This is a genomic window from Geothrix paludis, assembly GCF_022808815.1.
GTDB classification, from domain to species: domain Bacteria; phylum Acidobacteriota; class Holophagae; order Holophagales; family Holophagaceae; genus Geothrix; species Geothrix paludis.
The window spans coordinates 111,418-334,147 of the sequence record NZ_JAKZLC010000002.1 but is presented as its reverse complement, the minus strand read 5'-3'; the positions used below and the strand labels follow the sequence as shown (position 1 = coordinate 334,147).

The following is a 222,730-nucleotide window of genomic DNA, read 5'->3' as shown; positions in this document are numbered from 1 at the left end:
GGATCCCCAGAAGCTGGAGTCCCAGGGGCTCTCCCTCCAGGCCGTGAAGAACGCCCTGGGCGGCGACACCATGGCCATCCCCAGTGGCAACCTGCTCCAGGGCAGCCGCGAGATGTCCGTGAAGGTCGATGCCAAGGCCCGGGCCGTGGGGGATTTCGAGCACGTGGTCGTGGGCAACAAGGAAGGCCGGCCTATCGAATTGAAGGAAGTCGCCACGGTAGTGGACGGCATCAAGGAGAAGCGCAGCCTCGCCCGCCTGGGCGGCAAGGACGTGGTGGCCCTGGAGATCCAGCGGCAGACCGGGGGCAACACCGTGGCCATGGTGACCGCGGTGGAGAAGGCCCTGGAAGAGCTGAAGCCCGAGCTGGCCCAGCAGGGCGTCGAGGTGGTGACGGCCAAGGACAATGCCCGCTTCATCATCGACAATGTGGACGACGTGAATGTCTCCATCTACGTGGGCGGACTGCTCACGGTGATCATCGTGTTCTTCTTCCTGAAGAGCTGGCGCTCCACGCTCATCACCAGCCTCACGCTTCCGGTGTCCGTGATCTCCACCTTCATCATCATGCGGGCCCTGGACTTCACGCTGAACACCATGACCCTCATGGGCCTCAGCCTGGCCATCGGCATCCTCATCGACGACGCCATCGTGGTCCGAGAGAACATCACGCGGCACGCGGAGATGGGCAAGGACCACATCACGGCCGCCCGCGAGGGCACGGCGGAGATCGGACCCGCCGTCATCGCCACCACCCTGTCCATCCTCGCCGTGTTCGTGCCCGTGGCCTTCATGGGCGGCATCGTGGGCAAGTTCTTCTTCCCCTTCGGCATCGTCGTGGCCTTCGCCGTGGCCGTGTCGCTGTTCGTGAGCTTCACGCTGGATCCCATGCTCAGCGCCGTCTGGCCGGATCCCGAGCACGAGAAGAGCTCCGACGGCCATGTGCACTACCAGGGTCGGAACCCCATCATGCGGGCCGTGGAGGCCTTCGGACGCATGCTGGACCGATGGGAGCTTCTCTACAAATCGGCCATCGAATGGGCCATGGGCCACCGCTGGACGGTGATGCTCGCGGGGGTGGGCAGTTTCGTGCTGGCCATGATGCTCTCGGGCCTTCTGGGCAACAACTTCATGCCCGACTACGACCGCGGCGACCTCCAGGCCACCTTCAAGGCGGAGCCCGGCTCCAGTCTCGCGGCCACTCGCGAGAAGGCCCTGGCCCTGGAGAAGGCCATCCAGTCCGTGCCCGGCGTGGACTTCGCCTACACGACCATCGGCACGGGCCTGAACGGCACCGTGGATTCCGGCGGCATCTACGTGAAGCTGAAGAACGGCCACCGGCCGAACCATGTGGTGATCCGCCGTCAGATCCGGGAGGCCTTCCGCTCGGTGCCCGGCGTGGACGCGGCCATCGGCACGGCCAATGACTGGGGCACCACCTTCCCCATCATGGTGGCCGTGCAGGCCCCGGAGCGGGACGCGGTCATCCAGGCCGTGCCCCTGGTGAAGGAGGCCCTTCGCAGCGTGCCTGGCGCGGTGGACGTCACCACCAGCCTGGACAGCGGCAAGCCCGAGCTGCGGCTCGTGGTGGACCGCAAGGCCGCTTCGGACCTGGGCGTGAGCCCGGCCCTGGTGTCTCAGATGGTCCGTCCCCTGGTGGACGGCGAGAAGGTGGCCAAGTACGAGGACGAGAAGGGCGAGCAGCGCGATGTGCGCGTCCGCCTCGCCGACCAGGAGCGCCGCTTCACGGCGCAGCTGGCCAACATGACCGTGCAGAGCACCAAGGACCTGGGCGGGGGCAAGCACCCGCTGGTGCGCCTCAACCAGGTGGTGCGCTTCGAGGAGGGCATCGCCCCCGCCAAGCTCCAGCGCCACGACCTGATGGAGGAAGTGGAAGTGGACGCCAACTTCGACGGCTCCACCCTGGGCGAGGTTTCCGCCGCCGCCGCCGCCAAGGTGGCCCAGCTCAAGGCCGGCGGCCAGCTGCCCGAAGGGGTCCGCGTGGAGTTCCTGGGCCAGACCCGGGACAGCAAGGAGACGGCCGGCTACATGGGCACCTCGCTCCTGCTGGCGGTCTTCTTCATCTACTTCGTGCTGGCCAGCCAGTTCGAGAGCTTCAAGCTTCCCGTGGCCATCATGGCCAGCCTGCCGCTCTCCATGGTGGGTATGGTGCTGATGCTGCTGGTGACCGGCGACTCCATGTCCATGATGACGAGCATCGGCATGATCCTGCTGATGGGCCTGGTGACCAAGAACGCCATCCTGCTGGTGGATCACGCGCTGCACCTGGAGCGGGAGGAGGGCATCTCCCGGCGCCAAGCCATCATCCGCGCGGGCACCGTGCGGTTGCGGCCCATCCTCATGACCAGCTTCGCCATGATCGGTGGCATGCTGCCGCTCTTCCTGGCGCTGGGCGCCGGCGCCGAGATGCGCGCCCCCATGGCCCGCGCCGTGGTGGGCGGGCTCATCACCTCCACCCTACTCACCCTGATCGTGGTGCCGGTCTTCTTCGAGATCATCGAGGACTTCACCCTGGCCAAGGTCTGGGCCTGGATCCGGCGGCGTGTGGGCCGCGGGGAGGAGGAACTGCAGCCTGTCCGTCCCCTGGCGGAGGCGCCGGACGCCTGAGCTGCCGTAAAGGAACGGCCCCGGGGATGAGTGCTCGTCCCCGGGGCCTTCTTGAGGCATTCTGGAAGGTGCCATGACTGCTGCCGGCGCTGATCTGAGGGACCTGCTCCGCCTGGCCGAGGCTCCCGCGGAGGCCCTTGCGGTCTCCGGGGCCCGGCTGCGCTGGGCGTCGCCGCCGGCCCTGGCCCTGGTGCTGGCAGCCTGGATCGCCAAGGGCGGGCGGGTCCAGTCCCTGTGGGTGGACGCCCCCAGCGAAGCCGAGGCCCGCACGCTGGCCCAGGACCTCCAGGCCCTGCTGCCAGAGGCCGGTGTGGCCCACTTCCCTGGCTTCGCGGCCTACGCCGGCGGCGAAAGCAGCCCGCCGGGCATGGTGCTGCGGGACCGCCTCTCCACCCTGGTGGGCCTGCTGGAGCGCCGGGTGCAGGTGCTGGTCACGGGGCCCCTCACGGCCTGCGAGCGGCTGCCCCATCCCACCTGGTTCCAGAAGCAGAAGCTGGAGCTGCGCGTCGGCGCCGAGGTGCCCCGGGATCTGCTGCTCGAAACCCTGGTGGCCCTGGGCTACCGCCGCACGGAGATGGCCGCCGCACCGGGCGAGTTCAGCTCCCGCGGCATGGTGGTGGACCTCTGGCCGGACCACCTGGACCAGCCCCTGCGCCTGGAGACCTTCGGCGACGAGCTGGAGCGGCTCAGCCCCTTCGACCCCGACACTCAGCGCCGCACGGGCGAATCCCTGGAATCGCTGACGCTCTATCCCCGCTTCGAAGGGGAGCGCGGCGACGGCCAGGCCCTGCTGGCGGCCGTCGCTTTCCGGGCGGACCGCACGGCCGAACCCGAGGACGATCTGGCCTTCCGCAAGGCGCGGCTGGCCACCCACGGCCACTTCCCCGGCGAGGAGCTGTTCCATCCGCTGTTGGCCCAGCCCAAGGGCCAGCTGGTCCACTGGATGCCACCCTGCCTGCGGGTGCGCCTCGACCCCGCCTGGGAAGATGCCCTGCGCGAAGCCGAGCGGGCCCGCATCGAGGAGGGCCTGGCCACCCTGCGCCGGGGCGGCGTGGTGTGCCCCGACTTCGAGGACCGCTTCCTCCCCTCGGACCCCAGCCGGCCCACGGTGGCCCTCACCGAGTGGCAGAGCGAGGCCACGGTGCCCGTCACGGTCCAGCCCCTGCGGGAATTCCAGGGGCGTCTGCCGGACCTGGCGGAGCAGGTGCAGGAGCTGGCCCTCACGGGCTTCCGGGTGGTGCTGGCGGGCAGCACGCCCGGTATGCGGGACCGCTTCGCCGAGTTCCTCCGCGACTACGACCTGCCCCAGGCCTACGGCACCGAGACCGGCTGCCGAGCCCTTCGCTTGAACCTCAGCGCCGGCGTGCTCATCAAGGAGTGCCGCCTCGCCCTCTTCACCGAGCGCGAGGTCTTCGGCCGCAAGGCCATCCAGGCCGCGCCCAAGAAGTCCCGCAGCGCGGCCTTCCTGTCGGATCTGCGCGACCTCAAGCCCGGCGATCGCGTGGTGCATCTCGATCACGGCATTGGCGAGTTCATGGGCTTCGCCACCCTCACCGTGGGCGGCGAGGAACTGGAGGTGCTCCAGCTCCGCTACGCCGACGGCGGCCAGCTCAACGTGAGCCTCGAGCGGGCGGATCTCGTCCAGCGCTACACCGGCGCCGAAGGCCACTTGCCGCCGCTGGACAAGCTGGGCGGCGCCTCCTGGGCGAAGGTCAAGCGCAAGGCCAAGAAGGCCATCCGCGACATGGCTGACGAGCTGCTGAAGCTCTACGCCCAGCGGAAACTGGAGAAGGGCCATGCCTACCCGCCGGATGGGCCGGACATGGCGGCCTTCGACGCCAGCTTCCCCTTCACGCCCACGCCGGACCAGGTGGAGGCCATCGAGGCCGTGAAGGCCGACCTGGAATCGCCACGTCCCATGGACCGCCTCCTGGTGGGCGACGTGGGCTTCGGCAAGACGGAGGTGGCCATGCGCGCCGCCGCCAAGGTGGCCCTCGAAGGCCGCCAGGTGGCCGTGTTGTGCCCCACGACCGTGCTCTGCTTCCAGCACTTCCGCACCTTCAAGGAGCGCTTCGCGGGCTTCCCCATCCGCATCGAGATGCTCAACCGCTTCGTCGATCCCGCCGAGCAGAAGCGCATCCTCCAGGAGGTGGCCGACGGCAAGGTGGAGATCGTCATCGGCACGCACCAGCTGCTGGGCGCCCGGGTGACGTTCGCGGACCTGGGCCTAGTGGTGGTGGACGAGGAACAGCGCTTCGGCGTGGGCCACAAGGAGAAGTTGAAGAAGCTCCGCCTCAACGTGGACCAGCTGGCGCTGTCAGCCACGCCCATCCCCCGAACTCTGCACATGAGCCTCACGGGCCTCCGCGAGATCAGCCTCATCGAGACGCCACCCAAGGACCGACTGGCCATCGAGACCGTGGTGGCACCCTGGAGCGACGAGCTGGTCCAGACCGCCGTCCAGTTCGAGCTGCGCCGCGGCGGGCAGGTCTACCTCGTGCATAACCGCGTGGAGTCCATCATCAGCATCGCCGCGCGCGTGCGTGAGCTGGTGCCCGACGCCCGCGTAGCCGTGGGCCACGGCCAGATGAGCGACGAGGGCCTGGAGCAGGTGATGCTCGGCTTCATGGAAGGCCGCATCGATGTACTGGTGGCGACCACCATCGTGGAGAACGGCCTGGACGTGCCCAACGCCAACACGCTCATCGTCCATCGGGCGGATGCTTTCGGGTTGAGCCAGCTCTACCAGTTGCGGGGCCGTGTGGGTCGCAGTGACGTGCCGGCCTACGCCTACCTCATGATCCCGCCCAAGCACGAGATCAGCGAGGACGCCCGCAAGCGCCTCCAGGCGCTCGAGGACTTCTCGGAGCTGGGATCCGGTTTCCGGGTCGCCGCCATGGACCTGGAGCTGCGCGGCGCGGGCAACCTGCTGGGCGGCGAGCAGTCCGGCCACATCCACGACATCGGCTTCGAGCTTTACGTGAAGCTGCTGGAGGAGACGCTCCAGGAGCTGCAGGGCCAGCCCTGCACCGCCTTCGAAGTGAAGGTGGACGGCCTGGCGCCGGGCGCCCAGCTCAGCCGCCGCTGGATCGACCAGGCCGCCGAGCGCCTGGTGGCCTACAAGCGCATCTCGCGCCTTCGCGAGGAGAAGGACCTGGACCTCTACCGTCTGGACCTGGAGGACCGCTTCGGCCATGTGCCCGAGGACGATACCGACACCCAGCGCTTCTTCGAGGTGCTGAAGGTGAAGCTGCGGGCCCAGCACCTGGCGGTCAGCGAGGTCACGGTGCAGTCCGGCCGCCTCAAGCTGCGCCTCAGCCCCCAGACGCCCGTGGACGCCGCCAAGCTCCTGGTCTGGGTCCGCGCCCGGAAGGACGCCCAGCTCAATCCCGACGGTGCCGTGCTCCTGCCCATGCCGCCCAGCGAGGGCGGCCCAGTGATCCAGGCCCAGCGCGTGCTGGCGGAGTGGGCGGGAATGGTGGGATGAAGCGCCGATGATTCCGATCGTGGGATGGGTCATTTCTTCTCACCTTGTCCCGACGAAAGGGTGGGTGGCCCGCACCGGCGGGGATGTCTCCACGCCGGTGTCGGGGACCTCCGGCTAGACCTTGGCGGTCTCGGGAGCCTTCATCGCGCCGGGCATCCCCATGAGCTTCCGGGCGGTGCCGATCTGGCCCAGGTGGTAGGCCTCCTCCATGAGGAAGGTGCCCACGATCTGCTCCAGAGGGAGGGCAACCTGCATGGCGGGATGGATCCGCGGCTCGCGCCAGTCGGCGACAGAGTCGAAGGCCTCGGCCAGGGCCGCCTGCGTCTCGTCCATCGCGGCTTCAAGCTGCGCCAGGGACCGAGGCCCGGTCGCCGCCGGCCGGTCGCCGGACTCAAGCAGGGTTCCCAGGAGCCAGCGGCGGTTCTCCACGAGGTGGGTGAGGATCCACGTGACGCTGTTCACGTGGGGCGCCGGCGGCTGGTCCGCCTGGTCCTGGGTGACATCGGCCAGGTTCCTGGCCATCAGGACCTGACGGTTGAGGGAGAAGAGCGTGGTCCAGGGCTGGGACATGGGTCCTCCTTGGGAAGGGCGCCGGTGGCGCGGTTTGGTCGTGCGAGGCAGACGGGGATCCGCCCGCTTGGAGCAGGAGACGGAGGCATCGGGGACGGGCAGTTTGTTCCCGGCAACCGGGTTGGTTTCAGGTTTCGACGAAGGCCTTGAGCCGCCCCAGGGCGACGTCCCACTCCCTGGACAGGCGCTCCAGGTACTGGTGGGCATCCTCGAGGCGCTTGGGCTCGAAGGTCCAGATGCGCTCTCTTCCCTGGCGGCTGCTCTTCACGAGCCCCGCTTCGGCCAACACGTCGAGGTGCTTGGTGATGGCCTGCCGGGAGACGTCGAACTGGCCGCTGAGACGCGTGACCGTGAGCGGTCCGCCAGAGCAGAGGCTCACGAGCAGGCCCAGGCGCGTCGCATCCCCCAGGGCGGCGAAGAGCGGGGCCGCATCCTTCAGCCGCGTAGGGGAGAGGGCCTCAGCTCGTGACATGGCGTTCGATCCTGACCAGCTGGCTCGTCCAGCCCCCATCGTTCATGCGGAAGGCCTCGTCGCGCCGGTCCGGAGGCAGCTGGTCGAAGCCGGATTCCACCACCTTGAGCAGGGTGCCGCCCTCGGCCGCTTCGAGGTGGAACTCCACGAGGGTCATGGGTTCGATCGAGTAGTCCCGCTTCACATCCATGGGGTAGGGATGCCAGCGGTAGGAAAAGAGGCGCTCGGCTTCCATGCGTTCGATCCTCATTTCCAGGTGGATGTGCGAGTAGTCGGGGTGGGTGATGCGTCCGAAGACCGGCTGGCCGGGCACGAAGCGCCCCTCCAGCTTCATCCCGAACCACGTGCCGAACTCCTCGGCGTCCGACAGCGCCTTCCAGACCCGAGTCCTGGGCGCACGGAGATGGATCTCCTTCCTGATGCAGTCGGTGGTCGATGTCGTCATGTGTAACCTCCTGGTTGCATGTTAGGCAGGTCGGAGAACGATGCAACCCATTGGTTGCTTTTTTTGAAAGAATGCGGCCGAATCCCCGCCCATCCTTCCGGGGGTCCATGCCATGGGCGCCCGCGGGTCCTTGAGCCCCCAGCCCCGGACCGCCGGCCGGTCCGGTGCCACCGTTCGCCGATCCGCGGCCATGGCCAGGACGATCAGGCCTACCTTGGAGGCGTCCCGTCGGGGGTTCCATGTCGTCCTTCCTCATGTCCGAAGCCGCCGCCCTGGTCCGAACGGTGCAGGCCATCACGGCGTTCATCCTGGCCCTGGTGTTCGGGGTGGTCTCCCTGCGCGCCGCCGAACCGGAACCCCGCATCGTCTCCTTGAAGGGCTTCGAGGCCGTCGAGGTGAAGAGCCAGGGATTCACCCTGCCGCGGCCCATGAAGATCCACGTCTACGCCAAGGGCGGAGGCCTCCGGCGCCTGGTCCATGCCCGGCCTGAGGAGCCCCTCTTCGCCTATGGCTGGATCCTCAACGCCACCACCCGCGAGGTGGTGTGGCAGATGGACGGTGCGAACACGAAGCGGGACTGGGATTACCGCGTGGCGGATCAGTATCTGGACCTGCCCGCCGGAAGCTACGAGACCTACTTCGCCAACCACGGCTTCGGCCAGAGCCTGCTGCTCGCCCAGTGGACCCGCAACATCGACCGGCGCAGCCTGGCCTCAGAGCAGGCGGAGCGCCCCCGGGGCTTCCTGGCGGCCTTCGGAGCGGACCGCACCAGCCTCCTCCGCCACTGGAAGGAGCAGGTGGGGAACTACGGACTGGAACTCTACCTGCCCAGCGGCAACCCCGCCGAGGTGGCCACCTTCGAGGCCCCGCTGCGCTGGAAGAACATCCTCGTGTCCCTGGCTGCCACCACGGATGAGGGCCAGTGGTCCCAGGCTTTCCATGTCCGGAAGCCCGTGACACTCCACGTCTACGCCGAGGGCGAAGGAAGCGGCCGGCGCATGCACGATTACGGCTGGATCCTCGACGCCCGCACCCGCGCCCGGGTGTGGGAGATGAGCATGGACAAGGCCCAGTTCGCCGGCGGGGCGCGGAAGAACCGCCGCCAGGTGGAGATGGTCACACTGCCGCCCGGCGACTACGAAGCAGCCTTCGTCACCGACGACTCCCATTCCCCCGCGGATTGGAACGCCGCGCCCCCCTGCGATCCGGGAATGTACGGCCTGACGCTGTCGGCGCCCTCGGAGGCGGACCTGGCCGCCATCTCCCTGACGAAGCCCCTGGACTGGACCGCGCTGGCGGAGCTGGTGCGGGTGGGGAACGGTCAGGACCGCAGCGCGGCCTTCACCTTCGGGGCGGCCCGCGACGTACGGATCTATGCCATCGCCGAAGGCAGCGGCGACGGGATGGCCGATGAGGCCTGGATCGAGGACGCCGCGGGGAAGCGCGTCTGGACCATGGCGTACGATCACACGCGGCACGCCGGCGGAGCCACGAAGAACCGTCTGGCCGACGAGGTGGTCCACCTGGCCAAGGGGACCTACACCCTGCGCTTCCGCACGGACGACAGCCATGCCTACGGCCACTGGAACAGCGACCCGCCCTGGGATCCGGAGCACTACGGCATCACGGTCTATGCGGGCCGGTGATCCACGGGATCGTGGGGCAGGCTGCCCCGGGGTGAGCGGAAGTAGGCGAAGGGCGTGGCGTGGAGGAAGTTCGACACGCGGCTGGTGTAGATGTCGGCGTAGCGCTCGATCTGGCGGGTGAGGTGGCTCTTGTCGTTGCCTGCGCGGGTGAGCAGGCCCCAGCGGGCGTTCACCAGCTCGGTGCCGGCCTTGGCGAGCGGTCCGATCTCGGCGTCGAGGGCCACGAGCTGGCCCCGGAGGTCGTGGATCCGGGCCTCCAGCGCGGCGGCGTCGGTGGCGGGCGCGGGGCCGTAGCCCGCGTGGAGGCGCTGGAGGGCCAGGCGCGTCTGGGAGAGTCTGGTCTCCAGGACCTCCTTTTCGCGCATCAGGGCCATGAGCTTCCGTTCCGTCTCCCCGAAGGCCTCCAGGGCCTCCACCTCGTGCTCCAGCTCCCGCAGCACCAGGGCCGTGCGCCAGCTGAGGGAGCGCTTGCTCACGTGGACGTCGCCGAACATGTGGTCGCCCACGTAGAGGATCTCGTCGCCGGAGATGCCCAGGTCCCGCTCCACCTGGGACGCGCTCCCGCCCAAATAGAGGCCGCCGGGCCGCAGGGAGCCCACCAGGGGGCGCAGCAGGCCGGACTCGTCTACCACCTCGAAGAAGGGGCCGCGCTCGGTGAAGAAGGCCGGCTTGCGGGCGGCCACGATCACCAGGTCGAAGAGCTGGCGCCAGGTCATGCCCTCCGGCAGGTGCCGGTCGTAGGCGTGGGCCATCATCTTCGCGGTGAAGCTCCACTCGGAGTTCGTGATGAGCATCAGTTTCTTGCCCGCGGCCTTCTGGTCCAGCAGGGCCAGGGCCGCCTCGGGGTCCTGCACCACGTAGCGCTCGGGCGCCGCGGCGATCTCCGCCTTCAGGTGGCCTTCGAGATGCTGCGCGTCCACCCGGGAGCGCACATGCCGGTAGAGGCTGGCGTACTCGAAGGGACGGGGCAGGGCGCCCTGGTCCATCAGGTCCACGGCCTGGGCGAAGAGGCAGCCCTCCGAGAGGGAGAACAGGGTGTTGAGGAAGACCCAGCGGGGATCCGAGAGGTCCACCAGCGTGCCGGTGTAGGCGTCCCGCTGCTCGGCGAACTCCAGCATGCGCGTGCCGTGCATGGCCCGCTTCACGAAGCCGAAGCGGTTGGCCTTCACCAGGTTGCCCAGCTCCGTGTCCACGATGAGGCCGCGGGTGACCATGCGCGGGTCGAACTGGAGCGTGTCCACTGGCCAGCCCTCGGAGCCGAGCCGCGCCACCGCCTGGTCGTAGACCATCCGCTCGAAGGCGGCCACCCGGTAGTCCACCAGGGTGTAGTCCATGTCGTAGCCGATGGCCCGCACGGACCGCAGGTTCAGCGTCCGGTTGCAGAAGATGCCACGGCCGCGGGGTGGGACGAGGGGCGCGGAGGAAGCGGATTCGGCCATGGGGCAGGATACCAAGGGCGGATGGTGGACGCAGGCTCTCCCGGAGGCCAGTCTGGAGGCGGAGCCCACGCATGACCCACCGCCCCCTGTTCTTCCTCACCAACGACGACGGCATCGGATCCCCGGGCCTCCGGGCGGCGGTCCGGGCCGTGCGCGACCTGGGCGAGGTGCTGGTGGTGGCGCCGGCCACGCAGCAGACGGCCATGGGTCGCAGCTTCACGGGCCGGCCCGAGGCGGCGCTGGAGGCGGTGCCCTTCGAGGTGGACGGCGCGGCGGTCCGGGCCTACGCCTGCGAGGGCTCGCCGGCCTCGGTGGTGCGCCACGGCCTCCACCTCCTGTGCCGGGACCGCCGCCCGGACCTGCTGGTCTCCGGCATCAACTACGGCGAGAACGTGGGCATCAGCATCGGCGCCTCGGGCACCGTGGGAGCCGCCATGGAGGCCGCCGCCCGAGGCATTCCGGCCCTGGCGGCCTCGCAGCAGATGCACCCCGACCACTTCATGCGCCACGAGTCCCGCGACTGGGGCGCCGCGGAGCACTTCCTGCGCCTGTTCGCCCGGAAGCTCGTGCGCGCCCGGCTGCCGCAGGACGTGGACCTGCTGAAGCTGGATGTGCCCGAAGACGCCACGCCGGAGACGCCCTGGCGGCTGAGCCGGCTCTCGCGGCAGCGCTACTTCGAGCTCGCCTTCGAGGACCCGGGGCTGCACAGCCGCCTGAAGGACGGGCGCGTCACCGTGCAGGTGGACCATGACGCCCTGGAGCCGGATTCCGATGTCCATGCCCTCGTCCGCGAGCGCGTGGTGGCCGTCACGCCCCTGAGCCTGGATGCCACCTCCCGCGCCGATTTCGCGGATATCCACCGAGCCCTGGAGGGCTGAGCTCACCAGGGAGGAGCGGTCGTGCGATGCTGGGAGGCTGTCCCGGAGGGTCCATGCGCCGTTTCTGCCTCGTCCCGATCGCGTCCCTGATCCTGGCCCTCCCCGCGGCCGCCGCGGCGAAGCGCGCCTTCACGATCGAGGACCTCTACCGCCTCAAGGGCGTGCAGCACCTGGCCCTGAGCCCGGATGGGTCGAAGCTGGCCTTCGAGGTGTCCACTCAGGATCTGAAGGCCTCCGCGCGGAACACGCAGATCTGGGTGCTCGACACGGCCACGGGCGCCACGCGGCAGCTCACCTTCTCGGGCAAGTCCGACACGGCGCCCCAATGGTCGAGGGACGGGAAGACCCTCTACTTCCTCTCCAGCCGCACCGGGGGGAGCCAGCTCTGGGCCCTGGATCTGGCGGGGGGCGAGGCCCGCAAGGTGACCGGCTTCGAGGCGGGCGTGGGCGCCCCGAAGGTGGTGCCCGGCGGGAACCAGGTGGTGTTCGAGGCCTCGGTCTTCCCCGAGGCCATGGCGGATGGCGCCAAGCAGAAGGAGCTGGCCGACAAGCTGGAGAAGGGCCCCGTGCAGGCCCACCTGGCGGACTCGCTGCTCTACCGCCACTGGACCGAGTGGCGGGACTTCCAGGTGAGCCACCTCTTCAAGGCCACCTTCGAAGGCAAGGTCGAGGCCCTCACCGGCGGCGCCCAGGATTTCCCCGCCTTCTGGCAGACCTGGGACCTGAGCCCCGACGGCAAGGAGGTCTGCGTCACCACCAACACCGATCCCGTGCCGGCCCGCAGCACCAACCAGGACCTGTTCCTGATCTCCCTCGAGGGCGACCGCGCCCCCAAGCGCATCACGGGGGACAACCCCGCCGCCGACCAGGATCCCAAGTACTCGCCGGATGGCCGCTTCATCGCCTACCGCTTCCAGACGAAGCCCGGACATGAATCCGACCGCTTCCGCCTGGCCGTCTACGACCGGCAGACCAAGACACGCAAGGTGCTGACGGAAGCCATCGACAACTGGGTGGACACCTTCCAGTGGTCCGCGGACGGCAAGGCGATCTGGTTCACCGTGCAGGAGAAGGGCCGCTGGCCGCTGTTCCGCGTGGAGGTGGCCACTGGGAAGACTGCGCGCATGCTGGAGGGCCAGAGCATCCGCGAGTTCCAGGTGAGCCCGGACCAGAAGGCCGTCTTCCTGAGCAAGACCCGCGTGGGCGAGCCCGTAGAGGTCTGGCGCTACACCTTCGAGGCGAAGGACCTGAAGCGCCTCACGGCCTTCAACCAGGCCGTGGCCGAGGAGGTCGACATCCGGCCCGCGGAGGAGCAGTGGGTGAAGGGCGCGGACGGCAAGGACATCCAGGTGTTCCTGGTGAAGCCCCATGACTTCGACCCCACGAAGAAGTACCCGCTCATCCTCAACGTGCACGGTGGCCCGCAGATGATGTGGTCGGACACGCTGCGAGGTGACTGGCAGGTGTATCCCGGCGCGGGCTACATCGTGGCCTTCCCGAACCCGCATGGCTCCACCGGCTACGGCCAGGCCTTCACGGACGCCATCAGCGGCGACTGGGACGGCAAGGTGCAGACGGACATCCAGAAGGTGGCCGACCACCTCGCGGTGCTGCCCTACGTGGACAAGGACCGCATGGGCGCCATGGGCTGGAGCTGGGGCGGCTACGCCATGATGTGGCTCGAGGGCCACACCACGCGCTTCAAGGCCATCGCGGCCATGATGGGCGTGTACGACCTGCGCTCCATGCACGGCGCCACGGAAGAGCTGTGGTTCCCCGAGCACGACCTCACGGGCACGCCCTGGGACAGGGCCGTGGCCTACGAGCGCATGAACCCCAGCAGCCACGTAAAGGCCTTCAAGACGCCCTGCCTGGTCATCACCGGCGAGCGCGACTATCGCGTGCCCTACACCCAGAGCCTCCAGTTCTTCACGGACCTGCAGGAGATGGGCGTGCCCAGCCGCCTCATCGTCTTCAAGAACGACGGCCACTGGCCGGACAACCTGAAGTCCATGCCCGTCTACTACAACGCCCACCTCGAGTGGTTCCAGAAGTACCTGGGCGGCGGCGCCGCCCCCTGGAAGACCGAGGACCTGGTGCGGAACCTGGCATTCGGGAACGCCGGGAAGTAGCATCGGGTCAGTCCCCGGAGAAACCATGCGTCGATTGGCCCTGCCTGCCCTGATGCTTGCCTGCCTGCTGGCCTGCGCGGAGAAGGAGGCGCCGGCTCCGGCCACGACGCCGGCCACAACTCCGGCCACTGGCGCGCCCGCGGCCCAGCCCTCCTCCCAGCCGGCCACCGCCGGGGCGAAGGCGGAGCCAGCGGCCCCGGCTCCCAAGGCCGCCGAGACGGCCCCGAAGACCGCCGCGAACGCGCCAGCTCCCGCGCAAGCTCCAGCGGTCACGCCCACTCCTGCGCCAGCACCGGCTCCCGCGCCTGCGGTCGCGCCGGCCCCCGTGCCTGCTCCGGCGCCCGCCGCGGCCCCGGCGCCTGCCGCCAAGCCGGCGCCCGCCCCCGCCGTCGCGAGCCCCATGCCCTCCATGGCCAACAACGGCCACGCGGCGGTGGGGGCCAGCGCCTGCAAGATGTGCCATCGCGTCCAGCACGACTCCTGGTCCGCCTCGGCCCACGCGAAGAAAGGCCTCGATTGCGAGGCCTGCCATGGTAACGGCGCCGACTACAAGGCCATGGGCGTCATGAAGAACCTGGCGGCGGCCAAGGCCGCGGGGCTGGTCCTGCCCACCCTCGACTTCTGCCGGAAGTGCCACGGCGCGAAGGCCGACGCGGGGCTCTTCGCCCGGGTCCACGCCCACAAGAGCTGACGCGGGGACGCCACCTTCGATCCCACCCCGGGTTCAGGGGGCGGGACGGGTCTTTCCATTTCCTCGTCCATCCTGATTCGGAGCCCGCCGTGATCCTGCGCCTTTCCCTCGTCCTGGCCCTCCAGATCGGGCTTGTCGCCGTGGCCCAAGGGTCACGCTCCTACCCGGGACCCACGCAGATCCTGGATTCCCCGGACAACGGCCAGCATGTGACCGTCTCCGTGATCGAGCCGCAGGAGGCGCGGGATCTCTTCGCCGAGCTGGCCGCGCGGTCGGACATCCCCCACGGGTTCCTGCTGGACGGCAACTACGCCCGGGCCCACAAGATGGTGCGCATCCTCGATGACCGGGGCGTGACGGCGGCCAAGGCCTGGGTGGAGGGTGAGCTCTTCGTGGACAGCTCGCGCTTCGGCGAGGTGGGCCTGACCTACCACGTCGCACCCATCGTGTTCGTCAGGGAGGGCAAGACCCCGACGGTCCAGGTCCTCGATCCCTCGCTCTTCGACCGGCCCGTGCCCTACGCCACGTGGAAGGCCAAGCTCCTGGCGAAGGCGAAGGCCAAGCTGACGCGGGCCTACTTCACCACGCGGTTCGCCTATGATCCCGATGACCGGATGAAGGCCCTGGCCGACTACGAGGAGGAGCCCCTGCGGGACATGAACAGCACCAACCGGGACTTTGATCGCAAGCTGTTCATGTTCGACCGCGCGACGGCCCTCAAATCCCATTGATGGTGGGCTGGGCGGCCCCTCACGGCTTCGCGGCCTTCAGCTTCCAGTAGTTCCCCCCGCCTGCCGTGCGCAGCTCCAGGCCGCGGCGGGCGGCGCGGAGGCCGTCCAGCAGGACGCGGCGGATGTCGCTGATCACCGGCGGGGCCGTGGCGAAGTAGGAGTGCTCCAGGAAGCTGGTGTCCAGGCCCGAGGCGTCGATGGTCTCGATGCCCGGCACCACCACGATGCCTTCGGCGGTGTCGCCGGCCCGCGGGTAGCCGTGGACCTTCTTGGAGGCCAGGAGGGCGTTGTCGCCATCCGAGGCATAGAGGGTGATGCGGTTGCATCCCGCCGCAAGGGCAGGGGCGATGTCCCGCTTGAAGATCTCCGCGTCGATGTCCGGGGCGGTGAGGATGATCTCCTTGAAGCGGCCCTTGAGCTTCGGCTGTTCCGCGAAGGCCTGGCGCAGGGCGCCCGTGAGGACGCGGTTGCCCATGGAGTGGGCGATGAGGTAGATGTCCGTCACGCCGCTCTTCTGGGCGAAATCCACCAGGAACTTCTTGAGGTTCGCCTCGCTCCACTGGGCGTTGTTCTCATCCGTGGTGTAGCCCTGGAGGGTGCCCTGGGAGGGCCAGCTGTAGAACACGGGCACGCCGCGGTAGTCCAGGTCGTAGGTGATCTGGGCCGTGCGCCGGGCGGCGTCGTCGAAGGCCACGTTGTAGCCGTGGACAAACACGAAGCTCGATCCCGAGGCCCCCTTCGCCTGAACCCGCGCCTTCACCCGGTTCAGGAAGCCCATCCGGGAGTGGGGGGTCCAGTCCAGGATGGCCATGTGCTTCCGGGGGTCCTCGCGGAACTCCAGCTTCCAGAGGGACGGGGCCTCGATCTCGCCGGTCTTGTGCCCATGCGGGACGCTGACGGTGACCTCGCCGTAGGCAATCCCGGCGCCGCGGCCTCCGCCGAAGCTGCCGGTGCGGGGGTCAAGCTTCCGGTCCGTGCCGAACATCACCGATACGCGGGCATAGGCCTGGTCCCGGTCCACGTTGGGGTTGGCATCCACGGGCGTGGGGCGGGGAGGGGGCAGGGACGGGCGGGACGAAGCCGCTCGCCGGGGCATCTCGGCCCTTTCCGCCATGCGGCGGTCCTCGGGTGGCCGGGATGCTTCGGCCTCCGCCAAGGGCTCGGGCCTGGGGGGGTGGGCGGAGGGCGCAGGCGGAGGAGGAGGTGGCGGGGGCGCCGGAGTGGGCACCGGAGCGGGCGTCGGGGTTGGCGCCGGGGCCGGCTGCACCACCGGCGGGCGGCTGGAGCAGGCCGCCAGGAGCCCCGCGAGCGCGGCGGGCCACAGGATCCGTGAGGGCGTCAGTCGGGGCTGGGGCGCGGGCATGGCATCCTCGGCGTGGAATGCTCTGAAGGGAAGGGGGCTTCTGTCGTACTTCGGATGACCGGATTCTACGTCCGTGGATCGCCGGCGGGCCAGCCCCGTGAGATCGACCGGGACCACCTGAATTTCCTGTTCACACAGACAGGGGGTGATCATGATGGGGGTCTCCTCCGGCCGATCAACCCCACGCCGTTCTGACGGCCGCTTCCATCCACTCCGCCACGCGCCTCCAGGAGGTGGCATGCCGAGTCCCAAAGCCCCAGGACCGGACAGGGACTTCATCCGGGTCCAGGCCTCGGCCATCCACGGCACCGGGGTCTTCGCCAAGCGTCCGATCCCGAGGGGGACGCGGGTCTTCGAATATGCCGGGCGGCGCGTGGCCAAGGCCGAGTTGCTGGCCGCGGCCGGGCGGGGTGAGCGGACGCTGACGTACGTCCTGAACCTGGACGAGGACACGGCCATCGACGGCGCGGAGGGGGGCAACGACGCCCGCTTCGTCAACCACAGCTGCGAGCCCAACTGCGAGATCTACATCTTCGATGGGACGCCCTACGTTTACGCCATGCAGGAGATTCCGGCCGGGGCCGAGCTGACCTTCGACTACCAGCTGCAGTCTGTCGGCTCGGCGCGCCTCTCTCGCGCCCTGAGTCGCGAGCTGTTCCCCTGCCACTGCGGGGCCCCGACCTGCCGGGGCACCCTGGTGGCCCTCCCGAAGCGGCGCGCGAAGGCCGGGCGCGCCACCCCCGCACAGGCCGCCCCGCCGCAGGGTTGATGCGGCACCACCCAGGAGGAGGATCCATGAAGCGGAAACCCAGCAGCAAGTCGCAGTCTCCGGCGGTCGCGATGCTCTCCGCCAGCGTGTTCCTCACCTCCGGCGCCTCGGCCCAGGCCACCCGGCCCCAGCCTCCCAAACCTCAGTCCCCCGCATCCCAGCCCCTCGGCCAGGCAGCCCCCCGGGCGCTGCCCGCGGTCCAGAGCCCCGCCGCCGGTCGCGAGGCCGCGGCCTATACCATCAAGTTCGCCGGCACCTTCATGAAGTGGCGGGGCAGCCTGTCCGTGGCGGGCATGCTGAACGGACGGCCCGTCTTCAAGACGCCTCAGGGCGAGTACTTCCAGGTGGAGCCGAACACCGGCGACCTGCAGTTCCACAGCGCCGAGTCCCTGGGCTACATCAAGCTCGCACCGGCCCCCGGCCGGGCCATGGCGCCGGGTCAAGCCATGGCGCCGGGTCGAGCCGGCTACCTCAAGTTCGACGGCATCAAGGGCGAGCAGCGGGTGTCCGTGGCGGGCGTGGACGCCCAGGGCCGCGTCATCCAGGAGAACGCCCGAGGCGAACGCTTCTACCTCAACCCCATGGGCGACATGGTGTTCGTGAAGTAGATCAGGGCTGCGGGGTGGCCGCCGCCATCCGGGCGGCCACCCACTTGTCGATGGCCTGGCGGATGGCGGGCATGGCCTGCTGGGCGGCCACGATGCCCGCCTCCATGCAGCGCTTCTTCTGGGTGAAGTCCAGGGTGCCCACGTCGCCGATGGCCGGCGAGATCAGCACGTCCGCGTCCTTCTTCGAGTGCTCCACATTGAGGGCGAACATGATGTTGGCGGCCTGGAGGCTCACGCCCAGCAGGTTGGTGATGTCCGTGTTCCCCACGTTGGCGCTGATGTCCACGGCGATGACGAGGTCGGCGCCCTTGGCCCGGGCCACGGAGATGGGGATGTTGTCCACCACGCCGCCGTCCACCAGGATCTTGCCCATGTGCTGCACGGGCTGGAACACGCCGGGAATCGCCGAGCTGGCGCGCACGGCACGGGCCACGGAGCCGCGGTCCAGCACCACCTTCTGGCCCCAGTTGAGGTCCGTGGCCACGGCGGCAAAGGGGATCTTCAGCTGCTCGATGTTGGCCGGCTTGATGTGGCCCTTGACCCAGGTCTCGAGCTTGTCGCCCTTGGCGAAGCCCATGCCCGCCACGGTGGAGATCACGCCGAAGTCGAAGAGGTCGTCCTTCTGCAACTGGAAGGCGGTCCACTCCAGCTCGAAGCTGTTGCGGTCCGCCGCGTAGATGGCACCGATGAGGCTGCCCACGCTGGTGCCCACCACCAGGTCCACCGGGATCTTCTCTTGTTCCAGGGCTCGGATGACGCCGATGTGCGCGAACCCGCGGGCAGCGCCGCCACCCAGCACCAGGGCGATCTTCGGTTTGGGCGGGGGGCCCTGGGGCTTGGGCGGGGCCGGAGGCTGGACCTGGGGTGGCGGCGCCTGAGGCACCACCACGGGGGCCTGGGGCTGGCAGGCCAGGAGCAGGGCGAGACCCAGCAGGGCCCCGGCCCGGGCGATGCGCGAGGAGATGAGGCTGGTCATGCCCCGAGGATACCCGACCCGTCTGGGGGGTGATCCCTCGTAAGATGATGCTAGAGTGAAATATGACCCCCCAGGAGACTTCCATGCGTCCCGCTTCCGTCTTGGCCGCCCTCGTGACCCTGCCCGCCCTGGCCGCCGACCCCGCCACCGCCACCAATCCCTTCTTTGGCGAATGGAAGACACCCTTCGGCGTGCCCCCCTTCGCGGAAATCCAGGAGGCGCACTACCTCCCGGCCTTCCGGGAGGGCATGGCTCGCCAGAAGACGGAGGTGGCTGCCATCGCCGATGCCAAGGAGGCTCCTACCTTCGCCAACACCATCGTGGCCCTGGACCTGTCCGGCCAGTTCATGGATCGCATCGGATCGGTCTTCTTCAACCTCACCGGCGCCGAGACGAACCCGAAGCTCCAGGCCGTGAACCGCGAGGTCATGCCCCTCCTGGCGGCCCACCGCGACGACATCAACCTGGATGCGAAGCTCTTCGGGCGCGTGAAGGCCGTGTGGGACGGCCGCGCCGCGCTGAAGCTGGAACCCGACCAGGCCCGGCTGCTGGAGCGCACCTACAAGGGCTTCGTCCGCGCGGGCGCCGCGCTCACACCTGCGCAGCAGGTTCGCATGCGGGCCATCAACGCCGAGCTGTCCAAGCTGGGCGTGGACTTCGGCGACCGCCTCCTCAAGGCCACCAAGGCCTTCCAGATGGTGGTGACGGATCCGGCGGACCTGGCGGGCCTGCCCGAGGGCACGCGTCTGGCCGCGGCCGCCGCGGCGAAGAAGGCGGGCCAGGACGGGAAGTGGCTCTTCACCCTGGACGGCCCGAGCATCTGGCCCTTCCTGGAGTACGCGCAGAACCGCGAGCTGCGGAAGCGGATCCTCACGGGCTACCTGGAGCGCTGCAACCAGGGCGGCGACACGGACACCAACGCCATCGTGGCCCAGGTGGCGGCCCTGCGCGTGGAGAAGGCCCAGCTGCTGGGCTACAAGACCTGGGCCGACTATGTGCTCGAAGAGAACATGGCGAAGGATCCCAAGGGTGTCTACGGCCTGCTGGACCAGATCTGGAAGCCCGCACTGGAGGTCGCCAAGAAGGAGCGCGCCGAGTTGCAGGCCATGATGGCCAAGGACCTGCCCGGCCAGAAGCTGGAGGCCTGGGACTGGCGCTACTACGCCGAGAAGGTGAAGCAGGCCAAGTACGACTTCGACGAGGAATCGGTGAAGCCCTACTTCGCCATCGACGCCGTGCGCCAGGGGGCGTTCACGCTGGCGGGCCGGCTCTACGGCATCACCTTCACGGAACTGAAGGACATGCCCGTCTACCAGAAGGATGTGCGCTGCTTCGAGGTGAAGGAACAGGACGGCCGGCACCTGGGCCTGATCTACGTGGACTACCACCCGCGCCCCGGCAAGCGTGGCGGCGCCTGGATGAGCAGCTACCGTCCCGCCTGGGTGAAGGACGGGAAGCAGGTGGATCCCGTGGTGGTGAACGTCTGCAACTTCACCGCGCCGGCGGGCGACCGTCCCGCGCTGCTGACCTCAGATGAAGTGCGGACCCTCTTCCACGAGTTCGGCCACGGCCTGCACGGCCTCTTCTACAAGGGCCGCTACCGCGGCACCGCCGGCACGCCGCGGGACTTCGTGGAGCTGCCCAGCCAGGTCATGGAGAACTGGTCCATGGAGCCGGAGATGCTGAAGCTCTACGCCAAGCACTACAAGACCGGCGAGGTCATCCCCGACGCCCTGGTGGCCAAGATGAAGAAGGCCGCCACCTTCGGCCAGGGTTTCGCCACCACCGAGTACATGGCCGCCTCGCTGCTGGACATGGACTGGCACACGCTGACCACCACCAAGCCCCAGGACACCGCCGCCTTCGAGAAGGCCTCGCTCGCCAAGTGGGGCCTCATCGCCGAGATCCCGCCCCGCTACCGCAGCCCCTACTTCAACCACATCATGGGCGGCTACGCGGCGGGCTACTACAGCTACATCTGGAGCGCCGTGCTCGACAGCGACGCCTTCCAGGCCTTCAAGGAGAAGGGCAACCTCTTCGATCCCGCCACCGCCGCCAAGTTCCGCGCCGAGGTGCTCTCCAAGGGCGGCACGATGGATCCCGCGCAGCTCTACCGGAACTTCCGCGGCCGCGATCCCAAGGTGGAGCCCCTGCTGGAGAAGCGCGGCCTGAAGTAGAGGCCCGCTCGAGCTTCAACTGATCTCCACGAAGGGCACGAAGAAATACGTGAAGGCCACGAAGGTATCCTCCAGCGCCCTGGCCAGGACATCCGGACCTTCGGCCCCCGGGCGTGCATCGCGCGCCTGACTTCACGAGCGGCGGTTGCGGGCGGCTTCATGGGCTGCCATGGCCGCCGCTCGCGAAGGGATGTCCGCGGTGGGTCGGATCCTCTTCGCGCCCTTCGCACGCCCGAAGGGCGTATTCGTGCTCTTCGCGTTCCGCTTTCCTTCGTGCCCTTCGTGGAGATCCTTGAGGCTCTCGGGTCAACGGGCTAGTACCGGCCCACGATCTCGTCCCACCGCCCCTGGGCCTTCAGGATCCGCTCGGCCGCCTGGCGCAGCACGCCCCGGCCGCCGGGGACGGGCACGGTCCAATGGCAGACGGCCTTCACCTCCTCCGCCGCATCCGAAGGGCAGCAGGCCAGGCCCACGCGGCGGAGCAAGGGCAGGTCCGGCAGGTCGTCGCCCAGGTGACCGACCTGATCGTAAGCCAGGCCGTACTTGGCGCAGAGCTGGTCGAGGATGGGCAGCTTCTCCAGGTGCCCCGCAAAACAGTCCTCCACGCCGAGGTCCCGGGCCCGGGTCACGGTGGCACCGGCGTCCAGGCCCGAGATGAAGGCCACGGGGATGCCGGCCCGCTGCAGGTGCTTGATGGCGGCCCCGTCCCGCACATGGAAGGCCTTCGTGTGGCCGGGCTCCGGGCCGTAGTGCAGGGAGCCGTCGGTGAGGACCCCGTCGATGTCGGTGCAGAGCAAGCGGATCTTAGCTGCGCGGGCGTCCAGGTCCTCCACGGGGGCCTCCTGTCCCAGCCTAGCATTGGGGGCCGGGCATGGCGGGCCGGTGGCTGAGCTCGGCGGACCTCCGGGTGGATTTTCCCGGTAAAGAGATGATGTCCATCACGAATCCCCGCAAATCCCCGCAGAGGGATGGAATGTCGGTTGCTGGATGCTCCGATGGATATACAGTTTTTCAGTGAGGTCCAGATTTCCGGGTTGACAAGCCTGAGAACTGGATGAATATAGTCGCATGGAGTTGAAGTCGTGAATCACCAGCTCAGCAATCCCATGATCGAAGAAGTGAGCGGCCTGTTCAGCGCCCTGGGCGACGCCTCCCGCCTGAAGATCCTCCGTTCCCTCCTCGACAACAAGGGGCCCCTCAGCCAGGGGGCCGTGGCCGAGGCCTCGGGCCTGTCCCAGGCCAACGCGTCGAAGCATCTGGCCTGCCTCGTGCGCGTGGGCCTCGTGACCCGCGAGCCCGAGGGCAATGCGGTGTACTTCACCCCCGTGATGCCCCTGGTGGGCGAGCTCTGCGACCTGGTGTGCGGTCATGTGACCGACCGTGCGAAGATGACCTACAAGGCCCTTAAATGAACGAATGCTTTTATATGCAGTTGCTTTTTTTTGCTTAGGAGTATTCCTTTATGAACATTAAAGCCATAACGGGATTGAGCTTGGCGCTGCTGTCGGGGGGAAGCCTCCTGGCGCAGGAGGGCTTGACCGTGGCCGACAGCATCCGGAAGGCATGGCGCGACCAGGCCGGCCTCCGCGCGGGCCAGGCCATGGTGGAATCCCGCCAGGCGGAAGCCGAGGGCACCCGCGACCTCCGGTTGCCGAGCCTCACGCTCCAGGCCCAGGGGATCCGTACCAACGAGCCCATGATGGCCTTCGGCATCAAGCTGAACCAGGCGCGCATCACCGCGGCGGACTTCAACCCCGACAGCCTGAACCACCCGGATGCCATCGGCGCCTACGGCGGCTCGGCCGTGCTCCAGCAGCCCCTCTACACCGGCGGCCGGATCACCGCCGCCCGGCGGGCGGGCGACTTCATGGCCCAGGCCGAGGTGGCCAGCCAGGAGCGCCGGAAGCAGGAGGCGGCCCAGGCGGTGGTGGAGGCCTACTTCGGCACCCAGGTGGCGGAGCAGGCCCTGCTGTGGGTGGAGGATTCCCGGACCTGGATCCAGGGCATGGAGGACTTCGTGGGGGCCCGCGTCAAGCAGGGCCTGATGCTGGAGTCGGAGCTCCAGCGTCTCAAGGCCTTCCACGCCCAGATCGACGCCCAGAAGGCCGACGTCACCAAGCAGGTGCATGCCGCCCGTTCGGGGCTGGGCCTGCTCACGGGCACGGGGCCTGTGGAAGGGCCGCTGGCCACGCCGCTTGAACCCACGGATCCCCCGGCCAGCCTCCCCGCCGGCGTGCGCGGCGACCTGGTGGCTGCGGACCTGGAGGCCCGCGCCGCCGCCGAAGGCGCCAAGGCCGCCAAGGGCAACCTGATGCCCGAGGTGGGCGTGGAACTCGGCGCAGGCACCCTCCACCATTCCTGGTCCGACAAGGGGAACTGGACCTGGGCCGGCGTGGGCGTGAAGTGGAAGGTGTTCTCGGCGCCGGACCAGGCCAAGGCCCGGGCCGCCCGCGCCCAGGAGCGCGCCGCCCGCGAGATGCGGGACTTCAAGCAGCAGCAGGCCGAGCACGAGATCCGCGTGGCCAGGGAAGGCGTCCTCGCCGCCCAGGCCCGCTACGCCGCGGCGAAGGAATCCCTGGCCGCCGCCGAGGAATCCAAGCGCCTGCGGGAGGCCCGCCACAAGGAAGGTCTCGCCCCCCTCATCGAGGTGCTCGACGCCGAAGCCGCCGTGCAGGGCGCCCGCACCCTCATCCTCCAGAGCCTGTTCGATCTTCGCGTGAGCCGCGCCAGCCTTGATCTCGCCACCGGCACCCCCATCGAAGGAGTGAAGCCATGAAGACCGTCGTTGTGTCTCTGACTTTGGGGGCAGCGCTGCTCGGGACTCTCGCTTGCGGGAGCAAGCGGGATTCCCGAGTGGAAAAGGAACTGCCACGGGTCGCCGTGTCCCTGGTGGGTGGCGGCGCGCCGGAAGGCGGTGCCTGGGTGGCTGCCACGCTGCAGTCCAGCCGCACGGCCACGATGTCCACCCGCATGGCCGCCCAGGTGAAGCGCGTGCTGGTCCAGGAAGGCCAGCGGGTGTCCGCGGGCACCCTGCTGATCTCCCTCGGCGACGAGGACCTCCAGGGCCAGCTGAAGGCCGCGGAGACTGGCCTGGCCACGGTTGAGGCCCACCACCGCCGCATCCAGGCCCTCCAGGCCCAGAAGGCCGCCACCCCCTCCGAGCTGGAGCAGGTGCAGGCCCAGGTGGCCCAGGCCCAGGCCGGCGTGGCCGCCATCAAGGCCAACATCGCCTACACCCAGATCCGCGCGCCCTTCGCTGGGGTGGTCCAGTCCCGCAAGGTGAACGAGGGCGACTTCGTCGGACCCGCCATGCCGCTGCTGGAGCTGGTGGGCGACGGCGAGCAGGAGCTGGTGGCGTCGGTCTCGGAGGACGAGGCCAAGGGCCTGAAGACCGGCTCCAAGGTGACGTTCGAAACCGAGGGCGTCCAGGGCGAGGCCCAGATCACCGGCCTGGCCCCCGGTGGCGATCCGTACAGCCACAAGGGCACCCTGCGGGCCAAGGTGCTCAAGCCCAAGGGGCTCCGCCAGGGCTCCTTCGCCCGCATCCAGGTGCCGGGCGCGAAGGCAGTCGCCCAGGGCCTCTCCGTGCCCCGCACTGCCCTCGTGCAGCGCGGCGAACTCACCGGCATCTTCGTGGCTAAGGACGGCCATGCCGAACTGCGCTGGCTCTCCCTGGGCGAAGGCGAGGGGAACTTCCTGCCCGTCCGCTCGGGCCTGAAGGAGGGCGAGAAGGTCATCGACCATCCCGGCGCGCTCCAGGATGGCCAACCTGTCGAGATCTCCAGCGGGGTGAGCCATGGCAAGTGAGCCCAAACTGGGCCTGGCCGGGCGGCTGGCGAAGGGTTTCCTCCGCAGCAAGCTGACGCCGCTCATCGTCCTGGCTTCGCTGCTGCTGGGCGTCCTCGCCGTGGTCCTGACGCCGCGGGAGGAGGAGCCCCAGATCATCGTCCCGATGGTCGACCTCTATGTGCCCTACCCGGGCGCGAGCCCCAAGGAGATCGAGAGCCAGGTCGCCACGCCCCTGGAGCGCCGCCTCTGGGGCATCCCCGGTGTCGAGTATCTCTACAGCACGAGCATGCCGGGCATGGCGCTCATCACCGTGCGCTTCAAGGTGAACGAACCCCAGGAGCCCAGCCTGGTGAAGATCTACCAGGAGCTGGCGGCCAATCCGCAGATCCTGCCGCCCGGGGCCATGAAGCCCATCATCAAGCTCCAGACCATCGACGACGTGCCCTTCCTGGTGCTCACGCTCCATGGCGAGGCCGGCTCCGGGCAGACGCCCGGCCAGCTCCGCCAGGTCGGCGAGGTCCTGGCGCGCGAGTTGTCCGACGTGCCGAACACCGCCCAGGTGAAGGTGGTCGGCGGCGCCCGCCGCATGGTGCGCATCGAACCGGATCCCGACCGTCTCCGATCCCTCAACATGTCCATCGGCGAGCTCCAGCCGGCCCTCCAGGCCGCCGAAGCCCAGCTACCTGCGGGCGCGCTCGTGGACCACGGCAAGCGCACGGAGCTCGAGGCCACCGGCTTCGTGCTCCAGGCCTCCGAGTTGCGCCGCCTCGTGGTGGGCGTGCGGAACATGAAGCCCGTCTACCTCGCGGATGTCGCCAAGGTGGTGGACGCCCCCGAATCCGAGCCGCCCATGGTCCTCTTCGCCGACGCGGCTCGGCCCGGCTTCGAGCCCGCCGTCAGCATCGCCCTCTCCAAGCGGGCCGGGGCGAACGCCACGGCGTTGGCGGAGCAGGTGCTCACCAAGGTGGAGGCCCTGCGCGGAAGCCTCATCCCCCGCGACCTGAAGGTGGCCGTCACCCGCAACTACGGCGAGACGGCGGGCGACAAGTCCAATGAGCTGATCGAGCACCTGCTCATCGCCACCCTCAGCGTCATCGCGCTCATCCTGCTGGCCATGGGCTGGCGCAGCGCCGTGGTGGTGGGCATCGCCGTTCCCGTCACCCTGGCCCTCACGCTGCTCATCACCTACCTGTTCGGCTACACGCTGAACCGGGTCACGCTGTTCGCCCTCATCTTCTCCATCGGCATCCTGGTGGACGACGCCATCGTGGTGGTGGAGAACATCCACCGGCACCTGCATCTGGCCGGCCAGAAGAAGACCTTCGCCCGCATGGTGGTGGAGGCGGTGGACGAGGTGGGCAATCCCACGATCCTCGCCACGTTCGCGGTGATCGCGGCCATCCTGCCCATGGCCTTCGTGCGCGGCCTCATGGGCCCCTACATGCGCCCGATCCCCATCGGTGCCAGCCTGGCCATGATCTTCAGCCTGATCATCGCCTTCGTCATCAGCCCCTGGGCCAGCCTCATCGTGTTCCGGAAGGAGGCGCACCTCCCCGAGACGGACGCCTCCGGCCTCCATCCCGCCAGCCCGGACCAGGCGGCCCCCGAGCCGGCCCAGCATCACCGGGGCCCGGACGAGGTGCCCGAGACCCGGTTCACCCGGATCTACCGGACCTCCATGCACGCCCTGCTGACCCGGCCCAAGGTCCGGTGGGCCTTCTTCGCCGGCGTCGTCGTCCTGCTCCTGGGGGCCATGTCCCTGGTGGGCTTCGGCGTGGTCAAGGTCAAGATGCTGCCCTTCGACAACAAGTCAGAGTTCATGGTCCAGCTGGACCTGCCGGCCGGGACGCCGAAGGAGGACGCCCTGGCCGCCGGTCAGGACATCGCCCGCCGCCTGCTGAAGGACGCCACGGTCAAGGACGTGCAGGTCTACGCAGGCGAAGCCGCGCCCTTCACCTTCGTGGGCATGGTGCGCCACAGCTTCCTCCGCCAGGCGGCCGAGATGGTCGACATCCAGGTGAACCTGGTGCCCAAGGGTGACCGCAAGGAGCAGAGCCACGACATCGTCGTGCGCCTGCGCCCCGAGCTCGAGAAGATCTCGAAGCCCGCGGGGGCCCGCATGAAGCTCGTGGAGATCCCGCCTGGACCGCCGGTCATGGACACGATCGTTGCGGAGGTCTATGGGCCCTCCGACGCGGAGCGCACCCGCCTGGCCGGAGAGGTGCTCGGGGTCTTCAAGAGCGTGAACGGCATCGTGGACGTGGATTCCACCCTGAATCCGACCTCGCCGAAGATCAGCCTCGTGCTCGACCGCGAGAAGGCGGCCCTCCATGGGGTGGCCCCGGCGAGTGTCGTCCAGACGCTCTACATGGCGGGCTATGGCCACACCGTCGGAGCCTTCCATGTCCTGCGCGGCTCCAGCCAGGTGCCCGTCGTGGTGCAGCTCCCCTCCGAGAAGCGCCAGCGGCTGGATCAGATCCTCCAGCTCTATGTTCCGGGAGCCCGGGGCATGGTGCCCGTGCGGGAGCTGGTGACGGTGAAGGACGGGACCGAGGAGCCGGTCATCCACCACAAGAACCTGATGCCTGTCACCTATGTCTTCTCCGACCTGGCCGGGACCATCGAGAGCCCGGTCTACGCCCTGGCCGCGCTGAACAAGAAGATCGACGCCCTCAAGGGCACCGGCGGCGCGAAGGTCGAGCGCCTCGGCCTCGCCCACCCCGAGAACACCGAGAACCTCATCATGAAGTGGGACGGCGAGTGGCACATCACCCTTGAGGTCTTCCGCGACCTCGGCATGGCCTTCGCCGCCGTGCTGGTGCTGATCTTCGTGCTGGTGGTGGGCTGGTTCGAGAGCTTCGAGATCCCCTGGGTGATCCTGGTGCCCATTCCGCTCTCCCTCATCGGTATCATCCCGGCGCACGGGCTGATGGGCGCGTTCTTCACGGCCACGAGCATGATCGGATTCATCGCGGGGGCCGGCATCATCGTCCGCAACAGCATCATCCTCGTGGACTTCATCGAGCTGAAGCTGAAGGAGGGGATGTCGCTGGAATCCGCGGTGGAGGAGGCGGGCGTGGTGCGGTTCCGCCCCATGCTGCTGACAGCCGCCGCCGTGTTGGTGGGGAGCGCTGTCATGCTGGCGGACCCCATCTTCCAGGGCCTGGCCATCAGCCTCATGGCGGGCGAAGTGGCCGCCACCCTGCTCTCCCGCATCGCCGTGCCGGTGCTCTATTACGTCGTGGCCCGCCGTGGCCACGCCGCCAACCTGCAACGCCAGGCGGCCCTTGCCGCTGAAAAGGAGTGATCCATGAACGTCGATCGCATCGTCCACACTGTCGCCGGCACCTTCATCCTGGTGAGCCTCGCCCTGGCGAAGTTCCACAACCCGAACTGGATCTGGTTCACTGTCTTCGTGGGCGCGAACCTGCTCCAGAGCGGCCTCACCAACTGGTGCCTCATGTCCACCATTCTGCGCAAGCTCGGCGTGCCTGAAGGGCAGGGCGTGGGATGTTGCCGGTGAAGCCCATGGCCCTCCGCATCCTCCTGGGTCTCGCGATCGGTGGCGTACTGGGCTACGCCTACCAGCGGCTGGTGGGCTGCAGCACCGGAACCTGCCCGCTCACGGCCACGCCCCTCCGCGCCATCACGTACGGCGCCGTGATGGGCCTGCTCTGGGCGGCGGCCAAGTAGGCCCCGCCGGCAGCTTCAGCCGCTTCTCCTTCCGTCCATTTCCGGAGTCGCCATGTCCGACGTCATCCATCTCACCACCGAGGCCTTCCACAAGGTATCGTCCCACCAGAACCCGGTGCTCATCGACTTCTGGGCTCCCTGGTGCGGTCCTTGCCGCATGCAGGGTCCTATCCTCGACGAGGTCGCCAGGACCGCGGGCGCGAAGGCCCTCGTGGCGAAGGTCAACGTGGACGAGGAGCCGCTGCTGGCCGGCCAGTTCGGCGTCCAGAGCATCCCCACGCTGGTGGTCCTCAAGGACGGCCGCATCCAGAGCCGCATGGTGGGCGTCCAGTCCGCGCACGCGCTCCTGGCGGCCCTGCAGCAGGCGGGTGCCTGATGGCCGAGTACTGGATCTACCTCATCCCGGTGGCCGCCATCGGCTACCTGCTGTGGAGCCGTCGCTCCGCCTCGGCGGCGGATGTGAAGGCCCTGCTGGAGCGGGGGGCCCAGATCGTGGACGTCCGCACCACGGGCGAGTTCCGCACCGCCTCGCACCCGAAGGCCATCAACATTCCCGCGGACCAGCTGGACCAGCGCGCGAAGGAACTGGACCCCGCGCGCCCGGTGCTGCTCTGCTGCGAGAGCGGCAGCCGGAGCGGGTTCGCCGCCTCCATCCTCAATCGCAAGGGCTTCAAGGAGGTCCACAACCTCGGCTCCTGGCGCCGCATCGCCACCTTCCTCCCCTGAAAGGAACTTCCATGGAAGCCCATGTCCGCTGGGAATCGGGTCTGACGTTCCAGGTGGACCAGGAAGGCCACCAGTACCACATCGACGTGCCGGCCGGTGCCGGGGCGCTCACCAAGGGGCCCCGGCCCAAGGGGCTCATCCTGGCGGGGCTCGGCGGATGCACCGCCATCGACGTGGTGAGCATCCTCGAGAAGATGCGCGTGAAGCTGGACGGCCTCGAGGTGCAGGTGAGCGCCGAGGCCCGGGAGGAACATCCCCGGATCTTCACCAGCATCCACGTGCGCTATGTGTTCCGGGGAAGGGACCTGCCCATGGACAAGCTGGAGCGTGCCGTGAAGCTGTCCGAGGAGACCTACTGCGGGGTCTCCGCCATGCTGCGCCCGGCCGTGCCCATCACGTCGGAGATCGTGGTCGAGGGCTGACCGGCGGTCGAAGCCGGCGCGGAAGATCGACCATAAAAACGGCGGGCCCACCCCGGGCCCGCCTCCCCTACCCCTGAGCTTTCCGGAACCGCGAACGGTCCAGTGCTGGGATGCAAATAGAATATGACTAAATAACGATTCAAGACTATTGATAACAATGTGATTTCCGTCACCTACGGTTTCCCGTTTGGTTTCAGCTCTTTGGGTGAGCCCCTCCCGCGCCGGCGTGGGATACTGGCCGCGCATCAGGGATCCAGAGGCGTCGCAGGCCATTCATTCCGGGAGAAACCATGGGTGATCCGCTTTTCTGGCACAGGCTGCAGTTCGGCTTCACGGCGACCTACCACTACCTGTTCCCGCAGCTGACAATGGGCCTCGCCCTCGTGATCGTCGTGCTGAAGGCCATGGGCCTCCGCACCGGCGAGGCGCGCTACAACGATGCGGCCCGCTTCTGGATCAAGATCTTCGGCATCAACTTCGCCGTGGGCGTGGTGACCGGCATTCCGCTGGAGTTCCAGTTCGGCACGAACTGGGCCGCCTTCTCGCGCTTCTCCGGCGGCATCATCGGCCAGACCCTGGGCATGGAAGGCATGTTCGCCTTCTTCCTGGAGAGCAGCTTCCTGGGGATGCTGATCTGGGGCGAGAAGAGGCTCTCGCCGAAGGGTCACTTCGGGGCCGCCCTGGCGCTGTGGATCGGCAGCTGGCTCTCGGGCTACTTCATCATCGCCACCAACGCGTTCATGCAGCATCCCGTGGGCTACACCCATGCCGCCGACGGTAGCCTCCAGCTGGCCAGCTTCTGGGCCTTCGTGCTCAACCCCTGGGCGCTGGGCCAGTACGCCCACAACATGATCGCCTCCGTGGTGACGGCTTCCTTCGTGGTGGCGGCCATCGGCGCCTACTGGACCCTCAAGGGCATCCATCCGGTGCAGGCCCGGCTGAACCTGCGGGCGGGCACGATCATGGGCCTGGTCTTCAGCGTGCTCGTGGCGTTCCCCACGGGGGACATCTCCGGCAAGCTCGTGGCCAAGTACCAGCCCATCACGCTGGCAGCCATGGAGGGCCGCTTCGAGAGTGGCCCCCGCGCCAACCTCACCCTGGTGGGCCAGCCAAACGTGGCCCAGCGGCGCATCGAGAATCCCATCCAGCTGCCCGCCGTGCTGAGCTTCATCGCTTACGGCAGCTTCTCCAGCAACGTGAAGGGTCTGCTGGAATTCCCCGAGGATCAGTGGCCGCAGAACATCGAGCTGCTCTACTACAGCTTCCACATCATGGCGGGCCTGGGCACGATCATGATCGCGATCATGGGCCTGGCCGCTCTGCTGCTCTGGAAGAGCCGCCTCGACACGGCGCGTCCCATGCTCTGGGTGCTGATGCTGGCCTTCCCCTTCCCGTACATCGCCACGGCCGCGGGCTGGGCGGTGGCCGAGTTCGGCCGTCAGCCCTGGCTCATCTACGGCCTGCTGCGCACGCTCCACGGGGGTTCCCCCACGGTGAACGCGGGCCACACCGCGTTCACGACGCTCGGGTTCGCCGGCATCTTCGTGGTGCTGAGTGTCCTGTGGCTCTTCCTCATCGGCCGGGAGATCGCCCACGGCCCCGTCTCCCACTCCCAGAAGGCCTAGGAGGCTGCCATGGAAATGCTCTGGTTCTGGCTCGTCTCCGTGATGGTCGCGATCTACGTGGTGATGGACGGCTTCGACTTCGGCGCCGGCATCCTGCACCTGGTGGTGGCCAAGACCAATGAGGAGCGCCGCGAGGTGCTGGGCGCCATCGGCCCCCTGTGGGACGGCAACGAGGTCTGGCTGCTGGCGGGTGGAGGCTCCATGTTCCTGGCCTTCCCCAAGGTGCTGGCCTCGGGCTTCTCGGGCTTCTACCTCGCCATCTGGCTGGTGGTCTGGTGCCTGATGGCCCGCGGCATCTCCATCGAGTTCCGTTCCCATCTGGAGGACGGGCTCTGGCGCCACTTCTGGGACGGGGCCTTCGCGTTCTCCAGCGTGCTGCTCCCCATCCTGTTCGGCGCGGCCCTGGGCAATGTCCTGCGGGGCGTGCCCGTGGACGGGAGCGGCTACTTCGAGATGGCGCTCTGGACCAACTTCCGCCAGGGCCCCCAGCCCGGCATCCTCGACTGGTACACCGTCCTCATCGGGGTGTTCGCCCTGGTGACCGTGGCCGGCCATGGCGCTCTGTTCCTGGCCTGGAAGACGGAGGGCGCCGTGCACGACCGCGCCAAGGGACTCGGCATGAAGCTCTGGGGCGCCGTGCTGGTCCTGTGGATCGTGGCCAGCTACGCCACCTCGGCCGTGAACCCCGGCATCTTCCACCGCCTCCCCCAGGCCCCGCTGGGCTGGGTGGCCTCCCTGATCTTCCTCGCGGGCCTGGGCCTGGTGTTCGTGGGCCTCAAGCGGGAGCGATTCCTCCTGGCCTTCCTGGGTTCCGGAGCCTTCATCCTCGGCCTCCTAGCGGCCAGCGCGGCCTGCGTCTACCCGGTGATGCTGAGATCCACCCTCGACCCCCAGTTCGACCTGACGGCCCTCAACGCCAGCGTGGGCGCCCACGGCCTTCGTGCGGGCCTGGTCTGGTGGCTCATCGGCTTCCCCATCGCCATCGGCTACCTCACCTTCCTCTTCCGCTTCCATCGGGGGAAGGTGAAGGCGGCGGCGGAGGGCGAGGGCTACTGACCTGGTTTCTGCATGGTTCAGAAAAACGGGCGCCGGGAGGCGCCCGTTTTTCTGAGGTGGGAAGGGATGAAGGGGTGCGCTCCTAGGCCTGTTCCGACCGGCTCCGGTGCCACCGCCAGGCCAGCCAGGCCCAGCAGGCCACCATGCCCAGCCAGCCCAGGCTCTGGAGCCCGTGGGCCAGCGTGGTGTCCTGGGCCAGCAGGCCCCAGCGCCCCAGCAGCGTGGCCCAGTCGTGCTCGCCTCCACCCACGAGCGGGAGGACCTGCGCGCGGGCGTCCGCCACATAGCGCGCGATGTTCAGGAGGTTCTCGAACGCCCAGATGCCTGTGACCGAGGTGCCCACCGCATCCCGGCGCAGCCAGAAGGCCCCGAGCGCGAGCAGGGGCACCAGGAGCTGCATGAAGGTCCCGCCGAGGATGGTCAGGACCTCCCAGCCCAGGAGGCCGAAGATGGGGTGGCCGGCTTCGTGGAACACCAGATTCACGCCGTCCAGCAGCGGGATCCAGCCCTGGTCGGCGCGGATCGCGAGAACGGCGAGCAGGAGGAAACCCAGGGAGACGCCGGCCAGGGCGGCGGTTCCCACGGGCTGCCACTCGGCCTCCCAGGCTTCGGCTAGCGGTTCCAGGAGGGGCATCACGGATGCGCCAAATGCCTTGCCACGATCCAGTCCACCACCTGGTCGAGGGTCATGGCGCTGGAATCCAGCTCCACGGCGTCCGCGGCCTTGCGCAGGGGCGCCACGGCGCGGGTGCTGTCGGCCTCATCGCGGCGGCGCTGATCGGCGAGCACGTTCTCGAACGCTGGAGCCTGGCCCTTGGCCTCGAGCTCGAGGAAGCGCCGCCGGGCGCGGGCCTCGGGGCTGGCCGTGAGGAAGATCTTGCAGCAGGCATGGGGGAAGACCACCGTGCCGATGTCGCGGCCATCCACCACCCAGCGGCCGGAGGCGCCGATGCGCCGCTGCTGCTCGACGAGCACTTCCCGCACGCGGGCATCCGCGCTCACGGGCGTGACGCCGCGCGTGACCTCCTGGCTGCGGATGGCTTCGCTGACGTCCTCGCCGGCGAGGAAGATGCGCGTGCCCTCCTGGGCGAGGTCCAGGCCCGCCAGGAGGCGTTCCAGCCCGGGGCGGTCCGCCAGGGACAGGCCTGCGCGGAGCACGGCCAGGGCGGCGGCGCGGTACATGGCGCCGGTGTCGAGGTACTGCCAGCCAAGACGCGCGGCGGCCCGTCGGGCTGTGGTGGATTTTCCCACGCCAGACGGGCCGTCGATCGCGATCAGGGGAAGGGCGGAAGCGGTCATGCCTTCATTCTGCGGGACCGCTCCCGGTCATTCCATCACTTCATGCCGAGGTCCTTGAGGACCTTGGGATCCTTCTCGTCTTGCGCCAGGAGCGTGTGGCAGGTGTCGCAGTCGCCCTTGATGGTGCGGCCGTCGGCGGCGGTGTGGCTGCCGTCGTGGCAGCGGAAGCAGCCCACGGATTCCTCATGCCCGATGTTGTTCGGGTGCGTGCCCCAGGTGAGCTTCATCTCGGGGAACACGTTGCGCATGTAGATGGCCTTCACGGCCTCGGCGGCCGCGTCCACCTGGGCCCGCTTGTGCTTGAACACGTCCGGGTAGGTGGTGCGGTAGAACTCGTTGATGCCGAGGACGATCTTCGAGCCGGCCTCCTGCTGGCTGGCGTATTCGACCTTCAGCAGCTCCACCGCCTTCTTCTTGATGTAGGGCAGGTCCGTGGCGATGAGGCCCTTGGTCATGGACTTGTCCACGGCGCGATCGGGCAGCTCGAAGGTGTGGGTGGGCCGGTTGTGGCAGTCGATGCAGTCCATCTTGCGCTCGGTGGCTTTCGCGAGCTGCTCGGGGGTCAGCTTCTTGAAGTCGTCGGTGACGTACTCCACGAGCTGGCCGTTATCGTCGCGGTAGGTAACCTTGGGGATCTCCTGGCGGCGGTGGTCCGTGCTGATGTAGCTGATGCGCTCCATGGCGTCGAGGTGGCGGCCGTGGATGCCCGTGGTGCCGTTCGGCGTGTGCCCGCCGATCTTCAGCAGGAGGATGCTGGTGGAGGGGGTGTTGGCCTCGTCATCGGCGTACTTGGTGCGGATCAGCAGCTTGTCGTCGGTGAACTTCTGGGGCCAGTGGCACTGCTCGCAGGTCTCGCGGGCGGGGCGCAGGTGTTCGACCGGGCTCGGGATGGGGCGCGAGTAGGTGCCGAAGGCCACCGCGAAGAGCTGGCGGGTGCCAGAGATCTTGGCGCGCACCAGGGCGGGGGCGCCGTGGCCGATGTGGCACTGGGCGCAGCCTACGCGGGAGTGGGGCGAGTTCAGGAAGGCGGTGTACTCGGGGCTCATCACTGTGTGGCAGGTGAGGCCGCAGAAGCGGTTGGAGTCCATGTACTCCACGCCCTTGAGGCCCGCGGTGCCGAGAATGCCGACGTTGATGAAGGTGAGGGCGCCCACCACCAGCAGCAGGCGGCGGATGCCGGGCTGGGTGAAGTCCACCTTCTGGAGAGGCGTGGGAGCCTCGCCCGACAGGCGGCGCTGGCGGCGCACCCGGAGGATGCCCACGGGGATGAGGACCAGGCCCACGAGGAAGATGGCGGGAAGGGCGAGGAACAGCAGGATGCCGACGTAGGGGTGGACGGCCCGGGGGCTGGTCAGCTCCATGAACCAGAACCAGACGAGCGTGAAGGCCGAGCTGGTCGTCAGGGCCACGCCCAGCAGGGTGATCCAGTTGTTCCCCAGCTGGAAGCAGAGCCTGGCGAGGTCTCTGATGCGTTCTTTCAAGCTCATGGATCCACCTCCGCGACGTGGGGGAAAAGACAAATGACACCCGAGTGGGCAATGCCTCGTTCCACCCTAAATTCCTCCGGGGTCAGCCGCAAGACAGGGCGCAGCCAAGGAGGCCTTATCTCCTTTGATATCAACAGGGGCCGTTCCAGGTTGTGACAGAGGCCCAGGCTACTGGAAAGTTACCATTAGATCATCTTTTCGCGCAGCAGGTGGAGGAAGGTCTCGCCGTACTGCTGGAGCTTTTTCGGCCCGACGCCGCTCAGGGCCAGGAATTCCGCCTCAGTGGCGGGCTGGAAGCGGGCCATCTGCTGGAGGGTGGCGTCGCTGAAGATCACGTAGGCGGGCACGCCCTTCGCATCGGCCAGCCGTTTCCGGAGGATCTTCAAGTCCCGGTAGAGCGCCTCTTCGCCGTCCACCGGTCCTTCGGGCAGGGCCGGGCGCGTGCCGCGCGGCGAGCCGCGCTTGGCCTTGCCGGGCTTCGGCGCGGCTTCCATAGGGTCCGCGCCGGAGCAGACATCGCAGGACGTCCCGCAGGGCTCCATGCGCTCCCCGAAGTGGGCCAGCAGGGCCTGGTGGCGGCAGCGCGTGGCATCCGCCAGGCGGAAGAGGTCCCGGGTCTGCCGCTGCTGCGCCTGGGCCAGGTTCGCCTCCAGGCCGTCCGTGAACCGGTCGTAGCTGAGCACGTCGCCCCAGCCGTAGAACATGACGCAGTCCGCGTCAGCGCCATCGCGGCCCGCGCGGCCGATCTCCTGGTACCAGCCTTCCACGCTTTTCGGCATGTCGCGGTGGATGACGTAGCGGATGTTGCTCTTGTCGATGCCCATGCCGAAGGCCACCGTGGCGACGATGACATCCACGTCGTCCCGCTGGAAGGCCTCCTGGGCCGCGGAGCGCGCCGCGGCGTCCATGCCCGCGTGGTAGGCGGCGGCGCGGACGCCCTCGTCGCGCAGGAAGGCCGCCGTGGCCTCCACGGCTTTGCGCGACAGGCAATAGATGATGCCGCTCTCGCCGCGCCGCGCCAGCACGAGCCGCAGCAGGGCCTCGCGCACCGGCGGCAGCCCCTCGGCGCCCTTGCGGTAGGCGCTGATGCGCAGGTTGGGGCGGAAGAAGGAGCCCTGCACTTCGACGGGCTTCCGCATCTCCAGCTGCTCCGCGATGTCGCGGCGTACCTCGGGGGTGGCTGTGGCCGTGAGGGCCAGGACGGGCACGCCTGGGAAGCGCCGCTTGAGGCCGGCCAGGGTGCGGTAGGCGGGGCGGAAGTCGTGGCCCCAGTGGCTGATGCAGTGGGCCTCGTCCACGGCGATGAGGCGCAGGTCCACCTCGCGCAGCAGGTCCGCGAGGTAGAGCTCGAGGCCTTCGGGCGCCGCGTACACCAGCTCCAGCTCGCCGTTCTTGAGAGCGCGGATGCGCTCGCGGCGGGCCTCCGCGTCGAGGCTGGAGTTGAGGAAGGTGGCCCGGAGCCCGGCCTCGGTCAGCGCATCCACCTGGTCCTTCATGAGGGCGATGAGGGGCGATACCACCAGCGTCACACCGCCCAGCAGCCGCGCGGGCAGCTGGAAGGTGAGGGACTTGCCGGCGCCCGTGGGCATGATGCCCACCACGTCCCGACCCGCCATCACCGCCTCGATGATGGTCCGCTGCCCGGGCCGGAAGGAGGCGTAGCCGAAGGTGGCCTTGAGAGCGGACTCCAGATCCGGCGGGGCCTCCAGCTCCGCGGCCAGGGTCTTGAGAGCCGCGATGGCGGCTCCATCGAAGGCCCCGGGCTCGGTCCGGTAGCGGCCGCGCAACCGGACTAGACCTTCCCTGCACTCTACGTGCGCGCCCTGCGCGAGCAGGGCGCGTAGCCTCTCAATCTCGTCCGGAACCCGTCCCAATCAGCAGCCGCCGTCGAGCAGCGGCCCGGCGGCCTTCCAGAAGGCCTCCATCTCCTCGGGCTTCCCGAAGGTCACGCGGATGTGGTTGGGCAGGCCGTAGCCCTGCATGGGCCGCACGATCACGCCGCGCTGGAGCAGTTCCTTGAACAGCTCGGCGGCCGGGAAGGCCGCCTCCAGGAGGATGAAGTTGCCCGAAGTGCCCGAGGTCTGGCAGCGGTACTTCGCGGCCTCCGCCACGAAGGCCGCGCGAGCCTCGGTGTTCTTCTGGCGGGAGAAGGCTTCGAAGGCCAGGTCCTGCACCGCCACTTCCGCGGCGGCCTGGGCCAGGTGGTTGGTGTTGAAGGGGCTGCGGACCCGCTCCAGGAAGCCCATCATCTCCGTGGACCCGAGGCCGTAGCCGATGCGCAGCCCGGCCAGGGCGTGGATCTTGGAGAAGGTGTGGAGGACCAGCAGGTTCGGGCGCTGGTCCAGGTAGGCCGCGGCATCCGGGTACGTGGCGGGATCCTCGTACTCGGCGTAGGCCTGGTCCACCACGAGGACGATGTCCTCCCGAAGCTCGCGCACCAGGCGTTCCAGCTCGGACCTCTCCAGGCGGATGCCCGTGGGGTTGTTGGGATTACCCAGGTAGACGAGGCGGGTGTCCGCCGCCACCGAGCGCAGGATGTCGTCGGCGTCGAGCTCCGTGGCCGAGGCCCGGGACTCGATGACGCGGCCGCCGGCCGTCTGGGTGGCGATGCCGTAGATGGCGAAGCTGTGCTTCGGGATGACGGAGCTGCCGCCGTCCAGGAAGGCGGCCTTGGCCACCATCTCCAGGATCTCGCTGCTGCCGTTGCCCAGCACCACGCGGTCGAGGGCCAGGCCCTTGCGCTCGGCGATGCGCTGGCGGAGATAGTAGCCGTCGCTCACGGGATAGAGGCCCAGGCCCTCGAACTCGGAGCCGGAGATGACTGCGGCCACGCGGGCCTTCACGGCGTCGGTGGGGCCCCAGGGGTTCTCGTTGGAGGCCAGCTTGACGATGGAAGTGAGACCCAGCTCGCGCTGGACCTCCTGGATGGGCTTGCCGGGGACGTAGAGCGGGATCCGCGCCAGGTGTTCGAAGGCGGGAAGGGCGGAAAGGCTGGTGTTCATCAGGCGGGCCGTTCGGAGAGGACCTTGTCGACGATGCCGTATTCCAGCGCCTCCTCGGCACCCATGAAGAAGTCGCGGTCCATGTCCTTCATGACCTTCTTCAGGGGCTGGTTCGTGTGCTTGGCGAAGGTGGCGGCCAGGTTTTCCTTCAGGCGCTGGATCTCCTTGAAGGTGATCTCGATCTCGGTGGCTTGGCCCTGGGCGCCACCGCTGGGCTGGTGGATCATGATGCGGGCGTTGGGCAGGGCGAAGCGCTTGCCCTTGGTGCCCGCCGCCAGCAGGTGGGCGCCCATGGAGGCGCACTGGCCGATGCAGTAGGTGACGATGTCGTTCTTCACGAACTGCATGGTGTCGTAGATGGCCAGGCCCGCGGTGACGCTCCCACCGGGGCTGTTGATGTAGATCTGGATGTCCTTGTCCGGGTCCTCGCTCTCGAGGAAGAGCATCTGGGCCACGATGGCGTTGGCCACGTTGTCGTCGATGGCCGTGCCCAGGAAGATGATGTTGTCCTTCAGCAGGCGCGAATAGATGTCGTAGCTGCGCTCGCCGCGCGGCGTCTGCTCGATGACGATGGGGGGATAGTAGCTGCTGGGCATGGGCCCTCCGGCTGGCTCATCAGGATAGCAAGAAGGCGCCATGGGGCGCCTTCTCTGGGTGGTCTGCGCAGACCGCTATTTCTTGGCCGCGGGCTTCTTGGCCTTGGGCTTGTCCTCGGCGGGCTCGTCCTTCTTGGCCGCGGCCTTCTTGGGCTTCTCAGCGGCGGGCTCGTCCTTCTTCGCGGCCTTCTTGGGCTTCTCCTCGGCCTCGGGCTCGGGCTCAGCCTTGGCCTTCTTGACCGCGGGCTTCTTGGCAGGAGCCGCCTCCTCCTCGTGGCCATGCTCGTGACCGTGATCATGGTCGTGGTCGCAGTCGGGGCCGTGGACGTGGCCAGCGGGGGCCACGGCGGCGGGCTCGCCGCCCTCCTGGCCCTCCAGGTCGCCGCCCTCCAGGCCGCCGGCATCGAAGCGGTTCACGGGCAGGCCGGCCTCGCGCTTGCGCTCCAGCTCGACCAGGGCCTCGAAGGCCGCCTTGTCCAGCTGCTCCTCCGTGACCTTGGCGGTGGCGAGCAGGTGGGTGAAGATGCGGTCGGTGCGGAGGCGACCCTTGATCTCGGTGGTGTTGCCGCGGCGCTCGAGCTCGGCCTTGAAGGCCTCGAAGGGCTGCTGCACCTGGTTCTCGGCCATGAAGTTCCGAATCTCGGTGTCGATGTCCGCCTCAGGCACTTCGATGCTCTCGGCATTGCCGATGGCCTGGAGCAGGTAGCCGCTGCGGACGGCGCGCTCGGCGTCGTTGAGGCGGTACTGGCGGTAGCCCTGCCAGTTCACCTTCTTGGGGTCCATGCCCTGGCGGGCCACGTGCTGGGCGAACTCCTGGCAGTAGTCATCGAGCTGCAGGGCCACCATGGAGCGGGGCACCTCGAAGGGCGCGGCCTCCAGCAGGGTGTCGAGCATGTTGGCGTGGAGGCGGGCCACGGCGTCGCGCTCGGAGGCCTCCTCCAGGTCCTTCTTCACCGCGGCCTTCAGGGCCTCCAGGTTCTCGAAGGCGCCCATGTCCTTGGCGAAGTCGTCGCCCAGGGCGGGTACTTCCTTGCGGCGGATGTCCTTGACCTGCACCTCGTAGGCCAGGGTCTTGCCGGCGAGAACCTTGTTGGTGTCGTCGTCCGGGTGGGTGAGGTTGAAGGCCTTCTTTTCGTCGACCTTCATGCCGAGGATCTGGGCGTCGAAGGGGCGCTTGCCGTCGATCTCCAGCACCTGGTCCTGGTAGGTCTGGGCCTTGAGGCCCTGGGGCTTCACGCGGATATCGCAGGTGGCGACGAGGCCCTCGGCCACGGCGCCGTCCTCCACGGGCAGGAGCTTGGTGGCCCGCTGGCGGAGCCCCTCCAGGTGCTCGGCCACGGTGGTCTCGTCGATGGCCCGCTTCTTCTTGGTGAGGGCCATGGCCTTGTAGTCCGGCAGGGCCACTTCGGGGGCCACGTCGAACTGAGCCCGGAAGACGGCGTCGGCGCCCTCCTTCAGGTCCAGCTTCTCCAGGGAGGGATGGGAGATGGGCAGGGCACCGGCTTCCTGGGCGGCCTTCCAGAAGTGCTTCTCCACCAGCTGCTGGGCCACGTCGGACTGGATCTCACGGGCATAGCGCTGCATCAGGACGGGCCGGGGGGCCTTGCCGGGACGGAAACCGGGGATGCGGACCTTCGGCGCGATCTTCGCCACCACCTCGTTGAAGGTGGCGCTCACCTCGGCGGCGGGCACCGTCACTTCGACGGCCTTGCGGGTGGGGGACTGGTGATGCAGGGTGGCGGACATGGATGCTCCGTGTGATGCGGGGGTCATGCGATGTGGTGCGAACGGTCGGACTCGAACCGACACGGTGTGAACCGCTGGAACCTAAATCCAGTGCGTCTACCAGTTCCGCCACGCTCGCAGGGTTGCCGAATTGTCATTGCCGGTGGTGCGCCCAGAGCGACTCGAACGCCCGACCCTCAGGTTCGAAGCCTGATGCTCTATCCAACTGAGCTATGGGCGCGCACCGAATCCCATAGTCTACCGGGAAGACCCCCTGGCTTCGACCCCTGGGTTTGTCAGGCCTGGAGGCACCAGGCATCCTCGGCGCCATTCCGGCGGAGGGTCTCCAGGGCGGTGGCATCCAGGCCCATGGCCCGGGCTGCGGCGGCTTCGATGCCGAGGTCGCAGGGGGCCACGCCGGGATCGTCCGTGCCCAGGGCGCAGCGCACGCCAGCCGCCAGCATCCGGGGCAGGGGATGGGGCGCCACGTCGGCGGCCAGGGCCCGGTTGGAGGTGGGGCACATGTCGACGGGAATGCGCCGCTCCGCCAGCAGGTCCAGGGTGGCGTCGTCGGCGCGGATGCCGTGGACGATGCGGGCCACGCCACCCTCCAGCACGGCCTCGCGCACGTTCGAACCCGGCCCGTTCTCGCCCGCGTGGGCGGCGACGCGCAGGCCCGCGGCCCGGGCCCGGTCGAAGACGGGGGCCCAGTCGCGGAAGGGACTGCCCTCCAGGCCGCCCGTGGAGAAGCCCTTCACGAAGGGGGGCAGTTCCGGCAGCACCAGGTCGAGGACCGAGTGGCCGTGCTTGGGGCCGAAGTGGTTCACGGCGTCCACCACCACGCAGCCCGAGACGCCCTGGGCCGCGGCCTCGGCGAGGCCCTCCTCCACCCCGCGCCAGAAAGCGTCAAGGCTGATCTGGCCGCGGTGGGCCACGAGGAAGTGGGGCGAGGCCCAGAGGTCGAAGCCCGACCCGCGACAGGCCCGCGTCCGCCGGACCACTGCCCGCACCGCCTCGCGGACGGCCTCCCGGCTGTCCAGCAGCATGGCGCCGAAGAGGAAGGCCTCGATGAACCCCTCGAACGGCACCGTGCCGCCGGACCACAGGGTCTCCAGCGGTCCCGGCAGCGCCAGCCCGCGACGCGCCGCTTCGCCTCGGACCCAGGCGGGGTCCAGGGCGCCTTCGAGGTGCGTATGCCGATCCACGAGCGGGTGAATCACGCCCCCTCCCGCACTTCCCCTACCCATGAGCGCAGCTCATGGGCCTACTCGTCGTAGTCGTCCATGCGCAGGTCGCCGGGGTCGAAGCCCTCGCCGCGGCCCCGCTCGAGGGGCACGCCGCTCTCGTTGAAGGCCTCTTCGAGGTTCTCGGCCTCAGGCTCGGCAGTGAAGTCGTCCTCGATGACGTGGACGCTCTTCTCCTTCTTCACCGCGCGCGGTTTCGCGGGAGCGGTTTTCTGGTTCGCGCCGCACTTGGGACAGACCGCCTCCGGCTTGCCGAAGTCGTAGAACTTCGTCGCGCACTGGAAACACGTGAACTTCTTGCCGAGATCCGCCATTGACTTGTTCCTCGCCCATGCCCAAAGGAACAAGGTTCTACCAGACTCTGATCCCGTTGTCACTTCTTATGGTGGGCGATCTCAGGCCCAGGGGGCCGGCCCCAGCTTGGAGGCATCGCCTTCGCATAACTGGCTCACGACCGTGCTGGTGAAAATCCGGTGATGGGCCTCGACATCTTCTCCGAAGCGCTCCACGAAGGTGGCGCGGCTCCGCTCGAGCTCCTCCCGGAGCAGACCGTACAGGTTGCCGTGGGTCTGGGCCTGGGCGACCTTCGTCGGGAAGTAGAGCTCCACGTCGCCCACCAGGACCCGCGCCAGTCGCTCGGCGGCGGCCCGGGTCTTGGGGTCCAGATCCAGCGCCGCGGGGGCTTCAATGGGCTCGGGCACCATCTGCGTGGGGGCGCTCGAGTGGCTGCTGGGAAGGGGGGGCAGCGGCTGGGGTGAAGCGGGCGGCAGGGCCGATGGCGTCAGAGCCGAGGGAGGCGGGGCTGAAGGCGGCAAGACTGCTGGCTGGGGGTGAGGCAAGGCGTGGGCGGGCTCATCCTTCCCGGCCGCCAGGCCTCCCAGGGCGGCCGAGGCTGCCAACACGAGGGCCCGGACCAGCTCGGGGTGGTCGACCTTCTGGCGCAGGCCGCTGTCCACGAGCAGCAGGGCCACGGTCTTCCGCTTGTGGCGCAGGGGCAGGACGACCAGGTCCGCGGCCTCGAAGGAACTGAGCACCGAGACGAGGGCCGAGTAGCCAGCGCCCTTCTTCCTCAGGGAGCGGCCCAGCCCCTGGATCACGGACTCCAGGTCTGGGGGCGGCACCACGGCGCCCGGCTTCAGGGGGGCGCCCGCCTCGAAGCCCCGATGGGCGTAGAGGGAGGCCAACCCCTGCTTGACGATGAAGAGGGCGCTGCGCTCCACCAGGGGCTCCAGGCCGTCCAGAAGGCGCTTCAGAAGGTCGCTCTGGGAGGGAGCGCCTTCGACCAGGTCGAGGGCGGAGGAGAAGGCGGCCATGGATCCCATGGCTCCGCCCCCTTCTGTTTCTGCCGGAGCCTGGGCCGGGATGGCCTGGCGGAGCTTCTCGATCAGGGCGTCGTCGGGATGGAACCGGTCCATGGCCAGCTGCCAGGTGGCGATGACCTCCTCGAGCAGGCTCTGGTTCTTCTGGTTCACCCAGTTTTCCACCAGACCACGGAGGGCGGCGTGGATGGGCTGGTCCTCAGGACGGGCGGCGCTCATGGGGGGCTCGGGTGAAAGGTTCGGATCCAGGGTATCCCAAGTTCGGGTGGGAACCCCGTCTGCTGGTATTTGCCCTGGGGAACCGATAGGATGGCCCAGGTTCCTTGGAGATGGCGGATGGCGGATCTTTCCATTGCGATGAGACAGGCTGGTGATGTGGCGATCCTGCTTCCGGCCGGTTTCATCAACGCCCACACGGTCCGCGAGTTCGAGGAGGCCCTGGAGGGGCTGGTCCGCGACGGACGGTACACCATCCTCCTCAACTGCAGGGATCTCCATTACATCAGTTCGGCCGGCCTGGGGGCCATCATGGGCCTCATCGAGACGGTCCGGGACCACCAGGGGGACATCCTCCTGTCCGATCTCCAGCCGAATGTCTTCACCATCTTCGACACCCTCGGCTTCACCCAGCTCTACCGTGTGTTCGGCGATGAGGACCAGGCGCTCGCCGCGGTCGCGCCCGAGCGGAAGGGGTGAGCGTGGCGGTCAGCATGGAGCCAGCCGAGTTCCGACTCGTGATCCCGAGCCAGACCCGCTACCTGAACCTGGTGACGGGACTGGCCAAGCGGGCGTCGCTGGTGGCCGGCCTCGACGACGCCACCTCCGCCAAGGTCAGCATCGCTGTGGACGAGGCCGTGACCAATGTGATCCTCCACGCCTACCACGGGGAGGGGGAGCACAGCGTCGAGCTGGAGCTTCGGTTCACCGAGCAGGCGCTGGAGATCCACATCCTCCACTCCGGCCAGGGCCTCCGCGGCGACCAGGTGGTGCTGCCGGATCCCAAGGAATACATCAAGCATCCCCGGAAGGGCGGCCTTGGCCTGCTGCTCATGAGCCGGTTCATGGACGAGGTGCGGTTCAAGGCCGACGAGGTCTCCGGCCGGAACGAGTGCTGTCTGATCAAGAAGCTGGACTGACGCCGGGTCTGCCCCCATGCCGACCAACCCCTTCGACCGTCTCCGCCAGCTGGCGCTGAAGATCCCGGAAGGGGCCCAGGAGCTGCTCCCGCTCATCGACTTCCTGGAGACCTTTCCGGACCAGGGCACCGAGGAGGACCTTGTCCACCTGGTGGGCATCACCGCCATGGGCATCGCCAAGGCGGGGCAGGGTGGCCTGTGGGACGGAGGCAAGTGGCTGTTCCTGCGGGGGGCGGCGCCGGCCTTCCCCACCCACCCGGGTGAGGGCTGGCAGGTCCTGCCCTGGGCCTACGGCGAGGAGGTCTACGGCCACCTGGTCCTGCGCGCCGAGGGGCCGCCAGGGGCCGTGCCGCTGCTGCTGTCCATCAGCGCCCCCCTGCTGGCCTGGCGCCGGGCCGAGGCCGTGCGCAGCTCCCAGAACCAGGCCCTGGCCCTGCAGCTCTCCCGCCTGAACACGGTGTTCGAGCTCACCCGCAACCTGGGCCAGGTGGAGACCCGGCAGGACCTAGTCCGGCTCATGGCCAACACGCTCATGGGCGAGTTCCGGATCATGCGCCTCCTGGTGGTGGATGCCCAGGGCACCGTGCTGCATGCGAAGGGGCTCGGCACGGTTCCCGGAGTGCTGGAAGGCGATTCCCTCCACGAGCTAGTGGAGGCGAAGGGGCTGGTCCACGCCGTCGAGCTGCAGGACCAGGACCACAGCCACGGCTTCGCCTATGCGGCGGATCCGGCGGTGGGGAAGCTGTCGGATGACGATGAGGTCTTCCTGCACACCCTGCTGAACCTCACCTCCTCCCAGCTCTCGAACCTGGAGTTCAGGGAGGCCCGCCGCCAGGCCGAGCGCCTGGAGAAGGACCTGGCCCGGGACATCCAGCGCCGCCTCCTCCCCAAGGCGCTTCCCGAGCCCAGCGGCTGGCAGTGTGCCGCCGCGAACCTGCCCTATCAGGCGGTGGGCGGCGACCTCTACGACCTGTGGATGGCCCGCGACGAGGAGTTGGGCGAGAGGCTCCACATCGCCGTGGGCGACATCTCTGGCAAGGGCCTCCCGGCCTCCTTGATGATGACCCAGCTCTCCGCCTTCCTCCGGGCCCTCGGGGGCCGGCGCGTGCAGGACTGGGGCAAGCTGGCGGAGCGCCTGAACCGGCGCATGAACGACGTGCGGGACGGCAACCGCTACACCACCCTGTTCGCCGCGAGCCTCAATCCCTTGACCGGCGATCTCCGGTTCGTGAACGGGGGACACAACCCGCCCCTGGTGGTGCGGGCCAGCGGCGAGGTTGTCCGGCTGGCCCCCACGGGGCCCATGGTGGGCCTGCTCCCCGGGGCCGCCTTCGCCGAGGGCCGGGCCTCCATGGAACCGGGCGACGCGCTGGTGATCTTCACGGACGGCCTGGTGGAGGCGGAAAACGCCGCCGGCGAGGAACTGGGCGACGGGCGCCTGGCCGAAGTCATCCTGAGGCGCCCGCGGGCGGGGGCGGAGGAGCTGTTCGAGGCCCTGCTGGTGGAGGCCTTCCAGCACCTGGAGGACGGCCGGTTCCGGGACGACGTGACCCTGGTGGTCGTGAAGCGCATGGGCCTGCCTGGCGCCTAAGGGGCTGGGGCGCTTGATCCCTTTCGTATCCTGGTACCTGGAGGCAACTTCATGAACCAGGCGAAAACCCTTCTCATCATCGTGGCCATGACGGGCCTGCTGGTGTGGATCGGCGGCTACTTCGGCGGGCGGTCCGGCATGGTGCTGGCGCTGGCCATCGGTCTCGTGATGAACGGGATCAGCTACTTCTTCTCCGACAAGATCGTATTGGCCAGCTACGGCGCCAAGGTGGTGGACCAGGCCGACGCTCCCGAACTCTACGCCATCGTGGCCAACCTGGCCCAGCGCGCAGGCCTGCCCACGCCCCGCATCGCCATCATCCCCGAGGACACCCCCAACGCCTTCGCCACGGGCCGGAACCCCGAGCACGCCGTGGTGGCGGTCACGGAGGGCATCATGCGCATCCTCAGCCGGCCCGAGCTGGAGGCGGTCCTCGGCCATGAGCTGGGCCACGTGAAGCACCGGGACATCCTCATCGGCAGCCTGGCGGCCGTGCTGGCCCAGGCCATCATGTTCCTCTCCCGGATGGCCTTCTGGATCTCGCCCCGCGACGAAGAGGGCCGCTCCAACCCTCTGGCGGGCATCGCCATCATGATCCTCGGGCCCTTGGCGGCCATCCTGCTCCAGATGGCGGTCAGCCGCTCCCGCGAGTACCTGGCGGACGACTACAGCGCCCACCTCACGGGCCGGCCGGACATGCTGGCCTCGGCCCTGGAGCGCCTGCAGGCCTACAACCAGCAGCTGCCCATGGCGTCCGCCGAGCCCGCCACGGCCCACATGATGATCGTGAACCCCCTGAGCGGCGGCGGCCTCATGAGCCTCTTCTCCACCCATCCCCCCATGGAGGTCCGAGTGGAGCGCCTGCGGCGCATGCCCATCGAGGCGCGCTAACGGTCAGACGTTGAACAGGAAGTTCATCAGGTCGCCGTCCTTGACGACGTAGTCCTTGCCTTCCGTGCGCATCTTGCCGGCGTCCTTGGCACCCTGCTCGCCCTTGTACTGGATGAAGTCCTCGTAGGCGATGACCTGGGCGCGGATGAAGCCCTTCTCGAAGTCGGTGTGGATGACCCCGGCGGCCTGGGGGGCCGTGTCGCCCTTGTGGATGGTCCAGGCCCGCACCTCCTTCACCCCGGCGGTGAAGTAGGTCTGGAGGCCCAGCAGGTCGTAGCTGGCGTGGATGAGCACGTTCAGGCCCGGCTCGGAGAGGCCCGCTTCCTCCAGGAACAGGGGCCGGTCCTCCTCGGGCAGGTCCTGGATTTCCGCCTCCAGCTTGGAGCAGATGGGGATGCAGGGGGCCTGGCGCTCGGCGGCCAGCTCCTGCAGCTTCCGGTAGTGGGCGTTGCCCTCGGGGTTCCGGATGTCCTCCTCCCCGATGTTGCCCACGAAGAGGGTGGGCTTCAGGGTGAGCAGGCCGTAGGACTTGATCAGGGCCTTGTCCTCCGCGGACAGGCCTGCCGTCCGGGCCCACTTGCCGCCATCCAGGGCGGCGAAGACCCGCTCCAGCACGGCCACCAGGGCCTGGGATTCCTTGTTGCCGGTCTTGGCGATCTTCCGGTGGCGCTCCAGGCCCTTCTCCACCGCGTCCAGGTCCTTGATGACCAGCTCGGTCTCGATGATGCCCAGGTCCCGCTCGGGGTTCACGCCGCCCTCCACGTGGGTGACGTTGCCATCCTCGAAGCAGCGGACCACCTGCACGATGGCGTCCGTCTCCCGGATGTGGCCCAGGAAGGCGTTGCCCAGGCCCTCGCCCTTGCTGGCGCCGCGCACCAGGCCCGCGATGTCCACGAACTCCTGGGCCGCGGGGAGGATTCGCTGGGGCTTCACGATCTCCGCCAGGGCCGCCAGGCGCGGATCGGGCACATCCACCACGCCCGTGTTGGGCTCGATGGTGCAGAAGGGGTAGTTGGCCGAAGCCGCGCCCGCACGGGTGAGGGCGTTGAAAAGGGTGGACTTTCCCACATTGGGGAGACCCACGATGCCACAGGCGACAGCCATTCCATCCTCCAAGCCCTCCAGTATCGCCTACCGGAGATGTGACGAAAAGAACGGCTTCTGGCCCTTGCGCGGGAAGCCCGTCCGCCATAACCTCCCCGCCAAGGTCGCGGATGGGCGAAAGGGAGGCAGCATGATCGTGCGGGCGGAATGGCCGGGCTATGTGGTGGACGTCCTTGTCCGCCCCGGCCAGGAGGTGGAGGAGGACGAGCCCCTGATGATCCTCGAGGGCACGGATTCTTCCCGCACCGCCTTCTACATCAATGCTCCGGAGTGCGGGAAGGTCCGCGAGGTCCTCATGGAGGAGGGCGACTTCGCCTACGAGGATGACGACCTGGTGGTGATCGGCGACTCCGACAAGGACGAATGACGCGGCAGACCGCTACACTGGGGCCATCGTCCTTTTCGAGAGGTGTTGGATGGCGCTGGTGCGGGCCGAGATGGCTGGGAAGGTCCTGGAAGTCTGCGTGTCGGAAGGGGATTCCGTGGGCGAGGACCAGGATCTGGTGATCATCGAATCGATGAAGATGCAGATTCCCGTGGGGAGCCCCGAGGAGGGGACGGTCAAGAAGGTCTTCGTGACCCCGGACCAGTTCCTGAACGAGGGGGATTCCATCGTCGAGCTGGGCTGATGGAGATCCGCGTCGAACGCCTCGGGGGGGCCGATGCGGGCCTGGTCCTGCTGGGCCTGGACCGCCCCGCGGCGAAGAACGCGCTGGGTCGGCAGCTCATGGCGGAGTTCCGCCAGGCCCTCGCGGATCTGCGCTTCGACCCGGAGGTCCGGGTGGTGGTGGTGCACAGCCTGGTGCCCGGCGTCTTCTGCGCCGGGGCGGACCTGAAAGAGCGGGCTGGCATGGCCCCGGCGGAGACCGCCGCCTTCGTGCATGGCCTTCGGAGCGCCTTCACGGAGCTGGAGGACCTGCCGGTGCCCGTCATCGCGGTCCTGGAAGGGGCGGCCTTCGGTGGCGGGCTGGAGCTGGCCCTGGCGGCGGACCTCCGCGTGGCGGGGGCCGAGGCGAAGCTGGGCCTGGTGGAGACGGCCCTGGCGATCATCCCGGGCGCCGGAGGCACCCAGCGCCTGCCGAGGCTCATCGGCGCCTCCCGCGCCAAGGAGCTGATCTTCACGGCCCGCCGCATCGGAGCGGAGGAGGCGGGGCGCCTGGGGATCGTCGATCGGGTGGTTCCCGCGGGCGGCGCCCTGGACGCGGCCCTGGCCTTGGCGCGGGAGATCCTCCCCAATGGGCCCGTGGCGCTGCGCATGGCCAAGCTGGCGGTGAACCGGGGTCTCGAGATGGACCGGGACTCGGGCCTGGCCTTCGAGCAGGCCTGCTACGCCCAGGTCATCCCCACCCAGGATCGGCTCGAGGGGCTGGCCGCCTTCCGGGAGAAGCGGAAACCCCAGTATCGGGGCGAATGATGTCGGATCATCACCACCATCACGGGCCCAGCACCACCGGGCGCCTGGCCTGGAGCGCCGGCATCTTCTTCGCCAGCTTCATCCTCCAGGGCCTCGGCGGCTGGTGGACCGGCTCCATCGGCCTGGTGAGCGACAGCCTCGAGAACCTGAACGATGTGCTGGTGAACAGCCTGGGCATCCTGAGCCTGTGGCTGGCCAACCGGCGGGATCCCGACGACCGCTGGACCTTCGGCTGGCACCGCCTGGAGGTGTTCAACAGCCTCGTGGGCGTGGGGTTTCTCCTGTTTCTCGCTGGGGCCGTGGGCTGGGAGGCCCTGGCCCGGTTCCGCCATCCCGTCCCCATCCAGACGGGCTGGGTGCTGGTGTTCTCGGGCATCGGCCTCCTGCTGAACATCGCGGCCACCGTGGTGCTGGTGCCCCGGGACCGCAGCCTGCTGGAGCGGGACGCCAACCTGAAGGCCGCCTACCTGCACGCCTTCGCCGACAGCCTCACCAGCGTGTCTCTGGTGGGGAGCATGGTCCTTATCCGTCTCACGGGCTGGCGCTGGGTGGACCCGGCCATCGCCCTGGTGATCCTGGTGGTCATCCTGCGGGGGGCCGTGCTCCTGCTCCGCGATGCCGTGGGCATCCTCATGCACCGCGCCGCCTTCGAGCACGAGTCCGTGAAGGCGGAGCTCATGGCGCTGCCGGGCATCCTCGGCGTGGAGGATTTCCGCAGCTGGAAGATGTGCAGCCACCTCACCATCGCCACGGCCCACATCATCGTGGAGGCGGACCGGCTGGGGGACACCGAGGCCCACCTCGAGCGCATCGAGCGCCTGCTGTGGGATCGCCACGGCGTCCGCCACCTCACGGTCCACTTCGAGACCCGGGAGATGGCGGACCACCACCACCACCGGTTCATCCACCAGCATGAGGTGGAGGCGGATCATCACCACTAGACCGCTTTTCACGTCCTGCAAAAAACAGGGCGGCTCAAGCCGCCCTGTTTTTTGCAGGAAGAAAAGGCTTCAATTCCCCATCCCATGCTTCTTCATGATGGCGGCGCGCTGGGTGTCGTACTCGGCCTGGGTGATGAGCTGGCCGTCGAAGAGCTCCTTGAGCTCGGTCAGCTCGTCCTTGAGCGACTTGGCGGGGGCCGCCGGCGCGGCAGGCGCGCTGCCGGCGGGGAAGCCCTGCTGGCCCATCTGCTGGGCGGCGCCGGTCATCTGCTGGCCCATCATGTTGCCCATGCCGAAGCCGAGGCCCACGCCCATGCCCATGCCGGCCACGCCGCCGGGGTTCTGGGCGGCGAGCGGGATGCTGTCGGCCACCTGCATCTGCGTGTAGGCGCCCATGACGGGGGCCATCATGCCCACGCCGGTGCGCTTGTCCATCATGGCTTCCACTTCCTCGGGGAGGCTGATGTTCTCCACGAAGAACTTGGACAGCTCCAGGCCCATGGTCTTGAACTCGTCCTGGAGCTTCTGTTTCACGAGGTCGGAGATCTCGTCGTACTTGGCGGCCAGGTCCAGGGCGGGGATCTTGGCCTCGCCGAGGGTGTCCGTGAAGCGGCTCATGATGGTCTTGCGGAGCTGCTCGCTGATGTCGGGCACGGTGTAGACGCCGTTGGTGCCCACCAGCTGCTTGAGGAAGGTGCCGCTGTCCACCACCTTGATGGAGTAGATGCCGAAGGCCCGGATGCGCAGCATGCCGAAGTCGGCGTCGCGCATCATGATGGGGTTCGAGGTGCCCCACTTCAGGTCGTTGTAGAGCTTGGTGGAGATGAAGTAGACGTCGCTCTTGAAGGGGCTCTCGAAGCCGTACTTCCAGCCCTTCAGCGTGGCGAGGATGGGCAGGTTCTGGGTGGTGAGGTTGTGCGTGCCGGGCTTGAACACGTCCGCCAGCTGGCCCTCGTTGACGAAGACGGCCTCCTGGCTTTCCCGCACCACCAGCTTGCCGCCGTTCTGGATCTCCTGCCCTCGCATGGGAAAGCGCCAGGCCAGCGTGTCGTTGGAATCATCCAGCCATTCGAGGATGTCGAGGAATTGGGCTTTGCCCCAGTCCATCAGACCCATGTGTCGTTCTCCTTGCGGCATCGGCCGCACGTACGATTCTAGGCCGGGCTGTCAAGCCGGACAGGCTGCGCGGTGGGAAAAACCGGCGAACGATCGCCGCAGGTCGGGGAGCCCCCGTCAGCGGCTTCCCTTGACCATGCGGACGGCGCCATCGGCCTTGCCCTTGGCGCCGGGCTGCTCGATGCGGGCCTTGCTGTGGACCATGTGGGTGTCGCTGTCGATGATGCAGCGCCAGCCCCGCTCCTCGCCGGGCATACGGAGGTCCACCTCCCAGCCCCCGGAGGCGCCATTCAGGGGGATGCGCCGGGCGCTGACGGCCCGGCCGCCGGTTTCGCGTTCGGCGATGGACTTGGCCTCGCCGGCGGTCTTCACGGGGCCGCCCGAGTGCTTGCGGGATCTGGGGGTGCCTGCGGACAGGACAAGGGCGGGGACCAGCGCCAGGGCGGCGCCGAAGGTCAGGGCACGCATGGAGACTCCGGGGTTTGCCAGGATTCTAGTCCCGGGTGGGATCCAACCGCAATCAGGCGCGGTAGAGCGCCGCGCCCCAGTGGAGGCCGGAGCCCAGGGCCGTGAAGGCCACCAGGCCGCCGGGGCGCACCAGGCCCTGCTGGCGGCACTCGTGGAAGAGGATGGGCAGGGTGGCTGCGGTGGTGTTGCCGTAGCGCTCGATGTTGTGGGGCACCTTCTCCGGCGGGAGGCCAAGGGCCTTCTGCACGCCTTCGATGATGCGGAGGTTCGCCTGGTGGACCAGGACCAGGTCCAGGTCCGCCACCGTCACGCCCCCTTCGTCGCAGACGTCCCGCACCGCCTGCGGCATGAGGGTCACCGCGGACCGGAAGACCTCCTTGCCGGACATCACCGGAAGGGTCTCGCCGGCTTCGATCTGCGCCTGGTCCACGAAGGGCCGGCGCTTGAAGCTGGCGCCCGGCATGGTCAACACGCCCGCCCCGGTGCCATCGGTGAAGAGCTTCGTCTTCAGGAGGCCGCGGTCCTCGTCCCGCGCTTCGATCACCACGGCGCCGGCCCCGTCGCCGAACAGGACGGTGCGGTCCCGGCTGGCGGTGTTCTCGGCCTTCTCCACATCGGTGACCTCGCGGGTCGAGCGGCCGATCACCGTATCCCATCCCAGGTGCCAGGGCATGAAGCCTGTGTGCACCTCGGCCCCCACCAGCAGGACCTTCCGGTACCGGCCGCTCTGGATGAGCAGGTCCGCCAGCTCCAGCCCGTAGAGGAAGCCGCTGCACTGCTGCCGGATGTCGAAGGTGGGGAGGTTCGTGCGGAGTCCCAGCGCCGCCTGCAGCAGGGGGCCATCGCCGGGGAGGAGGTGGTCGGGCGTCATGGTGGCGAACACCACCGCATCGAGGTCCCCGGGCGCCAGCCCGGCATCGGCCAGGGCGGCCCGGGAGGCAAGCACGCCCAGGTCGGTGGAGCCCTGGCCGGGCTCCGCGAAGCGCCGCTCCTGGATGCCGCTGCGGGTCCGGATCCACTCATCCGAGGTGTCCATGATCCGCGCCAGGGCCGCGTTCGTGACGACGTGCGGAGGCAGGCCGATGCCGGTTCCAGTGATCACGCTTCGCATGGATTTCCTTTTCTCGTGAGGGCGCGACAGCATACCCCGGATTCCGGGTCGGAGCCAGATCCGGCCGGGAGGCCCGGAAGGACGGTTCAGCCTTCGCTGATCCCGAGCATCCGGAGGGCGTTGGCCTGCTCGCTGGGGCGCTCCAGCCGGGTTCCCTCCACCTTGAGCGTGTGGAGACGCAGGGCCCCGTCCGCGAAACCGAGCAGCACGCCATCGCGCAGGGCGAGGAAGCGTCCCTGGGGGCAGGGCAGGTCCGTGGGCAGCGCCCAGGCCACCTTGACGGAGCCCTCGGCGGTCTGGAGGAAGGCGTTGGGCCAGGGGTCGGCCACGGCCCGGATCTGGTTGAAGGCCTCCTGGGCCGTCATGGCGAAATCGAGTCGGGAGTCGGCGGGCTTCCGTCCCCCGAAGTAGGTGGAGGGTCCGAGGGTCTTCTGGTCGATGCGGAGGAGGCTCCCGTCCACTAGGCCCGGCATGGCCTCGCGGACAAGGCCCCGACCGGCGTCCGCCGCCTTCAGCGTGAGGCTGAGGGCGGTCTCGTCCCAGTCGATGGGGAGGCGGGCCTGGGCCAGGATGTGGCCGTCGTCGGGCTTGGGCGTCATGGCGTGCAGGGTGATGCCGGTTTCGCTCTCGCCCTTCACTAGCACCCAGTTGATGGGCGCCCGGCCCCGGTACTTCGGCAGCAGGCTGCCATGCAGGTTGTAGGCCCCCAGCCTCGGGATCTCCAGGAAGCGCGCCTGGATCATCTCCCGGAAGTAGAAGCTGAAGAGGAAGTCGGGCCGGTGGTCCCGGATGGCCTCGAACACCTCGTCGGCGTTGAAGGCGGGGGCCATGTGGACCGGGATCCCGTGGGCCTCGGCCACCACGGCCGGCGGTGTGAACCACTGCTCATCGGAGCCTTGGGCGTAGGTGTACAGGGCCTTCACTTCCACCCCGGCTTCCAGCAGCCCCTGCAGGGCCGAGGTCCCCACGCTGGAATAGGCACACACAACGGCAGTCGGGCGCGGCATAATTCCTCCACATCCAGCATCTCATAACCCGTTGACCTTCCTGTCCGTAGCCCTATGTTGTGCCGGGAGCTTTCATGCGCTTGCGTGTCCTGCCGCTGCTGTTCGGCGCCGTGCTGCTGACGGCTGGCGAGGATCCCTTCGAGCCACCGCCGGAGGTTCAGGCCTTCGCGCGCCAGCAGACCAATGGCCGGCCGAGCATCCCCTCCAAGGTCTCCACCCTGCTCAGGGCCTTTTTCTCCCCCGCCGAGGAGGGCGGGCTGGGGATCGTCTATGACAATGCCTACACCCGGACGCCCAAGGAGGTCTGGCGGGATCGCAAAGCCAACTGCCTAGGCCTCACCGCGCTTTTCGTGGGCGCCTGCAAGTCCATCGGCCTCGAGGTGCGGTACGGCGAACCCCTGCGGATCAGCCGCTGGCGCCGGGTGGGCTCGACGGTGCGGTTCGAGCGGCACGTGGTGGCCGTGGTGCAGTCGGGGACGTTGGGACAGGAGCTGGTGGCCGATTTCCTGCCCGAAGTGCGCCGGGACAGCCTGCTGATCGCCCCGCTCGAGCCGAAGCGCGTGCAGGCTCTTTACTTCAGCAACCGGGCGGTGGAGCTGCTGGCGGAGGAAAAGCCGGAGGAAGCCCTCCACGCCGCCCGCCACTCCATCGAAGTGGACCCGGCCCTGGGCGTGGGCTGGAACATCCTGGGGGTGGTCCAGCGGGCCCAGGGGCACGACGCCGACGCCGAGGCGTCGTTCCGGAAGGCCCTCTTCGAAGATCCCAAGGACGGCGCCCCCTGCGGAAACCTGGAGAACCTCCTCCGGGCCCAGGGCCGCACGGAGGAAGCGGCCGCCTACCGCGAACGCGGTCTGGAGATCCGGAAGCGGGACCCCTTCTTCAACGCCTTCCTGGCCGAAGAAGCCCTCGGGGAGCAGCAGTGGGACGAGGCGGGGCGGCGCATCAAGCAGGCCATCCGGCTGCTTCCCTACGAACCGGAGTTCTACTGGATCCAGGCCCGGGTGGCCCTGGCCCAGGGCCGGACGAAGGACGCCATCAAGTCGCTTGAGAAAGCGCGCAAGTGGGCCCAGCCCGAGGCGCAGGCCCGCTACGACAGCAAGCTCTCGCTGCTCCGGAACATCAAGCCCGATTGATCCCGGAAGGTCAGTTGGCCTCCAGCTCCGCCAGGCGGGCCTGGGCGTCGGCGCTGTCGGGGTGGTGGAGCAGGCACTCGCGCAGGTAGCGTCGCGCCCCGTCGAGGTCCTCCAGCTCTCGCCTCGCCTCCGCCAGCTGGATCAGGGCCTCCTCGGACTGGCTGTCCAATTGGAGGGCCTGCCGCCAGTGGCTCTCGGCCCGGTCCCAATCGCCCAGTTCCGCACAGGCATGCCCCGCGTCCATCAGGAATCCCAGGTTCCGGGGGTCCATCCGCACCGCATGCTCCAGATCCAGGCGGGCGGGGACGTGATCGGCCAGGTTGGCCCGGGCGAGCCCCCGCAGGTGCCAGAAATCCGCACGCTCCCGGCAGGACTCCCCCAGGCCGTTCAGATAGGGGAGCAGGGCCTCCCAGGCTTCCAGGCCGGCGAGGCAGTCGGCCTGGAGCAGCAGGAGGCCCGTGTCGTCTGGAGCCTGCTGAAGCAGGGTTGCGACCTCTCCGTAGGCGGCCTCGTATTCCCCCAGGGCCACCCGGACCTGCAGGAGGAGCGGCGGACGGTGATCGCCCCGGCGATCCGGCGGGAGCTTCACGAGGAGCTGTTTCGCGAAGGCCGGATCGCCCTCCCACCAGAAGGCGAACTCGGCCCGGCGGAGCTGCCACTCTTCTCGGAGGAGGTCCCCCTCCGTCCCCTCCGGGAGGGTCCGCCAGGCCCGCGCCAGGCTCCCGAGCGCCTCCGCGTCGCGCTCCAGGTCGAGTGCGATCTGGTACCGCTCCATCCAGAGGCGGAAGGCGTCCGGCAACTGTCCGACCGCGTCCTCCACTGTCCTCCAGGCTCCGTCGATGTCCCCCATGCGCCGGCGGGACAGGCACTCCACGAGCCAGGGCAGGGGCTGGTCCCGGCGATCCCGGGGGAGGGCTCCGACCAGGCCCAGGGCCTCGGCGGGCCGGCCGTTCCGCAGCAGGTACATGCCCGCCGCCCCGCGGTCCCAGGGGAGCCGCGGGTCGCCGTGGCGGGAGATCAGCGTCGCCAGGGCGCGCTCGGCCACGTCCTCCCGTCCATGCTGGAACCCGGCCAGCATCAGGTCCTCGAGCACCAGCGGATCATCCCAGGCCAGGGGGAGGGCATCCTCAAACCGCGTCCAGGCCTGATGCAGTGCATCCTCGCGGCCGGAGCGCAGGAGGAGGATGCCCTGCAGGTGGCGCAGCCGGGCCATCCGCGGGGCCACCCGGATGAACCGGTCCCCCCAGGCGATGCGGCGGAACGAGGGTGTGTCGGGAACCCGCCGGAAGGCCTGGGACACCACCAGGCGTTTCCAGAGGGGAAGGCGGGCGAGCTGGGCCTCCAGGGCATCCAGCCAAGCCCGGTCCCGGTAACCGAGGGCCTGGTGCGCCGCGCTCCGCAGGAGGCGGACCCGGTAACCCAGCTCACCGGTGGCCAGGGGCGCCCGGGAGAGGCACTCCGCCACGGCCGAGGCGGGCTCGCCGGCGGCCCACATGGCCTCGGCGCGGGCCAGCCGCGGGGGGTATAGCCAGGCCTGCCGGATCGCCCAGCCCAGCCAGGCCCCGGCCAGGACCGTGAGCGGGAGGATCCACCCGAACCGGGGATCGCGGCGGAATCCCTCCAGCGACAGGAGGAGCATCAAGGCGATCAGCAGGGTGCCCAGGATCGGGCGGACGGAGACCTTCTTCATGGCTCCAGGGTACGCGACGGGCCCCGGCCGGAACCGGGGCCCGGGGAAAAACGGTGATCAGACCTTGTTGACGTTCGCGGCCTGGGGCCCCTTGGGGCCCTGCACCACATCGAAGCTGACCCGCTGCTTCTCCTCGAGGGTGCGGAACCCCTTGGCCTGGACGGCGGAGTAGTGAACGAAGATGTCGGCCCCACCCTCATCGGGGGTGATGAACCCGAACCCCTTCTCGGCGTTGAACCACTTGACGGTACCTTCGGACATGACTTTCTTCCCTGGGATGGAGTCCCATAAGCCTGGAGGTTGGTCGCGCGATACGCACCAGGCGTGCGGATCGCGGGGGCTTGCGCCCGAGTGAAACCGGGATCCCCGGCGGGAGTCCCTCCCCCACTTTTCACGGCTGTTGAGCTGGTAAAGATGGATGGTTGACAGGGATTCTAGGGTCGGGTGTTGGGGCCTTCAAGACCCAAATGCCGGAATTCATGCTCTTGTATTGATCTTCAGACCCGGGATGGCCGTCAGACCCAGCTGCGCCTGGGCTCCCGAAACGGAGAAGGCGGCCCCGGGGGGCCGCCTTCTGAGCACAGGGATTCGGGGTGGATTAGTTGCCCTGCTGGATTTCCCGGCCAGGCCGGGTGGCCAACCTTGGGTGTTTGAACGAACCAGCGGGTCCCCACTCGGAACGCGCCATTCAGGCGCGTTCACTCGTGACCCGCGGGGTCGTCCGTTCCCTGACCGTCAGTTGCCCTGCTGGATCTCTTTGGCGATGACCAGGCGCTGGATCTGGTTCGTTCCTTCGTAGATCTGGAGCAGCTTGGCGTCGCGCATGCACTTCTCGACCAGGTAGTCGCGGCTGTAGCCGTTGCCGCCGAGGATCTGCACGGCGTCGGTGGTGACTTCCATGGCGGTGTCGGTGGCGAAGGTCTTGGCGATGGCGCTCTGCTTGGAGTTCTTGATGCCGTTGTCGGTCATCCAGGCGGCCTGCCAGGTGAGCAGGCGGGCGGCCTCGATCTTCTTGGCCATGTCCGCCAGCATGAAGCTGATGGCCTGGTTGGCGAAGATGGGCTGGCCGAACTGGACGCGGGTCTTGGCGTACTGCAGGGCGATCTCGTAGGCGGCGCGGGCCACGCCCACACCTCCTGCGGCCACGGCGGCGCGGGTCTGGTCCAGGGTCTTCATGGCGATGACGAAGCCCATGCCCTCCTTGCCGAGGAGGTTCTCGGCGGGCACCTCGGCGTCATTGAAGTAGAGCTCCACCTGGTTGGAGGCGCGCTGGCCCATCTTGTCCAGGGCCTTGCCCACCACCAGGCCCGGCGTGTCGCGGGGGACGACGATGCAGCTGGTGCCGCGGGCGCCCTTGCTGGGATCGGTGCTGCAGAAGAGGGCGTACCAGTCGGCGTAGCCGCCGTTGGTGCAGTAGCACTTGGTGCCGTTGATGATGTACTTGTCGCCCTTCTTCTCTGCGCGGCAGCTCATGCCGCCGGCGTCGGAGCCGGCATTGGGCTCGGAGAGCGAGAAGGCGGCGAACTTGGGCTCCTCCGCGATCATGCCCAGCCACTTCTTCTTCTGCTCGGGGCTGGCGGCGATGAGCAGGGGGGTCATGGCCAGGCCGTTGGCCATGATGGAGGTGTAGAGGCCGCCGCAGCCCCAGGACAGCTCTTCGCAGACGATGGCCTCATCCATCTGGGAGGCGCCGGGACCGCCGCAGTCCTCGGGCACCAGGGCCTGCAGGTAGCCGTAGTCGAAGGCGGCCTTGTAGACGTCTACGGCCCACTCGCCGGTCTCGTCGTACTTGCGGGCCACGGGCCGCATGATCTTCTCGGCGAAGGTATGGGCCCGTTCTTTTTCGGCCAGCTGTTCGGGGGTGAGCGAGAAACCGAGCATGGATGCCTCTTCAGATGGGGAGGTGGAATGGCGCGCGGATGGGGCCGGAGGGTCCAGTCTAGCGGCCTGCCCCGCGCCGCCCAAGGCCGGAAGCCCTGTCACGGAGTAGGATGACGGCGGTCACAGCGCGGCCCCGGGTTAAACTCAAGGGTTGGAGTGCCCATGACCATTCATCTGACCGACCTCGGGAAGGCCGTCCTTGAGACGGAATACGCGGTGCGGGGGCCCATCGTGGCGCGCGCGGCGGACCTGGAGAAGCAGGGCCGCGAGATCATCTACTGCAACATCGGGAACCCCCAGTCCCTGGGTCAGAAGGCCCTCACCTGGAACCGCCAGATCCTCGCTCTCTGCGAATATCCGGCGCTGATGGACCTGGCCCCCGGAATCTTCCCGCCCGATGTGATCGAGACCGCCAAGGCCATCCTCGCCGGGACGAAGCACGGCCTCGGCGCGTACAGCGAGAGCCGCGGCGTGCGGTTCATCCGCGAGGCCGTGGCCGAGTTCATCCTGGAGCGCGACCACATGCGGGTGGATCCCGACGCCATCTTCCTGACGGACGGCGCCAGCAAGGGCGTGCAGACCATCCTGCGGCTGCTCATCGCCGGCCCCCAGGACGGCATCATGATCCCCATCCCCCAGTACCCGCTCTACTCGGCCACCATCACGCTGTACGAGGGGCGCATGGTGCCCTACTACCTGGACGAGGCCAACGGCTGGAAGCTGAGCCGCGCCATGCTGGAGGCCTCCCTGGCCCAGGCGAAGGCCGAAGGCACCCATGTGAAGGCCATCTGCGTCATCAACCCGGGCAACCCCACGGGCGCGGTGCTGGACGAGGCCAACATCGAGATGGTCATCGGGTTCGCGAGGGACCACGGGCTCTCGATCCTGGCCGACGAGGTCTACCAGGAGAACATCTACCTGCCGGGCGACGAGTTCGTGTCCTTCGCCAAGGTGCTCCACCAGATGGAGGCGAAGGAGGTCTCCCTCTTCAGCTTCCACTCCTGCTCCAAGGGCTTTCTGGGCGAGTGCGGCGTGCGCGGCGGCTACTTCGAGTATCGGAATGTGCCCGAGGACGTGGCCGCCCAGATCCTCAAGCTCCAGAGCGTGAGCCTCTGCGCCAATCTGGCGGGCCAGGCCGCCACCTGCGCGATGGTGCGCCCTCCGAAACCGGGCATGCCCTCGTACGCCCGCTACGCCGAGGAGAAGGCCGCCATCCTCGGCGCGCTGAAGCAGCGGGCCATCCTGCTGGCCGAGGGTCTGAACCGCATTGAGGGCATCACCTGCAACGTGATCGCGGGCGCCATGTACGCCTTCCCCAGCATCACGCTGCCGCCCGGCCGCACGGACTTCGACTACGCCATGGCCCTGCTCGAGCAGACGGGCATCTGCGTCGTGCCGGGCTCCGGCTTCGGCCAAGCCGAGGGCACCGCCCACTTCCGGACCACCATCCTCCCGCCCACGGACAAGCTCGAGAAGGTCGTCGAGGCCCTGGGCGAGTTCCACCGGAACTACCGCTGATTTCCACAGGAGAACCCATGCGTCCCGAGCACCCCATCGTCCTCATCACCGGCGCGTCCAGCGGCTTCGGCGAAGCCATGGCGCGGCTGCTGGCTTCCCAGGGCTGCCACCTCGCCCTGGGCGCCCGGCGGGTGGAGCGCGTGCAGGCCCTGGCGGACGAGCTCAGGAAGGCCCATGGCGTGAAGGTGTTCGCCGGGGCAGTGGATACCCGGCACACCGCCAGCGTGGACACCTTCGTGGCGGAAGCCGCAGCGGCGCTGGGCGGACTGCACGTCCTGGTGGCCAACGCAGGCCTGGCCAGCGGCACCTACAAGATGTGGGAGACTCCGGACGAGGATCTGGAAGCCATGATGCGCACCAACGTCGAAGGCGTGGTGAAGACCATCCGGGCCGGCCTGCCGCACCTCCGCACGGCCGGGTGGGGTCATGTCTTCTTCATCGGCTCCACGGCGGGCCACCAGCCCTATGAGGGCGGCAGCGTCTACTGCGCCTCGAAGTTCGGGGTGAAGGCCATGGCCCACAGCCTGCGCCTGGAGCTGAACGGCGAGCAGATCCGCGTGACCTCCGTGGATCCGGGCATGGCCGAGACCGAGTTCTCCAACGTGCGCCTCAAGGACGGCGACAAAGCCAAGGCCGTCTACCAGGGCGTGACGCCCCTCACCGCCATGGATGTGGCGGAGTGTGTCCGCTGGTGCCTCATGCTCCCGGACCACGTGAACATCGATGAAGTTCTCGTGAAGTGCGTGGACCAGGCCAGCGTGCACAAGCTCCATCGGCGGGCGTGACCCCAGGTTCCAGAGACCAAGGATCTCCACGAAGGACACGAGGGTGCACTGCATGCGCACAAATGAACACGAAGGAAGGTCGGGACACTCCTCTTCCTCCTTCGTGCCTCTTTAGTCTTCCATTCGTGTGCTTCGTGGAGTGCTTTCCTGATGGGGATCGCGATCAGTTCCGGCTGAGTCGCACTGCCATGGGCAGGGAGGCCAGTACGGCGACGGCACCCAGGGCCCAGCCCATGCGGTAGCCGTAGCCGCCGATGACCCAGCCCAGGGTGAAGCTGCCGAGGCCGATGCCCGAGTCGAAGGCGAAGAGGAGGGCGCCGAAGGCCGCACCGCGGCGCTTGGGATCGGCTGTCTCCAGCAGCTTCGCGTTGAGCAGGGTGTGCACCATGCTGTAGCCCGCCCCGTAGATCACCGCGGCGGCCACGTGGCGGGCCATCCCTCCCGGCAGCGTGGCCAGCAGGGCCATGCCCGTCAGGGCGCCGATCAGCATGGCCGGGAGCAGGCGGATGGGGCGCCTGCCGAAGCCCGTCCGCAGCATGACGATGCGCATGAGCACCATACCCACGGCCATGCAGGAGAGGAAGGCCGAGGGCAGGGACATGCCCAGGGCCAGGGCCTCCTGGGCCGTGTAGCTCCCCAGCGCCCCGTAGCCCAGGGCCACGCAGAAGAGCACGAGGCTCGGCCCCAGCGCCGAGGGGTCGGGCCACTCGAAGCCCTCCGCCCGGCCGTGGGGGTGATCCTTGGGCAGGGTGGTCCCCAGGGCGCCCAGGGCGAGGAAGATCGCGGCAAGGTACCACCCGATGGGCGCGAATCCCCAGCGCTGGTGGATCCACAGGCCCAGCAGCGGGCCAACGATGACGCCGCCGGGGCTGGCCAGGCCGTAAAGGCTCAGGCCGTCCGCCCGCCGGTCCTCCGGGAGCACGTGGGAGAGCGAGGCCATGGTGGCCGTCAGCAGGCCCGACCACACGATGCCGTGCGGGAAGGCCAGGGCGTAGAAACCCCAGCGCACCGGCATCAGCGCGTAGGCGCCAAGGAAGAGCGCATAGAGCGAGGCGGAGGTGACCACCAGGCGGCGATGGCCCACGCGATCTCCCAGGGGGCCCGTGAACAGCGCGCCCAGGGCGCTGCCGGCGGTGAAGAGGCTCATGAACCGGCCGCTCTCGGCCAGCGAGGCGCCGAGAACCCGCAGGCGCAGCGGCACCGTGGGGAAGAGCTGGAAGGCCGCAAAGAAGGTCACGAACGTGATGGCCCAGACGAGGGTGAACTGCCGGGTCATCAGACGCGGCCGCGGGCTCGAAAGATCCGTCATCCTTCTACGATGACAGAGGCCCCCGGCACGGATGTCACGGCCGGTCTGCGGACCACGCGATGCGCCACGGGAATGCACAGGGTCATCAGGCCCGCCCCGACGGCCCAGCCCCAGCGGAAGCTGGCGTGCTGCATGACCCAGCCCAGGCCCAGGGCGCCGATGGCCGTGGCGGCGTCGAAGGCGAAGAAGAAGGCGCCCGTCGCCGCGCCCCGGCGGTGGGGCGGCGTGGTCTCCATGACGTGGGTGAGCATGAGCGTATGCACCATGCCGTAGCCGGCGCCGTAGACGAGGCCCGAGGACAGGTGCCGGGCCAGGCCCCCCGGCAGGAAGGCCAGCAGCCCGTAGCCCAGGGTGGTGAGGGCGGCCATCCACGGCAGGAGCTCCACGGGCCGCCGGCCCATGCCTGTCAGCGCCAGCAGGCCGCGCATGGCCATCATGCCCAGGGCGAAGCAGGTCAGGAAGGCGGACGGCCAGGGCAGGCCCAGGGCCTTCGCCTCCTGGGCGCTGTAGGGCGGCATGGGACCGAAGCTCAGGCCCACCAGGCCCATGACGGCCACAGCGCCCCACACGGAGCGGTCCGGCCACTGGAACAGGCCCACGGCCTCGATCTCGCGAGGAGCCTCGCGGGGCAGGAAGCCGATCAGCAGGTGCAGTGCCACGAAGACGCCCGCCAGCAGGACCAGCATCCAGGAGAAGCCCAGTCGGGGCATCAGCCAGAGCCCCACGAGCGGGCCCACGGCCACGCCGCCGGGCCCCGTCAGGCCGAAGATCGACAGCCCCTGGGCCCGGTGCGCCAGGGGCAGGATGCCGCCGACCTTGGCGACGGAGGCCGTGCGCAGGGCCGACCAGAGCAGGCCGTGCAGGGGCGCCAGCAGGTAGAACACCCAGCGGACCTTCAGCAGGGCGTAGACGAGGAGGATGCCCACCACCGCCAAGGTGGCCACCCGCAGCACGCGGCGCGGCCCCAGCCGGTCGCCCAGGGGGCCCGTGATCAGCGCGCCGAAGCCCGAGCCCAGCATGAAGGCGGTCTGGAAGCGCCCGCTCTCCGCCAGGCTGGCGCCGAACTCCCGCAGGCGCAGGGGCACCACGGGGAAGAGCTGGTAGCCGGCGGCGAACACCAGGAAATAGAAAGTGCAGACCACGAAAAAAGGCACCGTCAGGAACCCGGTTCGCCTTGACTCGTCTGCGTCCAGCATCCCTCCAGGATCGCATGCCGGGCCGCTATGCTGAAGGATCCATCCCGAGGCAACCATGCAGCTGGACCAGTTCCATTCGGAAGTCGACCGCATCAGGAAGGGCGGCGCGCCCAAGGCCCACGAGAAGAACGCCGAGGCCGGGAAGCTCTTCGCCCGGGAGCGCATCCGCCTGCTGGTGGACGAGGGCAGCTTCAGCGAGGACGGCCTCTTCGCCAACGCCCTGCACAAGGATCTTCCGGCCGACGGCGTCATCACCGGCACGGCCACGGTGGACGGCCGACCCGTGGCGCTCATGGCCAACGACAGCACCATCAAGGCCGGCAGCTGGGGTGCCCGCACGGTGGAGAAGATCATCCGCATCCAGGAAGTGGCGATGCGCATGAGGATCCCCATGCTCTACCTGGTGGACAGCGCCGGGGCCCGCATCACGGATCAGCTCGACATGTTCCCGGGCCGCCGCCACGCCGGGACCATCTTCCACATGGAGGTGGCGCTCTCGGGCCTGGTGCCTCAGGTCTGCCTGCTCTTTGGGCCCTCGGCCGCCGGCGGCGCCTACATCCCCGCCTTCTGCGACGTGGTGATGATGGTGGAGGGCAACGCCAGCATGTACCTGGGTTCGCCCCGCATGGCCGAGATGGTCATCGGCGAGAAGATCAGCCTGGAGGACCTGGGCGGCGCCCGCATGCACTGCTCCGTGAGCGGCTGCGGCGACTTCCTCTGCAAGACCGAGCAGGAGGCCATCGCCCTCTGCCGCCAGTACCTCTCCTACTTCCCCCAGCACTGCGAAGATGCCCTGCCCCAGGCCACGCCCAAGGGCGTCTCCGTGAAGGCCAAGGACCTGCAGACGCTGGTTCCCAAGGACATCAACTCGCCCTTCCAGATGAAGGACTTCATCGAGGGCCTGGTGGACGAGGGCAGCTTCCTGGAGGTCAAGAAGCTCTTCGCCGGCGAGATCATCACGGGCCTGGCGCGCCTCGACGGCCGGCCCGTGGGCATCCTGGCCAACCAGCCTAGGGTGAAGGGCGGCGTGCTCTTCGTGGACAGCGCGGACAAGGCCACGCGCTTCATGACGCTGTGCGACGCCTTCGGCATCCCCCTCGTGTTCCTCAGCGACGTGCCGGGCTTCATGATCGGCAGCGCCGTGGAGAAGCAAGGCATCATCCGCCACGGCGCCAAGATGATCAGCGCCATGGCTTCCTGCAGCACGCCGCGCATCTGCGTGGTGGTGCGCAAGGCCTATGGCGCGGGTCTCTACGCCATGAGCGGCCCGGGCTTCGACCCCGACGCCACCCTGGCGCTCCCCACCGCCAGCATCGCCGTCATGGGGGCCGAGGCCGCGGTGAACGCCGTCTTCGCCAACAAGATCGCCGAGAAGCCCGAAGAAGAGCGCACCGCCTACGTCCAGCAGCTCCGCGACGAGTACAACGAGGACATCGACCTGAAAAAGCTGGGCGCCGACCTCCACGTGGACGCCATCGTGGATCCGGCCGACCTCCGCCAAGAGATCATCACCCGCCTGGCCCGCGCCCGCCGACGCGATTCGTGGCCCATCAAGCGCCGCAGCGTGACGCCGGTCTGAGGGGCGAACGGCCGGGGCATGTCCGCGCCGAAGCCGATCTGAATCAGCTTTTTCCGGTCAGGAGCCGTGGCATCATCAAGGCACGGCGGCCCTGCAGGCACGCCAGGAGTCGCGATGTCGGTTTCGATGCCTTCCCCGGGCCTGTGCCTGAACTGCGAAGCGGAATTGTTGGGCGTCTTCTGCCATCGCTGCGGCCAGAAGGCTCAAAACCGGCGGCTGCCCCTGAAGGCTCTGCTCCACGACGTGATGCACGACCTCTGGCACCTGGACCACAAGGTCCTGGAATCCCTGTGGCTGCTGGTGCGCCGCCCCGGATTCCTGGCCCAGGAGTATCTCCAGGGGCGCCGGGTGCGCTACATGCCTCCGTTCCGGCTCTACGTCCTCACCAGCTTCGCGCTGTTCATGGCACTTTCCTTCGTGCCGGTGGGCTCCAAGGGGAAGACGGGAAAACCGGCGGAAGCGGTCCAGCATGCCTCCGGGAGCGGGGGGGTCTCGGGAGAGAGTCCGGCGGCTTCCGAGACTCCTGTCCGGGCGGTCCGGAGATCCGGGGCCCCGGTCTGGGCGGTCGAACTGGATGCCCGCGCCCGGCGGGCCGGACAGGACCCGGACCGCTTCTACCGGACGTTCCTGTCGAACCTCTCCAAGAGCCTCTTCCTGCTCATGCCCCTCTTCGCGGGGCTGCTGATGCTGCTGCACCTGCGCTCCAGGCCGCTTTTCGTGGACCAGCTGGTGATCTCCCTGCACCACCATGTGGTGTCCTTCCTGGCCATCCTCCTCTTGATGGGGCTGGCGGCCCTGCCCGGGGAGAACTGGGGCTGCCTGCCGGGCTTCTTCATCTTCCTGCTCCCGCCGGTCCACCTGGCGGCCTCGCTGCAGCGGCTCTTCCGGCGGGGCTGGGGGCGGAGCCTCCTGAAGGCGGCCCTGGCGTCGGCTCTGTACGGCCTCATCGTCAGTGCGGTCCTGATCGGGCTCATGATCCTGTCGCTTCCGAAGGCGGGGTGACCGCGGCAGGACCGGGCCTGTCGGGCCCGGGCCTTCCCGCGGCGAGTGCGCTATGCTTCCGGGGATCTTTCCGGAGGCCGCATGTTCCGTCGCGTGGAGGACTTCAAGACCATCTGGCAGCAGGAGGCGGAGAAGACCCTGGCCGTCTTCGAGGCCATTCCGGACGCCGCGGCCCACCAGGCTGTGGATGAGCAGCACCGGGACCTGCGGCGCATGGCCTGGCATCTGGTGGAGACCATCCTGGAGCTGCCCCAGAACCTGGGCCTGAAGGTGAAGGGCCCGGTAGGGCTGGGGCCCGATGGCTTCATCGCCACGCCGCCGCCTCCCACCATGGCCGAGATCATCGCCGCCTACCACGCCGTGAGCGACTCCCTGCTGGACCACATGGGCAGCTGGAGCAACACGGAGCTGGGGCGGAACTTCACGCTCTACGGCGAGACCTGGACGGGCGCCTTCGCGCTCTACGTGCTCGTGAGTCACCAGGCGCACCACCGGGGCCAGATGACGGTCCTCATGCGCCAGGCCGGCCTCCATGTGCCCAGCATCTACGGGCCGACGAAGGAGGGCTGGGCCCAGTTCGGAATGGCGGCGCCGAAGGTGTAGCCTTCCCGGCTCACTTCAGGGGGAATTCCTTCCAGACGAAGAGGACCACCTCGACCAGGATGAGCACGATGATGATCCACTCCAGGCGCTGGTCCTTGCGGTGGGCCAGCACGTCGAGCACGGTGGCGCCGGCGTCCTGGAGGTAGGCCACCTTCTGGTTCACGGCGGACAGGCGCTCCTCCAGGTCGAACTGGTCGAAGAGGGCCCCGTCCAGGTGTGCCAGCGCCTCGCTCTCCCAGGTCTCCGGCGGGTCGTCGAAGAGGGTGAGGGTGTCCAGCACCGCCGCGCGCACCGCCATGGCGAAGCCCACGGTGCGCAGCAGCTCCTTCTGGCCGGGCACCAGGCGTCCTTCCTCGCGGAGAGCGGTCACGACCGGCCCGAAGCGGGCCAGGGCCTGGCTCACCTCCGCCTCCACCGCGTCCAGGGCCACGCTCTGGGCCAGGGCGAGGGAGACGATCTTCAGCTTGTCCAGGGTGAGTTCCCGTAGCCAGACCTCGGAGAAGCCCACCCGGTCCGCCTCGGCGCCGAGGTGGACCCGCAGCTCGTCCCGGGCGGCCTCGGCCCGCGCACCCGTTCCCGGCAGGCGCGCCAGGTCCTGGAGGACCGAGGCCGTGACCTCGGGGGAGGCGCCCCAGAACACCGCCGCCCCGAACCGGGCGAGGTACACCCAGGTTCCGGCCTCGGGTTCCAGCACCAGGGGGTTGGTGGACAGCACCCGGTGGTGGGGGTAGGTCGCGCAGAAGGCCCGGAAGTCGATCTGGCCCTGGAAGTATTCCGCCCGGAGCAGCACCCCGTCGGCGGGCCTCTCGGAGAGCAGGGGGGCGCGCTGGAGCGCCAGGGATCCCGGGTCCATGGCTCCAATGTAGGCCCGGTGGCGGTCGGGGGGTGAACCGATTCGGGGCTCTCTGGTCAGGGGTTGACCGGGTGGACAGGATTTGATCGATCTGATGTTTCTGCTTCCGGGCGATTTAGGGCGTCAACTGCATACGATCCACCGAAATGGGTCGTGACGAGGTCGCTGGCCCCTATATTGCTTGTTACTTATTGAGCATTGCCCTTTATTGTTCCGTCACCTTTCCCGGAGGGGCCCCTGGTGTTCAAGAACATGACGATCAGATGGAAGCTGAACCTGCTCCTCGGGTTCACCGTCCTGAGCCTCGGCACGATCGGGGTGCTGTCGCATGTCCAGCGACGCCAGATGGAGGCCTCGATCACGGCGATGGTCGATCGGGACCTCCAGCTGCTCGTGGACCTCAACCGGGCCCAGGCCGAAGGCCTGCAGATGGGCCAAGCCACCCGGAATATCCTGATCGATCCAGCCGACGCCCAGGCCAGGCAGAATTTCGAAGAAGCCTACCGGCAGTCGGCCGAGGCCCTGGCGCACGCGGAGCGCCTGGCTCCCGAAGGCATGCGGGTACGCCTGCCGACCCTGCTCGCCCTCTGGGCTGAGGACCACGCCCTTCAGGTCGAGGTCCAGCGCCAGGCTTCCCTGGGGCACCAGGATGCCGCCACAGCGCTGCTGGTGCAGAAGGAGAAGCCCGCCTGGCGCGAGGCCAAGGGTCTCCTGATCAGGCTCATCGGGGAGCAGCAGAAGGTCTTCACCGCCAGGAAGGACGCGGAAGTCGCCAGCATGGCGAGGACCCGGAACCTCCTCGCCATCGGCCTGGGCCTCGCCGGCCTCCTCTTCATCCTGTTCGCCCTGGCGATCGCCCGCAGCGTCGCCAAGCCGCTCCGCTTGAGCATCGAGGCCGTCAAGCAGCTCGCCAAGGGCGACCTGGCGGTCAAGATCCAGGTGCCCGGAAGGGACGAAGCCAGCTGGGTGCTCTACGCCATGAAGAAGATGATGGAGAGCATGAACCAGGTGGTGACGGAGATCCGGGGCGCCGCGGCCCAGGTGGCCCGGGGCAGCCAGCAGATCGCGATCGGCGCCGAGCAGCTGTCCGGCGGCACCTCCCGGCAGGCGGCGTCGGCCGAAGAGGCCGCCGCCTCCATCGAGGAGATGAACGCCACCATCCGGCAGAACGCGGACAACGCCAGCCAGACGGAACGGATGGCCATGCAGGCCGCGGACGATGCGGGGAAGACCGGAGCCGCGGTGGCCGAGGCCATGGCGGCCATGAAGGACATCGCCACCCGGATCGAGATCATCGACGACATCGCCTGGCAGACCAACCTCCTCGCCCTCAACGCGTCCATCGAGGCGGCGCGGGCCGGCGAGCACGGGAAGGGCTTCGCGGTCGTGGCTTCCGAAGTCCGCAAGCTGGCCGAGCGCAGCCAGGTGGCCGCCGGCGAGATCAGCCAGCTGTCTTCGGCCAGCGTCGACGTGGCCGAGCGGGCGGGCAAGATGCTTGCGAAGCTGGTGCCCGACATCCGGAAGACCGCCGAGCTGGTCCAGGAGATCAGCGCCGCATCCCGGGAGCAGGCCACGGGGGCGGGGCAGATCAACTCGGCCATCCAGCAGCTCAGCCGCGTGATCCAGGAGAATGCCGGAGCCGCGGAGGAGATGGCCTCGACGGCGGAGGAACTGTCCGCCCAGGCCGCGCACCTCCAGGCCACCCTCGGGTTCTTCCGGACCGGAGGAGAGCGGCCGGGAGCCGCTCCCGGTGCGAATGCCGGTGTGAGCGCTGGCCCGAAGCCCGAATCGTCAGGCGTCCGCCGCCATCTGGCGGACCTGAACGCGGCCACCTGACCCAGGCGGAGACGCCGAGTCCCCCAGCCGCGCCCCTCGCGAAGCGGAGCGTTCAGAGGGGCCGGGGCGGTTTTCTCAAAAAAGGTGTTGCAACTTCATTAGAAGTGCCTAGACTGAATTGCATGGTGAAACACCTAATCTTTGGAGGCTCTATGCGACACCCCTTCCGCTCCCTGCTCGCCACCCTCGCCCTGGCGACCGTGCCCGCCCTGGCCGGCCAGGACACCTACAAGATCGACCCCGTCCACAGCGAGGTGAGCTTCAAGGTCAGCCACCTGCTCGCCAAGGTTAGCGGCCGCTTCACGAAGTTCGAAGGCACCATCCAGGTGGACACGGCCGACATCAGCAAGTCCAGCGTGGCCGTCACCATCGACGCGACCAGCCTGACCACGGACAACGAGGCCCGGGACAAGCACCTGAAGTCCCCCGACTTCTTCGACGTGGCGAAGTACCCCACCATCACCTTCAAGAGCACGTCCGTGAAGGAAGTGGCCAAGGGCAAGCTTGAGATCACCGGCGACTTCACCCTGCATGGCGTGACCAAGCGCATCACCTTCCCCATCACCAACGCGGGAACCCAGCCCGGCATGGCGCCCGGCAGCGTGGTGGCAGGCTTCATCGACGGTGCCCTCAGCCTCAACCGCAATGAGTACGGCATCAAGACCTTCCCCGGCGTCATCGGCGAGACCGTGGCCGTCAGCCTGAACGCCGAGGCCGGCAAGGTGGCCCCGGCCGCGAAGAAGTAATCCAGCCGGACCTATGGTTTTCACCGCCTCCGGCCGTTCTCTGAGCGACCGGAGGCGCCCCTTTCTGGAGGCACGCATGGCTCCATCAATCCAATCCCTCAGTGAGCTGCGGCAGGACGCGCCCTCGGGCCTGGCCTACCGCGTGAGGTTGCCGGAGCCCGCCCGCCCCCGGGCCCTCGTGGTGCTCCTGCACGGCGTGGGGGGCCGGGAGACGGACCTAGCCGACCTCGCGGCCGGCGTGGGCCCGGACACCCTGGTGGTGCTGGTCCGCAGCCGCCTCCAACTAGGGCTCGACCAGTTCGGCTGGTTCCGCGTGGCGTTCACCGCGGAGGGCCCGAAGATCGCCGCGGGCGAAGCCGAGGACAGCCGCCACGCGCTCATCCGCCTTGTCGATCACCTGCAGGCCGACCACGGCGTGGAGGCGCGCCGGACCGTCCTCGCCGGCTTCAGCCAGGGCGGCATCCTGAGCGCCAGCGTGGCCCTCAGCGCGCCCGAGCGCGTGGGCGGCTTCGCCATCCTCTCGGGCCGCATCCTGCCGGAACTCGAGCCCCGCATCGCCAAGCGGGAGTGGCTGGCGCACCTGCGCGCCTTCATCAGCCACGGCGAGCAGGACCCCACGCTGCCCGTGGCCTGGGCCCAGCGATCCGACCAGTGGCTGGCCGACCTCGGCATCCCCCACGTCACCCGGATGTATCGCGCGGGCCACACCCTGAATCCCGAGATGCGGGCCGATGTCCTCGCCTGGATCGGCGGGCTGGCCGGAGCCGCTTGAAGGCCCCCCGGCATCGGAAAATCCCTAAACGGTGATGAGGATGCCCGCGTATGGTATGGCACATGTCTCCTTGGAGGAGGATCCGTATGTGCCATCATCCGCGCCTCGCCGCGCTCCTGCCCCTGATCTGCCTGAGCCTCGCCGCCCAGGCCCCTTCGAACGGCGCCAAGGCTCCGGGAGGGGCGGCCGCCACGCTCGCGGCAGCCCAGGCGCCCGGGGCCCTGAAGCCCTTCGCCGAGGTCATCAAGGACGCCAAGGAGCAGAAGGGGTTCTTCACCCTCTGGACCAAGGACGAGAAGGTCTGGATCGAGGTGAAGCCCGAGCAGCTCGACGCGCCCTTCTTCCTCGCGATCAGCAGCACCCGCGGCCTGGGAGAGCGCGGCATCTACGGCGGCATGATGGATGCCAGCTACCTCGCCAGCTTCCGCCGCGTGGGGAACTCCCTCCAGCTGCTGGCGAAGAACACGACCTTCACCGCGCCCGAAGGCTCGGCGGCGGCGCGGGCCGTGGCGGAGGGCTTCACCGACAGCCTGCTCTCCAGCGCCCCCGTGCTCAGCCAGCCCCATCCCGAGCGGAAGTCCTTCCTGGTGGAGGCCAACGCACTCCTGCTGAAGGACATTCCCATGGGCGCCACCCGGCTGGAGGCGGCCTTCCGGCAGCCCTACGGCTTCGACGCCGCCAACAGCTTCTTCGAGAAGGTCCGCGGCACCGAAGACCAGGCCGCTTTCCGGATCCAGGCCCACTACGCCCTGGCCCGCGTCATCCTGCCGCCGCCGCAGATGCCGGGCGCCCCGCCCATGCCCTTCACGCCGCCCCCGGCCACCCTGGAGGACATCCGCAGCCTGTTCCTGGGCTGGCACGTCTCCTTCGCCAAGCTGCCGGACCAGCCCATGGCTCCGCGTCTGGCGGACGACCGGCTGGGCTACTTCGCCACCACCCGCTGGGACTTCGGCGACGACACCAGGGTGGATCCCAAGGTGCACTACATCCACCGCTGGCGCCTCGAGAAGAAGGACCCCGCCGCCCCGCTCTCTGAGCCGAAGCAGCCCATCGTGTTCTGGCTGGACCGGAACATCCCCGAGAAGTACCGTCCGGCCGTCACGGCGGGGGTGCTGGCCTGGAACAAGGCCTTCGAGGAGCAGGGCTTCAAGGAAGCCATCCAGGTCAAGGTGCAGCCCGCCGACGCGGACTGGGACACGCACGATGCCCGGCACGCCTCCCTGCGCTGGCTCACGGGCACGGACATCGGCTTCGCCATCGGGCCCAGCCAGGTGGATCCCCGTAGCGGCGAGATCCTGGACGCGGACATCGGCATCGGCGAAGTCTGGGCCCGCGGCACCCGCACGGACGCCCGCGAGACCCTGCCGCCCCGGGCCCAGGAGCCCTTCCTGTTCCGCCACGACCAGGACCTCTGCAGCTATGCGGCCGAGGCCCACCAGGAGATGGGCTTCGCCCTCGACCTCCTGGAGACCCGCGGCGAGATCACGCCGGGCAGCCCCGAGGAGGACGCCTACGTGGCCGCCGTGCTCAAGGACGTGGTCACCCACGAGGTGGGCCACACCCTGGGCCTGCGCCACAACTTCCGGGCCTCGACCATCTATTCCCTGGACCAGGTCTCCGACCCGGAGTTCACCAAGGTCCACGGTCTGACCGGCTCCGTCATGGACTACAACGCGCTGAACCTGGCGCTCAAGGGCCAGCGCCAAGGCGAGTACGTGATGAGCACCCTGGGCCCCTACGACCACTGGGTCATCGAGTACGGCTACAAGCCCCTGGTGCCCTCGGAGGAGAAGGCGGCCCTCGCCAAGATCGCCGCGCGCAGCTCCGAGCCCCAGCTGGCCTACGGCACGGACGAGGAGGCGCTGGGCTTCATGGGCCTCGAGGGCATGGACCCGGAGGTGAACCGCCGGGACCTGGGCTCGGACCCGCTGGCCTTCTACCAGAAGCGCATGAGCCTCTCCAAGGAGCTCTGGGACCGCCTGCAGGCCAAGACGTTCAAGGATGGGGAGGAGTACCAGCCCCTGCGTCGGGGCCTGCTGCGGGCCCTGGGCCAGGTGGGCCTCTCCGCCAACCTGAGCGCCAAGTACATCGGAGGCGTGGTCCACCTTCGCGACCACGCAGGCACGGGCCGGGCGCCCATCACGCCCGTCCCCGCCGTCCGCCAGCGCCAGGCCCTGAAGCTGCTGGAGACCGGGATCTTCTCCGTCGACGCCTTCCGCTTCAAGCCCGAGTTCCTCTCGCGGCTCACCACGGATCGGTTCGAGGGCCCCGTGAACGCGGACCCCTCGCCCGCCCAGTGGGTGCTCCGGACCCAGACCCAGGTGCTAGCCCAGTTGTTCCAGCCCGCGGTGGCCCAGCGCATCCTGGACGCGCCGGACAAGCTGGCGGATCCCAAGGGGGCCTTCCGCCTGTCGGAGCTCTACGACGCCCTGCAGAGTGCCATCTGGACCGAGCTCAAGAGCGGACGCGAGGTCTCGGTGATGCGGCGCAACCTGCAGCGGGAGCATCTGCGCCAGCTCAGCGCCCAGGTGCTGAAGGCCAATCCCCTCACGCCGGCGGACGCCCGGGCCCTGGCCCGGGAGACCCTGCGCGCCCTCCAGCCCGCCCTGAAGGCCGCGCCCCTGAAGCCCGGCTTCAGCAAGGAGAGCAAGGCCCACTTCGCCGACTGCCTCGCCATCGTCGACGAGAGCCTGAAGGCCAGCCTGCAGCGCATGACGCTCTGAATCACGCGCAGGACTGAACCATCCGCAAGACATCCGGCGCCCCGGGAATCATCCCCCGGAGCGCCGCTGCGTGTGGGAGCCCGACCCTAGAACCGCCGCCCGATGCCCAGCCACACATTGGGGCCCGTGGAGTCGGTGTCGGCGGTGACCGTGGGTGGGGCCAGGGAGCCGCTGGCGGGGACGTCGTGCTTGAGGCGGGCCCAGGAGTAGCTGACACCGGCCTCCGCGTACCAGGTGCGCTTCTCCGAGAAGTACACATCCACGCCCACGCCCACCGTGAGCATGGGGAACCAGCCGTCGTTGTCCACGTGGAGCAGGGTTTCGTCGAGGTAGGGGTTGCGCAGCGTCAGGAGGGTGCGGTCCTTCTCGTAGGCCACGCCCAGGCCGCCCTGGAGGAAGGGGATCACGCGCCGGTCCGCGCCCAGGGGACGGAACTGGGCGAGGACGAGAAGGTCGGCGTAGACCGTGTACTTCTGCTCGAAGGCGAGGGTGGCGGGGCCGGCGGGCGTGTCCACGGTCGCCGAGCCGTCGATCTTGCCCCGGGAGTAGTCCAGCTCGAGCCCCACCTTCCAGCGGGGATCCAGGTCCCGGAAGACCTGCAGGCCCAGGTTGAGGTTGGCGACGTCGTCCCAGGTCTTGAACGACTGGCCCGTGGTCGCGTTGATGTCCTTGATCTGGCGGTTGGTCTCCGTCTGCTTGGGCCAGCTCTGCTGGAGGTAGGCGGTCCAGGTCCAGGGCGTTGCCTGCTGGGCGGCGGCTGGAGCCCCGGACAGGAGGAGGACCGCGCCAAGCACACTGGAAATGGGCAGGCCAGAAACAGGCAGGCTTAAGCGTGCGAAAGGCGTCAGCATGGGATCCCCGGAAAAGTTGCCCCATGGATAATCCCGACCTTCCGGGGTGTCAATGCGAAAAGACGATTTGCGGGTCTTCTTGACAGGCCCGGTCCGGATGATGACCCTGGGCCATGCCCCTCTTCTCGCGTCCCGATGGTGATCTGATCCGCGGCGAGGATCCCGTGCGGCGCATCATGCCCTACCTCATGCGAGGCCGGAACGAGAGCTGCGTCTACCAGGAGTCCGTGTACCGCATCGCGGCCGCGCGCGTCTGGCTCAAGGCCTACAACCGCGTCCATCACCCCCGCGCCACGCTCTTCCATCTGGTGGCTTACGCCACCGCGGTGGCGCTCGAGACGCGCCCGCGCCTGAACCGGTTCGTCTCGGGCGGGCGGACCTACCAGCGCCGGGGCGTGTCCATCTCCTTCGTGGCCAAGCGGGAGTTCACGGATGACGGGGCCGATGTCACGGTGAAGCTGGCGTGCCCCAAGGGCGAGAGCTTTCCGGACTTCTCCCGGCGCATCTCGACGCGGGTGGACGAGGCCCGGGAGAAGGACTGCGCCGTGGACAAGGAGGTGGCGCTGGTCATGCGGCTTCCCGGCCCGCTGGTGCGCGGGCTGGTGGCCCTCGCGCGGGGGCTGGACCGCTGGAACCTCTTCCCGGGCTTCATGATCCGGGATGACCCGATGTTCGCGACGATCTTCCTCGCCAACCTGGGTTCCGTGGGCGTCTCCGACGTGTTCCACCATCTTTATGAATACGGCACCGTCTCCATCTTCGGGGCCGTGTCGGCCCCCCGGCGCGCGGTCTTCGCCGGCCGCGATGGCGCGACCTCCGAGGAGGCGCTGTCCGTGCGCTGGACCTTCGACGAGCGCATCGACGACGCCTTCTCCTGCGCCCGTTCCCTGGCCCTGGTGCAGAAGATCCTCGAGGACCCCGCCCGCTGGCTGGGCTCGCCGGAGGGGACGCCCGTCTGGTCGGGCGTGGATCCGGGGGCACCGGAACCATGATCGCCAGGGCGATCGCCGCCCTGCGGCCCTCCGAGCGGCTGACGGCCCTGGTTCTGGCGGGCCTGCTGCTGCTCATCGTGCTGGTCCGGCCCGACGGGGGGATTCCCCGGGCCGCCACGTTCGCGGCGCTGCTCCTGGCGGTCCTGCTGGTGGGCCGGGTGAAGGGGAAGGCGGCCGCGGTGCTGCGTGACTTCCTGCCGATCCTGGTGGTCCTCCTCGTGTTCCTCCTGCTCCAGCCGCTGGTGGTGGCGGTCAACGTCCACCGCTGGGACGCGGCGCTCGCCGCCGCCGACGCCCGGTGGTTCGGCCAGCTCGCTGCGGCCTGGCACGGCGCCTTCGGCCGGCCCGCGGCGTTCACGGATCTGATCTACCTCGCCTACGCCAGCTTCTACTTCCTGCCCATCGCCGTGGCGGCGCTGGCCTGGCGGCGGCTGGGCCCCGAAGGCTTTGAGCGGGTGGCCTTCCGGATCTTGCTGGGCTTCTACCTGTCCTTCCTGGGCTACTTCCTCTGGCCTGCGGAAGGCCCCCGGGTGCCCGAGGCCCTGGCTGCCGCGAAGCTGGGCGGCGGTGCCGTCTCCCAAGCGGTCCGGGCCTTCCTCCACGGAGCCGAATCCACCACCCTGGACGCCTTCCCCAGTGGCCACACGGCCCTCTCCGTGCTGCCGGCCCTGCTGGCCACGCGACCCTTCCCGCGCCTGGCGCCGCTGCTCTGGGTCTGGGCCCTGGCCGTGGTCTTCGCCACGGTCTACATCGGCGTGCACTACGTGGTGGATGTGGCGGCGGGCCTCCTGCTCGCGGGGCTGGCCCTCGTCCTGGCGGCGCCGGTCTCCCGGTGGCTGGCGCGGCCCTTCAGCGCTCGAGGATGAAGGTCACGGGCCCGTCGTTCACCAGCTCCACCTCCATGTGTTCCTGGAAGAATCCGGACTTCACGCGGGGGTGCTGGGCCTTGAGCAGGTCGAGGAACCTGCGGAAGAGCACCCGGGCCGCGTCCGGGGCCATGGCCCGATCGAAGGAGGGGCGCCGCCCCCGCGCGACGCTGCCCGCCAGCGTGAACTGGCTGATGGCCAGGATCTCGCCGCCCACGTCGGCGAGGCCGAGGTTCATCTTTCCGGCATCGTCCTCGAAGACGCGCAGCGAGGCAATCTTGGCGGCGGCCCAGGCGCAAGTCTCCTCCGTGTCGCTGGCCTCGAGGCCCGCGAGCACGAGGAGGCCCGGTCCGATGGCGGATTCCAGCTCTCCGCTGCGCACCGAGGCCCGCTTCACGCGCTGGATGACGGCTTTCATGGAATGCTCCCCTCCGAACTGTGCCATGGCGGAGGGGGGCAGGGCCATCGGGTGGATCCGGAGCCGGCCGCATTCATGCTCAACCTTCAGGTCCGCTTCGGCGTAAGCTGGGTTTCCCACCCATTCTTTCCAAGGAGCTCGAGTCCATGAAACCTCATGTGTCCTTGTCCAGCCTCTTGTGGTCTGGCCTTGCCCTGGCTCTGGCGCTGCCCCTGGCCGCCCAGGGGGCCAAGGCCCCGGCCGCCGCGGTCAAGAAGAGCCAGTTGCCGCCCCTCATCGACCGGGACAAGTTCTTCGGCAATCCCGAGATCGCCGGGGCCCAGATCTCCCCCGACGGGAAGTGGATCGCCTTCCTCAAGCCGTACAAGGAGACCCGCAACATCTGGGTGAAGAAGGTGGGCGAGCCCTATTCCAAGGGACACCTGATCACCGCGGATCCCAAGCGCCCCATCCCGGCCTTCTTCTGGAGCCGGGACGGCAAGCAGATCCTCTTCGTGCAGGACAAGGACGGCGACGAGAACTACAACGTCTACACCGTGGATCCGGCGGCACCCGTCGCGGCGGGCAAGGAGGCCCCCGAGGCCCGCAACCTGACGGCGGCCAAGGGCGCCCGGGCCCAGATCCTCTCGGTGCCCAAGGGCGATCCGGACACGATCTACGTGGGCCTCAACGACCGCGATGCCGCCTGGCACGACGTCTACAAGGTGAAGATCTCCACGGGCGAGCGGACGCTCCTCCGCAAGAACACCGAGCGCATCGCCGGCTGGGTTTTCGACAAGCAGGCGAACCTGCGCCTGGCCCTGCGCACCACCGACAAGGGCGACACCGAAATCCTCCGCGTGGATCCCGATGGCTTCAAGAAGGTCTACGAGTGCTCAGTCTTCGAGTCCGCGGCGCCGGTGAACTTCCACAAGGACGGCAAGCGGGTCTACCTCGAGACGAACAAGGGCGCCCGGAACCTCACGGAGCTGGCGCTCTTCGACCCGGCCACTGGCAAGGAGGAGAAGCTCGAATCCGATCCCAAGGGCCGCGTGGACCTCGGGTCCGCCGTGTTCTCCGACCTGACGGACGAGCTGATCGCCACGACCTACGACGATGAGCGCACCCGGATCTACTGGAAGGACAAGGCCTGGGAGGCGGACTACAAGCTGCTGCAGAAGAAGCTGCCCGGCCGGGAGATCAGCCTGGGCTCCATGACCACCGACGAGCAGCTGGTGATGGTGACGAGCACCAGCGACCGGGATCCCGGCACGCGCTACCTCTTCGACCGCCGCACCAAGAAGCTGAGCCTCGAATATGTCTCCCGCGAGGACCTGCCCCGGCAGGACCTGGTCGCCATGCGGCCCATCCGCTACAAGTCCAGCGACGGCCTCGAGATCCCCGCCTACCTGAGCCTGCCGAAGGGCGTGCCTGCCAAGGGGCTGCCCCTGGTGGTGGTGCCCCACGGCGGCCCCTGGGCCCGGGACAGCTGGGGCTACAACAGCCTGGCCCAGTTCCTGGCCAACCGCGGCTACGCCGTGCTGCAGCCCAACTTCCGCGGCTCCACGGGCTACGGCAAGGCCTTCCTCAACGCCGGCAACAAGCAGTGGGGCGACCTCATGCAGGACGACATCACCTGGGGCGTGAAGCACCTGGTGGCCCAGGGCATCGCCGATCCCAAGCGGGTGGGCATCCTGGGCGGTTCCTACGGCGGCTACGCCACCCTGGCCGGTGTGGCCTTCACGCCGGACCTCTACGCCGCCGCCGTGTCCATCGTCGGTCCCTCCAACCTGCTGACCCTGCTGGAGACCATCCCGCCCTACTGGGAGGCCGGCCGCATCGTCTTCCACGAGCGCATGGGCAACCCCAACACACCCGAGGGCAAGAAGCAGCTGGAACGCCAGTCCCCGCTGAACTCCGCGGCGAAGATCCACACCCCGCTCATGGTCATCCAGGGCGCCAATGATCCCCGCGTGAAGAAGGCCGAGAGCGACCAGATCGTCATCGCCCTGCGCGACCGGGGCTTCCCGGTGGAGTACCTCTGCGCGCCGGACGAGGGACACGGCTTCCAGCGTCCCGTGAACAACCAGGCCATGTTCGCCGCCGCGGAGACCTTCCTGGCCAAGTATCTCAAAGGCCGCTACCAGGAAGGCGGCAAGCCCGATGTCATGAAGCGCCTGCCGGAGATCACCGTCGATCCCAAGACCGTGGTGCTGGCGAAGAAGGCCGACGCAGCCTCCGTGACCGTCCCCAAGCCCGTCGCCAAGCCCACGGCCGGCACCTTCACCTACGCGGGCGCCTTCGCCATGGGGCCGCGCTCCATGGCCATCTCCATGGTCCGGACCGTGAAAGAGGAGGGCGGCGCCTGGGTGGTGACCGATGCCACCAAGCTGCCGGGCGGTGAAGCGATGGACACCACCACCATGGCCCTGGATACCCTGGCGCCCCTGAAGCGCCAGGTGAAGCAGGGCCCCGTGGTCATCGACATCGCCTTCGATGGCGCCAAGGCCACCGGGACCATGGCCATGGGCGGCAACGCCAAGCCCTTCAGCATCGAGCTGGGCGGAGGAGCCTACGCCGAAGGCTCTGGCGCCGAAGACGCCCTGGCCTGCCTGCCTCTGGCGGAGGGCTACACCGTCACCTTCCGCAACGTGGACATCCAGCGTCAGAAGGTCCAGCTCAAGCAGGCCAAGGTGCTGGGCCAGGAGGAACTGAAGGTGCCCGCGGGCGCCTTCAAGGCCTGGAAGGTGGAGCTCACCTCCGCCGAGGGCGATCCCGGCAGCAAGACCCTGTGGATCGACACCGCCACCCGCAAGCTGCTCAGGACCGTGGAGACGAGCCCCCGGATGGGCGGCGCGGTGGTCACGGTGGAACTGCAGAACTGAAGGCTGACAGGCGATGGAAGGGGCCGGGCCAGTGTCCGGCCCTTTCTATCTCCGCACCTTCCGCAGGATCTTGCCGGATAGTTCGCGGGCCTCGGGGTGGCCAAGGGCCACGGCGGCCAGGCCGTAGGCCGCCGCGCAGGCACCGATGAGGGGCAGCAACCGCAGGGCCAGACCCACCCGGCGGAACGCATGAGGGGCATCCATTCCCAGAAGACCCGCCCCCGCCCAGGCCAGCAGGCCCATGAGGATCGAGGCGGCCAGGGCGCGGAGGGTGGCCTTCAGGAGGGGGCGCAGGTCCAGGCCCGGCAGGCGCGGGCGCAGGCGCAGCAGGACACCCAGCAGGCCCGCGAGGCTGGCCAGCCCGTTGGCCAGGGCCAGGCCGCCGGTGCCCAGGGGCTTCAGCAGGGCGAGGCTGAGGGCCACGTTCAGCAGCAGCGTGCCTGCGGCCAGGGTGGCGGGGCCGCGGTAGTCCTTGAGGGCATAGAGCGCCTGGTTGCCCAGCCGCTGGGCCGCCACGAAGACCAGGCCCACGGACTGGAACACCAGCGTCAGGGCCGTCCAGTCAGAAGCCGCCGGTGTGTAGGCGCCGGTGCGGAAGAGGAGGGCGCAGATGGGTCGCGAGAGCACCGCCAGGCCCACGGAAGCCGGCAGCACGAGCAGGGCCGAGGCGGAGATGGACTGGGTGAGGCTGCGGTTCATGCCGGACCAGTCCCGGGCCTCGGCTTGGCGGGACAGCGCGGGCAGGCTCGCCGTGGCGAGGCTCATGGCGAAGAGGCCCATGACCATCTCGCTCATCATGCCGCTGTTGAAGAGGACGGTCTGGGCGCCGTTGGGCAGCTTCGAAGCCAGGGTGGTGCTGACGAGGGCGTTGATGGGGTAGATGCCCGCCGCCAGCAGGCCGGGGCCCATGCGCTTGAGGGCCTTGAGAACCCAGGGATCCCGCAGGTACAGGCCGAAGGAGAGGCTGAAGCCCTCCTTGCGGATGGCTGGCAGCAGCACCAGCAGCTGCAGCACGCCGCCCGCCAGCACGGCCAGGGCGCACACGACGGCCACCGTCTCGTAGGGGACGCGCCCCGACCGCTCCAGCACGCGGAGCGAGGTCCAGCCGAAGGCGATGAAGGCCACGTTCCAGAAGATGGAGACCGAGGCCGCCAGTGCGAAGCGATGGCGCAGGTTCAGCAGGCCCCCGAAACCCGCCGTGAGGCTCACCAGGGCCAGGTAAGGGAACATGATGCGGCCCAGGCGTGTGGTGAGCTCGCCCTGGACCTCGGGCCGCCCCAGGGTCAGCAGGCCGGCGAGGGGTCCCATGAAGAGCAGCACCAGGGCCACGCCGATCAGCAGGATGACCAGGAGTGTGCCCAGGAAGCGGGCCGCCACGGCCTTCACAGCGTCCTCGCCCTCCGCCGCCTCGGCTTCCGCCAGGGTGGGCAGGAAGGCGGCGGTCATGGTGCCCTCGGCCGTGAATCGGCGCAGGAGGTTGGGCAGGCGGAAGGCCACGAAGTAGGCGTCCGCCGCCGCCCCCGCCCCCAGCACGTGGCTGAGGAAGAAGGTTTGGAGCAGCCCCGTGAGGCGACTCAGCAGCGTCATGAAGCCCACGACCCCCGCGGAGCGGAGCAGGCTGGGACGGGTGGGAGTGGGGTCGCTCACGGTCGGCACAGGGCGTGGTGGTCCATGAGGCTCCCAGAAGACTGGAGCCGCTAGTCGGAATTGAACCAACGACCATCCGCTTACAAGGCGGGCGCTCTACCAACTGAGCTATAGCGGCACGAGGTCCAGTCTATCGGGTTTTGGGGCTTTCCTGAACGATGCGGGGGGAGGTGGAGGCCGACCTGGTTGTTATGGATCCGCGGACGGGGCCCCGCTCGAAGACTGGGGCCAACCTGGTTGTTATGGATCCAAGAGCGGGTGCCCGGCTCGGAACGCTGCACTGCAGCGTCCCTCGCCACCCGCTATCTTGGATCCCCAGCAGGGTCCCGCTTCAGGTCTTCCATGAACGTCTCCATCCACTTGGTGGAGAAGGCGCCGGAGATGAAGTCGGGGTGGTCCATGATGCGGCGGTGCAGGGGGGCGGTGGTCTTGATGCCCTCGATGACCAGGGTGTCCAGGGCGCGCCGCATGCGGGCGATGGCCTCGGTGCGGTTGGCGCCGAAGGCGATGAGCTTGGCCACCATGGAGTCGTAGTGGGGCGGGATGACCGCGTCCTGGTGCATGGCGGTATCCACGCGGATGCCGGGGCCGCCGGGGAAGTGCAGGGCGCTGATGCGGCCGGGGCAGGGCGTGAACTTGAAGGGGTCTTCCGCGTTGATGCGGCACTCGATGGCGTGGCCCTTCTGGATCACGTCCTCCTGGCGGAAGCTGAGCTTCTGGCCCGCGGCGATGCGGAGCTGCTCCTTCACGATGTCGATGCCCGTGACCAGCTCCGTGACGGGATGCTCCACCTGGACGCGGGTGTTCATCTCCATGAAGAAGAAGTCGCCGCGCTTGTCGAGGAGGAACTCGATGGTGCCGGCGTTGTAGTAGCCCACGGCCTGGGCGGCCTTGACGGCCGTCGCGCAGATGCGCTGGCGCAGCTCCGGCGTCAGCGCCGCGCTGGGGCTCTCCTCGATGAGCTTCTGGTGGCGGCGCTGGATGGAGCACTCGCGCTCGCCCAGGTGCACCACGTTGCCGAAGAGGTCGCCCATGATCTGGACTTCGATGTGGCGCGGCTCCAGGAGGTACTTCTCCATGTAGACGGCATCGTCGCCGAAGGCGCTCTTGGCCTCGCTGCGGGCGGTGTTGTAGAGGTCCGGCAGCTCCTCGGGGTTGTTGACGATGCGCATGCCGCGTCCGCCGCCGCCGGCGCTCGCCTTCACGATGACGGGGTAGCCGATCTGCTCGGCCACCACCAGGGCCTCTTCCACCGTCTCGATGATGCCCTCGCTGCCGGGCATGAGGGGCACGCCCGCCGCCAGCATGGTGGCCTTGGCTTGGGCCTTGTTGCCCATCTTCCGGATGATCTCGGCGTTGGGCCCGATGAAGGTGATCCCGCAGGCCTGGCAGACCTCCACGAAGTGGGGGTTCTCACTGAGGAAGCCGTAGCCGGGATGGATGGCCTCGGCGCCGGTGACCTCGGCGGCGGCGATGACCTGGGGGATGTTCAGGTAGGACTTGGAGGACGGCGGAGGCCCTATGCACACCTCCTCGTCGGCGAACCGCACGTGGAGGGCGTTGCGATCGGCCTCGGAGTAGACGGCCACGGTCTGGATGCCCATCTCCTTGCAGGCCAGGATCACGCGAAGCGCGATCTCGCCCCGGTTGGCGATGAGGATCTTCTTGAACGGCGGTTCGTCCGGCGCGGTGGGTGCGGGCTGCGAGCCCTTGCGCTTGATGGCGGAGGCCATGGCTAACCGATCCGGACCGCGAAGAGGCGCTCGCCGTACTCGACGGGAGTGCCGTTCTCCACCAGCACCTTCACGACCTCGCCGGAGACGTCGCACTCGATCTCGTTCATGAGCTTCATGGCTTCGACGATGCAGAGCGTCTGGCCGGGCTTCACGAAATCGCCGGGGGACACGTAGGGCGCGGCGGTGGGGTTGGAGGCGCGATAGAAGGTGCCGACGATGGGGCTGGTGACGTAGTGGATGCCAGGCTCATCCGCGGGCACGGTGGGCTGGGCTGCGGGGGCCGCCGGGGAGGGGAAGGGCTGGGCCGCGGGGGCGGTCACCACCACCTGATGGGTAGGCATGGCGGCGGCCTGGACCACGGGGGCCGGGCCGTCCTTCCGGATGCGGAAGCGCATGTCGCCGGCTTCGAACTCGAATTCCTGGAAGGGCTCGCGACCCACCAGGGCGATGAGCGCCTTGATCTCCTCCAGGCCCAGGGGGGCGCCAGGGGCGGTGCGGGGGGCCGCGGCCTTGGGGGCGGGCTTGGAGGGAGCGGGCTTGGGGGCCGGGGCGGGCTTCTTGGCTGCAGGGGATTTCTTGCGTGAGGTGCTCATCAATGCTCCAACGATCGGATCAGGCTGGGGAAGGGAACGAGCATAGCAAACCAGCCGGACAGGGTCAGGTCACGATTCATCCGGGGGATCGGCGGCCACGGCTTTCTTGCGCAGCCGGGGGCCGGTTTCTTCGGGGCGGAATTCTTTGCGCGCGGCATCCAGGATGCCGTTGAGGAATTGCGTGCCTTCCTGGTCGCTGAATTCCTTCACGATCTCCAGGGCCTCATTGATGACGATGGGGAAGGGCACTTCCTTGACGTACATCAGCTCGAAGAGCCCCAGGCGCAACAGGTTGCGGTCCACGGCCGCCATGCGGTGGATCTTCCAGTGCTCGGCGTATTTGGCCAGCACATCATCGATCTCCTCCTGGTGGCCGTACACCCCGTCCACCAGGCGCCGGGCATAGTAGAAGGCATCCCGGTTCAGATCCTGGATGGCGTAGAACCCGGCGAACACCTGGTCCGGCTGGTAGCCGGTGAGGTCCATGGCGTACAGCATCTGAAGGGCGTACTCGCGCCCCCGGCGGCGAACTCCCATCTACTTGCGTCCCTTCGTTCCGGCCTTGAGGGCGTGCGCGAGGTCGGCCATCTCGAGGACGCTCTGGGCGGCCTCCCAGCCCTTGTTGCCCATCTTGGCGCCGGCCCGGTCGATGGCCTGCTCCACGCTGTCGGTGGTCAGCACGCCGAAGGATAGCGGCAGGCCGGTGTCCAGGGCCACCTGGGCGGCGCCCTTGGTGACCTCGGCGGCGATCATGTCGAAGTGGGGCGTGCCGCCGCGGATCACCGAGCCCAGCACGATGACGCCGGCGTAACGGCCGCTCTGAGCCGCCAGCTTGGCCGCCTGGGGCAGCTCGAAGCTCCCGGGGACGCGGATGAGGTCCATCTGGTCTTCATGGCCGCCGTGGCGGAGGATGCAGTCCTTCGCGCCCTCGATGAGGCGGTCGACGATGAAGTCGTTCCAACGCGAGGCCACCAGCGCGAAACGGTCGCCGTCGTGGACGCGGATGTGGCCCTCAAAGATCCCCATGGGAACCCCCCGAAAGGTGGTCAAGAACGATGAGGTTAGCACACATGGCCGGATCGCCATCTCGGAAAATGGCCCGGGGGCGGCGCCCCCGGGCCATTTTCCGAGCAAGGGAAAGGATCAGATTTTCACTGTATCCGCGACTTCGGAGAAGTCGCGGATCTGGTCGAAGTTCATGTAGCGGTAGATGTCCTTCGCCTTGGCGTCCACGACGCCGATCTGGGCCTTGTACTCCTCCACCGTGGGGATCTTCCCCAGGAGGGCGCAGATGGCGGCCAGCTCGGCGGATCCCAGGTAGACGCGGGTGTCGAGGCCCAGGCGGTTGGGGAAGTTGCGGGTGGAGGTGGACATGGCCGTGCTGCCCTTGCGGACCTGGGCCTGGTTGCCCATGCACAGCGAGCAGCCGGGCATCTCCATGCGGGCGCCGGTGCGGCCGAGGATGCCGTAGTAGCCCTCCTGGGTGAGGATGTAGGCGTCCATCTTGGTGGGGGGGGCGATCCAGAGCCGGGTGGAGAGGTCGGTCTTGCCGTCCAGCAGCTTCCCGGCGGCGCGGAAGTGGCCGATGTTGGTCATGCAGGAGCCGATGAACACCTCGTCGATCGTGTCGCCAGCCACGGTGGACAGCAGCTTCACATCGTCGGGATCGTTCGGGCAGGCCACGATGGGCTCCTTCACGTCCGCGAGGTTGATCTCGATGACGGCGGCGTATTCCGCGTCGGCATCGGGGGCCAGCAGCTCGGGCTTGGCGATCCAGGCCTGCATGGCCTTGATGCGGTTCTCCAGCGTCTCGCGGTGCTCGTAGCCGTTGGCGATCATCCACTTCATGAGCGTGATGTTCGAGGTCATGTACTCGATGATCGGTTCCTTGTCCAAGCGCACGGTGCAGCCGGCGGCGGAGCGCTCCGCGGAGGCGTCCGTCAGCTCGAAGGCCTGCTCCACCTTCAGCTTGGGCAGGCCCTCGATCTCGAGGATGCGGCCGCTGAAGATGTTCTTCTTGCCCTTCTTCTCGACGGTGAGCAGCCCCTGTTGGATAGCGTAGTAGGGGATGGCGTTCACGAGGTCGCGCAGGGTGACGCCGGGCTGCAGCTCACCCTTGAAGCGCACCAGCACGGATTCCGGCATGTCCAGGGGCATGACGCCGGTGGCGGCGGCGAAGGCCACCAGGCCCGAGCCCGCGGGGAAGGAGATGCCAATGGGGAACCGGGTGTGGGAGTCGCCGCCGGTTCCGACCGTGTCGGGCAGGAGCAGGCGGTTCAGCCAGCTGTGGATGACGCCGTCGCCGGGCTTCAGGGACACGCCGCCGCGATTCGTGATGAAGGGGGGCAGCTCTCGGTGGGTCTTCACGTCCACGGGCTTGGGGTAGGGCGCGGTGTGGCAGAAGGACTGCATCACCATGTCGGCGCTGAACTGGAGGCAGGCCAGGTCCTTCAGCTCGTCGCGCGTCATGGGGCCCGTGGTGTCCTGGGAGCCCACGGTGGTCATCTTCGGCTCGCAGTAGGTGCCGGGGCGGATGCCGACCACACCGCAGGCTTTGCCGACCATTTTCTGAGCCAAGCTGAAGCCCTTGCCGGTGTCCTTGGGCACGGCCGGGAGGCGGAAGACGATGGAGGCGGGCAGGCCCAGGGCCGCGCGGGCCTTGGTGGTAAGGCCCCGGCCCACGATGAGGGGGATGCGGCCGCCGGCGCGCACTTCGTCGAAGATCACGTCGGACTTTACCTTGAACTCGGCGATGACCTTCCCGTTCTTCAGGGCCTTGCCCTCGTAGGGGCGCAGCTCGATGACGTCGCCCATCTCCATGCTGTTGACGTCCAGCTCAATGGGCAGGGCGCCGGCATCCTCCATGGTGTTGTAGAAGATGGGGGCGATCTTGGAGCCCAGGCAGACGCCGCCGAACCGCTTGTTGGGAACGAAGGGGATGTCCTCGCCCGTGAACCACAGCACGGAGTTGGTGGCGGACTTGCGGCTCGATCCCGTGCCCACCACGTCGCCCACGTAGGCCACCAGGTTCCCCTTGGCCTTGAGGCCCTCGAGCTGTTTGAGGGGGCCCACCTTGCCGGGCTCGTCCGGGTTGATGCCGGGGCGGGCGTTCTTCAGTATGGCCAGGGCGTGGAGCGGGATGTCGGGCCGGCTCCACGCGTCCGGTGCCGGGGACAGGTCGTCGGTGTTGGTCTCGCCGGTCACCTTGAACACGGTGAGCGTGAGGCTCTGGGGCACTTCGGGGCGGCTGGTGAACCACTCGGCCTCGGCCCAGCTCTTCAGCACGGACTGAGCGTTCTTGTTGCCCTGGTCGGCCTTGGCCTTCACATCCGCGAAGGCGTCGAAGACCAGCAGGGTCTTCTTGAGGCCCTCGGCGGCGATGCCACCCACGGTGGCGTCGTCCAGCAGGTCGATGAGGGGCTTCACGTTGAAGCCGCCCAGCATGGTGCCCAGCAGCTCCGTCGCCTTCTCGCGGGAGACCAGGGCCACCTTCTCCTTGCCGTTGGCCACGGCAGCCAGGAAGCCGGCCTTCACCCGGGCGGCGTCGTCCACGCCGGCGGGGACGCGGTGGGTCAGCAGGTCGAGGAGGAAGGCTTCTTCGCCCGCGGGAGGGTTGACCAGCAGGCGGGTGAGCTCGTCGGTCTGAGCCTCGGTGAGCGGCAGGGGCGGAATCCCGAGGGCGGCACGCTCGGCAACGTGTTGGCGATAGGCTTGCAGCACGGTCAACTCCCCTGTGGACGCCCCTGGGCGCGAACGATAGGACTTTGGCGGGGCACCATCCCCCGCAGAGGGCAGGCATAGGCTCCCGCCGGGTCCATTCTACATGGGCCGCTCTGGGGAGCGCCCACCGGCGCCGTCGCCGGGGCTAACTTCGGGGCTAATTCCTAGTAGCCTGCCGCCTGGCCGTCCTTCCGCGACTCGCTGGCCCCGAAGTAGACCTTCTGCCTGGGATCCCAGCGGATGGCCTGGTAGCCGCCGTAGCCGCCGAACATCCAGCCCACGCCATGACCGCGGTTCATGAGCTCGCGGACGGTCTCGTAGGGGAAGCCACTTTCCAGTTGGATGGTACCCGGCAGCTTTCCCTTCTCGCCCGTGGGCTCCGGCGAGCCGTCGTGGCTCATGCGGGGCGCGTCGCCAGCCTCCTGGGCGTTCATGCCGAAGTCGATGAGGTCCATCACGATCTGCGCGTGGCCGATGGGCTGGAACTCGCCGCCCATGACGCCGTAGCTGAGGAAGGGCACGCCATCCTTGGTGATGAAGCCGGGGATGATGGTGTGGAAGGGGCGCTTGCCGGGGGCGTAGGTGTTGGCGTTGCCTTCTTCCAGGTTGAACAGCTCGCCACGGTCCTGGAGGCAGAAGCCCAGGTCGCCGGGCGTCATGCCGCTGCCCATGCCGCGGTAGTTGCTCTGGATGAGGCTCACCATGTTGCCCTCGCCGTCGGCGGTGGTGAGGTAGACCGTGTCGCCTTCCTTGAGGGGCGGGTGGCCCGCTTCCAGGCGACGCGAGGCACGGTCGCCGATGAGGGCGCGGCGCTGGGCGGCGTACTCCTTGGACAGCAGCCAGGAGAGCGGCACCTTCATGAAGGCCGCGTCGGCGTAGAACTTGGCCCGGTCCTCGAAGGCCAGCTTCTTGGCTTCCGCAAAGAGATGCACATGCTGGGGGCTGCCGAAGGGGATCTTCGAGAAGTCGTAGCCTTCGAGGATGTTCAGCATCTGGAGGGCCGCGATGCCCTGGCCGTTGGGGGGAAGTTCCCACACGTCGTAGCCGCGGTAGTTCACGCTGACGGGCTCCACCCAGTCCGAGTGGTGGGCGGCCAGATCCTCGTAGCTGAGGAAGCCGCCGTTGGCCTTCATGTAGGCGTCGATCTTCCGGGCGATCTCGCCCTTGTAGAAGGCGTCACGGCCGTCCCTGGCCAGGATTTCCAGCGTCCTGGCCAGGCGCGGGTTGCGGAAGACCTCGCCGCTCACGGGGCCCCGCTTGCCGTCCACGGTGAAGGTCTCGAGGAATCCGGGGTACTTGCCCAGCACTGGCACGCTGCGACCCCAGTAGTAGGCGATGAGTTCCGAAACCGGGAAGCCCTCCTTGGCGTACCTGATGGCCGGCGCCAGCACCTGGGTCATGGGCAGCTTGCCGAACTTCTTGTGCAGTTCGAACCAGCCGTCCACGCAGCCGGGCACGCTCACGGGGAGCGGCCCCTGCGGTGGGATGTGCTTCAGGCCCAGCTTCTTGAAGTGCTCAAGGGTGAGCGACTTCGGCGAGCGGCCACTGCCGTTGAGGCCATGCAGCTTCTTGCCCTTCGCGTCCCACACGATGGCGTAGAGGTCGCCGCCCATGCCGCTGCCGGTGGGTTCCATGAGGCCCAGGGCCGCGTCCGCCGCGATGGCCGCATCCACCGCGGAACCACCCTGTTTCAGGATGTCCAGGGCGATCTGGGTGACCAGGGCCTGACTGGTGCAGGCCATGCCGTGCTGGGCCGCCACCTCGGAGCGCGTGGCGAAGGCCCGGCCCGTGACGCGGTCACCCGCCAACAGGCTTAGAGCAACCAGGGGAAGGGCGAGGCATGCCGCGGGGAGGCGCATCGGGAGGCGCATGGGGAACTCCGGGAGAGGCCCCCATTGAAGCCCCGGTTGCCTCGCAAGTCGAGGCTTCATTTCAGGGCCCGCTGCGCCATGCTGGTGTCGAGGTGTCCCATGACGTTCGATGCTGCCACCCGGGAAGCTCATCTCCTGCGTTACCGCACGGGCCCCGCCCTGCTCCGCCGGGCCTGGGAGGAGGTGCCGGCGGAGGCCCGCACCTGGCGACCCGCCGAGGGAAAGTGGAGCGCCCACGAGGTGGTGGTCCACTGCGCGGACTCCGAGACCTATGCCGCTATTCGCATCCGGCTCCTGCTGGCGGATCCGGAGCCCCTCATCGTGGGCTACGACGAGAACGCGTGGGCTCAGCGCTTCGACTACCACGCCTCGGACCCGGAACTGGCCCTGCGGCTCATCGAGGCGGCGAGGGCGCACACCATCGCCCCGCTCGAGCGGCTGCCCGAATCGGCCTGGGGCCGCGTGGGACGCCATACCCACAGCGGTTCCTACGGCACCGATGACTGGCTCCGGAACTACGCCGCCCACCTGGAGGTCCACGCCGCCCAGATCCGGCGGAATGTGGCGGCCTGGAACAACCGCTGAACCTCCATCTGCAAGTGTCGTAACATCCTCGCCGGCCACGGCTAGAATGAGCGACTCCCGGAAGGAGATCCCATGCCTCTCGTACGTATTTCCCATCGTTCCAGCGTGAGCGACGCCTATCGGCAGGCCCTGTCGGACGGCGTCCAGGAGGCGCTTACCGCGACGGTGAACGCCCCGGCCGACGACCGCTTCCATATCCTGACGGAGCACGCCTCGGGCCTGATCTTCGATCCCCATTACCTGGGCATCGATCGATCGCCGGAGTGGGTGGCCATCCAGATCACGCTCCGGAAGGGACGCACCGTGGAGATGAAGCAGGCGCTGTACCGCCGGATCGTGGAAAACCTGGCGAAGGATCCCGGCCTCCGTCCCGAGGACGTGATGATCTGCCTGGTGGAGAACGAGCTGGCCGACTGGTCATTCGGGAAGGGTGAAGCCCAGTATGTCCGCTGATCTCGACCTGGACGCCTACCTGCGGCGGATCGGCTTCGCGGGCGAGCCGCGGCCCGACCTGGCCACACTGCGGGCCCTGCATCTGGCCCACGCCTCCACCATCCCCTTCGAGAACCTGGACATCCAGATGGGCCTGCCCATCCGGCTGGACCTGGCCTCGCTCCAGGCCAAGCTCGTGCAGCGCCGACGCGGCGGCTACTGCTTCGAGCAGAATGGCCTGTTCCTGGCGGTGCTGCGGCGGGTGGGTTTCGAGGTCATCCCCTGCGAGGCCCGGGTGCGACGGGGCGCGACCGCACTGCTCCCCCGCACCCACATGCTGCTGCTGGTGCTGCTGGAGGGCCGCCGCTGGCTCTGCGACGTGGGCTTCGGCGGGGAGGGGCTGCTGCAACCCCTGCCGCTGGATGGCCAGCCCCATGTCCAGTTCCTGCGCCGCTACCGCGTGGTCGAGGAGGCGGATGGGGAGCCCCTGAATGTGCTCCAGTGCCTCCAGGACGGCGCCTGGGTGGACTTCTACGCGTTCCGGGCCGAGGAGCGGTTCCCGGTGGACTACGAGATGGCCAACCACTACACCAGCACCCATCCCGAGTCCCGCTTCGTGGCCACCCTCACGGCCCAGCTTCCGGGCCCCGAGGTGCGCCGGATCCTCCGCAACCGCGCCTATGCCGAGATCCGGGGCGACGCCATCGATGGCCGCGAACTGGCGCCGGAAGAGGTCATCCCCGTCCTGAGGGAGGTCTTCGGGCTGGACGTGCCCGAGGGGGCGAGCTTCCGGGCCTTCGAAGGCTAGCCTCCGTAGCGCGTCGGGAGTGTGGCCAGTTCCCGCGACACCTCGCCGGCCAAGTGCCTTCTCTGAACCTCGGGGAGCTGGTCCGCCACGGGGTAGATCCGCTCCTCCTCCAGGCCGTTGTGGGCGGCCAGGCGCCGCTGGACGGCCTCGGCCGCGGTCCGGGCCGCGGTCCAGTCCAGCCCGGGTCCCTTGAGGGCGTTCACGGCCGTGGCCAGGGTGGCCATGAAGAAGTCGTGGTCCTCGCGCAGGGTCCGGAGGGCCTCCGCCAGGTCTGGGCGGGCCTCGGCCACGGCGGGGAAGAGGGCCCTGTGCTCCGCGCGGATGTGCACGGCCAGGCGCATCCAGATCCGGTCCAGGGCCCGGTGCGCCTCCGGCTGGAGGCTGCGATCCATGGCCATCCGGGCCTCCCCGAAGAGCGCATCGATCTCGGCATGGTCCGCCGTCAGGTGGCCGGCGATGGGATCCGGGCTCTCCTTCCCGGCGCTCTCCCGGGCGGCGATGACATGCTCGGCCTTCCCTGATTCGAAAATCTTCTGCAGCTCGAGGAAGGTGGCGCCCAGGGCGGAGCCCTGCGCCCGCCGACGTCGCCAGTAGATCCAGCCGCGGGCCTCCATCCAGAGCCCCAGCCGGTCCAACAGGCCCAGGGCCACCACGACGAGGGCGAGAGCCAGGAGGGGGTCGGGTGGCGAGATGGACACGGAGTCTCCTGCCGGAGCGTGGGATCATGGTGCCATGACCAAGGTCGCGCCATGAGCGCCAAGGCGCCATCCACCAACGCCACGCGGCTGCTCCGGCAGGCGGGCGTGGCCTACACCGAGCACCTCTACCGCTACGAGGACCACGGCGGCACGGCCGTGAGCGCCCGGGAATTGGGTGTGGACGAGCACGCGGTGGTCAAGACGCTGGTGATGGAGGACGAGAAGGGCGCGCCGCTCATCATCCTCATGCACGGGGACCGGGAGGTGAGCACCAAGGAACTGGCGCGCCAGATCGGCGCGAAGGCCGTGCAGCCCTGCAAGCCCGAGGTGGCCAACCGCCACAGCGGCTACCTGGTGGGAGGCACCAGCCCCCTCGGCACCAAGAAGGCCATGTCCGTCCACGCCGAGACAAGCATCTTCGACCTACCGCGCATCTACCTCAACGGCGGCAGCCGCGGCTTCCTCGTGGGGCTGGATCCGAAGGATCTGGAGCGGGTGCTGAAGGTCGTCCGAGTGAACGTGGCGATTCCGTAGGCGCCGACTTTCGGAGGTTTCGATGACGCACGCCAAGCGCCCCCTCGGCCGGACTGGCCTCTCCATCTCGCCGCTGGTCTTCGGCGGCAATGTGTTCGGCTGGACCATCGATAGGAAGACCTCCTTCGAGATCCTGGACCGCTTCGTGGACGCCGGCTTCGAGACCGTGGACACGGCCGATGTCTACTCCGTCTGGAAGCCCGGGAACCAGGGCGGCGAATCGGAGACGATCCTCGGCGAGTGGATGAAGGAACGCCGCTGCCGAGACCGGGTGGTGCTCATCACCAAGGTGGGCATGGAGATGGGGCCGGACCGGAAGGGCCTGTCCGCGGTCTGGATCGGGCGCGCGGTGGAGGACTCCCTCCGCCGCCTCCAGACGGACCACATCGACGTGTATCTCTCCCACAAGTTCGATCCGGGCACGCCTCATGAGGAGACCCTCGCCGCCTACCAGAAGCTGATCGCCGCCGGGAAGGTGCGGTCCATCGGCGCCTCCAACTACGACGCAGGCCAGCTGGGCGCCGCCCTCAGCGCGTCCGCCAAGGGGCTTCCCCGCTACGAGGTGCTGCAGCCCGAGTACAACCTCTACGACCGCCAGAGCTATGACGGCGCCCTGCGGGACCTCGCCATGGCCGAGGGGCTGGGCGTCATCACCTACTTCAGCCTGGCCAAGGGTTTCCTCAGCGGGAAGTACCGCAGCGAAGCGGATCTCGGGAAGAGCCCGCGGGGGAAGGGGGTCAAGGGCTACCTGAACGAGCGGGGCTTCCGCGTCCTGGGAGCGCTGGACACCGTGGCCACGCGGCACGGGGCCAGGCCCGCGGAGGTGGCCCTGGCCTGGCTCATGGCGCATCCCGGCGTCACCGCCCCCATCGCCAGCGCCACCAGCCTGGACCAGCTGGACAGCCTGATCCGCGCGGTCTCGCTGGCGCTGACCGCCGAGGACATGGCCGCCCTGGAGACCGCCAGCCGGTACTAAGTTGCACCGGAGGCTGGCGCTCAGGCTTCGGCATCCCGCTCATAGGCGTGCCGGAGCCAGGGCAGGGCTGCCTCGAGATCCCCTTCCGTGGTGATCTCCAGCTTGTGCGTGATCCGGTCCTTCTTCCGGAAGCCGCCGGTGTCCTTGAGCCGCCCGGAGGGGTCCGCCACGGAGACTGGATCGCCCAGCGCCAGGCCCAGGTCCAGGCGCGAGGCGAAGGGCTTCACTTCGGCGAAGACGTGATGCCGGTAGAAGGGGACGATGGTCTCGCAGGGGCAGACCTTCACGTCGGAGCCGAGGCCCCGGGCCCGGAGGACGATGGCCTCGAAGAGCGGCCGCAGGGCGGCCTTCTTCCCCGCGTACTGAGCCTCCACGTACCGGGGCGCCGCGGCCAGGTAGCCTTCCGGCGCATCGTCGAAGGCGTGGCCGGGGGCGGCGCAGGCCCGCTGGGCGACCAGGCCGGCCTGGTTGCCGCCGAGACCCTGGGCCTTCAGCCAGGCGGCGCAGCCCTTGAGGTCGGTCGGGGCCTCTTTCCGGGCCAGGGCCACCCAGGCTGCCAGGTTGCGACCCGAGTTCCGCTCGAGGTTGGCGAGGATGGCCTGGATGTGGGCCACGCTGGGGTGTAGGTCATAGGGGCAGGGGACTTGGGATTGAACGGCCATGGGGACTCCTGGCCGGAAGTCTAGCTGTGATCCCTGTCATGGGTTCCAGGTTCCACGACCGTGCTACCTTCCCTCCCAACCTTCCAACCCAATCCACCTCACCCCGTTCTCGGAGCCTTCCATGAGCGACGTGGAAATCAGCATCACCCAGCAGAAGACCATCCAGGCGCTGCAGAAGGGGGAGGCCCCCATTCCGATGAGGGGCTGGCTGGCCAAGCAGGCGGCCATCAACTACGAGGTGGAGCGGGCCCTGGCGGAGGCCGATCCCGGCGCCTTCTGGGCCGACAAGGCCCGGGGCCTGGACTGGGCCGAGCCCTGGAGCAAGGTCTTCGAGTTCAACGCCCCCAACCACGCCTGGTTCCTGGGCGGCAAGCTCAACGCCACAGTGAACTGCATCGACCGCCACGTGCACAGCGACCGGCGCAACAAGGCCGCCCTGCTGTGGGTGGGCGAGGACGGCGACGAGCGCTCCTACACCTACAACCGCCTCTATCGCGAGATGAACCGCTTCGCCAACACGCTCAAGCGGCTGGGCGTGAAGAAGGGCGATCGCGTGATCCTCTACATGCCGCTCACGCCCGAGGGCATCATCTCCATGCTGGCCTGCGCCCGCATCGGCGCCATCCACAGTGTGGTCTACGCGGGCATGGGGGCGCTGGCCCTGCGCACCCGCATCGAGGACGCCGGCGCCAAGGTCGTCGTGTGCTCCGACTTCACCTACCGCCGCGGCAAGGCCATCGCCCTCAAGCCCATCGTGGACGAGGCCGTGCGCGACCTGACCACCGTGGACCACGTCATCGTGCACCGGCGCGGCTCGCGGCCCGGCGATGCGCCCGTCACTTTCGCCAGCGAGCGCGAGAAGGATTTCTACGACATCCAGCAGGGCCGCGACATCCACTGCGAGCCCGAGATGGTGGACGCCGAGCATCCGCTGTTCATCCTCTACACCAGCGGAACGACGGGGAAACCGAAGGGCGTGGTGCATGCCACCGGCGGCTACATGGTGGGGGTGAACTACCTGAGCAAGGCCTTCTACCAGATCCAGGAGCGGGACATCTACTGGAGCACCTCCGACATCGGCTGGATCGTGGGCCACAGCTTCATCGTCTACGGCCCCCTCAGCATCGGGGCGACCGTGCTGTGCCGCGAAGGCGCGCCGGACTATCCCAGCCCGGAAGTGACCTGGGAGCTCTGCGAGCGCTTCGGGGTGAACGTCATGTTCACGGCCCCCACGGCCGTGCGCATGTGGATGAGCCACGGCGCCGAGGCCCCCGGGAAGTTCGATCTGAGCAAGCTGCGTCTCCTGGCCTGCGCCGGCGAGCCGTTGAACCCCGAAGCCCACCGCTGGGCCCAGCAGCATCTCGTCGGACAGGGAAACGGCCAGGTGGTGGACAACTGGTGGCAGACGGAGATCGCCGGACCCGTCATCGGCACCCTGCCCACCTTCGAGGTCCGGCCGGGTAAGGCGGGCAAGCCCATGCCCGGAGCCCAACTCGCCGTGGTGAATCGCGACGGGAGTCCCGTGCCCGATGGCCAGGGCGGTCTTTTGGTGATCAAGTTCCCGCTGCCCTACATGCTGCGCACCGTGTGGAACGACCCCAAGCGCTACGAGGACTACTGGCGTGACATCCCCGGCTGCTACAGCGCCGGGGATGTGGCCGTGCGGGATGCCGATGGCTACATCGCCGTGCTGGGCCGCTCCGACGATGTGCTCAATGTGGCGGGCCACCGCATCGGCACTGCCGACATCGAGGGTTCGCTCATCCGCCATCCGGCCGTGGCGGAAAGCGCGGTGGTGGGCATCCCCGACGCCATCAAGGGCGAGAGCATCAAGGCCTACGTGGTGGTCAAGGCCGGCGTCGAGGCGGGCCCCGGCCTCATCGCCAGCCTCAAGGACCACGTCCGCGAGGACCTGGGCGGCATCGCCACCCCCTCGGACATCGAGATCCGAGCCAGCCTGCCCAAGACGCGCTCGGGCAAGATCGTCCGCCGGGCCCTCAAGGCCTGGGCCCTGGGGCAGGATCCGGGGGATCTGAGCACGCTCGCGGATTAGCCCTCTCCGGGGGTTCCCCCCGCGGCGCGTGCACCGCGAGGATCTAAGGTCGCGCTTCGGCTTTCATTTCGGTGGAAAGATTCACCTGAATCTTGCGTGAGATGCAGGTGAATCTATTCTGGGGTGGGGTGACCCCCATGCCCGACCCGCTGCGGTGGATGCTCCTCTTCCACCAACTCCCCGCCCAGCCCGCCTACCTGCGGGTGAAGGTCCGCCGCCAGCTCCAGTCGCTGGGGGCCGTGGCCCTCAAGAACTCGGTCCATGCCCTGCCGGCCTCGGAGGATTCCGCCGAGGACCTCCAGTGGATGGTCCGGCAGATCGAAGGGGCCGGCGGAGAGGCCTCCGTGGTGGAGGCCAGCCTGATGGAAGGGCTGTCTGACTCGGACGTGGTGGCCCGGTTCCGGGCCGAGCGGGACGGGGACTACGCGGCCCTTGCCGGGGAGCTCCGCACTGCCCTCCAGGCGCCCGCGGAGGCGGACGCCGGCGCCCTGGCGCGCTTCCGCCGCCGGCTGGAGGAGATCCAGGCCCTGGACTTCTTCGGGGCCCCGCGCCGGGCCGAGGTCGAGGACCTGCTGGCCACCTGCGAGGCCCGCCTCCTGCCCACGAGGGAAACCCTGCCTTCCAGCCCCGCGGAGGAGCTGCGCGGGCGCACCTGGATCACCCGGAAGGGCATCCATGTGGACCGGATCGCCTGCGCCTGGCTCATCCGCCGGTTCATCGACCCGGAGGCCCGCCTCCGGTTCGTGGATCCGAAAGCCTACCGGCACCGGCGGGGGGACCTCCGCTTCGACATGGCCGAGGGCGAGTTCACCCACGAAGGCGACCGCTGCAGCTTCGAGACCTTTCTCCACCACCTGGACCTCCCCGCGCCGGGGCTCCGGCCCCTGGCCGAGCTGATCCACGACGTGGATCTGAAAGACCGCCGGTTCCAGCGCCCGGAAACCGAAGGCTTCGCGCGGGTCATCCAGGGCGTGGCCCTCCGGCACGCCGCGGATGAGGACCGGCTCGCGGCGGGCTCCGTGGTGCTGGACGCCTTCCTGGAAGCCCTGGCACGGAGCCCCGCGTGACCGCCGCGGATGGGCGCCCCCACTTGCGGGCCTTCGTCCTCTACTTCCTGAAGCTCGGCGCCTTCGGGTTCGGCGGTCCCATCGCGCTGGCGGGGGCCATGCACCGGGACCTGGTGGAGGCGCGGGGCTGGATCAACGAGGCGGACTACCAGGAGGCGCTGACGCTGGCCCAGCTCGCGCCCGGACCCCTGGCGGCCCAGCTGGCGATCTACCTGGGCTACGTCCGGGCCGGCGTGCTCGGGGCCACACTCGTGGGGTTCACCTTCATCCTGCCGTCCTTCCTCATGGTGATCGGGCTCTCCGTGCTGTACGTGGCCTACGGCGGGCTCCGGTGGATGCAGGCTGTCTTCTACGGCGTCGGGGCGGCGGTCATCGGCATCATCGCCCGGTCCGCCTTCAAGCTCGGCAAGGCCACCCTGCGGAAGGACCCCCTGGCCTGGGGGATCTTCCTGGTGGTGGGCGCCACGACGGCCCTCACGGGGCGGGAGTGGATCTCCCTGGTCCTGCTGGGGGGCCTCCTGGCCTGGATCCTCCGGGCCCGCCCCGGGCGGCGGCCGATGGTGACGGGCTTCGCGCCCTGGCTGCTGACGGGGGCCCAGGGGGTGGTCCCGGCGGCCACGGCCGGGACGGTGCTCTGGTTCTTCGCCAAGGCGGGCCTATTCGTCTTCGGCTCGGGCCTGGCCATCGTGCCCTTCCTCCATGGCGGCGTGGTCAACGAGTGGCACTGGCTCACGGAGCGTCAGTTCCTGGATGCCGTGGCCGTCGCCATGATCACGCCGGGACCTGTGGTCATCACCGTGGCCTTCATCGGCTACCTGGTCGCCGGGCCCCTCGGCGCCTGCGCGGCCGCGGTGGGCGTCTTCCTCCCGGTCTATCTGATGGTGGTGCTCGCCGCGCCGTTCTTCCGGCGGCACGGGAAGGACCCGGGCCTGAAAGCCCTGGTCACGGGCGTCACGGCCGGGGCCACAGGGGCCATCGCCGGCGCGGTGCTGGTGCTGGGCCGGGGGGCCATCCGCGACCTGCCCACGGCCCTCATCGGCCTCGCCACCCTCGGGCTCATCTGGAAGACCAAGATCCCCGAGCCCCTGCTGGTGCTGGCGGCGGGCCTGCTCGGCCTGGGCCTCTACCATGGCTAGACGCGTGGTCCTGGCGCTTCTGGGCGGCCTGGGCGGAAGCCTATGGGCGGAGGCCCCGCCCACGGTGAGGGGCGCCCCCGCCTCCACCCCGATCCGCGTGGACGGCCGCCTGGACGAGGCCGCCTGGCTCGGGGCGCCGGAGATCCGCCTCACCCAGCAGGCGCCGGTCCCCGGCGCGCCGACGCCCTTTGCCACGACCGCGAAGGTCCTGGTCGCCGCTGAAGGCTTGTACGTGGGGATCCGGTGCGCGGATCCGGATCCCTCGGGGATCGTCGCCCACACCCTCCAGCGGGACGGGGACTTCAGCGGCGACGATGCGGTGACGCTCGTGGTGGACACCCTCGGTGACGGGCACACGGCCTACAGCTTCCAGGTGAACGCGTCGGGGGCCCGCGCCGACGGGCTGGTTTCCGGCCCCGAGTCCGTGTCGCTCGACTGGGACGGTCTCTGGGAGGCGGCCACCGCCCGGGATGGTTCCGGCTGGAGCCTCGAGATCTTCATCCCCAGCCGCACCCTGCGCTTCGATCCGGCGCGGGACCGGTGGGGCTTCAACGTCGAGCGCCAGGTGGCCCGCGAGCGCCTGACCCTGCGCTGGGCGTCCCCCATCCTCGACGCCAAGCTGCCGGATATGGGCCGGGCGGGCACCCTGGAGGGCGTGGCCGGTCTGAAGCGGGGCAGCGGACTCTCGGTGAGCCCCTTCCTGCTGGCGCAGCGCCAGGCGGATTTCCAGGAAGGCACACACTCCGCCCGGGGCCGGATGGGGCTCGACGTGGAGGCGTCGCTCACGAACCAGCTGTCCGGCATGCTCACCTACCGGCCGGACTTCGCGGAGACCGAGGTCGACTCCCGCCAGATCAACCTGACGCGCTTCCCCCTCTACTTCCCGGAGAAGCGGGCCTTCTTCCTGGAAGGCGCGAACCAGTTCCAGTTCGGCCTCGGCCTGGACAGCGACTTCATCCCCTTCTTCTCCCGCACCGTGGGGCTGGCCGCGGGCGAGCCGGTCCCCCTCAGCGGCGGCGGAAAGGTCATCGGCCGCGTGGGGCCGGTGTCGGTGGGCGCCCTGAGGATCCGGCAGGAGGGCTCCGCGGTGCGCGGCGGAACGGACCTCTCCGCCGCCCGCGTGAGCTGGGATGTGGACGAGCACCTCCGCCTCGGTGCCATCGGCACCCAGGGGAATCCACAGGGGCCGGGGAGCAACCGCCTGGCGGGGCTGGACGCCGTGTGGCAGACCTCCCGGCTCTTCGGCGACAAGCTGTTTGAGGTGGGGCTGTGGACGGCCCGGAGCGCCGGGACCGCCCTCCCGGAGGGAGATCCCGAGGGCTGGGGGTTCAAGGTCGACTATCCGAACGACCTCTGGGACATCAGCCTGAAGGTGAACCGCTTCGGGGAGGCGCTGGATCCCGGCATGGGCTTCCTCCCGCGGCCGGGAACGCGGCAGCTGTCCGCGGGCCTCGCCTACCAGCCGCGCCCGGCCTCGCCGTCCCTGGCGTGGATCCGCCAGGCATTCTACGAGGTGAGCCTCTTCCGCGTGGAGGGCCTCCGGGGGAACCTCCAGAGCTCGGAGCTCTTCACGGCCCCCTTCAATGTGGTGACCGCCTCGGGCGACCACTTCGAGGCCAACTGGCAGCCCCAGGTGGAGGTGCTGGCCCAGCCCTTCGAGATCAGCCCCGGCGTGGTCATCCCGGCCGGGGAGTACCGGTTCAACCGCTGGCGGCTGCTGGCGGAGAGCGCGGCCACGCGGCTGTGGCAGGCGGGGACGACGGTCTGGTTCGGCGAGTTCTACGGCGGGCGCCTCTTCCAGTGGATCCAGTCCGTGGGCGGGAACGCCCGGGATGGCCACATCCGGTGGACCGCCTCCGCCGAGAACGACTTCGCGCGGTTGCCCTGGGGGAACTTCACCCAGCGGCTGCTGCAGCTCCGCGGTGAGTACGGATGGGCCCCGGGCCTGATCCTGTCAGGCCTCCTGCAGTACGACACCGCCTCCCGAAGCCTGGGGTCGAACCTCCGCCTGCGATGGGAGGTCCGCCCCCAGGCCGAGGCCTTCCTGGTCTGGACCCGAGGCTGGGAGCGGCCGGACCTGAACGGGCCGCTGCGCTTCCTTCCCCGCCAGGAGGTCCTCAGCGCCAAGCTCCGCTGGACCTTCCGTCCTTGATGCCCTCCGGGAGTCCCCATGACCTTCCTGCCGGTTCCACCCTCCGCGCGGCCCACCAGGGGGTTCCCCTGGGCCCTCCTCCTGCTCCTGGCGCCCATGGCCTGCCAGTCGAAGCCCAAGGCCCCCGCGCCGCTCGTGTCCGTCGCGGACGTGCCCCTGCCGGGCGCCGCCTCCCGGTTCGACTACGCCAGCCTCGACGCCGCGGCCCACCGGCTCTACCTCGCCCACATGGGCGCGGGCGAGGTGGTGGTCTTTGATACCGCCGCCCGCAAGGTGCTGGCGGTCCTGCCGGGCTTCCCGAGCTGCACCGGCATCCTCGCGGTCCCCGGCCGCCACGAGCTGTATGTCAGCGTGGCCGGCGAGGGGAAGGTGGCGATCCTGGACACGGACACGCTGCGCGAGCTGGCCCGGGTGCCGGCGGGGCGGTTCCCGGACGGGCTGGCCTTCGATCCCGAGCACGGGCGCGTCTTCGTGTCGGACGAGCGGGGGGGGCAGGTCGTGGTGATCGACGCGGCCTCCCGCCGGGCCATGGCCGCCATCCCCCTGGGCGGCGAGGTGGGCAACACCCAGTACGACCCCGTGTCCCAGCGCATCTACAGCAATGTTCAAAGCCGGAACCAGCTCGTGACCATCGACCCGGCGGCCCTGTCGGTGATAGCCCGCCTGGACCTGCCCGGCGCGGAGGGGAACCACGGCCTGGCCCTCGATCCGGAGCGCCACCTGGCCTTCGTGGCCTGCGAGGGGAATGCGAAACTCCTGGTGGTGGACCTCGCGGTCGGCAAGGTCACCGCCTCCTTCCCCGTGGGCCGGGATCCCGATGTGCTCGCGTTCGACCCCGCGGCCCGGCGGCTCGTGGTCGCCGCCGAGTCGGGCCCGGCGGTTGTCTTTCGCGGCGAGGGCGCCACCCTCCGCCGGGAGAGAGACCAGGACGTCGGCCCCAACGCCCACGTCGTGGTCATCGACCCTGGCACGCACTGGCTCTATTTTCCCCTGAAGCGCATGGGCTCCGGCCCCGGGCTCCGCATCTTGGAGCCCGCGCGTCCCTGAGCAAGGATCCTAGAAGATCCGCACCAGGTTGAACCCCAGGGCCCAGCGACTGGGGGGCCTGGGGCCGCCGGCGTAGTCGCCGCCCAGGACCTGGTGGGCGGTGGTCCCCTGGACGTTGGTGGCCAGGAGGGTGAAGCGGTGGCCCTTGGTTTGGTAGCGGTAGCCCACGGCGTAGCCGGGCTCGTAGGTCGCACGATCCAGGCGGGAGGGGCGGGGGTAGTACTCGGCCAGGACCGACTGGCTTTCGGCGAAGCGCCACCGGAAGCTCGCCCCGGCGGTGAAGAGCGCCTGGTCCCTAGTGGTGGTGCGGGACAGCCAGGTGGGCACGAGGCTGACCGTGAAGGCGCCCGCCACAAGCTCCGCGGGGAGCTGCACGGCCGCACCGGAGATGCCCACGGTTCCGAAGGCGTAGGTGGTCCGCTGGATGGTCTCGTCGAAGCGCTCCACCCGCACTGCCAGGCGGACATGGGGGCGGTTCAGGATCCGCTCCTGGAGGGCCAGGGTGACGGTCTTGCCATCCGCCGTGCGGTAGATCTGGGCGTTGAGCCCCGGCACCGCGGCGATGCCGAGGTCGAAGCCCAGGCCCGGGAAGTTGCCGCCATCCAGGCCATAGAGATCCTTCGAGTTCCCCTTGGCGGATTCGGTGAAGCGGTGCGTGAAGCGGATGGCGGGCTGCCAGCCCTCAAGGTGGTCCGCCGTGGGCAGGTTGAGGCCCAGGGGCAGATCCGAGTCCTGGGCCGACAGCCCGGCGGGGAGGAGCAGGGAGAAACAGAGGAACGGGAGGATCGGCCGGAGCGTCATGGGCGGCACCGGCCGGGTCAGGTCAGCCGCGTGGCGGCGGAGACGGGCTTGGAGGGATCGATCACCAGGGCCCCGCCCGGCGTGGCTTCGCTGACCTCGTAGTGCTGGAGGGTGGACCCCACCGGCGCCGGACCCTGGGTCACGGTGCCGTTGAGGTCGTACTGGCTGCCATGGCAGGGGCAGCTGAAGCCGGTCTGCGTGGGGCCGAGGCGCCCGCCCTGATGCAGGCAGCTCGCGTTGAAGGCGTAGATGCCGGCGCTGTCCCGGACCAGGTAGTAGCCCTGGGCGGCCCCGAAGACCAGCGGGCAGCTGCCGGAGGCGGTGGTGGTGTAGTCCTTCACCGTGCCCGACGGCTGGGCCAGCATGCTGGCCTTCGTCTCCGAGGTGGTGACCGTGCTGGGCGGAGGTGGCGGAGGAGGAGGCGGTGGCGCCGAGGCGGACCCTCCGCCACCGCCGCCCCCGCAGGAGACGACCGCGGCCGCGGCGGCCACGGCGAGGGCGCAGGCGCAGAATTCCCGGCGGTCGAGGCCGCTGGACGGGCTGGGGGTGGCGGCGGGGATGGATGGTTCGGGGCGGGACATGGAACCTCCTCAAGGGGGACCGCGGCCGTGGCCACGTGACCTGGGGGCGAGGATGGGGCGGTGCCCACGACGGTCCCAGATCCGGATGGCAGAAACCGGCCCCTCCGGTCTGGCGTCCGCCCTGGCCGTGGGCGCATCCTGTTCGGGACATCCCGCCGATTCCGCCCCGGAGCTCCCGTGCCCCCCTTCAACCACCTTCATCCCGCCATCGTCCACTTCCCCATCGCGCTGCTGATGACGGCCCCGCTCCTCTTCCTCATTGGTGCGCTCTGGCCCGCCCAGCGCCGGGGCATCCACGCCATGGCGCTGCTCCTGCTGCTGCTTGGGCTCGCCGGGGCGCTGCTGGCCCTGGCCACGGGGGACGCCGCGGAGAACTTGGCGCACCGGACGCCGGCGCTGCGGGCCGCCCTGGACCAGCATGAGGAGGCGGCCGAGTGGACCGTGGGCATCTTCAGCATCCTGGCGGGGACCTGGGTCCTTCACCTGGGGGCGGCCCGGTTCCTCCATCGCGACCTGCCGCCGCGCCTGGCCCGGCTCCTGTTCATCCTCTGGCTGCTGGTCAGCGCCATGGGCGTGGGGGCAGTGCTCCGCACGGGCCACCTCGGCGGCCACATGGTCCACGACCTGCACACCCACGGGGGCGAGCCCTGAGCGGCGGGTGACTCCGGTTAGGCTGGTGGGATGAAGCCCCGCCAGTATGCCGTCCTCCTGCTTCTCGGCTTCGCGTCGGGGCTCCCGCTGTTCCTCACGGGGTCGACGCTGAAGGCCTGGATGACGGATGAGAAGCTGAGCCTGGCCACCATCGGCCTCTTCAGCTTCGTGACGCTGCCCTACAGCCTGAAGGTGTTCTGGGCGCCCTTCCTGGACCGCTTCTCCCTACCGGGCCTGGGCCGGCGGCGGGGCTGGATGCTGGTCATGCAGGCGGGTATGGCCCTGGCGCTCGCCCGGCTGGCCCTCATCCAGCCGCACCTGGACCTGCTGCGCGTGGTGGTCCCGGCCCTGGCCGTGGCCGTCACCAGCGCCACCTTCGACATCGCCGTGGACGCCTGGCGCGCCGAGGCCCTGGACCAGAAGCACCTGGGCCTGGGCAACAGCATCCACATCGCGGCCTATCGCGTGGCCATGCTGGTGAGCGGCGGGCTGGCGCTCATCCTGGCGGACAAGCTGGGCTGGCGGGCCACCTACCTCGCCATGGCCGGCCTCACAGTCCTGGGCATGATCGGCACTTGGCTGGCGGAGAACACCGACGCCGTGGCCCGGGCCCCGCGCACGCTGCGGGAGGCCATCTCCGGGCCCCTCAAGGATCTGCTCCAGCGCCGGGGCATCGCCTACCTGCTGGCCTTCGCCGTGTTCTACAAGCTGGGCGACTGGCTGGCGGAATCCATGACCATCCCCTTCCTGCTTCGGGGCATGGGCTTCACGAAGACCGAGATCGGCTTCGTGCAGAAGACCACGGCCATGGTGGCCATCATCCTGGGCGGCCTGCTGGGCGGCTGGATGCTCACGCGCATGAGCCTGCGCAAAGCGCTCTGGATCTGCGGCTTCGTGCAGGCTGGCAGCATCCTGGGCTTCTGGACCATCTCCCTGCTGGGCCGCCACCTGCCCCTGCTGGTGGCGGCGAACACCCTGGAGAACCTGGCCTACGGCATGGGGGGCAGCGCCTTCGCGGCCCTGCTTATGGGGGCCTGCAACCGCAGCTACACCGGTACCCAGTACGCGCTGTTCAGCGCCCTCATGGCCCTGCCGCGCACGCTCTTCGCGGGCCTCACGGGCTTCATGGCGGACTGGTACGGCTGGAAGCTCTACTTCCCTGTCTGCGCCGCGGCGGCCATCCCGGGCCTTCTCCTGCTGCTGCTCTGGGACCGATGGGGGCTGCAGGAGACAGACGGGGCCTGATCACTTCACCATTGGCCGGCTCGCTCCGCGCCAGGCCCGCATCCCGCCCTGGAGGACGTAGACCCACTCGAAGCCCCGGGCGGTGAGGAGCCTGAGGGCGCGATGGGATAGCGCGTCCGTCTCGTCCACAAGGACGAGGGCCCGCTTGGCCTGAGGGTCCGGGGATCCGAAACGCCTGGTGAGCTCCGCGAAAGGCACGTGCAGACAGCCCCGGATGTGACCCTGCCGGAAGGCCGCCTCGTCCCGCAGGTCCACCAGCAGCACGCCGGGGCCCTGGAGCAGCTCCTCGACCTGGAGGGGATCCAGCACGGGCCGCCCCTGGCCCCGGCGCCAGGAGCGGAGCCGTGGCAGGGCCACCGCGAACAGCAGGAGGAGGCAGAGAGCCGCGAAGACCAGCCCCGGCAGGAAGGGGTACGTCTCCATCCAGCCTCTCAGCGTCGTCAGGGCCTGGGCGAGCGAGGACATGGCACCTCCCGGTACGGGGATGATGCCCCGGCCTCAGACCTCCGGCAAGCCCAGAGCGGCCGCGAGGGCGCGGAAGGCCTCGGGGATGGGCGCCACCGCGTCGATGCGGGCGCCGGTCAGGGGGTGGTCCACGGACAGCTTCCAGGCGTGGAGGGCCGGATGGGGCAGCAGCAGGGTCCCGCCGTCCACATCCTTCCAGCGGCCTGGCCCGCCGTAGAGCGGATCGCCCATGAGCGGGGCCCGCAGGTGGGCCAGGTGCACGCGGATCTGGTGCGTCCGGCCCGTGAGCAGCTCGCACTCCACCAGGGCCACGCTGGTGGTGCGGGCCAGCACGCGGATGCGGGTCTGCGCGGGGCGCCCGCCCTCGGCCACCACCATGCGCAGGCGGTCCTGCTTGTGGCGGGCGATGGGCTCGTCGATGAGGAGGCTGCCTAGCTGGGGCAGGCGCGGCGAGTGGCGCACCAGGGCCAGGTAGCGCTTCACCACGGTGCGGGCCTTGAACTGGGCCTGGATGGCGCGCTGGGCCTCGGCGGTCTTGGCCAGGCAGAGGCAGCCGGTGGTGTAGCGGTCCAGGCGATGTACGAGGCCGGGCCATCCGGAAGCCAGCTCCTCGGTGTCCTCGCCTTCGTCGTCAGCGCCTTCGAGGATCACGGGCGCCTTCAGCCGGTGGAGGAGCGCGTTCACCACCGTGCCGCCGGCATGGCCCGGCCCGGGGTGCACCACCATGCCCGCGGGCTTGTCCACGATCCACAGCTGGCCGTCTTCGAACAGCGTGGGCAGGTCGATGGCTTCGGCCTCCAGGTGCGCGGCCGGGGCGGCGATGATGGGCAGCTCCGTCTCCACCAGGTCGCCGGGGCGCAGCTTCACGCCGCCCTTGGACACCGGCTGTCCGTTCACCTTCACCTCGCCCGTGCGCACGTGGGCGTCCCAGCGCGCTCGGGGGACCTCGGGGAAGCGGTCCGCCAGGAAGCGGTCCAGGCGGGGGGCGCCGTCCTCGGCGCGGAGGCTGATCATCGGGTCGCTTCCTTCCGGCGGCTCCAGAAGAGCCAGAGGCCCGCGCCCAGCATCATGAAGGCTACGCCCGTGAGGCGGCCGGTGCTGAGCCAGGCCCAGCCCAGCCAGCCCGTGCCGCGGTCCCCGTCGCCGCGCCAGGTCTCGGTGACAATGCGGCCCAGGCCCTCCACCAGGAAGTAGAGGGAGAAGATCTGGCCCTGGAACTGGCGTTTCCCGCGGGCCAGCAGGAGGACGGCCATCACCGTGAGGTTGGCGAAGCTGTTGTAGAGCTGCACGGGGTGCAGGGGGATGTCGAGCGGGGTGCCGCTGAAGGCGTGGGCGATGGGATCGGTGAAGGTGGCGGCCCAGGCCACGTGGGTTTCCGTGCCGTAGCAGCAGCCGGCGGAGAAGCAGCCCAGGCGGCCGATGGCCTGGCCCAGGGCCACGCCGGGCACCAGGGCGTCGCCGGTGAGGCGCAGGGGCAGGCCCTGGCCCTTGCGGAGCTTCCAGAAGAAGGTGGCCGTGGCGGCGATGATGCCGCCGTGAATGGCCCCGCCGGCCCGTAGCGTGGACATCGTGAAGATCTCGCGGAAGGTCATGGCGCCTTCCTGGCCGGCGGGCGTGAAGAGGCCCACGATGATCATCAGCAGCTTGGAGCCCAGGATGGCGGCGATGAGGACGGCGATGGCCAGGTCCGTGATGGCGGCCGGGTTCAGCCCATCCAGCTTCGCCTGCCGCTTGGCCAGGGCCGTGCCCGCGAAGAAGGCGATGGCCAGCAGCAGCCCGTAGGTGCCCAGGGGGAAGGAACCGATCTCGAAAAGAACTGGATGCATGCGGGATCCCGACGGGAGACTGGAAACTGAAGGCTGAAGGCTGAAGACTGAAGACTGACGAGGAGGGTGCCATGCCGATCATCACAGCCCGTGAGCTGGCGGAACGTCTGGGCGGCAGCCTCGAGCATTGTCCCCCGGATCGGCCCATTTCCGAAGTGAAGCCCCTGGAAGAGGCGGGGGCGGGGGCGGTCTCCTTCCTGGCCAATCCCAAATATGCCGCGAAGGCCAGGGAAAGTGCCGCGGGTCTCATCTTCGTGGACGCGGCGGCGGACATGGGCGAGCATCCCGTGCTCCGAGTGAAGCATCCCTACTGGGCCTTCGCCCAGGCCATCGGCTGGCTGCACCCGGAGCCCGCTCCCGAGTGGAGCGACCGTCCCGTGCATCCCACCGCGGTGATCGGCGCGGGATGCCGCCTCGCGCCCGGCGCCACCGTGGGGGCCCGGACGGTGCTCGGGGCAGGCTGCGTGCTGCATCCGGGCGTGCATGTCGGCGACGACTGCGTGCTGGGCGAGGGCTGCGAGCTGTTCTCCGGCGCCGTGCTCTACCGCCGCACCCGGCTGGGGAACCGCGTGGCCATCCACGCCAACTCCGTGGTGGGCAGCGACGGCTACGGCTACGTGCTGGTGGAGGGCCGCCACGCCAAGATCCCCCAGGTGGGCTGGGTGGAGGTGGGCGACGACGTGGAGATCGGCGCCTGCGTGTGCATCGACCGCGGCGTGCTGGGCCCCACCCGCATCGGCACGGGCACCAAGATCGACAACCAGGTGCAGGTGGGCCACAACGTGCAGGTGGGGAACCACTGCCTGCTGGTGAGCCAGACCGGCATCAGCGGCTCCACGAAGCTGGGCGACTACGTGACCCTGGCGGGCAAGGTGGGCGTGGTGGGTCACATCGAGATCGGCAGCCGCAGCGTGGTGGGCGGCAACAGCGTGGTGGCCAAGAGCCTGCCCGAGGGCAGCTTCGTCACCGGCTTCCCCGCCCGGCCTCACAAGGAGTGGACCGAGGCCCAGGCCGCCCTGAACCGCCTGCCCCGGCTCATGAAGCAGCTGCGGAAGGGCTAGGCGCGAGCCTCATCCGAGGAAAAGATCTCCACGAAGGACATGAAGGCACCCGGCGGTGCACAAAGAGCGCGAATGGCGCTCGACCCAATGCGGACATCCCTTCGCGGGCGGCGGCCATGGTGACCCCTGGAAGCCACCCTGAGCCACCCGCGAACCCGGACGCGCGGTGCGCGGCCGGGGGCCGAAGGCCCGGATGTCCCGGCCGGGGGCTGGAGCCGGTCTTCGTGGCCTTGGTGTTCTTCTTCGTGTTCTTCGTGGAGGCTTTTGAAGCTCTGATCAGGCCGAAACTCGCAGATAACCAGGAACCGGTTTCCTGTATTTCCGCCGTTCTTGGTGTCTTGGTGTCTTGGTGGTGAATCGTCCTTACGTGGATCCACCGGGTGCTTGTGAAGGTCAATCCTCCAGGATGACCACGGCCAGGGCCAGGTCTCCGTCGTGGCTGACGCTGCCGTGGAGCTTGCGGATGCCGCGGGCCGCCAGCAGGTCGGCCAGGGCGCCCACGGCCCACATCCGCCCGTTCACGTAGCGCAGCTCCTTCCAGGACCAGCCATCCAGACCCGTGCCGAGGGCCTTGCCGAAGGCCTCCCGCAGCGCCCAGCGACCCGCCAGGCGCTCGGGCAGCCGCTCCCGGTTGCCTCCCAGCAGGTAGTCCGCCTCCTCCGGATGGAGAATCCGTCGCGCGCCCTTCTCCACCCCGAAGCGCTCGATGAGGTGCCGCCAGCGACTGGGCGGGCAGAGGTCGGTACCCAGTCCGAGGATCACATCAGCCTCCCGTCCCGTGAGGACCATCGAGAGACAAACATCCGATTCACCAAGGAGAGGATGCCGTTGTCTTCATCACCGTTTCTCACTGTTCATCACCGGTTGAACTTTCTTTTTCTTTGGAAGAGGCCCCAGCGAGACGCAAACAGAGACGTTTAGAAACCGGTGATAAACGGTGATGAACGGTGAGAAAAGCCATGGTCCGGTGGTGGGCTTTCATCTCAGTTCCAAAGCGTACCAGCGGTCGCAGCCACCGTGGCCGGTGCGGCCCAGGGGTGCGCAGAGGGGCTGGAAGCCCAGCTTGCCGTAGAGCTTCATGGCCTGGTCCATGCCCGTGAGGGTCTCCAGGTAGCAGGTGCGGTAGCCCAACGCCTTGGCCACCTGGAGGCAGTGGCGCAGCAGGGCCTCGCCCATACCCCGGCCCCGGGCCTCTGGCAGGAAGTACATCTTGCGCAGCTCGCAGATGCCCGGCTCGCCGCCCTCAAGGGCCGCCACGCCCGCGCCCCCCACCACCTTCCCGGCCTCGTCCACCAGCACGAAGTAGGCCGCGCCGGGTACGCCGTAGGCCCGGCTCATGAAGTCCACCTCGGGATCGTGGAGGGCGAAGCCGGGTCCGTCCGCGCCGAACTCGGGCATCACCGCGCGGATGAGGGCCGCCATGGCGGCGTCGTCCTCGGGCCGGATGGGTCGGAAGGTCAGCATGGGCTCCAGGTTACCAAACCGGCCCACCCGGATCCGATCCGGTCCACTCTGGGACGTGGAGGTGCCCATGTCCCAGACTCCCTTCCCCGACCGCCTGCGCGCCGGCGAACGGCTGCTCGGCACCCTGGTCCAGATCCCCCGCCCGGAGGTGGCCACGACCCTGGCCCGGGCCGGCTTCGACTGGCTGTTCCTGGACGGCGAGCACGGGGGCTTCGGGCCCGCTGAAACGTCCCGCACCCTGGCTGCCCTGAAGGGTGCCGTGCCCTGCCTGCTGCGTGTGCCTTCACTGGATCCGGAGGTTCTCGCGGAGGCAGTCGCCGTCGGCGCCGAGGGCCTCATCGTGCCCCATGTGGATTCGGCGACTCAGGCGGAGGCCGCCGTCCGGGTGGTCCGGGGTCGGGGCCTGGTGGTGGTGCAGGCCGAGTCCAGGGAAGCCCTGGAGGACATCGGCGCCATCGTGCGGGTGCCTGGCGTGGCAGCGGTCTTCGTGGGGCCCTACGACCTGAGCGCCAGCCTGGGGATCTCCGAGCAGTTCGATCACCCGGTCTTTCTCGAGGCAGTGGAGCGCATCGCCCGTGCCTGCCGCGAAGCCGCCATGCCGCTCGGCATCTTCCGCATGACCGCCGCCGAGATGCGGCCCCACGCGGCCGCCGGTTTCACCCTCCTGGCCACGGGCTTGGACAGCACCCTGCTGGAGACCGGGGCCCTGGCAATGCTCGAGGAGTTGCGAGGCTGAGGTGGGATCTAGCCGAAAAAGCTGGCCACGGAAGGCACAGAAAAAGGCCGGAAAGCACGGAAAGGGGCACTTGGGTCTCGTTCCGGATCAGCAGGCCGGTTGGCTCTTCCTTCTGTGCCTTCCGTGGAATTCCGTGTTTTCCGTGACCAGCCATCTGTTGGTTTGATCCAGCTCATTCCGGCCAGTGGTGCTTGGGGTACCGCCGCGAGAGCGCCGGCCGCAGCTCCCGGTAGGCCCGCTGCCAGAAGCCGGCGAGGTCGGTGGTGACCTGCACGGCGCGCATGTTGGGCGCCAGGAGGTGCAGGACCAGGGGTACGGCGCCACCCGCCACGGTTGGCGTCTTCTTGAGGCCCCAGAAGTCCTGGAGGCGCGAGGCGATCCAGGGCGGGTCGTCCTCGTAGTGGACCTTGGTGGGCCGGCCCTTGGGCAGCTGGATGGCCTCCGGGGCCCAGGTGTCCAGCAGGCGCAGGGTCTCGGCGGGGAAGGCCTGGCGAAGGGCCGCGGGCCAGTCCACCTCCTGCACCTCGCGCAGCGTCGCCCGCCCCGCGCAGGCCCCCGCCAGCAGCGGGCCGAGGAGGTCCTCCGGCAGGTCCAGATCCGGCCGGTGCTTCCGGAGGAAGGACAGCCGCGCCAGGAACCTCGTCGGCACCTCATCCAGGGGACGGCCGCGTAGCGCTTCCCCGAGCAGCTCCCCGGCCCGCGGGTCCGAAGGATCCGCAGGCCCCCGGCTGCTGTCGATCACCAGGCCGTCGAAGCGGATCTCGGAGCGGCGCTCCACCCGACCGGCGGAGGCGTTGAACTGCAGCTCGTCCACGGCCTCCAGGCGCTCGGGGAAGGCGTCCAGCAGCCAGTCGGCCTCGCAGCGGGAGGCCAGGCGGACGAGGGCCTGGGTGCCCGTGCCCTGCTTCGCGGCCTCCGCCTCCAGGGCCAGGACGAGGCCGGGGCGCCGCACGCGGCTGGCGGGATCGAGCTTCGCGCCGCCGCCGCCCGCGAAGGCGCAGGTGCCATTGGCGGAGAGCCGGCCCACGCGGTCCGGGTAGCCGGCAAGCAGGGCCTTCAGCAGGCGCGCTTCGGCATCCGTGGGTTCCGGCGCGGCCGGCAGCAGGCGCGAGAGGGACTGCACGGCCCGCTTGGCGCGGTGCACGGCGGAGGCGTCGAGCCCCGCGGCCCGGCAGGCGCCCGCGCCGAAGCCCGCGGCCTCGGCCTCCTCGAACTGGTCCAGGCGCAGCAGCAGGTCCGAGTCCGCGCCGTGGCCCGTCTTCACGGGGGCGCGATCCAATCCCTGGCGGGCCGACAGGCTGCCGGTCTCCAGCAGGGCCGCGGCGCGGAGGACCAGCCTCGGGATGCCCAGGTCCTCGCCGGCCACCGCCAACCGCGCAAGGCGTGGGTGCAGGGGCAGGTCCGCCATGCGCCGGCCCACGGGCGTGAGGGCGCCGTCCGCCAGGGCGCCCAGGCGCGTGAGCAGACCCTCGGCGGCGGCCACGGCGGCCTCGGGAGGTGCCTCGAACCAGTGGAGATCGGAAAGCCGCGTGATGCCCATGCCATGCAGGGCCAGCAGAGGTTCCGCCAGGTCCGCGCGCTGCAACTCCGGCGTGTCGAAGGCGGGCCGGGCCTGGAAGTCGGCTTCCGTGAAGAGGCGCAGGCAGCGGCCCGGGCCCGTGCGCCCCGCGCGGCCCGTGCGCTGGGTGCAGCGCGCCTGGCTGATGCGCACGGTGCGCAGGCCCGAGAGGCCGGACCAGGGCGAGTGGGAGGCCTCCCGGCCCAGGCCCGTGTCCACCACGGCGCCGATGCCGTCCAGGGTGACGGAGCTCTCCGCCACATTCGTGCTGAGGATGACCTTGGGCGCGTCGGTGGCCTCCAGGGCGAAGACCTGGGCCTCGGGCGACAGCTCGCCGTGCAGGGGCCGCAGGCTCAGGCCCCGCCGGGCGGCCAGGGCCTCGCAGCCCTTCAGGCAGGCGCGGATCTCCGCCGCGCCGGGCAGGAAGACCAGCGTGTGGTCCTTCAGCCCCTCGCCGTAGAGGCGGTCCAGGGCGTCGGCCACCTGCAGCTCCACGGGCCGGTCGTCGGGGCGGGGCAGGAAGGCCGTGTCCACTGGGAAGGCGCGGCCTGCGCTCTGCAGCACCGGCGCGTCCAGGTAGGCGGCCGCGGGGCCGGGTTCCAGGGTGGCGGACATGACCAGGAGCCTCAGGTCCGGCCGCGCCGTGCGCTGGAGGCGGCGCAGGAGGGTGAGGGCCAGGTCCGTGTGCAGGTGGCGCTCGTGGAATTCGTCCAGCACCACGGCGGTGATGCCCTTCATCTGCGGATCGCCGTGGAGCCGCCGCAGCAGCAGGCCTTCCGTCACGAAGCGCAGGCGCGTGGCCTTCGAGACCTTCTGCTCGAAGCGCACGGCGTAGCCCGCCCGCTCGCCCAGGGCCTCGCCCAGCTCGTCGGCCACGCGGGTGGCAGCCAGGCGGGCGGCCAGGCGCCGGGGCTCCAGGATCCAGCACTCGCCGCTCCCGAGGAGGCCCGCCTCCAGCAGGGCCGGCGGCACCCGCGTGGTCTTGCCCGCGCCGGGGTCGGCCTGGAGCACCAGATTCGGGTTGCCCCGCAGGCTGTTCGCGATCTGCGGCAGCAGGGGGTCGATGGGGAGAGTCGTGCGCATCAGCACCCCAGCGCCGCGCGGAAGGCGGCCGGGTCGTCCACGGAGACCAGCAGCCGCTGCGTGGGCCGGCCGGGGCCCAGCATCCCGTCCACCCGGACGGGGCTGGCTAGGGCCAGCTCCAGCAGGGGCGCCCCCTTGGCGACGAGCTTCGACACGCCCTTCAGGTGGGCGTGGCGGGCCCAGTCGTCGTCGAAGTCCGGCAGGGGTGCAGCGGACCGCACCGAGGCCGTCGGGAAGGCCACGGACTTCAGCAGGCCCTGGTGGAGGCGGACCTCGCCGTCCTGGATCTGGTGGGGACGGGCCTTGATCGAGGCGTAGAGGCCCACAAGCCAGAGCACCGCGTAGGCGGTGGAGGCGTGGATCGCCCAGCGCAGGCCGACTGGCAAGCGCGGGAAGAGCGCGTGGAGCAGAAGGACGTCGCCGGGGATGAGGAGGGGCAGGGCCGGGAGAAAGCTGCGGAGGGCGGATTCCCGGTGGTGGCTGAACCCTTCGGGGGCGGGATCGCGGAAGCCGCCCAGCAGGAAGCGGGTGGCGCCGCCCACCATCACCAGCTCCAGGGCTATGAGCCGGGCGGCGCGGAGGGGCAGGAAGGCCCCGAAGGTGGCGGCGATCCGGTCCTCGGGCCAGGCGCCGGGAAGGGCGGACGCCCGCCGCCAGGCGCGTATGGCCAGGACGGTCAGGAGGAGCTCGAGGGCCAGGGCCGAACCCAGGCGGAGCCGCAGCACCCAGGCCGCACCGCCGGACAGCAGGAGGCCCAGCCCCTCGGCCAGCACCACGGCCGGCAGCAGCAGGCGCGTGCCGGGGAGGGCGCCGCGGCGCCATCGTGTCAGCATGACGGCGAGACGCGCGGCCACCAGCCCGAGCAGGGCAGCCAGAATCCAGGTCGAGGCCCGGGACGGGAATGCGGCCATGCCCCCAGCCTAAGGCCTTCCGGGCAAAACCAGCGGGTCTGGCGGCGGCCTGACCTCACCTGGCCGCCCAGCGGAGGCATGTCCCGGCCTCCCTCGCGTAGAATGGATCCTTCGATGGGAGCAGGCATGGCGGGCATGGAGACGGCGGGCGTGGGCGGCAAGGCGGGTGTCGTGATGGACAGCCTGCGGGACGCCTACGGGGACACCCTGGTGGAACTGGGGAACGAAGGCGCCAACCTCGTTGTCTTCGACGCGGACCTGGCCGGCTCCACCCGCACCAGCAAGTTCGCCAAGGCCTTCCCGGAGCGCTTCTTCAACATGGGCGCCGCCGAGCAGGGCATGGTGGCCGCCGCCGCGGGCGCGAGCACCACGGGCGTGGTGCCCTTCGTGAGCACCTTCGCCATGTTCGCCACCGGCCGCGCCTACGAGTTCGTGCGCCAGGCCTGCGGCGTGGGCCACCAGAACGTGAAGATCGTGGCCACCCACGCGGGCCTCACCGTGGGCGAGGACGGCGGCACCCACCAGTGCCTCGAGGACCTGGCCCTCATGCGCATGATCCCGGGCATGACGGTGATCTCGCCCGCCGACGGCATCGAGACGAAGCAGGCCATCCGCGCGGCCTACGCGCACAAAGGACCCGTCTACGTCCGCCTCACCCGCGACAAGTTCCCCCGCATCCACGCCGACGACTATCGCTTCCAGATCGGCAAGGCCGTGATGATGCGGCCAAGCGCGGAAGCGCCCAGCGCTGGCACGGACGTGCTGCTGGTGGGCTGCGGCCTGGGTACCTCCATCTGCCTCGCCGCTGCGGAGCTCCTGGCCGCCGAAGGCATCGAGGCCACGGTGCTGCACTGCCCCACCATCAAGCCCTTCGACCGGGAGACCCTGCTGAAGCTGGCCAAGGCCCACCGGGCGGTGGTCACCTGCGAGGAACACCAGGCCCACGGCGGCCTGGGCGGCGTGGTGGCCGAGATCCTGTCGGAAGCCCATCCCATGCCCCTGCGCCGGGTGGGCGTGCAGGATCAGTTCGGCCAGAGCGGCAAGCCCGAGAAGCTGCTGGAGGCCTACGGCGTCACGCCCCAGGCCGTGGCCGCCGCCGCCAAGGCCGCCCTCTGATGGCCACCGAGACCTTCCAGGCCAGCCGCTGGACGAAGGGCAACCACTTGTTCACCACCGTCATCGAGGTGACGGACAGTGCCGTGATCCGCCGCAAGCGGTCCTGGTTCACGGTGAACGAGATCAGCATCCACCTCTCCAAGGTGGCCAGCGTTCGCATCGAGACGGGCCTGCTCTGGTCCGACCTCACCATCGAAAGCACCGGCGGCAGCGACCCCCTCGCCAGCCACGGTCACACCAAGGCCGACGCCCGCCGCATCAAGGAACTCATCGAGGCCGCGCAGAGCCGGGGCATTCGCTAAGAGGGGAGGCCATGCCGCCAGCGACGCCAGCGCCTCCCGATCCGGAGTCCCGGCGCCCTTCCGGGGCCGGCGTCCTGCCCGCGGGATCCCGGATCGGCCGCTTCCAGGTGCAGGCTCTGCTGGGGCGCGGGGGCATGGGGGCGGTGTACCTGGCCTGGGACCCCGTGCTGGAGCGGAGGGTCGCCCTCAAGGCGATCCACCTGGGCGAGGATGGGAAGGCCATGGCCAAGGCCAGGTTCCGCCGGGAGGCCAAGGCGCTGGCCCAGCTCAACCACCGGAACGTGTGCCAGGTGCACGACTGGGTGGAGGCGGACGGGAGCGCCTACATCGCCATGGAGTTCATCGAGGGGAAGACCCTGGCCGAGCTGGCGAAGGGGTTGGACCTCCGGCGCAAGCTCCAGGTGCTGCGTTCTATCGCCTACGCCCTGGAGGCGGCCCACGGCAAGGGGATCATCCACCGGGATCTGAAACCGAGCAACGTGATGGTGGATGCCGATGGCCAGGTCAAGGTCCTGGATTTCGGCCTGGCCAGGCTCGTGGATTCAGCCTCGGACGAGGGGGAGGATCCGACCGGAAACGCCCTCAACCTCGCGGGTCTGAACCCGCAGGAGGGTGGACCGACGCTGGCGGCTGTCCCGGCCCCGGACCGGGAGGAGCGGACGAGCGTGGGCTCCGCGCATCCCTCTCCGTCACCTTCCGACTGGGGCGAGATGACGGAAGCCGGCGTGTTCATGGGCAGCCCCACCTATGCGTCTCCGGAGCAGATGCGCGGGAAGCGCGCCGGTCCGCCGAGCGACGTGTTCTCCCTGGGCGTGGTCGCCTGGGAGCTTCTGCTGGGGGATCACCCGTTTCCCGGCGAGGGCCGGGAGAGGATGATGGCCACCATCCAGGGCGACCTCCGGCCGCTGCGGGGCCGGGGGCTGCCCCGATGGCTGGGGGCCCTGCTGCGGACCATGCTCCTGCGGGAAGCGGCCAAGCGGCCCACGAGCCGCCAGGTGGCCGATGTCATCAGCCGCCATCTGGCGGGGAACCCCGCCGCCCGGTGGGCCGCCGGCCTCGCGATCGGCCTCGGCGTGGTGGCGGGGGGCGGCTACTACTTGTTCGGACGCAGCATCATTGGGGACCTCGGCAGGGGACGGCCGCCGCGGATGGCGGTCATGCCGATCCGCAACGCCACGGGGGATCCGGCCTTCGAGGCCCAGGTGGGCGTGGGCATGACGGAGCTCCTGTCGACGGCCCTGCGGGGCTCGCCTCACCTGGACGTGGTGGAACCCGAATCCGTGGCCCGGGTGCTGTCGACCCTCCGGATCTCCGCCTCAGAGGCCCTGGATCCGGCCAGCCAGCCTCGGATCGCCAACGCCCTGGGCGCCCAGCTGTTCCTCAGGGGGACCCTGGGCCGGGACCCCGCGGGGCAGGTGAATGTGCTGACCTACGAGCTGGTGGACGGATCGGGACGCGTCCGCTTCTCGGGGGCGGCGCGGGCCCTTCGCCAGGATTCGTTCGCGCCCTACGAGCTGGTGGATCCTGCCGCCAGCGACCTGCTTCGGAAGGTCGATCCGCTTCGGGCGAGCACGATCCAGAACACGCCGGTGCCGCCGCAAGCCTTTGCGGCCTATGCCCAGGGGAAGGCCCTGTTCCTGAAGGGGGACTTCAAGGGCAGCGAGCCGTATCTCCAGGACGCCGCCATGAAGGCCCCGGCCTTCTCCAGCGCCGTGTCGGCCTATGCCGCCTGCCTCCGCCGCCTCGGCCGGGATCAGGCGCCCGCGGTCGCCAACTGGGCGCTCATGTCAGCGAAGGCCACCGGGGATCGGTGGGCCGAAGGGCGGACTTTGGGCCTGAAGGCCTACCTGGCCAAGGATCTCGGGCAGCTCGATGAATCCGAGAAGCTCCGGGAGGCCACCCTGGCTCTGGCCCAGGCCATCGGCGACCGGGATGGGGAGATCATCGCCTACAACCACCTGGGGCTGATCGCGGCCGAGCGGGGAAAGTCCAAGGCGGCCCGGGAATTCTACGAGCGATCCCTCCAGCTCAGCCAGCAGACCGGGGACAAGGTGTACCAGTCCCTGGCCCAGAACAACCTGGCCAACCTGGCGCTGAAGCGGGGCGATCTCGGAACCGCCGAAGCCCTCTACCAGAGCAACCTGAACCTCCAGCAGGGGTTGGGGAACCGGTGGGGCGAGGCCCTCGCCCAGAACAACCTGGGGGTGGTCGCGCTCATGGCCCGGGACCTGCCGGCGGCCGAAGCGCGGCTGACCGCGGCCCTGGCGATCCGGGAATCCGTGGGCGACCGGGTGGGCCGCATCACCTGCCTGCGGAACCTCGGCATCCTCGCCCAGATGAAGGGGGACCTGCCTGGTTCCGCGGCCTTCCACCGCCGCGCGCTCGACCTCGCGGAGACCTCGGGGCTGCGGACCATCGAGGCCGAGTGCCGGTTCTACGCGGCCGAGCTGGATCGCCTCCAGCAGCGATTCGGCCCGGCCCTGGCGGGCTACCGGCAGGTCCTCGAGCTCCTGCCGGAAGGGGTGACTCCGGATGTCCGGGCGAACGCCCAGGCCGCCGCCGCGGAATGTCTGGTCCGCAAGCCCCGGCCCGATCTGAAGGAAGCCGGGAAGTGGCTCCTCGCCATCCCGGCCGGGTCCGCGGACTCGCCCTACGTCCATCGAGCCAAGGCCTGGCTGGCGGCCCGGTCGGGCCAGCGCGAGGCGGCCCTGGCCGAGCTGGTGCGTGCGACCGAGGACCCCAGCCGCCAGGCTCCGGAGATCCGGACCGAACTCGAGGCCGCACGGACCGCCTTCCTGGCGGAGTCCCGCTAGCGTGAGTCAACTCCGGGCGGTGCCCGCGAGCTTCGCCGCCACGGCCTTGAGGTCCTCGTCCGGCGAGAGGTGATGCCGTACTTCCTGGTCGCCCTGGCTGAGGGCGACGCAGATCCGCCCGAAGGGGCAGTTCTGCAGGCAGGATTCCCGGACGATCTGGAGCCCCTGAAGCCGCTTGCGGCCGAGGAGCAGCTGGGTGAGGCAGGCCAGGGCCTCGGTCATGGCCTTGCCGCGCCGGGGACTGCGGAGGGCCTGGCGTTCGCAATCGGCACAGATGGTGAGGACGGGTGGCATAGACATAAAAATCTAGCACAATGCCGGTTTGCACCACCTCGAATGGGGGATCAGGTGAATCGGGGCGCCCTCTTCTCGAAGAAGGCGGCCAGGCCCTCCTTGGCGTTGGGGTGCCGCATGGCCGCCTTCATCTGGGCGCCTTCGGCCTGGAGGCGCGCCCGCAGGGTCTCGGCGTCCAGGCCCTGGTTGCGGAGCAGGGTGGCCTTGATGCGGGCGAGGGTTTCGGCGGGGCCCGCCGCCAGCCGGTGGGCGAGGGCCTCCACGGCCGCCTCCAGCTGATCCGCGGGCACGAGGCGGTTCACGAGGCCCAGGGCCTGGGCGCGGGCGGCATCCAGGGTGTCGCCGGTCATCATCAGCTCCGCCGCCACGGCCGGATTCACGAGGCGCGAGAGCATGACGCTGCCGCCCCAGTCCGGGTGGAGGCCGATCTTCACGAAGGCCATGCCGAAAGCCGCCTCGGGCGTGGCGATCCGCAGATCCGCGCAGAGGGCCAGGCTCATGCCCGCGCCCGCTGCCGGGCCGTGGACCACGGCCACCACGGGCTTCGGCAGCGTGGCCAGGCCGTGGGCCACGGCCGCGCCCAGGTCCAGCAGAGATTCCAGCTCCGCCCAGCGCTCCTCGGCCAGGGCCGCGGAGATCCACCCGAGGTCCCCGCCCGCGCAGAAGGCCCGCCCCGCGCCCCGCAGGAAGAGCGCCTTCACGCCCGGCTCAGCGGCCTTCGCCAGCGCCTCCTCGAAGCCGTCCTTCATCTCCGGCACCAGAGCATTGAGCTTGTCCGGTCGGTCCAGCGTCAGCGTGGCGATGCGGTCGCGGATCTCGAAGCGGATGGGAGAGGACATCGGATCTCCAAAGAAAAAGCGGGGACAGGATTAACAGGATTTGAAGGATTAACAGGATTAGAGCAAAAAAATGCTTTGCTTGTCTTTGGCTTTAATCCTGTTAATCCAGCATTTCATCCTGTTAATCCTGTCCCCGCCTTGCGATCTGGACGAACGCCGCGAAGAGGTCGCGGGCGGCGTCGCCGGCGGGGCCCTTGAGGCCGGCGAGGTTCTCGGGGTGCCACTGGACGCCGAAGACCCAGCGGGTGGGATCAGTGGCCTCCACGGCTTCCACCAGCGGGCCGGTGGCCGCGTGGACGGTGTCGAGGTGCCAGCCGACGGCCGCCAGGACCGGCGCCACGCGCTTCACGGCCTGGTGGTGGCGGCTGTTCACGAGGAAGACGTCCTCGCCCAGCAGGGCCCGCAGGCGCGAGCCCGGGGCGAGCTGCACGCGGTGGCGCATGTCCGGGATCTCGGGCGTGCCGTGCTGGTGGCGGGTGGGCTCGCAGCCGTAGTGGTCCGGGATGTCCTGGATCATGCTGCCGCCCAGGGCCACGTTGAGGACCTGCTCGCCACGGCAGATGCCGAGGATGGGCAGGCGCCGCTCCCAGGCCGCCCGGATGAGGGGAATCTCGAAGGCATCGCGGCCGGCGTCCACGTCGGCCTTGGGATGGACGTCTTCGGCCTCGTCCCAGTGCCGGGGGTGGATGTCATCGCCGCCCGTCAGCAGGAGACCGGCGATCCCGGCCAGATCCGGCAGGGGATCGCCCGGGGTCACCAGCAGGATGGGCCCCGCCCAGCCCGCAGCCTTCAGGGCCGGAAGGTAATGCTTCTCGGCGCCGGACTTGTTTTTACAGCTCACCAGAAGATTTGAGTTGCCGCTTGACATGCCTGGGCCCCGGGGGAATCGTGATTACCCTACCACCCCCTCAGATGGTCTGAGTCGACGGTGAGGCGGAGAGCTCCGCCGATACAAAGGAGGACATCATGTCCGGTTCATTGAACAAGGTTCTGCTCATCGGCAACCTCGGGCGCGACCCCGAGCTGAAGTCCACGCCCTCGGGCCAGAGTGTGGCGCGGTTCTCCGTGGCCACCACCGAGACCTGGAAGAACCAGGCCGGCGAGAAGCAGAGCAAGACCGAGTGGCACAACATCGTGGTGTGGGGCAAGCAGGCCGAGATCGCCGAGAAGTACCTGCGGAAGGGCAAGCAGGTGATGATCGAGGGCCGCATCCAGTACCGCGAGTACACGGACCAGGCCGGCGTGAAGAAGACCGCCTGCGACATCCGCTGCGACAACTTCGTCATGCTGGGCCGCATGGAAGATGGCGGCGGCAGCCGGGAAGGCGGCTACAGCCGCGGCGGCGCCCAGGATTTCGAGGACCACGGTGCCCCCAGCCCGGCCGCTGGCGGCAGCTTCCCGGATGACGATATTCCGTTCTGAGACGTGAGTTCGTCCATCAAAGGAACGGCGCCCAGAAGGCGCCGTTCCTTTGATGGCCCTTGCGTCCCGGGGTTAAGGACGATGGGGTGGGGGGAGCGGTGGGACGGGCGGGGCTTTCGGTTCCGAGTATCGCGGCCGGCTGATGTCGGGCATGGTCTCGTTGGGCCGGGTCCAGGGGTACTGCAGGCGCCAGTGGATCACCCGGTCCCGGTCCATAAGCAGGGTGAAGGCCTGGCGGGTGGTGCGCGCCGCGTTCTGGGGATCCCGGGATACGGTCTCGAAGTCGATCAGCCAACCCTCGATGTCCGGGCCGATGGCCTGGATCGCACGATCCTTTTCCTCCGCCCTGGGCCAGTGGTCCGTGAAGGCGCGGTTCCACCGGCCCTTGCCGCGAACCTTCAGATCCACGATGGTCGCCGTGGCGCCCCAGGTGGTCTTGTCCACGACGGTCCGGACGAGGGGGCGGACCTCCTTCGGGGTGGGCTGGGGGCTGCTGTCCAGGGCCACCGGAGTGCCCTGCGTTTCCGCCGAAGCCGGGGCGTCAGGTCGGGATTCCTGCGAAGGCGCGGCGGCCGGGGCCAGGGGTTCGATGGTCAGCAGGATCTGGATCTTCCCGTCGCTCGGGTACCCCGGTCTCGTCCATACGACGAAGTAGACGGTCGTGGGCGTGTCGCTGGTGTTGAGGAAGGCGGCTTCCGGAGTTCCGAGGCCATGGCGGCTGCCCTCGAACGGGGCTCCCCATTTGTTGAGGGCCCGGACCTGGAAATAGGCCAGGCTCGATTCGCTCTGGAGGGTGGCCCTGGCCAGGGACTGGCCGGGCACCTGCACCGCATAGCCCTTCTTCGGCCAGGTGAGCAGCTCGTCCTTGATGAGGACGGGGCACGAAGGCGCCTGGAGCGTCCGGACGGCCGTCCCTGGCAGGATGGGCAGGCTCCTCGCGTCGACCACCGGGATGGCGATGGGCGCGGGATGGGCTTTCGTGGGGGCAGGATAAAACGTCTCCTTGACGGGCGGCTGGACCGGGGCGGGTTGCGTCTCGGCACCGGCCGGGGATGGAGGAGGTGTCATCACCGGCTCCTGGGTGACCGGGAGGGTGCCGGCAGGCCCCGCGGCGCCGGGAAGCGACATGGACCCGAAGGGCGGAATGACGCGCGGGTTCGAGGCGAAGGGATCCTGGGGCATGCCGGCCGGGACCGGTAGCGTGGCGGGCCGATGGGACACGGCTTCCTCGATCCGGGTCAGCGCGGCTTCGAGCCTTTCCGCCTGGGCGGGGAGTGATGAGACCAGGGCCAAGGCGGCGACGAGGAGCAGGCTGGGCGTGGCGAAGCGCAGCTGGGGCGGATCGGCGAGGAGCAGGCGGCGCAGGCGTTCCATGAGATTGCCTCCTCTGGCGCGGAGCGCCAGGGATGGGGGCCGGTCGCGGAATTCATCGAGGCGGCTCAGGGTTTCGGCGTAGAAGACGGCGTCACCGCAGGCCAATACGGCGGCATCGTCACAGCAGTGTTCCCGCTCGGTCCGGATCCGGCGGGAGATCCACCACACGGCGGGGTGGAAGAAGAAGAGCACTTCGATCACGCACTGGAGGCCGTTGACGAGGCCATCCAGGCGCTTGATGTGAGCGAGCTCGTGGGCCAGGACCGCCTCGGCGGCTAGGGGGTCGAGGTTCGCGAAGAAGCCCAGGGGCAGGAGGATGACGGGGCGCACGAGGCCCATGCACATGGGGGTCGCCACCCGGGCGGACTCGACGAAGCGCACCGCGCGCCGGAGGGCGGCGCTGCGGACCAGGCGCCCGAGCCACGCCGGCTCGATGATGGGCGCGGCCGTGGCTCTCAGGCGGCGAAGCCAGAGCCATCCCCCCACGGTGCGAAGGCTGAAGGCCAGGACACCCGCGCCCCATGCGGCCAGGATCCAGGGCAGGTACGGCTGCAGACGGGCCTGCCAGGGAAAGGTGATCATCGAGGGTGCGGCTGCCGACACCACGAGCGGTGCGGACGGAACCTCTGGAGCGCCCGGAAGCAGGGCGAAGTTCAGGCCCTGACCCGAAACATGAGGGACCGGCGAAAGCAGCAGGAAGGTGGTGATTGCGCTCCCCAGGCAGGCCAGAAGGAAGGCGCAGCCCACCAGATGGCGAAGCTGGGGAGGCCGCCGCTTGAGGAGCGAGAACGCCACCCGGGCCGCCAGGCCAAGCAGCGCACCCTGCCACAGGAAGTGGAGCAGGGTCCAGGCGAGGCGCTGGGCCGCGGGCGATTCGAGCAGGGGGATCACGGACGCTTCTCCTTGGCCTTGGCCAGCAGCTGGGCGATCTCCTCTCGCTCGCCGGAGTCCAGCTTCCGGCTTGAGAGGGTCGTGGTCATGAGGTCCAGGGCGCTGCCGCCAAAGGCGCGCTCCAGCAGGTCGTCCACCAGGTGCCTCAGGGTGTGCTCCCGGGCCTGGGCGGGACGGTAGATGTGGGAGCGGCCCGATTCATCGCGAAGCAGCAGCCCCTTGTCGACCATGGTCTGCATCATCTTCAGCACGGCCGTGTAGGCCAGCTCCCGGTCCGCGCCGAGCACCTCTTGGACCTGGCGGACCGTGGCGGGACCGAGGTCCCAGAGGGCGCGAAGGATGGAGAGTTCCACATCGGTGGGGCGGTTCAGGGGATGTCGCATGGGGTGTCCTGGGGTTACACCGGAAAACCTACGATAAAAAGTGTATGTGTCAACCCCGGTTCCGTTTTTTTGTCCGGCGGCGAAGTCGCCTATCTCCAAACGGGGCCCGCAGGGCCTCGGTTGGAGCTGGCTCTCGGAGAAACAGGGTTCCTCCCGTACAATGATCGGTTCGGGAGTCCGCATGCTTGCAGTCCAGAACGTCACCATGCGCTATGGCGCGAAGATCCTCTTCGAGGACGTCACCACCACCTTCAACCCGGGCCGACGCTACGGTCTGACGGGGCCGAACGGGGCGGGGAAGTCCACGTTCATGAAGATCCTCGCGGGCGAGCTGGAGCAGCAGACGGGCAACGTCATCCGGCCGCGCAAGATGGGCATCCTGCGGCAGGACCAGTTCGCCTTCGACGAGTTCCGGGTCATCGACACGGTGATCATGGGCAATGCGGGCCTCTGGAAGGCCCTGCAGGAGCGGGACGCCATCTACGAGAAGGCGGAGATGACGGACGAGGACGGCATGCGCGTGGCCGAGCTCGAAGGCGTCGTGGCCGACGAAGATGGCTATACCGCCGAGAGCGACGCCGCCGTCCTGCTGGATGGCCTGGGCATTCCCGAGGCGCTCCACAACCGCAAGATGAGCGAGCTGCAGGGCGGCCAGAAGGTGCGCGTGCTGCTGTCCCAGGCCCTGTTCGGCAATCCCGAGGCCCTGCTGCTGGACGAGCCCACCAACCACCTGGACCTGGACTCCATCCACTGGCTGGAGGAGTTCCTGGACCGCTACAAGGGCACGGTGGTGGTGATCTCCCACGATCGCCACTTCCTGAACAACGTCTGCACGCACATCGCTGACATCGACTACCAGACGATCATCCAGTACACCGGTGGCTACGACGACATGGTCATGGCCAAGATCCAGGTGCGCAGCCGCATCGAGTCCGAGAACGCCCAGCGCGAGAAGAAGATCGCCCAGCTCAACGAGTTCATCCAGCGCTTCGCCGCCGGCACCCGCAGCAGCCAGGTGAACAGCCGGCGCAAGGAGGTGGAACGCCTCCAGCCCAGCGACCTGGCGCGCAGCAACATCCAGCGCCCCTTCATCAAGTTCAACCTCGGCAAGCCCGGCGGCCGCTACGCCCTGGAGTTCGAGGACATCCGGAAGGGCTACGACACCGACAAGGACGGGACGGGGGGCCGCCACGAGGTCATCAAGGGCTTCACCGCCATGGTGCAGCGCGGTGAGAAGGTCGCCATCATGGGCCGCAACGGCATCGGCAAGACCACCCTGCTGAACGCCCTGCTGGCCAACGCCCCGCAGGTGACCGAAGGCGGGCTGAAGCTCGATGGCGGCGAGGTGAAGTGGGGCCACGAGGCCAACGTGGGCTACTTCTCGCAGGACTTCGCCGAGAGCATCCCCAAGGGCTACGAGCTGGTGACCTGGCTGCACCAGTTCGATCCCGACGCCACCAAGGAGCAGATCCGCGGCGTCATGGGGCAGATGCTCTTCCGCGGCGAGGAAGGCAATAAGATGACGGACGTGCTGAGCGGCGGCGAGTCCTGCCGCCTGCTGTTCTGCAAGCTCATGCTGCAGAAGCCCAACATCCTGGTGCTGGACGAACCCACCAACCACCTGGACCTCGAAGCTGTCATCGCCCTGAATGACGCACTCCAGCGCTACGAGGGGACGATCCTCTTCGTGACCCACGATGAGGACATCATCGACGAGGTGGCCACCCGCATCTGGCACCTCACCGACGATGGCATCGAGGACTTCCAGGGGACCTACGCGGAGTACGGGGCCCCGACGGGACGGTAGACCCTTTCCCGGAATGCGCCAAGCGGCCTAGGCTCACTCGGGCACGTGGATCCGTTCCTTGATGTGCTTGAGGTTCGCCACAATGGTGAAGGTCATGATGATGAGGAGCGACCAGGAGCTCCACTTGCCCACGTGCACCCGCGACCAGGCACCGAGCTGGTTCGGGTATCTCCAGATGCCCAGGAAGGTGCTGACGTTTTCGGCCAGCCAGATGAAGAAGCCGATCAGTACGAAGGCCAGCAGCAGGGGCATCTTCCGCTCCCGGTCCAGGGGACGGAAGATCACGGTGGCTCGAGCATAGAGACCCAGCGCGCAGGCCGCCAAGTACCAGCGGACATCGCCGATGAAGTGGTGGGTGAAGAAGTTGGCGTAGACCAGCGTGGCCAGGATCCACGCCATCCAGTACGGCGGGTGGTGGACCACGCGCACGTGGAGGAGGCGCCAGGCCTGGATGAGGTAACTGCCGATGGCCGCGTACATGAAGCCCGAGAAGAGTGGCACGCCGAGGATCTTGGTGTAGGCGTCGTCCGGATAGGACCAGGACCTGATGCCTTGGGAGGTCTTGAAGGCTTCCAGCGCGAATCCGATCACGTGGAAGAGCGTGATGGCCTTGAGCTCGTCCAGGGTCTCGAGCCGCGACCAGACCATCCATCCCTGGGTGGCGAGGGCCACGAGGAGCAGGAGGTCGTAGCGGGGCAGGCCCATCAGGCCGCCTCGCGGCATGGAGAACACGGCGCCGAAAAAGAGCCCTGCGAAGAGGCAGGCTCGGGCTTCCTTGAGGCCGAAGGACCAGAATTCCGCCAGGAATCGCCGCGGACCTTCCAGGTCAGGCCGATCGGCGAGATGGATCAGGCGCTCATCCAGCTCTTTCAGATCGGGGAATCGCAGGCAGGAGAAGGACAGGGTAGGCATGTGGACCGGAATGGGCTGATCGATCTTGAACCATAACAGTCCCCCCTCCCGATCATTGGACTCCGGCCAGGCAGGTTGCAGATGGCCGCCTCGCTCCTGGATCGAGTCCCGCCTCGTGCTTTAGGTCTATCTTGCCTAGTGGATCCGAATGTCTATATTGAGACTTGGTCTGAACGGTTCCGGATCTGATGAAGAGGGCCCTACGTGACATTTCGGCAGGGAACCAGCCACGGCCCGGAAGATGAGCCCACGGATCCCGGTGGACCGGGAAAACCGGCCTCGCGGATCACCCGGCTCCTGCGGGAACTGGAGAACTTCAAGCGGGCCCTGGACGAGCACGCCATCGTGGCGGTCACCGACGCCCGGGGCCGGATCACCTATGTGAACGAGAAGTTCTGCGCCATCTCCCAGTACTCGCACGAGGAGCTGGTGGGCCAGGACCACCGGATCATCAACTCGGGCCACCACCCCAAGGCCTTCATGGCGCAGCTGTGGAAGACCATCCTGGCCGGCCAGGTGTGGAAGGGGGAGATCAAGAACCGGGCGAAGGACGGCAGCTATTACTGGGTGGACACCACCATCGTCCCGTTCCTCGGGGAAGATGGCCGGCCCGCGCAGTTCGTGGCCATCCGGGCCGACATCACCCAGCGCAAGGAGGCCGAGGATGCGCTGCGGCAATCCCAGAAGCTGGAGAGCCTCGGAGTCCTGTCCGGCGGCATCGCCCACGACTTCAACAACCTGCTCACCACCATCCTGGGCAACGCCAACCTCGGCGCCATGCAGCTGCCGCCGGAGAGCCCGGCCCTGCCCTACCTGCGGCAGATCGAGCAGGCTACGCTGAAGGCCGCGGACCTGACCCGGCAGCTGCTGGCCTACGCGGGGAAGGGCCGCCTGCAGGTCGTCGAGGTGGATCTGAACCGCCTGGTGGTGGAGATGACCCAGCTCCTCACCGTCTCCATTTCCAAGAAGGCGATGGTGCGCTACGACCTGGCGCAGGGCCTGCCCACCATCTCCGCTGATCCCTCCCAGATGCAGCAGCTCGTCATGAACCTGGTCACCAATGCCTCGGAGGCCATCGGGGAGGAGGTCAGCGGGCTCATCACCGTGAGGACCGGCGTCCAGAGCGTGGACGAGGTCACCAACGCGGGCCTCCTGCCGGCCCTGCCCCTGGCCGCGGGCACCTACGTGACCCTGGAGGTGAGCGACACGGGCTGCGGCATGTCGCCAGAGGTGCGGGACCGGATCTTCGATCCCTTCTTCACCACCAAGTTCACGGGCCGGGGCCTGGGGCTTTCCGCCATGCTGGGCATCCTGCGGAGCCACCATGGCAGCTTGAAGGTGTACAGCGAGCCGGGTCGGGGCTCCGTCTTCAAGCTCTTCCTCCCCGCCCTCACCCGCGACCCCGAATCCCAGGCGCTGCGGCCCTCCGGGGCGGAGTGGCAAAGCCGCGGGGTGCTGCTGGTGGTGGACGACGAACCCGGTGCCCGGGCCGTGGCCCGGGGCATGGCCGAAATCTGCGGCTTCCAGGTGCTGGAGGCGGCGGACGGCCAGGAGGCGGTGTCGCTGTTCGAGCTGCGCCACACGGAGATCCGGGCCGTCCTCATGGACCTGACCATGCCCCACATGGACGGCCGGCAGGCCTTCCTTCGCATGCACGAGGTGGATCCGGGCGTGCCCGTGGTGCTCACCAGCGGCTACAGCGAGCAGGACGTGCTGGCGGACTTCCTGGGCCGGGGCCTGGCCGGCTTCCTGGCGAAGCCTTACCAGGCCAGCCAGTTCCAGGGCGTGCTGCGGCAGGCCCTGGAGGGCTAGAGTGCCTAACAAAACCCCGACGGGGCCGCGAGAAAGCCAGGTGGGATGCACCGCAAGGAAGGGCCCGCAGGGCGATGCGGTTCATCGTTCAAGGGCCGTGACGACGCGGGGCGCCCACCTGGCGTTCTCCCTCCGGGCGAGGGCCGGCGGGCGTCGCGATGCCGCGTCACGCTCGTCGCGCGTAGTACCCGCTACGCGTCTCCTCGCGTTCCTCGCCTCGCTCGCCCGGCGGCCCTCGCGCGACCCCGTGGGGGTTTTGTTAGGCACTCTTAGACCGGGCGCTCCAGCAGCAGCCGCAGCGCCTCCTCGGCGACCTTCATCCCCACGATGGCGGGCATGTACGAAATGGTGCCCACGGGCCGGCGCTGGCGACCCGGGCCGCGATGGGGCTCGATGTCGATGGGGTTGGCGGGGCGCTTGTTGTCGGCGGGTTCCAGCGAGTAGACGCAGCGGATGCCCTGGGTGATGCCCACCTTGCGGAGTTCCTTGCGCACCCGCGCCGCCAGCGGGCAGAGGCGCGTGTGGCTGAGGTCGCCCACGCGGAGCTGGCTGCTGTCCGTGCGCCCGCCGGCGCCCATGGCCGAGATGATGGGCAGGCCCTGCTCGTGTGCGGTGCGCATGAGGGCCACCTTGCAGGACATGGAGTCGATGGCGTCGATCATCACGTCGGGCCGCGGCGTGAGCAGCTCCGGCAGCGTGTCCGTGTGGATGAAGGTGATGCGGGGCTCCACGTCGCAGTCGGGGTTGATGTCCCGCACCCGGGCGGCGGCCACCTCGGCCTTGGGCTGGCCGATCGTGGAGCGCAGCGCGAAGAGCTGGCGGTTGAGGTTGCTGGGGCCGACGACGTCGTGGTCCACCAGGCGCAGATGCCCCACGCCCGCGCGGGCCAGGGCCTCCACGGCGAAGGAGCCCACCCCGCCCAGGCCGAAGACCGTCACGCGCGCGGCGCGCAGCCGCTCCAGGGCCGCTTCTCCGAGCAGCAGCTCACTCCGGGAATACCACCTCATGCCATGAGCTCCTTGAAACACTGGCCCCCATTCTCCCAGGCCAGGAGCTCGAGATCCGTCACGCTGATCCCGCGGATCGTCGCAGCGGCCTCCATCACCCGCTCCAGTTCCACGCTGCCGTCCGTCTCCAGGAGCAGGCGGGATGGCGAAGCGGACCGCAGGGCTTGCCGCACGCCTGCCTGCTCGGGCTTGAGGAGCGCGCCCGAAAACGACAGGAAGACGCCCATGGCCTGGAGCGCCCGGGCGGTCTCGGGGCTTCCGGAGAAGGCATGGACCAGGGCGCCGGCCGGGGGCACCGCCTCCTCACGGAGCACCTCCAGCAGCGTCCCCCAGGCCTTGACCACGTGGATCGCCACGGGCCGGCGCAGGGCGTGGGCCAGGCGCAGCTGGACCCGCAGGGCCGATTCCTGCCCGGCCCGATCCGCTTCCTTGCGCGCGAAGTCGAGCCCGCACTCTCCCACGCCGGCGGGATGCGAGCGGAGCAGGGCCTCCAGCCGTGCCTCCCAGCCTTGTGCCGCATCCCTCACGAACCAGGGATGGAGGCCCAGCATCGGAAGAACCTCCGCGTGAGAAGCCGCGTGGGCCAGCACCGCGGGCCAATCCGCCTCGCAGGTTCCACAGACCACGCGCCGGTGTTCCCGGCCGTTCACCGCAGGCTCCGGCGCGCCGACCTTCGGCAGGTGGCTGTGGGCATCGAAGAGAGGGGGCATGACGTTCGCTCGACGGATGGATCAGTCGATCCAGCTTCCTTCCCCCATGATAAGCCGGATCGATGGCGCATGGATGGAATGATGTCGCTGTATCGGTGCGGCTGGATTGAGGATCAATTGTCAAAAACAGGGCATGATTTGCTCTCCTTCTGGAACGATCGCCATCCGGACGCCTGTGTGGTGAGAGCTCCGTCGCGTCCGGATTGCCGGAACCCGTAGGGCCTACTTGACCTTGAACGCCTCATGGATGGTCAGCGTCCCCAGTTCCTCTTTGATGACGGTAGGTGTCTTCGGATCACGCTTCCAGGCCTCCACGAAGTCCGCCACAAGCCCATGACCCCGCGCGAAGGAGCCGAGACCAGCCGCCCGCCCCAGGCCTGCGGGTGAGGGAGGCTCCAGAACAAAGGCACAACTGCTAGACTGGGAGCCTCGCAAACCCGCGTGGGTCCCGTAGCTCAGCTGGATAGAGCAGCTCCCTCCTAAGGAGCAGGTCGTGCGTTCGAATCGCATCGGGGCCACCATTCCTGCCCAGGCCGCCTCGGGCATTCCGAAAGCGAGCAGGAGCTCCGGTGGAGCTTCTGCTCGAATGTCAGGACGGCGGGGGGAACGCCGCCCGATCACCGGATGGGGGCGTAGGCCAGCCCTCCACCGGGAGCCAGGAAGACGGCCTCGTGATCGAGGAGGCCCACCAGCCGGTGCCCTTCGGGAAGCTCGGTCGGGATCCACTCCAGGGCGCCGTTGAGCAGGTCGAAGCGGGCGAGCACGAGGCCCTTGGATTCGGGGGCGCCGCAGGACTTGATCTGGCTGGGCGTGAAGACGCTGAAGATCACGTCCTTGCCCGCCCAGGAAAGCATGGGTCCGCGGCCCACCGGGCCCAACAGGGCGCGGCCGGGCAGGGCGTCGTGGCAGGTGAAGAAGGTCTGGCCGGGCTCCTTGGGGCCCCGGGCGGGATCGAGGACCGTGAAGGCCAAGCTGGCGCCCTCCGCGAGGTACACCGTCCCATCCGTCCCCAGCGCCATGCGGTTGAGCGGGACAAGCAGGGGCTGGGCCGCGGCGTCCTTCACCTGGGTGCGGTCGCCGTAGGACCAGAGCACCGCGCCGGTCCTGAGGTCGCGCTTCTCGAGGTAGGGCTTCAGGGTCCGGTAGAGGACCAGGATGCCCTCGCGGCCAACGGCCATGTCCTCGATGGCGGCGGGAACCGCCAGGGCGCTCTCGATCTGGCCGTCCTTGTTGAGGACGATCAGGCGGCCGTCGCAGGCCATCCAGGTCCGGCTGTAGGAGTCGATCACCCAGCGCTCGGGCACGGCTTCACAGGCGGGTTCCGGGACCGCTTGCGCGGCCGGCTTCGCGGCCGGGGTGTGCGGCCGCTGGCGGCGGGGGATCCCGTAAAGGATGGCGCCGGCCGCGTCGTAGTCGGTGGCGACCGGGCCGCTCGCCGTCGGCGCCGGTTTCGGCGCCGCAGCGACCTTCCGCACCTCCGGAAGGGTGACCTGGAGGGTGGACAGGAGGCCGTTCCCCTTCATCCAGGAACGCAGGGTGCGGGTGGGCGGGTCGAAGAAGACCAGCGAGCCGTCGACTTCCTGGAAGGCCCATCCTCCCGTCGCGCGGGCGGGGTCCCAGCCCTGGGCCGAAGCCCGGGCCTGGGCGTCCAGGGGAAGGGGGCCGCAGAGAACCAGCGTGGCAAAGAGGGTCAGAAGGCGGAGTCTCATAAATTACCTGCCTATATTTTATTATGCCTATCTGCGACTTCAATCAAACCCATCTCCCTGTGACGATGGGCACGATTTATTCCAAAGACATTCAGATCTGTTGAGAGGTCCTGGCGGGCCCCGGAACCCCGCACTTCTTGCGATGATGGAGGTTTCCAGAGGGGCTGACGTGACGCGATCCCGGCTGAAGGACGAAGTCTTCATGAACATGGCGCTGGAGCTGAGCCGCCTGGGGACCTGCTGCCGCCTCCAGGTGGGCGCGGTGCTGCTGCGGGGCGATGGCGGCATCGCGGCGGCGGGCTTCAACGGCGCGCTGCCCGGCATGCCGCACTGCACGCCAGACACCTGCAAGCCGGGCCAGCGCTGCCTGCACACCAGCCACGCGGAGGAGAACGCCCTGGGATTCTGCGACGGCCATGTCGCCACGGCCTACGTCACCCACGAGCCCTGCCTCACCTGCTGCCGCGCCCTGGTGCGCCGCGGCGTGCGCCGGGTGGTGTTCCGCCACCCCTACGCGAGCATCGCCGAGCAGGAACGCGTGGAGCGCCAGCACATCCTCGACCACTTCGGCGTGAAGTGGGAACAGCACGGCCAGCCTTGAACTCCATGGCGGGCGGCGCATACTGCTGAGCGCCCCTTCCTTCAGGAGACAAGCTGGTGACCGGAACCCCCATCCGCCTGCGGGTGAATGGCCGCGACGTCGCGACGCAGCCGGGGACCACGCTGCTGGAGGCCTGCCGCCGGAACGGCATCGAGATCCCCACCCTCTGTTCGGACCCGCGGCTGAAGCCCGCCTCCAGCTGCCGGCTGTGCGAGGTCGAGGTGGAGGGCCGTGAGCGCCCACCCTGCGCCTGCGCCACCCCGGCGGAGGAGGGCATGGTGGTGGAGACCCATACGCCCGCCCTGGAGGACTTCCGCCGGGCCATGCTGATGCGCTTGGCCGAGCATATCCCCGTGGAGGATCCGGCGCGCCTGGCGGGGAAGCCCTTCCGGAAGCTGCTGGACGCCTATGGCGTGGCGCCATCGGGCGCGCGCAGGCCCGGGGCGAGGCATCCGGAGCATCCCTACCTGGACGTGGACCTGTCCTGGTGCGTGGCCTGCGGGCGCTGCGTGCGCATCTGCGACGAGGTGCAGGGGCAGAACATCTGGACGTTCACGGGGCGCGGCGGGGACCTGGCCTTGGCCCCGGAGCTCTCGCCCGGCCTGCGGGAGAGCGCCTGTGTGAGCTGCGGCGCCTGCGCCGACACCTGCCCCACGGGGGCCATCGAGGACGTCTCCCGCCTGGCCGCGGGGCTGCCGGAGCGTTGGGTCCGCACCACCTGCCCTTACTGCGGCACCGGCTGCGAGCTGGACGTGGGCGTGACCGAGGGACGCATCAGCGAGGCCCGTCCAGTGGTCGCCTCGCCCGTGAGCCGGGGGCACCTCTGCGTGAAGGGCCGCTACGGCTGGGGCTTCAACGAGGCGCCGGACCGGATCACCGAGCCCATGCTCCGCCGCCGCGGCGTCTGGGAGCCGGTGAGCTGGGAGGAGGCGCTGGACGCCGCCGCCTCGGCGCTCCGGGTCGCGAAGGCTTCGGGTGGTCCGGAGGCCGTCGGCGTCCTGGCCTCCAGCCGCGCCACCAACGAGGAGAACTACCTGGCCCAGAAGTTCGCGCGCCTGGCGCTGGGCACCCACAACGTGGACTGCTGCGCCCGGGTCTGCCACGCCCCCAGTGCCGCCGGGCTGGCCCAGACCTTCGGCACTGGGGCGGCCACCAACAGCTACGCGGACATCGAGCGGGCCGGCCTGTTGATGGTGGTGGGCGCCAATCCCACGGAGAACCACCCCATCGTCGGCGCGCGCCTCCGCCAGCGCGCGCGGTCGGGCGTGCCGCTCATCGTGATCGATCCGCGCCGCACGGAGCTGGCCGCAATGGCCACGCACCACCTGGCCCCGCGGCCTGGCACGAACCTGCCCCTCCTGCAGGCCATGGCGAACGTGATCCTCACCGAGGACCTCATGGACATGACGTTCCTGGGGGCCCGCACCCGCAACCTGGAGGCCTATGCCGATTCCCTGCGGACGTGGACTCCCGAGCGGGCGGGCGCCCTCTGCGGGATCGATCCCGAGGCCATCCGGCGCGCGGCGAGACTATACGCCACTACCAAGCCGGCCATGACCTTCCACGGCCTGGGGGTCACCGAGCACCGGCAGGGCACGGATGGCGTGGCGGCCCTGGCCCACCTCGCGCTGCTCACGGGGAACGTGGGCATTCCGGGTGGCGGGGTGAATCCCCTGCGCGGTCAGAACAACGTCCAAGGCAGCGCCCAGATGGGCTGCGAGCCCTCCCGCCTCACGGGCTACCAGAAGCTAGAGCAGGCGAAGGGCGTCCACGCGCAGGTCTGGGGGGCCGACCTGCCGCAGGCGCCGGGTCTCAACGCCCTGCAGATGATCGACGCCGCGGGGGAGGGCCGGCTGAAGGCCCTGCTGGTGATCGGCTATGACCCGCTGCTGAGCCATCCCGGGGCGCGGGAGACCGCCGAGAACCTGCATGGGCTGGAGGCCCTCATCGTGGTGGACCTCTTCCTCACGGAGACGGCCAAAGCCTTCGGCACGGTCTTCCTGCCCGCCGCCAGCCCCTTCGAGAAGGAGGGCACCTTCATGAACGGAGAGCGGCGCGTCCAGCGCGTCCGCCGGGTGCTGCCGCCGAAGGGGAACAGCCGCACGGACCAGGCGATCCTGGCCGCCCTGGCGGAACGGCTGGGCGCCGGCCCGCAGTTCGCGCATCCGGATGCGGCGGCCGTGTGGGAGGAGGCGCGCCAGGTCTGGCCGGCCATCGCGGGCATCAGCCATGCACGGCTGGACCGGGAAGGGGGCCTCCAGTGGCCCTGCCCGGCCGAGGACCACCCCGGTACGCCGGTGCTTCACGCGGAAGCCTTCCCGGAAGGCCGCGCCACCTTCCGCCCGCTGGCCTGGACGCCTTCGCCGGAGGCTCCGGATCGCGAGTTCCCCTTCCTGCTGAACACGGGCCGCAGCCTGTTCCACTTCAATGCCGCCACCATGACGGGGAGGACCCGGAACCACGAGCTGCGGGCGGACGATGAGCTGGAACTCCATCCCGATGACGCCGCGGAGCTGGGGCTTTCGGCGGGCGACCCGGTGCAGGTGCGGAGCCGTCACGGGGCCTTCGCCCTCCGCGTCCGCCCCACGGACCGTGTCCGGCGGGGCGAGCCCTTCGCCACCTTCCATGCGGTGGCCGCCTACGTGAACCTGGCCACAGGGCCGGGCCGGGACGCGGTCACGGGGACGCCTGAATACAAGGTCACGGCGGTGAGCCTGCACCCCACCGCCCACTCGAAGGTCCGGTAACCTGGGGCATGCTCAGCCATGCCGCCCAGCCGAACCCGCGCCCCTTCCGCGAGAACCGGTTCCTCCAGGTCCTCTGCTTGCTCTACGCCCTCGTCTGGATCGTGACGGCCATCCGGCCCCTCTATCCCGGCGACTGGCGGATGGAGAACCTGCTGGTGGTCATCGCGGTGATCGGGCTGGCCTGGAGCTATCCTCGCTTCCCCCTGTCGGACCTCAGCTACCTGCTGATCGCCGTGTTCCTGTCCCTGCACGCGGTCGGGGCCCACTACACCTACGCCAACGTGCCCCTGGGCTTCTGGATGAAGGCCCACTGGGGGCTGGCGCGGAATCCCTTCGACCGCATCGTCCACTTCAGCTTCGGCCTGCTGATGGCCTACCCCGCCCGCGAGGTGTTCATGCGAGTGGCCCGCACCCGGGGCTTCTGGAACTACTACCTGCCGCTGGATGTGGTGCTGGCGGCCTCCGCCGTCTACGAGATCATCGAGAGCCTCACGGCCCGCCTCGCCGCCCCGGAGCTGGGCGACGCCTTCCTCGGCACCCAGGGGGACATCTGGGACGCCCAGAAGGACATGACGGCCGCCGCCGCCGGGGCCCTCCTCACCATGCTGGTGGTGGCGCTGGTGCGGTGGCTGCGTCGGATGCCGGAACCCTCACCCGAACCCGGCGCCTGAATCCAGCGCCTGAGACCCGGTTCCCAGCGCCCTCCCCGGAGCTCAGATTCCGCCGTGCTCCCAGGAGGGCAGGGGCTTGTTCTCCAGGGCCACCTCGGTGCCATCGTCCAGGATGAGCACGGGGGGATCCCCCAGCCGGAGGTCGACGATGGTGCGGCCGAGGAGGCGCTCGTGGTGGTCCCGCTGCCAGGGGATGCCCACGGGATAGGTGCGGCGGTAGGCGTCCAGGGGGCCCTCGAGCTGGTGGCAGAGGCGATGGAGGGCCGCATCGAAGGCAGCCTCGAAGCCCTTGGGCGGTTCGGGGTCCAGGCCGGCGGCCCGGAGGAATGCTTCGGTGGGCGGCAGGTCGCCGGAACCTCCGGCCACCCAGCGTCGGAGGCCGCGCCCATAGGGGGCGGGCCCGTCCAGCGCCACGGCCCGGTCCCGGTGGATCCCCAGCCAGAGGGAGACCCGCCCGCAGGCGCCGGCGCCCTCGAAGTCCAGGGGCAGCTGGGCATCGTCATGGAAGACGACCGCGCGGAGGGGCAGCCATTCGAAGGTCTCGGCCACCTTGGCACCCACAGGACCGAGGCTGTTCCGGCGCAGGTCGGCGACGGCTTCCGCGAAGGTCTGGCGCAGGCTGGCCAGGCTGAGGACGCCCTCCGGAAGGCCCTGCGCGTCGAGGGCCAGGGGCGGTTCGTGCCAGTCCGCGGCGAGGGCCGGCAGCACCTGCTGGAAGAGGATCAGGGCCGGGTCCCAGTCCCAGTGGCGGGCAGGCTCGTAGCCCAGCTCGCGGCAGAGGTCGAACCAGGCGCGATCCGGCGCCGCGGCCCCGGGCAGGTAGATGGACCGGCCGTCCAGGAAGATCTCGCAGGCCGGGAGGCCGGCGGCGGACCGCCGGCGGCTCAGGCCCAGCTCATGGCGTCCCAGGGTGGCCAGAGTGGTCTCCCGGTACGGATGGTCCTCCTGCCGCAGCACCTTCAGCGGCGCGCCGAGGATCCAGGCGTCCATGGACATCACCACCTCCCGGGGAGGCTAACCTGGGGTCACCACGGCATTCCGTCAATCCCAGAATGGGATTTCATGGTCGAAAATCAGTCGACCTTCCGGAGCTCGGTCCCGGGGTAGTAGTGCTGGAGGATCTGCTGGAAGGTGGCGCCTTCCAGGGCCATGCCGTAGGCCCCGGTCTGGCACAGGCCCACGCCGTGCCCCCAGCCGCGCCCGTAGAACACCCAGCGGCGCTGGGTGCCCTGGCCGAGCGTGAGGAACCGGAAGACGTTGTCCTTGAGGCCCAGCAGGCCGCGGATGTGCATGCCCCGCACGCGATGGACCGCGCCCTGGGTGTCCACCAGCGCCAGGTCCAGCACCCGGCCCTCCTGGTTGTGCTGGGCCCGGAGCTCGCGGATGCCTGGCACCTTCATGCGCTTGCGCACCAGGGCCAGCAGCTCCGCCTCGGCGTACTCCACCCGCCAGTGGGCCGTGGGGCTGTAGCGATCCCAGGCGGCGCCATCGGGATCGAGGCGGCGCACCAGCAGGGTGGCCGGTCCGCCCTCGGGGATCCACTTCAGGCGATCGCCCACCTGGATGTCGGCCTTCGGGACCAGGCGCAGGCTCCCGTCCGGCGCCTCCTCCGCGAGGAGCAGCCGCGGCGAGAGGGGCAGGGGCTCGGGGCCGCCCCGCTTCCGGCGGACCTGGCGGTCCATCAGCAGGCTGCCCTCGCCCAGCGCCAGGGGCTCCAGGTCCTGCCACATCCGGCCCAGGGCCGCGAGGGCCTGACGCAGGGTGGGCGGCTCCGGGGCGGCCCAGGCCGCCACCGGCACCAGGCCGCGCCGGGTGAGGAAGGCGGCCAGCAGGCGATCCGCGGCGGGGAGCTCGGAAGGCAGGAAGTAGGCCGCGTCCTGGGGGCGCTCCTGCCCCTCCACCACCTGCTGCAGGCCCAGGGCGCGCGCCAGGGCGAGCATCAGGGGCCCCTGGCGGGACAGGGGCGCGGGCTCGAGGCCCAGCCGCTGCTGGAGGGCCAGGACGGGAGCCGCCAGATCCTCCGCGGTGGCGGGACGGGCCAGGCGCTCGCCGCTCAGCCAGTCCACCGGCACGATGTCCGCGGCCAGCCTCAGCAGGTCCCAGGTGAGCCAGGGCTGCTGAGCCTCCGTCGTCACGGACACGCCGGAGGCGAAGGGCAGGGTGAGGGGCTTGGCGGGATAGCAGGTGGCGGCCTTGAGGTAGGGGGCATCCCCGCCGAAGACCTGGGACACGTCCACGGTGTGACCGCCGCAGTTGGCCATGAAGAGGGCCAGGATGGGCTTGCCGCCATAGGTGGCGAAGAGGCCCTCGGTCTCCTGGATGGCCCGGTCCGTGAGGGCCTGCTCGCCATCGCGCCCGCCATAGACCTGGTCCGCCACGGTGTCGCCCATGTCGAAGCCGTCCGCCGCGCGCTTGCCGCGGTTGGCCACGGCGTAGGTGCGGGCCGCCACGGCCTGGGCCTTCAGGGCTTCCAGGCTGGGGAATTCCCAGGCGCCCATCTCCTTGGGCACCACGCCGCGCAGATAGGTCTCCAGGTCCAGGGTGTTCACCACGGTCAGGCGGCCCTGCGCGTTGGGGAAGATCTCTACCTTGCCGCGGTAGCGGCCCTTGCCATTGAGGCTGGTGAGTTCGCCCGTGGGCTTCAGCCACACGCCGCCCAGGGGCAGGGGGCGCCGCTCGTAGCGCTCGGTGACGGCGTAGAGGGCGCGGCCCTTGCGCGGCTGGGCATCGCGGGGTTCCGAGGCCACCCACAGCTCCTCGAAGCCCAGGTCCTGGAGCTTCTGGAGCAGCGGCTCGGCCTTGGCGGCCTCCGGGAAATGGCCCATCAGCACGCGCCAGGTGTCGGCGTCCGGAACCTTCACGCGGTCCGATGGCTCCCCCAGCTTCCGGAGGCGGGCCATCAGGGCCGCGGCCTCGTCGGTGCCCAGGGGTCGTCCCACCTGGATGCGGTATTCGCTGGTGGGGTCCGAGACCCCCCGGCTGTCCCACCAGATGCGGACCTTCTCGTCCGGCGCCAGCCGCAGGACCGGCTTTCCCGCCCGGTCGCAGAGCTGGCCGCCGCCCTCCAGGGACACGATCCATTCCGTGGCCTGGGTGTCGAGCCCGATCTTCAGCGGGGGCTGGGCGGCGGGAGCGGCGACGAAGGGCAGGACCAGGGCGGGAACGAGGAAGGGCTTCATCCCCCGAATTGTCCCACGAAACGGGAGAGGGCCTGCCAGCGCCGGGCCCGCAGCGCCTCCATGTCGAGCATCGTTCCGGCCGGTCCGCTCCGGTGGAGCAGGAGGGCCACACAGGTTCCATCCGCGGGCCGGTAGAAGAGGGCGGGGCCCGTGTAGCCCAGGTGGAACCACCAGCCCGAGAGGGAATCCGGTTCGGGATCCAGGGACGGTGCGGGCGGAGGCAGCTCCGTTGTGGACTCCTCGATCACATGGAGCCCCAGGTCGGCGGGAATTCTGGACAGCAACTGTCCGAAACGGCCCCCACCCGAGAAGAGCGCCTGGAGGCCGAGGCCCCACCGGGATCCGTTCTCTCCATCGGCGGCTTCCACTGCCATGCGCGCCGGCCAGCCCGCGGCCACCCAGCGGGCCAGGGCGGCTTCCAACTGCGGAGCCGTGACGCCGAAGCCCGCGTGGCCGGGCATGCCCGCCCGGGCGTTGGCGTCCTGGGGCAGGCGCGGATCCCGCGGGGGCAGAGGCTGGTCCGTGGCCAGCCGCCAGGCCTCGGCGTCGGGGGCATCCGGCAGGACCACCGGGGCCTCCGGCCAGGGCGCGGGGCTGAGGCCCGAGGCCGCGCCGAGCCTCCGGAAGGGGACGCGAGTCTCGGCCTCCACCAGCTCCGCCAGCAGGCGGTAGTTCAGGTCTGAGTAGGTGGCCAGGCCCGGCGTCGCGGGGCGGAGCAACGGGTGGTCCGGCACGGGACGCCGCAACTGCGCGGCCAGGGGTTCGCCCGTGAAGGGCCGCCAGGGCGGCAGGCCCGAGCTGTGCGACAGCAGCTGCCGTGCCGTGAGCGGCACCTCACGGTCATGGAAGCCCAGCGCCCAGCGCCGATCCGCGTCCAGGTCCAGGAAGGCCAGCGCCAGCGGCGCCGTCACCAGGGGTTTGGCGAGGGAGGCGAGGTCGTAGAACCCGCTCACGCCTGCCGAATCTCCGCCAGGCTCTTGGCCACGGCCTTCTGCACCTGGTCGGCCACGCGCATGGCCTCCTGGCCTTCCTCCCAGGTGACGCCCTCCTGGCCCTGGCCCAGGCAGGCGGCGTGGAAGGCTTCGATCTCGAGGCGGAGGGGCTCGCCCTCCTCGATGCTGGCGGTCTCCGGGCGCACTTCGGGGCCGTCAGGGCCCATGACCAGCCGCAGCAGCTCCAGCTTCTGGGCGGCGAAGTCGAGGCTGGCGTATTCCTTGTCGCCGAAGGCGCGGAGGGTGCGCTCCTTCTTGCGGGCCACGCGGCTGGCGGTGACGGTGGCGAAGGCGCCGCCCTCGAACTTCAGGCGGGCGTTCACCAGGTCGGCGTAGGGCGTCAGCACCGGCACGCCCACGGCCACCACGTCCACCACGGGGCGTCCCACCAGGGCGCGCAGCAGGTCGAGGTCATGGATCATCACGTCCATGATCACGTCCACTTCCAGGCTGCGGGCCGGGAAGGGCGAGACGCGCACGGCCTCCAGGAAACGGGGCTTGAAGCCGCGGTCGCGCAGGGCCGCCACGGCGGGGTTGAAGCGCTCCAGGTGGCCCACCTGGGCCACGAGGCCCGGCTTGGCGGCCCGGGCCTCCGCCAGGGCCGTCAGCAGGGCGGAGCCCTCTTCCAGGGAAGCGGCCAGGGGCTTCTCCATCAGGACGTGCTTGCCGGCCTTGAGGGCCTGGGCGCCGAGGGCATGGTGAAAGCCCGTGGGCGCGGCAATCTGGACGGCGTCCACCTCCGCGAGCACCTGGTCCAGGGAGGCGGCCCAGGGGGCGCCGAATTTTCCCGCGATCTCCGGGCCCCGGGCTGGATCCGGATCCACGACGGCGGTCAGCACGGCGTCCGGCGCGGAGGCGGCGATCCGCGCATGGTGCTGGCCCAGGTGTCCCACACCCACGACGGCGACGCGCAGCTTGGACATGACAGCCTCCTGACCAATCGAGCCTAGCAGGGCTGCTACCCTGGGGGTCTTCTTCGCGAGGGTGACCATGAACCTGAAGCTCGAGGCCGTGAATCTTGTCCGCTGGCTGCACTTCGTGACCTTGGCCGTGGGTGGCGGAGCGGCCGTGGTGGCGCTGCTCCTCTCCGGATTCGAGGAGGGCCGCGAAGAGATCCGGGGTCTGGCCGCGACGATCTGGGCGAAGGTGGTGGCCTGGTCCTTCCGGCTGGCGCTGGTCGCCGGCATCGGCCTCCTGATCCTGATGATCCAGGGCGGCCAGAACCCCCTGAAGCATGGCCACTACTTCCATATCAAGCTCCTGCTGGTGGTCGTCCTGGTGGGCCTGTCCGAAATGACGCCCAAGGCCCTGGCGGCCGGCAAGCGGGGATCCGCCCTGCTGGTCCTGGTGCTCTTCCTGGCCTCCAGCTTCATCGTCTACAACAAGGGGCTCTTCGGCGCCCGCCCGGCGCCGACCACCATCCTCCCCGCCACGGCGGACACCGCTTTCACGGCCCGCTGATCCATGCGGCGCCTGGTTTGGATCCTGGCGGGGACGAGCCTCCTCGCCGGGTGGCCGGAGACTGTCCCTGAGCGCACGCAGCTCCGGCGGACCTCCACGGTGGGGGAGGTTCGGGCCTTCATGGAGGCGCTGCGGAAGCAGGCCCCGGGCCTGGAGCCCTACCAGCCCAAAGGGGCGCCGCGGGCCACGGAGACCGGCAAGCCCCTGCTGGCCTGGCGCCTGAGGGGCACGGGGAAGGATCCGCTCCGCGTCTACGTGAACGCCAACATCCATGCGGGCGAGGTGGAGGGCAAGGAGGCCATCCAGCAGATCGTCCGCGAGCTCCTCCAGGGCAAGCACCCGGAACTGCGGCGCGACCTCGACCTGGTGGTCATGCCCGCCTACAACGCTGATGGCACGGACGCGCTGGATCCCGCCATCCGGCCCTGGCAGCCCAACCCCACGGAGAGCGGCGTGGGCCGGCGCGAGAATGCCCAGGGCCTTGACCTCAATCGCGATCTCATGAAGGCCGCGGCGCCCAACACCCGCTGGCTCCTGGCCATGCTGCGGGACTTCGACCCGGCGGCGGTACTGGATCTCCACACCACCAACGGCAGCACCCACGGCTTCCACCTCACCCACGGCCCTGCCTGCACCCTGGGCGCGGACGAGGGCCTGCTGGCCTTCAACCGGAAGATGCTGGTGGCAGTGCGCGAGCGCCTGAAGGCCGAAGGCATGCCCACCTACGACTACGGCAACTTCGTGCCCTACAAGCCCACCCCGGAGAAGCCCCCCACGGCCTGGGAGACCTACGACGCCCATCCCCGGCTGCTGACCAACTACCCGGCCCTGCGCAACCGCCTGGCGGTGCTCTCGGAGAGCTATGTCTACCGCCGCTGGCCCGACCGTATCGCCGACACGCGCCGCTTCGTGCTGGCCTGCCTGACCTGGATGGCGGAGCACCGCGGTGAGATCCGGGGTGAGATCCAGATGGCCCAGGCCCGCTGGACCGAAGCCTGGACGAAGGAATCCGTGTCCCTCCCCCTTTCCGCGAAGCTGAAGGAAGTCGAACGTGCCGCGTTCGAGTGGGTGGATCCCATCCGCGACGAGAAGGGCCGCGTGGTGGGAGAGAAATCCCGCACCCACCTGGTGCTGCCCAGCTTCGTGGGCTTCGAGGGCCAGGACTTCGTGGCGGTTCCGGCGGGCTACCTGGTGGATCCGGCCTTCGCCGCCGCGGTCCGCCCCCTTCTGGAAGCCCACGGCCTGAAGGTGCTGGAAGGCCGCGCGCGGCCGCGGACCCTGCCTCTCCTCCGCTTCGAGGAGGCGGGCCGCAAGCTCTCGTCCTCGGCCTACCAGGGCGTGTTCACGCTGGAGCTGCAAGGCGCCTGGAAGGCGGGGGCCGCGCCGAAGCCCATGGAGCTGCCCTGGACGCCCGCGGTTCTGGACCGGGCCCTCTACGTCCCCCTGGACCAGCCCCTCGGGCGCCTGGCCTTCTACCTGCTGGACCCGCGCAGCACCGACAGCCTGGTGTTCTGGGGTCTCTTCCACACGGTCCTGCTCCGAGGCAACGGCATGTGGGGCGAGCCGCCGAGGTTCCCCATCCTGGCGGTGGGAAAGGGAGAGGGCACCCCGGTCCTCGCCAGCCCGATTCCCGCGCCGAAGGCGCAGGAATAGCTGGGGCGCCGAAAGGCTCCCCTAGCTTGCCGAGCACCAGTTTGGGACCTCAGTCTTCCGGTTCCTCGTAGTCGCCGTTGTGCCGGGGGCCCCGCTCCGCGAGCCCGCGAAGTGGGGGAGTGGGAGCAGGCCGCGGTGCGGCCTGCGATCGCGGGCAGCCAGAGACGCGTGCGGCCGGGAAACCCGGCCGCTCAGCGTCCGCCCCAGAGGGCGTGGGGCACGGGACCTCAGTCCTCGGGTTCCTCGTAGTCGCCGTTGTGCCGGGGGCCCCGCTCCGCGAGCCCGCGAAGCGGGGGAGTGGGAGCAGGCCGCGGTGCGGCCTGCGATCGCGGGCAGCCAGAGACGCGTGCGGCCGGGAGACCCGGCCGCTCAGCGTCCGCCCCGGAGGGCGTGGGGCACGGGACCTCAGTCCTCGGGTTCCTCGTAGTCGCCGTTGTGCCACACGTTCTGCACGTCGTCGTTGTCCTCCAGCAGGTCCACCAGCTTGAGGAAGCTGGCGAGCTTGGAGCCTTCGAGGGCGGTGCTGGTGCTGGGGGCCATGATGATCTTGGCTTCGATGACGGGGAGCTTGGCGGCGTCCACGGCATCCTTGACGGCCTGGTAGGACTCGGGGCTGGTCTTGATGACCCAGGCCTCGCCCTCGTTGGCCACGTCGTCGGCGCCGGCCTCCAGGGCCACTTCCATGACCTTGTCCTCGGAGACTTCCGGCTCCACGACGATCTGGCCCTCCTTGGTGAACAGGTAGGCCACGGAGCCCTGGGCGCCCAACTCTCCCCCGAACTTGGTGAAGTAGCTGCGGACCTCCGGGGTCGTGCGGTTCTTGTTGTCGGTCATGGCCTCTACGAGGATCGCCACGCCACCGGGACCGTAGGCCTCATAGACCACTTCCTCGTAGGTCACGCCCTCGAGCTCACCGGTGCCCTTCTTGATGGCGCGCTCCCAGTTGTCCTTGGGCATGTTGCTGCCCTTGGCCTGGTCCACCGCCAGACGAAGGCGGGGGTTGCTGTTCACGTCGCCGCCACCGAGGCGAGCGGCCACGGTGATCTCCTTGAGGATCTTCGTGAAGAGCTTGCCGCGCTTGGCATCCGCGGCGCCCTTCTTGTGCTTGATGGTGGACCATTTATTGTGGCCGGACATGGGGTGGGCTCCTTCAGTCGTTCGTTCCGTGCAGCAACCGCTTCGCGTTTGCTGAAGAGTGAAAAGATTCGTTTCAATGCTTCGGAATCACCGCGCAGCGGTGATTCCGAAGCCAGGCTTCAGCCTCGCAGCGCCCGGCGCGACACGCGGGCGAAGGCCGGCGCCTCCTGGCGGATCATGGGGCGCTCGAGCATGAACTGGTACCACTGCTCCCCGTAGACCTTCATCTTGAGGGCCTTGCCGTTCTGCAGCAGGTTCCGGTTGGTGATGAGGCGCTCGTCGCCCTTGCAGACACCGAGGCCCTGGTTGAGGGTCTCGATGGCCTTGTCGCGCTCGCCCATCTCCACCAGAACGTAGGCGTAGACGGCGTAGAGCAGGCTCTCCTTCTTGCCGGCCTTGAGGGCCAGGGCGAAGGTCTCCTTGGCCTTCTTCTTCTCGCCGCGCTTCCACTGGAGGATGCCCAGCATGGCCTTGGCGATGTAGTGCTGCATGGAGGCGGAGGCCAGCAGGGGCTCGGCCTCCTCGTTCTTCTTGCGCAGGTACTGCACCACGCCGATCTGGCCGTCGATGCTGCCCTTCACGAGGAACTGGCGGGAGGCGAAGCGGTAGCCCTCCTTCATGATCTCGATGGCCTTATCGAACTGCTGCTTCTTCAGCTGATCGCCGGCCCGGGTGAAGATCTTCTCGAGCTCCTGCTGGACCTTGCGGCCCTGCCAGATGAAGAGGCCGGCACCCGCGAGGATGCCGATGGGCACGCTGATCCACAGCTTGATGCTGAGCAAGGTGGACAGCAGGATCACGGCGAGGGCGGCGCCCAGGCCGAGCAGGAGGTTGATCACAGGGGCTCCGATGGGGGCCCGGGGCCGGGCCAAAGGGCCATTTTATCGGCCTTCGGCCCCTTTTTCCACGCGGAGGTTGAGAACCCGGCTAGGCGATGACGCCGCTCCGGGAAGGGCTCGGCCGACGACGGCGGAGGACGCGCTTCGCGGGAGCCGCGGCGGCCTCCTTGCGGGGCCGGCCTGGGCCGCGCTTCGCGACGGTCTCCTTCGGCTTGGCCACCTTGCGCACCTTGACCTTCTTTTCCTTCTTCACGCGCTCGCGGCGGACCAGGGCCGCGGCGGCCCGGCCCGTCACCACCACCCGGGTGCCGTCCTTGAGCTTCTTGACCTTGCTGCCCGGCTTGCGGCCCCGCTTGAGGCTCATGGACAGGGGTTCGGTCTCGAGCAGGTCGCGCTCAAGCTGCGCCTGGAGCGCCATCATCTCGCCCTGGTCTTTTTCGTGGTCGTGGCCGCAGAGATGAAGGAAGCCATGGATCACCAGCGTCTCGACTTCGCGGCGCCGGCTGACACCGAACTTCTTGGCCATTTTCTCGGCGGTGGGAAGGCTGATCACGATATCGCCGAGGTGCGGGAACGCCCCCTTTTCAGCGCTTGAGGGGAAACTCAGCACATCCGTCGTCATGTTTTTCCCGCGGTGTTCGCGATTGAGTTTTCTCATGCCGCGATCATCGACATAAGTCAGCGATACACCCTGAGCGCCTGGAGCAAGCCGATCCCGAAGGCTATGAAGCAGCTTCCCGAGGGACTGCTCGCCAGGCCCACGCATTTTGCTCCGGCTCGACCAATCGATCTGGAAGGGCAGCTTGGTATCAGTCATGGCCGGCTCCTGTGGAAGATCAGTCAAAGGGAATACATCATGGGGGCTATTGAGCCATTCGTCAATGTTTTCATTCTAGAAGCATGAAATGCATCAATGTTCATCATTCAGATGATAGACCGGGGTGTTGGCCTACCTGAACCAAAATGACGTAAAAATATTGAATATAAAAGAGAAGTGATCGGTCCACCAAGGATTCAATCCCGTGGATCGATCCCTGGCATCCTGGAGGCATGGAGCCCCGCCTGCCCACCTCCCTGTCCGCGCCCCTGGGCCGCTACCTGGACCTGCTCGAGCGGTGGAACCGCACCCACGCCCTGACCTCCCTCGCCCCATCCGAGCGGCGGGAAGAGCTGCTGCTGGATGCGTCGGCGCTCCTCCCCTTCCTCGAGGCCCTTCCCCCCGGCAGCCGGGTGGCGGATCTGGGAACCGGCATGGGCTGCCCTGCGGTGGTGCTGGCCCTGGCCCGCCCGGACTTGGAGGTGCTCGCCGTGGATGCCTCTGCCAAGAAGCTGGCCTTCGTCCGCCAGGTGGTCCTGGAGCTGCCATTGCCCAACCTCAGGCCCGTACATGGCCGTCTGGAGGACCTGCCCACCCTCGAGGCGGATCTCGGGACCGCCAAGGCCCTGGGATCCCTGGGGCAGCTGGCGGCCTGGTGGGACCGGCACGGAAAGCCGGGCGCTCCGTTTCTGGCGCTCAAGGGGCCGGACTGGTCCGGGGAGGCTCTTCCCCCCGGCTGGGAGGCCGCCCCCCATCCCTATGCCCTGCCGACCCGGGGGCGGCGCGTGGTGGTGGTGCTGAAGCGCCGGAACGACTGAGGCCCCCGAAGGGGCCCCGGTCTTCGCCAGCCTGTTCAGGGGCTTAGTGGGTGAGGGTGTCGCCGAGGAGGATCTCCTCGGTGGTCCTGAGCAGGCGGCAGGTGGCCGACTGGGCGTCCGTGCGGACCACCAGGGCCTGGCCGATGTAGTGGGTGGTGGTCTCCGTGGCCTTCTTCCGGTCGTCGTCCGGACCCACGGGGAAGGTCTTGGTGCGGACAGCCAGCAGCACGTCGCCCACCTTCAGGCCATCATTGGCGCCCTTGTCCACGATCACCATGTCGCCGTTGGCCGTGTGATCGTGGGCATCGCGGGCGAAGACCACCACGGCCGAGTTCGGGGCCACCTTCACAGGATCGGTGGTGTCCGTCCGGAGCTGGAGGGGCAGGTTCGCCGGCTCGGTGAAGCGCACCAGATGATCGCCGACCTCGACGCCGTCGAGGCAGCGCTCGATGATGGCGACGGATCCCTTGGGCTGGGGCGTCACCACCCGGAGCACGCCCACCTGCTGCACCACGTCGCCCATCTTGTGCTTGGTGGCGGGGTGCTTGACCTTGCGGGCCACGGTCTTGAGGATGAGGAAGCGGTCGCCGACCTTCACGCCCTGCTCGCTGCCGCCGTTCATGTAGACGGTCTCGCCTTCGGCGAGGTGCTGGCGGTCATCCCGGCGGTTCCCGGTCAGGGTGAAGGCGCCCTGGCTCTTGTAGTGGGCCTCGGCGCCGTCGGGGGCGAAGAAGGGCAGCTGGATGAAGTCCTGGAAGGCGAAGCCCAGCTCGGGCCGCCTGGCGGCCGTGTAGGCGCCCCGCCGGTCAGGCTGGAGGCCGGAGACGGATTCGGGGACGGAGCCGGCGGTCGCCACGGCGCGCGTCAGGTCGATGATCAGGGGATCGCCAGGGTAGATCCAGTGCGGATCCTTGATCCACTGGTTCAGCTCCCAGATCTGGGGCCATGCGTAAGGATTGCCCAGGTACTTCCCGGCCAGATCCCAGAGGGTGTCTCCCTTCTCCACGATGTGGGTGCGGGAACCTTCTGGTACCTGGATTTCCTTGGGATAATCCCATTTCGAGCTGTGGGTCTCGACCTTGATCGTGCCAGCGGGCTCCTGGGCCACAAGGGCCGGAACCGCGAAGGTCAGGGCCACGAGGAGACCGGGCGCCATCGCGAGGGCGCGCCGCCGACCGACAGGCAGACGATTGGGCTGGTGCATCAGGGACCCCCAGGGGATTAGGTGGTGCTGATTATAGGTCTTCGACGCGGATCATATCTGAAAATAATGCCAAGCGGTTGCGAACTTCATCCTGGGATATCTGCTCGAGGCGTTCCGTAGAGAACTGCTCCACCGTGAAACTGGCCATGACCGAACCCACCAGGGTGGCGTGCTTCAGGGCGGTCACATCTGCCCGCTCGATCCAGGCCAGATAGCCCAGGAAGCCGCCGGCGAAGGTGTCACCGGCCCCGGTGGGGTCGAACACGTTCTCGAGAGGGTAGGCCGGGGCGGCGAAGATCCCCTCGGGCGTGAAGAGGGCCACGCCGTATTCCCCGCGCTTGACCACCAGGGTGCTGGGGCCAAGGGCCCGGACCTTCTTGTAGGCCTTGATGAGGCTGTATTCCTGGGTGAGCTCCCGCACCTCGGCATCGTTCACCAGGAGGATGTCGACTTCCTTCAGGACGGCGTCCAGGGCCGGACGGGCGCCCCGGATCCAGTAGTTCATGGTGTCCAGCGCGATCCATTTGGGCCGCTTCGCCATCTGGCGCACCACGTCCAACTGCAGGACAGGGTCAATGTTCCCGAGGAAGAGGTACTCGCACTCCCTGTAGCCCGCGGGCAGGACCGGCTTGAAGTCGGCGAAGACGTTGAGGTCCGTGGCCAGGGTCTGGGCCTCGTTCAGGTCGTAGCCGTAGGCCCCCTTCCAGTGGAAGCTCAGGCCCTTGACCTTCGACAGGCCCGCCAGGTCGATGGGGCGCCCTTCGAAGACGCGCATCTGGTCCGGACCGAAGTCCTCCCCCACCACGGCGACGATGCGGACGGGATGGAAGCGGCTGGCGCTCAGGGAGAAGTAGGTCGCGGAGCCGCCCAGGGCGCGCTCGCGGCTGCCGAAGGGCGTTTCCAGGTCATCAAAGGCCACACTGCCAACCACCAACAGACTCATCGGGGGAACTCCATAGTGATTCGAACCAGGCAACCGGATCAGGACTGGGGCTGGGATGGGGCGAAATAGAGCAGCCAGGCCTGGCTGCCGCCCATGGGTACCGGCGCCTGGGCGAACCGCGCCACCATGGGCGTCTTGCCGGAGGCCAGCAGGGCCAGCAGCCCCTCATGGAGTGCCGGCTCCGGGCCCAGGATGACCTGGAGGCTCCGCCAGCCCAGCACGAGGCCATCCTCCAGACGGTCCTTCAGGCGGTCCATGGCGTCCTGGAGCGTGTGGCCACGGAGGTCCAGCACGCCGTCCACGTCGATGGCCATCCCCGCCGCCAGCTGGAACCGGATCGGGGAGGGCGGGGGAACCTCCGGCATGCCGGCGGGCGTGGCCGCTTCGACTGCTTTGGGGGCCTCCGGGATAAGCGCCTGGGGCGCCTTCTCCGCTGGAGGAGGTGGCGGAACCTGAGCCGGCTTGATCGCCGGGATGGAGGCTGGGGAAGCCTGGGCCATGGGCCCCCGCGGAATCGGCTTCAGGCCTTTCAGATCCTTGAGGGCTTCTTCAAAGGTCTCGGGGGGGGGCGGAGGCGGGGCGGCGGGTGCCGCGGAGGGCGCGGCCTGGGGTTCGGGAGCGGCCTTGGCCGGGCGGGGGGCCTTGGCTTTCAGCCCCATGGCCGACAGGAAGACCTCGTCCTCGTCATCCAGGCTGGTGGGGGTCAATGGCTTCGGAGCAGGTTTGGGTGGGGGTTTCGGCGCCGGGGCGGGGACGCCTTCCGCTCCCAGCTGCTGCTTCAACTTCGCCAGATCCTGCTTCCACGCCATGAACCATCCTCGTCCTGTCCAGAGTAGGCCATCGCGGTCCCGGCCCAAAGCCTGCTGTTGCAATCCGGCACGCGGCCGAGGCAAAACGCCGCGATCGCGCCGGGGCCTCAACCGGAGTATGCTGCGCTGGATCCAAGGATTGACGGGGCTTGCCCTAAGCTGGCACGCCGTTCGCTCCGTAGTTTTCCAGCACCATCCATTGGAGGCCCTATGCGCCGAATCTCGATGCTCCTGCTGCCCATGCTCCTCGCTTCGGGCGCCGCGCTGCACGCCCAGTCCCCGCACATGGGCTTCAGCCTGAACCTCACCATCCCCACCGGTGAGTTCGCCAGCAAGACCTATCCCGCCTACTACAGCCCCTCCGCGGGCTACGTGATCCCCCCGCAGAAGGAGACCTACGACGTGGGTCTCGGCGGGAGCTTCACGGTCAGCTTCCCCGTCGACCGCAGCCTGGCCATCCGCCTGAACTTCAGCGGATCCGCCGAGAACGGGACCAACCGCGCCCCCGGCGAGACCACCATCAACCTGCGCCACTCCATGTTCAACCTGGGCGGGGACCTGCAGATCTTCCCCGAGGGGACCGCCTACCGGCACCGCGGCTTCTATTTCGTGGCGGGGCTCTCGGCGGACTTCGAGCAGTTCGACCGCAGCTTCGGCGATCCGCTCTACGACTACACCGACACCACCCGCAAGAGCCGCATGGGCGGCTCCCTCGGCTTCGGCCACAGCTTTGGCTATGACGCGGGGCTGCGGTTCACGCTGGAGGCCACCTACCACAAGACCCTCACCTCCCACGACGTGGATGCCGGCGATCCCCCCGCCACCGACTTCGTGAAGGTGGGGTTCGGGTTCGTGTTCTAGCTTTTCCCCACGGACGAAAAAGCGGCCCTCGCGGGCCGCTTTTTCATAGATTGGAACGGCTCATTTCTTGGGAGCGGCCTTCTTCTTCCGGGCCTTGGGCTTGGCGGGCTCAGCCGGCTCGTCCTTGCCAAGGAGGGTGTTCACGAGGCGGGTGACATCCTTGTTGGCGGGATCGAGCTTCTGAAGGCGGCGGGCGTAGGCCAGGCGCTCCTGCTGGGGCCGGGCATCGTCGGCCTTCACCTGCTCCACCTTCCCGGCCACGAAGCGGGCGGTGCCCCCGGCCTCGGCGATCTCCGCTTTTTCGCGGTCCAGGAAGGCCTTCCAGTCCGCGGCGGCCTTGGTGGTGTTCGCCTTGGTCTGGCGCAGCCGCTCGAGGATGCCGTCGATGTCCTTCAGGGCGCGCTCGCTATGGGCGATGGCGGCCTTCTGCTCGTCCATGAAGATCCGGAGCTGTTGACGGAGCTTCATCTGCTCCTGGGTCAGGCCGGGTGCCTCGTCCAGCTCCTTGAGCCGCGGGGCCTGCTTGTCCATGGCGTTCCGGAATTCCTGGAGCTTGGTCTCGTGCTCGGCGCGGGTCTTGGCCAGCAGGGGCTCCGCGGTGGCCAGGTTCTCTTCGGCGGCGGCCTGGGCCTTCTGCAGATGAAGGACCGCCTCCTCCCAGCTGCCTTCGGCCACGCAGGCCCGGGCGGCCAGGCTGCGGAGGGCGGCGAGGGCGTGCATGTCGTTGTAGTCGGAGGGATTGACCGTGAGGCCTTCCCGGCCGAGAAGGGCCTCCACCCCGCGGCGGACGGTCGAGGCGTCACCCCGCTCCAGCTGGAGCTCCCAGGGGCCCCGGACCTCCTTGAACCGATCCGTGAGGCTCTGGGCGCCCAGGCTGGCGGCCAGGGCGCAGGCAAACAGGATTCCGAGGCGGCTCATGGTCGCTCCCTCCAGGTCGTTCGCGGCGTGCTCACTTCTTCTTGCCGGCCTTCTTGGCGGGCTTGGCTTCCTTGGCGAAGGCTTCCTTGCCCTGCTTCAGGTTGTCCAGGGCCTTCGTGGCCGTGGCGTTGCCGGGATCCAGCACCAGCAGGCGGTTGAGGAAGGCGGCCTGGGTCTGCGTGCCGTTCAGCTTGGTGACGTTCTCGTGGTTGCGGAGCACTGCGTCCACCCAGTTCTTCTTGCCGACGACCTTGACCTTCTTCACCACCTGCTCGGTGTTGAACTTGGTGATCTCGTCGTTCTGGCTGGCCAGGACTTCCTTGGCCTTGGCCAGGGAGGTCTCCGCGGCCTTCACCATGCCCTCGGCTTCCTTGCGGTTATCGGCGAGCACCTTGATCACCTTGGGGGCGTTGGCGATGTTCTGCTTGTGGACCGGGAGGGCCGCGTTGATCTGGTCGAGCTCCTGCTGCTGCTCGGGGGCCTTCGCCGCCCGGGCCTTGAGGTCTTCCAGGCCCTTGGCATCCAGCTTCGTCTGCTTGGAGTTCACGGCCGCGATCTCGTCCTGCAGGGCCTTCAGGCCCGTCTGCAGCTCCTGCTGGCGGCCCGCGTGCTTGGCGATGTAGTCCTGGGAATCCTTGGCGGCCTTGTCCCACTGGGCGGCGATGGGGGCCTGGGCCTTCTCCAGGTCCGCCTTGATCCCCTGGGCGGTCCTGAACCGCTTGTCCTGGATCTCGACGGCCTTCTCCCACTGGCCGGCCTCGGAGGCGGCGTTCGCCCAGAGGCGATAGAAAGAGAGGAGGCCCTGGGCATTGTCCATGCTCTGGCCGATGGTCTGGAGATTGGCGCCGTTGAACGCGGGGCGCTCGGCGGGGATCAGGCCCTCCACCTTCTTCATGGCCTCCTGGGCCTGGAAGGTCTTGAGCATCTGGTTGATCCCGGGCAGCTCGGCATTGAACCGCTGGGTCAGGTCGACGGGGGCGGGGGCCTGGGCCACCAGCGCCACGGCGGGGAAGAGGATGAGAGGCATCGGGCGCATGGGCACTCCGTAAAAGTCCAGGCTCCAGGGTAGCGAAAAGGCCCAAGGCCTGCCCGCCCCAAGGGCAACTTGTGATGGGATCAGCCTTCCTGCCGCTTTTCCTCCAGCTCCAGCCAGGCGATCTCGAGCTCCTCCAGCTCCGCGCGTGCCGCATCCCGGTCCTTGAGGGCCTGGTGGCCCGGGCTGTCGGCCCGCAGGAAGGCCGATGGGTCGGCCAGGACCGCATCCAGCCCGGACAGGCGAGCATGGAGGGCGTCCATCACCTGCTCCACCTCGGCGAGGCGCCGCAGCTCCTTCTGGGAGAGCCCCGGCTTGCGGGCCCGCGGTGCCCCGGCTTTCGCCGCGGGGCGGATCGCCTCGGGCCGGGCCGCCTCCAGGGAGGCCGCCCGGGCCTCCCGCAGGCTGCGCACGGTGGAAGGCGCGCCTTCGTAGAGTTCCCAGCGGGGCGTCCCTTCGCCGTTCCAGGCCAGGGTGTGGGTTGCCACCTGATCCAGGAAGAAGCGGTCGTGGCTCACCAGGAGCAGCGTGCCCTGGAAGCCCAGCAGGGCCTCCTCCAGGTTCTGGAGGGTGGGGATGTCCAGATCATTGGTGGGCTCGTCCAGCACCAGCAGGTCGGCCGGACTGAGCATGGCCTTGGCCAGCAGGAGGCGGTTCCGCTCGCCGCCGCTGAGGGTGGCTGCGCTCCGGTTCTGCTGGTCCACCGGGAAGCCGAAGCGGGTGAGGTAGACGTGGGCCAGCAGTGTGCCGCTGCCGGTGTCCACCACCGCGGCGCGGTCCGCCAGGTTGTCGAGGATGCTGCGCGTCCCGTCGAGTTCCCCGCGTCCCTGGGAGATGGTGGTGGTGGCCAGCTTCGGATGCCGGGCCACCTCGCCCGCGACCGGCTCCAGATCTCCCAGCAGCACCTTCAGCAGGGTGGATTTCCCGCAGCCGTTGGGCCCCAGCAGGGCCACGCGCATGCCGCGCTGGAGGCTCAGGTCGAGGCCATCCAGCAGCTCGGGCCCGCCGGGATAGGCGAAGCGCAGGCCCTCGGCGCGGATCAGGGCGTCGCTGCGGTTGCCGCCGGCGGCGAAGGCGAGCCCCTGGCGCACCTCCAGGCGCGTGCGGTCCTCCACGTTGTCCTTGAGGTCCAGCACTTCCTGGATGCGCAGCTTGGACTTGCGGGTGCGGGCCTTCGCGCCGCGGCGCAGCCAGGCCATCTCGCGGCGCAGGCGGTTCTGCATGTGCTCCGTGAGCCGCGCTTCGCGGAACTCCCGGTCCGACTTCTCCAGCAGGTAGTCGCTGTAGCCGCCCTCGTAGCTGCGGAGCCCGCCGTCCTCCAGCTCCAGCATCCGCGACACAACGGCATCCAGCAGGTGGCGGTCGTGGGTGATGAGGAGGAGGGCGCCCCCGAAGGCCTGGAGCCATGCTTCCAGCTTCTCCACCTGGTCCGGGTCCAGGTGGTTGGTGGGCTCGTCCAGCACCAGCACGTCCGGCTCCTTGAGCCAGGCCTGGGCCAGGGCCACGCGCTTGCGCCAGCCGCCGGAGAGGGATTCCACCTCGACATCCAGATCCTCCAGGCCCCAGGTGGTGGCCGCCGCCTTGAGGCGCGGCTCGAGATCCCAGCCCCAGTGCTCGATCTGATGCTCCACGCTTTGCAGTTCGTCAAGCAGCCTGGCCTCCTCGGGGCCGGTCGCGCCATGGAGCGTCTCGTGGATGCGCTGGTGGCGGGCCAGCAGGGCCGCATGGTCCGCCAGGGCGGCTTCCAGGGCCTGCCGGATGCTGGCGCCCGGGGCGAAATGAGGCTCCTGGCTCAGGCGCGCGACGCGGAGGCCCTGGGTGATCACCACGTCGCCGGAATCGGGCGTCTCGTCTCCGGTCAGCAACCGGGAAAGCGTGCTCTTCCCCGCGCCGTTGCGACCGATGAGACCGACTTTCTCACCCTGGAAGAGACCGAGGCTCAGTCCGTCCAGAATGGCTGTCGCGCCATAGCGTTTCGTGACATTGATCAAACTCAGGGCGATAGAAGGCAAGAAGGGCTCCTAAGACCTTCCAGAATCCCATGGATGGGGAGATCCTTGCCCGCAAAGAATCCGTGAGGTCGTCATGTCCCTTCAGGAAGAACTCCAGATGTCGAAGCTTCCCTCCCCGGGAGTCCAGCTCGTGCTGCAGCTGATGCTGACGCGGGAGGCCGTCGTCCGGGTGCAGGAACGGCTCTTCGAGGCTCATGGCCTCACCATCCAGCAGTACAACGTCCTGCGCATCGCCCGGGGCGGCCCGGCCAAGGGGCATCCCATCTACGAGATCGAGCGGCGCATGATCTACCGCTTCGCGAACGTGACGCGCCTGGTGGACCGCCTGGAGGCGCAGGGACTGCTCAAGCGGGTGGCGGATCCCAAGGACCGGCGCGTGAGCCGCGTGGTCATCACGCCCAAGGGACGGCGGCTCATGGAGCGCCTTGACGAGCCCGTGCGCAGCATGGCCGCCCAGATGACCAGCTGCTGCGACGAGCAGGAATGCCTGAACATGTCGGTCTGGCTGGAGCGCCTGCGGGAGCACTGCCTCCATCAGGAGGAGACGGTTCAGGAAGACCTGGTGGGCGCCATCAACTGATCCAGCAAGAGATAGGCGGCCGTCTCGGTCACGCCGTCCAGGCGCAGCCAGCGGCCCTGTCCGAGGTCCATCCACAGCAGGCGCGAGGCCGGATCCCACCAGCCCTGGCGGAAGGTGCGGGCGCCCGCCAGCCTCCGGTTCCCCTTGAGCTGGGCCTGTCCGGGGCGGGAGACGGCTTCCACCTTCCAGCTTCCGTTCAAGGTGAGGGTGCCCTGCCGCAGGTCCCACCGTCCACCCGGCAGGCGGAGGCGGCTTCCGTCGGAGGCCGTCACCTGATCGCCTTCGATGCGGGTGCCCTTGCCCCAGGGGGCCGAGCCTTCGTGTTCCGGGATCCAGCGGACGCCTGAGAAGGCCTGGGCGGCGCCCTCCCAGCCCACGCTGCCGAGGTCGGAGAGATCCGTGTCGCCAAGCTTGATGCGCAGGGCCGAGGCCGGCGCCTGGTCGAAGGTGGGATCCACGGGCACCCAGCGGTCCTTCAGCTTCACCTCGACCCAGAAGTGCAGGCCGAGGGTCTCGCCCAGGCCCACCCAGCCGGTGACGCCGCGGGCGGGGACGCCCAGGCGGCGAAGCAGGGCCACGGCCAGCACCCCATGCTCGGTGCAGTCGCCCCGCGGGTTGCGGCAGACCTCCAGGGCCGAGGCGAAGCCCACGGTGAAGTCCTTGTCGGTGATCCAGTCGAAGACGAAGGAGGTCACGCGCTTCGCCACCTCCCAGCGCGGCAGGCCCGGCGGCAGGGCCATGCGCCGGAGGAGGCCGTCGAAGGCGGGATCCCGGAAGGGCACCAGGGGGCTGGGGGCCAGGTAGCGGGCCTCTTCCGCCGCCGGAAAGCCCGTCACGGGGAGCTGGGCCGCTTCCGCGGCGCTGGGCGACGCCGCCTGGGAGAGGCGCCATCGGCCTTCGGGGAGCCGCGTCTGCTGGGCGTCCTCGGGCAGGGAGGGCGGAGATCCCTCGGCCCGCAGCGTCAGGCTCTGCAGCCAGGGCTGGAAGGGATGGGGCGGCAGGGTCTGGAGGGTGCGCTCGAAGAACCCCGTCGCGTCGCCGGCCCGGGCCTCGGGCGGGGGAAGCTCCGCGCGCTGCATCAGGATGGCGAGGCCGCCCAGGTCGGTTTTCTGGCGCAGCTCACCCGCGGTGGGCGAGATCCAGACCTCCACCGGCGTCGACGACGCGCCCTGGGTCTCCTGGCCGGTGAAGCGCACGGCGTCGGGAAAGCCGGGAAGCGGCACCGCCCCCGCCGGTTCGAGGCTGAGGGTGCTCCACTGCTGGACCGGGAAGGAGTAGGTGACTGCCTTCACGGGACAGCGCAACCGCGCGGCCTCCATGAGGCGCGCGTCGAGATCCTCGGGCCAGAGCAGGGCGCCGTCGGGCACCTGGGTGCGCAGGGCGGCCCCGTTCAGGGGATGGAGGTTCAAGGCGCGGGGATCAGACGGCGACCACTCCGCCCGGCCTTCGAAGGGCTCCTTGGAGAGCTGGAGCCGCCAGGTGAAGGTCATGGCGCCGTCGGCGGCGCGGCGGGCGGTCTGGTCCACCTCCTGGCGGATCTCCTGGCCGAGGCGCGAAATGGACATCCACTCGCGGTTCCGCACCTCGCGGACGCCACTGCGGGTCTTCGTCTCCTGGGAGGCCCCGCCCACTTCCTGTCCGCCCACCCATTGGCGGTAGGTCCGGACCGGGGCGTCCTGGGCGAGGAGGATCCCGCTGAGAGCGGCTGCGAGAAGGAGGGATGCGCGCATCCCTCCAGTCTATCGGCAGCCTCACATGCCCATGGCCATGCGGAAGTGGCGCAGGCGCTCCCGCCGGCGGAACCGGGCCTCTTCGCGCAGCTGAGCGGCCTTGGCCCGCTGGTCCGGCGTGAGCACGGCCTGGATGTCCTGGCGCATGGCCCGGCCCGCCATCAGCATCCCGAACCGGGCGGAGGCGGCCTTGTCATGGAGGAGGCGCAGCTGGGCCTCGGGGGTGGCGGGATCCCGGAGCGCGGCCCGGAAGGCGGCCTGGGCCTCGCGCGCCGCGTTCCGCTGGGCCGCCAGGTCCGGGCGGTGCTTCTCGCGGATGGCCTGGATGCTGGTCTTCTGGGCGTCGGTGAGGGCCAGGGCCCGGCCGATGCGGCCATCCCCGGGGCGGGGGGCGGGCTGGGCCAGGACCGGGAGCACGGTGAGCGCGAGGACCGCGAAAGTCCGGAACAGGGATGTCATGGCCACCTCCTTCGGCGGGAAGGCTCAGGAGCCTCGCCAGATGAGACACGGCTCCGGGCCGGCGGTTGAATCCGGGCAGACTGGAAGGGTGATCCGGACCTGCGCCGCCATCGTCCTCAAGGCCGTACCCTTCGCCGAGGGCGGGGCCGTGGTGTCCTTCCTGTCCGAGCACGGGGAGCGGCTGTCGGGCCTGGCCAAGGGCGTGAAGAAGCCCACGGCCAAGTGGGTGGCGGCCTTCGAGCCGCTGGGCATGGTGCGGGTGAGCTTCTTCGGCAAGGAACAGACCGAGCTGAAGCGGGTCACCCGCTGCGAGCTGGCCTTCAGCCCGCTGACCCTCGGCCACCTGGAGTGCAGCCTCGTCATGGCCTGCCTGGCGGACCTCTTCGACCGGGTGGCCAAGGAGGGCGTGGAGGACGACCGCCTCTACCGGTTGCTGAGCGCCTGCGGGCGGGCCCTCAAGGCCGATCCGGACAACGCCCTGGGCATCCTGGCCTACGCCGAGCACTGGCTGTTGCACTGCCTGGGCCTGCTGCCCCACCCGCGGGTCTGCGGACGCTGCGGGAACGAGGTGGCGCCGCTGGTCCTCCTGAGCCCCGAACACGGCTGGTGCTGTGCGGAGTGCACGCCGGTGGATCCCGTCGAGGCCCTGCCGCCCGGCACGCGCGAGCACCTGCGCCGCCTCCGCACCGGTGGCGCCGACGCGGCCCCGCGCCTGGATCCCGCGAACGAGGCCCAGGCGGCGGTCACCGCCCTGCTGCGCTCCCGGCTGATCCAGGAACTGGGGGGCGGCCTCCGGAGCTATGAGGTGCTCTGGCGGACGCTTTAAGGCCGCGATTCCTATCGGCCCAAATTTGCCTTGGCGGGGCCACCGGCCGATGGGACCTCATGGCTTGAGGATGGGCATGAGGCTGGGGAGCGTGTTCGTGGGATTGGGCGGCATCCGCTCCTGGCTGGCGGATCTAGCGGCGTTGCCCCTCCTGGGCGCAGCGGCCTACCTTCTCTTCACGGCCTCGGCGTCGCTGCGGCCGGCGGAGGCCGCGGTCCTGATGATGGTGGCCGCGGGGCTGGTGCTGCTGGGACGCCGGTGGCTGGCCTGGCAGCGGAGCCTGGCGCCGGAGAGCCTGCTGGCGGACTGGGCCGGCCGCATCCTCCGGGGCGACCGCGCGCCGCTCGCGCCTCCAGCGGGCATGGAGCCGGCAGACCTCGAGGTGACGAGGGCGCTCAACCTCCTCCTGGAGGAAGGCCGCCTGATGGGCGGGCGCCTGGAGTCCCTCCACCGGGCCCTCCTCCGGGAGTGGACGGACCTGGATGGGCTGCTGGGGCAGGCCCAGCAGCGGTCCGGCGAGGACCGGGCGGCGCAGGCCGCGGTCCGGAAACGGCTGGTGACCTTCGGCCGCGAGCTCCGGGACGTGGTGGAGCGCTCCGTGAAGGTCGACCGGATCGAGCTGGAGCTGCGGCTCAGGGCGGACCAGCACCGCATCCAGGGGCAGGCGTTCCGGGCAGCCATGGAACAGGCCCAGGGGCGGCTCGAAAAAGTCGAAGGGCTGATGGACGACCTGAAGGAGACCTTCCCCCGCCTGCGGGAAGGCGAGGAGTCCCTGGGGCGGCTGGCGGGCGCCGGCGTGCGGCAGGGGGCGCGTCTCGACCTGGCGGTCAAGGGCCTGGCGACCCACACCCCGAGGCTCGTGGAGGAGACCCGGACCCGGGCGGAGCAGCTCCGGCGGTTCCGGACCTCCGCGGATGACCTGCGGGACCAGGCGGAGGCCCTGGCCCGCCGCATCGAAGGCTTCAGGGTCGAATCGCAACGGCGGATCGAATCCTTCGGCGGCGCGCAGGGAGCCATCCACGTCATCGATCAGGCGGCCCAGCAGGCCGGCCTGCTGGCGGTAAACACCGCGATCCTCGCCCAGCAGGGCGGCGGCGGGCCCCGCCTCCAGACCATCGGCGGGCGCCTCCGCGGCCTGGCCGACCAGACTTCGCAGGGGGCGGCGGACCTGGGGCGGGCCCTGGACGAGCACCAGCAGGGCATGGAGCGGGAGAGCGCGGGGCTGTGGGACCTCCAGGAGGTGACGCAACGTCTCGGCGCGGGCATCCAGGAGCTCCTCCATGCGGCGGGTCATCTGGATCAGCAGGGGCAGGACCTGGAACGGACCCTGGAGGCCCAGGTGGCCCTGGTGGGGCAGGTGCGGGAGGCCTCGGACCGCGCGGAACAGTCCCTCCTCCAAATCGGCGAGTGCTCCGCGGCCATCCGATCGGCCCTGAGCCGCCAGTGGGGCGTGGAGGCCAAGGCGGTGGCCGAGATGGACCAGCTGGTCAGAACCGGCAGGCACATGGCCGAAGCGGGCCGCGACCTCTCCCGGATCGCCCAGAAGAACATGGAGGAGATCTGGGAGATCCTCGAGGGCCATCAGACCCTGCGCGAGAGCGAGGCCTACCGCGAGATCGCCCACGGCGACCTGGCCAGCCTGCTGGGGCCAGAGGATCGGACGGATCCCGTGTGGAACCGGGTGGCCTGGGCCAGGGCCCAGCGCCGTCCGCGCCTGCTGGAATGCATGGGGCGCGCGCGTCCCTTCGGCCATCCGGACCACGCCGGGGGGATCCGGATGCTCGTCCTGGGGCTGGATGCCCTCGGACGTCCGGAACCCTCCGCCGTGGCGGATTGGTCCTGCGACGAGGATGGCCAGGCGTGGCGGCTCTTCCTCGCCGAAGGCCTCGGGGCGGAGGACCATCGGCATGCCTTGCAGGAGGTGCTCCGGGAGAGCCCCCTGCGAGCCTGCCTTCCGGGCACCGAAGTCCATGTCTCCGCCGAGGGGGTCGAGGTCCGGCTGCCCTTCCCCTACCCGGGATTCCCCCGATTCCTGGCGGGCCTCGGCCTCGAAATGACCGTGGATTCCGCGGCCTGGAGGGCCCCGCTCCGCGAGGCGGGTCCGCGGGTGGCCCCCGTGCAGCGGTTCTTCTGGTGCGGGCCGGGCATGGCGCCCGCCCGGCGGAGCAGCCTCATGCGCCTGGTCCACGCCTGGGTCCGGGACGATCCGCAGCATGAGAACTTCCTGCTCGGGCTGCCCTACGAAGGGCGCCGGCCACCCTGCCCCTGGCTCACGGGGAGCGACCCGGGCGAGCGCCTCGAGGCTCAGCCGAAGGTCCGATGCCTGGGTCTGGGGGCTGACGCCGCGAGCCTCCGTCCGCTGCTGAACCGCCTGCTTCAGGCTGGGGCGGAGGAAGGAGAGGGGGAAGCGGTCCTCTGCGCCGCCGCCATCGGCCATGCCCATCCGGAGGCTCTGCTCCTGCGGCTCTTCCAGGCCGGCACGGGCATGGCGGGCGCGCCCCATCCCGAGCTGGCCCCGCTCCGCGCCCGCCTTCAATCGGAGGTGCTCGGCGGGCAGAGCCCCGATCCGTACCGGGCCGCCTGGCAGCTGCTGGAGGATCTCCAGCGCAAGGGGTGGGTGCTGCCGCTGCCCGCCGCGGAGTGATCTGGAGGATCTCCGAACCTAATCCAGGTAGGTGCCTTGACAGCGGTGCTTCGCCGCCGATACCTGATTCAAGCGATCTTTGGACCTCCTCCAGACGGTGTGTGATCCAGGGCCCGGGATTGCCACCAACCTGATGTCCGCCGCCTGCGGTGGGCGTGGGTTCTGCGGAAGGCCACAGTCGCCACCCACAGGAGATCCCATGTCCATCCTCGCGCTCCGGCGCGGCCGGGGGCCTGCCTTCCCGGACCTGCCGCCCACCCTGCAACCCCACGCCATCCTCGCTTCGGCGCCGCCTTCGGACACCTTCCGCGCGGCCATGCTGTCCGCCTTGACCTACCTCCTGCTCGCCGGCGGAGCCGTGGCTATCGCGTCCTTCGGGCCGAAGGCCGTCCTGGCGCCGGCGCTTCCGCCTGCCCCTCCCTGGAGACCGATAGAGCTCGACGGGCCTCCGCGCCCGCGTCCCATCGAACGCCAGGCACCCACGACCACCGGGGGCACAGGAGGCGGCACGGCCGTCGTCAACTCCGGCGCGCCCACGCGGGCGGATCCGGTGGAGCCCGCCGCGGGCCTCCCCACCTTGGATCGCCACCTGGACGTCCCCGGGGCAGGGCCCGCGCTTCCGGGCCTCACGGTCCCAGCCACCGGCCCCGCAGGTCCCGCGGCGGGCCCGGCGATCCACGACTTCACCACCACCGCTCCGGCGATCCTCCATCGCGTGGATCCCATCTATCCGGATCTTGCGCGCCGGGCCCATGTCCAGGGCACGGTGGTGCTGATGATGGTGGTGGATGAACGGGGCGTACCCATGCAGGTGCGTGTCCTGGACGGACACCCGGCCCTCCAGGACGCCGCGCTGCAGGCCGCCCGCCAGTGGCGCTTCGAACCCGCCCTGATGGATGGCCGCCCGGCGGCGGCGAGCTTCCGGCTCACCCTGAACTTCCGGCTGAGGTGAGGACGCCATGACCCCGAAGATCCGCAGCGACATCAACATCACGCCCCTGGTGGACATCGTCCTGGTGCTCCTGATCGTTTTCATCTCCCTCGTTCCGGTCCTGCCCCGGGCCCTCGACACCTCCCTTTCCGGAGGCGCCGGGACCGGGGTCCCGGGACCGCTCCTCCGCCTCACCCTCGCGGCGGACGGTTCCCTCGACCTGGATGGTGTGAAGATCACGCTGGCTGAACTGCCCGCGCGGATCCATGCGACGACCGGGAAAGTGGTGCTCCGGGTCCACCCTTCGCTGCCGCTCCACCGGGCCACGGGCGTCCTGGACGCAGTCAAGTCGGGCCGGCCGGAAGCATTGCCCGCCCTGATCGCCACGCCGGAGGGCACCTAGATCGTGCTAGCCTCACCCTTGTGGATCAGGGCGTCGCTGCTCGCAAGGGCAGAGGAAAGTCCGGGCTCCACAGGGTGCTGGGCCTGGTAACACCAGGGCGGGGCGACCCGACGGAAAGTGCAACAGAGAGCAGACCGCCGATGGATCTTCGGATCACAGGCAAGGGTGAAACGGTGGGGTAAGAGCCCACCGCCGGACTGGCAACAGGACGGGCACGGTAAACCCCCCAGGGAGCAAGACCAAATAGGCCGGCGCACCGCGCAAGCGGCGAGGGTTGACCCGACCGAGCCGGCGGGTAGGTCGCTTGAGTTGGATGGCGACATCCATCCCAGAGGAATGACGTCCCACGACAGAACCCGGCTTACCGATCCACCGGAGCCCCCGCAAGGGGGCTTCGCGCGTCCTCCTCCCCTCGTGATTCCCTCCTCGCCGGGTCCCGACTCCGCACGCTCCACCGGAGCGTGCTCCATCACCCGGTGGTCGGGAGAACCCGGCTTACCGATCCACCGCGGCCTCCGAAAGGAGGCCGTGTTCATGTCCTCCGGGAGTCCGTCGAAAATTCGGCTACGCTGGTGGCTTCTCTGGATAGGCCTCTGACCCGCTCCCGTCATTCCGTTGGTTTCGCGCCTGGACTTGGTGTCGGGAGCCCGCGCCTGGGCTGACGCAAGGGCGCGACCCTGTGCCTGCCGCCGCGCCTCTGGGCGGGCGGACCACCCCTTTTCGGAGATTCCGATGCACCACGACTTGACCTGCCTAGCGCGCCGTCTCGAGCGCGCCCAGGCCCTTCAGAACGAACGATTCAACCAGGCTGCCGGGGGTCGCAGCCTGCCGTTGGGCGGGGGCTTCGCGCACCACCGCGGCGAGGCCCACCCCCTCAATCAGGCGCTGGGGTTGACCGAGCCGATCAACGAACCCGAACTGGAAGCCGTCGAGGCCTTCCTCGGCGTGCCCACCGTGCTGGAACTCAGCCCCGGCGCCGATCCGTCGCTGTGGCCGCTGCTGGCGCGCCGGGGGTACCGCCTCCACGCCTTCCAGCAGCTGTGGGTGCGATCCCTGGAGGACCCACCTGCGGCAGGTTCGGAAGGCCTGGTTCGACAAGCCCGGCTCGACGAGGCCGGGATCTTCAATCGCGTGGTCGCGGCAGGGTTTCACGAGCGCGATGACTGGCAGGACCTGACGCCGCCTTTCGAGGTGTCCCTGGAGGTGCCGGATGCCTGGGGCTTTCTGGCCTTCGTGGACGGAGAGCTGGCCGGAGGCGGCATGCTGGGCGTCGTGGAGGGCGTGGCCCTGCTCTCGGGCGATGCGGTGCTGCCGCGCTTCCGGGCCCGCGGCTTGCAGAAGGCCCTCATCGCCGCGCGCCTGGCCTTCGCGCGGGTCCGCGGCTGTGACCTCGCCTGCGCCTCCACGGCCCCGGGCACCGCCAGCCAGCGGTCCTACGAGGCCTGTGGCTTCCGGGCCGCCTACCCCAAGGTGGAGATGGCACGGGGCTGAGCGGGCCGATGCGATAGTGGGGGGATGCGCCGTCCCGCTCCCCCCACCGCCGCGCTCCTCGTGACGGCCCTGGCCTTCCACGTGGACATGCTCCTCTACTACCTGCTGGTGCCCCTGCTGCCCCGGTACGCGCGGGACCTCCACCTGAACCAAATGGAGGTGGGAATCCTCTTCGGCAGCTACGCCGTGGCCCTGCTGGCGGCCACCTTCCCCGTGGCCCTCCTCACGGACCGCTTCGGCCGCCGCGCGCCCATGCTCTGGGGCCTGGCGGGGCTGGGCGTCACCACGCTGGTCTTCGCCGTGTCGAAGCAGTACTGGCTGCTGGTGCTGGCCCGCTTCCTCCAGGGCGTGGCGGGGGCGGCCACCTGGCTGCCGGGCATGGCGCTGCTGGCGGACATCTTTCCCAGCGAATCGCGGGGCAAGGCCATGGGCACAGCGTTCGCCGCCGCGAACCTCGGCGTGCTGATCGGGCCCCCGCTCTCCGGCTTCCTCGATCAGCACGCGGGCCCCACCGCGCCATTTGTGCTGGGGGCGGTCCTGGTGGCCCTGGATGCGGCGGGTCGTGCCTTCCTCCTGCCAGAGACCGAATCCGGCCAGGGGCTGCAGCTGCCTTTCCGCCAGCTGCTGTCCAATCCCACCATCCGGGTCTTCGCCGGCGCCATGGCCCTGGGCTCCTGCCTGTGGGCCCTACTGGAATCCACTCTGCCGCTGCACCTGGACCGGCGCCTGGGCCAATCTCCGACCCAGATCGGTCTCTGTTTCGCGGCGGCCGCCCTGGCTCACACCTTCACCTCGCCATTGATGGGCGCCCTCTCGGACCGCATCGGGCGGGTGCGGGTGCTCCGCATGGGGCTGGTGCTGGCGGTGGTCTTCATCCCCCTGCCGGTGCTGTTGCCCCGGTCCTGGATGGTGGTGCTGGCCATGATGGGGCTGGGCAGCACGGCCAGCTTCATCATGAGTCCCTGCAGTCCCGCGGTGGCCGACCAGGTGGAGCGGCAGGGCAGCCAGAGCTTCGCTTCCGCCTTCTCCATCCTGAACCTGGCGTACTCCGTGGGCCTGATGGTGGGTCCTCTCGTGGGCGGCGCCCTGGTGCAGGGTCTGGGCCTGCCGGTGGCCATGGGGCTCTCGGGGCTCGGCTTCGGCACCTACCTGCTGGCCACGCGGAGCCTCAGCGCTTGATCCCCCGGTAGATCCAGCGTTCCGCCTCTTCCGACCAGGGCCGGCCGTCCAAGCCGCCGTAGGCCGCCACGTCTCCGAAGCCCGCCGCCGCGAGGCTGGCCCGAACTTCGGCGTCCGCGGGAATCCAGATGTCGTGGCGGAAGGCCTCGCCCTGGCAGCGGCGCTCCGTGCGGATGCGGCGGCCGTCGGGGCTCCAGGTGGCGCGTTCCTCGTAGCCTTCATCGGGGAATTCCAGCCACTGCCCTTCGACTTCCGCGATGGCCCGCCGCAGGGAGGAGCGGCCGGCCAGGTCCAGGAGCAGGGCGCCGCCGGGCCGGAGCACGCGGGCGAACTCGGCTAGCTGGCGGAGGTTCTCCGCGTCCGTGGCGAAATAGCCCCAACTGGTGTAGGCGCAGAAGACGCCATCCGCGCAGCCCGCCCGGAAGGGCAGGGTGCGGAGGTCGAGGCGAGTCAGGGCGGCGGGGTGTTCCTTCCTGTGGCGATCCAGGTTCATCCGGCTGAGGTCGCCCCCCACGGTTTCCCAGCCCCGGGCCACCAGGTGGGGCTGGAGGCGGCCCCAGCCGCAAGGCAGGTCCAGGATCCGGCTGCCCGAAGGCAGGTCCAGCAAGGCCGCGAGCGCCGGTCCTTCGGTGGCGGCCTCCGCGTCCTTGTCCGCGTAGATCTGGAAGTAGGCCGGGCGGTCGAAGTCCCAGGCGAACCATTCCATGGCCCGAGTGTGACGAGGCTCCCCTGGGGGAAAAGCAGGGGGCCGGCTTTGCCGGTCCTCTGCTCCGGGGGTCCGGGGGTGTGCGCGCAGCGGGGAACCCCCGGAGAGCATCACGCTTCGTCGGTGTCCGCCTTCACCAGCTTCACGATGGGCGTGGACTGGGGCGTGTTGACAATGCCCTTCCAGACGTAGCGGGTGCCGCGCTTCTGGCCGCTCTTGGTGATCAGCTTGGCCTCCTCCAGTTCGGTGAAGAGGCGGCGAAGCGTGGCCGGGGCCCAGTCGCAATCCTTGAGGTCCAGGGCCACCTGGGCCTCGAAGCTGCTGAGGGATCCCTTATCTTGAAGGGCGCGCATCAGGTCCCCCTTCAGGTCTTCCAACTCGGGCTTGGATCGGCGGGCCTTGGTCTTGAAGGCCGGTGGGGTGGCCACGGGCGCGGGGGCGGCGGGCTTGGGCGCGGGGGGAACCGCGGCCTGGACGGGCGCGGACACCTGGGCCTGCACCAGCAGGCCATCAAGGTAGATGTCGCCGCGCTCGGGGCGGAAGAGCACCACCACGGAGCCGGGCGGCAGGCCTTCCTGCTGGAGCGCCGTGATGACCCGCTCCCCGATGCGAGATTTCTGGTCCGATGACAGATTGGGGGATTGTATAATAACGATGGCCATGGGCGCTCCAATATGCATACGGTTGATACATAATACGCTTTGGGGTTTCATCTGTAAAATACGATCTGTCGACTGGACCGGTTAGACTTGCCACCGAGGATTCCATGCGCAAACCCAAGATCGAACGCCCCGAGGAACAGCAGCGCTTTGAAACCTTCCTGCGGTCGCGGCAGCTCAAGCTGACCGGCGAGCGCCTCGAGCTGGTGGAGGAGGTCTTCGGCCAGGTCCACCACTTCGACGCGGACCAGCTGCACATGGCGCTCAAGCAGAAGGGCAAGGCCATCAGCCGGGCCACGGTGTACCGCACCCTGGATCTGCTGGTGCAGTGCGGCCTGGTGCGGAAGAGCAGCTTCGGCGACCAGCACGCGCACTACGAGGCCGTGCGCAGCAACGAGCACCACGACCACCTGATCTGCCTGAACTGCGACGCCATCATCGAGTTCTTCCGCCCCGACCTGGAGGCCCTCCAGGAGGCCATCTGCCACGAGTACGGCTTCCGGCCCATGCACCACAGCCACCAGATCTTCGGCCTGTGCAAGGAGTGCCAGAGCCGCGAGACGGACGCGCCGACGCTGGCGCACCGGATGAGCCAGCTGAACGTTTGACGGGGGTCCCACGCTGCGCGCACACCCCCGCACCCCCAAGCAGAAGCCCGGCAAAGTCGGGCTTCTGCTTATTCTCAAACCTTCATCAGATAGCTGCCCGCCCCGCGAAGCGCTAGGCTAGGCCATGCCGAAACTCAGCCTCCAGGATCTCCAGCGCCTTCCCAAGACGGATCTGCACGTCCACCTGGACGGCAGCCTCCGCATCGCCACCATCCTCGACCTCGCCGAACAGCAGAAGGTGAAGCTGCCTGCGGACACGCCTGAGGGCCTGCGGCCCTTCGTGGAGGTGGGCGACGATTGCAAGTCGCTGGTGGAGTACCTCAAGGCCTTCGACGTCACCCTCTCCGTGATGCAAACCTACGAAAGCCTCGTTCGCACCGCCTTCGAGCTGGCGGAGGACGCGGCGAAGGAGAACGTGCGCTACATGGAGGTGCGCTACAGCCCGATCCTCCACCAGCAGAAGGGCCTCACGCTCCACGCCATCGTGCAGGCCGTGCTGGAGGGCCTGGCCCAGGCGGAGCGCCAGTACAACATCAAGACCGGCGTCATCCTTTGCGGCATTCGCCACATCTCGCCCGACATCTCGCTGCGCCTGGCGGACCTCACCGTGGCCTTCAAGAACAAGGGTGTGGTGGGCTTCGACCTGGCGGGCGCCGAGGAGAACTTCCCCGCCAAGCGCCACAAGGATGCCTTCGGTCGCGTGCTCCAGAACAACATCAACTGCACCCTGCATGCGGGCGAGGCCTACGGCCCGGAGAGCATCCACCAGGCCATCCATCTCTGCAGTGCTCACCGCATTGGCCATGGCGTGCGGCTCATCGAGGACGGCGACCTGCTCAATTATGTAAATGACCACCGCATCCCGCTGGAGTGCTGCCCCTCGAGCAACGTGCAGACCAAGGCCGTGAAGAAGATGGCGGACCACCCCATCCGCCTGTTCTACGACCTGGGTCTGCGCGTCACCGTGAACACCGACAACCGCATGGTCACGAACACCACGGTGAGCCGGGAGTTCCAGGTCATCCACGACGAGCTGAACTTCAACCTCGAAGAAATCAAGGAGCTCATCATCATGGGCTTCAAGAGCGCCTTCCTGCCCTACGCCCTCAAACGCGCCCTGCTGGCCGAGATCGTCCACGAGCTGAAGGCCTTCAAGCCGGGCAGCCTGGAGAGTAAAAAGGAACACCTCTGATATCCTGACTACCGAGGTCAGGATTCATGCTCGATCGCTTTGCCGACTTTCTCGATGGCCACGCCAAGGTCCTTCTCACCACCCACGAGAACCCGGACGGGGATGGCGTGGGCGCGGCCGTGGCGCTGGCAGCCCACCTGAAGGAGGAAGGCAAGGAGGCCCGCATCGTGGTGGCGCCGGTCCTGCCGGAGAACCTGCGGTTTCTGGATCCTGAGGGCTGGATCGAGGCCTACGACCCCGCGGGCGCCCACGCGGACCTGGCCGCCTGGCCGGATGCCTGGCTGCTCATCGACGCCTCGGAACCCCACCGCATGGGGGCGCTCTACGCCGCCTTCGAGGGCACGAAGGCCGAGCGGGCCTGCCTGGACCACCACCTGAAGGACGCGCCTCACGGCTTCGACGACGAGTTCACGGACCCCACGGCCAGCGCCAGCACGGAGCTGGTCTACGACCTGGTGCGGCCCCGCATCGGGGGCGACCTGCCGCCGGTGATGGCCCAGGCCCTCTATGCGGGCATGGTGAGCGACACAGGCAACTTCCGCCATTCCAACACCACGCCCAAGATCCACCAAGCGGCGGCTGACCTCATCGCCCAGGGGGTCCACCCGGCGCGCACCTACAACGCCCTCTACCAGACCGCCACGCCCGCCAAGCTCAAGCTTTTCGGCCGGGCCATGGGCGGGCTCCAGATGCGGGACGGCGGTCGTTTCGCGTATGTGGCCGTGACCAAGGCGGACCTGGCCGCCTGCGGCGCCACCCACGAGGATCTGGACGAGCTGGTGGAGGAGCCCCGGAAGTTGAAGGGCGTCGAGGTGGCCGCCCTGTTCTCCGAGGCCTCGGACGGCCGCGCCAAGGTGAGCCTCCGGTCCCGCGAGAAGGTGGATGTGAACGCTGTCTGCCGCCAGTTCGGGGGCGGGGGCCACCGCCTGGCCTCCGGCGCCAAGGCCTCCCTGCCGCTGGAGACCTTCATCGCCCAGGTGGAGACGGCCGTGCTGGCCCAGATGGAACGCGATATGGTCTAGTGCAGGACGGGCCGGGAACCGGTTGCCCCGAAAAGGTCCAGGTCCCAGACTTCATTTTCCTCCCGGGCGGCATCCAATGGATCAGCCGCACTTTCTCCCGGACCCCCATGTCGCCCAAAGATCCCAGCAGCGCCCCGAAACTCGAACTGTTCTGCAAGCTCCAGGCGGAGAAGGTTCCCTTCATCGCCAAGGCCAATGTGCCGTCCATCTTCGGCAAGTTCACGGTCTACGGCTTCCTGGAGCACGCCACGGGCAAGGAGCACCTGGCCATCGTGGCCGGCGAGATCGACGCCCGGCGCCGTATTCCCGTGCGCATCCACTCCGAGTGCTGGACGGGCGACGTGCTGGGCAGCCTCCGGTGCGACTGCCGCCAGCAGCTGGAGGAGGGCCTCCGCCACGTGGCCGAGCACGGCGGCATGGTGCTCTACCTCCGCCAGGAGGGCCGCGGCATCGGCCTCCTGAACAAGCTCAAGGCCTATGCCCTCCAGGAGCAGGGGCTCGACACGGTGGAGGCCAACCACTCCCTGGGCTTCCCGGACGATCTGCGCACCTACGACTGCGCCGTGGAGATGCTCAACTTCTTTGGCATCACCAAGGTCAAGCTGCTGACCAACAACCCCCGGAAGATCGGGGCCCTGGAGTCCGCCGGCATCGAGGTCGAGCGGGAGCGCCACCAGCTGGCCTCCAACCCCCACAACCTGCGCTACCTCAAGACCAAGGCCCGCAAGAGCGGTCACATGCTGGATTTCGAGGAAGAGGCGCTGTAGAGGCTGTCAGCTATCGGCTCTCAGCTTTCAGCTCAAGAGGGGTGCGGCATTTTTTACTGACAGCTGACAGCTGAGAGCTGATAGCTATAAAGCCATGCCCGTCCCCGCGCCTCCCGTTTCCGCCCAGACCATCACGGACATCTCCCACGTCATCCAGCTGTCGGTGGCGCCGGTCTTCCTGCTCACGTCCATCGGGACGATCCTCGGCGTGCTGTCCACCCGGCTGGCACGCATCGTGGACCGGGCCCGGGCGCTGAAGGATCTTCTGGATCAGGCGCCGGAACGCCGGCACCCGGCCATCCACGACGAGATGCACACCCTGGCGCATCGCAGGCGGTTCATCAACCTAGCCATCACCTCCGGCACCACCGCGGCGCTGCTGGTCTGCGTCAGCATCGCCACCGTGTTCCTGGGGGCCGTGCTGAAGGCCAGCGTGGCCGTGCCTGTGGCCCTGCTCTTCATCCTGGCCATGGCGGCCTTCGTGGCGGCCCTGGTGTTCTTCCTTCGGGAGATCCTGCTGGCGGTGCGGAGCCTGCACCTGGCCTGATTCGCTGACCTCTTCCTGCCTCCGGGTGCCACAATGCCCCGCAGGAGGGCACCCATGGGGCAGGAACTGGAAGGCAAGGTGGCGCTCGTGACGGCGGCCAGCAAGGGCCTGGGCCGGGCCTCGGCCGAGGCTCTGGCGCGGGCCGGCTGCGATCTGGCCATCTGCGGCCGGGATCAGGCGGCCGTGGAGAAGGCCGCGGAAGAGATCCGCCGGGCCACGGGGCGCGCGGTCCTGCCGGTGGTGGCGGACCTGGGCCGTGCCGAGGACGTCCAGCGACTGGTGGAGGCCACCCTGGCCGCCTACACCCACGTGGACGTGCTGGTCTCCAACACGGGCGGACCGCAGCCGGGGCCCTTCATGGCCTTCGACGACGCCGCCTGGCAGGGGGCCTTCGACAGCCTCCTCATGCCCGCCGTGCGCCTGGCGCGGGCGGTTGTGCCCGGCATGAAGGAACGGAGCTGGGGCCGGATCCTCTTCATCACCTCCAGCGCCGTCAAGCAGCCCATTCCCGCGCTGGTGCTCTCCAACTCGCTGCGGGCCGCGGTGACGGCCATGGCCAAGACCCTCGCCGGGCAGGTGGCGAAGGACGGCATCACCGTGAACTGCGTGGCCCCGGGGCGCATCTTCACGGACCGCGTCCGCTTCCTGGACGGCGAGGCCGCGAAGGCCAGCGGCCGGACCATGGAGGATATCCGGACGGAGCAGGGGGCCCGCATCCCGGTGGGACGCTACGGCGAGCCGAGGGAATTCGGCGAGGCCGTGGCCTTCCTTGCGGGCCCCGGAGCCTCCTACATCACCGGCAGCACCCTGGCGGTGGACGGCGGGGCGATCTCGTCCCTTTTATAGGCTCTTGATCGCCGCGATTTCCTGGGGGTGCAGGAAGCGCCAAGCGCCGGGCTTCAGAAGCGGGTCCGCCAGGGGGCCGAACTGCACCCGGCGCAGCTTGCTCACGGGATGACCCACGGCGGCGAACATGCGGCGGATCTGCTGGTTCTTGCCCTCTGTGAGGGTGACCTTCAGCCAGGGGTTGTCGCCCTTCTCGGCGATCTCGATGTGGCAGGGTTTCAGTCGACGTCCGCTGAGCAGGAAACCGGCCTCGAACTCCTTCAGCAGCTCGGGCTTCGGCGTGCGGTGGACCTTCACCAGGTAGACCTTGGGGATCTCATGCTCGGGCCCCATGAGCACCTGGGCCAGGGCGCCGTCGTTGGTCATGAGCAGCAGGCCCTCGGAGTTGAAGTCGAGGCGGCCCACCGGGTACAGGCGGCCCGGCACGCCCTTGAGCAGGGCCATCACCGTGGGCCGGCCCTGGTCGTCCTTCACGGTGGTGACGTAGCCCTTGGGCTTGTTCATGAGGATGTAGACCGGCGCCTCCTTGTGGATGGGGATCAGGTCCACGGTGATCTCGTCCCGGCGCGGATCGGCGCGGGCGCCCAGCTCGGCCACAGTCTTCCCGTTCACCTGCACGCGGCCGTCGAGGATGATCTGCTCGCAGGCCCGGCGGCTGTCTATGCCGGCGGCGGCGAGGATCTTCTGGAGGCGCTCCTGGCCGGCCTGCGGAGGGCGAGGTGAGGCTCCGCCGGGGCGGGGTGCCGCGGCCTTGCGCGGGGCCTGCTTGGCCGCGGGCCGGGTCTTGTCGATGGCCGGCCTCCGCGTGGGAGCGCCGGACGCGGAGCGGCTGGCAGAGCCCGAGGTGGGGCGGGAGGCCGAGGACGGACGGGAAGCCGAGGATGACCGGGCCGGACCTGCGGCCGGTCGGGCTGGCGCTGATGACCGGGCCGGGCCTGCGGCCGGCCGGCCGGCGGCGGGCTTGCGGGTGGCGGGCGCGGTGCGGGGCCCCTTCGGGGCGGGCTTTCTCATGGCGGCTCCTTCGGCGTCTCCCGACGCGGAAGGCCCAGTCTATCAGGCTTCCTCGCCGAACCAGGGATGGGCCCGGTAGTCCGCCAGCAGCTCCTCGGCCGCCACCTTCAGCACCACCGCCAGCGGCACCGCGAAGATGAGCCCCAGCACGCCGAACCAGAAGCCGAAGGCCGTGAGGGCCAGCAGCACCTCCAGGGGATGCAGGCGGCTGGCGCGCCCCACCCAGACGGGCGTGAAGTAGAAGGCCTCGGCCTTCTGCACGGCGATGAACACGAGGGCGAGGGTCACGAGATGTCCCGTGCGCCCTCCGTCCAGATAGGCCAGCACCAGGGCCGGCGGCAGGGCGGTCAGGTAGGGGGAGTAGGGCACGACGTTGGACACGCCGGCCACCAGGCCCAGCAGCCAGGCGTAAGGCACGCCGAGGATCGCCAGGGCCAGCCCCTGGAGCAGGGCCATGGCGGCGGCCACGGCGGCCTGGCCGCGGATATAGCCGCCCAGGCGCTGGTGGATGGCTCCGGCCATGCGGTCCATGCGCTCCCGGTGCCGCGGGGGTGCCAGGCTCCGGAGGTTGGCCACGAGCCGGGGGCCCTCCAGCAGCAGGTAGTAGAGGATCAGGGGCACTAGGATGAGGGCCAGCAGATCGAGGAAGCACCCCTGGAGGCCGCCGCCCGTGGCGCGGAGGCCGCGAAGCAGCAGCCCCGGATCCAGGCCCTCCAGGCCGCGCTCCAGCCGGGCCTGCCAGGCCGGGTGGGCCTGGAACCAGGGCAGCAGCCTCGCCTCGAGGGCCTGTTTCCAGCCCGGCAGGGAAGCGGCGAGGCGTTCGCCCTGGTCTGCCAGCCAGGGCACCAGGATCGTCAGGAGGCCGGCGACCGCGACCACAAAGCCGCTGAGCACCGCCACCACGCTCCAGGGCCGGCCCAGGCGTCCTGCCAGGCGGTCCACCAGGGGGCCCAGCAGGTAGGCCAGGACCATGGCGAAGAAGAAGGGGGCCAGGGCCCGCCGCAGCAGCCAGAGGGCCAGCAGGGCAGTCGCCGCGGCCAGGGCGAAGCGGAGGGGAATCCGGCCCCGCTCCGTCATCCCGCGGCCGGGGCCCGGGTGGCTCGCACGAAGTAGTGGATGCCCGAGGCCAGCACCAGGGCCGCCACCACCCAGTACATCTCCGGCAGGAAGGGGTCCATCCAGCGCCGGTAGCCCAGGGCATTGAATAGCAGGCCCAGGGAGACGGCGACGAGTTGGGCCGCCGTGCTCACCTTGCCCAGGAGGCTGGGGTGGAACTTGCTGTCGCTGAGACGGTCCACGGAGGCGAAGGCGTAGAAGGAGATCACCAGATCCCGTGTGATGGCGAGCATCGCCACCCACACGGGGATGGGAGCGGCCATGCCCTGGGTGCGCCAGGCCAGGAGCACGAAGGCCGTGGTCATGAGCAGCTTGTCGGCGGCCGGATCCAGCACGGCGCCCAAGTCCGATCCCTGGTCGAACACCCGCGCGATGAGCCCATCCAGCAGGTCTGTGAGCCCCGCGGCCCCGAAGATGATGAAGGCGTGCCAGTGGTGTCCGTACCAGACCGCGATGGCGAAAAAGGGGATGGCCAGGATCCGCAGCAGGGTCAGTGCGTTGGGCAGGGTCAGGGGGCTGGTCGTGGGCATCGGATCCAGTTTAGACGGAGATCACATCCTTTGACTTGGACCTTGTAGCACCCTAATGGGGAGTTAGACTATGGTTTGGAGTTGAGATTATGACTCAGAATCTATCAATTCCCCTGAGCGACCTCCAACCGGGGGACCAGGGGGAGGTGATCCAGGTCCAGGCGCAGGGTCAGATCCGCCAGCGCCTGCTGGAGATGGGCTTCATCCGGGGCGCGCGCCTGCGGGTGGAGAAGCTGGCCCCCCTGGGGGACCCCATGGAACTCGTGATCAAGGGCTACCACCTGTCGCTGCGACGGGACGAGAGCGCCTGCATCCTCGTGCACCGGGTGGCCTGATGTCCCTCACCATCGCCCTGGCGGGTAATCCCAACTGCGGGAAGACGACGCTGTTCAACGCCCTCACCGGGGCCCGCCACCACGTGGGCAACTGGCCCGGCGTCACGGTGGAACGGCGCAGTGGTGCCTTCGAGCAGGATGGCCTGACCCTGGAGGTGGTGGACCTCCCCGGAACCTACTCCCTGGCCGCCCGCAGCGAGGATGAGCGAGTCGCCGCCCAGTTCCTGGCCTCCCCGGAGGTGGACCTGGTCCTGAACGTGCTGGACGCCTCGAACCTGGAGCGCAACCTCTACCTCAGCACCCAGCTGCTGGAGCTGGGCAAGCCTGTGGCCTTCGTCCTCAACATGGTGGATGACGCCGAAAACCGGGGCGTCCACATCGATGTGGCGGCCCTGGAGACCCTGCTGGGCGGCCCGGTCATCCCCACCGTGGGCAACCGGGCCCAGGGTATTCCCGAGCTCAAGGCCCTCCTGGCGGTTCTGGCACGCGGGGAGTCCACCCGCTGCCGCCGCATCACCGTGGACTATGGCCACGACATCGAGGGCGAGCTGGCCAAGCTCGAAACGGAGATCTGCCGAGACGAGAAGCTCGAGGCGGCCATGCCGCCCCGCTGGCTGGCCCTCCAGCTGTTGGAGAACAATGCCGAGGCCAAGCGGCGGGTGGCGGAGAGCCACGCCAGCGAAGCCATCAGCCAGCAGCTCACGAAGAGCTTCGCCTTCCTGGAACCCCACCTGGGCGCCGATGGCGCGACGCTGATCGCCGAGCGCCGCTACGGCTTCGCCCACGGCCTGGTGAAAGAGGTGGCCACGGCGCCGGACGAGGGCAGGACCCCCACCGCCAGGCTCGATGCGGTGCTCACCCACCGGTGGCTGGGCATCCCCATCTTCGTGGGCATCCTGGCCCTGGTCTACTCGGTGTCCTTCATCCTCGGGAAGATCCCCCAGGACTGGATCGCCGAGGGATTCAAGGCGCTGTCGGACTTCGCCGGGGCCCACCTGCCCGCCGGCGAGCTGACCAGCCTGCTGGTGGATGGCGTGATCCCCGGCGTGAGCGCGGTGATCGTCTTCGTGCCCGTGATCATGATCCTGATGGGCTGCATCGCCTTCCTGGAGGACACCGGCTACATGGCCCGGGCGGCCTTCATCATGGACCGGCTCATGCACGTCATGGGCCTCCACGGGAAGAGCTTCATCCCCCTCATCATGGGCAGCGGCTGCAATGTGCCGGCCATCCAGGCCGCCCGCACCATCGAGAGCCGGCAGGACCGCCTCATCACCATCCTCGTCACGCCACTGGTGAGCTGCTCCGCGCGCCTCCAGGTCTACATCGTCATCGCCGGGACTTTCTTCACGCCCTTCAAGGCGGCCCTGGCCATCATCGCCATGCACTTCCTGGGCCTGGGCCTCGCCGTCCTCATGGGCCGCATCCTGCGCAGCGCGCTCTTCGCCGGCCCCAGCTCGCCCTTCGTGATGGAGCTGCCGCCCTATCGGTTGCCGGTCCTGAAGGCCACGCTCATCCACATGTGGGAGAAGGGCTCGGTCTTCCTCACCCGCGCGGGCACGACCATCTTCGCGGGCGCCACGCTGATCTGGTTCCTCTCGCGCTATCCCGGCATCGCCAACCAGGAGTGGACGGCCCAGTACCAGGAGCAGCGGCAGGCCGTGGCCGCCCTGAAGCTGCCCGGGGCCGAGGAGGAGGATCGCCTCAGGGCCCTCCAGCTGGCCCACGAGAGCCGCATCGTGAACACGAGCCTGGCCGCGCGGCTGGGCCAGAAGGCCTCCCCCCTCCTCCGGCCCATCCTCGATCCGGACCACAAGCGCGCCGAGGCCTGGAAGGATGTCATCGCCCTCACCGCCGGCTTCGTCGCCAAGGAGATCGTGGTCTCCACCATGGCGGTCATCCATCAGGCCAGTGATGAGCCCAAGCCGGGCGAGCGCCTCAGCCCGCTCCAGGTGTCCCTCCGCGACAACTCTGGCCTGAGCCCCCTCACGGCCCTGGCCTTCATGGTGTTCACGCTCATCTACACGCCCTGCCTGGGCACCGTCGCCATGATCCGCCGCGAGGCGGGCAGCTGGGGCTGGGCGGGCTTCACCATCGCCTACGGCCTGGTCCTGGGGTGGGGCTTGGCCTGGATCACCGTGGCCGCCGGCCGCGCCCTCGGCTTCGCGTGAGGTGCCCATGAACCTCCAGCTCGTCCTCGTCGCGTCTGCCGTCAGCTGGTCGGCCTTCTACTTCCTGCGGGGCGCCTATCAGGACCTGAAGGCGGGGAACGCTTGCTCCCACTGCAGCTCCGGCGGCTGTCCCGCCGCCCGACGGCGCTGAGGGGCCTCAGAGCCCCCGCGCCCACTCGGGCCGCAGGGGCACCTTGCCTTCGAGCGCGGCGTCGATTGCGGCCAGCATGGCCTCCCGGTCCCGCGGCAGGCGGCCGCCGATGGGAAGGTAGTTCGAGGCATGGTTGGACCGGAAGATGGCGTTGCCGGGACGGGCCTCCTCCAGGAACCAGCGCAGTTCCATCAGGAGCCCCCGCTGGTCCGGAAGCTCGAAGCGTCCCTGGTCCTCCAACGCGGCGAGGGGCGTGTGGGGGACCACGGTCAGGGTCAGCGTGGAGAGGAAGCGGGGATCCATGGCCGTGGCCAGCCGGCCCGAGGCGCGGGCGTGCGCCTCGCTGCGTTCGCGGCCCCCGGCGCCCAGGAGGAAGATGAGGGACTGGTCCATGCCCGCCTCCCGGGCCCGGTGAGCGGCCTCGACGTGCTCCTCCGCCGTGGCTCCCTTGGCGATTCGGTGGAGGGTCTCGTCATCGCCCGATTCCGGGCCGAGGTAGAGGAGGGACAGGCCCAGCTCCCGGAGCCGCTTCAGTCCCCCGGGCGTCTTCCCCAGGAGGTTGCGCGCGGTGGCGTAGGTGCTGACCCGCCGCAGCCGCGGAAAAGAATCGGCCAGGGCCCGGAGGATGGGCTCCCATCGGTCCACGGCCATGCCCAGGGGATCGCCGTCGGCCACGAAGACGTGCCGCACGTCCTCCGCAAAGCGGGTCCCGGCCTCGGCGATGTCGGCCAGCACGTCCTCCAGGGGCCGCTCCCGGTACCGCTTCCCCTGGTACATGGCGCAGTAGGTGCAGGCGTTCCATGAGCACCCCAGGGTCGCCTGGAGAATGAACGAGTCGGCCTCACTGGGCGGGCGGAAGAGGGGCTCGTCGTAGCGCACTCAGCAGCCCCTCCGCCGGGCCTCGGACACCAGGTCCAGGGCCAGGTCCACGGGGTCCACGGGGAGGTGGGGCAGGCCGGCCACGAAGCCCGGGCGGCCCACGCGGTCATCGAGGGGAGCCTGCGGGCAGAGGGTCTGGAACCGCGTGGTGAGCAGGGCGAGGTTGGCCAGGGTCGCGGGGCGCATGTCCGCGCCGAGGCAGCGGTAGTCCATGGCGTGTTCATAGACCATCAGGTCCGGGTGGCCATCCCCGCGCTGGACCAGGAGGAAGGGCTCCTTGGCGTGGGTGGTGCGCTCCTCCACCTTCTCCACCTTCTTGGTCAGCAGGAGCCCTCCGCTGAGGACGGCCTTGCCCAGGTCGAAGCGCGTCTCCTTGGTCTTGAGGATCTCCGTGGTGCTCTGGGTCCGGGCTCCCCGCTGCAGGAGACGGACCGCGTCCAGGGGGCACGGGTGGGTCTGGCCCTTCGCGTCCACGGCCTGGAAGCCTCCCGGCACCCAGTCCAGGCTTCGCACCACCACGCGGGCTCCGTCCGAGGGAACGGCGGAGGGTTCGGCCGCCCAGGCGAGGAATCCCTCCGCCGTCAGGGCCGCCACCAGGCTCTCGCCGTCCGGCGTAGCCCTGACGAGGATCCGAGGCAGGGTGCCCGCCAACATCCGCGCCGCGTCCGGCAGGGCGAGGCCCGCCAGCCGCGCGGCTCGGGCCACGGCCTCGGGAGTTCCAGGAATCCGACCCACCGCCACGAACATGGGACGAGTATGAGGCCGGCTGGACGAGGTTGATAAACTGGATCGGTTCCCGCGAGGTCGCTGTGCGAACTGGTCGCGGAAGGGTGAAATCCCCGGAGTACCCGGCGGCTTGGTTCCGCCGGGTGGCCGCCTTGGCGCTCGCCATCCTGGCCGCGCCGCTGCTGTGGGCTCCCGGGACGCCGGACCGGCGGGTCTGCGTGGCCCGGATCCAGGGCACCATCGGCCCGGCCACGGCGACCTACGTGGCGCGGGCCATCGGGGAGGCCGCGGGCCAGAAGGCCCAATGCCTGGTCATCCAGCTCGACACGCCGGGCGGGCTCCTGGACTCCACGAAGGAGATCATCCAGAGCTTCCTGCGCTCTCCCGTGCCCACCGTCGTCTACGTCTCCCCCCAGGGCGCCTGGGCCGGCAGCGCGGGCTGCTTCATCACCATGGCGGCCGACGTGGCGGCCATGGCCCCGTCCACCAGCATCGGGGCCGCGCATCCCGTGGGGATCGGCGGGGGCGAGAAGCAGGACGAGGTGATGAAGCAGAAGCTGGAGAACTTCGCCGCCAGCTACCTGGAGGCCATCGCCGGCAAGCGGCACCGCAACATGGAATGGGCCCGGGCCTCGGTGCGCGAGAGCGCAGCCATCCCAGCGGACAAGGCCCTCGAGCTGAATGTGGTGGATCTCCTCGCGGACGACATGCCCGATCTGCTGCGGCGGCTGGATGGTCGGCAGGTCGGGGCCTGGCGGCTGGAGACGGCCGGGGCGACCGTCGTCGAGATCCCCCTGTCGATGCGGGAGCAGGCGTTCCAGACCATCGCGCATCCGCAGGTGATGCTGATCCTGATGCTGGTCGTGGTGTACGGGATCATCGGGGAGCTGACCAGCCCCGGGGCCATCCTGCCAGGCGTGGCGGGCGTGATCGCGCTCCTCCTCCTGCTGTATCTGGCCTCCGTTCTGCCGATGAACATCACGGGGCTGGCGCTGATCGCCGTGGCCCTCGTGCTGTTCACCATCGACGCCTTCGCACCGACCCACGGCGTGCTCACGGGGGGCGGGGTGATCGCGTTCTTCCTCGGGCTGTTCATGCTGTTCGACCGGAGCGAGCCCTTCCTGCGGCTTTCGCTGATGTGGCTGGTGCCGGCCACCGTCGTGACGGCCCTGTTCTTCATCTTCGTGGCCGGCGCGGGCATCCGCGCCCAGCGCCTCCCGGCCAGGGCCGGCGCCCAGACGATGCTGGGTCGGACCGTCGCGGCCGTGGAACCGATCGACGCCTCCCGGGGGAAGGTGTTCCTCGAAGGCGAATACTGGGACGCCGTCAGCGCCGTGCCCATCGCGGCGGGGCAGGTCGTGGAGATCGTGGCGCTGAACGGCCTGACCCTGACGGTGAAACCCGTGGGGACTTCCGAGGAGGAGCGGCCATGAACGCCTACGTGATGTACCTGGGACCCTGGATCGTCGTGCTGGTGGCGCTGGGACTGATCGTCCTGCCCCAGGCGGCCCGCATCCTGCGCGAGTACGAGCGGGGCGTGATCTTCCGCTGGGGCAAGCTCCGGGGCGCCAAGGGGCCGGGCCTGATCTTCCTCATCCCCTTCATCGACCGCATGGTACGCATGGACCTGCGCGTGGTGACCATCGACGTGCCCAAGCAGGAGGTGATGACCCGCGACAACGTCCCAGCGACGGTCGACGCCGTGGTCTACTTCCGCGTGGTGGACCCGCAGGCGGCCGTGGTCAAGGTGGAGAACTTCCTCAAGGCGTCCTCTCTGATCGCCCAGACCACGCTGCGCAGCGTGCTGGGCCAGTCGGAGCTGGACGAGCTGCTGTCGCACCGGGAGATGATCAACCTCAAGCTCCAGGAGATCATCGACCGCCAGACCGAGCCCTGGGGCGTGAAGGTGAGCACCGTGGAGGTGCGCGACGTGGTGCTGCCCGACGGCATGAAGCGCGCCATGGCCAAGCAGGCCGAAGCCGAGCGGGAGCGGCGCGCCAAGGTGGTCAACGCCGAGGGCGAGTTCCAGGCCGCGGAGAAGATGGTGCAGGCCGCCGCCATGATGGCGGAGCAGCCCATCTCGCTCCAGCTGCGCTTCCTCCAGACCATGGTGGAGATCTCCAGCGAGCACAACACCACGAGCTTCATCCCCCTGCCCAGCGAGCTGTTCCGGCCCTTCATCCAGAAGAGCTAGCGGTCCGCCGCAGCAGGAGGATGGTGCGGTCGTCCGTGAAGGGGGCGCCCTTCGCGTGGGCTTCCAGATCGGCCATGAGGCCGGCGTCGATGGCATCGAGCCCGAGGGTCAGGCTCGCCCGCAGGAAGGCCTGGAGGCGATCCTCGCCGTACTCCTCGCCGTCCGGAGCCGCGGCTTCCGTGATGCCGTCGGTGTAGAGCGCCAGGAGGTCGCCGGGTTCCAGGCGGAAGGAGCCGGAGCCGTACGGCTGCCCCGGCAGCATGGCCAGGGGCAGCCCCTGGGATTCCAGCGCCATGAAGGTCCCGTCGGCGCTCACCAGGTAGCCTGGGTTGTGGCCCGCGTTCGTGTAGGTCACCTCGCCGGTGGCGGGCTCGAAGAGGAGCAGGAAGGCCGTCACGAACCGCTTCCCGTCCGTGTGCCGGGCCAGGGATCGGGAGAGGTGGAAGGCGAGATCATCCGGCGCGAAGTCCCGCTCGCCGAAGGCTTCCAGGAAGGCGGAGAGGCTCGCCATGAGGAGCCCCGGCCCCAGGCCCTTCCCGCTGACGTCGGCCAAAGCGAGGAGCCAGCGGCCATCTTCCCGAAGCCACCATCCGAAGAGGTCGCCGCTCACCTGCCGGCTGGGGAGGTTGTTGCCATGGAGCTCGTAGCCCGGGATCTCCGGGGGCAGGCCCGGAAGGAGGCCCTGCTGGATGTGCCTGGCCAGGTCCAGCTCCTGATCCAGGGAGCGCCGCCTCTGGGCCTCTTCCTGCATGCGGACCTGTTCCAGCTTCGCCGAGGCCAGGTGGGCGAAGGTGCTGGCGAGGCCCAGGTCCTGCTCGGTGAAGGGGGCGCGCGGCGCCTTGGCGTCCAGGTAGAGCAGGCCGAGGATGGCGCCTTCGAATTCCAGGGGCGCCACGATGGCCGTGGAGATGCCGCTGAGGAGCAGGGAAGGGCTCGCGGTGCCCGCCTCGACATCACGGAAGAGCACGGCCTGCCGCCGCGCCAGGGCGGATTCCACCAGATGCGTGGAGAGGCTGATGGGGGCGTGTCCTTCGCTGGCGCGGGAGGCCACGGGCTTCAGGCTCCCGCCGGGGCCCGAGAGGAGGATCGCCGCCCGCCAGGGATGGAGCTGGTTCCAGAGGTGGTCCAGCACATGGTCGAGCAGCGTTCCGGGCGGCACGTCCTTGATGAGCTCCAGGCTGAGGTCCTGGAAGTCCCGGATCACCGCCCCCATGCGGTCCGACGCGCCCGAGGGCAGCCAGGTCCGCCAGGCCTCGTCGATGGGAAGGACCACGCTCGACTGGGGCGAGGATCCGCTCTCGTCGCGGAACCGGACTTCGGGACCGAGGGTTCCGCCGGTCACCCGGATGTGGACGGACCCGAGGTGCACCTCGTCCCCGCCGCGCAGGGGGCGGGGGGCATGGACCCGCTCGCCATTGATGAAGGTGCCGTTGCGGCTGTCCAGGTCCTCGAGGAAGGGGATGCCCCGGTGCATCACGATCCGGGCGTGGCGCCGGCTCAGGGCCCCATCGGCGATCACCACGTCGTTCTGGTGGGAGCGGCCGAAATGCCAGGCCTGGCCGTCCTCTCCCTCCAGCAGGAGCGGGTCGAGTCCCGGAACATGCAAGGTCATGGCGGCCATGGCGGCAAGGATTGTGTCCGAGTCAGCCGGCGTGCGCCATGGTGAGTTTCCAGAAGAGCTATCTTTTTTTGCGGCCACCCTCGGAATGATCTGGCAAAAAATCGGTGAGATCAATTTTATACGGATGTTATTGCGGGGCGATTTTAATACGGGTAATAATAGGCGAAGAGGAAAGGATACCTCCATGCCCGATCGTACGCTGACGTTTTGCACCGCCTTCGACGGTCCGCGCCGTCTCGCCTCCGGTCCGCTGAGGCAGGTGGCCGAGGCCGTGAAGGCCCGCGTGGATGGCGGCCAAGCGGAGGATGTGGCGCCCAGTGTGCTGGTGCTCGACGATGAAACGGGCCGCGTCATCGACCTCGACCTGCGGGGGACGCCCGAGGATGTGGTCGCCCGCCTCGGCGGTCCGCAGGAGCAGCCGGAGAAGCCGCGGGGAAGGGGCAGGCCCAGGCTCGGCGTCGTGCCAAGGGAGGTCACCCTCCTCCCGAGGCACTGGGAGTGGCTCAGCGCCCAGCCTGGCGGAGCCTCGGTGACCCTGCGCAAGCTCGTGGAAGAGGCCCGCCGGGCGGGGACGGCCAGCGAGCGCAGGCGCCTGGCCCAGGAGCGCGCCTACCGCTTCATGGCGGCCCTGGCCGGTGACGCCCCCGGGTACGAGGAGGCCCTGCGGGCGCTCTACGCGGGGAACGCGGCGGCCTTCGAGACGCACATCCAGCCCTGGCCGGTGGACGTCCGGGAGCATGCGCGGAAGCTGGCGCAGGCGGCATTCGAGTCCGGGCTCTGACGGCGCGGACCTGGGAGACGGGAGGAAAGGGCATGGACGGATCCTTCGATCGGAAAGCGGCGCTTCGGGCCTACAAGGAGCGGAAGCCACGGCCCGGCATCTATGCGGTGCGCCACCGGGCGTCGGGTCGCGCGTGGGCCGGCGCGAACCCGAACCTCGACACCACCCGGAACGGCCTCTGGCATCAGCTGAACGAGGGACGCCACCTGGATCGCGGGCTGCAGGCGGCCTGGAACCAGCACGGCGAGGCAGCCTTCGAGTACGTCATCCTCGAGGTTATCGAAGAAGAGATGAGCCCTCTGGTCCTCAAGGAAACGCTGAAAGCCAAGAAAGCCGAGTGGGCGGCCCTCCTCGCCGAAAGCGAAGGGATCCCGGGAGATGCCTGACGGCCAGACCGCTGAGGCGCTGAGATGTCCTTCCGCCCGCGGGTGAGTGGCATCTCTGCTGGCTTCCGCGTTGCTCCGCTTACCGCGCGCCTTAAAGGAACTGGAGTCGCAGGCCGCACATGCCAAGCAGAATGGCGGTGGCGATAAGGGCTGAGGCTACGGCGCCCCAGACCACCACGCCATCCGCCAATTCCCGCCGTGCTCCATGCGCCAGCATGATGGCCCGCAGGCCGCTGCCCACATGAGAAAGGACGAAGAATACTGCCAGCCAATAAAGAGGGACCAGACGGATGTTCCACGCATCATGAATCAGTCCCGTGGGGGCCCCGGTGGCGAACCCCCAGTCGGAGTCGATGTTGAGGATTCTGCGGGCCAGGATGAAGACAGCATTGCTGTGGCTGATGATGAAGAAGCTGAGATAGATTCCTGATGCGAGCTGGAATGTCCGGAATCGGCCGGTGGCACATTTCGTGTACTGCCATCCGAGAAAGACCCCCGTGGCAATCTGGGCGAAGAAACCAATCATGAGGAGCGGTTCTACCACCGGTGATCGGTAAACCTGGCGCAGGGACCGCATCATCGCGGCATGGGCCTCTGGTCCGATAAGACCGAGGAGGTGATTGGCCAGATGACCTCCCAGAAAGACCAGGAGGATTCCAAGGGCTGTATATCCATGGAACTTTCGCAGCTTGATGCGCGGGCGCGCAGGGAGCACGGTCACGGGGTGCGTCCGGTCACTCAAGGCGATCAGGACAGCGAAGCCGGCCCACATGAGGCTCAATAACCAAGTGCAGGTTTGAGGGTAGCCGACCATGTAGAGGGCGACACTGGCCAGGGTGAAAATGGCGGGCGAGGCGACTGCAAGCAGGGCCACCCTGCGGGCCCTCAGTTCAGCCGAATTGGGCGCCTGGATTCCCCCGAGGTGCATGGCGGCGAGCAGAGCTGCGACAGGCATGAGGAAGGCCAGCAGTAGCAAGGCGGCTGGGACCAGGCCGAACCTACCCCCTCTGTGGTCCAGGGAAGTGTGGAATCCCACGAGCACGTATGGATAAACGAGCGCCCCAATGGGAGGGATGAACCCAATGGACCGGTTCAATGCCTCCGATAAGACCCAGCCTGATGCTCTTGTTTGGTTGTCCTGGCTCACGCTTTCTCCGCGAGGGCTGGGAGCGGCTCCACGCCCTCGGTGTGGCACCAATCCAGATAGTCCTGGCGAGCGCCGAGAGCATCCGCGACGCGGATCAGATTCCCCGCTGCATCCCGGTATTCATTCCGGCCGTTCACTTCGATGTGGACAATGCAGGGCTCATCGCCGATGGCCTCCCAACTGTCCTCATTCCCCGCAGGTTCGTGAACGTACATGCCGGGGCCTACGATCTCGCCGGTATCCAGCCGCCTTGTGCCAGAAAGGTTGAAGGCGTGGACCTCTCCAGTGTGGCGGTGGCGAGAGATCACCGTTCCAGGTTCCAGCCGGAGCAGGAGCTGCCAACCACTGAGGTCTGGGAAAATATAGATGGGTTTGAAGGACAACCCCTCGGAGAGTGGGATCCAACCGATCTGGGTGGTGTCTACAAAAGTGGTGGGCGGAAAGTTGCGCATGAAGATCCTTGAGAAGGTGGACCACCAGGTCACCTCCCAATGTCTCCAGTTGTTTGGTCTAGGAAAAAGTTCCACTTTTGAAATAGCTGCTAGACCATTTCGAAGCGCTGATTGTCCGCATGGAACCCGCGTGTCGAAGCCTGGGCGAGAGAAATGAGCGAAGTCGCCTGCAGCTCGAAAATGGCTCATACGCCCGCTTCCAGGACCGCGCGCCGATCAGGAGGAGACCTGCCGCGTGGCTCAAGCGGCCACCATCGGTGGAGCCAGCCTCAATCCACCAGTCAAGGCATCCGATTCGGGCGGGTCACGAAACCAGAGGAACCAGTCAGGAAGCCTTGCAAAGACCCACGAACTTCTCCGGTACAGCCATTCAGGATCCTGAATATCAACCTCAGTGGTTGTCCATTCAGGTCCTACGGCTATGGCTCAATTATTAATTTGAGATGATTTTGGGTACAGCCACATGAAAAAACCTACATGGGGCAAAATTGTTACATAGTCGGTAACTCATTAATTTTCTTAACATTCCTTGACGAGGACCCATCCGGAATTCACTGTATTCAACAAACCAGGAGCCGGTTATGTGCATGGCAGCGCAGAGGCCACCACTATCCACCAAGAGTGGGTCATCGCCCTTCACCTGGCGTTCCGCAGGGCTGTTTCTGGCCCAGGCGGCACTCATCCTGACCATGGCCTGCGGAGGCGGTGGCGGAACCACCCCCCCAAATACGGCTCCCCTGATCACCACCCAGCCAGCGAGCCAGATCGTGAACGCGGGTAGCACAGCCACCTTCACGGCCGCGGCCAGCGGCACGCCTGCGCCCACCTTCACCTGGCAGCGCAGCAACGACGGTGGCACCACCTGGACAGCGATCCCCGGTGCCACCAGCGCGACCTATACCACCGCCGCCACTGTCAAGGCGGACGATGCCGCCCAATTTCGCGCCGTGGCCACCAACACGGTTAGCCCGGATGCCACCAGCACCGCGGCCACACTGACCGTACGGTGGCTTGCCATCACCACCCAACCCGCCAACGCGAGTGTGACGGTCGGTGCCACGGCCACCTTCACTGTGGTGCCGGATGCCAGCCCGGTCGCCACCTATCAATGGCAATCCAGCACGAACGGAACCACCTGGGCGAACGTGTCCAGCGGCACGGGCGCCACGAGCGCCAGCTACACCACAGCCGCCACCTCCTTGAGCGACACCGGTACCCAGTATCGTTGCGCCTTGACCAACGCTGTTGGAACGCTCAACAGCAGTGGGGCCACGCTCACGGTGATCGCGGCTCCTGTCATCACCAGCTTCGTCGCGGCCAAGAGTCCCGTGACCTCCGGAACCGGAACGACATTGACGGCAGTGTTCACGGGCGGAACGGGCACAGTGGACCACGGCATCGGTGCCGTGACCAGCGGTGTTGCCGTGCCCACGGGCAATTTGGCGACCACAACGATTTTCACCCTGACCGTGGCCAATGCAACGGGCACCGCCGTCACCCTGCCAGTGACCGCGACCGTGGTGGCCGCGCCGACGACTCCGGTGGTCACGGCCCCGGCCAGTGTGACCGCCAACAAGGCTGGTTACACCGCGTCGGTTCCGGCTCAGGCGGCCGGTAGCACCTATGCCTGGACCCTCACGAATGGCAGCATCACGGCCGGTGCCACCACGACCAGCATCACGTTCACGGCGGGAGCCTCAGGCAACACCATCCCGTCCTGCATCGTCACCAATGCCGCCGGCACGGCTTCCACCGCCGGGACAGCCACGTGCGCCATCGTGGCCGCGCCCACGACTCCGGTGGTCACGGCTCCGGCCAGTGTGACCGCCAGCCAGGCGGGTTACACCGCGTCGGTCCCGGCCCAGGCGGGTAGCACCTATGCCTGGACCATCACGAATGGAAGCATCACGGCCGGTGCAACCACGACCAGCATCACGTTCACGGCGGGAGCCTCAGGGAACGCCACGCCGTCCTGCATCGTCACCAATGCCGCCGGCACGGCCTCCACTGCCGGAACAGCCACGTGCGCCATCGTGGCCGCGCCCACGACTCCGGTGGTCACGGCTCCGGCCAGTGTGACCGCCAGCCAGGCGGGTTACACCGCGTCGGTCCCGGCCCAGGCGGGTAGCACCTATGCCTGGACCATCACGAATGGAAGCATCACGGCCGGTGCAACCACGACCAGCATCACGTTCACGGCGGGAGCCTCAGGGAACGCCACGCCGTCCTGCATCGTCACCAATGCCGCCGGCACGGCCTCCACCGCCGGAACAGCCACGTGCGCCATCGTGGCCGCGCCCACGACTCCGGTGGTCACGGCCCCGGCCAGTATCACTGCCAACAAGGCTGGTTACACCGCGTCGGTTCCGGCTCAGGCGGCCGGTAGCACCTATGCCTGGACCCTCACGAATGGCAGCATCACGGCCGGTGCCACCACGACCAGCATCACGTTCACGGCGGGAACATCCGGCAACACCATCCCGTCCTGCATCGTCACCAATGCCGCTGGCACGGCCTCCACTGCCGGAACAGCCACCTGCACCATCGTGGCCCCGCCGACGACTCCGGTGGTCACGGCCCCGGCCAGTGTGACCGCCAGCCAGGCGGGTTACACCGCGTCGGTCCCCGCTCAGGCGGGTAGCACCTATGCCTGGACCATCACGAACGGAAGCATCACGGCTGGTGCCACCTCGACCAGCATCACGTTCACAGCGGGAACATCCGGCAACACCATCCCGTCCTGCATCGTCACCAATGCCGCCGGCACGGCCTCCACTGCCGGAACAGCCACCTGCGCCATCGTGGCCCCGCCGACGACTCCGGTGGTCACGGCCCCGGCCAGTGTGACCGCCAGCCAGGCGGGTTACACCGCGTCGGTCCCGGCCCAGGCGGGTAGTACCTATGCCTGGACCATCACGAATGGAAGCATCACGGCTGGTGCCACCTCGACCAGCATCACGTTCACAGCGGGAGCATCAGGCAGCACCATCCCGTCCTGCATCGTCACCAATGCCGCCGGCACGGCCTCCACTGCCGGAACAGCCACGTGCGCCATCGTGGCCGCGCCGACGACTCCGGTAGTCACGGCCCCGGCCAGTGTGACCGCCAACAAGGCTGGTTACACCGCGTCGGTTCCGGCTCAGGCGGCGGGCAGCACCTATGCCTGGACCATCACGAATGGCAGCATCACGGCCGGTGCCACCACGACCAGCATCACGTTCACGGCGGGAGCCTCAGGCAACACCATCCCGTCCTGCATCGTCACCAATGCCGCCGGCACGGCCTCCAGTGCCGGAACAGCCACGTGCGCCATCGTGGCCCCGCCGACGACTCCGGTAGTCACGGCCCCGGCCAGTGTGACCGCCAGCCAGGCGGGTTACACCGCGTCGGTCCCGGCTCAGGCGGCGGGTAGTACCTATGCCTGGACCATCACGAATGGAAGCATCACGGCTGGTGCCACCTCGACCAGCATCACGTTCACAGCGGGAGCATCAGGCAGCACCATCCTGTCCTGCATCGTCACCAATGCCGCCGGCACGGCCTCCAGTGCGGGAACAGCCACCTGCACCATCGTGGCCGCTCCTGCCATCACCAACTTCACCGCAAGTGGCGGCCTCAGCACCATCACCATCACCAATGGCTTTAGCACCACCCTGTCGTTCACCTTCAGTGGAGACACGGGTTCCATCGATCAGGGCGTGGGCTCCGTCACAAGCCCCGGAACAAAAAATGTGAGCCCGACAGTCACCACGACCTATACCCTGACTGTGACCAACGGCGCAGGTACCCCCGCAACCGCGCAGGTGACTGTGAATGTGGTGGACCCGCCCGTGATAACCAGCTTCACGGCCGCGGACTCGCTCATCGCCGCGGGCACCAGCACGACCCTGACCGGGGCATTCACCGGCGGAACAGGCTCCGTTGACCATGGCGTCGGTGCCGTGACGACCGCCGTTGCCGAGACCACGGGCAATCTGACAACCACGACCACCTTCACCTTGACCGTGACCAACACGGCGACCACTCCCGCCACAGCCACAGCCACAGCCACCGTGATCGTGGGCAACACCCTCACCGTGAACATCACGGGTCTGGGCAACCTGCCAGGCAACGTGGTTGTCACTGGACCCAGCGGCTACACCAGCGCGGTGCTTACCGCTGCCACGCAAACGCTCTCGGGCCTGGCGGACGGCGTCTATACCATCACCCCCGCGACTGTCACGGACCCGAGCCAACCTGGCCAGGGGCGAGGCGCGGATGGTACCGGCACGCCTGGTACCTTGGGGCCCGTCAACCTGCAGCGCTACCCCGCCGTGCTTTCGCTGACCCAGACCCTCGCCTTCGCTGGCACCAATACAGCCACCGTGGCCGTGGATTATCCCGCCCCGTACCTGACCGTCACGGTGCCTGCGGACCCGATGGTGCCTATCGTCAGCACCTCGATCGACTTAGTCCTGGTCCCGGCGGGAACCTTCACCATGGGCGAAACGGAGTCTGTTGTCGGGTCAGATCCCTCGACACAGCCTTCACATGGCGTGACCTTGGGCAAGGCGTTCTACATCGCGAAGGTGCCCTGCACCCAGGCCCAGTGGGTGGCCATCATGAACAACAACCCCGCGCATTTCACGACGGGCAATGGATTCCCGGATCCGGAGGAGCTGGCTCGGCCTGTGGAAACGGTGGACTTCAATGCCATCACCACCCCCAGTACGGGCTTCCTGGACATGTTGAACTCGGCCGCGGCGTCGGTTCTGACGGGCCCGCTAGCGGGCAGTTCCTTCCGTCTGCCCACGGAAGCCGAGTACGAATACGTCTGCCGGGCCGGGAGTGAATCCACCGTGCTGAACGTCCCGGATCCCTTGAACAACAATTACTATTTCGGCTCCTATGATCCGGGTGGCGGAGACCCGGCCGTCATCCAGCTCATCCAGCAGTACATGTGGTATACCGACAACAGCAACCTGACCACTCAGCCGGTGGCCAAGAAACTCCCCAACGCCTGGGGCCTGTACGACATGACCGGCAACGTGTGGGAGCTCTGCCGGGATGATTGGCATGCCGATTATTCCGTCACTGGACCGGGCATCCCCCCGCTCCCGGTTGATGGCAGTGCCTGGCTGGATGCCACGCCGAACATCCAGCACTCCTACAAGGGCGGGTCCTGGGCCGGCAGCGCGAGCGATGGCCAGTCCAAGCGGCGTGGGGCCTATCCCATCAATCCGGTTCCCACTCCCGCCAATGAATACTCAGGCTTCCGCGTGGTCCTGCCCCTGCCTTGATGCTTACCCCTCCGGCCCCGGCGCACTTGCTCCGGGGCCGACACAGGATTGACGCCTTCCTGAATACCCGATCCCCGTTGGTTCCCGGCTTCAGTTCCTGCCAGGGGCGAGCGGGGATCGGACTTTCGACTGGTTTTGCGGTTCCCGCCAAACATCGCCCACCAACTCGGGCAGTTTGGGCAGCGCATCGCCACGCGTGACCCATTCAGCCATCTGCACCCATATCTCGGCTCGGCGGCTCTTGAACCTGGGATCAATGGCGGGGCCGTGAAACTGGATACCGAAGGGGTTGAATCCAGCCGTTCTTATGATCATCACCAGAAATGTCTGATTTGAGTTTCCTAGAATATCCCCAGAGTATCGCCGCGCCTGGGGCCTTGCGGTCATGCGGTTAAAAAACAAATGTTGTTCAATGGCAGCGGCGTTCTTGGTTGGTAGCGGGGGCAGGATTTGAACCGTTGCCGCCGACGATTCGCGCCTGTCTCCGCTGCGACAGCCTCCCAGGCTGTCTTCGCGGGGCGCTCATCGGGCGGCTGCCACTCGCAGGTCCAAATCCTACCCGTCTGCTCTGGGCGTACGCGAAAACCGGAGCACTCGGCTCCGGCCATCGTTCGATTGGTAGCGGGGGCAGGATTTGAACCTGCGACCTTTGGGTTATGAGCCCAACGAGCTACCGGACTGCTCCACCCCGCGGTAGGAAATCAAGTGTAGCAGGGATCCCGGGCGTGGCAAGGAGGCATGGTGGACGGGAGTTGGTAGACTCGACGGACGCTCTGGAGGATCCGATGGGACGCCGCATGCTGGCTGCGCTGGTGCTGTTCGCGGCCATGGGGCTGGGTGCAGCGCCGCGCACGTGGACGCCGGAGAAGTGGTTCGACAAGCCGAAGTCGCCGCGGATCGCCAACTACCGGATCGACGCGGTGCTGGACTTCGAGCACAAGACGCTGGAGGCGACGGAGACGCTGTCGTGGCGGAATACGGGCACGGCGCCCACGCAGGAACTGCCGCTGCACCTGTACCTCAACGCCTTCAAGGGGCCCCAGAGCCTCTTCGTGCAGGAGAGCGGCGGGCGCCTGCGCATGGACCACCAGGATCGGCCCGCGGAGCCGTCGTCCTGGGGTTACTGCCGCCTCATCAGCGCCCGGATGGAGGGTCGCGACCTCCCCGGCCACGCGGGCGAGGACGAGACTGTCCATTGGCTGAAGCTGCCGCGGGCCGTCGCGCCCGGGGAGACCATCCAGGTGGAGATCGCCTGGGAGAACCGCTACCCCAGGGTCTTCGCGCGCAGCGGGTGGTCGGAGGACTTCCTCATGTCGGGCCAGTGGTTTCCCAAGGTGGGCGTCTACCAGGGCGATCGGTGGAACTGCCACGCCTACCACGCGAACACCGAGTTCTTCGCGGATTTCGGCGTCTACGACGTGTCCCTGTCCCTGCCGAATGCGCTGGGCCTCGCCCACACGGGGACCCAGACGAACTTCGTGACGGAGATCGAGCTGGATCCCAAGCGGCCCCTGAACGTGATCTGGCGCCTGCACGCGGAGGATGTCCACGACTTCGCCTGGGCGGTGATGCCCCGGGAGAGCTGGCGGAACCCGGCCATGTTCGAGTATCGCGGCGTGCAGGTGTTCTACTACGCCGCGGATCGCAACCGGGGGAATTTCCAGCGGCAGCGCCGGGCGGTGGAGAACGCCCTCCGCTGGAGCGAGGAGTGGTTCTTCAAGTACCCGTACCCCACGCTGACGGTGATCGACACGCCGAAGGACGCCTCGGGTGCCGATGGCATGGAATATCCGACCCTCATCACCGCCGGCTCCCTGCCGTTCGATCCCATCCAGCAGCGGTTCGTGCCCGAGGTGGTGTCCGTCCATGAGTACGGGCACCAGTACTTCTACGGCATGCTCGCCAGCAACGAGTTCGAGGAACCCTGGCTGGACGAAGGCTTCACGAGCTGGTTTACCCGCAAGGCCATGGAACGCAGCTACCACAGCCTGCTGAGCGGACGCAGGTTCCAGATCCCCACGGAGTTCGTCGAGTGGTCGGGGTACTGGTCCCTGCCGTCCGCCGATCCCCTCACGCGGGCCGGCTTCAAGACGATCAACCTCCGCAGCTACTTTGTGACGGCCTACGGCAAGCCCACCCTGGTGTTGGACCAACTGGAGGCCATGCTGGGCCGGCCCGTGATGGAGCAGGTGATGCGGGCCTACGCCCAGGAGATGGCCTTCCACCATCCCACCCGGCACGACTTCATGCGGATCGCGGAGCGCGTGTCCGGCCGCGATCTCTCGGCCTTCTGGCGGGACTTCGTGGAAGGCACGGAGGTGCTCGACTACGCCATCCGCTGCGTGAAGAGCCGCGAGGTCACCCAGGGCGGCTGGCTGTTCTCGGACAAGGCGCCGGTCTTCGCGGCGCCGCAGCCGGCGGCCCCTGGCCGGGTGGGCTCCATCACCCTCGAGCGGAAGGGCGGGCTGAAGGTGCCGATCACCCTCTGGGTGCGCCTGGAGAACCGCGAGGAGCAGCGGCTCGTGTGGGACGGCCAGGACCGCTGGATCACCTACGAGTTCGATTCGCCCGTGGCCGCCGCCGTGCTGGATCCCGACGGCAACTACCCCATGCTCAGGGACCGGCTCCACGCCAGCTACACGCCGAAGCCGATCAAGCGCGGCTTCTACTACTGGTCGCAGATGGTCTGGGGCGCCGTGGCGGGGTGGCTGCAGGGCTGCGGGATCGGCTAGGGCTTCCGCCAGCCAGCCTAGGGATTCCGTGGTGCCGCGTCCCCCATGCGGACCCTCTGGATGTTCCCCTGTGCGTCCAGGTCGATGAGGATGGGGAACCAGGCCAGGCCCAGAACCTCGAAGGCCGCTCGGCTGGGGACGTAGCGCGCGGTCCGTCCCGCGGCCTGGAGCCGCGCGGACAGGGCCCTGGCCTCGGCCGCCAGCCCCTCGGGGATGCTCGCGCTGCGCTCGTCCATGCCCGCCTCCAAACTGGGGATGATCCAGGCCACATCCGCGGGCAGCTCTGGCCAAGCGCCTTCTCCAGCCGGGTAGATCCAGATGCGGCGGGCACCCAGCTGGTCCAGCCGCAGGTCCTGGTACTCCTGGCCGGGCAGGGTCCACAGGCGCAGGAGCGGGGAAGGCCCGCCCAGCAGGCCGAACAGCCGCTGGAACGGGGAAAGGATGGGTTCGGCGGACTCATCGGCCCGGGCCTTGATCGCGGCGAACCGGGCCTCGTCCTGGTCCGCCAGGGCCCAGCACAGGGCATGACGCAGGGCGTAACCCCGGGTGAGGGCGGGCCCCTTCGCCAGCAGGCGATCCTCCCAGGCCTGCCGGATCGCCGGCGTGAACCGGCCTTCGCGGACCTGGGTCTTGCCCCACCGCCACAGGGCCAGGGCCGTGCCCGCCTGGCGGAGGGGCAGGGCGGTCAGGTCCTTGGCCAGCCGGGCCTGGGGCGCGTGCATCAGGGTCCTCAGGGCCTCCGCCTCCCGGCGGGCGGCTCCGGGCGGGAAGGGGTCGGCAGGCGGCGCCGCCAGCGGGTCGAAGGTGGCCGCGGCCTGGAGCCACCGGTAGGCGGCGGCCCCGGGGCCCCGGGGAGCCGCAGGCAGGGGGCGGCCCCAGTCGTAGGCGTCCAGCGCCTGGTCCTGCAGCTGGGCGGGCGTGGGCGGCGCGGGACGGACCTCGGCGGGAGGCGTGGGCGGCGGGGTGGTCAGTGGCACGGGGTCCCCTTGGTGGCAGAATGATCCTCCGCATCATACGGGAGTCCTCCTTGAACTCAGCCCCCTCACCTCTCACGCCCCGGGATCGCCTCGTGGTGGCCCTGGACCTGCCCACGGCCGGGGAGGCCCTGGCCATGGCGGAGCGGCTGGCGGGCCGCGTGGGCATGCTGAAGGTGGGGTTGGAGCTGTTCTGCGCCGAGGGGCCCGCCTTCGTCCGGGAGCTCCAGAAGCAGGTGCCGGTCTTCCTGGATCTCAAGCTCCACGACATCCCCACCACCGTGCGCCGGGCCCTGGAGGCCGTCCTGAAGTTGGATCCGCGGCTGGTGAATGTCCACGCCCAGGGGGGCCCCGCCATGCTGGAAGCGGCGGTGGAGGCCGTGCGCGCCCACCGCGCCGCGGGTGGCCGGACGGAGCTGCTGGCGGTCACCGTGCTCACGAGCCTGGACCGGGAAGCCCTGGCGGCCCTGGGCCACGCGGGGCGGCCCGAAGACCTGGCGCTGGCCTATGCGAAGCTGGCCCACCGCGCCGGTTGCGACGGCGTGGTGTGCTCAGCCTGGGAGGCCGCCAGCATCCGCGAGGCCTGTGGCGAAGCTTTCCACCGCCTCACGCCGGGCATCCGTCCCGCCGGCGCCGCCACCCAGGACCAGGCCCGCGTGATGACCCCGGCCCAAGCCCTGAAACAAGGCTCCACCTGGCTGGTGGTGGGGCGGCCCATCACCCACGCCGCGGATCCCGCTGCGGCGGCGGAAGCCATCGTGGCGGAGATGGAAGCCTGATGAGTGTCGGCTCGCCCCTCGTTTACAGGCCCTCCTTCGCCCAGCGGGCCATGGCCGTGTTGTTGTTCGCGGGCTCCTGGCTGGTGGGCGTGCGCGCCCTGGCCCAGATCTTCGAGCGCCTCCCCGTGCTCCGCGCCTCCATGAAGGTGGCGGAGGCCGCGGGCGAGCCCACGTGGTCCTTCTGGGTGGCCCTGGTGGCGGCCGTCGGTGCGGTGGTGGCGGGCGGCGCCCTGCTCCTGGCCACCCTCCTGGGTCTGCTCCTGGTGGAGGGTTCCCAGGTGCTGGTGGATGAGCTGGGCCTCGCCGTGGAGCACAACGCCTTGCCGGCCCCCCTGGCCCGGAAGCTGGGGGCGGGCCGCCTGCTCTGGAAGCGCATCACCCGCCTCGACCGCTCCGGCCCTTTCTTCGTCGTGAAGGGCGGTGGCGAGCCGGGCCACACCGGTCCCGACGATCCGACCCTGCGCTTCCTCATGGTGGACCAGCTCGAGCGGCTGGTGATGACCATCCTGGAGCGCAGCCCGAACCTGAAGCACGAGGACTGATGCCAAGCGGGATGGAGGTCTTCGGGTTCCTGACGGGCGCGGCCTGCGTGGCGCTGCTGGTGCGGGAGAACATCTGGAACTGGCCCATCGGCATCGCCAACAACCTGGTGTTCATCGCGCTGTTCTACCGTGCGGGCCTCTACGCGGATGTCGGGCTCCAGGCCTTCTACGTCGCCATCTCGATCTACGGTTGGTGGAGCTGGCTGCACGGGGGGCGGGACCACGGGGCGCTCACCGTGAGCCGCATCCGGCTGCCGGCGGCGATCAGCCTGGCCCTGGCGGTGGCCGCCACCACCGCCGTGCTGGCCTGGCTGCTGCGCCACTTCACCAACAGCACGGTGCCCGTGCTGGATTCCCTCATCACGGCCCTCAGCCTCGCGGCCCAGTTCATGATGACCCGCAAGTGGCTCGAGAATTGGCTGGTCTGGATCGCGGCCAACTGCCTCTCCGTGGGCCTGCTGATCTACAAGGGGCTCTACGTCACCAGCGGGCTCTACCTGGTCTACCAGGTGCTCTGCGTCCTCGGCTGGGTGGCCTGGCGGCGCGCGCTCCGGGCGGGGATCGCGGTGCCGGGGCAGCCGGTGGAGGCTACATCCTCGGCCGGCTGAGGTAGGCCTCCGCGCCCTTCATCTCGGCCGTGGGTCCGTGGGCGGGCTTTTTCGCCCGCGTCTTGTGCCGGTTCAGGCCCCAGAGGGCCGCCAGCTCGGTGGCCTCGGGGTTGCCGGGGGCCAGGGCCAGCACTTCGGCGAGATCCGCGCGGGCCTTGTCGAGCCGCCCCAGCTTCTCCCGCAGCAGGGCCCGCTTCATGAAGCCCCAGGGATTGGCAGGCTCCTTCGCGATGATCTCCGCGTACTCCGCCTCGGCCTCGGTGAACCGGCCCTCCTCCTCGGCGGCCTCGCCGCAGAGCAGGTTGGTGACGGCGCAGAAGCCCAGCCAGGCCTTCTGCTCGGCGAACTCGGCGGGGCTGAATCGCGACTTCGCCCGGGCCTGCTGGGCGACATGGTCGATGTGCCGCAGGGCCTTCTCCGTATGGCCGTCCACCCGGGCGAAGATCTCGGCGTCGCCGCTGGCGCGGTAGAAGTCCTTGCGGATGCGGCCCTCGGCGCGGTACCGATCGAACATGCGGGTGCCCGGATACAGCGCCAAGGGGCTGATCTGGCAGTCCTGGGGCCGCGTGTCGCGGATGAAGGCGGCGGTCTCCTCCACATCCGCCCAGGTCTCGCCGGGGATGCCGGTGATGAGGTAGATGCCCAGGTTCATGCCCACCTTGCGCACCAGGCCCAGGGCGCGGCGGGCGTGGCGAAGGTTGGTGCCCTTGTCCAGCAGCTGCAGCACGCGCTCGCTGCCGTGCTCCACGCCGAACTGCATGAACTCGCAGCCGGCCCGCTTCATGGCCACCAGACGGTCCTCATCCACCAGGTTCACGCGGCTCTGGCAGTTCCACAGGGGGTACAGGCCACTCTCCTGGATGCCCTTCATCAGGGTCAGCACGCGGTCGCGGTTGGCGGTGAAGGTGTCGTCCCGGAAGCTGAAGTAGGTGAGGCCGTGCTTCTCGCGCAGCAGCCGCATCTCCCGCAGCACCGATGGCGCGCTGCGGAAGCGGATGGAGGTGCCCCAGAACTCCGGCGTGTTGCAGAAATTGCAGGTGGCCGGGCAGCCGCGGCTGGTGCTGAGGTAGGCCAGCTGGCCCACGTCGTTCAGGAAGTCCGCCTCCAGGTGCTCGGCGGGGATGCCGATGGCGTCCAGGTCCTCCAGGGGCGGCTGGGGCAGGGTGCGACCCTCGCGAAGGATGAGGCCCGGCGTGCGCTTCCAGAGGTCCGAGCCGGAGGCGGTCTTCAGGCGCTCGGCGATGCCCAGCAGCACGGCCTCGCCCTCGCCCTGCACGATGGCGTCCAGGGCCGGGCAGTCCTCGAAGACCTCGTCGGCCAGGTGCGTGGGGTGCGGCCCGCCCGCCAGGAGGATGGCGTCCCGGCAGGCCTCCCGGGCCCAGGTCAGCAGCTCGTAGGAGCGCTTCCGGTTGAAGGTGAACATGGAGACGCCCACCACCGCCGGGTTCTGGGCCCGCAGGTACTCGAGGATCTCCTTGCGCCCCTTGCCGCTCAGGTTCGCCACGCGGCAGGGCAGGTCCCGGGACTTGAGCATGGCCTGGAGGTAGCCCAAGCCGATGGGCAGGAAGGTCATCCACTCGTCCCCGAAGCCGCTGCGGGGGGCGCTGTAGGCGAGCAGGGTGCGAGGCGGGGTCATGGGCTCCGGTGGCGTGACTTTCCAGTGTACGGAAAGGGATTCTGGAGGGAAGCGGACATTCCGCCGAAGGGGGGCGGGCGGATGTCAAGCCTCGTCCAGCAGGTCCGGAACCGCTAGAATCAAAGGCTTCCGGAGCCTCCATGTCCGTTGCCCACGAACCGGCCGTCACCGAATCCCTGGCTCTGGAGCTGGGCCTGTCCAAGGATGAGTGGCAGGTGCTCCTGCGCCTCCTGGATGGCCGCATGCCGACCTATCCCGAGCTGGGCGTGTTCAGCGCCATGTGGAGCGAGCACTGCTCGTACAAGTCCAGCCGCGTCCACCTGAAGAACCTGCCCACCGAAGGCCCCCGCGTCATCCAGGGTCCCGGCGAGAACGCGGGCGTGGTGGACATCGGCGACGGCTGGGCCGTGGCCTTCAAGATGGAGAGCCACAACCACCCCAGCTTCATCGAGCCCTACCAGGGCGCCGCCACCGGCGTGGGCGGCATCCTGCGCGACGTCTTCACCATGGGCGCGCGGCCCCTGGCCAACCTGAACTCGCTTCGTTTCGGCGAGATCGACGCGCCCCGCATGAAGGGCCTCGTGAAGGGCGTGGCGGCGGGCATCGCGGGCTACGGCAACTGCATGGGCATCCCCATGCTGGGCGGGGACTGCGCCTTCGACGCCAGCTATAACGGCAACATCCTCGTGAACGCCTTCACGCTGGGCGTGCTGCGCAGCGACAAGATCTTCAAGGGCTTCGCCTCGGGTGTGGGGAACAAGGTGATGTACATCGGCTCCAAAACGGGCCGCGACGGCATCCACGGCGCCAGCATGGCCTCCGCCGAGTTCGGCGAGGGCAGCGAGGAGAAGCGCCCCACGGTGCAGGTGGGCGACCCCTTCACAGAGAAGCTTCTGCTCGAAGCCTGCCTGGAGATCTTCCAGACCGACTGGGTCATCGGCATCCAGGACATGGGCGCCGCGGGCCTCACCTCCAGCAGCTTCGAGATGGCCAGCCGCGCCGGCACGGGCCTGGAGATCCGCCTCGACCAGGTGCCCCAGCGCGAGGAGGGCATGACGCCCTTCGAGCTGATGCTGAGCGAAAGCCAGGAGCGCATGCTGCTGGTGGCCCGGCCGGGCTGCGAGCCGAACATCATTCAAGTGCTGCACAAGTGGGGCCTCGACGCCTGCGTGGTGGGCGAGGTCACCGACAGCGGCCGCTTCATCGGCAGCTGGCATGGCGAACCCGTCATCAACCTGCCCATCCAGCCCCTCGTGGACGCCGCGCCGAAGTACGACCGGCCCCGCCAGCGCCCCGGCTACCTGGATTCTGTCAACGCCGCGCCCCTGCCCGCGGACCTCAAGCCTGCCGAGGTGGAGCGCACCCTGCGCCAGATCCTCGCGGCCCCCACCGTGGCCAGCAAGCGGTGGATCTTCGAGCAGTACGACGGCACCGTCCGCAGCAACACGCTGCTGGGCATGGGCCGTGGCGACGCGGGGATCATCCGCGTGAAGGACGAGGCGGGCCAGGACACGGGCAAGGCCGTGGCTATGAGCAGCGACTGCAACAGCCGCTTCTGCTACCTCGATCCCTTCTGGGGCGCGGCCCACGCGGTGGCCGAGGCCTGCCGCAACCTGGCCTGCGTGGGCGCCGAGCCCATCGGTCTCACCGACTGCCTGAACTACGGCAACCCCGAGAAGCCCGAGAACATGTGGACCTTCGAGCAGGGCTGCCTGGGCATCCGCCAGGCCTGCCTGGCGCTCGATGTGCCCATCGTCAGCGGCAACGTGAGCCTCTACAACGACACCGAAGGCCAGAGCATCTTCCCCACGCCCATGATCGCGGCGGTGGGCCTGGTGGAGGACTGCGCGGGGCAGGTGGCGGTGGACGCGCCCGACGCCACGGCGCTTTCCAAGATCGGCAACCGCATCTGCGGCTCGGGGTTCCGGTCCACCCACGATGGGATCTTCCTGTTGGGCGAAACACGCGACGAGCTGGGCGGCAGCGAGTATCTGAAGCTGCGCACGGGCAAGGTGCAGGGCGCCTGCCCCGAACTGCGCCTGGACGAGGAGCTGCGCCTCCAGGCCTGCGTGCGCGAGGGCATCCGCCTGGGCCTCATCCGCAGCGCCCACGACACCAGCGAGGGCGGTCTGCTGACGGCAGTGCTCGAAAGTGCGTTCGGTGCGAATGACGGCGAGGGCATGGGCTGCCAGCTGATGTTCACCAAGGGTGCCCTGCGCCTCGATAGCCTGCTCTTCGGCGAGACCGCAGGCCGCATCGTGGTGAGCGTGAGCCCGGAAGCCGAGTCCAGCCTGGCCACCCTCTGCGCCACTCACCGCGTGCCCGTCGCCAAGATCGGCGCCACGGGCGGATCCCGCATCACCCTCGCCGTGGACGGCCAGCCCCTGCTGGACGTGGACGCTGTCGAGCTGAAGGGTTTGCACGCAGAAGCCCTGGAAATCGCGCTGGGTTGACAGGGAGCGCCACCCCCGGGAACCCTGGGACATTCCCTGGGGGCCCCATGCGTCTGTCCATCCTCCTGTTTCTGGCCTCCACGCTCCTCGCGGCCGGCACCCCGCAGAAGGTCGCGAAGGCCAAACCCTCCGCGGCCGGGATCGAAGCCACCCGCCTGGAAACGGAAGCCAAGCGGGCCAAGGCCTCCGCCGAGCGCCTGAAGGCCAGCGCGGCCAAGGCGGAGACGCAGGCCAAGACGGCCGCGGCCAAGGCCAAGGACGCGGAGACCCGCGCGGCGGACCTTCAGATCCGGGCTTCCGAGGCCCGGGCCAAGGCCGCGGAGGCCGAGGCCAAGGCCGCCTCCGAAAAGGCCAGCGAGGCGCGCGTGAAGGCCCGCGAGGCCCAGCAGCGCGTGGCCAACCTCAAGGGGGCCAAGGCGAAGCCTAGCAAATCCGCCAAGCCTGCCGCGCCGGCGGCCAAGCCCGAGGAGGCGCCGGCGACCAAGGCCGACGTGGCGCCCAAGCCAACTCCCAAGTCAGAGCCCGCGCCCAAGCCCGAGCCGGAAACGGTACCCAAGTAGGGGCCCCTCGGGCCCCTGTCTTGACTCAGATCCCCATGGCGGCCGGAGCCTTGAGCTTGGCCGCGATCTTCTGCATCAGCTCCTGATCGGCCTTGAGGTTCGCCTTGAAGGCGGCGTGGTCCGTGTGGTGGATCTCCCGCCGGATCTCGTCGAGGCTGTGGTCCAGCATCCGCATGAGGAGCTCGGTTTCCTTGGCGTCCAGGTAGAGTTCCATGGTCCCTCCCGCTGGCTTGGCCGCGTCCCGGTGGGCCGCGTTCGTGGCCCAATATCCACTCCCGGCGGCCTTTACGCCAGCCCTGGCCCTAGAAGCGGCCGCCCAGGATCCGGGCCGGCAGCAGGAACAGGCCCTTGATGAGCCCGAACACGCCCTCCACGGCGAAGCCCAGGAGCCGGAAGGGCAGGAGCAGCAGCCAGACCAGCGGGTAGAGGATCAGCGCCAAGAGCGCCAGGGGCCAGCAGACCACTAGCAGGATGAGCCAGAGCAGGAACGCGGCCATGGAAGCCTCCCGGGGCTAGGATGGGGCCGTCCGGCCTGTCATGGCGGCCGGGACCGGTCAACGCTCGTGGCGGACCGGCCGGCCGCGGGAGGATATGATCCACTGACACCCACTCCGAGGAAGCCCATGCCGCACCGAGCTGATTCCCTGTCCCTCGATCGCCGTGCCTTCCTGGGGGCCGGCCTGGCCACGGGCGCGGCCGCGCTGGTGGGCGGTGACCTGAAAGTGGGTCCGGCCCGCAAGGGCTTGGTGCTGGAGGAGGCCACGGTGGATGCCCTCCAGGCGGGCATGGCGGACGGGCGCTGGACGTCGGTGGAATTGGTGAGGCGCTACCAGGCGCGCATCCGGGCCCTGGACCAGGCGGGCCCGAAGCTGAACGCGGTCATCGAGCTGAACCCCGACGCCCTGGCCATCGCCAAGGCGCTGGATGCCGAGCGGAAGGCGGGGAACCTGCGCGGGCCCCTCCACGGCATCCCCGTGCTCATCAAGGACAACATCGACACCGCGGACCGCATGAAGACCACGGCGGGCTCGCTGGCCTTGGCGGACGCGCCGGCCCCGAAGGAGGACGCCTTCGTGGCGAAGCGGCTGCGAGACGCGGGCGCGGTGATCCTCGGCAAGACCAATCTCAGCGAGTGGGCCAACTTCCGCTCCACCCGCAGCAGCAGCGGCTGGAGCGGTCGGGGCGGGCAGACTCGGAACCCCTATGCCCTGGACCGCAGCCCCAGCGGCTCCAGCTCGGGCTCCGGGGTCGCCGCCGCCGCCAGTCTCTGCGCCGTGGCCGTGGGCACCGAGACGGACGGCTCCATCGTGAGCCCCTCCAACGCCAATGGGCTGGTGGGCGTGAAGCCCACGGTGGGCCTGGTGAGCCGCAGCGGCATCATCCCCATCTCCAGCACCCAGGACACGGCGGGGCCCATGGCGCGGACGGTGCGGGACGCGGCGCTCCTGCTGAACGCGCTGGTGGGCGCCGATCCGAAGGATGCCGCCACCGGCGATCCCGCCGCCCGCCGGGAGAAGGACTACACCCAGTTCCTCGCCGCCGAGGGCCTCCAAGGGGCCCGGCTCGCGGTGGCGAAGAACTTCCTGGGCGTGCATGCCCACGTGGACGCCGTCATCCAGCCCGCCCTGGACCTGCTCAAGGCCCGTGGGGCCGTGCTCGTGGACGTGGAGTTGAAGACAGCCGCCTACGATGACGCCGAGTTCGAGGTGCTGCTCTACGAGTTCAAGGCGGGCCTCAACGCCTACCTGGCGGGCCGTGGCGGCGCCGTGAAGGATCTGGCGGGGCTCATGGCCTTCGACGAGCGCGAGAAGGCGCGGGAGATGCCCTTCTTCGGCCAGGAGATCGTCCTGCAGGCCCAGGCCAAGGGGCCACTGACGGATCCCGCCTACCGGAAGGCCCTCGAGACCTGCGCCCAGGCCCGGAAGGACATCCTGGGCCTGCTGGAGAAGCACGCGGTGCAGGCCCTGGTGGCGCCCACGGGCGGCCCCACCTGGCTCATCGACCACCTCAATGGCGACAGCTCGGGCTTCAGCTTCTCCAGCCCCGCTGCCGTGGCGGGCTGCCCGCACATCACCGTGCCCGCCGGGTTCGCCGCGGGTCTGCCCCTGGGCCTGTCCTTCGTGGGCGCGCCCTGGCAGGAGGGCACCCTGCTGAAGCTGGCCTACGCCTATGAGCAGGCCTCCAGGGCCCGCCGGCCGCCTCGCTTCGCCGCCTCCGCCCGGGTTCTCCGTTGACAACCGGGACTTCGGGGGATCACGCTTTCCCACCCTTCCAAGGAGACTTCATGAACCGCACCCTGTTCGCTCTCCTGCTGGCCGCCTCCGTGATGGTCGCCGCCCAGGCCCCCCAGCCCAAGCCCGCCGAGCCCAAGACCGCCGCCGAGAAGAAGGCCGAGAAGAAGGCCAAGAAGGCCGAAGAGAAGGCCAAGAAGGCGGATGAGAAGAAGAAGGAGGCCGAGGCCAAGGCCGCCGCTGCGAAGCCCGCGCCTGCTCCTGCTGCCGCCGCCGCGGCCAAGCCCGCTCCGGCCCCTGCCGCCGCCCCGGCGCCCAAGCCGGCCCCCGCCGCTGCGGCCGCTGCTGCCGCCAAGTCCACCGCCCCCAAGGCCGCCGCGGTCTCCACGGCCATCGTGGCCAACAAGGACTCCAAGATCTACCACCGCGCCGACTGCAAGCTGGCCGGAAAGATGAAGGAGGCGAACAAGGTCTCCTTCGCCTCCGCCGCCGAGGCCGACAAGGCCGGCTACAAGGCCTGCAAGGTGTGCAAGCCGTAAGAACAGTCCTCAGTCTTCAGTGTTCAGTCCTCAGACTTTCGGGAGGTTCCGATGAAGTTGGTCATGCCATTGATCCTGGGCGCATCACTGGCCCTGGCAGCCCAGGTTCCCAGCAAGGCTGATCTGAAGGGCGCTGCGGACGCCACCGTGGACAAGGCGAAAGCCAAGGGCGATGAGAAGGCCGACCAGGCCAAGGCCAAGGCCGACCAGAAGGCCGAGGCCGGCAAGGCCAAGGCGGACGCCAAGGCCGGAGCGGTCCCGGTGGCGGGCGAGCACGTGAAGGCCGCCACCGCCAAGGGCGAAGGTGCCGCCAAGACGGGCACCACCAAGGCCAAGGCCAAGTCGAAGAAGGGCACCACCAAGGGTGCCGACAAGGCCAAGGCGGTGACTGAAAAGGTCGCCAAGTAGGGTTTTGTCCAAGCAAAGAAAAGGGCGCCATCCGGCGCCCTTTTCTTTGGAGGGGCTTCGCCCTTATTTCTTGGGGAACTGCCGCTCGTAGGCTTCCTGCGCGTACTCGCTGGGGGGGACGCCGAAGCGGCGCTTGAAGGCGCGGGTGAAGGCACTGGCGTCGTAGAAGCCCAGGATCTTCGCCACGTCGCTGGGGCGCTCGCCGTTGGCCAGCAGCGTCACGGCCCGCTGGAGGCGGCGCTCGATGAGGTACTGGTGGGGCGTGGTGCTGGTGGCTTCGCGGAAGAGGCGGATGAAGTGGTCCGGCGTGCAGCGCGCCATGGTGGCCAGCTCGGGCACGCTGTTCTTGGAGCCGATGTGGACTTCCATATGGTCCAGCACCAGCTGCAGGGTGGAGCGGTTCAGGCGGTAGGGGAAGCGGCCCCGGTCCTCCTTCTCCGTGAGGCGGGACAGCTCCGCGCCCAGCAGGATGAGGAAGAGCTCGCGCGTCATCAGCTGAACGCCGTCAGGGTTGGACAGCTCCTGGGAGAAGATGCTGAACAGCTGCTTGAGGCTGAGGCTGCGGAGCACCGCGAAGCTCGATTCCTGCCACTTGCGGGGCGGGTTCTGGAGCGACGACAGCAGCGGCTCGGGGAAGGGCCCCTCCATGAACAACGCCGTGAAGCCGAAGGGCGCGTTCGCGTGGTGGCGCTTCAGGGTGTGGCCGAAGCCCGGCAGCAGCAGGGCCAGGTCGCCGGAGCGGATGACGCCCTCCTCGCGGTCCTCGCTGGTGCAGACGCGCACCGCATGCGTGGGCTGGAGCAGCGTCCACGCGTCCCGCGCGGGCAGCAGTTTCGCGGGCACGGGGTCGCGCTTGAGGACGGCCAGGCGGAGAGGCCCGCTGGTGTAGGTTTGGAGGTTCTTGGCTTCAGGTACGCTCATGGCTCAGGAATAAACAGAGGTGCCCATCGGGGCCTTCCGGAAGGATGACAGGAAAACTTTTCGGCACGCGTGAAAATTTCACAAGCCAAGGCTGTTTTTTTTCCACGGTGCCGGCAAAGGCCCGTCCCGGCCGGATTCAGGTCCGATTCAGGCCCTGCTGAAGGCCGCCTCGAGGCTCCTGAAGATGCCCATGCCGCCCGTGGGGCCCAGCTTGGGGTCCACGGCCCGCTCGGGGTGGGGCATCATGCCCAGCACATTGCCCCGGACGTTCACGATGCCGGCGATGCCGTTCATGGCGCCGTTGGGCACGTGGTCCGCGCCGATCTCGCCCTGAGCCGAGCAGTAGCGGAAGGCCACGCCGCCCCGGGCCTCCAGGTCCGTCAGCTCCGCGGGGTCCAGAGTGAAGTTACCCTCCGCGTGGGCGATGGGCACCCGGAACACCTCGCCGGCCTTCATGGCGCGGGTGAAGGGCAGATCGGTCCGCTCCACCCGCAGGTGGACGTCCGCGTGGATGAAGCGCAGGGATTCGTTGCGCAGCAGGGCGCCGGGCAGCAGCTGGGCCTCGCACAGGATCTGGAAGCCGTTGCACACGCCCAGCACCAGGCCGCCGTTGTCGGCGTGGCGCTTCACGTCGGCCATGATGGGCGCCAGGGCCGCGATGGCACCGCAGCGCAGGTAGTCGCCGTAGCTGAAGCCGCCGGGGATGAAGACGAGATCCGTGTTCTCGGGCAGCCGCGGATCCTGGTGCCAGACGGGGATCGTCTCCCAGCCCAGCACGGTGCCGCAGGCATGGAGGGCGTCGTGGTCGCAGTTGGAGCCCGGGAAGACCGGGACGGCCACGCGCATCACAACACCTCGATGGAGGCCTTCTCCATCACGGGATTGACCAGCAGCTTGTCGCACATGGCCTGGGCCTTGGCCTTCACCTCGGCGGGGTCGGTGCCCGGGATGTCCATCTCGATGAGCCGGCCGATGCGGACATGCTCCACCTCGAAGGCGAAGCCGTGCAGTCCCTGTTCCACCGCCTTGCCCTGGGGATCCAGGATCCCCGGCTTCAACTGCACCGACACGCGCACCTTCATGGAGCCCTCCGTCCTCCAGTGTACCTGATGGTCACCGGCCCCGGGGCCGCCACCGGTGGGCCTCCAGGTCCAGGTTCCCCTGGTCGTCCACCTCGATGCCCTCGTCCCGCAGGCGGCCGATCTGCTCCATGGCGCCCCACCAGCGGCCCCGGCTGGGCACATAGCCCCGGGTGTTCACCACGCGGTGCCAGGGCAGGTCCGTGCCCTCCGGCAGGCCCGAGAGCACCATGCCCACCTGGCGGGGCCGCTGGGGGAAGCCCGCCAGCAGGGCCACCTGGCCGTACGAGGCGAGGCGACCCTTGGGAATGCGCGCCACGATCGCCAGGACGGCCGCGCGGAAGTCCCCGGGCGGCGCGTCGGGTTCGATGCGCTTCGTGGGCCTGGGTCTGGGCATGCGCTCAGGCCCGCACGCCGGGCCGCTGGTCGGCGGGCACGCGGGAGCGGAAGCCGCCTTCGTAGCTGTGCCAGTGGTCGAGGGCCTCCTCGGGGTAGGCCCAGCACCAGTAGCCGTCGCCGGCGTCGAAATCCACCAGCCACAGGCCCTTCACGTCGGCTTCCAGGTCCTGCATGCTCTGCTGCCAGGACTTGACCAGCACCTGCAGGCGCTCGCGCAGTTCCTCCACCCGGCGCCCGTCCCGGGCCTCCTCCGCCTGGGTGAGCTCCTCGGCGAGGCTGGCGGCCAGTGTGTAAACAGGTTCCGTCAATGCCTTCACTTGCGGCATCAGGGCCCGCGCTTCGTCCAGGGTGAAAATGCGGCCCATGGCACCTCCGATGCTCCATGATAAGCCGATGCGGTTCGTGCCCCAGATCCCTTCCCATGTTGATCCCGGTCCCTGGGTCCCCCTGGCGCCCCTGACCCTGCGGTGGGAGGGCGGCCTGCATCCCGACTGGTCCACCCTTGCGCGCCGAGGCTTGGCCATCCACGCCGTCCACCTGTCCAGCCAGTCGCCCGTGGAAGATGGGCTCGCGGTCCTCCACGCCTCGCTCGGCCCGGATTTCCTCATCCTGCCCGTCGTCCGTCCGCAGACCCGCGAGGCGGGCTTCCGCCTGCTGGGCCACCTGGAGACCCTGCTGGAGGCCGCCAGCGGCCGCGGCGCGAAGATCGCCCTGAGCATCGAGGGCGGGGCCGAGGGCGCCGTGCTGGACCTACTGACCCAGGCCAAGGCCGACGCCGTGGGCTTCTGCTGGCACCCGGGCACCCTGGACGCGGAGCGTCTGGCGGACCGCCTCTGGTGCGGCGTCTGCGGGCCGGCCTCGGACCTGCGCCCGCTCCAGAAGCTGGGCTACCGCTGGGACATGGCCCTGCCCGCGGAGGATCCCGCCACCTTCCATGCGCAGGCCGCCGCGCTGGCGGCCGCCCATCCGGAGGTGATCTTCCCCGAGGAGATCCTGCCCCCGGGCCTGGATCGCGCCGCCGAGCCGCCGGAGGGCTTCGCCTTCGGGCGGCACTGGGGTCCCACGGGGAACCGTTCATGACGAAGACCCTGCTGGTCATCGCGGGCGAGGACTCTGGCGACCTCCATGGCGCCGAGCTGCTGCGCGAGCTGAAGACCCGCCGGCCTGACCTGCGCCTCGTGGGTGTCGGCGGCCCGCGCATGAGCCCCTTCCTGGACCGCAAGCTGGCGGACGTGAAGGATCTCGCTGTCGTGGGCTTCGTGGAGGTCATCAAGCACCTTCCGCGCCTGAATCGGCTCTTCAAGGCCATCCTGGCCACCGCGGCGGAGGAGCAGGTCGCCGGAGCCCTGCTCATCGACTACCCGGGCTTCAACTTGCGGCTGGCCAAGGCCCTGCGGAAGCAGCTGCCCGCCGTGACCCTGCACCAGTACGTGTGCCCCCAGGTGTGGGCCTGGAAGAAGGGGCGCATCCCCGAGCTGGGCACGGTGCTGAACACGCTCTACTGCCTCTTCGACTTCGAACCCGAGCTGTTCCGCGGCTACCCCGTGGACGCCCGCTTCGTGGGCCACCCCCTGGTGGAGGTGGTGAAGCCCGAGTGCGACCGCGCCGCTTTCTTCGCGGAGACCGGCCTCGACCCCGCACGGCCCCTGGTGGCCCTGCTGCCCGGCAGCCGCAAGGGGGAGATCGAGCGCCTGCTGCCGCCCATGGCGGAGCTGGCCCGGCGCTGGCGCACGGCCCAGTCCGAGGTCCAGTGGGTGCTGCCCGTGGCCCCCACGCTGGAGTCCGCCTTCGTGCGCGCCCACCTGGGAGACGCGCCCGTGACGCTGGTGCAGGACCGCCCCTACGCCGCCCGCGCCCACGCGGACGCGGCCCTGGTGGCCTCCGGCACCGCCACCCTGGAGACGGCCCTGCTGGGAACCCCCTTCGCCATCGTCTACAAGCTGAACGCCCTCACCTACGAGATGGCCAAGCGCGTCGTGAAGGTCCCCCACTTCGGCCTCGCCAACGTCGTGGCCCGCCGCGAAGTGGCCCCCGAGCTGCTCCAGGGCGAGGTGAACCCCGGGCGGCTGGGCCTGGAGCTGACGCGCCTGCTGGACCCCGACACCGCCCGCCGCATCCGCGCAGACCTGGGCGAGGTGCGCGGCCACCTGGGCCAGCCCGGCGCCGCAGGGCGCGTGGCCGAGGACCTGCTGGGGAAGCTCCAGGCCTGAGGGCCATGACCGGGAGAGTCTGAGGGCCGCGGGGACACCACTCCGTTGATCCATGCTTCCCACTCCATTCTGGGTGGGAGGGCGGGGTATCCCCGTTCAACCCCGGTTTTGCCACCGTTCGGCGGGGAAAGGACCCCGTGATCTACAATGTCGGTATCGTTCCTTCATTCACGCCAGACGACGGACCCTGTGATGGGTTTGATCGTCTAATTCAAGGTTAGGCAATCTTGGAGACATAATGACTACCTTTGGAGAACAAGGTTTTCTGGCCGATGAATTCTCATTCTTCACTGATGTAGTGAATGTAAAACACGGTGAATTGATCTCGATTTGTATGGAATTAAATAAGCGGGCACAGGCATTTCAATATTCACTTGCTATTCATAATGAGCACCCGTCTGAAATCATTTGTTCAATATTATTTTCTAGGGTTCTTACAACATACCAAGGAGCACTGCTACTCTCCCAAAAGGGGATGAAGCACCAAATTCAAATGTTGATTCGATGCATACTCGAACCACTTTTTCCCCTTATCGCGATCTCAAAGGAATTAAATTTTGTAAACATATTTGTACTTTCAGAGGAACATGAACGATTGAAGGGAATCAATAAAATCATCAGATACAAGGAGAGAAACAACGATAGGGATGACCTTCAGGAATTAAAGAATCTCGCCGACAGTATCAAACAACACATACTCACCGAAAAGATAGTGTCTGTTAGCGCTTACGAATGCGCCCAAAAAGCAGGACTTCAGGACTATTACGACACGCTCTATTCATTCATGAGCATTACACTCCACGCCTCCCCCAGATCATTAGAGGAAGCACTGGAAATGGATCCCGAAAAAGTCTCGATCAAGGAGATCAAGAACGAGCCCGACCTTGAAATGTTTGATGCCCACCTCACCACCCTCGCTGATTGTTTGCTGAAAGCTGTGTTGGCCACAGCTGTGATTTTCGGAGTTGATGAACCCAAATTTGTTCAAGAAACTATTGACCAGTTACAAGGATTTCCGTCATAGATTGCCTAACCCTCCGCTCAAGTCTGACCCCGCCTGCATTACCTTCCGCTCTCTCTCATCATTTCGCTATCCCGGCTCCGCTCAGTGCCTCGGTGCAGGCGTGACCGCTTAGCTTCATTCGTTAGGCCTCCCACAAACCTTCATGGAGTTGCGTATGGTCCGAGCCCTGCTTGCAATCGCCCTTTGTCTGTCGACCGCCATGGCCGGTGATACAGAGCATTTCCCATTCGAGAAACGCATTGACCTGAGCAAACTTGGATTTGTTGATCAGAATGGGAAGAAATGCTTAATCGAAGACTTCAAAGGAAAAATTGTCATCGTAGATTTCTGGACTGTATGGTGTGGTCCCTGCAGGCGCTCACTCCCTGAGATCCATGCTCTTCAAAAGCAAGGCGCTGGAAAAGGGGACCTTGTCGTCATTCCTTGCAACCTCGATGATCAATACTGGCCTCAAGGTGTTGTTCAGTTCCTGAACAAGAATAAGAGCGCCCTTCCTGGGTTCACCTACTACCGGCCACAGATCGGCAAAAATGGTATCGGCACCAATCTCGGCGGAGATATCAATTCCTACCCCACAACCTTGATCATTGATCGCACAGGCAAGCTTGCAACGAGGTGGTCTGGCTATGGCGAGGGATTGATTGTTTACGAACTCAATCAAATTCTAAAAGAAAAGCCATAGCATTCATCGGTCTGACCCTCTCGCCCAACTCGGACCCCGCCTGCATTGCCTTCCGCCCTCTCTCAACCTTCCGTTCCCTCGTCTCCGTTCCTAGCCTCGGCTCAGACGGGGCCGATTCTTTCTTTCGTCAGGCCATCTTGAGATAGGAACATGCTCAAACAGCCCCTCCGAATCCTGTTGGCCTGCGCCTCCACGTTTGGTATTTGCCAGGGATTGCCGAGTCAATTAAAGCTAGGCGGATTCCAGTTGGGCCAGATTGCCAGGGTGGTCGAAGCCACCCTCGGGAAACCCTATGAGGAGCGGACCACCTCGGATGGCTGGCTGATCAAGGCCTTCTGGACCTCCGAAAAACACGATCACCTGCTGATTTTCGAGTTCGCGGCGCCCCAGAAGGATCGCATCACCGCGATCCAACTCTTCGGGAAGCCAACGCCGGGGGACGGAGGCCTCGCCGGTCTCACGCTCGGCTCGACCGAAAGCGAGGTGTTCAAGTCGCTCGGGCCACCCAGATCGAAATCGAAGTACATGGATGACGGCACCGAATACACGCGCCTCGACTACGCCGATCGAAATTACAGCTTAGAGCTCAATCATGATGGCTTGGTTGTCAGCATCAGAATTCTGGGATTCGATGGCTTCTCGAATGAGGTTCCGCCTCTACCCACCGCTGAAGGCTTGAAGAAGATCATGGCAAAGCAGGATCCGGCGGCTCTGGAAGCCATGCTTACGCCAGATTTCGAATTTTATAGGGGCGACAACATTATTTCTTATAATGGCCCCTCCGAAAATGAAATTCGCTCCAACCCCAAGATCAAGGAGGCCATCTATGGCCCGCTGGGTCTCAATGAGGCACTGTCAAGAAAAGACGCCCAGGAAGACCCCCAGATCAGGCTCTCCGAGAGCGGTGTCTTCCATGTCATCAAATTCCCGAAGAGCGCTGTTCTTAATGAGATCGTCTTTGCTCTATTTGCAGGCAGTTGGCGGATCTATGAAGTCAGCTTCAAGCCTTAGCACACAGGCCTGACCATCCACTCGAATTGCACCGCGCCCACAAAGGATCTTCCATGGATGACCTGTCAAATCCGTACGCCCCGCCAGAGGCCTTGCTCGCAGATCCCGGGGTTGAAGCTGTCCCTGGAAAACGGCAGCCGATCTACACCCCGTTCCAGGTGCGTCTGGCCTCCTTCCTCGGGGGCCCGTTCGCAGCGGTGTTCACCCTCCACCAGAACTTCAAGGCGCTGCAGGACACCCAGGGCCAACGCCTGACGCTCTGGCTCGGGATCGCCTTCAACGTGGCGCTGGTGGCCTTGCTGCCTTTCCTGCCTGAACGCTTTCCGCGGCAGCTGATTCCGCTGCTCTATTCCATTGCCGCCGGCGGCGTCGCCAGCGCCAAGCAGCTCTCCAAAGCGCAGCTCGAGGCTTCGGAGCAGTACCAGCGCCGCTCCGGCTGGAACGTCACCGGGGTCGTTCTCGTCTCACTCATCGCCTTCTGTCTCGTGGTTTTCCCGTTGTACATCCTCCTCGACCGTTGGGGCCTCTTCCCGCCCGGTTGACCGGCCGCTCGGCCGCATCTGCCACTCCCTGGTACCCGACCCAATCCCGAAAGGCCTCTCCATGACTTCCGCGCGACTTCTGCTGGCCGCGGCGCTTTCGACGTTGGCGCTCCTGGGCCAGGCCCCGCCCGCCTCCAAGCCCGAGGGGGCCTCCGCCCCCACCGTCCAGGCTCCGCAGGGGCTGCGCCCTGCCGAGGCGTTCAAGGCCCGGATCGGCCAGCCGGTGGCCGACGTCCAGTTCTCGGATCTGGAGGGGAAGGCGTGGTCCCTGGCGGCCCTGCGGGGGAAGGTGGTCTACCTCAACGTCTGGTTCACGGGGTGCCCGCCCTGCGTGAAGGAGATCCCCGACCTAAATGCTCTCCATGCCAAGCTCGGATCCCATCCGGACCTGGTCATGCTGGCCCTGGCCTACGATGACGAGTCGAAGGTCCGGGCCTTCCTGAAAACCCGGCCCTTCCAGTTCCCGGTGGCCTGCATCCCGTTCGCGGCGCTCAAGCAGCTGGCCATGTCGGGCTCCAGCGTGGCGTTCCCGACGCACCTGATCCTCGACCGCCAGGGAAACCTCGCCGTGGCCAGCACGGGCGGGAGCGAGCAGATCAGCCGGGATCTGGCCTTCTCCCTCGGCCAGGTGCTTGGCGCGCCGGCAAGCCCCTCGACCGGGCGCTGAGGTCCCGATCCGGGCGCTGGGAGGCGCCTGGCCCCAGGCAAATCCGGTCACTTTTACCCACCCGGCGCCACCCAAAGAGGTGGAGGGCCTGATGACGGTATCCGTTTTTGTGGGGGCGAGCGTGGACGGGTTCATCGCCCGCCCGAACCACGACCTGGACTGGCTGCCGGAGGGGGGCGGAGAAGACCACGGCTTCCAGGCATTCCTGACGGGCGTGGATGCGGTGGTCATGGGGCGCAACACCTTCCGGAAGGTGATGACCTTCGACCCCTGGCCCTACGGCGCCAAACGGGTGGTGGTGCTGAGCGGCCAGCCACTAAAGCTGCCGAGCGCCATCGGACGGGTGGTCGAGCAGATGGCGGGCCCGCCAGCGGAGATCGTGGCCCGGCTGGCGGAGCGTGGGGTCACGAATCTCTACGTGGACGGCGGCATCACCATCCAGCGGTTCCTGCGGGCGGGGCTGGTGGACCGCCTCATCCTCACGCGGGTTCCCGTGTTGATCGGCGAGGGCATCCCGCTCTTCGGCACCCTGCCTCACGACATCCAGCTGCGGCACGTCGCCACCCGGTCCTTCCCCAGCGGCTTGGTCCAGAGCGAGTACCAGGTGCTCCGCTGACCGGGTGGCGCGATCCCGTCTGGACGAGCCTGGACTAGTGGCCCGCCGGCTTATTGTCGTACTTGCCGGGCTGCTCGACGTAGACCACGGCCCCGTCCGGCTGGCTGTTCGAGTGGGGATGGTTCGCCGGGATGAAGACGTAGGAGCCTGGACCGTAGGGCTGCTCGTGGTCGGGGTCGCTCCCGTAGCGGAAGGTGCCCGACACCACCACGAGCCTCAGGGCGCTGGAGTGGGCGTGGACGGGGCTCTTGCTGGCCACGGGGAACTTGACGAAGCCATGCCAGGCCCCCTTGGCATGGAGGCCCTCCACATCGGCCACCATCACGCCGACGCCCTTGGCCGCCAGGTCCTCCCACGGGAGCTTGTCGGCGGCCAGGGTGACCTCCCCGCTGTGCTTCTCGCCGCCGTGGGCGAAGGAAAGGGTGCCGGCAACCAAGGCCGCGGAAAGCACGACCAGCCCGGAAGGTGAGATCTTCATTGCTTCCTCCTGGTAGAAAGCCCGCATGGGCTGTCAGACGATAGTCCTCCGTCTTGTTTGTCGCAACAGGTAGATTGCCGGACGGCAGGGGTGGATTCCCCGCCGGGAGGGAGGCAGGGGAAGGCCTTTCCAGAGGCGATGTCCTGGGCGCTTGTGATGTCCCTAAACCCATCCCGGGCTTGGAGCATCTTAGGGATGGATGTGCGCGGAGGTGCCCATGCTTCCCAGTCTGCTGATGCTTCCCATGGTGGTCCTCCAGGCCCCGGCGCCCCTGCCGGTGGTGGAGGCCAAGGACCTTCCCAAGGCCCCTCGGGGTCCCATGACCCCCCATCGCCCGGATCCCGGCGGCGAGGCCAGCATCCTGGGCGAGACCCGGCACGGGGCCCGGAAAGGGCCGTCCATCCCGGCCCTCCAGTTGCCTGCGGGCAGCGTCCGGGTGACGGACAAGGTCCCCGATATGAGCGGGCGGCGGGCCTTCGCCATCGAGGTGCCGGCGGGCGGCAAGGTGAAGGCCCAGGTCGTGGAGGGCCGAAAGGCCTGGTTCCGGGTGCTGGCCGTGAACGCCTGGGGGCGCGACGAGCCGGGGCTGCTCCAGAACCGGATCCCCACCGGCGAGCCCCAGGCCACCTATGAGAACCCCACGAAGGAGACGCGCACCATCTACTTCATCGTGGACACCCTCGACGCCAACATGGTCGGCGAGCCCTACACGCTGGAGGTCACCCGGAACTAGGGCCGACCCCCCGCGGATCTACAGCGCCTTCGGCGGATCCCCGGGCAGGTGCTGGAGCCGGAGGGGCAGGGCGTCACGGAAGGCCTTCCGCAGGCCCTCGGGGGCGCTCCGCCAGGCCTTCAGGGCGGCGGCGCGGGTGGGGTAGGTCCCGTAGCAGGCCTGCCACCAGCGGAAGCCGTCCGGCCGCACGTAGGGCAGCACCAGCACGTCCGGCGCCTTGGGGCCCGCGGCCCTGGCCACCACCTTCAGGCCCTCGGCGCGGCCGGAGACCACGAGGCGCAGGGTCCAGGCGCCCTGCGCCGCAACGGCCCGCTGGGCGGCGCCCCGGTGCAGGGCTTCCTGCAGGTCCATGCGCTCCAGCGGCTTCACGGCCTCTTCCGGATCGGCCAGGTCCTTCTCTGTGAGCACGCGGCGCGGCGCTTCCACCTGCACCTCGAGGCTGCGGGAGGACCCGCCCATGAGGTTGCTGACGCTGAGGGTGTAGACCGTGGTCTTGTCGGGGACCACGGCGATGCTGGACTGGCCGTCCAGCTCCAGGCCGCCGGGCTCGAGGCGCACCTTGGCGTCGCCCTGGCAGATCCACTTGAGGTCCACCTGCTCGCCGGGCTTCACCACGGTGCGGCTGGCCTCGAAGCTGCACACGCTGGCGATGGGCGTCTTGGCCGCCGCCACGGCCCGGCGCCCCAGCACCGCCACCTCCAGCGTGCGGCTCTGGCCGCCGGCGGCGTTGTTGGCGGTGATGGTGTAGCGGGTGCTCTCCAGGGGCGTGACGGTGACTTCGCTCTTGCCGTCCAGCTCGAGCCCGCCGGGCTCCAGGCGCACCTTGGCGCTGCCCGCGCATTCCCACTTCAGCACCACGGGCTCGCCCGGCAGCACAGCCTTGGTGCTGGCGTCGAAGGCGCAGATGCGGGCGGCCTCGCCCAGGGGCATCCCGGGCGTCACGCGCACCTCTGCGTGGCCGAGTTCTGCGCCGCCGGACTCGGCGCCGGGCCCCGCGTCGAAGAGGCTGTACCTCGTCGTGTAGGAAGGCCGCACCGTCACCTGGGACCGTCCCGGCAGGATCATGCCGCCAGGTTCCAGGCGCACCTGGGTCGACCGGGGGCAGGTCCAGGTCAGCAGCACGGATTCGCCCGGGCGGATTTCGCGCGGCTCGGCGGTCACGGTGCAGGGCGGCTGGGCCTGAAGAAACCCGAGGGCCACCGTCATCCAGAGGGCTGAGCGCATCAGGGGAGTTTAGTGCACCCGACCTCCCGGCGCCCTGGCGTTTTGTCGGACATCACCAGTTCGGATCCCTACATCCGCAGGCTGGTTTCCGCGGCCACGCCCGGGTCCTCCAGCAGGGTCTCGAGCAGGAGCAGGTACCACCCGATGGCGGACAGCAAGGCGGGATCGGCCAGGCGCCGGTGGGGCTGGGAGATGTCCACCAGGGCGAGGGGGGTGTCCTCCGGGGCCGACCGGCTGGTGCCGTCCGGGTTCAGGGTGAGCTGGACCAGCGGCAGGCCGTCCGCGTCCAGGAAGGCCGCGCCGGGGTGGATGCCTCCGATGCGGACCCAGTCGAAGGTCTCGTCACCCTGGAAGACCAGCTTCCCGTTCCCCACCAGGTGGGGATGGAACATGGCCAGGTCCGTCTTGGAGCCCGCCTGGCGGAGGGTGACGGAACTTGCCGGGAAGCGGCTGTGCTTGAGGGTCCAGGCCCCGCCGGTGGTTTCCACCCTGGCCAGGGTGGGATCCTCGGGAAGGAAGGCGAGGGTGGCGGCGGTTCCTTCCCTGGTCTCCAGGCTGAAGGTGGGACCGGCTGCGCCGGTCTTCTTCCAGGCGAGAGAGGCGGATGCGAGGTTGATGAGCGCTGGCATAAATCCCCCTTTCTGGGGCGCTGATGCGCACACCCCAAAGGTAGGCCTGGAATGGCCCCCTGGAGGGGCGGAGAGAGGGCGTCCGACCGACCCGCTTCAGGCCGGGCCGGTGGCTGCTCGGGGTTCCTGCTCAGTTCCCCAGGTACGTAAACCAGAACCTCACACCCAGGTACGAGCCGTCATAGCCGTCCGGCAGCCGCTGGAGGGGCGCGGCGCGGAGGACGGCCATGCGGGCGCTCTCGTCCATGGCGGCGTTGCCGCTGGGGATCTCCACCCGCACCCGGTCGAGGCTGCCGTCCCGGGCGATGCGGAAGTAGATCTGCACGCGGCCCTGGGTACTGGAGACGCGGTTCCAGTTCGACGTGATGCGTGCCTGGACCTGCTGCAGGTACCACACGAAGGGGAAGTTGCCGTCCACCCCGCCCACCAGGCCCACGCCGCCCTGGACGCCGGAGGTGGGGTTCAGGCCCGGGATGCCCGAGCCGGCGCCGAAGGCCGCGCCGTTGCCCGAGCCCACGGCGCCGGCCACGGGATTGGGTGAGGCGGTCTTGCCCTTGGCGGCGGTGGTGCCCGTGCCGGTGCTGGCGGCGTCCTTGCTGTCGCCCTTGGCGGCGGATTTGGTGGTTTTCGTGGCGAAGGGATCCGGGGCCGTGGCCGATGGGGCGGTGTTCCGCACCGGCGCCACCTCCTCCACGCGCCGCAGGCGCTCGCCGGTCTTGCCCACCTCCATGGCGTCGGAGCCGCCGGACTGGCCGCCCATGGCCGCGGGCAGGTTCACCCAGGTGACCTTGACCTCCTCGGCCTTCTCGCCGCCGCCGCCCCGGGGCCAGAAGAAGGCCACGCCGATGGTCAGGTGCAGGGCCAGGCTCAGGGCCAGCCCGGGCCCCCAGCGGAGCTCGCCCAGGTGGGCGCGGCTGCGGAGGTAGGCCTGGAGGTCCTGGCTCATTTGGTTCCGGTGGCTGAAGCGGCGGTGGGCGCGGCGATGGGGGCGGCGGCGGTGACGAAGCCCACCTGCGTGAAGCCCGCCTCGCGGATGGCGTCCACCACCTGGATGACGCGGCCGTAGGGCACGTTGTGGTCGGCCCGCACCAGCACGGGCCGCTTGCCGCCGGACTGGGCCCGGGCCTTGAGCTGGTTGGCCAGCACGGGCAGGGCCAGGAAGGCCTGGTCGAACTGGAGGCGGCCGTCGAAGGTGATGGAGACCGTCAGGGCCTCACTCTCCAGGTTCCGGCCCGTGCGGCTCTCCGGCAGCTTCACGTCCACGCCCGTCATCATCATGGGGGCCGCGATCATGAAGATGATCAGCAGAACCAGCATCACGTCGATGAGGGGGGTCATGTTGATGTCGGCCATGGCGCCGCGCCTGCTGCCTGGGGTGAATGACACGGGGACCTCGCACGTCTGGGTACCAGTCTACCGCCTGCCAGGTCTGCTGTCGGCGCGGCTGGATCCCGTGGCTCGTGGCTCACGGCTCCGGATTGGGCGCGGGCTATCGGGGCCGCTGGCGCTTGAAGATCCGCGCCAGGATGGCCTCCCGCCTGGATGGCCCCACCGGGGCGCCCGTGATGGCCACGGGGTCGGGCGCGTCGGCGGCGAGGGGGTGGCTTCCGCTCACTGGAACCTCGCGCCGCAGTCCGGACTGCAGAATGGGCCGGAGGAGTTTCCGCGCCATGGATTCGAGATCCCCGAGGGGGCACGCGGGATGGGCCAGGGCCATGTCGGCGACGCCACGCACCACGTGCAGGCTCAGGTGCACGACCGGCCCCAGGGCCTGCTCGGAGAAGCGGCTTCCGTAGCGCAGGAGGATCTCCTGCCGGAGGGCCTCCTCCAGACCCTCGGCATGAGTGGCCAGGGAGCCCAGGCGATGGGCTTTCAGGTAGGCGTTCACCGTCGCATGGAGCTGGAGATTTTCCTTCAGGTTTCCCACCGTGGCCCGCGCCAGGGCGGCGCTGAGCGCCATGGTGATGCCCTCGGCATCTGCCAGGGAATCCCAGGCCAAGGTCTGGACGTGGCCACGGAACGCCAGTTCGTCCGCACGCCGGAGCCGGTCGAAGAGGGCGATGGCCACATCGTCCCGTCCCGCGGGGAAGTAGTTGTACAGGGTCTGGTTGCCCACGCCGGATAGGGCGAGGATGTCCCGCAGGGTGATGGCGTCGGCGGGGAACTGGCGGAACAGGCCCGCCGCGGCCTCGAGGATGGCGGTGTACGAGGCTTGGCCCGCGTGCTTCGGCTCGAGGCCCCGCAACAGTCGCATCCGCTCGTCCATGACGAGATCCCCCCTCTCCACCGTCCCCACCATACGGTTGGCGAGGCCCATGGTTTCTAGAACGGCTGTTGGGGTCGTCAACGTAAATGCCGATCATCACAAGACTAACGACCATGGTGACCCTGGAATCGAGCCATTCGGGCCCTAACGATAGACTGGACAACAGATCGATGAGACCCCCATGCCTGCAGTCGGGAAACCCGAGCCTGACCCGGAGACGGCTTTGCCTGCCGCGTGCGTAGCCGCGCGCGCCGTGGTCCTCCTTGTGGACGACGACGCCTCGATCCAGGATTCCGTAGGCGCCATCCTGGATTTCCTGGGCTTCAAGCCCGTCATCGCCGCCACGGGGGAAGCGGCGCTGGACCTCCTGGAGGGGGGACTCCAGCCCGCGGTGACGATCCTGGACATGGACATGCCGGGCCTGGGCGGCGCCGGCACGCTGCCACGCCTCCGCGCCCTCCGCCCGGACCTTCCCGTGGTGATCTCGACCGGCCGCGTCAACCTCGCCGTCCTGGAGCTGGTGGGGCGCTACCCCGGGGTGAGCCTGATGCCGAAGCCCTTCAGCCTGGCCGACCTCAAGAGTCACCTCGTCTGATGGCAGGGAGGGGCGGGAGGAGGAGGGCCGCCTCCATAGGCACGGGTGTCTGTCATATGGTCTTAAATTGACAAATTGATCCTTGATTCCGAGTGGGTCTAACGTGCCATGATTCGATTCTGAATATCGGTCTCCGCCGCCAACTTCTCGCCCTGGGAGCTGCGCAGATGGATGAAGACCCGAAGGCGCGTCACCTGGATCCCTTGTTGTCCCGGGCCGAGACCCTGGATGGCCGCGAGCCCAAGTCCGAGCCTGGGCCCGGGCCTGGGTCAGCGCCCGGGAGCGGCCTGACCCTGGACGCGCCCGTTCGCGCGGCCGGATCTGGCCCGCCGGCCTTCCCGGTGCCGGGCTGGGACCGCTACGAGTGCCTGGGCTTCCTGGGGCAGGGTGGCATGGGCAAGGTGTTCCGCTGCCGCGATCGCCGCCTGGGCCGCATGGTGGCCATCAAGTTCGTGCGCCTGGACGACGACCGCCACCTCGCGCGCTTCATGCTGGAGGCCCGGGCCCAGGCGCGGGTGGATCACGAGCACGTGTGCAAGGTCTTCGAAGTGGGCGAGGTGGAGGGCCGGGTCTTCATCGCCATGCAGTGTCTCGGTGGGCGGCCCTTCGACCTGGCGGCCGCCGAGCTGTCGCTGGAGCAGCGGGCCATGGTGGTGCGGGACGCGGCCCTGGGCGTCCAGGAGGCCCACCGGGTGGGGATCATCCATCGGGACCTCAAGCCCTCCAACATCATGGTGGAGCGCACGGAGGACGGCGCCCTGCGCACCTTTGTCATGGACTTCGGGCTGGCCCGGGACTGGGACCAGGATGTCACCGAGACGGGCTCGGTGCTGGGCACGCCCTCCTACATGTCCCCGGAGCAGGCCCGCGGAGAGGTCTCGCGGCTGGACCGCCGCACGGACATCTACAGCCTGGGCGCCACGCTCTACCACGCCGTGACTGGGCGCCCGCCGGTCACCGGAGCCAACGCGCTGGAGATCCTGGGCGCCATCGCCGCCCATGAGGTTCCGTCCATGCGCGGGCAGGGCCTGGACGTTCCCCGCGACCTGGAGGCCATCACCCTCAAGTGCCTGGAGAAGGAGCGCGGCCGCCGCTACGAGTCCGCCCGCGCCCTCGCCGAGGATCTCGACCGCTTCCTCGCCGGGGACCCGGTGCTGGCACGGCCCACGGGGCTCTGGTACCGCGTCCAGCGCAAGCTCCGCAAGCACCGGCAGCTGGCGGCCGTGGGCGCCGTGGCCGCGCTGGCCGTGCTGGTGGCCCTGGGCGTCGCGGTGAAGACGCGACGCGACGCCAGCCGCCGGGAGCGCCTCGCCCAGCAGTTTACCGAGGCCACTGCCCGCATCGACGCCACGGCCCGCTACTCCGCGCTGTCGCCGCCCCACGACATCCGGCCAGATCTTCAGGCCGTGCGGGACCAGATGACCCGGCTCCAGGCCGACATGGCCCAGGCTGGCGCCATCGCCAACGGGCCGGGCCACTACGCCCTGGGCCTGGGCCACTGGACGCTGGACGACGTGGAGAAGGCCCGGGAGCACCTGCAGATGGCATGGGACGCGGGCTACCGGCAGCCCCGCGTGGCCTACGCCCTGAGCCTCGCCCTCGGCCAGCAGTACCGGGACCGGCTCCTGGAAGCGGAGCGCATCGCCTCCGCGGATCAGCGGGAGGCCCGCCTGCGGGAAGTGGAGCGCACCCTGCGGGATCCGGCCCTCGCCTTCCTCCGCCAGGCCAAGGGCGCGGACGTGCCCTCGCCCGCCTACCTGGAGGCGCTGCTGGCCTTCTACGAAGGGCGGCTGGGCGAGGCCCTGGTTCGGCTGAAAGCTCTGGGCACCGAGCAGCCCTGGTTCTACGAAGCACCCTTGTTGCGGGGTTCCCTCCTGCAGGCCCAGGCCTGGCAGAAGTGGAACCAGGGCGACCGGGAGGGCGCGCATCGGGACTTCGAGGAGGGGCGTCAGGCTCTGCAAGCCGCCGCCGCCACCGGGCGCAGCGTGCCCGCCGTGTACGCCGCAACCGCCGATCTGGAGAACAACGCCTTCTTCATGGAGAAGTACGGGCAGGGGGATGTCCAGGGGCCCTTCGACCGTGGCATGGCGGCCCTGGATACCGCGCTGCGGCTCCAGCCGGACCATGTGCCTTCCCTGATCCTCCAGGCCGCGCTGCAAGGCAACCTGGCGGATGTGCGGGCGACTCGCGGCGAGGATGCCGTGGACCTCGCCCAGGAAGCGGTGGCGGCCTGCTGGAAGGCCGTGACCGCAGGCCCCGCCCGGGCGGACGCGCGGGTGGCCCTGGGCAAGGCCTACTACCTGCTGGGGAATGCCCGTCTCCAGCGCAGCCTCGACCCGACGGAGCCCCTCTCCTGGGCCCTCGCCGCCTTTGACGGGCTCTCGGAGGAAAAGCGCGACTACTCGGTGTGGAACCACATCGGCCTGGTGCGCCGGGCCCTCGCCCAGTTCGAGGACAGCCAAGGCCGGGATCCCTCCGCGCACCTCGGCGCGGCCATCGAGGGGTTCCGGGCGGCCACCCGGATGGAGCCGCACCTCCTGCCGGCCTGGATCAACCTCGGCGCCTGCCTGGAACAGCGGGCCGGGCTTCCCGCCGCCGCCCGGCCCGAGGCGGACCTCCAGGGCGCCATCGAGGCCCTGGATCGGGCCCGCGCCCTGAATCCCAAACACTTCGTCCCCTACTTCCTGCTGGGGAAGGTGGCCTATGCCCAGGCCCTCCGAGCCCGGGCGCGGGGGGAGGATGCCCGGTCGCTGCTGCAGCGCGCCGCCGAGCTGAACCGCCAGGGCCTGGCCATCAACGCGGCGATTCCCAACCTCCACAATGGGGAGGGCATGGCCTGGTCCGAGCTGGCCCGGGAGGCCTGGGAGCGGGGGGAGGATCCGGCTTCCTGGAGCGATCGGGCGAGGGCCTGCTACCGGCGGGCGATCCAGGCGGCCCCGGCCCAGTCCTACGGCTACCTGAACCTCTCCGACCAGCTCATCACGGAGAGCCGGTGGTCGGCTTCCCCGCGGACCCTGGCGGAGGCCGAGACGGTGGTGCAGCAGGGGCGTCGCGCCGCTCCGGGGAGCCAGGGGCTCCTCGACAATGCCGGCCACTGCTGCGCCCTGCGGGTGGCCTGGGCGGTGCGCACGGGGGCGGATCCCCGCGCCCAGGTGCAGGCGGGAGAGGCCATCCTGGCCCAGTCCCTGGCCATGGATCCCAAGAACCGCGACACGTGGCACAACCTGGGGCAACTCCGGGCCGCCTACGCCCAGTGGAAGGCCACCTGGGCCCGGGCGGCGGAGGCGGATTTCGTGGCCGCACGGGATGCCTTCGATCACGCGCTGGCCGTGGATCCCGCCTCGCAGGAATCCTTGCTGGCGCTGGGGCAGCTCTGGCGCGCCCAGGCCGAATGGGAGCAGGCCTGGGGACGGGACGCAGGCCCGGCCCTGGCCCAGGGGCAGGCCAAGGCGGAGTCCCTTCTCCGGGCCCGTCCCCGCTGGGCCGAGGCCTTGGCCCTCCGGGCCACACTGCGCCTTCTTGAAGCGGAGCGATCCCCGCGGGAGGGGCGCCGGGAAGGAGCGCGGGAGGCCCTGAAGGACCTGGCCGCGTCCACGGGCGAGAACCCCCATCTCGCGCGGGTTCTCGCCCCCTGGGAGGACCGGGCCCGGCGGCTGGAGCGCGGGGAACCGGCGACGGCCGGCGTGGTGCGCCTCAGCCGGTGACGTTGATGGTGCCGCTGTCCTTGGTCAACTTGGGTGAAGGCGGTAGGGACACGATGTAGTCCCCGTCGGTGACCGTCGCCAGCACCGGGTAGATGTTCGTCCCGGTCGTGTTGGGGTCCACCGTGCAGGTGGTCTGGCCGAAGAGCGCCGAGCTGCTGAGGGTCACCGAAGTGGGCGCCCCCTGGCCGCTCTGCACGAAGTGCACGGAGTCCTGGTTCTTGTTCACCGACAGCGTGTTCGGATTGAACCCGTCGGATTTGACGTTCATCTGCTTGGTGGCCATGGAGCCTCCAGAGAAGAAAGTTGGGAGGATGCCAAGGGCCCAGGGTGGACCCAGGCTGATCGGGTACGGCGATCCAGCCTAGTCTCATCCTGGAATAAATCGAATCTATTTGTTGGAACAGCCGGTTTGTGCCCTTACCGGCCTACACCTGGACCGGAGCCACCACGTACTTCCCCTTGGCGTCCCGGCTGACGGTGCCGGCGGGGAACTCGGGGTCGTGCTCGAAGACGCAGACGGTGCCCGTGCCCGTCACCTCGTCCAGCAGTTTCTGGCGCTCGTTCACGCAGGTCACCACGTCCAGGTCGTAGCCCATGCACCAGGCGGGCTGGATGTGGCGGGCCGTGGGAATGAGGTCCGCCAGGTAGACCAGGCGCTTCCCGCCGCCTTCGACGATGACGTTCTGCAGGCCCTCGATGTGGCCCGGGGCGGGGCGCACGGAGATGCCGGGCAGGATCTCCGCGATGCCGTTGACGGTATCGAGGAGGCCCGCGGCCTCCAGGGGCTCCCAGTTCTGCGGGAGGTAGCTGGCCTTCACGCGCAGGTGGGGGTGCTTCGCGTCGGCGAGATCCTTCGCCTGCACCACATAGCGGGCGTTGGGGAAGCTGGGCACCACCTTCCCGTCGCCGTCGAAGCGCGTGCTGCCGCCCGCATGGTCGAAGTGCAGGTGGGTGAGGATGCAGAGGGTGATGTCCTCGGGCTTCACGCCGTGCTTCGCCAGGTTCGCGTCCAGCACGCCCCGGCCCTCGAACTTGAAGCGGGCCATGAAGTCGTCGCTCTCCTTGTCCCCGTTGCCGTTGTCCACGAGGATGACGTGCTTTCTTCCGTCCACCTCGCCGCGGATCAGCAGGCAGTTGGTGGCCATGAGGATCTGGTTCTCTTCGTCGGCGGGGTAGAGCTTGTTCCAGACGACCTTCGGCACGGTGCCGAACATGGCGCCGCCATCCAGCCGGAAGGTGCCGCCGCTGACGATCTGGACATCCCAGGGACCGAACTGCATGGGTGACTCCTCAGGGGAAGAGACTGGAACCGCGAAAGGCGCGAATGGGCGCGAAATAAAGAAAGGGCAAAGGCCCATGCCTTGGATGCTTTTCGCGTGCCCGCAGGGCTTCGCGTGTTTCGCGGTTGCTTCTTCTTAGAACGCCAGCACCTTGCGCGCGGCGGCCAGCACCTTGTCGGCGTTGGGGAGGATGGCGCGCTCGAGGATTCGGTTGAAGCCCACGGGCGTGAACTCGGAGCCCACGCGCTCCACGGGCGCGTCGAGC

Annotated in this window: 210 protein-coding genes, 5 tRNA genes and 1 other RNA gene (2 of these 216 running past the window's edge); 112 read left to right on the top strand and 104 right to left on the bottom strand. The window is 68.9% G+C overall.

The genetic code is table 11. From position 1 onward, the window contains the following. Nucleotides 1-2,626, top strand: partial view of an efflux RND transporter permease subunit gene (locus MLE64_RS07115; protein ID WP_243294959.1) — the 3' portion only. 575 nt of this gene lie to the left of the window's left edge; only the last 2,626 of its 3,201 coding nucleotides appear in the window; the start codon falls outside the window, past its left edge; the stop codon is at nt 2,624-2,626. Nucleotides 2,627-2,699: 73 nt separating this feature from the next. Next, nucleotides 2,700-6,113: a transcription-repair coupling factor gene (mfd, locus tag MLE64_RS07110; RefSeq protein ID WP_243317074.1), complete on the top strand. Its 3,414-nt coding sequence runs from the start codon at nt 2,700-2,702 to the stop codon at nt 6,111-6,113. Between the two features lie 114 nt (nt 6,114-6,227). Here the strand turns inward: mfd and MLE64_RS07105 are convergent, their stop codons facing one another. The 3 genes from MLE64_RS07105 to MLE64_RS07095 form a co-directional block, all read right to left on the bottom strand. Beyond that, complete coding sequence (locus MLE64_RS07105; RefSeq protein WP_243317072.1) at nt 6,228-6,683, bottom strand: DinB family protein; 456 nt, start codon at nt 6,681-6,683, stop codon at nt 6,228-6,230. Between the two features lie 127 nt (nt 6,684-6,810). Then, nucleotides 6,811-7,155 (bottom strand): ArsR/SmtB family transcription factor, encoded by a 345-nt coding sequence (locus MLE64_RS07100; RefSeq protein WP_243317071.1) that lies wholly within the window; start codon nt 7,153-7,155, stop codon nt 6,811-6,813. Next, nucleotides 7,142-7,600 (bottom strand): SRPBCC family protein, encoded by a 459-nt coding sequence (locus tag MLE64_RS07095; RefSeq protein ID WP_243317070.1) that lies wholly within the window; start codon nt 7,598-7,600, stop codon nt 7,142-7,144. The genes MLE64_RS07100 and MLE64_RS07095 overlap by 14 nt, the downstream gene beginning before the upstream one ends. 239 nt (nt 7,601-7,839) lie before the next feature. Here MLE64_RS07095 and MLE64_RS07090 point away from each other — a divergent pair, with 239 nt between their 5' ends. Beyond that, entirely contained in the window at nt 7,840-9,246 is a 1,407-nt protein-coding gene (locus tag MLE64_RS07090; protein WP_243317069.1) for a hypothetical protein, read from the top strand. Here the strand turns inward: MLE64_RS07090 and MLE64_RS07085 are convergent. Continuing rightward, nucleotides 9,231-10,685 (bottom strand): HAD-IG family 5'-nucleotidase, encoded by a 1,455-nt coding sequence (locus tag MLE64_RS07085; protein ID WP_243317068.1) that lies wholly within the window; start codon nt 10,683-10,685, stop codon nt 9,231-9,233. The two genes, MLE64_RS07090 and MLE64_RS07085, sit on opposite strands and share 16 nt — an antisense overlap. 71 nt (nt 10,686-10,756) lie before the next feature. Here MLE64_RS07085 and surE point away from each other — a divergent pair, with 71 nt between their 5' ends. The 4 genes from surE to MLE64_RS07065 all read left to right on the top strand — a co-directional run bounded on the left by surE (nt 10,757) and on the right by MLE64_RS07065 (nt 15,117). Beyond that, complete coding sequence (gene surE / locus MLE64_RS07080) at nt 10,757-11,563, top strand: 5'/3'-nucleotidase SurE (protein ID WP_243317067.1); 807 nt, start codon at nt 10,757-10,759, stop codon at nt 11,561-11,563. A gap of 53 nt (nt 11,564-11,616) precedes the next feature. Further along, complete coding sequence (locus MLE64_RS07075; protein ID WP_243317066.1) at nt 11,617-13,695, top strand: S9 family peptidase; 2,079 nt, start codon at nt 11,617-11,619, stop codon at nt 13,693-13,695. A gap of 25 nt (nt 13,696-13,720) precedes the next feature. Then, the gene (locus MLE64_RS07070) at nt 13,721-14,386 is read left to right on the top strand and encodes a cytochrome c family protein (RefSeq protein ID WP_243317304.1); all 666 of its coding nucleotides are present in this window, start codon (nt 13,721-13,723) and stop codon (nt 14,384-14,386) included. Between the two features lie 89 nt (nt 14,387-14,475). Then, complete coding sequence (locus MLE64_RS07065) at nt 14,476-15,117, top strand: protein-glutamine glutaminase family protein (protein WP_243317065.1); 642 nt, start codon at nt 14,476-14,478, stop codon at nt 15,115-15,117. Nucleotides 15,118-15,136: 19 nt separating this feature from the next. On the opposite strand, the gene MLE64_RS07060 is transcribed toward MLE64_RS07065, so the two are convergent. Then, complete coding sequence (locus tag MLE64_RS07060; protein WP_243317064.1) at nt 15,137-16,480, bottom strand: alpha/beta hydrolase; 1,344 nt, start codon at nt 16,478-16,480, stop codon at nt 15,137-15,139. Between the two features lie 238 nt (nt 16,481-16,718). Between MLE64_RS07060 and MLE64_RS07055 the strand changes: the two genes are divergently transcribed. Both MLE64_RS07055 and MLE64_RS07050 read left to right on the top strand, forming a co-directional pair. Next, entirely contained in the window at nt 16,719-17,249 is a 531-nt protein-coding gene (locus MLE64_RS07055; RefSeq protein WP_243317063.1) for an SET domain-containing protein, read from the top strand. Between the two features lie 26 nt (nt 17,250-17,275). Continuing rightward, entirely contained in the window at nt 17,276-17,857 is a 582-nt protein-coding gene (locus MLE64_RS07050; protein ID WP_243317061.1) for a hypothetical protein, read from the top strand. Between the two features lies 1 nt (nt 17,858). Here the strand turns inward: MLE64_RS07050 and MLE64_RS07045 are convergent, their stop codons facing one another. Beyond that, entirely contained in the window at nt 17,859-18,833 is a 975-nt protein-coding gene (locus MLE64_RS07045; RefSeq protein WP_243317060.1) for a patatin-like phospholipase family protein, read from the bottom strand. Between the two features lie 83 nt (nt 18,834-18,916). Here MLE64_RS07045 and MLE64_RS07040 point away from each other — a divergent pair, with 83 nt between their 5' ends. Continuing rightward, a complete protein-coding gene (locus MLE64_RS07040; protein WP_243317058.1) occupies nt 18,917-21,010 on the top strand; it encodes a M3 family metallopeptidase in 2,094 nt (697 codons plus the stop codon). Between the two features lie 314 nt (nt 21,011-21,324). On the opposite strand, the gene MLE64_RS07035 is transcribed toward MLE64_RS07040, so the two are convergent. Further along, complete coding sequence (locus MLE64_RS07035) at nt 21,325-21,843, bottom strand: KdsC family phosphatase (protein WP_243317057.1); 519 nt, start codon at nt 21,841-21,843, stop codon at nt 21,325-21,327. A 249-nt stretch (nt 21,844-22,092) separates the two neighbouring features. On the opposite strand from MLE64_RS07035, the gene MLE64_RS07030 reads away from it, so the two are divergent. The 11 genes from MLE64_RS07030 (at nt 22,093) to cydB (ending at nt 32,321) form a co-directional block, all read left to right on the top strand. Further along, nucleotides 22,093-22,422 (top strand): ArsR/SmtB family transcription factor, encoded by a 330-nt coding sequence (locus MLE64_RS07030; protein WP_243287650.1) that lies wholly within the window; start codon nt 22,093-22,095, stop codon nt 22,420-22,422. Nucleotides 22,423-22,502: 80 nt separating this feature from the next. Further along, entirely contained in the window at nt 22,503-23,786 is a 1,284-nt protein-coding gene (locus MLE64_RS07025) for a TolC family protein (protein WP_243317056.1), read from the top strand. 77 nt (nt 23,787-23,863) lie between these two features. Next, nucleotides 23,864-24,817 carry an efflux RND transporter periplasmic adaptor subunit gene (locus tag MLE64_RS07020; RefSeq protein ID WP_243317055.1) on the top strand — a complete coding sequence of 318 codons (954 nt, stop codon included), beginning with the start codon at nt 23,864-23,866 and terminating at the stop codon, nt 24,815-24,817. After that, a complete protein-coding gene (locus MLE64_RS07015) occupies nt 24,807-28,106 on the top strand; it encodes an efflux RND transporter permease subunit (protein ID WP_243317054.1) in 3,300 nt (1,099 codons plus the stop codon). The genes MLE64_RS07020 and MLE64_RS07015 overlap by 11 nt, the downstream gene beginning before the upstream one ends. Nucleotides 28,107-28,109: 3 nt before the next feature. After that, nucleotides 28,110-28,322, top strand: coding sequence for a YgaP family membrane protein (locus MLE64_RS07010; RefSeq protein WP_243317053.1), 213 nt, complete (start codon nt 28,110-28,112; stop codon nt 28,320-28,322). A 5-nt stretch (nt 28,323-28,327) separates the two neighbouring features. Then, nucleotides 28,328-28,492: a DUF6132 family protein gene (locus MLE64_RS07005; protein ID WP_243317052.1), complete on the top strand. Its 165-nt coding sequence runs from the start codon at nt 28,328-28,330 to the stop codon at nt 28,490-28,492. Between the two features lie 52 nt (nt 28,493-28,544). Then, nucleotides 28,545-28,868 carry a thioredoxin gene (trxA, locus tag MLE64_RS07000; protein ID WP_243317050.1) on the top strand — a complete coding sequence of 108 codons (324 nt, stop codon included), beginning with the start codon at nt 28,545-28,547 and terminating at the stop codon, nt 28,866-28,868. Continuing rightward, nucleotides 28,868-29,218 (top strand): rhodanese-like domain-containing protein, encoded by a 351-nt coding sequence (locus MLE64_RS06995; RefSeq protein WP_243317049.1) that lies wholly within the window; start codon nt 28,868-28,870, stop codon nt 29,216-29,218. The genes trxA and MLE64_RS06995 overlap by 1 nt, the downstream gene beginning before the upstream one ends. An 11-nt stretch (nt 29,219-29,229) precedes the next feature. Next, on the top strand, nt 29,230-29,640 hold the full coding sequence (locus MLE64_RS06990; protein WP_243317048.1) for an OsmC family protein: 411 nt from the start codon (nt 29,230-29,232) through the stop codon (nt 29,638-29,640). Between the two features lie 290 nt (nt 29,641-29,930). Beyond that, entirely contained in the window at nt 29,931-31,265 is a 1,335-nt protein-coding gene (locus MLE64_RS06985) for a cytochrome ubiquinol oxidase subunit I (RefSeq protein ID WP_243317047.1), read from the top strand. A gap of 9 nt (nt 31,266-31,274) precedes the next feature. Beyond that, entirely contained in the window at nt 31,275-32,321 is a 1,047-nt protein-coding gene (cydB, locus tag MLE64_RS06980) for a cytochrome d ubiquinol oxidase subunit II (RefSeq protein WP_243317045.1), read from the top strand. Between the two features lie 82 nt (nt 32,322-32,403). Here cydB and MLE64_RS06975 read toward each other — a convergent pair whose 3' ends face one another. The 12 genes from MLE64_RS06975 to MLE64_RS06920 form a co-directional block, all read right to left on the bottom strand. Then, the gene (locus MLE64_RS06975; protein WP_243317044.1) at nt 32,404-32,955 is read right to left on the bottom strand and encodes a hypothetical protein; all 552 of its coding nucleotides are present in this window, start codon (nt 32,953-32,955) and stop codon (nt 32,404-32,406) included. Then, nucleotides 32,955-33,620: a (d)CMP kinase gene (gene cmk, locus MLE64_RS06970; RefSeq protein ID WP_243317043.1), complete on the bottom strand. Its 666-nt coding sequence runs from the start codon at nt 33,618-33,620 to the stop codon at nt 32,955-32,957. Before cmk ends, MLE64_RS06975 begins: the two co-directional genes overlap by 1 nt. Nucleotides 33,621-33,655: 35 nt before the next feature. Further along, complete coding sequence (locus MLE64_RS06965) at nt 33,656-35,107, bottom strand: NapC/NirT family cytochrome c (protein WP_243317042.1); 1,452 nt, start codon at nt 35,105-35,107, stop codon at nt 33,656-33,658. A gap of 185 nt (nt 35,108-35,292) precedes the next feature. Next, nucleotides 35,293-36,894, bottom strand: a complete 1,602-nt coding sequence (locus MLE64_RS06960; protein ID WP_243317041.1) for a RecQ family ATP-dependent DNA helicase — start codon at nt 36,892-36,894, stop codon at nt 35,293-35,295. A gap of 87 nt (nt 36,895-36,981) precedes the next feature. Further along, a complete protein-coding gene (gene hisC, locus MLE64_RS06955; RefSeq protein WP_243317040.1) occupies nt 36,982-38,109 on the bottom strand; it encodes a histidinol-phosphate transaminase in 1,128 nt (375 codons plus the stop codon). Beyond that, entirely contained in the window at nt 38,109-38,705 is a 597-nt protein-coding gene (clpP, locus tag MLE64_RS06950; RefSeq protein WP_243317039.1) for an ATP-dependent Clp endopeptidase proteolytic subunit ClpP, read from the bottom strand. Before clpP ends, hisC begins: the two co-directional genes overlap by 1 nt. A 75-nt stretch (nt 38,706-38,780) precedes the next feature. Beyond that, on the bottom strand, nt 38,781-40,451 hold the full coding sequence (gene tig, locus MLE64_RS06945) for a trigger factor (protein WP_243317038.1): 1,671 nt from the start codon (nt 40,449-40,451) through the stop codon (nt 38,781-38,783). A gap of 33 nt (nt 40,452-40,484) precedes the next feature. Further along, nucleotides 40,485-40,569 (bottom strand) — tRNA-Leu (locus MLE64_RS06940). A gap of 25 nt (nt 40,570-40,594) precedes the next feature. Then, a tRNA-Arg gene (locus MLE64_RS06935) sits at nt 40,595-40,671 on the bottom strand. A gap of 55 nt (nt 40,672-40,726) precedes the next feature. Then, complete coding sequence (locus MLE64_RS06930) at nt 40,727-41,650, bottom strand: adenosine deaminase family protein (protein WP_243317037.1); 924 nt, start codon at nt 41,648-41,650, stop codon at nt 40,727-40,729. 44 nt (nt 41,651-41,694) lie between these two features. After that, a complete protein-coding gene (locus MLE64_RS06925; protein ID WP_243317036.1) occupies nt 41,695-41,988 on the bottom strand; it encodes an FYDLN acid domain-containing protein in 294 nt (97 codons plus the stop codon). Between the two features lie 81 nt (nt 41,989-42,069). Beyond that, on the bottom strand, nt 42,070-43,212 hold the full coding sequence (locus MLE64_RS06920) for a hypothetical protein (RefSeq protein ID WP_243317035.1): 1,143 nt from the start codon (nt 43,210-43,212) through the stop codon (nt 42,070-42,072). Between the two features lie 90 nt (nt 43,213-43,302). Here MLE64_RS06920 and MLE64_RS06915 point away from each other — a divergent pair, with 90 nt between their 5' ends. Genes MLE64_RS06915 through htpX form a run of 4 tightly spaced genes read left to right on the top strand, consistent with a single transcriptional unit; the run spans nt 43,303 to nt 46,611 of the window. Then, complete coding sequence (locus MLE64_RS06915; protein ID WP_341482265.1) at nt 43,303-43,689, top strand: STAS domain-containing protein; 387 nt, start codon at nt 43,303-43,305, stop codon at nt 43,687-43,689. 2 nt (nt 43,690-43,691) lie between these two features. Further along, entirely contained in the window at nt 43,692-44,129 is a 438-nt protein-coding gene (locus MLE64_RS06910; protein ID WP_243317032.1) for an ATP-binding protein, read from the top strand. A 16-nt stretch (nt 44,130-44,145) separates the two neighbouring features. Continuing rightward, nucleotides 44,146-45,720: a PP2C family protein-serine/threonine phosphatase gene (locus tag MLE64_RS06905; protein WP_243317030.1), complete on the top strand. Its 1,575-nt coding sequence runs from the start codon at nt 44,146-44,148 to the stop codon at nt 45,718-45,720. 51 nt (nt 45,721-45,771) lie between these two features. Then, on the top strand, nt 45,772-46,611 hold the full coding sequence (gene htpX / locus MLE64_RS06900; protein ID WP_243317029.1) for a zinc metalloprotease HtpX: 840 nt from the start codon (nt 45,772-45,774) through the stop codon (nt 46,609-46,611). Between the two features lie 3 nt (nt 46,612-46,614). On the opposite strand, the gene ychF is transcribed toward htpX, so the two are convergent. After that, nucleotides 46,615-47,715, bottom strand: a complete 1,101-nt coding sequence (gene ychF / locus MLE64_RS06895; protein ID WP_243317028.1) for a redox-regulated ATPase YchF — start codon at nt 47,713-47,715, stop codon at nt 46,615-46,617. A gap of 130 nt (nt 47,716-47,845) precedes the next feature. Here ychF and MLE64_RS06890 point away from each other — a divergent pair, with 130 nt between their 5' ends. From MLE64_RS06890 to MLE64_RS06875, 4 genes are read left to right on the top strand one after another with little or no spacing between them, the layout of a single operon-like run. Continuing rightward, nucleotides 47,846-48,082 carry an acyl-CoA carboxylase biotin carboxyl carrier protein subunit gene (locus MLE64_RS06890; RefSeq protein ID WP_243317027.1) on the top strand — a complete coding sequence of 79 codons (237 nt, stop codon included), beginning with the start codon at nt 47,846-47,848 and terminating at the stop codon, nt 48,080-48,082. Between the two features lie 49 nt (nt 48,083-48,131). Then, on the top strand, nt 48,132-48,344 hold the full coding sequence (locus MLE64_RS06885) for an acyl-CoA carboxylase biotin carboxyl carrier protein subunit (RefSeq protein ID WP_243317026.1): 213 nt from the start codon (nt 48,132-48,134) through the stop codon (nt 48,342-48,344). Continuing rightward, nucleotides 48,344-49,129, top strand: a complete 786-nt coding sequence (locus MLE64_RS06880) for an enoyl-CoA hydratase-related protein (protein WP_243317025.1) — start codon at nt 48,344-48,346, stop codon at nt 49,127-49,129. The genes MLE64_RS06885 and MLE64_RS06880 overlap by 1 nt, the downstream gene beginning before the upstream one ends. Then, a complete protein-coding gene (locus tag MLE64_RS06875) occupies nt 49,129-50,070 on the top strand; it encodes a cation diffusion facilitator family transporter (RefSeq protein ID WP_243317024.1) in 942 nt (313 codons plus the stop codon). Before MLE64_RS06880 ends, MLE64_RS06875 begins: the two co-directional genes overlap by 1 nt. Before the next feature lie 69 nt (nt 50,071-50,139). Here the strand turns inward: MLE64_RS06875 and MLE64_RS06870 are convergent, their stop codons facing one another. The 4 genes from MLE64_RS06870 to MLE64_RS06855 form a co-directional block, all read right to left on the bottom strand. After that, a complete protein-coding gene (locus MLE64_RS06870; RefSeq protein ID WP_243287618.1) occupies nt 50,140-51,186 on the bottom strand; it encodes an SPFH domain-containing protein in 1,047 nt (348 codons plus the stop codon). A 117-nt stretch (nt 51,187-51,303) separates the two neighbouring features. Beyond that, nucleotides 51,304-51,654, bottom strand: coding sequence for a hypothetical protein (locus tag MLE64_RS06865; RefSeq protein WP_243317023.1), 351 nt, complete (start codon nt 51,652-51,654; stop codon nt 51,304-51,306). A 52-nt stretch (nt 51,655-51,706) separates the two neighbouring features. Continuing rightward, nucleotides 51,707-52,765 (bottom strand): 3-oxoacyl-ACP synthase III family protein, encoded by a 1,059-nt coding sequence (locus tag MLE64_RS06860; RefSeq protein ID WP_243317021.1) that lies wholly within the window; start codon nt 52,763-52,765, stop codon nt 51,707-51,709. 86 nt (nt 52,766-52,851) lie between these two features. Continuing rightward, a complete protein-coding gene (locus MLE64_RS06855; protein ID WP_243317020.1) occupies nt 52,852-53,772 on the bottom strand; it encodes a formyltransferase family protein in 921 nt (306 codons plus the stop codon). Between the two features lie 74 nt (nt 53,773-53,846). Between MLE64_RS06855 and MLE64_RS06850 the strand changes: the two genes are divergently transcribed. After that, on the top strand, nt 53,847-54,905 hold the full coding sequence (locus MLE64_RS06850) for a tetratricopeptide repeat protein (protein WP_243317019.1): 1,059 nt from the start codon (nt 53,847-53,849) through the stop codon (nt 54,903-54,905). Between the two features lie 10 nt (nt 54,906-54,915). Here MLE64_RS06850 and MLE64_RS15730 read toward each other — a convergent pair whose 3' ends face one another. The 3 genes from MLE64_RS15730 to MLE64_RS06835 all read right to left on the bottom strand — a co-directional run bounded on the left by MLE64_RS15730 (nt 54,916) and on the right by MLE64_RS06835 (nt 58,476). Further along, nucleotides 54,916-56,595 carry a tetratricopeptide repeat protein gene (locus MLE64_RS15730; RefSeq protein ID WP_279342963.1) on the bottom strand — a complete coding sequence of 560 codons (1,680 nt, stop codon included), beginning with the start codon at nt 56,593-56,595 and terminating at the stop codon, nt 54,916-54,918. Between the two features lie 57 nt (nt 56,596-56,652). Then, the gene (locus tag MLE64_RS06840; RefSeq protein ID WP_243317018.1) at nt 56,653-56,856 is read right to left on the bottom strand and encodes a cold-shock protein; all 204 of its coding nucleotides are present in this window, start codon (nt 56,854-56,856) and stop codon (nt 56,653-56,655) included. Nucleotides 56,857-57,330: 474 nt separating this feature from the next. Beyond that, entirely contained in the window at nt 57,331-58,476 is a 1,146-nt protein-coding gene (locus MLE64_RS06835) for an acyl-CoA dehydrogenase family protein (protein WP_243317017.1), read from the bottom strand. Nucleotides 58,477-58,638: 162 nt separating this feature from the next. Here MLE64_RS06835 and MLE64_RS06830 point away from each other — a divergent pair, with 162 nt between their 5' ends. Next, nucleotides 58,639-59,994, top strand: a complete 1,356-nt coding sequence (locus MLE64_RS06830; protein ID WP_243317016.1) for an aminotransferase class I/II-fold pyridoxal phosphate-dependent enzyme — start codon at nt 58,639-58,641, stop codon at nt 59,992-59,994. Nucleotides 59,995-60,011: 17 nt separating this feature from the next. Beyond that, nucleotides 60,012-60,779, top strand: coding sequence for an SDR family NAD(P)-dependent oxidoreductase (locus MLE64_RS06825; RefSeq protein ID WP_243317015.1), 768 nt, complete (start codon nt 60,012-60,014; stop codon nt 60,777-60,779). Between the two features lie 163 nt (nt 60,780-60,942). Here MLE64_RS06825 and MLE64_RS06820 read toward each other — a convergent pair whose 3' ends face one another. Together MLE64_RS06820 and MLE64_RS06815 are read right to left on the bottom strand one after the other, a co-directional pair. After that, the gene (locus MLE64_RS06820) at nt 60,943-62,088 is read right to left on the bottom strand and encodes an MFS transporter (RefSeq protein ID WP_243317014.1); all 1,146 of its coding nucleotides are present in this window, start codon (nt 62,086-62,088) and stop codon (nt 60,943-60,945) included. Continuing rightward, nucleotides 62,085-63,284, bottom strand: coding sequence for an MFS transporter (locus tag MLE64_RS06815; protein WP_243317013.1), 1,200 nt, complete (start codon nt 63,282-63,284; stop codon nt 62,085-62,087). The genes MLE64_RS06820 and MLE64_RS06815 overlap by 4 nt, the downstream gene beginning before the upstream one ends. Nucleotides 63,285-63,339: 55 nt before the next feature. Between MLE64_RS06815 and MLE64_RS06810 the strand changes: the two genes are divergently transcribed. The 3 genes from MLE64_RS06810 (at nt 63,340) to MLE64_RS06800 (ending at nt 66,468) form a co-directional block, all read left to right on the top strand. Beyond that, nucleotides 63,340-64,863 carry an acyl-CoA carboxylase subunit beta gene (locus MLE64_RS06810; RefSeq protein ID WP_243317012.1) on the top strand — a complete coding sequence of 508 codons (1,524 nt, stop codon included), beginning with the start codon at nt 63,340-63,342 and terminating at the stop codon, nt 64,861-64,863. Between the two features lie 114 nt (nt 64,864-64,977). Further along, complete coding sequence (locus MLE64_RS06805) at nt 64,978-65,865, top strand: DUF3667 domain-containing protein (protein WP_243317011.1); 888 nt, start codon at nt 64,978-64,980, stop codon at nt 65,863-65,865. Between the two features lie 81 nt (nt 65,866-65,946). After that, nucleotides 65,947-66,468: a DinB family protein gene (locus tag MLE64_RS06800; RefSeq protein ID WP_243317010.1), complete on the top strand. Its 522-nt coding sequence runs from the start codon at nt 65,947-65,949 to the stop codon at nt 66,466-66,468. 10 nt (nt 66,469-66,478) lie between these two features. Here MLE64_RS06800 and MLE64_RS06795 read toward each other — a convergent pair whose 3' ends face one another. Then, nucleotides 66,479-67,321, bottom strand: a complete 843-nt coding sequence (locus MLE64_RS06795; protein WP_243295021.1) for an RMD1 family protein — start codon at nt 67,319-67,321, stop codon at nt 66,479-66,481. A 252-nt stretch (nt 67,322-67,573) separates the two neighbouring features. Between MLE64_RS06795 and MLE64_RS06790 the strand changes: the two genes are divergently transcribed. The 4 genes from MLE64_RS06790 (at nt 67,574) to MLE64_RS06775 (ending at nt 73,398) form a co-directional block, all read left to right on the top strand. Then, the gene (locus MLE64_RS06790) at nt 67,574-69,157 is read left to right on the top strand and encodes a methyl-accepting chemotaxis protein (protein WP_243317009.1); all 1,584 of its coding nucleotides are present in this window, start codon (nt 67,574-67,576) and stop codon (nt 69,155-69,157) included. 152 nt (nt 69,158-69,309) lie between these two features. Beyond that, a complete protein-coding gene (locus MLE64_RS06785) occupies nt 69,310-69,903 on the top strand; it encodes a YceI family protein (RefSeq protein WP_243317007.1) in 594 nt (197 codons plus the stop codon). Nucleotides 69,904-69,979: 76 nt separating this feature from the next. Then, nucleotides 69,980-70,675 (top strand): alpha/beta hydrolase, encoded by a 696-nt coding sequence (locus MLE64_RS06780; protein WP_243317006.1) that lies wholly within the window; start codon nt 69,980-69,982, stop codon nt 70,673-70,675. 86 nt (nt 70,676-70,761) lie between these two features. Then, nucleotides 70,762-73,398, top strand: coding sequence for a zinc-dependent metalloprotease (locus MLE64_RS06775; RefSeq protein WP_243317005.1), 2,637 nt, complete (start codon nt 70,762-70,764; stop codon nt 73,396-73,398). 86 nt (nt 73,399-73,484) lie between these two features. Here MLE64_RS06775 and MLE64_RS06770 read toward each other — a convergent pair whose 3' ends face one another. Beyond that, nucleotides 73,485-74,249 carry an outer membrane protein gene (locus tag MLE64_RS06770; RefSeq protein WP_243317004.1) on the bottom strand — a complete coding sequence of 255 codons (765 nt, stop codon included), beginning with the start codon at nt 74,247-74,249 and terminating at the stop codon, nt 73,485-73,487. Between the two features lie 113 nt (nt 74,250-74,362). On the opposite strand from MLE64_RS06770, the gene MLE64_RS06765 reads away from it, so the two are divergent. Continuing rightward, nucleotides 74,363-75,241, top strand: a complete 879-nt coding sequence (locus MLE64_RS06765; RefSeq protein WP_243317003.1) for a 2-oxo acid dehydrogenase subunit E2 — start codon at nt 74,363-74,365, stop codon at nt 75,239-75,241. Next, entirely contained in the window at nt 75,238-76,107 is an 870-nt protein-coding gene (locus MLE64_RS06760) for a phosphatase PAP2 family protein (RefSeq protein ID WP_243317002.1), read from the top strand. The genes MLE64_RS06765 and MLE64_RS06760 overlap by 4 nt, the downstream gene beginning before the upstream one ends. Here the strand turns inward: MLE64_RS06760 and dtd are convergent. Beyond that, entirely contained in the window at nt 76,091-76,525 is a 435-nt protein-coding gene (gene dtd, locus MLE64_RS06755) for a D-aminoacyl-tRNA deacylase (RefSeq protein WP_243317001.1), read from the bottom strand. The two genes, MLE64_RS06760 and dtd, sit on opposite strands and share 17 nt — an antisense overlap. 146 nt (nt 76,526-76,671) lie before the next feature. On the opposite strand from dtd, the gene MLE64_RS15725 reads away from it, so the two are divergent. After that, nucleotides 76,672-79,389: an alpha/beta fold hydrolase gene (locus tag MLE64_RS15725; protein ID WP_279342962.1), complete on the top strand. Its 2,718-nt coding sequence runs from the start codon at nt 76,672-76,674 to the stop codon at nt 79,387-79,389. 45 nt (nt 79,390-79,434) lie between these two features. On the opposite strand, the gene murJ is transcribed toward MLE64_RS15725, so the two are convergent. From murJ to ggt, 8 genes are all read right to left on the bottom strand, one after another. After that, nucleotides 79,435-81,036, bottom strand: a complete 1,602-nt coding sequence (murJ, locus tag MLE64_RS06740) for a murein biosynthesis integral membrane protein MurJ (protein ID WP_243317000.1) — start codon at nt 81,034-81,036, stop codon at nt 79,435-79,437. Between the two features lie 42 nt (nt 81,037-81,078). After that, nucleotides 81,079-81,154 (bottom strand) — tRNA-Thr (locus MLE64_RS06735). 184 nt (nt 81,155-81,338) lie between these two features. Beyond that, nucleotides 81,339-82,769: an acetyl-CoA carboxylase biotin carboxylase subunit gene (accC, locus tag MLE64_RS06730; protein WP_243295792.1), complete on the bottom strand. Its 1,431-nt coding sequence runs from the start codon at nt 82,767-82,769 to the stop codon at nt 81,339-81,341. 2 nt (nt 82,770-82,771) lie between these two features. Beyond that, nucleotides 82,772-83,365, bottom strand: coding sequence for an acetyl-CoA carboxylase biotin carboxyl carrier protein (gene accB / locus MLE64_RS06725; RefSeq protein WP_243316999.1), 594 nt, complete (start codon nt 83,363-83,365; stop codon nt 82,772-82,774). A 69-nt stretch (nt 83,366-83,434) separates the two neighbouring features. Further along, nucleotides 83,435-83,902, bottom strand: a complete 468-nt coding sequence (gene nusB, locus MLE64_RS06720; protein WP_243316998.1) for a transcription antitermination factor NusB — start codon at nt 83,900-83,902, stop codon at nt 83,435-83,437. Then, a complete protein-coding gene (gene ribH / locus MLE64_RS06715) occupies nt 83,903-84,391 on the bottom strand; it encodes a 6,7-dimethyl-8-ribityllumazine synthase (protein ID WP_243316997.1) in 489 nt (162 codons plus the stop codon). A gap of 117 nt (nt 84,392-84,508) precedes the next feature. Continuing rightward, on the bottom strand, nt 84,509-87,085 hold the full coding sequence (gene acnB / locus MLE64_RS06710) for a bifunctional aconitate hydratase 2/2-methylisocitrate dehydratase (RefSeq protein ID WP_243316996.1): 2,577 nt from the start codon (nt 87,083-87,085) through the stop codon (nt 84,509-84,511). Between the two features lie 164 nt (nt 87,086-87,249). Beyond that, entirely contained in the window at nt 87,250-88,956 is a 1,707-nt protein-coding gene (gene ggt, locus MLE64_RS06705; RefSeq protein ID WP_243316995.1) for a gamma-glutamyltransferase, read from the bottom strand. Nucleotides 88,957-89,055: 99 nt separating this feature from the next. On the opposite strand from ggt, the gene MLE64_RS06700 reads away from it, so the two are divergent. The 3 genes from MLE64_RS06700 to MLE64_RS06690 all read left to right on the top strand — a co-directional run bounded on the left by MLE64_RS06700 (nt 89,056) and on the right by MLE64_RS06690 (nt 90,781). After that, complete coding sequence (locus tag MLE64_RS06700) at nt 89,056-89,541, top strand: DinB family protein (RefSeq protein WP_243316994.1); 486 nt, start codon at nt 89,056-89,058, stop codon at nt 89,539-89,541. Nucleotides 89,542-89,613: 72 nt separating this feature from the next. Beyond that, entirely contained in the window at nt 89,614-89,994 is a 381-nt protein-coding gene (locus MLE64_RS06695; RefSeq protein WP_243316993.1) for a tautomerase family protein, read from the top strand. Then, on the top strand, nt 89,984-90,781 hold the full coding sequence (locus MLE64_RS06690) for an arylamine N-acetyltransferase family protein (protein ID WP_243316992.1): 798 nt from the start codon (nt 89,984-89,986) through the stop codon (nt 90,779-90,781). The genes MLE64_RS06695 and MLE64_RS06690 overlap by 11 nt, the downstream gene beginning before the upstream one ends. Here MLE64_RS06690 and MLE64_RS06685 read toward each other — a convergent pair. Further along, nucleotides 90,778-91,479, bottom strand: coding sequence for a hemerythrin domain-containing protein (locus MLE64_RS06685; RefSeq protein ID WP_243316991.1), 702 nt, complete (start codon nt 91,477-91,479; stop codon nt 90,778-90,780). The two genes, MLE64_RS06690 and MLE64_RS06685, sit on opposite strands and share 4 nt — an antisense overlap. A 51-nt stretch (nt 91,480-91,530) precedes the next feature. On the opposite strand from MLE64_RS06685, the gene ybaK reads away from it, so the two are divergent. Together ybaK and MLE64_RS06675 are read left to right on the top strand one after the other, a co-directional pair. Beyond that, a complete protein-coding gene (gene ybaK, locus MLE64_RS06680; protein ID WP_243316990.1) occupies nt 91,531-92,013 on the top strand; it encodes a Cys-tRNA(Pro) deacylase in 483 nt (160 codons plus the stop codon). A gap of 22 nt (nt 92,014-92,035) precedes the next feature. Further along, complete coding sequence (locus tag MLE64_RS06675) at nt 92,036-92,989, top strand: aldo/keto reductase (RefSeq protein ID WP_243316989.1); 954 nt, start codon at nt 92,036-92,038, stop codon at nt 92,987-92,989. A gap of 20 nt (nt 92,990-93,009) precedes the next feature. Here the strand turns inward: MLE64_RS06675 and MLE64_RS06670 are convergent, their stop codons facing one another. Further along, nucleotides 93,010-93,651 (bottom strand): DUF5655 domain-containing protein, encoded by a 642-nt coding sequence (locus MLE64_RS06670; RefSeq protein WP_243316988.1) that lies wholly within the window; start codon nt 93,649-93,651, stop codon nt 93,010-93,012. A gap of 121 nt (nt 93,652-93,772) precedes the next feature. Between MLE64_RS06670 and acs the strand changes: the two genes are divergently transcribed. The 5 genes from acs to MLE64_RS06645 all read left to right on the top strand — a co-directional run bounded on the left by acs (nt 93,773) and on the right by MLE64_RS06645 (nt 101,106). After that, nucleotides 93,773-95,704: an acetate--CoA ligase gene (gene acs, locus MLE64_RS06665; protein ID WP_243316987.1), complete on the top strand. Its 1,932-nt coding sequence runs from the start codon at nt 93,773-93,775 to the stop codon at nt 95,702-95,704. A gap of 137 nt (nt 95,705-95,841) precedes the next feature. Beyond that, entirely contained in the window at nt 95,842-96,771 is a 930-nt protein-coding gene (locus MLE64_RS06660) for a chromate resistance protein ChrB domain-containing protein (RefSeq protein WP_243316986.1), read from the top strand. Beyond that, complete coding sequence (locus MLE64_RS06655) at nt 96,768-97,907, top strand: chromate transporter (protein ID WP_243316985.1); 1,140 nt, start codon at nt 96,768-96,770, stop codon at nt 97,905-97,907. The genes MLE64_RS06660 and MLE64_RS06655 overlap by 4 nt, the downstream gene beginning before the upstream one ends. Beyond that, nucleotides 97,900-100,059, top strand: coding sequence for a carbohydrate binding family 9 domain-containing protein (locus MLE64_RS06650; RefSeq protein WP_243316984.1), 2,160 nt, complete (start codon nt 97,900-97,902; stop codon nt 100,057-100,059). Before MLE64_RS06655 ends, MLE64_RS06650 begins: the two co-directional genes overlap by 8 nt. An 18-nt stretch (nt 100,060-100,077) precedes the next feature. After that, nucleotides 100,078-101,106 (top strand): YncE family protein, encoded by a 1,029-nt coding sequence (locus MLE64_RS06645; protein ID WP_243316983.1) that lies wholly within the window; start codon nt 100,078-100,080, stop codon nt 101,104-101,106. A 9-nt stretch (nt 101,107-101,115) separates the two neighbouring features. Here MLE64_RS06645 and MLE64_RS06640 read toward each other — a convergent pair whose 3' ends face one another. Continuing rightward, nucleotides 101,116-101,907, bottom strand: coding sequence for a DUF5777 family beta-barrel protein (locus MLE64_RS06640; protein ID WP_243316982.1), 792 nt, complete (start codon nt 101,905-101,907; stop codon nt 101,116-101,118). A 17-nt stretch (nt 101,908-101,924) separates the two neighbouring features. After that, on the bottom strand, nt 101,925-102,488 hold the full coding sequence (locus MLE64_RS06635) for a Rieske (2Fe-2S) protein (protein ID WP_243316981.1): 564 nt from the start codon (nt 102,486-102,488) through the stop codon (nt 101,925-101,927). 177 nt (nt 102,489-102,665) lie between these two features. Here MLE64_RS06635 and MLE64_RS06630 point away from each other — a divergent pair, with 177 nt between their 5' ends. Together MLE64_RS06630 and MLE64_RS06625 are read left to right on the top strand one after the other, a co-directional pair. Continuing rightward, on the top strand, nt 102,666-103,139 hold the full coding sequence (locus tag MLE64_RS06630; RefSeq protein ID WP_243316980.1) for a DUF2231 domain-containing protein: 474 nt from the start codon (nt 102,666-102,668) through the stop codon (nt 103,137-103,139). Nucleotides 103,140-103,169: 30 nt separating this feature from the next. Further along, nucleotides 103,170-104,384, top strand: coding sequence for an AmpG family muropeptide MFS transporter (locus MLE64_RS06625; RefSeq protein WP_243316979.1), 1,215 nt, complete (start codon nt 103,170-103,172; stop codon nt 104,382-104,384). On the opposite strand, the gene MLE64_RS06620 is transcribed toward MLE64_RS06625, so the two are convergent. From MLE64_RS06620 to MLE64_RS06605, 3 genes are read right to left on the bottom strand one after another with little or no spacing between them, the layout of a single operon-like run. Further along, nucleotides 104,385-104,849 (bottom strand): rhodanese-like domain-containing protein, encoded by a 465-nt coding sequence (locus MLE64_RS06620; RefSeq protein WP_279342960.1) that lies wholly within the window; start codon nt 104,847-104,849, stop codon nt 104,385-104,387. It abuts the gene before it with no gap. 33 nt (nt 104,850-104,882) lie between these two features. After that, nucleotides 104,883-105,863 carry an RluA family pseudouridine synthase gene (locus tag MLE64_RS06610; protein WP_243316978.1) on the bottom strand — a complete coding sequence of 327 codons (981 nt, stop codon included), beginning with the start codon at nt 105,861-105,863 and terminating at the stop codon, nt 104,883-104,885. Further along, nucleotides 105,860-106,675 carry a prolipoprotein diacylglyceryl transferase gene (locus MLE64_RS06605; RefSeq protein WP_243295816.1) on the bottom strand — a complete coding sequence of 272 codons (816 nt, stop codon included), beginning with the start codon at nt 106,673-106,675 and terminating at the stop codon, nt 105,860-105,862. The genes MLE64_RS06610 and MLE64_RS06605 overlap by 4 nt, the downstream gene beginning before the upstream one ends. 71 nt (nt 106,676-106,746) lie before the next feature. Between MLE64_RS06605 and lpxD the strand changes: the two genes are divergently transcribed. Beyond that, complete coding sequence (lpxD, locus tag MLE64_RS06600) at nt 106,747-107,736, top strand: UDP-3-O-(3-hydroxymyristoyl)glucosamine N-acyltransferase (protein ID WP_243316977.1); 990 nt, start codon at nt 106,747-106,749, stop codon at nt 107,734-107,736. Nucleotides 107,737-108,129: 393 nt separating this feature from the next. On the opposite strand, the gene MLE64_RS06595 is transcribed toward lpxD, so the two are convergent. After that, nucleotides 108,130-108,498 (bottom strand): holo-ACP synthase, encoded by a 369-nt coding sequence (locus tag MLE64_RS06595; protein ID WP_243316976.1) that lies wholly within the window; start codon nt 108,496-108,498, stop codon nt 108,130-108,132. 216 nt (nt 108,499-108,714) lie between these two features. Next, nucleotides 108,715-109,200: a GNAT family N-acetyltransferase gene (locus tag MLE64_RS06590; protein WP_423748250.1), complete on the bottom strand. Its 486-nt coding sequence runs from the start codon at nt 109,198-109,200 to the stop codon at nt 108,715-108,717. 67 nt (nt 109,201-109,267) lie between these two features. Here MLE64_RS06590 and MLE64_RS06585 point away from each other — a divergent pair, with 67 nt between their 5' ends. After that, entirely contained in the window at nt 109,268-109,936 is a 669-nt protein-coding gene (locus MLE64_RS06585; protein WP_243316974.1) for an HpcH/HpaI aldolase family protein, read from the top strand. A gap of 172 nt (nt 109,937-110,108) precedes the next feature. Here the strand turns inward: MLE64_RS06585 and hrpB are convergent, their stop codons facing one another. Next, on the bottom strand, nt 110,109-112,577 hold the full coding sequence (gene hrpB / locus MLE64_RS06580; RefSeq protein WP_243316973.1) for an ATP-dependent helicase HrpB: 2,469 nt from the start codon (nt 112,575-112,577) through the stop codon (nt 110,109-110,111). Beyond that, complete coding sequence (locus MLE64_RS06575; protein WP_243316972.1) at nt 112,577-113,488, bottom strand: hypothetical protein; 912 nt, start codon at nt 113,486-113,488, stop codon at nt 112,577-112,579. The genes hrpB and MLE64_RS06575 overlap by 1 nt, the downstream gene beginning before the upstream one ends. Before the next feature lie 174 nt (nt 113,489-113,662). Here MLE64_RS06575 and MLE64_RS06570 point away from each other — a divergent pair, with 174 nt between their 5' ends. The 3 genes from MLE64_RS06570 to MLE64_RS06560 are packed head-to-tail and all read left to right on the top strand — an operon-like array spanning nt 113,663 to nt 117,719. Next, nucleotides 113,663-114,604, top strand: a complete 942-nt coding sequence (locus MLE64_RS06570; protein WP_423748249.1) for a transketolase family protein — start codon at nt 113,663-113,665, stop codon at nt 114,602-114,604. After that, nucleotides 114,604-114,906, top strand: a complete 303-nt coding sequence (locus MLE64_RS06565; protein ID WP_243316970.1) for a PH domain-containing protein — start codon at nt 114,604-114,606, stop codon at nt 114,904-114,906. The genes MLE64_RS06570 and MLE64_RS06565 overlap by 1 nt, the downstream gene beginning before the upstream one ends. A gap of 11 nt (nt 114,907-114,917) precedes the next feature. Next, nucleotides 114,918-117,719: a serine/threonine-protein kinase gene (locus tag MLE64_RS06560; RefSeq protein WP_243316969.1), complete on the top strand. Its 2,802-nt coding sequence runs from the start codon at nt 114,918-114,920 to the stop codon at nt 117,717-117,719. 6 nt (nt 117,720-117,725) lie between these two features. On the opposite strand, the gene MLE64_RS06555 is transcribed toward MLE64_RS06560, so the two are convergent. The 3 genes from MLE64_RS06555 to MLE64_RS06545 form a co-directional block, all read right to left on the bottom strand. Beyond that, a complete protein-coding gene (locus tag MLE64_RS06555; RefSeq protein ID WP_243316968.1) occupies nt 117,726-118,013 on the bottom strand; it encodes a hypothetical protein in 288 nt (95 codons plus the stop codon). A gap of 50 nt (nt 118,014-118,063) precedes the next feature. After that, nucleotides 118,064-118,852, bottom strand: coding sequence for an enoyl-CoA hydratase/isomerase family protein (locus MLE64_RS06550; RefSeq protein ID WP_243316967.1), 789 nt, complete (start codon nt 118,850-118,852; stop codon nt 118,064-118,066). Nucleotides 118,853-118,973: 121 nt separating this feature from the next. Next, a complete protein-coding gene (locus MLE64_RS06545) occupies nt 118,974-119,720 on the bottom strand; it encodes a gamma-glutamyl-gamma-aminobutyrate hydrolase family protein (RefSeq protein ID WP_243316966.1) in 747 nt (248 codons plus the stop codon). A 98-nt stretch (nt 119,721-119,818) separates the two neighbouring features. Here MLE64_RS06545 and MLE64_RS06540 point away from each other — a divergent pair, with 98 nt between their 5' ends. After that, nucleotides 119,819-120,274, top strand: a complete 456-nt coding sequence (locus MLE64_RS06540; RefSeq protein ID WP_243287557.1) for a single-stranded DNA-binding protein — start codon at nt 119,819-119,821, stop codon at nt 120,272-120,274. 72 nt (nt 120,275-120,346) lie between these two features. Here the strand turns inward: MLE64_RS06540 and MLE64_RS06535 are convergent, their stop codons facing one another. Both MLE64_RS06535 and MLE64_RS06530 read right to left on the bottom strand, forming a co-directional pair. Then, on the bottom strand, nt 120,347-122,539 hold the full coding sequence (locus MLE64_RS06535; RefSeq protein WP_243316965.1) for a M56 family metallopeptidase: 2,193 nt from the start codon (nt 122,537-122,539) through the stop codon (nt 120,347-120,349). Continuing rightward, nucleotides 122,536-122,922 (bottom strand): BlaI/MecI/CopY family transcriptional regulator, encoded by a 387-nt coding sequence (locus tag MLE64_RS06530; RefSeq protein WP_243316964.1) that lies wholly within the window; start codon nt 122,920-122,922, stop codon nt 122,536-122,538. Before MLE64_RS06530 ends, MLE64_RS06535 begins: the two co-directional genes overlap by 4 nt. 181 nt (nt 122,923-123,103) lie before the next feature. Here MLE64_RS06530 and MLE64_RS06525 point away from each other — a divergent pair, with 181 nt between their 5' ends. Next, nucleotides 123,104-124,729, top strand: coding sequence for an ATP-binding cassette domain-containing protein (locus MLE64_RS06525; RefSeq protein WP_243316963.1), 1,626 nt, complete (start codon nt 123,104-123,106; stop codon nt 124,727-124,729). A gap of 33 nt (nt 124,730-124,762) precedes the next feature. Here MLE64_RS06525 and MLE64_RS06520 read toward each other — a convergent pair whose 3' ends face one another. Next, nucleotides 124,763-125,641, bottom strand: coding sequence for a DUF817 domain-containing protein (locus MLE64_RS06520; protein ID WP_243316962.1), 879 nt, complete (start codon nt 125,639-125,641; stop codon nt 124,763-124,765). Nucleotides 125,642-125,845: 204 nt separating this feature from the next. Here MLE64_RS06520 and MLE64_RS06515 point away from each other — a divergent pair, with 204 nt between their 5' ends. Further along, a complete protein-coding gene (locus MLE64_RS06515) occupies nt 125,846-127,453 on the top strand; it encodes a hybrid sensor histidine kinase/response regulator (protein ID WP_243316961.1) in 1,608 nt (535 codons plus the stop codon). Nucleotides 127,454-127,722: 269 nt separating this feature from the next. Here MLE64_RS06515 and MLE64_RS06510 read toward each other — a convergent pair whose 3' ends face one another. Both MLE64_RS06510 and MLE64_RS06505 read right to left on the bottom strand, forming a co-directional pair. Then, complete coding sequence (locus MLE64_RS06510; RefSeq protein ID WP_243316960.1) at nt 127,723-128,460, bottom strand: tRNA threonylcarbamoyladenosine dehydratase; 738 nt, start codon at nt 128,458-128,460, stop codon at nt 127,723-127,725. Continuing rightward, a complete protein-coding gene (locus MLE64_RS06505; protein WP_243316959.1) occupies nt 128,457-129,170 on the bottom strand; it encodes a TatD family hydrolase in 714 nt (237 codons plus the stop codon). Before MLE64_RS06505 ends, MLE64_RS06510 begins: the two co-directional genes overlap by 4 nt. 444 nt (nt 129,171-129,614) lie before the next feature. Between MLE64_RS06505 and MLE64_RS06500 the strand changes: the two genes are divergently transcribed. After that, nucleotides 129,615-129,691, top strand: a tRNA-Arg gene (locus MLE64_RS06500). A gap of 96 nt (nt 129,692-129,787) precedes the next feature. Here MLE64_RS06500 and MLE64_RS06495 read toward each other — a convergent pair. Further along, on the bottom strand, nt 129,788-130,879 hold the full coding sequence (locus MLE64_RS06495) for a hypothetical protein (RefSeq protein ID WP_243316958.1): 1,092 nt from the start codon (nt 130,877-130,879) through the stop codon (nt 129,788-129,790). Between the two features lie 169 nt (nt 130,880-131,048). Here MLE64_RS06495 and MLE64_RS06490 point away from each other — a divergent pair, with 169 nt between their 5' ends. Genes MLE64_RS06490 through MLE64_RS06480 form a run of 3 tightly spaced genes read left to right on the top strand, consistent with a single transcriptional unit; the run spans nt 131,049 to nt 134,898 of the window. Then, complete coding sequence (locus MLE64_RS06490; protein WP_243316957.1) at nt 131,049-131,480, top strand: deoxycytidylate deaminase; 432 nt, start codon at nt 131,049-131,051, stop codon at nt 131,478-131,480. Nucleotides 131,481-131,536: 56 nt separating this feature from the next. Then, a complete protein-coding gene (gene fdhF / locus MLE64_RS06485; RefSeq protein ID WP_243316956.1) occupies nt 131,537-134,227 on the top strand; it encodes a formate dehydrogenase subunit alpha in 2,691 nt (896 codons plus the stop codon). 8 nt (nt 134,228-134,235) lie between these two features. Next, nucleotides 134,236-134,898 carry a DUF2238 domain-containing protein gene (locus MLE64_RS06480; RefSeq protein WP_243316955.1) on the top strand — a complete coding sequence of 221 codons (663 nt, stop codon included), beginning with the start codon at nt 134,236-134,238 and terminating at the stop codon, nt 134,896-134,898. Between the two features lie 42 nt (nt 134,899-134,940). Here the strand turns inward: MLE64_RS06480 and MLE64_RS06475 are convergent, their stop codons facing one another. The 4 genes from MLE64_RS06475 to MLE64_RS06460 form a co-directional block, all read right to left on the bottom strand. After that, nucleotides 134,941-135,894 (bottom strand): hypothetical protein, encoded by a 954-nt coding sequence (locus MLE64_RS06475; RefSeq protein ID WP_243316954.1) that lies wholly within the window; start codon nt 135,892-135,894, stop codon nt 134,941-134,943. A 77-nt stretch (nt 135,895-135,971) separates the two neighbouring features. After that, nucleotides 135,972-138,077 carry a SpoIID/LytB domain-containing protein gene (locus MLE64_RS06470; RefSeq protein WP_279342957.1) on the bottom strand — a complete coding sequence of 702 codons (2,106 nt, stop codon included), beginning with the start codon at nt 138,075-138,077 and terminating at the stop codon, nt 135,972-135,974. Beyond that, nucleotides 138,074-139,030 carry a serine hydrolase domain-containing protein gene (locus MLE64_RS06465; protein ID WP_243316953.1) on the bottom strand — a complete coding sequence of 319 codons (957 nt, stop codon included), beginning with the start codon at nt 139,028-139,030 and terminating at the stop codon, nt 138,074-138,076. The genes MLE64_RS06470 and MLE64_RS06465 overlap by 4 nt, the downstream gene beginning before the upstream one ends. Then, complete coding sequence (locus MLE64_RS06460; protein WP_243316952.1) at nt 139,027-139,992, bottom strand: Gfo/Idh/MocA family protein; 966 nt, start codon at nt 139,990-139,992, stop codon at nt 139,027-139,029. The genes MLE64_RS06465 and MLE64_RS06460 overlap by 4 nt, the downstream gene beginning before the upstream one ends. A 67-nt stretch (nt 139,993-140,059) precedes the next feature. Here MLE64_RS06460 and MLE64_RS06455 point away from each other — a divergent pair, with 67 nt between their 5' ends. After that, nucleotides 140,060-140,530, top strand: a complete 471-nt coding sequence (locus tag MLE64_RS06455) for a hypothetical protein (protein WP_243316951.1) — start codon at nt 140,060-140,062, stop codon at nt 140,528-140,530. Between the two features lie 3 nt (nt 140,531-140,533). Beyond that, nucleotides 140,534-142,183, top strand: coding sequence for a M14 family zinc carboxypeptidase (locus MLE64_RS06450; protein ID WP_243316950.1), 1,650 nt, complete (start codon nt 140,534-140,536; stop codon nt 142,181-142,183). A 405-nt stretch (nt 142,184-142,588) separates the two neighbouring features. Here the strand turns inward: MLE64_RS06450 and MLE64_RS06445 are convergent, their stop codons facing one another. From MLE64_RS06445 to ybeY, 3 genes are all read right to left on the bottom strand, one after another. Continuing rightward, nucleotides 142,589-143,320 (bottom strand): YebC/PmpR family DNA-binding transcriptional regulator, encoded by a 732-nt coding sequence (locus MLE64_RS06445; protein ID WP_243316949.1) that lies wholly within the window; start codon nt 143,318-143,320, stop codon nt 142,589-142,591. 119 nt (nt 143,321-143,439) lie between these two features. Further along, the gene (locus MLE64_RS06440) at nt 143,440-144,159 is read right to left on the bottom strand and encodes a tetratricopeptide repeat protein (RefSeq protein ID WP_243316948.1); all 720 of its coding nucleotides are present in this window, start codon (nt 144,157-144,159) and stop codon (nt 143,440-143,442) included. A gap of 88 nt (nt 144,160-144,247) precedes the next feature. Next, nucleotides 144,248-144,976, bottom strand: a complete 729-nt coding sequence (gene ybeY / locus MLE64_RS06435; RefSeq protein WP_243316947.1) for an rRNA maturation RNase YbeY — start codon at nt 144,974-144,976, stop codon at nt 144,248-144,250. 233 nt (nt 144,977-145,209) lie between these two features. On the opposite strand from ybeY, the gene rsmG reads away from it, so the two are divergent. Next, the gene (gene rsmG / locus MLE64_RS06430) at nt 145,210-145,794 is read left to right on the top strand and encodes a 16S rRNA (guanine(527)-N(7))-methyltransferase RsmG (RefSeq protein WP_243316946.1); all 585 of its coding nucleotides are present in this window, start codon (nt 145,210-145,212) and stop codon (nt 145,792-145,794) included. Nucleotides 145,795-145,837: 43 nt separating this feature from the next. On the opposite strand, the gene MLE64_RS06425 is transcribed toward rsmG, so the two are convergent. From MLE64_RS06425 to MLE64_RS06415, 3 genes are read right to left on the bottom strand one after another with little or no spacing between them, the layout of a single operon-like run. Next, nucleotides 145,838-146,998 carry a LysM peptidoglycan-binding domain-containing protein gene (locus MLE64_RS06425; RefSeq protein WP_243316945.1) on the bottom strand — a complete coding sequence of 387 codons (1,161 nt, stop codon included), beginning with the start codon at nt 146,996-146,998 and terminating at the stop codon, nt 145,838-145,840. 31 nt (nt 146,999-147,029) lie between these two features. Further along, on the bottom strand, nt 147,030-147,941 hold the full coding sequence (locus MLE64_RS06420; RefSeq protein ID WP_243316944.1) for a PfkB family carbohydrate kinase: 912 nt from the start codon (nt 147,939-147,941) through the stop codon (nt 147,030-147,032). A 38-nt stretch (nt 147,942-147,979) separates the two neighbouring features. Beyond that, on the bottom strand, nt 147,980-148,750 hold the full coding sequence (locus MLE64_RS06415) for a Smr/MutS family protein (RefSeq protein WP_243316943.1): 771 nt from the start codon (nt 148,748-148,750) through the stop codon (nt 147,980-147,982). Nucleotides 148,751-148,960: 210 nt separating this feature from the next. On the opposite strand from MLE64_RS06415, the gene MLE64_RS06410 reads away from it, so the two are divergent. Continuing rightward, entirely contained in the window at nt 148,961-149,611 is a 651-nt protein-coding gene (locus MLE64_RS06410; RefSeq protein WP_243316942.1) for an outer membrane beta-barrel protein, read from the top strand. 60 nt (nt 149,612-149,671) lie between these two features. Here MLE64_RS06410 and MLE64_RS06405 read toward each other — a convergent pair whose 3' ends face one another. The 3 genes from MLE64_RS06405 to MLE64_RS06395 form a co-directional block, all read right to left on the bottom strand. Then, nucleotides 149,672-150,529 carry a hypothetical protein gene (locus MLE64_RS06405; RefSeq protein WP_243295856.1) on the bottom strand — a complete coding sequence of 286 codons (858 nt, stop codon included), beginning with the start codon at nt 150,527-150,529 and terminating at the stop codon, nt 149,672-149,674. A 31-nt stretch (nt 150,530-150,560) separates the two neighbouring features. Next, entirely contained in the window at nt 150,561-151,565 is a 1,005-nt protein-coding gene (locus MLE64_RS06400) for a DUF3450 domain-containing protein (protein WP_243316941.1), read from the bottom strand. Nucleotides 151,566-151,645: 80 nt separating this feature from the next. After that, nucleotides 151,646-153,574 (bottom strand): ABC-F family ATP-binding cassette domain-containing protein, encoded by a 1,929-nt coding sequence (locus MLE64_RS06395; RefSeq protein WP_243316940.1) that lies wholly within the window; start codon nt 153,572-153,574, stop codon nt 151,646-151,648. A 73-nt stretch (nt 153,575-153,647) separates the two neighbouring features. Here MLE64_RS06395 and MLE64_RS06390 point away from each other — a divergent pair, with 73 nt between their 5' ends. Continuing rightward, entirely contained in the window at nt 153,648-154,154 is a 507-nt protein-coding gene (locus tag MLE64_RS06390; protein WP_243316939.1) for a MarR family winged helix-turn-helix transcriptional regulator, read from the top strand. Here MLE64_RS06390 and MLE64_RS06385 read toward each other — a convergent pair. Both MLE64_RS06385 and MLE64_RS06380 read right to left on the bottom strand, forming a co-directional pair. Then, complete coding sequence (locus tag MLE64_RS06385) at nt 154,124-155,884, bottom strand: transglutaminase-like domain-containing protein (protein ID WP_243316938.1); 1,761 nt, start codon at nt 155,882-155,884, stop codon at nt 154,124-154,126. The genes MLE64_RS06390 and MLE64_RS06385 overlap by 31 nt on opposite strands. Nucleotides 155,885-155,905: 21 nt before the next feature. Then, nucleotides 155,906-156,343 (bottom strand): Spy/CpxP family protein refolding chaperone, encoded by a 438-nt coding sequence (locus MLE64_RS06380; RefSeq protein ID WP_243316937.1) that lies wholly within the window; start codon nt 156,341-156,343, stop codon nt 155,906-155,908. An 88-nt stretch (nt 156,344-156,431) separates the two neighbouring features. Between MLE64_RS06380 and recO the strand changes: the two genes are divergently transcribed. From recO to MLE64_RS06345, 7 genes are all read left to right on the top strand, one after another. Continuing rightward, the gene (gene recO, locus MLE64_RS06375; protein ID WP_243316936.1) at nt 156,432-157,169 is read left to right on the top strand and encodes a DNA repair protein RecO; all 738 of its coding nucleotides are present in this window, start codon (nt 156,432-156,434) and stop codon (nt 157,167-157,169) included. A gap of 76 nt (nt 157,170-157,245) precedes the next feature. Then, a complete protein-coding gene (locus MLE64_RS06370; RefSeq protein WP_243316935.1) occupies nt 157,246-159,813 on the top strand; it encodes a coiled-coil domain-containing protein in 2,568 nt (855 codons plus the stop codon). A 199-nt stretch (nt 159,814-160,012) separates the two neighbouring features. Continuing rightward, nucleotides 160,013-160,765 carry an energy transducer TonB gene (locus MLE64_RS06365; protein WP_243316934.1) on the top strand — a complete coding sequence of 251 codons (753 nt, stop codon included), beginning with the start codon at nt 160,013-160,015 and terminating at the stop codon, nt 160,763-160,765. A gap of 7 nt (nt 160,766-160,772) precedes the next feature. Beyond that, a complete protein-coding gene (locus MLE64_RS06360; protein WP_243316933.1) occupies nt 160,773-161,147 on the top strand; it encodes an ExbD/TolR family protein in 375 nt (124 codons plus the stop codon). A gap of 17 nt (nt 161,148-161,164) precedes the next feature. Next, nucleotides 161,165-161,527, top strand: an RNA gene (gene rnpB, locus MLE64_RS06355) — RNase P RNA component class A. Between the two features lie 352 nt (nt 161,528-161,879). Continuing rightward, nucleotides 161,880-162,638, top strand: coding sequence for a GNAT family N-acetyltransferase (locus MLE64_RS06350; RefSeq protein WP_243316932.1), 759 nt, complete (start codon nt 161,880-161,882; stop codon nt 162,636-162,638). 24 nt (nt 162,639-162,662) lie between these two features. Then, a complete protein-coding gene (locus MLE64_RS06345; RefSeq protein WP_243316931.1) occupies nt 162,663-163,817 on the top strand; it encodes an MFS transporter in 1,155 nt (384 codons plus the stop codon). Here the strand turns inward: MLE64_RS06345 and MLE64_RS06340 are convergent. Then, a complete protein-coding gene (locus MLE64_RS06340) occupies nt 163,807-164,523 on the bottom strand; it encodes a class I SAM-dependent methyltransferase (RefSeq protein WP_243316930.1) in 717 nt (238 codons plus the stop codon). The genes MLE64_RS06345 and MLE64_RS06340 overlap by 11 nt on opposite strands. A gap of 110 nt (nt 164,524-164,633) precedes the next feature. After that, on the bottom strand, nt 164,634-165,185 hold the full coding sequence (locus tag MLE64_RS06335) for a hypothetical protein (RefSeq protein ID WP_243316929.1): 552 nt from the start codon (nt 165,183-165,185) through the stop codon (nt 164,634-164,636). A 104-nt stretch (nt 165,186-165,289) separates the two neighbouring features. Between MLE64_RS06335 and MLE64_RS06330 the strand changes: the two genes are divergently transcribed. The 6 genes from MLE64_RS06330 to MLE64_RS06305 all read left to right on the top strand — a co-directional run bounded on the left by MLE64_RS06330 (nt 165,290) and on the right by MLE64_RS06305 (nt 170,164). Further along, nucleotides 165,290-165,790, top strand: coding sequence for a Fur family transcriptional regulator (locus MLE64_RS06330; protein WP_243295872.1), 501 nt, complete (start codon nt 165,290-165,292; stop codon nt 165,788-165,790). A gap of 124 nt (nt 165,791-165,914) precedes the next feature. Next, complete coding sequence (add, locus tag MLE64_RS06325) at nt 165,915-166,982, top strand: adenosine deaminase (protein ID WP_243316928.1); 1,068 nt, start codon at nt 165,915-165,917, stop codon at nt 166,980-166,982. Between the two features lie 26 nt (nt 166,983-167,008). Next, nucleotides 167,009-168,004 carry a DHH family phosphoesterase gene (locus tag MLE64_RS06320; protein WP_243316927.1) on the top strand — a complete coding sequence of 332 codons (996 nt, stop codon included), beginning with the start codon at nt 167,009-167,011 and terminating at the stop codon, nt 168,002-168,004. A gap of 107 nt (nt 168,005-168,111) precedes the next feature. Then, nucleotides 168,112-168,771: a GTP cyclohydrolase II gene (gene ribA, locus MLE64_RS06315; protein WP_243287516.1), complete on the top strand. Its 660-nt coding sequence runs from the start codon at nt 168,112-168,114 to the stop codon at nt 168,769-168,771. 94 nt (nt 168,772-168,865) lie between these two features. Next, the gene (locus MLE64_RS06310; RefSeq protein WP_243295876.1) at nt 168,866-169,318 is read left to right on the top strand and encodes a DUF2721 domain-containing protein; all 453 of its coding nucleotides are present in this window, start codon (nt 168,866-168,868) and stop codon (nt 169,316-169,318) included. Between the two features lie 54 nt (nt 169,319-169,372). Next, on the top strand, nt 169,373-170,164 hold the full coding sequence (locus MLE64_RS06305; RefSeq protein WP_243316926.1) for an SDR family oxidoreductase: 792 nt from the start codon (nt 169,373-169,375) through the stop codon (nt 170,162-170,164). Here MLE64_RS06305 and MLE64_RS06300 read toward each other — a convergent pair. Genes MLE64_RS06300 through pgsA form a run of 3 tightly spaced genes read right to left on the bottom strand, consistent with a single transcriptional unit; the run spans nt 170,159 to nt 172,821 of the window. Next, on the bottom strand, nt 170,159-171,175 hold the full coding sequence (locus MLE64_RS06300; protein WP_279342955.1) for a pseudouridine synthase: 1,017 nt from the start codon (nt 171,173-171,175) through the stop codon (nt 170,159-170,161). The genes MLE64_RS06305 and MLE64_RS06300 overlap by 6 nt on opposite strands. A 42-nt stretch (nt 171,176-171,217) precedes the next feature. Beyond that, nucleotides 171,218-172,252 (bottom strand): AI-2E family transporter, encoded by a 1,035-nt coding sequence (locus tag MLE64_RS06290; protein ID WP_243316925.1) that lies wholly within the window; start codon nt 172,250-172,252, stop codon nt 171,218-171,220. Beyond that, nucleotides 172,249-172,821: a CDP-diacylglycerol--glycerol-3-phosphate 3-phosphatidyltransferase gene (gene pgsA, locus MLE64_RS06285; RefSeq protein ID WP_243316924.1), complete on the bottom strand. Its 573-nt coding sequence runs from the start codon at nt 172,819-172,821 to the stop codon at nt 172,249-172,251. Before pgsA ends, MLE64_RS06290 begins: the two co-directional genes overlap by 4 nt. Before the next feature lie 89 nt (nt 172,822-172,910). On the opposite strand from pgsA, the gene MLE64_RS06280 reads away from it, so the two are divergent. From MLE64_RS06280 to MLE64_RS06270, 3 genes are read left to right on the top strand one after another with little or no spacing between them, the layout of a single operon-like run. Continuing rightward, complete coding sequence (locus MLE64_RS06280; RefSeq protein WP_243316923.1) at nt 172,911-173,156, top strand: FeoA family protein; 246 nt, start codon at nt 172,911-172,913, stop codon at nt 173,154-173,156. Beyond that, nucleotides 173,156-175,327: a ferrous iron transport protein B gene (gene feoB / locus MLE64_RS06275; protein WP_243316922.1), complete on the top strand. Its 2,172-nt coding sequence runs from the start codon at nt 173,156-173,158 to the stop codon at nt 175,325-175,327. The genes MLE64_RS06280 and feoB overlap by 1 nt, the downstream gene beginning before the upstream one ends. Before the next feature lie 7 nt (nt 175,328-175,334). Next, a complete protein-coding gene (locus MLE64_RS06270; protein ID WP_243295883.1) occupies nt 175,335-175,478 on the top strand; it encodes a hypothetical protein in 144 nt (47 codons plus the stop codon). A 6-nt stretch (nt 175,479-175,484) separates the two neighbouring features. On the opposite strand, the gene MLE64_RS06265 is transcribed toward MLE64_RS06270, so the two are convergent. Then, nucleotides 175,485-176,357, bottom strand: coding sequence for a B12-binding domain-containing radical SAM protein (locus MLE64_RS06265; RefSeq protein WP_243316921.1), 873 nt, complete (start codon nt 176,355-176,357; stop codon nt 175,485-175,487). After that, nucleotides 176,358-177,062, bottom strand: a complete 705-nt coding sequence (locus tag MLE64_RS06260) for a hypothetical protein (RefSeq protein ID WP_243316920.1) — start codon at nt 177,060-177,062, stop codon at nt 176,358-176,360. 125 nt (nt 177,063-177,187) lie between these two features. On the opposite strand from MLE64_RS06260, the gene MLE64_RS15945 reads away from it, so the two are divergent. Together MLE64_RS15945 and MLE64_RS06250 are read left to right on the top strand one after the other, a co-directional pair. Continuing rightward, nucleotides 177,188-178,516 carry an NfeD family protein gene (locus MLE64_RS15945; RefSeq protein ID WP_243316919.1) on the top strand — a complete coding sequence of 443 codons (1,329 nt, stop codon included), beginning with the start codon at nt 177,188-177,190 and terminating at the stop codon, nt 178,514-178,516. Next, on the top strand, nt 178,513-179,277 hold the full coding sequence (locus MLE64_RS06250) for a slipin family protein (protein ID WP_243295887.1): 765 nt from the start codon (nt 178,513-178,515) through the stop codon (nt 179,275-179,277). Before MLE64_RS15945 ends, MLE64_RS06250 begins: the two co-directional genes overlap by 4 nt. On the opposite strand, the gene MLE64_RS06245 is transcribed toward MLE64_RS06250, so the two are convergent. Then, nucleotides 179,261-180,898 carry a SpoIIE family protein phosphatase gene (locus MLE64_RS06245; protein WP_243316918.1) on the bottom strand — a complete coding sequence of 546 codons (1,638 nt, stop codon included), beginning with the start codon at nt 180,896-180,898 and terminating at the stop codon, nt 179,261-179,263. The genes MLE64_RS06250 and MLE64_RS06245 overlap by 17 nt on opposite strands. A gap of 184 nt (nt 180,899-181,082) precedes the next feature. On the opposite strand from MLE64_RS06245, the gene MLE64_RS06240 reads away from it, so the two are divergent. Together MLE64_RS06240 and MLE64_RS06235 are read left to right on the top strand one after the other, a co-directional pair. Further along, on the top strand, nt 181,083-181,679 hold the full coding sequence (locus MLE64_RS06240) for a DUF2239 family protein (protein WP_243316917.1): 597 nt from the start codon (nt 181,083-181,085) through the stop codon (nt 181,677-181,679). 32 nt (nt 181,680-181,711) lie between these two features. Then, nucleotides 181,712-182,065 (top strand): GIY-YIG nuclease family protein, encoded by a 354-nt coding sequence (locus tag MLE64_RS06235; protein WP_243316916.1) that lies wholly within the window; start codon nt 181,712-181,714, stop codon nt 182,063-182,065. A gap of 91 nt (nt 182,066-182,156) precedes the next feature. On the opposite strand, the gene MLE64_RS06230 is transcribed toward MLE64_RS06235, so the two are convergent. After that, nucleotides 182,157-183,212 carry a hypothetical protein gene (locus tag MLE64_RS06230; protein ID WP_243316915.1) on the bottom strand — a complete coding sequence of 352 codons (1,056 nt, stop codon included), beginning with the start codon at nt 183,210-183,212 and terminating at the stop codon, nt 182,157-182,159. After that, nucleotides 183,209-183,664 (bottom strand): cupin domain-containing protein, encoded by a 456-nt coding sequence (locus tag MLE64_RS06225; RefSeq protein WP_243316914.1) that lies wholly within the window; start codon nt 183,662-183,664, stop codon nt 183,209-183,211. The genes MLE64_RS06230 and MLE64_RS06225 overlap by 4 nt, the downstream gene beginning before the upstream one ends. 587 nt (nt 183,665-184,251) lie before the next feature. Here MLE64_RS06225 and MLE64_RS06220 point away from each other — a divergent pair. Beyond that, nucleotides 184,252-188,943, top strand: coding sequence for an SUMF1/EgtB/PvdO family nonheme iron enzyme (locus MLE64_RS06220; RefSeq protein ID WP_243316913.1), 4,692 nt, complete (start codon nt 184,252-184,254; stop codon nt 188,941-188,943). A 616-nt stretch (nt 188,944-189,559) separates the two neighbouring features. Here MLE64_RS06220 and MLE64_RS06215 read toward each other — a convergent pair. Beyond that, a tRNA-Met gene (locus MLE64_RS06215) sits at nt 189,560-189,636 on the bottom strand. Nucleotides 189,637-189,728: 92 nt separating this feature from the next. Between MLE64_RS06215 and MLE64_RS06210 the strand changes: the two genes are divergently transcribed. Beyond that, nucleotides 189,729-191,675 carry a M1 family metallopeptidase gene (locus MLE64_RS06210; protein WP_243316912.1) on the top strand — a complete coding sequence of 649 codons (1,947 nt, stop codon included), beginning with the start codon at nt 189,729-189,731 and terminating at the stop codon, nt 191,673-191,675. Between the two features lie 17 nt (nt 191,676-191,692). Here MLE64_RS06210 and MLE64_RS06205 read toward each other — a convergent pair whose 3' ends face one another. Further along, the gene (locus MLE64_RS06205; protein ID WP_243316911.1) at nt 191,693-192,652 is read right to left on the bottom strand and encodes a hypothetical protein; all 960 of its coding nucleotides are present in this window, start codon (nt 192,650-192,652) and stop codon (nt 191,693-191,695) included. Nucleotides 192,653-192,702: 50 nt separating this feature from the next. Between MLE64_RS06205 and pyrF the strand changes: the two genes are divergently transcribed. From pyrF to pnuC, 3 genes are read left to right on the top strand one after another with little or no spacing between them, the layout of a single operon-like run. Then, nucleotides 192,703-193,428, top strand: a complete 726-nt coding sequence (gene pyrF / locus MLE64_RS06200) for an orotidine-5'-phosphate decarboxylase (RefSeq protein WP_243316910.1) — start codon at nt 192,703-192,705, stop codon at nt 193,426-193,428. Continuing rightward, nucleotides 193,428-193,970, top strand: a complete 543-nt coding sequence (locus MLE64_RS06195; RefSeq protein ID WP_243316909.1) for a hypothetical protein — start codon at nt 193,428-193,430, stop codon at nt 193,968-193,970. Before pyrF ends, MLE64_RS06195 begins: the two co-directional genes overlap by 1 nt. Next, complete coding sequence (gene pnuC / locus MLE64_RS06190) at nt 193,970-194,578, top strand: nicotinamide riboside transporter PnuC (protein WP_243316908.1); 609 nt, start codon at nt 193,970-193,972, stop codon at nt 194,576-194,578. The genes MLE64_RS06195 and pnuC overlap by 1 nt, the downstream gene beginning before the upstream one ends. On the opposite strand, the gene MLE64_RS06185 is transcribed toward pnuC, so the two are convergent. Further along, complete coding sequence (locus MLE64_RS06185; protein WP_243316907.1) at nt 194,559-196,214, bottom strand: B12-binding domain-containing radical SAM protein; 1,656 nt, start codon at nt 196,212-196,214, stop codon at nt 194,559-194,561. The genes pnuC and MLE64_RS06185 overlap by 20 nt on opposite strands. Nucleotides 196,215-196,354: 140 nt before the next feature. Between MLE64_RS06185 and purL the strand changes: the two genes are divergently transcribed. Together purL and MLE64_RS06175 are read left to right on the top strand one after the other, a co-directional pair. Next, a complete protein-coding gene (gene purL / locus MLE64_RS06180) occupies nt 196,355-198,667 on the top strand; it encodes a phosphoribosylformylglycinamidine synthase subunit PurL (protein ID WP_243316906.1) in 2,313 nt (770 codons plus the stop codon). 47 nt (nt 198,668-198,714) lie between these two features. Further along, a complete protein-coding gene (locus MLE64_RS06175; protein ID WP_243316905.1) occupies nt 198,715-199,227 on the top strand; it encodes a hypothetical protein in 513 nt (170 codons plus the stop codon). A 25-nt stretch (nt 199,228-199,252) separates the two neighbouring features. On the opposite strand, the gene MLE64_RS06170 is transcribed toward MLE64_RS06175, so the two are convergent. Together MLE64_RS06170 and MLE64_RS06165 are read right to left on the bottom strand one after the other, a co-directional pair. Next, nucleotides 199,253-199,441 (bottom strand): hypothetical protein, encoded by a 189-nt coding sequence (locus MLE64_RS06170; protein ID WP_243316904.1) that lies wholly within the window; start codon nt 199,439-199,441, stop codon nt 199,253-199,255. An 88-nt stretch (nt 199,442-199,529) separates the two neighbouring features. Continuing rightward, nucleotides 199,530-199,724 carry a hypothetical protein gene (locus tag MLE64_RS06165; protein ID WP_243295932.1) on the bottom strand — a complete coding sequence of 65 codons (195 nt, stop codon included), beginning with the start codon at nt 199,722-199,724 and terminating at the stop codon, nt 199,530-199,532. Nucleotides 199,725-199,850: 126 nt separating this feature from the next. Between MLE64_RS06165 and MLE64_RS06160 the strand changes: the two genes are divergently transcribed. Genes MLE64_RS06160 through MLE64_RS06150 form a run of 3 tightly spaced genes read left to right on the top strand, consistent with a single transcriptional unit; the run spans nt 199,851 to nt 202,405 of the window. Continuing rightward, a complete protein-coding gene (locus MLE64_RS06160) occupies nt 199,851-201,461 on the top strand; it encodes an amidase (RefSeq protein ID WP_243316903.1) in 1,611 nt (536 codons plus the stop codon). 50 nt (nt 201,462-201,511) lie between these two features. Next, a complete protein-coding gene (locus tag MLE64_RS06155) occupies nt 201,512-201,997 on the top strand; it encodes an Ada metal-binding domain-containing protein (RefSeq protein ID WP_243316902.1) in 486 nt (161 codons plus the stop codon). A gap of 51 nt (nt 201,998-202,048) precedes the next feature. Continuing rightward, nucleotides 202,049-202,405 carry a hypothetical protein gene (locus tag MLE64_RS06150; protein WP_243316901.1) on the top strand — a complete coding sequence of 119 codons (357 nt, stop codon included), beginning with the start codon at nt 202,049-202,051 and terminating at the stop codon, nt 202,403-202,405. A gap of 63 nt (nt 202,406-202,468) precedes the next feature. On the opposite strand, the gene MLE64_RS06145 is transcribed toward MLE64_RS06150, so the two are convergent. From MLE64_RS06145 to MLE64_RS06125, 5 genes are all read right to left on the bottom strand, one after another. Continuing rightward, nucleotides 202,469-203,326 carry an AraC family transcriptional regulator gene (locus MLE64_RS06145; RefSeq protein WP_243295935.1) on the bottom strand — a complete coding sequence of 286 codons (858 nt, stop codon included), beginning with the start codon at nt 203,324-203,326 and terminating at the stop codon, nt 202,469-202,471. Between the two features lie 147 nt (nt 203,327-203,473). After that, nucleotides 203,474-204,172: a phosphoribosylformylglycinamidine synthase subunit PurQ gene (purQ, locus tag MLE64_RS06140; RefSeq protein ID WP_243316900.1), complete on the bottom strand. Its 699-nt coding sequence runs from the start codon at nt 204,170-204,172 to the stop codon at nt 203,474-203,476. Further along, the gene (gene purS, locus MLE64_RS06135) at nt 204,172-204,408 is read right to left on the bottom strand and encodes a phosphoribosylformylglycinamidine synthase subunit PurS (RefSeq protein ID WP_243288712.1); all 237 of its coding nucleotides are present in this window, start codon (nt 204,406-204,408) and stop codon (nt 204,172-204,174) included. Before purS ends, purQ begins: the two co-directional genes overlap by 1 nt. Nucleotides 204,409-204,439: 31 nt before the next feature. Continuing rightward, nucleotides 204,440-204,802, bottom strand: coding sequence for an MGMT family protein (locus MLE64_RS06130; RefSeq protein ID WP_243316899.1), 363 nt, complete (start codon nt 204,800-204,802; stop codon nt 204,440-204,442). Between the two features lie 4 nt (nt 204,803-204,806). Next, nucleotides 204,807-205,169, bottom strand: a complete 363-nt coding sequence (locus MLE64_RS06125) for a DUF2203 domain-containing protein (RefSeq protein ID WP_243316898.1) — start codon at nt 205,167-205,169, stop codon at nt 204,807-204,809. A gap of 28 nt (nt 205,170-205,197) precedes the next feature. Here MLE64_RS06125 and MLE64_RS06120 point away from each other — a divergent pair, with 28 nt between their 5' ends. From MLE64_RS06120 to MLE64_RS06085, 8 genes are all read left to right on the top strand, one after another. Further along, nucleotides 205,198-205,884 carry a hypothetical protein gene (locus MLE64_RS06120; RefSeq protein WP_243316897.1) on the top strand — a complete coding sequence of 229 codons (687 nt, stop codon included), beginning with the start codon at nt 205,198-205,200 and terminating at the stop codon, nt 205,882-205,884. Next, complete coding sequence (lpxB, locus tag MLE64_RS06115) at nt 205,881-207,014, top strand: lipid-A-disaccharide synthase (RefSeq protein ID WP_243316896.1); 1,134 nt, start codon at nt 205,881-205,883, stop codon at nt 207,012-207,014. Before MLE64_RS06120 ends, lpxB begins: the two co-directional genes overlap by 4 nt. Nucleotides 207,015-207,252: 238 nt before the next feature. Next, complete coding sequence (locus tag MLE64_RS06110) at nt 207,253-208,038, top strand: DUF5677 domain-containing protein (RefSeq protein ID WP_243316895.1); 786 nt, start codon at nt 207,253-207,255, stop codon at nt 208,036-208,038. Nucleotides 208,039-208,192: 154 nt separating this feature from the next. Further along, entirely contained in the window at nt 208,193-208,720 is a 528-nt protein-coding gene (locus MLE64_RS06105; RefSeq protein ID WP_243316894.1) for a TlpA family protein disulfide reductase, read from the top strand. 150 nt (nt 208,721-208,870) lie between these two features. After that, nucleotides 208,871-209,731 (top strand): hypothetical protein, encoded by an 861-nt coding sequence (locus tag MLE64_RS06100; protein ID WP_243316893.1) that lies wholly within the window; start codon nt 208,871-208,873, stop codon nt 209,729-209,731. A 53-nt stretch (nt 209,732-209,784) separates the two neighbouring features. Continuing rightward, a complete protein-coding gene (locus MLE64_RS06095) occupies nt 209,785-210,273 on the top strand; it encodes a hypothetical protein (protein WP_243316892.1) in 489 nt (162 codons plus the stop codon). A 61-nt stretch (nt 210,274-210,334) separates the two neighbouring features. Further along, entirely contained in the window at nt 210,335-210,940 is a 606-nt protein-coding gene (locus MLE64_RS06090) for a TlpA family protein disulfide reductase (RefSeq protein WP_243316891.1), read from the top strand. Between the two features lie 91 nt (nt 210,941-211,031). Beyond that, a complete protein-coding gene (locus tag MLE64_RS06085; protein WP_243316890.1) occupies nt 211,032-211,556 on the top strand; it encodes a dihydrofolate reductase family protein in 525 nt (174 codons plus the stop codon). A gap of 34 nt (nt 211,557-211,590) precedes the next feature. Here the strand turns inward: MLE64_RS06085 and MLE64_RS06080 are convergent, their stop codons facing one another. After that, nucleotides 211,591-212,034: a cupin domain-containing protein gene (locus tag MLE64_RS06080; RefSeq protein WP_243295944.1), complete on the bottom strand. Its 444-nt coding sequence runs from the start codon at nt 212,032-212,034 to the stop codon at nt 211,591-211,593. 217 nt (nt 212,035-212,251) lie between these two features. Between MLE64_RS06080 and MLE64_RS06075 the strand changes: the two genes are divergently transcribed. Continuing rightward, a complete protein-coding gene (locus MLE64_RS06075) occupies nt 212,252-212,767 on the top strand; it encodes a hypothetical protein (RefSeq protein ID WP_243316889.1) in 516 nt (171 codons plus the stop codon). A gap of 18 nt (nt 212,768-212,785) precedes the next feature. Here MLE64_RS06075 and MLE64_RS06070 read toward each other — a convergent pair whose 3' ends face one another. The 5 genes from MLE64_RS06070 to MLE64_RS06050 form a co-directional block, all read right to left on the bottom strand. Continuing rightward, nucleotides 212,786-213,991 carry a hypothetical protein gene (locus MLE64_RS06070; RefSeq protein ID WP_243316888.1) on the bottom strand — a complete coding sequence of 402 codons (1,206 nt, stop codon included), beginning with the start codon at nt 213,989-213,991 and terminating at the stop codon, nt 212,786-212,788. A gap of 68 nt (nt 213,992-214,059) precedes the next feature. After that, a complete protein-coding gene (locus tag MLE64_RS06065) occupies nt 214,060-214,620 on the bottom strand; it encodes a hypothetical protein (protein WP_243316887.1) in 561 nt (186 codons plus the stop codon). Between the two features lie 130 nt (nt 214,621-214,750). Beyond that, a complete protein-coding gene (gene tolA, locus MLE64_RS06060) occupies nt 214,751-215,566 on the bottom strand; it encodes a cell envelope integrity protein TolA (protein WP_243316886.1) in 816 nt (271 codons plus the stop codon). Beyond that, entirely contained in the window at nt 215,563-216,006 is a 444-nt protein-coding gene (locus MLE64_RS06055; RefSeq protein WP_243316885.1) for an ExbD/TolR family protein, read from the bottom strand. Before MLE64_RS06055 ends, tolA begins: the two co-directional genes overlap by 4 nt. A 103-nt stretch (nt 216,007-216,109) precedes the next feature. Then, nucleotides 216,110-216,874 carry a TetR/AcrR family transcriptional regulator gene (locus tag MLE64_RS06050; RefSeq protein WP_243316884.1) on the bottom strand — a complete coding sequence of 255 codons (765 nt, stop codon included), beginning with the start codon at nt 216,872-216,874 and terminating at the stop codon, nt 216,110-216,112. 193 nt (nt 216,875-217,067) lie between these two features. On the opposite strand from MLE64_RS06050, the gene MLE64_RS06045 reads away from it, so the two are divergent. Both MLE64_RS06045 and MLE64_RS06040 read left to right on the top strand, forming a co-directional pair. Continuing rightward, a complete protein-coding gene (locus MLE64_RS06045) occupies nt 217,068-217,481 on the top strand; it encodes a response regulator (protein WP_243316883.1) in 414 nt (137 codons plus the stop codon). 167 nt (nt 217,482-217,648) lie between these two features. Then, nucleotides 217,649-221,185, top strand: coding sequence for a serine/threonine-protein kinase (locus MLE64_RS06040; RefSeq protein WP_243316882.1), 3,537 nt, complete (start codon nt 217,649-217,651; stop codon nt 221,183-221,185). Here MLE64_RS06040 and MLE64_RS06035 read toward each other — a convergent pair. The 3 genes from MLE64_RS06035 to MLE64_RS06025 all read right to left on the bottom strand — a co-directional run. Then, complete coding sequence (locus tag MLE64_RS06035; RefSeq protein ID WP_243316881.1) at nt 221,175-221,468, bottom strand: hypothetical protein; 294 nt, start codon at nt 221,466-221,468, stop codon at nt 221,175-221,177. The two genes, MLE64_RS06040 and MLE64_RS06035, sit on opposite strands and share 11 nt — an antisense overlap. 142 nt (nt 221,469-221,610) lie before the next feature. Beyond that, nucleotides 221,611-222,465 (bottom strand): MBL fold metallo-hydrolase, encoded by an 855-nt coding sequence (locus tag MLE64_RS06030; RefSeq protein WP_243316880.1) that lies wholly within the window; start codon nt 222,463-222,465, stop codon nt 221,611-221,613. Nucleotides 222,466-222,600: 135 nt separating this feature from the next. Next, on the bottom strand, nt 222,601-222,730 hold the final stretch of the coding sequence (locus tag MLE64_RS06025; protein ID WP_423748248.1) for an alpha-ketoacid dehydrogenase subunit alpha/beta. It continues 1,838 nt past the right edge of the window; the window shows 130 of its 1,968 coding nt (coding positions 1,839-1,968); the start codon falls outside the window, past its right edge — the gene reads right to left on this strand; its stop codon occupies nt 222,601-222,603.

Coding starts and splice junctions, on each gene's coding strand:
- htpX (WP_243317029.1), top strand. CDS start 45,772: ATGAACCAGGCGAAAACCCTTCTCATCATCGTGGCCATGACGGGCCTG.
- MLE64_RS06125 (WP_243316898.1), bottom strand. CDS start 205,169: ATGGGCCGCATTTTCACCCTGGACGAAGCGCGGGCCCTGATGCCGCAA.
- MLE64_RS06420 (WP_243316944.1), bottom strand. CDS start 147,941: ATGAGTCTGTTGGTGGTTGGCAGTGTGGCCTTTGATGACCTGGAAACG.
- purQ (WP_243316900.1), bottom strand. CDS start 204,172: ATGCGCGTGGCCGTCCCGGTCTTCCCGGGCTCCAACTGCGACCACGAC.
- MLE64_RS06340 (WP_243316930.1), bottom strand. CDS start 164,523: ATGGAATGGTTCGCCTGGGACTTCGACCGCCCGGCCTACTTCCAGATC.
- MLE64_RS06160 (WP_243316903.1), top strand. CDS start 199,851: ATGCCGCACCGAGCTGATTCCCTGTCCCTCGATCGCCGTGCCTTCCTG.
- pnuC (WP_243316908.1), top strand. CDS start 193,970: ATGCCAAGCGGGATGGAGGTCTTCGGGTTCCTGACGGGCGCGGCCTGC.
- MLE64_RS06185 (WP_243316907.1), bottom strand. CDS start 196,214: ATGACCCCGCCTCGCACCCTGCTCGCCTACAGCGCCCCCCGCAGCGGC.
- MLE64_RS06550 (WP_243316967.1), bottom strand. CDS start 118,852: ATGTCCTCTCCCATCCGCTTCGAGATCCGCGACCGCATCGCCACGCTG.
- MLE64_RS06100 (WP_243316893.1), top strand. CDS start 208,871: ATGCTCAAACAGCCCCTCCGAATCCTGTTGGCCTGCGCCTCCACGTTT.
- MLE64_RS06075 (WP_243316889.1), top strand. CDS start 212,252: ATGCTTCCCAGTCTGCTGATGCTTCCCATGGTGGTCCTCCAGGCCCCG.
- MLE64_RS06305 (WP_243316926.1), top strand. CDS start 169,373: ATGGGGCAGGAACTGGAAGGCAAGGTGGCGCTCGTGACGGCGGCCAGC.
- MLE64_RS06110 (WP_243316895.1), top strand. CDS start 207,253: ATGACTACCTTTGGAGAACAAGGTTTTCTGGCCGATGAATTCTCATTC.
- MLE64_RS06530 (WP_243316964.1), bottom strand. CDS start 122,922: ATGCGACATCCCCTGAACCGCCCCACCGATGTGGAACTCTCCATCCTT.
- MLE64_RS07050 (WP_243317061.1), top strand. CDS start 17,276: ATGAAGCGGAAACCCAGCAGCAAGTCGCAGTCTCCGGCGGTCGCGATG.
- MLE64_RS06840 (WP_243317018.1), bottom strand. CDS start 56,856: ATGTCCGAAGGTACCGTCAAGTGGTTCAACGCCGAGAAGGGGTTCGGG.
- MLE64_RS06875 (WP_243317024.1), top strand. CDS start 49,129: ATGTCGGATCATCACCACCATCACGGGCCCAGCACCACCGGGCGCCTG.
- MLE64_RS06625 (WP_243316979.1), top strand. CDS start 103,170: ATGAAGCCCCGCCAGTATGCCGTCCTCCTGCTTCTCGGCTTCGCGTCG.
- MLE64_RS06105 (WP_243316894.1), top strand. CDS start 208,193: ATGGTCCGAGCCCTGCTTGCAATCGCCCTTTGTCTGTCGACCGCCATG.
- lpxB (WP_243316896.1), top strand. CDS start 205,881: ATGACGAAGACCCTGCTGGTCATCGCGGGCGAGGACTCTGGCGACCTC.
- MLE64_RS06700 (WP_243316994.1), top strand. CDS start 89,056: ATGACGTTCGATGCTGCCACCCGGGAAGCTCATCTCCTGCGTTACCGC.
- MLE64_RS06480 (WP_243316955.1), top strand. CDS start 134,236: ATGCTCAGCCATGCCGCCCAGCCGAACCCGCGCCCCTTCCGCGAGAAC.
- MLE64_RS06300 (WP_279342955.1), bottom strand. CDS start 171,175: ATGAGAAAGCCCGCCCCGAAGGGGCCCCGCACCGCGCCCGCCACCCGC.
- MLE64_RS06225 (WP_243316914.1), bottom strand. CDS start 183,664: ATGCGCAACTTTCCGCCCACCACTTTTGTAGACACCACCCAGATCGGT.
- MLE64_RS06920 (WP_243317035.1), bottom strand. CDS start 43,212: ATGAGCGCCGCCCGTCCTGAGGACCAGCCCATCCACGCCGCCCTCCGT.
- MLE64_RS06925 (WP_243317036.1), bottom strand. CDS start 41,988: ATGGCGGATCTCGGCAAGAAGTTCACGTGTTTCCAGTGCGCGACGAAG.
- MLE64_RS07040 (WP_243317058.1), top strand. CDS start 18,917: ATGCGTCCCGCTTCCGTCTTGGCCGCCCTCGTGACCCTGCCCGCCCTG.
- MLE64_RS06165 (WP_243295932.1), bottom strand. CDS start 199,724: ATGGCCGCGTTCCTGCTCTGGCTCATCCTGCTAGTGGTCTGCTGGCCC.
- feoB (WP_243316922.1), top strand. CDS start 173,156: ATGTCCCTCACCATCGCCCTGGCGGGTAATCCCAACTGCGGGAAGACG.
- MLE64_RS06805 (WP_243317011.1), top strand. CDS start 64,978: ATGTCGGTTTCGATGCCTTCCCCGGGCCTGTGCCTGAACTGCGAAGCG.
- MLE64_RS06120 (WP_243316897.1), top strand. CDS start 205,198: ATGCGGTTCGTGCCCCAGATCCCTTCCCATGTTGATCCCGGTCCCTGG.
- MLE64_RS06390 (WP_243316939.1), top strand. CDS start 153,648: ATGTCCCTTCAGGAAGAACTCCAGATGTCGAAGCTTCCCTCCCCGGGA.
- MLE64_RS06880 (WP_243317025.1), top strand. CDS start 48,344: ATGGAGATCCGCGTCGAACGCCTCGGGGGGGCCGATGCGGGCCTGGTC.
- MLE64_RS06220 (WP_243316913.1), top strand. CDS start 184,252: ATGGCAGCGCAGAGGCCACCACTATCCACCAAGAGTGGGTCATCGCCC.
- MLE64_RS07005 (WP_243317052.1), top strand. CDS start 28,328: ATGGCCCTCCGCATCCTCCTGGGTCTCGCGATCGGTGGCGTACTGGGC.
- MLE64_RS06235 (WP_243316916.1), top strand. CDS start 181,712: ATGGACGGATCCTTCGATCGGAAAGCGGCGCTTCGGGCCTACAAGGAG.
- MLE64_RS06995 (WP_243317049.1), top strand. CDS start 28,868: ATGGCCGAGTACTGGATCTACCTCATCCCGGTGGCCGCCATCGGCTAC.
- MLE64_RS06885 (WP_243317026.1), top strand. CDS start 48,132: ATGGCGCTGGTGCGGGCCGAGATGGCTGGGAAGGTCCTGGAAGTCTGC.
- MLE64_RS07010 (WP_243317053.1), top strand. CDS start 28,110: ATGAACGTCGATCGCATCGTCCACACTGTCGCCGGCACCTTCATCCTG.
- MLE64_RS07075 (WP_243317066.1), top strand. CDS start 11,617: ATGCGCCGTTTCTGCCTCGTCCCGATCGCGTCCCTGATCCTGGCCCTC.
- MLE64_RS06070 (WP_243316888.1), bottom strand. CDS start 213,991: ATGCGCTCAGCCCTCTGGATGACGGTGGCCCTCGGGTTTCTTCAGGCC.
- MLE64_RS06770 (WP_243317004.1), bottom strand. CDS start 74,249: ATGCTGACGCCTTTCGCACGCTTAAGCCTGCCTGTTTCTGGCCTGCCC.
- MLE64_RS06050 (WP_243316884.1), bottom strand. CDS start 216,874: ATGCGACTGTTGCGGGGCCTCGAGCCGAAGCACGCGGGCCAAGCCTCG.
- MLE64_RS06415 (WP_243316943.1), bottom strand. CDS start 148,750: ATGGCGTGGAAGCAGGATCTGGCGAAGTTGAAGCAGCAGCTGGGAGCG.
- MLE64_RS06650 (WP_243316984.1), top strand. CDS start 97,900: ATGGCTAGACGCGTGGTCCTGGCGCTTCTGGGCGGCCTGGGCGGAAGC.
- nusB (WP_243316998.1), bottom strand. CDS start 83,902: ATGGGAGTTCGCCGCCGGGGGCGCGAGTACGCCCTTCAGATGCTGTAC.
- MLE64_RS06905 (WP_243317030.1), top strand. CDS start 44,146: ATGCCGACCAACCCCTTCGACCGTCTCCGCCAGCTGGCGCTGAAGATC.
- cydB (WP_243317045.1), top strand. CDS start 31,275: ATGGAAATGCTCTGGTTCTGGCTCGTCTCCGTGATGGTCGCGATCTAC.
- MLE64_RS15730 (WP_279342963.1), bottom strand. CDS start 56,595: ATGAAGAAGGTCTCCGTCCGCCCGATCCTGGGCACCCTGCTGATCGCC.
- MLE64_RS06635 (WP_243316981.1), bottom strand. CDS start 102,488: ATGTCCCGCCCCGAACCATCCATCCCCGCCGCCACCCCCAGCCCGTCC.
- MLE64_RS06270 (WP_243295883.1), top strand. CDS start 175,335: ATGAACCTCCAGCTCGTCCTCGTCGCGTCTGCCGTCAGCTGGTCGGCC.
- MLE64_RS06790 (WP_243317009.1), top strand. CDS start 67,574: ATGACGATCAGATGGAAGCTGAACCTGCTCCTCGGGTTCACCGTCCTG.
- MLE64_RS06360 (WP_243316933.1), top strand. CDS start 160,773: ATGACCCCGAAGATCCGCAGCGACATCAACATCACGCCCCTGGTGGAC.
- MLE64_RS06155 (WP_243316902.1), top strand. CDS start 201,512: ATGAACCGCACCCTGTTCGCTCTCCTGCTGGCCGCCTCCGTGATGGTC.
- rsmG (WP_243316946.1), top strand. CDS start 145,210: ATGGAGCCCCGCCTGCCCACCTCCCTGTCCGCGCCCCTGGGCCGCTAC.
- MLE64_RS06410 (WP_243316942.1), top strand. CDS start 148,961: ATGCGCCGAATCTCGATGCTCCTGCTGCCCATGCTCCTCGCTTCGGGC.
- acs (WP_243316987.1), top strand. CDS start 93,773: ATGAGCGACGTGGAAATCAGCATCACCCAGCAGAAGACCATCCAGGCG.
- surE (WP_243317067.1), top strand. CDS start 10,757: ATGACCCACCGCCCCCTGTTCTTCCTCACCAACGACGACGGCATCGGA.
- hisC (WP_243317040.1), bottom strand. CDS start 38,109: ATGAACACCAGCCTTTCCGCCCTTCCCGCCTTCGAACACCTGGCGCGG.
- MLE64_RS06660 (WP_243316986.1), top strand. CDS start 95,842: ATGCCCGACCCGCTGCGGTGGATGCTCCTCTTCCACCAACTCCCCGCC.
- MLE64_RS06985 (WP_243317047.1), top strand. CDS start 29,931: ATGGGTGATCCGCTTTTCTGGCACAGGCTGCAGTTCGGCTTCACGGCG.
- MLE64_RS06310 (WP_243295876.1), top strand. CDS start 168,866: ATGCCCGTCCCCGCGCCTCCCGTTTCCGCCCAGACCATCACGGACATC.
- MLE64_RS06505 (WP_243316959.1), bottom strand. CDS start 129,170: ATGCCCCCTCTCTTCGATGCCCACAGCCACCTGCCGAAGGTCGGCGCG.
- MLE64_RS06170 (WP_243316904.1), bottom strand. CDS start 199,441: ATGGAACTCTACCTGGACGCCAAGGAAACCGAGCTCCTCATGCGGATG.
- pgsA (WP_243316924.1), bottom strand. CDS start 172,821: ATGCCCACGACCAGCCCCCTGACCCTGCCCAACGCACTGACCCTGCTG.
- MLE64_RS06450 (WP_243316950.1), top strand. CDS start 140,534: ATGCGGCGCCTGGTTTGGATCCTGGCGGGGACGAGCCTCCTCGCCGGG.
- MLE64_RS06150 (WP_243316901.1), top strand. CDS start 202,049: ATGAAGTTGGTCATGCCATTGATCCTGGGCGCATCACTGGCCCTGGCA.
- MLE64_RS06915 (WP_341482265.1), top strand. CDS start 43,303: ATGGCCCAGGTTCCTTGGAGATGGCGGATGGCGGATCTTTCCATTGCG.
- MLE64_RS06090 (WP_243316891.1), top strand. CDS start 210,335: ATGACTTCCGCGCGACTTCTGCTGGCCGCGGCGCTTTCGACGTTGGCG.
- MLE64_RS06975 (WP_243317044.1), bottom strand. CDS start 32,955: ATGCCCCTCCTGGAACCGCTAGCCGAAGCCTGGGAGGCCGAGTGGCAG.
- MLE64_RS06780 (WP_243317006.1), top strand. CDS start 69,980: ATGGCTCCATCAATCCAATCCCTCAGTGAGCTGCGGCAGGACGCGCCC.
- MLE64_RS06760 (WP_243317002.1), top strand. CDS start 75,238: ATGATCGCCAGGGCGATCGCCGCCCTGCGGCCCTCCGAGCGGCTGACG.
- MLE64_RS06320 (WP_243316927.1), top strand. CDS start 167,009: ATGCTCGATCGCTTTGCCGACTTTCTCGATGGCCACGCCAAGGTCCTT.
- MLE64_RS07055 (WP_243317063.1), top strand. CDS start 16,719: ATGCCGAGTCCCAAAGCCCCAGGACCGGACAGGGACTTCATCCGGGTC.
- MLE64_RS06690 (WP_243316992.1), top strand. CDS start 89,984: ATGTCCGCTGATCTCGACCTGGACGCCTACCTGCGGCGGATCGGCTTC.
- ychF (WP_243317028.1), bottom strand. CDS start 47,715: ATGGCTGTCGCCTGTGGCATCGTGGGTCTCCCCAATGTGGGAAAGTCC.
- ribH (WP_243316997.1), bottom strand. CDS start 84,391: ATGGGGATCTTTGAGGGCCACATCCGCGTCCACGACGGCGACCGTTTC.
- MLE64_RS06385 (WP_243316938.1), bottom strand. CDS start 155,884: ATGCGCGCATCCCTCCTTCTCGCAGCCGCTCTCAGCGGGATCCTCCTC.
- MLE64_RS07105 (WP_243317072.1), bottom strand. CDS start 6,683: ATGTCCCAGCCCTGGACCACGCTCTTCTCCCTCAACCGTCAGGTCCTG.
- MLE64_RS07060 (WP_243317064.1), bottom strand. CDS start 16,480: ATGCCCGCGCCCCAGCCCCGACTGACGCCCTCACGGATCCTGTGGCCC.
- lpxD (WP_243316977.1), top strand. CDS start 106,747: ATGCCGATCATCACAGCCCGTGAGCTGGCGGAACGTCTGGGCGGCAGC.
- MLE64_RS06675 (WP_243316989.1), top strand. CDS start 92,036: ATGACGCACGCCAAGCGCCCCCTCGGCCGGACTGGCCTCTCCATCTCG.
- MLE64_RS06280 (WP_243316923.1), top strand. CDS start 172,911: ATGACTCAGAATCTATCAATTCCCCTGAGCGACCTCCAACCGGGGGAC.
- MLE64_RS06475 (WP_243316954.1), bottom strand. CDS start 135,894: ATGTCCATGGACGCCTGGATCCTCGGCGCGCCGCTGAAGGTGCTGCGG.
- MLE64_RS06520 (WP_243316962.1), bottom strand. CDS start 125,641: ATGCCTACCCTGTCCTTCTCCTGCCTGCGATTCCCCGATCTGAAAGAG.
- MLE64_RS06865 (WP_243317023.1), bottom strand. CDS start 51,654: ATGCGTGCCCTGACCTTCGGCGCCGCCCTGGCGCTGGTCCCCGCCCTT.
- MLE64_RS06405 (WP_243295856.1), bottom strand. CDS start 150,529: ATGAGCCGCCTCGGAATCCTGTTTGCCTGCGCCCTGGCCGCCAGCCTG.
- MLE64_RS06330 (WP_243295872.1), top strand. CDS start 165,290: ATGCGCAAACCCAAGATCGAACGCCCCGAGGAACAGCAGCGCTTTGAA.
- ggt (WP_243316995.1), bottom strand. CDS start 88,956: ATGCGCCTCCCGATGCGCCTCCCCGCGGCATGCCTCGCCCTTCCCCTG.
- MLE64_RS06590 (WP_423748250.1), bottom strand. CDS start 109,200: ATGCTGACCTTCCGACCCATCCGGCCCGAGGACGACGCCGCCATGGCG.
- MLE64_RS06210 (WP_243316912.1), top strand. CDS start 189,729: ATGGGACGCCGCATGCTGGCTGCGCTGGTGCTGTTCGCGGCCATGGGG.
- MLE64_RS06425 (WP_243316945.1), bottom strand. CDS start 146,998: ATGCACCAGCCCAATCGTCTGCCTGTCGGTCGGCGGCGCGCCCTCGCG.
- cmk (WP_243317043.1), bottom strand. CDS start 33,620: ATGACCGCTTCCGCCCTTCCCCTGATCGCGATCGACGGCCCGTCTGGC.
- MLE64_RS06510 (WP_243316960.1), bottom strand. CDS start 128,460: ATGAGGTGGTATTCCCGGAGTGAGCTGCTGCTCGGAGAAGCGGCCCTG.
- MLE64_RS06540 (WP_243287557.1), top strand. CDS start 119,819: ATGTCCGGTTCATTGAACAAGGTTCTGCTCATCGGCAACCTCGGGCGC.
- MLE64_RS06495 (WP_243316958.1), bottom strand. CDS start 130,879: ATGAGACTCCGCCTTCTGACCCTCTTTGCCACGCTGGTTCTCTGCGGC.
- MLE64_RS06610 (WP_243316978.1), bottom strand. CDS start 105,863: ATGATCAGCCTCCGCGCCGAGGACGGCGCCCCCCGCCTGGACCGCTTC.
- MLE64_RS06575 (WP_243316972.1), bottom strand. CDS start 113,488: ATGGCCGCATTCCCGTCCCGGGCCTCGACCTGGATTCTGGCTGCCCTG.
- MLE64_RS06765 (WP_243317003.1), top strand. CDS start 74,363: ATGCCCCTCTTCTCGCGTCCCGATGGTGATCTGATCCGCGGCGAGGAT.
- hrpB (WP_243316973.1), bottom strand. CDS start 112,577: ATGCGCACGACTCTCCCCATCGACCCCCTGCTGCCGCAGATCGCGAAC.
- MLE64_RS06470 (WP_279342957.1), bottom strand. CDS start 138,077: ATGAAGCCCTTCCTCGTTCCCGCCCTGGTCCTGCCCTTCGTCGCCGCT.
- MLE64_RS06525 (WP_243316963.1), top strand. CDS start 123,104: ATGCTTGCAGTCCAGAACGTCACCATGCGCTATGGCGCGAAGATCCTC.
- mfd (WP_243317074.1), top strand. CDS start 2,700: ATGACTGCTGCCGGCGCTGATCTGAGGGACCTGCTCCGCCTGGCCGAG.
- MLE64_RS06030 (WP_243316880.1), bottom strand. CDS start 222,465: ATGCAGTTCGGTCCCTGGGATGTCCAGATCGTCAGCGGCGGCACCTTC.
- MLE64_RS06245 (WP_243316918.1), bottom strand. CDS start 180,898: ATGGCCGCCATGACCTTGCATGTTCCGGGACTCGACCCGCTCCTGCTG.
- MLE64_RS06860 (WP_243317021.1), bottom strand. CDS start 52,765: ATGCGAAGCGTGATCACTGGAACCGGCATCGGCCTGCCTCCGCACGTC.
- ybaK (WP_243316990.1), top strand. CDS start 91,531: ATGAGCGCCAAGGCGCCATCCACCAACGCCACGCGGCTGCTCCGGCAG.
- accB (WP_243316999.1), bottom strand. CDS start 83,365: ATGAGCACCTCACGCAAGAAATCCCCTGCAGCCAAGAAGCCCGCCCCG.
- MLE64_RS06555 (WP_243316968.1), bottom strand. CDS start 118,013: ATGCCACCCGTCCTCACCATCTGTGCCGATTGCGAACGCCAGGCCCTC.
- MLE64_RS06035 (WP_243316881.1), bottom strand. CDS start 221,468: ATGGCCACCAAGCAGATGAACGTCAAATCCGACGGGTTCAATCCGAAC.
- MLE64_RS06785 (WP_243317007.1), top strand. CDS start 69,310: ATGCGACACCCCTTCCGCTCCCTGCTCGCCACCCTCGCCCTGGCGACC.
- MLE64_RS07015 (WP_243317054.1), top strand. CDS start 24,807: ATGGCAAGTGAGCCCAAACTGGGCCTGGCCGGGCGGCTGGCGAAGGGT.
- MLE64_RS07090 (WP_243317069.1), top strand. CDS start 7,840: ATGTCGTCCTTCCTCATGTCCGAAGCCGCCGCCCTGGTCCGAACGGTG.
- MLE64_RS06810 (WP_243317012.1), top strand. CDS start 63,340: ATGCAGCTGGACCAGTTCCATTCGGAAGTCGACCGCATCAGGAAGGGC.
- MLE64_RS06045 (WP_243316883.1), top strand. CDS start 217,068: ATGCCTGCAGTCGGGAAACCCGAGCCTGACCCGGAGACGGCTTTGCCT.
- MLE64_RS06445 (WP_243316949.1), bottom strand. CDS start 143,320: ATGTCCGGCCACAATAAATGGTCCACCATCAAGCACAAGAAGGGCGCC.
- MLE64_RS07045 (WP_243317060.1), bottom strand. CDS start 18,833: ATGACCAGCCTCATCTCCTCGCGCATCGCCCGGGCCGGGGCCCTGCTG.
- add (WP_243316928.1), top strand. CDS start 165,915: ATGCCGAAACTCAGCCTCCAGGATCTCCAGCGCCTTCCCAAGACGGAT.
- MLE64_RS06965 (WP_243317042.1), bottom strand. CDS start 35,107: ATGAGCTTGAAAGAACGCATCAGAGACCTCGCCAGGCTCTGCTTCCAG.
- MLE64_RS07100 (WP_243317071.1), bottom strand. CDS start 7,155: ATGTCACGAGCTGAGGCCCTCTCCCCTACGCGGCTGAAGGATGCGGCC.
- MLE64_RS15725 (WP_279342962.1), top strand. CDS start 76,672: ATGAAACCTCATGTGTCCTTGTCCAGCCTCTTGTGGTCTGGCCTTGCC.
- MLE64_RS06775 (WP_243317005.1), top strand. CDS start 70,762: ATGTGCCATCATCCGCGCCTCGCCGCGCTCCTGCCCCTGATCTGCCTG.
- MLE64_RS07085 (WP_243317068.1), bottom strand. CDS start 10,685: ATGGCCGAATCCGCTTCCTCCGCGCCCCTCGTCCCACCCCGCGGCCGT.
- MLE64_RS06620 (WP_279342960.1), bottom strand. CDS start 104,849: ATGTCCTCGCTCGCCCAGGCCCTGACGACGCTGAGAGGCTGGATGGAG.
- tolA (WP_243316886.1), bottom strand. CDS start 215,566: ATGAGCCAGGACCTCCAGGCCTACCTCCGCAGCCGCGCCCACCTGGGC.
- MLE64_RS06640 (WP_243316982.1), bottom strand. CDS start 101,907: ATGACGCTCCGGCCGATCCTCCCGTTCCTCTGTTTCTCCCTGCTCCTC.
- MLE64_RS06795 (WP_243295021.1), bottom strand. CDS start 67,321: ATGGACCCGGGATCCCTGGCGCTCCAGCGCGCCCCCCTGCTCTCCGAG.
- purL (WP_243316906.1), top strand. CDS start 196,355: ATGTCCGTTGCCCACGAACCGGCCGTCACCGAATCCCTGGCTCTGGAG.
- MLE64_RS06455 (WP_243316951.1), top strand. CDS start 140,060: ATGAACCTGAAGCTCGAGGCCGTGAATCTTGTCCGCTGGCTGCACTTC.
- MLE64_RS06545 (WP_243316966.1), bottom strand. CDS start 119,720: ATGTCAAGCGGCAACTCAAATCTTCTGGTGAGCTGTAAAAACAAGTCC.
- MLE64_RS06350 (WP_243316932.1), top strand. CDS start 161,880: ATGCACCACGACTTGACCTGCCTAGCGCGCCGTCTCGAGCGCGCCCAG.
- MLE64_RS06040 (WP_243316882.1), top strand. CDS start 217,649: ATGGATGAAGACCCGAAGGCGCGTCACCTGGATCCCTTGTTGTCCCGG.
- MLE64_RS06800 (WP_243317010.1), top strand. CDS start 65,947: ATGTTCCGTCGCGTGGAGGACTTCAAGACCATCTGGCAGCAGGAGGCG.
- MLE64_RS06890 (WP_243317027.1), top strand. CDS start 47,846: ATGATCGTGCGGGCGGAATGGCCGGGCTATGTGGTGGACGTCCTTGTC.
- purS (WP_243288712.1), bottom strand. CDS start 204,408: ATGAAGGTGCGCGTGTCGGTGCAGTTGAAGCCGGGGATCCTGGATCCC.
- dtd (WP_243317001.1), bottom strand. CDS start 76,525: ATGAAAGCCGTCATCCAGCGCGTGAAGCGGGCCTCGGTGCGCAGCGGA.
- MLE64_RS06830 (WP_243317016.1), top strand. CDS start 58,639: ATGACCATTCATCTGACCGACCTCGGGAAGGCCGTCCTTGAGACGGAA.
- MLE64_RS06695 (WP_243316993.1), top strand. CDS start 89,614: ATGCCTCTCGTACGTATTTCCCATCGTTCCAGCGTGAGCGACGCCTAT.
- MLE64_RS06065 (WP_243316887.1), bottom strand. CDS start 214,620: ATGCCAGCGCTCATCAACCTCGCATCCGCCTCTCTCGCCTGGAAGAAG.
- MLE64_RS06080 (WP_243295944.1), bottom strand. CDS start 212,034: ATGAAGATCTCACCTTCCGGGCTGGTCGTGCTTTCCGCGGCCTTGGTT.
- MLE64_RS06560 (WP_243316969.1), top strand. CDS start 114,918: ATGCCGCCAGCGACGCCAGCGCCTCCCGATCCGGAGTCCCGGCGCCCT.
- MLE64_RS06565 (WP_243316970.1), top strand. CDS start 114,604: ATGGCCACCGAGACCTTCCAGGCCAGCCGCTGGACGAAGGGCAACCAC.
- MLE64_RS06130 (WP_243316899.1), bottom strand. CDS start 204,802: ATGCCCAGACCCAGGCCCACGAAGCGCATCGAACCCGACGCGCCGCCC.
- MLE64_RS06990 (WP_243317048.1), top strand. CDS start 29,230: ATGGAAGCCCATGTCCGCTGGGAATCGGGTCTGACGTTCCAGGTGGAC.
- MLE64_RS06365 (WP_243316934.1), top strand. CDS start 160,013: ATGTCCATCCTCGCGCTCCGGCGCGGCCGGGGGCCTGCCTTCCCGGAC.
- MLE64_RS06645 (WP_243316983.1), top strand. CDS start 100,078: ATGACCTTCCTGCCGGTTCCACCCTCCGCGCGGCCCACCAGGGGGTTC.
- ybeY (WP_243316947.1), bottom strand. CDS start 144,976: ATGACTGATACCAAGCTGCCCTTCCAGATCGATTGGTCGAGCCGGAGC.
- accC (WP_243295792.1), bottom strand. CDS start 82,769: ATGGCCTCCGCCATCAAGCGCAAGGGCTCGCAGCCCGCACCCACCGCG.
- MLE64_RS06605 (WP_243295816.1), bottom strand. CDS start 106,675: ATGCATCCAGTTCTTTTCGAGATCGGTTCCTTCCCCCTGGGCACCTAC.
- MLE64_RS06195 (WP_243316909.1), top strand. CDS start 193,428: ATGAGTGTCGGCTCGCCCCTCGTTTACAGGCCCTCCTTCGCCCAGCGG.
- MLE64_RS06835 (WP_243317017.1), bottom strand. CDS start 58,476: ATGCTCGGTTTCTCGCTCACCCCCGAACAGCTGGCCGAAAAAGAACGG.
- ribA (WP_243287516.1), top strand. CDS start 168,112: ATGTCGCCCAAAGATCCCAGCAGCGCCCCGAAACTCGAACTGTTCTGC.
- MLE64_RS06815 (WP_243317013.1), bottom strand. CDS start 63,284: ATGCTGGACGCAGACGAGTCAAGGCGAACCGGGTTCCTGACGGTGCCT.
- MLE64_RS06290 (WP_243316925.1), bottom strand. CDS start 172,252: ATGACGGAGCGGGGCCGGATTCCCCTCCGCTTCGCCCTGGCCGCGGCG.
- MLE64_RS06240 (WP_243316917.1), top strand. CDS start 181,083: ATGCCCGATCGTACGCTGACGTTTTGCACCGCCTTCGACGGTCCGCGC.
- MLE64_RS06670 (WP_243316988.1), bottom strand. CDS start 93,651: ATGGCCGTTCAATCCCAAGTCCCCTGCCCCTATGACCTACACCCCAGC.
- MLE64_RS06335 (WP_243316929.1), bottom strand. CDS start 165,185: ATGGCCATCGTTATTATACAATCCCCCAATCTGTCATCGGACCAGAAA.
- MLE64_RS06380 (WP_243316937.1), bottom strand. CDS start 156,343: ATGACATCCCTGTTCCGGACTTTCGCGGTCCTCGCGCTCACCGTGCTC.
- MLE64_RS06400 (WP_243316941.1), bottom strand. CDS start 151,565: ATGCGCCCGATGCCTCTCATCCTCTTCCCCGCCGTGGCGCTGGTGGCC.
- MLE64_RS06095 (WP_243316892.1), top strand. CDS start 209,785: ATGGATGACCTGTCAAATCCGTACGCCCCGCCAGAGGCCTTGCTCGCA.
- MLE64_RS06870 (WP_243287618.1), bottom strand. CDS start 51,186: ATGGGTCTGATGGACTGGGGCAAAGCCCAATTCCTCGACATCCTCGAA.
- MLE64_RS06250 (WP_243295887.1), top strand. CDS start 178,513: ATGAACGCCTACGTGATGTACCTGGGACCCTGGATCGTCGTGCTGGTG.
- MLE64_RS06570 (WP_423748249.1), top strand. CDS start 113,663: ATGGACAGCCTGCGGGACGCCTACGGGGACACCCTGGTGGAACTGGGG.
- clpP (WP_243317039.1), bottom strand. CDS start 38,705: ATGCCCAGCAGCTACTATCCCCCCATCGTCATCGAGCAGACGCCGCGC.
- MLE64_RS06460 (WP_243316952.1), bottom strand. CDS start 139,992: ATGTCCAAGCTGCGCGTCGCCGTCGTGGGTGTGGGACACCTGGGCCAG.
- MLE64_RS06825 (WP_243317015.1), top strand. CDS start 60,012: ATGCGTCCCGAGCACCCCATCGTCCTCATCACCGGCGCGTCCAGCGGC.
- MLE64_RS06820 (WP_243317014.1), bottom strand. CDS start 62,088: ATGACGGATCTTTCGAGCCCGCGGCCGCGTCTGATGACCCGGCAGTTC.
- MLE64_RS06850 (WP_243317019.1), top strand. CDS start 53,847: ATGCGCTTGCGTGTCCTGCCGCTGCTGTTCGGCGCCGTGCTGCTGACG.
- MLE64_RS07070 (WP_243317304.1), top strand. CDS start 13,721: ATGCGTCGATTGGCCCTGCCTGCCCTGATGCTTGCCTGCCTGCTGGCC.
- MLE64_RS06370 (WP_243316935.1), top strand. CDS start 157,246: ATGAGGCTGGGGAGCGTGTTCGTGGGATTGGGCGGCATCCGCTCCTGG.
- MLE64_RS06585 (WP_243316974.1), top strand. CDS start 109,268: ATGTCCCAGACTCCCTTCCCCGACCGCCTGCGCGCCGGCGAACGGCTG.
- trxA (WP_243317050.1), top strand. CDS start 28,545: ATGTCCGACGTCATCCATCTCACCACCGAGGCCTTCCACAAGGTATCG.
- MLE64_RS06855 (WP_243317020.1), bottom strand. CDS start 53,772: ATGCCGCGCCCGACTGCCGTTGTGTGTGCCTATTCCAGCGTGGGGACC.
- MLE64_RS06345 (WP_243316931.1), top strand. CDS start 162,663: ATGCGCCGTCCCGCTCCCCCCACCGCCGCGCTCCTCGTGACGGCCCTG.
- MLE64_RS07095 (WP_243317070.1), bottom strand. CDS start 7,600: ATGACGACATCGACCACCGACTGCATCAGGAAGGAGATCCATCTCCGT.
- MLE64_RS06175 (WP_243316905.1), top strand. CDS start 198,715: ATGCGTCTGTCCATCCTCCTGTTTCTGGCCTCCACGCTCCTCGCGGCC.
- tig (WP_243317038.1), bottom strand. CDS start 40,451: ATGTCCGCCACCCTGCATCACCAGTCCCCCACCCGCAAGGCCGTCGAA.
- MLE64_RS06085 (WP_243316890.1), top strand. CDS start 211,032: ATGACGGTATCCGTTTTTGTGGGGGCGAGCGTGGACGGGTTCATCGCC.
- MLE64_RS06145 (WP_243295935.1), bottom strand. CDS start 203,326: ATGAGCGTACCTGAAGCCAAGAACCTCCAAACCTACACCAGCGGGCCT.